Source organism: Streptomyces asiaticus (assembly GCF_018138715.1).
GTDB classification, from domain to species: Bacteria; Actinomycetota; Actinomycetes; order Streptomycetales; family Streptomycetaceae; genus Streptomyces; species Streptomyces asiaticus.
Window position 1 is genome coordinate 2,804,464 of record NZ_JAGSHX010000006.1, and the last position, 225,757, is coordinate 3,030,220.

Below are 225,757 nucleotides of genomic sequence, written 5' to 3' on the forward strand. Positions count from 1 at the left end.
CAGCTCGTAGACCGCCGGGTCCGGCTTGTAGGTCCGGGCGTCCTCGGCGGACAGGGCCTGGTGCCAGCGCAGTCCGGCATGGGCGTTGAGCTCCAGCAGCGCCGTCCGGCTCGCGTTGGAGAGACCGATCAGTGGGAAACGTTGGGCGAGCCGGGCCAGCCCCGCCACCGTGTCGGGCCACGGCGGGAGCCGACGGCCGGACAGGGCCAGCGCCGCCACGGCGGCCGGGTCCTCGACTCCGGCCGCGTCGGCGACGAGCCGGGCGGCTTCGTGGTCGAGGAGCTCGGTGGTGACGTAGGGCCGGGCGCCGTCGAGGACGCGGCGCTGCTCGCGGTCGATGTGCCGCTGCCACAGCGACAACAGCCGCTCGATCCCGGAATCGTCGAGCGCGGGGGCGAGTTGGCGGATACCGGCGCGGATGCCGGTGGGTTCGTCGACGAGCGTGCCGAGCACATCGAGGACGATGGCATCGATCTCCGGCTCTGACATGGGCGAGGTCTCCTGACGGAGCGGGGGCGAGGGCGGGCCGGCAGGTGGCGCGCCATGTAAGGGTTAAAATTGCGTTTAGCCGAACGTAGCGAGGAGCGCGTCAACGATGCAAGTGGCGTTGGACGATTACGTCTGGGCGGCGGGGATCGCGACCGAGCTGGTCAACACCACCGCCGAGGTCTGGCGCGGCGACGACCGCCTGCCCGACCTGGCCGCCCTCGTCGCGTTCACCGAACTGCACGGCGACCGGCCCGGGAGCGACGACGGCACTCGGGGCGCACTGGCCGAACTCGCCCGCCGTGGACGTCCGGCCGACCTTCACGCGGTGCACGCACTGCGGACCACCGTGCGGGGCCTGATCGATCACCCCGACCGCGACCGCCTCGTCGCCGGTGCGACCAGGCTCACCCCGGCCGCCCGGGGCGCCACCCTGATACCGGATCCCGCACACGAGGGCCGCGTACGGTGGGCCGTCCCGCTCCGGGACGGGGCGACCATCGCCGACGCGCTCTCACTGATCTGCGGCATGGGCATCCTCGGGGTCGTCCACACCCTCGGCGAGCGGCGGTTCCGCCCGTGCGCCGCGCCCACCTGCCGGGGAGCGTTCATCGACACCACCCGGCCCGGCAGCCGCCGCTACTGCATGCCCGGACTGTGCGGCAACCGCGTCAACGTCGCCAACCACCGCGCCCGCCAAGGAACTGGGCGGCCGTCGGCAATTCGGCCGCCCTATTAGAAGGTGACGAAAACCGGCCACATGCTCATCATGCGGCACCTCGATCCCCTGGCGGGGTCAGAGGTTCCGCTATCAGAACGCGCTGATAGATCGGGTCCGGAGCCGAGGTTTTTCATTCTTCTGAACGGTCAGAACAGTGTTGCGAATAACACATATTCACCCCTTGTAGTGCATCCGAACCCCACAGAAAAACACTATCCTCGGTCCAGTCGTTGACTGGGCGGAGGCCGGAACAGCGACGCTGCCCGCACATCCGTAGGGTCAACGACGAAGTAAGCGGGCGTGGTTCTCCACGTCTGGTGAGGGCCGCCGCCCCTGCTCCAACTGCCAGGAAGGGAGGGGCGGCGGTTTCCGGCCAACACCGTCATTGCTCGTCGCTCGCGCGCATCACCTACAGGTGATTTGCATTCGCGATCATCTCGTTGCATCCGCTATGGATAGATCGCCCGGGCAATCACTTAGCCGGACAGCAGGCAGCCGCCAATTCGAGTGGCAATTAGCCGACGCCGGAGAGCCAAAAACTCCTGCTGAGCGTCGCCGCATCCCATGCCGGACATGATGCTTTGACGAAGACACGCCCAATATGCGAACCAAGCGGCCCTTGAGGTGTTTCGTATGTGGCGTTGGCCATACCGAACGAGGGGCCAACTGGCGCGTTAAGTGCATTTACATGCGCTCCCGATCGCAAAGTTGCGGAATACCCGTCGGTAAGTATGGTCGCTATGGCGCGCGATGAGAGCTATACGGGCCAATGTCCCTGAAGCGGAGGGGAATTGTAGTGACACCCTCCGACAGCTGACGGCTGACGCTTTGTCAGTGGTTAGTGCGGGTTTAGTTGCGTCGAGCGACGTGGCTGCGTTAACTACACGACACCTGTCCGCGGGCAGGCGTACGTTCCGACGTGGTGTTCCCCCTTCCTGGCAGTTGGAGCCGAACACCCCGTCAGCCCCTCACCAGACGGACCCCGGCACATGACCGAGGGCCACGAGATCCAAGGAGAACCTGTATGGCCGAACGCAAGCGCCGGCGACACCTCGAGGTCAACCTCGACGAGCACGTGACCTTCTCCGTCCGCATCTCCCCCAAAGCGCTGCGGTGGGCCTGGGCCGTGTGCATCACGGTGGGCAGCACCGCTTGGTACACGCTGACGCACTAGGCCCTCCACGGGGCCCGCAGCGCGCCGGCGAGGCCGAGAAGCCGCCGCCCCCGGGGTCCGGGGACGGCGGCTCATCCATTCGCCCACGGCCTGAGCGGCGTCCCCGCCGTGAGAGGCCCCCGCCGCGAGAGGCCCCCGCCGTGAGAGGCCCCCGCCGTGAGAGACGCAGGTCACATTCGGGCCTGTCACATCTCTCCGAGCCGTTCCGTCAGGGAGGTGTCACCACGGCAACCACATAGGAGAGCCCATCATGGACGCTCGCTTGAACCTCTTCGGCAACCCGCTCCTCGGCACGTTCCTCAAGCACCTCAACTCCGCGGGCAAGGTGATCGGCGACTCGGCGCTGCCCGCCGCGACGCAGGAGCTGGTGAAGATCCGCGCCAGCCAGATCAACGGCTGCGGCTTCTGCACCGACATGCACACCAAGGACGCCGCGAAGGCCGGGGAGACCTCGACGCGCCTGAACCTGGTCGCGGTCTGGCGGGAGGCCACGGTGTTCACCGACGCCGAGCGCGCCGCCCTGGAGCTGGCCGAGCAGGGCACCCGCATCGCCGACGCGGCCGGTGGTGTCACGGACGAGGCGTGGGCGAAGGCCGCCGAGCACTACGACGAGGAGCAGCTCGCCGCTCTGGTGTCGATCATCGCCATCATCAACACCTACAACCGGCTGAACGTCATCGTCCAGCAGCCCGCCGGCGACTACCAGCCCGGCCAGTTCGGCTGAGGCCCGGCGCCCAGCGGCCGTCACGCGCCGCGCTGAGCGGCGCGTGACGGCCGCTCGGATCAATCGATGTGCGGGGTGATCCGGCCCCGAGTTGCGGGCCCCCACGCGGGGGGTGACGGTGGGCATAAGGGGGACGTGGGGGCTCGGGGGCTGTGGGGGGCTCGGGGGCTGTGGGGCGGGTGAAACATCCCGGGGAGCGCACTGACATCCCAGGGAGCACACTGACCGCGCACAGGAGCGGAGAAAGGCAATGACGAACGGACCTGGGCCCGTGGGGCCCATGGGTAAGGGGCCGAACGGGGAGCGGCCGCAGCAGCGGGCCGGAATGCCGCTGGGGGCACAGCAGACCGAGTACACCGGGCGGTATGTGGTCCTGCTCGATCAGCAGGAGCCCGACCGCGGTATGGAGGCGCTGCGCTCGTCCGTGGGGATCTCGTCCGTGGAGCGCGTCCGCGGGGCCGAGCCCGGGGCGGCGGAGCTGCTGGGGCGCGCCGATGTGTCGGTGGTCTTCGACGAACTCGGCGTCGCCGTCGTCGATGTGCAGCCGGACCAGCGCCATGCGCTGGTCACCACGGCGGAGGCGGAGCCGACGATCGTCGCGACGGAGCCGGAGCGCGTGGTGTACGCGTCGGTGATCACGGAGCCGCAGCGCACGCTGACCGGCTTCTTCCCGACGTACCGCAGCGACGACGACGAGGTGTCCCGGCACACCCGGGCCGAGCTCGCCACCTCGCTGGGACCGGCGTGGGACGAGCAGAACACCACCTGGGGTATCCAGGGGATCCGCGCCAACTGGTCGCATCTGACGGGCAGCGGGGTGAAAATCGCCGTGCTGGACACCGGGGTGGACACCGACCACCCGGATCTGACCGGATGCGTCGAGGCGACCGCCTCCTTCGTGTCCGGGGCGAGCGTCGAGGACGGCCATGGCCACGGCACCCACTGCGTCGGCACCGTGGCCGGTCCGGCCAAACCCGGGCACGCGCCGCGGTACGGCGTGGCCGGTGAGGCCCGGGTGCTGGTCGGCAAGGTGCTCAGCGACCAGGGCGTGGGCTCCGACGGCGAGATCCTGGCGGGGATGGCCTGGGCGGTCGCCCAGGGCGCCCGGGTGGTCTCCATGTCGCTCGGGGCTCCGGTGGAGCCGGGCGAGCTGTTCCCGCAGACGTACGAGAACGTGGCGCGGCGCGCGCTGCGGCGCGGCACCGTGATCGTGGCCGCGGCGGGCAACGAGAGCCGGCGGCCCGGCTTCGTGGCGCCGGTGGGGCGGCCCGCCAACTGCCCGTCCATCCTGGCGGTGGCGGCGCTCGGCAAAGACCTGGGGACCGCGTTCTTCTCCTGCGGCGCCATCAACGGCGCGGGCGGGGAGGTCAATATCGCGGCGCCCGGGGTCGACATCTTCTCGGCCGCGCCCGACGGGACGTACCAGACGATGAGCGGCACCAGCATGGCGACACCGCATGCCGCCGGTGTGGCGACGCTGCTGGCGCAGGCGCATCCGGACGCCTCGGCGGCCGACCTGAGCACCCGTCTGCTGTCCGGCGCCCATCCGCTGGCGCAACCGGGCGCGGACATCGGCGCCGGTCTGCTCCAGGCCCCGTGAGCGGCGGCGCCATGGGGCGGACGGCACGGTCCGGGCCGGTCGGGGTCATCCTCTCGGTCGACCCGGACCGGTTCGCGCAGGTGGTGGAGGCCGCGCGCCGGGTAGGGCTGACGGTCACCGGTGAGCAGCCGATCCTGGGCTCGCTGTCCGGGACGATCGCGGAGGACCGGATCCCGGTGCTGGAGGCGGTGGACGGGGTGGAGTCGGTGGACCGGGAGCAGATCGTCCGGCTGCCGCCGCCCGACGCGCCGCTTCAGTGAGCCCCGGCGGACCGACTCGCCGCGTCAGACGTGGTCGAACGGCTCGGCGTACTTGAAGGGGCCCTTGACGGTCGGCTGGTAGGCGGTCAGGGTCCGGACCTGGAAGTACTCGCCCCAGGCCGGATCCGGGGCCGTGATGCCGTACTCGGTCGCCGGGCGGAAGCCGAACCGGCCGTAGTAGGCGGGGCTGCCCAGCAGGGCGACCAGCGATTCGCCGAACGCGTCCGCGGCGCCGAGCACCGCGTGGACGAGCGCGAGGCCCACACCGCGGCCCTGATGGGCGGGGTGCACGCTGAGCGGGCCGAGGCCGAGGGCGAGGGCCAGATCGGAGCCGACATGGCCGCGGGTGCACACGACATGTCCGATCACCTCACCGCGGTCGCCGGTGGCGACGAACGACAGCGCGGGCAACCAGCCGTCGCTGATCCGGAGCTCGTCCAGCAGCGTGGCCTCGATCGGCGGTGGCGGGGCTGGGCTGTTCACGGTGTCCGAGGTATCCGACTTGGCGAACGCGGCCGAGGTGACGGTCCGTACGGCGTCGATGTCGGAGCGGGTCTCTCGTCGGATCAGCATCGGGTCAGGATGCGTCCGGATGGCGCACTACGGCAAACGGATTGTGCGCCCGCGCGGGGGGCGGGCGGCGCGGGCGGCGCGGGCGGCCGTAATTGGTTCGACTCGGCGGCCGCGGCTCCGGCAGCCTCCCGTCATGGACCCCCGTTACTGGCCCCTGTACGGGCTTCGCCTGCGTACGCCACGCCTGGAGCTGCGGCTTCCCGACGTCCCCCTGCTCGACGAGCTCGCCGCGGTCGCGGCGGGCGGGGTGCACGATCCGGACGAGATGCCCTTCGGCGTCCCGTGGACCGACGCGCCCCCTGAGGAGCGCGGACGCGGCACCTTCCAGCATGTGCTGCGCACGATCGCCGAATGGCGGCCGGAACAGTGGACGCTGAGCCTCGCGGTGCTGCACGAGGGGGCGGTGATCGGGCGGCAGGACCTGTTCGCAACCGAGTTCGCCGTCACGCGGGAGGCCGAGACCGGCTCCTGGCTGGGCACCGCCCACCAGGGCAAGGGTCTGGGCACGGAGATGCGGGCGGCGGTGGCGCACCTGGCGTTCGAGGGGCTGGGCGCGCTGTCGCTGGTCTCGGGCGCGATGGTGGAGAACGGCCGCTCGCTGGGGGTGTCCCGGCGGATCGGCTACCGCCCCGACGGGCTGTCCGTGCTCGCCGTACGGGGCGAGGCCCGCACCCTTCAGCGGCTGCGGCTGGACCGCGCGGCCTGGGAGGAGCACCGCGCCACGCCGGTCGAGATCGCCGGACTGGAGCCGTGCCGCGCGCTGTTCGGCGCTTCCTGACGCCCTTTGGCCGTGACGTCCTCGGACTGCGGGAGTGCGAGCCCGCATTGCCCGCTCTACGGTGGTTTGAGGGGGCCCGAGACGGCTACAAGGTGTCCGGCGGACCACGCGGCGGCGCCGCATCTCGGTGCTTTCCCCTCCCCGCCCCTTCCCGAAGCCTCGATATGCGGCTCCGCCGCGTGGCAGGGGCTCCGCCCCTGGACCCCGGGGTCTGGGGCGAAGCCCCACCTTCCAGCCCCGTCGGGGAGCACCTCCCAGCGGTAGCCATCCAGCCCCTCCGGCGCTTGAGGAGCGGGGTCTGGGGCAAAGCCCCGCCATCCGGCCTCTCCAGGGGGCGCCTCCCAGCGGTAGCTGGGGGAGCTTGAGGAGCGGGCTCTGGGGCGGAGCCCCACCATCCAGCCCCTCCGGCGCCTGAGGAACGGGATCCGGGGCCAAGCCCCACCATCCAGCCCCTCCGGCGCCTGAGGAACGGGATCCGGGGCGGAGCCCCAGTTGTGGGAAGGGGCGGGGAGGGGAGCAGCCCGCCGCAGGCGGCAAGAGACCCGCCGGCGCCCCGACGGCCGAGATCAAGGAGATTCCGACCGACAAGTCGGAGTGACCAGGCCGGACTCATAGGCCGCGATGACGAGTTGGGCGCGGTCGCGGGCGCCCAACTTGCCCATGATGCGGCTGACATGGGTCTTGGCGGTGAGCGGTGAGAGGCCGAGGGTCTGCGCGGCCTCGGCGTTGTTGAGGCCCCGGGCCACGAGGGCGAGCACCTGCCGTTCGCGCTCGGAGAGCGCGGCCAGCGCGGCGGGCGCGGGACCGCCGGGCGGCGGGGCCTCCGGCAGGCGCAGGACACGCGCGATGAGCCGGGCGGTGGGGCCGGGCGAGAGCAGGGACTCCCCCGCCGCCACGGTCCGTATGGCGTCGAGGAGTTCGGCGGGCCTGGTGTCCTTCACCAGGAAGCCGGACGCGCCCGCGCGCAGCGCCTCGACGATGTGCTCATCGGTGTCGTACGTCGTCAGCACGAGCACCTTGACCCCGGCGAGGTCCTCGTCGGCGGCGATGCGGCGGGTGGCCTCGATGCCGTCGAGATCGGGCATCCGGATGTCCATGACCACGAGGTCGGCGCGGGCGGTGCGGGCCAGTTCGACGGCCTCGCGGCCGGTGCCCGCCTGCCCGACGACGTCCATGTCGCAGGCCGAGGACACCAGCATGGCGAAGGCGGAACGGACCAGCGTCTGGTCGTCCGCGAGCAGCACCCTGATCGGCGCGGCGGCCCCGGGCGCGGGGGCCGGTGCGGTGGCCCCTGAGGGCGGGCCGGCGGGGCTGGTCCCCGGCCCGGGGCCCACTGGGCCGGTCCCGGGCGCCGGGTCCGGTGGCGTGGTCATGCGGTGGCCTCCCTGGGCGGCACGGCGGTCTGTCCGGTACCGGTGGCGGTGCCAGCTGCGGTGGCAGGGCCCGTACCGGTGCCAGCGCCCGTACCGGTGCCAGCGGCCGTACGGCCGCCAGGCGGGCCGCCCCTCCCCCACGGCAGCGCGGCCCCGATCGCGAAGCCGGGCCCGTCCTCGCGCGGTCCTGCGGACAGGGTGCCCGCGACGCTGCGGGCCCGCTCGCGCATGCCCACGATGCCGTAGCCCGTTTCGGCGGGCGCGGTAAGGGGCGCGTCCTCGCCCCTCGGCCCGTCGTCCACAGCGGCGACGCTCAGCTTTCCCTCGTCCCGTACGAGCGTGATCCGCACCCTCGTACCGGGCGCGTGGCGGACCGCGTTGGTCAGGGCCTCCTGCACGATCCGGTACGCGGCGGCGCCCACGGCGGGCGACAGTTCGGACGCCTCCACGTCGACCGTAAGGTCCACACGGACGCCCGCCGCCTCCGCCGCCGCTGCCAGGTCGGCGAGTCCGGCGAGCCCCGGCAGCGGCCCGGTGTCCTCCTCGTCCGCATGCTCGGCGTCGCCGCCCGCGCCGCCGCGGAGCACCTGGAGGGTGGCCCGGAGCTCGGCGCGGGCGTCCCGGCAGGTGTCGGCGATCGAGTCGAGCGACTTGGCCATCGCCTGGCGGTCCAGCCGCTCGGGGTCGGCGATCAGGACATGCGCCGCGACGGAGGTCTGGACGCCGATGAGGGTGATGCTGTGCGCGAGCAGATCGTGCAGATCGCGGGCGATGCGCAGCCGTTCCTCGGCGACCCGCCGGGCCGCCTCGTCCTCGCGGGTCCGCTCGGCGCGTTCGGCCCGTTCCAGGATCGCGGCGATGTACTTGCGGTGGATGCGGACCGCCTCGCCGATCACCACGACCGACAGCACCCAGCCGGAGGTGCGCAGCATGTCGAGACTGGCGTGCGGCTTCCCGCTCAGGGCCATCACCGACACCATGATCGAGATCACGGCGGTGACGGTGAGGAAGGACCGCAGCGGCGGGCCCATGACGGCGAGCGTGTAGACGGCGAGAAGCCCGGCCGGGACGACCGCGAGATGGACGTTGCCCATGGCGTGGTACGGCCCGACCATGAACACCACCAGCACGGTGACCACCATCGGGCTGTGCCGCCGCCCGATGAGCACCGTGGCGCTGGCGGCGAGCAGCGCCCAGCCGAAGGCGTCCGGGCGATGGCCGTTCCGGTCGGGGTTGAGCAGCACCAGGACCACCTGGAGGACCAGCACCGCACCGGCGATCCGGGCGTCCACCCGCCGCCGCCTGCGGGCCTCCTCCGGGGCCTCCGCGGGGCGGGGGCCGTTGTGCAGGGCACGCGACGCGGAGGCGATCGCGCGGTGGAGGGCGGCGCGCGCGGCAGGGTGCCGGGCGTCGGCGGCACGCTCGGGCAGGGTGGTCGCCGAGTGGGTCGTAGGAGGTACGGGCACGGGCTCCATCCTCGGGGATCCGCCTCGGGCCGATCCATAGGGCTGTATGCGTTCCATAGGGCGGGTACGGATCCCATGGGGCGGTACGACCCCGGAGAGCGGCCAGGGAGCGGACTAGCGGACTAAGGGCGGCCAGGGGCGGTACGAAGGGGTGGCCCGGACCGGCCGTCCCCTGTGCGGCCGGTCCGGGCCGAGGAAGGGCGTCAGCCGCCGCGTACGGCGGGTTCGGGACGGGACCCGGCGGGGGAGCCGGCGGGGGACCCGGAGGCCGGCCCGTCCTGAGCGGGCGGGGCCGCCGAGGCGGGCGTACGGCGGAAGAGGGCGCCCGGCCACCACACCCACCGCTTCAGCAGCAGGCTCGCCGACGTCACCAGGTACGTCCGCACGAGGAAGGTGTCGAGCAGCACGCCGACCGCCACCACGAACCCCATCTCGGCCAGCATCACCATCGGCAGCGTGGCCAGCACCGCGAAGGTCGCCGCCAGCACCAGACCGGCCGAGGCGATCACCCCGCCCGTCGTGCGCAGGGCGGTCACCGCCGCGTCCGGGACGTCCGCCCCGCGCAGCGACTCCTCCCGCATCCGGTGCATCAGGAAGATGCCGTAGTCCACGCCGAGGGCGACCAGGAAGACGAAGGACAGCAGTGGCAGCCCGGGGTCGACCCCGGCGAAGCCGAAGACGGGGTCGAAGAAGAGCCCGCCGAGCCCCATCGCGGCGCCCCACACCGCGACCACGGCGACCACGAGGACCAGCGGCGCGACGAGGCTGCGCAGCAGGGCGGCGAGGATCAGCAGTACGGCGATCAGCACCAGCGGGATGACCAGCATCCGGTCACGGGCGTTGGTGTCCTTCAGATCGAGCTGCTGGGCGCTGGGTCCGCCGACCAGCGCGTCGGCGCCCTCGACCCGCACCAGACCCGAGCGCAGGGCGTGCAGCGCGGCCGTCTCCTCCGCCGACTGCGGGGCGCCCCGCGGGAAGACGTCGATCTCCGTCCAGCCGCCGCCGCTGCGCCCGGTGTCCGCCCGCGCGACCCCCTCCGTGTCGCGCGCCCGCCGCAGCACCTCGTCCGCCCCCGCGGTGCGCGCCATCACGCTGATGGGCTGGCTGCTGCTGTCCGGATAGGCATCGGCGAGGGTCTGGGTGGCGGCCACCGACTCGGGCTTGTCGGTGAAGGTGTCCTCCTGCTTGAGATTGCCCGGCAGATTGAGCACCCCGAGGGCGAGGACGCCCAGCAGCGCGGCACCGCCGAGGAGTACGGCATCGGGGCGGCGGCGGGCCGAACTGCCCATCGCCTCGAAGAACCCGCGCCGGGTGGCCCGCGGTTCACTGCCGTGGACGGGGATCAGTGGCCAGAACACCCGCCGCCCCAGCAGCACCAGCACCGCGGGCAGCAGCGTCATCATCGCGGCCAGCGCGCAGATGACCCCGACCGCGCCGACCGGGCCCAGTCCGCTGCTGCTGTTGAGGTCGGCGGCGAGCAGACACAGCAGCCCGGCGGCCACGGTGCCGCTGGAGGCGAGCACGGCCGGACCGCAGCCGCGCAGGGCCTCGCGCATGGCGTCGTACGGGGCGCGGTGGCGGCGCAGCTCCTCGCGGTAGCGGGACACGATCAGCAGGGCGTAGTCGGTGCCCGCGCCGAAGACCAGCACCGTCATGATCGAGGAGCTCATGCTGGTGACGATGAGGTCGAAGCCCTGGACGAGGCCGTAGACGATCGCCATCGCGGCCATGGCGGCGACGCCGACCACCCCGAGCGGCACCAGCCACAGCAGCGGACTGCGATAGGTGATGATCAACAGCAGGGCGACCACCCCGGCGGTGGCGAACATCAGCGTGCCGTCGGTGGAGGCGAAGACCTCCTGCGAGTCGGCGCTGAGCGCCCCGGGACCGCCGACCTGGACGGTCAGGCCCTCGGGGTGGGAGGCGAGTTCGGCGCGGACGTCCTTGACGGCGTCGGCCCGCTCCTTCTCGTCCGTCAGGCCGGTGAGCGCCATGGCGTACATCACGGTCGTGCCGTCCTTGGACGGGACGGCGCGCGGGGCCGTGCCACCGACGAGGTCATGGCGCCCCGCCACCTCGGCGACCCGCCCGCCGGCCGCCTTACGGTCGGCGTCGGTGAGCCCGCCGTCGCGGTGGAAGACGAGGACGAGGTCGATGGTGTCGCCACCGGGCAGCCGCTCCTGGAGCCGGGCCACCTGGGTGGAGTCGGCGCCCGCCGGGAGGTAGTCGACGGCGGTGTCGCGTTTGGCGCCCTCGAGCTTGCCCGCGAAGGGGACGGCGACGAGGAGCAGCAGCACCCAGCCCGCGATGACCGCCCAGGGCAGCGAGCGCCGCCGCTTGCCGCCGGCCGCGGCGGGCGGTGGCGCGTCCGGTTGTTGGTGATCTCCAGCGATCCCTGACGATGTCGTCTGCATGCCCCCAGGCTTCCGACGCCCGGGCGCCGATACCTCGCGCCGACGACGGAAATGGCGACTACTACGCCGGGGGCGGGACGGGGGTGATTACTCCCTGGGGAGTACGGAGAGCGGACCGAACCCTCCGCTCAGAACGCCGCCCTTGTGGCGGCGAGCAGGCGGGCCGTGTCGTCGGGACAGATCATCAGGGCCCGGCCGACCGTCTCCAGGACCGCGCGCTCGGCCGGGCGGTACGGGCCGTCGGCCACGGCGATCCGGGCGCCCTGGAGGAGGATGGCCTCCCGGCCGGTGGGGGCCAGATGCGGGGCCAGCGGCTCCAGGGCCTCGTGCAGCTCGATGGCCAGCGCCGTGCCGCACGGGTCCAGGCCGTCGCGCTCACCGCACGCGCCCGGCAGCCGCCCGGTGTCGGCGGCGAGGGCCTCGATGAGCGCGAGCAGCTGCTCCTCGCTACAGTCGGCGAACCCGGCGGCGCGCACCGCGCCGACCGCGACCTGCCGGACCGCCGTCGCCTCGGTGCCGCCCGCGGCGAGGACCGCGAGGGCCACGGTGTGCACCGCGTCGCGGAGCATCGCGGAGAAGCGGGTCGTGGTGGGGTGGTCGAGCACCTCCGTGCCGTAGCGGCTGCCGCAGGCCGCGCATTCCACGATGGGTGCGACCGGTCCGCGCGGCAGCACCGGCAGGCCGAGCACCACGATGCGGCGACGGCCGGTACGGCGGCGGTAGTTGCGGTCACCTCCGCATTCGGGGCAGAAGAACTCACCATCGCCGACGGTCCGCCACAGAGTGCGTACGCCTACCACACACAGGTCCCGGTCACGGCGGGCTCGCCGGTGCACCACGTCACACCTCCATAACGCTTCGGCCACGTTGCCGCGTTGACGTGATGCTAGCCACATCCATGATGTGACGTCAGTACCCCGAACGGAGACAACAGGCCAAACCCGAGGCCCCGCCCACCTCGCGGGGTGAACGGGGCCCATGTGGGTGACCAGGTCAACGGGGTGATGAAGTCATCCGATCAGACCGGTGAAAGATCACCTACGCATCTGAAAGGAATCCGAAGGATTCCGAAAGGATCACCGGCGCGCCCGGTTCACCGCGGAGACGACGGCCTTCAGGGAGGCGCGCACGATGTTGGCGTCGATGCCGACACCCCACAGCACCTGCCCGCCGATCGCGCACTCGATGTACGCGGCGGCCTGGGACGCGGCGCCCTCGCTCAGGGTGTGCTCGGAGTAGTCCAGCAGCCGTACGTCCACGTCGATCGCGCCCAGGGCGTCGAAGAAGGCCGCCAGCGGGCCGTTGCCGGTGCCGGTCAGCACCGTCTCGGCGCCGTCCACGACCGCCTCGACGGTGAGCGCGTCGGTCCCCTCGGTGGTGGTCGAGGTCTGCGCGCTGCGCAGCGAGATCCGGCCCCACTGGTTGTCGTCGGTCGGCAGGTACTCGTCCTGGAAGGTCGCCCAGATCTGGCCCGGGGTGACCTCGCCGCCCTCGGCGTCGGTCTTGGCCTGAATCGTCCTGGAGAACTCGATCTGCATCCTGCGCGGCAGGTCCAGGTTGTGGTCGTTCTTCAGGACATAGGCGATGCCGCCCTTGCCGGACTGCGAGTTGACGCGGATGACCGCCTCGTAGGAGCGGCCGACGTCCTTGGGGTCGATGGGCAGGTACGGGACGGCCCACTCGATCTCGTCCACCGTCTTGCCCTGCTCGGCCGCGCTCGCCTCCAGCGCCTCGAACCCCTTCTTGATGGCGTCCTGGTGGGAGCCGGAGAAGGCGGTGTAGACCAGATCGCCCGCGTAGGGGTGGCGCGGGTGGATCTCCATCTGGTTGCAGTACTCGGCGGTGCGGCGGATCTCGTCGATCTGCGAGAAGTCGATCTGCGGGTCGACGCCCTGGGAGAACAGGTTCATGCCCAGCGTCACCAGGTCCACATTGCCGGTGCGCTCGCCCTGGCCGAACAGGCAGCCCTCGATGCGGTCCGCCCCGGCCATGATCGCCAGCTCGGCGGCGGCGACGGCGGTGCCGCGGTCGTTGTGCGGATGCACCGACAGGCAGATGTGCTCGCGCCGGGACAGATGGCGTGACATCCACTCGAAGCGGTCCGCGTGGGTGGACGGGGTCGAGCGCTCGACGGTGGCCGGCAGATTCAGGATGATCTCGCGGCCCTCCTCGGGCTGCCAGACGTCCATGACGCCCTCGCAGACCTCCAGCGCGAAGTCCAGCTCGGTGTCGGTGAAGATCTCCGGGCTGTACTGGTAGCCGAAGACCGTGTCATCGCCGAGGATCTTGTCGGCGTACTCCACCACCAGCCGGGTGCCGTCCACCGCGATCTGCTTGACCTGCTCCCGGGTGCCGCGGAAGACGACGCGGCGGAAGGTGGGGGCGGTGGCGTTGTACAGGTGCAGGGTGGCCTTGTGCGCCCCGCGCAGCGACTCGACGGTGCGCTCGATCAGCTCCTCGCGCGCCTGGGTGAGGACGGAGATCGTCACGTCCTCCGGGATCGCGCCCTCCTCGATGATCGACCGTACGAAGTCGAAGTCGGTCTGGCCGGAGGAGGGGAAGCCGACCTCGATCTCCTTGTAGCCCATGCGCACCAGCAGGTCGAACATCTCGCGCTTGCGGGCCGGGGACATCGGGTCGATCAGCGCCTGGTTGCCGTCCCGCAGATCGGTGGACAGCCAGCGCGGGGCGACGGTGATGCGGTTGTCCGGCCAGGTGCGGTCCGGGATGTCGACGGCCTCGTACGGGCCGTACTTGTGGATCGGCATCCCCGAGGGGCGCTGGGTGACGGTCGCGGCGGTGATGGGGGTGGGACGGCCGACGGCGTCACCGGAGATCGCAGAGGTCTCGGAGGTCTCGGAGGTCTCGGAATGGCCAGGCGTGTCGGAGTGAGTCATGGTGCGCGGGGCTCCTTGGATAGTCCGCTGTCCGCTGGACGAATCCGCTGTGGCGGAAGTCCTGGGGCGACCGACGGGGCGTGATCAGAGCAACGCCGAACTCCGCGGGGAGGGGGTCGGCCGTTCGACTACAGGCCCTCGCCGCGGCAGCTAAGAAGAAGCAGCCCGAAACGCATGATGGAGAGCAGCTTAACCGAGACGCGCGGGCGGAGCGGACCCGTATCACTATGCGGACCGAAGCATGTGCTTCGGAGGAATACACATCTTCCACTCGATTTCAGCAATCATGACCGCAAGGCGTGACACGGGCACCACGCGATGCGACATTGCCAGCCATGGACGCCAATGCCAATCCCCGCCGGACCCGCCCTGCCCGCGGTCACCGCCACACCGCCTTCTGCACGATCGTGCCGCCGCACGTCCTGGACAAGCTGTCCCGTGCCGAGGACGCGTCGCTGGCCGAACCCGCCCGCCGCACGCTCGAGCACGACGCCCTCCAGCGCACCCGCCGCCGGATCACCACCGTGCGCGGCGTCCCCGCCGCGCGGGCCGCCGTGCCCTCCGACAAGCCCCGGCGCACCATCTACGACGCCCAGCACAGGACCTCACTGCCGGGCAGGAAGGTGCGCGGCGAGGGCGACCAGGCGGGCGGGGACGACTCGGTGAACCGCGCGTACGACGGGCTGGGCGCGACCTTCGAGCTCTTCTTCAAGGCGTACGGCCGGCGCTCGATCGACGACTCCGGGCTGCCGCTGAACGCGAGCGTCCACTACAGCGAGGGCTACAACAACGCCTTCTGGGACGGCGAGCAGATGGTCTTCGGCGACGGGGACGGGGAGGTCTTCCTGGACTTCACCATCCCGGTCGACGTGATGGCCCATGAGCTCACCCACGGCGTCACGCAGTACACCGCCAACCTCGAGTACTTCGGCCAGTCCGGGGCGCTCAACGAGTCGATGTCCGACGTCTTCGGCTCCCTGGTCAAGCAGCATGTGCTCGGCCACAGCGCCGAGGAGGCCGACTGGCTGATCGGCGCGGGGCTGCTGACGGACCGGGTCACCGGGGTGGCCCTGCGCTCGATGAAGGCCCCGGGCACGGCGTACGACGACGATGTGCTGGGCAAGGACCCGCAGCCGGGCACGATGGACGACTACGTCCACACCGCACGTGACAACGGCGGCGTCCACATCAACTCCGGCATCCCCAACCACGCCTTCTACCTGGCCGCCACCGCCCTGGGCGGCAACGCCTGGGAGCGCGCCGGGCAGATCTGGTACGACGTGCTGACCGGCGGCGATCTGGCCTCCGACGCGGAGTTCGCCGACTTCGCCCAGCTCACGGTGGCCGCGGCGCACGCCCGGTACGGCGAGGGCGAGGAGCAGGCGGCGGTGCGGGAGGCATGGGCCGGGGTGGGCATCACCGATCTGCGGGCCCACGTGGGCGCGCGCTAGGGCGCGCCATCGGGTAGTGATGGAGCCATGCGCATCTCCGTCACCCGCACCGGCGGATTCGCCGGAATCGAGCGCCGGGCCGAGCTGGACACCACCGGCCGGCCCGACGCCACCCATCTGGACGCCCTGGCGCACCAGGCCGTCGAGACCGGCCACACCACGGCGCCCCGCGGCGTCCCGGACGGCTTCCAGTACGAGATCACCATCGACGGCCGCACCGTCCACGCCGCGGATCCCCAGCTGAGCGACGCCCAGCGGGAACTGATCCGCGCGGTGCTGAAGGAGGGCGCGTAAGGCCCCACGCGGGTAGGGCCTACGGGGGGCGGGGGCCTACGCGGGCAGGGTCCTACGCCGGCAGGGCCTACGCGGGCAGGGTCCTACGGCCCGGGCTCAGAACCCCAGCTTCCGCAACTGCTTCGGATCACGCTGCCAATCCTTGGCAACCTTCACATGCAGGTCCAGGAAGACCGGCGTCCCCAGCAGCGCCTCGATGTGCTTACGGGACTTGGTGCCCACGTCCTTCAGGCGGCGGCCCTTGGGGCCGATGATGATGCCCTTCTGGCTGGGCCGCTCGATGTAGAGGTTGGCGTGGATGTCCAGGAGCGGCCGGTCCGCGGGGCGGCCCTCGCGGGGCAGCATCTCCTCGACCACCACCGCGATGGAGTGCGGCAGTTCGTCCCGTACGCCCTCCAGCGCGGCCTCCCGGATCAGCTCGGCCACCATGACCTGCTCGGGCTCATCCGTGAGGTCGCCCTCGGCGTAGAGCGTCGGGCCCTCGGGCAGCAGCGGGACCAGCAGATCCGCCAGCAGATCCACCTGCTGGTCACCCACCGCCGACACCGGGACGATCTCGGCCCACTCGATGCCCAGCTCCTTGCCGAGCCGGTCGATGGCGATCAATTGCTGGGCCAGCTGCTGGGGCTCGACCAGGTCGGTCTTGGTGACGATCGCGACCTTGGGGGTCTTCTTGATCCCCGCGAGCTCGGTGGCGATGTAGCGGTCGCCGGGGCCCAGCTTCTGGTCGGCGGGCAGGCAGAACCCGATGACGTCGACCTCGGCCCAGGTGGTGCGCACCACATCGTTGAGCCGCTCGCCGAGCAGGGTGCGCGGCTTGTGCAGACCGGGGGTGTCCACGAGCACCAGCTGGGCGTCGGGGCGGTGCACGATGCCGCGGACGGTGTGACGGGTGGTCTGCGGGCGGTTCGAGGTGATCGCGACCTTCGTCCCCACCAGCGCGTTGGTCAGGGTCGACTTGCCCGCGTTGGGGCGGCCGACGAAGCAGGCGAAGCCCGAGCGGTGCGGGGTCTCCCGCTGCTCGGTCGGGGACGGGGAGGTACCGGCAGTCATGGCCCCCATTCTCCCCGATGCCCCGGCCCGCTCGGACCAGCCTTCCCGGCCTCGTACGGCCGCCGGGGCGGGTGGGCCGGGTCAGGCGTCCAGCGTGGCCCGCAGGGCGCCGTCGGGGCCCGCCAGCAGCACCGGGGTCCCGGCTCCGCCGAGGTCCCGGACGGCCGCGCGGTCCTCCTCCGAGGCGCTCTCCGCGTCGGTCACCACGGCCGCGGCCTCCAGGGACGTGGCACCGCTCGCCACGGCCATGGCGACGGCGGTCTGGAGGGCGCTCAGCTTCAGCGAGTCGAGGGCCACGGTCCCGGCCACATACGTACGCCCCGTCTCGTCACGGACGGCGGCGCCCTCCGGCACGGAGTTGCGGGCCCGCACGGAGCGGGCCAGCGTGATGATCTTGCGGTCTTCGGGGTCCAACTGCGCTGCTTCGCTCATGCGGATGAGCATATGCGGGGCGTTGACCGGCGGTGACGCCGGTGGGCACACGGCGGCCCGCGCCGGGCCGCGGTGCGGCGGCCCGGCGCGGGTGAAGCTCCTTACGGAGGGTTCGGCTCCTTACGGGAGGATCGGCGACGGCTGGAAGGTCAGCGAGGCCGAACCCGACGACGGGCTCAGGCCCGGAGCCCCCGCGAAGGAGGCGGTGTACGTCGAGGCGGTGATCACGGTCGGCGGAACGGTGACATTGCTGAGCGTCGCCGTACCGCTCGCGTTGGTGACCGCACTGCCCAGCGCGATCGGGCCCAGTACGGAGTTGGCGACGAAGGTGAGGCTCTGGCCGGGGATCGGGTTGTTCGACGCGTCCCTCAGCGTCGCGCTCAACGTCGGGATGACGAGTGTTCCGTTGATCCGCAGCCGGATGGTGGCCGGAGTGGCGGTCACGGTGGTCCCGGTCGGCGCCGCGACCACGTTCTGGGTGATGGTCGGCGAGGTGGAAGCGGCGAAGCAGGTGTCGCCGCCGTAGGTGGCGGTGACCGTGTGCGCGCCGGTGGTGAGGGTGTTGGTGCTGACGGTGGCCTGTCCCGCGCCGTTGAGCGTGCCGATGAGGGTGGGCCCGCCACTGATCACGAAGGTGACGTTCCCGGTCGGGATGCCCGTCGCCGGCGGCACCGCGGTCACGGTGGCGGTGAAGGTCACGTTCTGGCCGGGGGTGGACGGGTTCGGCGAGGACGTGAGCGTGGTCGTGGTGCTCGCCTGGCCGACGGTGACGGAGCCGGACGCCGAGGAGCCCGCCACGCCCGTGTTGCCCCCGTACGTGGCCGTCACCGCGTGGGTGCCCACCGGAATGGCGCTGGTCGTCACGCAAGCCTGACCACTGCCGTTCAGCGTCCCGGTCAAGGTCGGGCCGCCCGCGATCGTGAATGTCACCGTCCCGGTCGGGGCGCAGGTGCCGGGTGATGTCGTGGTCACCTGCGCGCACAAGGTCACCGACTGGCCACACACCGGGGAGGCGGGCGTGATGGTCAGCGCGGTCGTGGACGCGGCCTGGCCGACGGTGACGGAGCCGGACGCCGAGGAGCCCGCCACGCCCGTGTTGCCCGCGTACGTGGCCGTCACCGCGTGGGTGCCCACCGGAATGGCGGTGGTCGTCACACACGCCTGACCGGTCGCGTCGAGCGTCCCGGTCAGGGTCGGACCGCCCGCGATCGTGAAGGTGACCGTTCCGGTCGGGGTACAGGTGCTGGGCGCCGCGACCGTCACCTGGGCGCACAGGGTCACCGGCTGGCCGCACACCGGAGAGGCGGGCAGGAAGCTCAGGGTCGTGGTGGAGACGCCCTGGTTGACCGTGACGGACCCGGTGCCGGTCGAGCCGGCGACGCCGGTGCTGCCCCCGTAGGTGGCCGTCACCGCGTGGGTGCCGACCGGAATGGCGCTGGTCGTCACACACGCCTGACCACTGGCGTTCAGCGTCCCGGTCAGGGTCGGACCACCCGCGATCGTGAACGTCACCGTCCCGGTCGGGGCGCACGTGCCGGGCGGTGTCGTGGTCACCTGCGCGCACAAGGTCACCGACTGGCCGCACGACGCCGTGCTGGGCGTGATGGTCAGGGCGGTCGTCGAGGCGGCCTGGTTCACCGTCAGGGGGAGGGTCGTCGTCGAGCCCAGGACGTCCCCGTCGCCCGGGTAGGTGATGGTCACGCTGTGGGTGCCGACCGGAATGGCACTGGTCGTCACGCACGCCTGACCGGTCGCGTCCAGCGTGCCCGTCAGGGTCGGACCACCGGAGACGGCGAACGTCACGTTCCCGGTGGGGATACATGTGCTGGGCGGCGCGACGCTCACGTCCGCGCAGATGGTCACCGGCTCACCGCAGACGGACGGGCTGGGCGAGATGCTCGCCGAGATACCCGAGACGCCCTGGCCCACGGTGATCGACGCGGTGCCGGTGGAGCTCGCGATGTTCGTGCTGCCACCGTACGTGGCGGTCACGGTGTGCGAACCCGCGGTCAGCGCGCTGGTGGTCACGCACGCCTGGCCGCTCGCGTTCAGCGTGCCCGTCAGGGTCGGACCACCGCTGATCACGAAGGTCACCGTGCCCGTGGGCGTACAGGTGCTCGGGGGCGACACCGTCACCTGGGCGCAGATGGTGATCGACTCACCGCAGACCGGCGCGGCCGGGGACACCGTGACCGATGTGGTCGACGCTCCCTGACCGACCGTGACCGAATCGGTGTCGCTCGAGCCCGCGACGTTCCCGTTGCCGTTGTAGGTGGCCGTCACGGTGTGTGTTCCCACCGGGATGGCACTGGTGGTCACACACGCCTGGCCGCTCGCGTTCAGCGTCCCCGTCAGGGTCGGTCCGCCGGCGACCGTGAACGTCACCGTGCCCGTCGGGGTGCAGGTGCCGGGCGCGACGACCGCCACCTGCGCGCACAGGGTCACCGTCTCACCGCAGACCGGCGAGGCGGGAGAGATGGTGAGGGTCGTGGTGGAGGACGCCGGGTTGATGGTGAGCGGCGTCAAGGGCGAGTTGGACGGGGCGAAGTTGGTGTCGCCGTTGTAGAACGCGGCGACCTGGTGCGTGCCCACGCTCAGGGCGGGAACGGTGACGGAGGCGTTCCCGGACCCGTCGAGGGTCCCGGTCACCGTGGGCCCGTCCGCGCTGATGATGAAGGTGACCGTGCCGGTGGGGGTGCCGCTGCCCGGGGGCGCCGCCGCCACATGGGCGGTCAGGGTCACGGTCTCGCCGCAGACGGGCGCGGGCGGGACGAAGGTGACGGTGGTGGTGGTCGCGGCCTGGTTGACCTGCTGGATGGTCGTGCCGGACGAATTGTCCAGAGGATCACTGGAGTTGACGAAGTTCGCCGTGACCAGATGGGAGCCGACGGAGAGCGTGGAGTCGGTCACGCTGGCCGTGCCGGAGTCGACCCCGGTCTGGGTGAGCGTCACGGGGCCGATGGTCGGACCACCGGCGATGACGAAGGTCACATCGCCCCATGGAGGGGCCCCGGCGGTGATGCCGGTGACGGTGGCGGTGTAGGTGACGGATTGACCGAAGACGGAGGGGTTCGGCGTGGAGGTCACCGTGGTGGTGGACATGGAGGGGCCGCCCTTTCCTGAGCTCAGGGGGATGAGCCGCCCGGCTCCGCGCGGCGCGTGCCGCGCGGAGCCTTGGCCTCCGTGCGGGGGTGCCCATACGGCCGACCTGTCTACGTCAAAGCAGACAGGCCGGCTGTCCCCCGACAGAGGTATGGGCGACCCACCAGTCGGTATCTGCAAGTAAGCGGGCGCCTACGCCAGATGGGCCAGGGAGCGGACGGCTATTCCACCCGGATGGCGCAGCGCGGACCGCGCGTTACCGATGCGCTGGCGCGACGGCCCGCTGTCGTACGGGTGGGTGCCGCGCCCCGGCGCGTGCGGCGGGAGCGCAGCAGGCGGGAGCGCGCGGCAGGCGGGCCGGGCCGGAGCACAATGCGGCCCCGCCCACGGGGTGTGGACGGGGCCGCGTCATGGCGTGCGCGGGGGTTACCCCGGCCCGGCCGCGACGGTTTCGCGAATCGGCTCGACCAGCACCGTGACGATGCGGTTGCGGCGGCCCGCCGGGGACTCGGCGGTCAGCCGCAGCGCCTTGAGCGCGGGGTCCACCCCGCCCTCGGGGACGTCGACCTCGGCCTTGGCGCCCGCGATCGGCACCCGGCCCAGCGCCTTGGCGAGCAGCCCGCCCACCGTCTCGACGTCCTCGTCCTCCAGATCCGTGCCGTACAGCTCCCCCAGGTCGCCCAGGGCGAGCCGGGCGGTCACCCGGTGGGTGCCGTCGCCGAGGTCCTCGACGGGCGGCAGCTCGCGGTCGTACTCGTCGGTGATCTCTCCGACGATCTCCTCCAGGATGTCCTCGATGGTGACGATCCCGGCCGTGCCGCCGTACTCGTCGATCACCACGGCCACGTGGTTGCGCTCCTGCTGCATCTCGCGCAGCAGATCGCCCGCGTTCTTGGTGTCCGGGACGAAGGCGGCGGGCCGCATCGCGGTGGAGACCAGCTCGGCCTCGGCCTCGCGGTTGATATGCGTCTTGCGGACCAGGTCCTTGAGGTAGACGATCCCGACGATGTCGTCCTCGTTCTCCCCGGTGACCGGGATCCGGGAGAAGCCGGAGCGCAGCGCGAGGGTGAGGGCCTGCCGGATGGTCTTGAAGCGCTCGATGACCACGAGGTCGGTGCGCGGCACCATCACCTCGCGCACCAGGGTGTCGCCGAGCTCGAAGACGGAGTGGACCATGCGCCGCTCCTCGTCCTCGATCAGCGACTCCTGCTCGGCGAGGTCCACCAGGGCGCGCAGCTCGGCCTCGGAGGCGAACGGGCCCTTTCGGAAGCCCTTGCCGGGCGTCAGCGCGTTACCGAGGAGGATCAGCAGCGGCGGGATGGGGCCCATGACCCGGGCCAGCGGGATCAGCACATAGGCGGCGACGGTCGCGGTGTTGAGCGGATGCTGGGCGCCGATGGTGCGCGGCGAGACGCCGACGGCCACATACGACACCAGGACCATCACGCCGATCGCGACGGTCAGTGCCTTCCAGGTCTCGGGGAACTCGCGCAGGCTCGCGTAGGTGACGACCGCGCCCGCCGCGACCTCGCAGGCGACCCGGACCAGCAGGGCCACGTTGAGATAGCGGGTGGGGTCCTCGGCGACGAGCATCAGCTTGGCGCTGCCCCGGCGCCCGGAGCGCACGGCCTCCGCGGCGCGGAACCGGGTGGTGCGGGCGAGACCGGCCTCCGCGCAGGCCGCCAGCCAGGCCACCACGACCAGCAGGACGGCCGCGGTGACGAGCTGCGCGCTCATCGGACGGTGGGGGCCGGGGAGGGGCCGGTGACGCCCTGCTCCGCGCGCCAGCCGTCGACGATGGCGGCCTGGAGGCCGAACATCTCGGCGCGCTCGTCCGCCTCCTCGTGGTCATAGCCGAGGAGGTGGAGGACGCCGTGGACGGTGAGCAGCTGGAGCTCCTCGTCCATGGAGTGCCCGGTCGGCGCCTCCTCCCCCTGCTTCTTGGCCACTTCGGGGCAGAGCACGATGTCCCCGAGGAGGCCCTGCGGGGGCTCCTCGTCGTCCTTGGCCGGCGGGCGCAGCTCGTCCATCGGGAAGGACATGACATCGGTCGGACCCGGCAGATCCATCCACTGGATGTGCAACTGCTCCATGGCGTCGGCGTCGACGACGATCACCGAGAGCTCGGAGAGCGGGTGGATACGCATCCGGGCGAGCGCGTAGCGGGCGATGTCCAGCACCGCCCGCTCGTCGATATCGGTACCGGATTCGTTGTTGACGTCGATCGCCATGGGGGTTCGCGGTTACTTTCCGTTGCGGCTGTCGTACTGGTCGTATGCGTCGACGATCCGGCCGACCAGCTTGTGACGGACCACGTCGGTGCTGGTGAGCATGGAGAAGTGAACATCATCGACGCCGTCCAGGATCTCCCGCACCTGGCGCAGACCGCTCTTGGTCCCGCCGGGGAGGTCGATCTGGGTGATGTCGCCCGTGATCACTATCTTGGAGTCGAAGCCGAGCCGGGTGAGGAACATCTTCATCTGCTCGGGGTTCGTGTTCTGTGCCTCGTCGAGGATGATGAACGCGTCATTGAGCGTACGGCCACGCATGTACGCCAGCGGCGCGACCTCGATCGTGCCCGCGGCCATCAGGCGCGGGATGGAGTCGGGGTCGAGCATGTCGTGCAGCGCGTCGTAGAGCGGCCGCAGATACGGGTCGATCTTCTCGTAGAGGGTGCCGGGCAGGAAGCCGAGCCGCTCCCCCGCCTCGACCGCGGGCCGGGTGAGGATGATCCGGTTGACCTGCTTGGATTGCAGCGCCTGGACCGCCTTGGCCATGGCGAGATAGGTCTTGCCGGTGCCCGCGGGGCCGATGCCGAAGACGACCGTGTGCTTGTCGATGGCGTCGACATAGCGCTTCTGGTTGAGCGTCTTGGGGCGGATGGTGCGGCCGCGGTTGGAGAGGATGTTCTGGGTGAGCACCTCGGCGGGCGTCTCCTGCACCTCGCTTCCGCCGTTCTCAGCCGCGCGCAGCATGGAGATCGAGCGCTCCACCGCATCCTCCGTCATCGGTTGACCGGTGCGGAGCACCAGCATCATCTCATCGAACAGACGCTGGACCAGGGCTACTTCCTTCGGATCCCCGGTGGCGCTGACTTCGTTGCCCCGTACATGAATATCAGTCGCCGGGAACGCGTTCTCGATCACACGGAGCAGCGCGTCACCGGATCCCAGAACCATGACCATGGGGTGCTTGCTCGGGACCGTGAACTGCGCACGCGCCTGCGGTGCTGTGGTTGGTTGCGTCATGGGCCGGCTCTCTGGCCTGCTTCTACCTCCCGATACAGGGTTCTCGCCGCTCGACAACCTTGGGTTCCAGGGTACGACGGAGCACCGACAACACCCGAGCCCTTTTACTCCTATCCGCTCATCGGCCCGCTCACCTGGGGCCCGCCACGCCCGGCACGCGGCCCGCGCTACGCCTTGCGGAAACCGATCGTCGGCACGGCCCGGCGCAGCGGCCAGGGGCGGGCGGCGGCCGGGAGCAGCCGGTCGAGGAAGGCGTAGCGGCGCAGGGCGCGGGCGGGCTGGTCGTCGTAGGCGCGGGCGTGCTGCCACCAGGCGGCGATCTCGACCCAGCCGGGCGCCGACAGCGAGCCGCCGAACTCCTGCACCGACAGCGCGGCGGTCAGCCCGGCGAAGGCCAGCCGGTCGGCGAGCGGCCACCCGGCGAGCGTGCCGGTGACGAAACCTGCGACGAACACATCCCCGGCCCCGGTCGGGTCCAGGGCCTCCACGGAGATCGCGGGCACCTCGGCGGTCTCGCCGGTGCGGCTGTCGACCGCGTACGCCCCCTCGGAGCCGAGCGTGACGACGGCCAGCGGCACCAGGTCGGACAGGGCACGGGCGGCGGCGCGCGGGCAGTCGGTGCGGGTGTAGCGCATCGCCTCCTCGGCGTTGGGCAGGAACGCCTCGCAGTGCTCCAGCTCGGCGAGGTCGGCCGGGTCCCAGCGGCCGGTGTCGTCCCAGCCGACGTCCGCGAAGATCCTGCTGCCGCGGCGGGCGGCCTCGGCGACCCACTCCTGGCCGCCGCCGGGCACCAGGGAGGCCACGGCGGCGCGGGCCGGGGGCGGGCAGCTGGGCGCGGGCGCCTCGGGCGGCGGGGCCTCATGGCCGTGGGAGACCATGGTCCGCTCGCCCTCGTAGGCCATGGAGACGGTCACCGGGGAGTGCCAGCCGGGGATCGTGCGGGAGAGCGACAGATCGATGCCCTCGCCGTGGTCCAGGGCGTCCCGGCAGTAGTCCCCGTAGTGGTCGTCGCCGAAGGCGGCGGCGAGCGAGGTGCGCAGGCCGAGCCGGGCCAGGGCGGTGGCCATATTGGCGACGCCGCCGGGGCTCGACCCCATGCCGCGGGCCCAGGACTCGGTGCCGCGGACGGGGGCGCTGTCCAGACCGGTGAAGATGATGTCCAGGAAGACCGTGCCGGTGAGATAGACGTCGCAGTCCGCGTCGCCGGGGCGGCGCACATCCGCGAGCGGGTCGAGCAGGTGGTAGCCCGCCGTGAGCTTGTCGCCCTCGTGTGTCGTCACCGCGCTCTCCCAGGTCTTGCCGGTCCGCCCGCCGCCGTCTGATGCGGGTGCGGCCAGTGTGCACGATGGCACCGACAACGGGCCGGGATCCGGCCCACCGTCACCCTCGGCGGTCCCCGGCCCCGGGCGCCCTCGCCGGGGCGCGGCGGTCCGTCGGCCCCCACGCCCCCGCCCGGGCGCCCTCAGCGCCGTTTGGGCAGCGCCACCGTCATCAGGTCCTGGGCGACCGTGAGCTCCCCTTCGAACCCCGCGTCCCGCGCCTGGCGCTCGAACTCGGAGGGGTCGCCGTAGCGCTGCGAGAAGTGCGTCAGCACCAGATGCCGCACCCCCGCCCCGGCGGCGAGCCGGGCGGCCTGCCCGGCGGTCAGATGCCCGTACTCGACGGCCAGGGCCTCGTCCTCGTCCAGGAAGGTCGACTCGATGACCAGCAGATCGCACCCCTGCGCCAGCGCGTCGGCGCCGTCGCACAGCCGGGTGTCCATGATGAACGCGAAGCGCTGCCCCCGGCGCACCTCGCTGACCTCCTCGATCGCCACCGTGCGCCCCTCGGTCTCCAGCACCCGATCCCGCTGGAGCCGGCCGATGTCCGGGCCGCGGACGCCCAGCGCGGCGAGCCGCTCGGGCAGCATCCTGCGGCCGTCGGGTTCGATCAGGCGATAGCCGTAGGACTCGACGGGGTGCGAGAGCCGGACGGCCTCCAGCGTGTACGCGGGGGTGCGGGCCAGCAGCGCGCCGTCACCGGCGACCGGCTCCTCGGTCAGCGCGACCGTCTCGCGGTAGGCGGTCGCGTAGCGCAGCCGCTCGAAGAACCGCTGTCCGCTCGCCGGGTAGTGGGCGGTCACCCGGTGCGGCACCCGGTCCAGGTTGATCCGCTGGATCACCCCGGCCAGGCCCAGGGAGTGGTCCCCGTGGAAGTGGGTGACACAGATCCGGTCGATGTCATGGGCGGCGACCCCGGCCCTCAGCATCTGGCGCTGGGTGCCCTCGCCGGGGTCGAACAGCAGGCCCTCGCCGTCCCAGCGCAGCAGATAGCCGTTGTGGTTGCGGTGCCGGGTCGGCACCTGGCTGGCGGTGCCGAGGACGATCAGTTCCCGCGCGGACAAGGGTTATCCGGGGGGCCAGTTGAGCCCGCGGCCGCCCAGGACGTGGGCGTGCGCGTGGAAGACGGTCTGACCGGCGCCGGAGCCGGTGTTGAACACCACGCGGTAGCCCGTCTCGACGAGCTTCTCATCCGCGGCGACCGCACCCGCCTCACGCAGCACATCCGCGGTGACCTGCGGTTCGGCCGCCGCGAGTGCGGCCGCGTCCGGGTGGTGCACCTTGGGGATCACCAGGATGTGCGTGGGCGCCTGGGGGTTTATGTCGCGGAATGCGACGGTGGTGTCCGTCTCGCGGACGACGGTGGCCGGCACCTCCCCCGACACAATCTTGCAGAACAGGCAGTCGGCCTGCGGTTCTCCCGCCACCGGTGGCTCCTCAAGGATCGTCGGCACGTACGGTCCGGATGGTACCGGGAGGGCCTGCCGACGGAAGCGATCGCGGGTTATTCGCTCCGGCCGCCGCCTCCGGTGCCGCCCTTACCGTCCTCACCGGCGCTGTCGGCGGCACCGACCTGGCCGGTGCCGCCCTCGGTGGTCGGATGCTCCCAGGGGTGGCTGCGGGTCGGCTCGGGGGCCTCCGTGGTCCGGTGCTCCCAAGGGTGGCTACGGGTCGGCTCCGGGGCCTCGGTCGTCCGGTGCTCCCAAGGGTGGCTACGGGTCGGCTCGGGGGCCTCCGTGGTCCGGTGCTCCCAGGGGCGACTCCGGGTCGGCCGGGGGCTCTCGGTGTCCGAACCGCCGCCCTGGCACTCCCCGATCACATTCGCCTCGAAGACCTTCCGGCCGTCCACCTGGCCGGTCAAGTCGCCCCGGACGCAGTGGTCCTCCCGGACGTAGGTGACCCGGCCCCTGATCCTGACGTCCTTGTCGTTGTCGGTCCTGCCGTGGCAGTCCACCCGTGCGTCGGTCTCCCCGGCCCGCTCGCTCTGCGAGGGCGAAGCGGCACCCGCCGTACGGCCGTGCCGGAACTCGGCGTTGCAGCTCATCCAGCGGACGCCGACACCGCCCCGCTCCAGCGCCTCGGTGGCGACCTGGTCCGTGGTGATCGCGATCGTCACGGAGCTGATGCCGCCGCCCGTGGGCTCACATGCCGTCACCGCGACCACCGCCGCGCCGACCGCCGCGACGGCGAAGAGCGTCCGTCCCCCTCGTGCCCGCCGTGCCCACCGTGCCCGTCGTGCCTGCCTTGCCTGGCTCAATACCCCCATAGGGGATAGGTTCCCATCGGCCGACGCGAACCGGAAGGCCGTCCTCGGCCAGGTGCGGACGTACCCGGGGAGGGGCCCCGGGGGGCTCTCACCCCGCTCCGGAGGGGCCCTCAGCCCCAGCGGCCGGTGCGGCCGAGCAGCAGCGCGGCGGCCGCCGTTCCGGCCGTGGAGGTGCGCAGCACGCTCGGGCCCAGCCGGTACGGCAGCGCGCCCGCCTCGGCGAAGGCCGCCAACTCCTCCGGGGACACGCCTCCTTCGGGCCCGACGACCAGTACGATCTCGCCACTCGTGGGCAGTTGGGCCGTCGCGAGCGGCTCGCCGCCCTCCTCGTGGAGCACGGCGGCGAATCGGGCCTCGGCGAGCAGCCGGGTTACCTGCCGGGTCGTCATCGCGTCCGTGACCTCGGGGAAGGTCAGCCGACGGGACTGCTTGCCCGCCTCGCGCGCGGTCGACCGCCACTTGCCGAGCGCCTTGAGGCCGCGCTCGCCCTTCCACTGGGTGATACAGCGGGCGGCCGACCACGGCACGACGGCGTCCACGCCGGTCTCCGTCATGGTCTCCACCGCCAGTTCGCCCCGGTCGCCCTTGGGCAGCGCCTGGACGACGGTGATCCTCGGGTCCGGGGCCGCCTCCCGGCGCACCTCGTCCACCGCGACCTCCAGCCGGTCCTTGCCCTCCACGGCCGCCACGGTGCCCTGGACGCCCGTACCGTGGCCGTCCGTCAGCACGACCGGCTCACCGACGCGCAGCCGCCTTACGGACACCGCGTGGCGTCCCTCCGGACCCTCCAGCCGGACCCGGGCCCCCGCGGCCGCGCCCGCCAGGGAGTCGGCCACGAACACCGGGGCGGTCACGACACCGCACCCCACTGGGGCTGAAGGCCCAACGCGGCCCGAGCCGCGTCGAGTTCCACCGCGAGCGTCTCCACCAGCCGCGCGGCGGGCAGATCACGCGCCAGCCGGTGGCCCTGCCCGGCCCACAGCGCCATCCCCTGGGGGTCACCCGCCTTGGCGGCCGCCTTACGGAGGCCGGAGGTCATGTGGTGCAGCTGGGGGTAGGCGGCGGGCGCGTACGGGGCGTGCTCGCGCATGAAGCGGTTGACCAGGCCCCGGGCCGGGCGCCCGGAGAAGGCGCGGGTCAGCTCGGTGCGGCCGAACAGCGGATCCGTCATCGCCTGCTTGTGCAGGGCGTTCGCCCCGGACTCGGGGCACACCAGGAACGCGGTCCCCAGCTGGGCCGCGACCGCGCCCGCGGACAGCGCGGCGGCGATCTGCGAACCGCGCATGATCCCGCCCGCCGCGATGATCGGGATCTGGACGTACTCACGGACCAGCGTGATCAGCGACAGCAGCCCGAGCCCGACACCCATCCCGTCCGCGGCCGGGTCATTGCTGTACGTGCCCTGGTGACCGCCGGCCTCCACACCCTGCACACAGACGGCGTCGGCGCCCGCCCACTGGGCGGTCTGCGCCTCGACGGGCGAGGTCACGGTGACGACCGTACGGGTGCCGACCTTGGCGAGGGCGTCGAGGACGGCGCGGGTCGGGCAGCCGAAGGTGAACGAGACGACCGGAACGGGGTTGTCGAGAAGCACGGCGAGCTTGGCGTCGTACGCGTCGTCCGAGCCCGACTCCGGGTCGCCCAGCGGGGTCTCGTACCAGGCCGCCTCACCCGCGAGCCGCTCGCCGTAGGCCGCGACGGCGGCCGGGTCGGGGTTGGGCGGCTGCGGCATGAACAGATTCATGCCGAAGGGCCGGCCGGTCAGCCCCCGCAGCTGTTTGATCTCCTCATACATCGCCTCCGGCGTCTTGTAGCCGGCGGCGAGGAAACCGAGGCCACCGGCCTCGGAGACAGTGGCGGCGAGCTGCGGGCAGGAGGCTCCACCCGCCATCGGCGCCTGCACGATCGGGTACCGGTAAAGATCGGTCAGCGCGGAGGACATGGCCACATCGTGTCATGCCCTCCGCACCAGCTCACCACCGGATCAAGGGCGTCGCGAGCCGATTCCCGGCCGGAACGCCTACCGTCCGTTGAACGCGTCCTTCAGCCGCGAGAACAGCCCCTGCTGCCCCGGCTTGCCGCACTCCCCCGGGGGCCAACCCCCGTACCCCCGGCCGAAGCGCCTACCGTCCGTTGAACGCGTCCTTCAGCCGCGAGAACAGCCCCTGCTGCCCCGGCTTGAACTCGCCGGTCGGGCGCTCCTCGCCGCGCAGCTTGGACAGCCGCCGCAGCAGCTCCTCCTGCTCCGGGTCGAGCTTGGTCGGGGTGGTCACCTCGACGTGCACGATCAGGTCGCCCCGGCCGCCGCCGCGCAGATGGGTGACGCCGCGCTGGTGCAGCGGGACCGACTGGCCGGACTGGGTGCCGGGTCGGATGTCGATCTCCTCCAGGCCGTCCAGCGTCTCCAGCGGCACCTTGGTGCCGAGGGCCGCCGCGGTCATCGGGATCGTCACCGTGCAGTGCATGTCGTCGCCGCGCCGCTGGAAGACGGGGTGCGGCACCTCGTGGATCTCCACGTACAGGTCGCCCGCCGGGCCGCCGCCCGGTCCGACCTCGCCCTCACCGGCCAGCTGGATCCTGGTGCCGTTGTCCACACCGGCGGGGATCTTCACCGTAAGGGTGCGCCGCGAGCGGATCCGGCCGTCGCCCGCGCACTCCGGGCACGGGGTCGGCACCACGGTGCCGAAGCCCTGGCACTGCGGGCACGGCCGCGAGGTCATGACCTGGCCCAGGAAGGACCGCGTCACCTGGGAGACCTCACCGCGGCCACGGCACATGTCACAGGTCTGCGCCGAGGTGCCCGGCGCCGCGCCCTCGCCGCTGCACGTCGTGCAGACGACCGCGGTGTCGACCTGGATGTCCTTGGTGGTCCCGAACGCGGCCTCGCTGAGCTCCACGTCCAGCCGGATCATCGCGTCCTGACCGCGCCGGGTCCTGGAACGCGGACCGCGCTGCGAGGCGGTGCCGAAGAACGCGTCCATGATGTCGGAGAAGTTGCCGAAACCCGCGCCGAAGCCGCCGGCGCCACCGCCGCCCGGCCCGGCGTTCGGGTCCCCACCCAGGTCGTAGACCTGCTTCTTCTGCGGGTCCGACAAGACCTCATAAGCGGCGTTGATCTCCTTGAACCGCTCCTGGGTCTTCGGATCCGGGTTCACGTCCGGATGCAGCTCTCGGGCGAGCCGCCGGAATGCCTTCTTGATCTGGTCCTGCGAGGCATCACGAGGCACGCCCAGGACTGCGTAGTAGTCCGTCGCCACTTACGACTCCGCCAGGATCTGTCCGACGTAACGTGCCACTGCGCGTACCGCTCCCATCGTTCCGGGGTAGTCCATGCGGGTCGGTCCGACCACGCCGAGTTTGGCGACCGCCTCGTCGCCGGAACCGTAGCCGACCGCGACGACCGAGGTGGCAGTCAGCCCCTCGTGAGCATTCTCATGCCCGATCCGCACGGTCATACCCGAGTCCTTGGCCTCGCCCAGCAGCTTGAGGAGGACGACCTGCTCCTCGAGTGCCTCCAGAACGGGCCGGATCGTCAGGGGGAAATCATGCACGAAACGCGTGAGGTTCGCGGTGCCGCCGATCATCAGCCGCTCCTCGGTCTCCTCCACGAGCGTCTCGAGCAAGGTCGACAGCACGATCGAGACGGTCCCCCGGTCCTCCTGTTCGAAGGACTCCGGAAGATCCTGCACCAACTGCGGCACATCCGCGAAACGCCGCCCCACGACCCGGCTGTTGAGCCGGGCGCGCAGATCGGCGAGCGAATCCTCGGTGACCGGGGTGGGGCAGTCGACCATGCGCTGCTCCACCCGCCCGGTGTCGGTGATCAGCACCAGCATCACCCGGGCCGGGGCCAGCGGGAGCAGCTCCACATGGCGCACCGTCGAACGGGTCAGCGACGGATACTGCACCACCGCCACCTGCCGGGTCAGCTGCGCCAGCAGCCGGACCGTGCGCCCCACCACGTCGTCGAGGTCGACCGCACCGTCCAGGAAGTTCTGAATGGCCCGCCGCTCCGGGCTGGACAGCGGCTTGACTCCGGCCAGCTTGTCCACGAAGAGGCGATAGCCCTTGTCCGTGGGGATCCGCCCGGCGCTCGTATGCGGCTGGGCGATGAACCCCTCGTCCTCCAGAGCGGCCATGTCGTTACGCACCGTGGCCGGGGAGACCCCCAGCCGGTGCCGCTCGGTGAGCGCCTTGGAGCCGACCGGCTCCTCCGTCCCCACATAGTCCTGGACAATGGCACGCAGCACCTCGAGTCTGCGTTCGCTGAGCACCCCGCGCACCTCCAGTCCAGCGGTCTCATCAGGTCGTCCGTCTGGCACTCACCGGGCACGAGTGCCAGAGCCCCTCCGCCAGTGTACGGCGGGGTGCGGTGGCATGGGCAAGAGCCGCCGTCGGCAGCAACTCTCCCCCATCCCCATTGAGCTAGCGTCGCGGTATGGAGACGTGTTGGGAAGAGGCGGGCTGGGAGCGGCTCGCGCCCGGTGTGGCCCGCCGTCGGATGCCGGAGTGGGACGAGACGGTCGGCGTGGTCGTCGGACGGACCGACATCCTCGTCGTGGACACCGGCGCGACCCTGCGCGCCGGGGCCGAACTGCGCTCCGGGATCACCCGGCTGACCGGCCGCCGCCCCACCCGGATCGCGCTCACCCATCCGCACTTCGACCATGTCCTGGGCTCGGCCGCCTTCGCGGGCTGCGAGGTCTACGGAGCCACGGGCCTGGACGAGCTGCTGCGCCGTGAGCGGGAGACGCTGCGCGAGGACGCGATCCGCCACGGGGTGGACCGGGACGCCGCCACCGAGGCAGTGGACCATCTGGCCTCCCCGCACCACCTGGTCTGCGGGGAGCTCAGCCTCGACCTCGGCGGCCGTACGGCGCTGCTGGCCAATGTGGGGCCGGGCCACACCGCCCATGACCTGGCCGTCCTGGTGCCCGGCCGGCCCGAGGTGGTCTTCTGCGGCGATCTGGTGGAGGAGTCCGGGACGCCCCAGGCCGGGCCCGACGCGATCCCCGGCCACTGGCCCGCCGCCCTCGACCGGCTGCTCGCCCTCGGCGGCGCGGACGCGCGGTACGTCCCGGGGCACGGCTCCGTGGTGGACGCCGCGTTCGTACGGGCCCAACGCGACGAACTGGCCGCCCGCTTCGGCGTGTCCGGCTAGCCGTCGCTCTAGGCGTTCGCCTAGTCGTTCGCCCGGTTGCGCGTCTGCGGGAGCGGGTGGCCGTCGCGCGCTATCGTCATCCGGATGCGACAGTACGACCCGGACCTGACCCCGCCCTGGAAGCGGCAGCGGCCCGCTCCCGAGGTCCCCGCCGAACCGGACCTCGTCGTAGAGGAGGTCACCACCGGATTCTGTGGTGCCGTGATCCGCTGTGAGAAGACCGCCCAGGGTCCGACGGTCACTCTGGAGGACCGCTTCGGCAAACATCGCGTCTTCCCCATGGAGCCGCGCGGTTTTCTGCTCGAGGGGCGTGTCGTCACGCTCGTCCGCCCGCGTGCGGCGGCCCCCAGCGCGCCGCGGCGCACGGCCTCGGGGTCGATCGCCGTGCCGGGAGCCCGTGCGAGGGTCGCCCGCGCGGGGCGCATCTATGTCGAGGGGCGCCATGACGCGGAGCTGGTCGAGCGGGTCTGGGGCGACGATCTGCGCATCGAGGGTGTCGTCGTGGAGTACCTGGAGGGCGTCGACGACCTGCCCGCCATCGTCGACGACTTCGCCCCCGGCCCGGACGCCCGGCTCGGCGTCCTCGTCGACCATCTGGTGACGGGCTCCAAGGAGTCCCGTATCGCCGCGCAGGTCACCGGCGAGCATGTGCTGGTCCTCGGCCACCCCTACATCGACATCTGGGAGGCCGTGAAGCCGTCCTCCCTCTCCATCCCGGCCTGGCCGACGGTGCCGCACGGCCAGGACTGGAAGAAGGGTGTCTGCCGCGCCCTGGGCTGGCCGGAGAACACCGGGGCCGCCTGGCAGCGGATCCTGTCCTCGGTCCACTCCTACAAGGACCTCCAGCCGGAGCTCCTGGGGCGGGTGGAGGAGCTGATCGACTTCGTGACGGCCCCACGGGGCTGACGGCCTCCGTGAGGGGCTGACGGTCTCCGTACGGGCTGACGGTCTCCGTACGGGCTGACGGTCTCCGTACAGGGCTTGACGGCCTCCGTACGGCCCTATGGCTCCCGTACGGGCTAATGGCCTCCGTACGGGCCAAGTGGCCGTCGTACGGGCTGACGGCCGCCGTAAGGGCTCCCGTACGGGCTGACGGCCCCGCCCCGCCTCAGTCCACCAGGTCCCGCACCACCGCGTCCGCCAGCAGCCGCCCCCGGAGCGTGAGCACGGCCTGCCCGCGCCCGTACGGCTCCGGCTCCAGCAGGCCGTCCTCCAGGGCCCGTGCCGCGGCCGCCGCCCCGGCCGGGCGCAGCAGCTCCAGCGGGCAGCCCTCGGCCAGCCGCAGCTCCAGCAGGATCCGCTCCACCCGGCGCTCCTCGGCGGACAGCAGCTCCCGGCCCGCGCCGGGCGACCGGCCCTCGCCCAGGGCCTGTGCGTACGCCCCGGGGTGCTTCACGTTCCACCACCGCACGCCGCCCACATGGCTGTGCGCGCCGGGGCCCGCGCCCCACCAGTCGGCGCCGCGCCAGTACAGCTCGTTGTGGCGGCAGCGCCCGGCGGGCGAGGTGGCCCAGTTGGAGACCTCGTACCAGGCGAACCCGGCGGCCGACAGGGTCTCTTCGGCGATCAGATAGCGGTCCGCGTGCACATCGTCGTCGGTCATCGGCACCTCGCCGCGCCGGATCCGCCGCGCCAGCTGGGTGCCCTCCTCCACGATCAGCGCATACGCCGACACATGGTCCGGGCCCGCCCCGAGGGCCGCCTCGAGTGAGGCGCGCCAGTCCGCGTCGCTCTCCCCCGGCGTCCCGTAGATCAGGTCCAGGTTCACATGGCCGAATCCGGCCGCCCGCGCCTCGGCCACACACGCCTCGGGCCGCCCCGGGGTGTGCGTACGGTCCAGCACCTTCAGGACGTGCTGCCGGGCGCTCTGCATGCCGAAGGAGATCCGGTTGAAGCCCGCATCCCGCAGCTCCGCCAGATACCGCGGATCGACCGACTCCGGATTGGCCTCGGTCGTGACCTCGGCCCCCTCGGCCAGCCCGAACTCATCCCGGATCGCCCCCAGCATCCGCCCGAGGTCCGCCGCCGCGAGCAGGGTCGGGGTTCCGCCGCCGACGAACACGGTCTCCACGGCCCGCGGGTCGTCCCCCAGCACCTTCCGCGCCAGCCGCACCTCCTCGACGACCTGCTCGGCGTAGTTGTCCCGCGAGGCGAGCACACCGCCGGAGCCGCGCAGCTCACTGGCGGTGTAGGTGTTGAAGTCGCAGTAGCCGCAGCGGGTGGCGCAGTACGGCACATGCAGATAGAACCCCAGCGGCCGCCGCTCCGCCCCCGCCAAAGCGGTCGCGGGCAGTGCGCCGTCCTCGGGCATGGGCTCACCATCAGGCAGTACGGAAGGCATGCCCCCATTGTCCGGCACGCCCGCCGCCACTCGGGACCGCGAGACGGCGCCCGGACGCCGGGGGCCGTGGCGTCCGGGCCCACGGGGCGTCCGGCGAACCACGCGGGGCTCCGCGTAGCGGTGCTTTCCCCTCCCCGCCCCTTCCCGATACCAGGGGCTCCGCCCCTGGACCCCGGCGCCCGGGGGCGGAACCCCACCACGCGGCGGAGCCGCACATCGATGCCGCGGGAAGGGGCGGAGCCCCGGGCCCGAGGTCTGGGGGCGGAGCCCCGGGTCTGGGGTCTGGGCCCGGAGCCCCCGGTCCGGGGCCTGAGCGCAGAGCCCCCGGTCCGAGGTCTGGGCGCGGAGCCCCGGGGCCCGGGATCTGGACGCGGAGCCCCGGGTCTGGGGCCTGGGCCCGGAGCCCCCGGTCCGAGGCCTGAGCGCAGAGCACCCGATCCGGGACCTGAGCGCAGAGCACCCGGCCCGGGACCTGAGCGCGAAGCCCCGGGGTCCGGGACCTGAGCGCGAAGCCCCCGGTCCGGGGCCTGAGCGCAGAGCACCCGATCCGGGACCTGAGCGCAGAGCACCCGGCCCGGGACCTGAGCGCGAAGCCCCGGGGTCCGGGACCTGGACACGGAGCCCCGGGTCTGGGGTCTGGGCGCGGAGCCCCCGGCCCAGGACCTGGACACGGAGCCCCCGGCCCAGAATCTGGGCGCGGAGCCCCCGGACCGGGTCTGGGGGCGGAGCCCGCGGACCAGGATCTGAGGCGGAACCCCCGGACCGGGGTCCAGGGGCGGAGCCCCGGTTGTGGGAAGGGGCGGGGAGGGGAACAGCCCGCCGCAGGCGTCACCACCCGCCGGACGCCCCTAGAGCACCGGACGCGCCCTAGAGCACCTTCAGGACCAGCATCGCCAAATCGTCGTCCGGCGGATCCGCCGCGAACTCGTCCACCGCCCGGCGCACCCGCTCCGCGACCTGCCGCGCGCTGAGCCCCGCGCACAGCGCGAACGTCGCCGCCAGGCCGTCCTCGTCGTCGAACTGCCGGTCGCCCGATCGGTGCTCCGTCACCCCGTCCGTCACACAGAGCAGCGTTTCCCCGGGCGCCAGATCGAACGATTCACTCTCGTACGACACATCGTCCACAACGCCCAGCAATATCTGCGGCGCCGCCACCGTCTGCACCTCGCCGTCCGGCCGCAGCACGAGCGGCAGCGGATGCCCCGCGCTGGCCAGCGTGCAGCGCGCCCCCAGGCCGTCGCCCAGCGGCTCCAGCTCCCCGTACAGCAGCGACAGGAACCGCGCGACCCCGCCGCCCGCCGACAGCCCCGCGCCGCCGACCAGGCCGCCGTCCACCAGCTCCACGACCCCGGCGGGGCCTCTCACGGCCTCCACACCGGCCACCACGGCCTCCGCGGCGCCCTCGACGGCCTGCTCCACCGCCTCCTCGCCCAGCAGCTGGTTGAGCCGGTCCAGGACCTCTCCCACGCCGTACCCCTCGCGGGCGAGCAGCCGCAGCCAGGGCCGGACGAGGCCGGTCACCACGGCCGCCTCCGGGCCGTTTCCGCAGACGTCGCCCAGGACGAAGCACCAGCGGCCGTCACCGGCCGGGAAGACGTCGTAGAAGTCGCCCCCGGCCGAGATCTCGCCGGTCGGCTCGTACACCACCGCGGACTCGACCCCGGGGATCCGCGGGATCACAGACGGCAGCAGCCCGCGCTGGAGCACCCGGCTGATGGTCGCCTGGCGGGTGTAGCGGCGGGCGGAGGCGAGCGCCAGGGCGACGCGGCGGGCGAAGTCCTCGATCAGGCCGACCACTTCGGCCGGCATCCGCACCAGCCCGGCCCGCCCCAGCAGCAGCGTGCCGAGCGCGCGGCCGCCCGCCACCAGCCGGCACGCGAGGGCCGCGCCACCGGGCCCGTACGCGGCGGGGTCGGCCGGCCAGGGCCACTCCACGGCGCCGCCGCGGACGGCGGTGGGCACATGGGGCGGCTCCTTCTCCAGCACCTGCCGCAGGCCCTCGATGCGCCCCTCGCTGGCGTGCCAGACCCGGGCAAGACGCGGCGGACCGCTGGTGGAGTCGAGCCAGATCGCGCACCAGTCGGCGAGCCGGGGCACCAGCAGCTGTCCGGCGAGCGAGGTGACCATGTCCTCGTCGAACTGCCCGGCCAGCAGATCGGACGCCTCGGCGAGGAAGGAGAGCGCGCCGCGCTGGATCCACTCGGGGTCGCGGCGGACCGGGACGAGGCCCTGCCAGGGCGCGACGATCTCGACGGCCTCGACGGCCTCCTTACGGTCGTCACCGACGGGCCCCAGACCCTCAGGGACGACCCCCGGCCCGAAGCCGCCGTCCGGCCCGGCCACGGTCGCGTTCGCCGCGTCCACGGCATCCATGGTGTCCACGGCGGCCGCGGCGTCCATGAAGGCCGAGCCCATGCCGCCCGCGGCGGCCGGGCCCGTGGGCGCCACCGCCATCTGGAACCACACCGACTTGGTCGCCCGCCGATAGGTCGTCCCCCAGGACTCGGCGACCTCGGCCACCAGCCGGAGCCCATGGCCCCCGGCGTACTCCGGCGGCTCGTCCGCACCCGGCGGATCGCCGCGCACCACCCGGGTGGGATGGTGATCGGTCACCTCCACCACCAGGGACGGCGGCTCGCCCTCGCGGTCCGACACATCCAGCGCACAGCTCACCTCGACGGCGGTGCCGGCGTGCACCACCGCGTTGGTGACCAGCTCGCTCACCAGCAGTACGGCCTCGTCCGCCACCTGGTCGGTGACCCGGTCGGCGGCCGGGACCTCGAGCGCGGCCCAGTCGGCGAGGGCGGCGCGGACGAACCGGCGCGCGGCCGAGGCCGCGAGCGGACTACAGGGCAGGCTGACGCGTGCCGATGCGCTGGTACGGACGGGGCCGACCCCACCCCCGACCGGTAGAACCACCCCACCGCCCTCAACCGACCCACCAGAAGTGGCAGAAGATGACGTCCCCACTGTGCGGCTCCTGAAGAAGCTCCGTCATAACGCCGTATCCGTAACCGTATCCGGCACGGACAGAGTGACAGACGGACCGCCCTCATATGCACCGGGTTACGCAAGTGAACCGCGATAAGGGGAAAATTCATGTGTCCGGCGGGCCGGTCAACCCGAAATCCGGTGGGGGGTCGTATCCTTGCCCGTTAAACCTCTCGCGCGCCCGCGTACATGTCCTCGATCAGGTCCTTGTACTCACGCTCGACGACCGGGCGCTTGAGCTTCAGGCTGGGCGTCAACTCCCCGTGCTCCACGTCCAGATCGCGGGGCAGCAGCCGGAACTTCTTGATCGTCTGCCAGCGCTGCAACCCGTCGTTGAGCCGCTGCACATGGCCGCCGATCAGCTCCCGCACCTCATCGGTGTCCACGACCTCCGCGTAGGTCTTGCCGCCGAGGCCGTGGTCGCCCGCCCACTTCATGATCGTGGGCTCGTCGAGAGCGATCAGCGCGGTGCAGTAATTGCGGTCGGCGCCGTGCACCAGGATGTTGGAGACGAACGGGCACACCGCCTTGAACTGGCCCTCGATCTCCGCCGGGGCCACATACTTGCCGCCCGAGGTCTTGATCAGGTCCTTCTTGCGGTCGGTGATCCGCAGATAGCCGTCGGGGGACAGCTCGCCGATGTCCCCGGTGTGGAACCAGCCGTCGGATTCCAGCACCTGCGCGGTCAGGTCCGGCAGCCCGTGGTAGCCCTGCATGATGCCGGGGCCGCGCAGCAGCACCTCGCCGTCATCGGCGAACCGCACCTCCAGGCCGGGGAACGCCTTGCCGACCGTGCCGGTGCGGTAGTCCGCCGGGTTGAGGAAGCTGGCGGCGCTGGACTCGGTCAGACCGTAGCCCTCCAGGATGTTGATTCCGGCGCCCGCGAAGAAGTAGCCGATGTCGGGCGCGAGCGCGGCGGAGCCGGACACCGCGGCCCGCAGCCGGCCGCCGAACGCCTCGCGCAGCTTGCCGTAGACCAGCTTGTCGGCCACCGCGTGCTGGGCCCGGAGGCCGAAGGGCACGGAGGCGGTGCCGGTGCGGCGGAAGTTGTCCTGAGAGACCCTGGCGTAGTCCCGGGCGACCTCGGCCGCCCACTGGAAGACCTTGTACTGGGCCGACCCGCCCTCGCGCGCCCGCTGGGCCACCCCGTTGTAGACCTTCTCGAAGATCCGCGGCACGGCACACATATAGGTCGGCCGGACCACCGGCAGATTGTCGATGATCTTGTCGACCCGGCCGTCCACCGCCGTGGTGTGGCCGACGTAGATCTGCCCCGCCGTCAGCACCTTGCCGAAGACATGCGCGAGCGGCAGCCACAGGTACTGCACATCGTCGGGGAAGAGCAGTCCGTCCTGATTGCCGATCACAATGGCCATGTAAGACCAGGAGTCATGCGCCAGGCGTACGCCCTTGGGGCGCCCGGTGGTACCGGAGGTGTAGATGAGCGTCGCCAGCTGATCGCTGCGCAGGGCGTCCATCCGCTCCCGTACGGCGTCCGGCTGCCCTTCCAGCAGGGCCGCGCCCCGCTTCTCCAGCTCGGTGAGCGAGAGCACCCAGCCCTCGGGGTCGTCCGCGGCGGGGACCGCGTCGTCGGCCTGGATCACCACCACATGGGCCAGCTCGGGGAGTTCCTCGCGCTGCGCCCGCACCTTGGCGAGCTGCGCCGCGTCCTCGGCGATCAGCACCCGGCTGCCGGAGTCGGAGAGGATGAAGGAGGTCTCGTCGGCGTTGGTGGTCGGGTAGACCGTGGTGGTGGCCGCGCCCGCACACAGCACGCCGAGGTCGGCCAGGATCCACTCCACCCGGGTCGAGGAGGCCAGCGCCACCCGCTCCTCGGGGCGGATGCCCAGATCGATCAGCCCGGCGGCGATGGCGAAGACCCGATCCGCGCTTTCCCGCCAGGTCAGCGGCCGCCACTCATCGGGGCCCGTGCCCGAGGCAGGAGGCACCGGATAGCGGTAGGCCTCCTTGTCCGGTGTCGCCTCGACTCGCTGGAGGAAGTGCGTCGCCAGGGACGGCGGCCGGTTCTCGAGCAAGTTCTGTGTGTCGGTCACGGCATCCTCCGGGGCCCGCATCATTGCTTGGTGACTCGCGAGTAACCTTCGAGTAGGTGATCAGGGTAGGGGCCGAATCCGTACGGCGTAAGGGGGCCGGGTCACGTTGTTCTCACGAGATGCCCAAGAGAAGCCCCGGAAGGCGGCGGGCCCGGCGCATCCATCACGCCAGGCCCGCTGACCACGCTGTCCCCGGCGGGCGGTTCCTCCCGTCCCGGTGGGCGATATCCGCTTCTTCGCCTTGATCTACTTCTTGGCCTTGGAGTCCTTACCGCCGTCGGAGTCGGAGGACAGCACCGCGATGAAGGCATCCTGGGGCACCTCCACGCTGCCGACCATCTTCATCCGCTTCTTGCCTTCCTTCTGCTTCTCCAGCAGCTTCCGCTTACGGGAGATGTCACCGCCGTAGCACTTGGCGAGGACGTCCTTACGGATGGCACGGACCGTCTCACGGGCGATCACCCGGGAGCCGATGGCCGCCTGGATGGGCACCTCGAAGTTCTGCCGCGGGATGAGCTCGCGCAGCTTGGCGACCAGCCGGACACCGTACGCGTACGCCTTGTCCTTGTGGGTGATCGCCGAGAACGCGTCCACCTTGTCGCCGTGCAGCAGGATGTCGACCTTGACCAGCTCGGAGGTCTGCTCACCGGTGGGCTCGTAGTCGAGCGAGGCATAACCGCGGGTCTTGGACTTCAGCTGGTCGAAGAAGTCGAAGACGACCTCGGCGAGCGGCAGGGTGTAGCGGATCTCGACCCGGTCCTCGGAGAGGTAGTCCATGCCGAGCAGCACCCCGCGGCGGTTCTGGCACAGCTCCATGATCGCGCCGATGAACTCGCTCGGGGCGAGGATGGTGCCCCGTACGACCGGCTCGTGCACCGTGTCGATCTTGCCCACCGGGAACTCGCTGGGGTTGGTCACCGTGTGCTCGGTGCCGTCCTCCATCTCCACCCGATAGACCACATTCGGTGCGGTGGCGATCAGGTCGAGATTGAATTCGCGCTCCAGGCGCTCACGGATGACCTCCAGGTGCAGCAGCCCGAGGAAGCCGACGCGGAAGCCGAAGCCGAGCGCGGCCGAGGTCTCCGGCTCATAGACCAGCGCGGCATCGTTGAGCTGGAGCTTGTCCAGGGCCTCGCGCAGCTCGGGGTAGTCCGAGCCGTCCAGCGGATACAGCCCCGAGAACACCATCGGCTTGGGGTCCTTGTAGCCGCCCAGCGGCTCCTGGGCACCGCCGCTGACCTGGGTGATCGTGTCACCGACCTTGGACTGGCGGACATCCTTCACACCGGTGATCAGATAGCCCACCTCGCCCACGGACAGTCCGTCGGCGGGGGTCATCTCCGGCGAGTTGGTGCCGATCTCCAGCAGCTCATGGGCGGCGCCGGTGGACATCATCCTGATCCGCTCGCGCTTGCTGAGCGTGCCGTCGACGACCTTCACATAGGTCACGACGCCCCGGTAGGCGTCATAGACGGAGTCGAAGATCATCGCGCGGGCGGGGGCGTCGTGGACGCCCACCGGGGCGGGCACCAGCTGGACGACCCGGTCCAGCAGCTCGGCCACGCCCTCACCGGTCTTGGCGGAGACCTTCAGCACGTCGGCGGGGTCGCAGCCGATGAGATGGGCCAGCTCGGCGGCGTACTTCTCGGGCTGCGCGGCGGGCAGGTCGATCTTGTTGAGGACCGGGATGATCGTGAGCTCGTGCTCCATCGCCAGATAGAGGTTGGCGAGGGTCTGAGCCTCGATGCCCTGGGCCGCGTCCACCAGCAGGATGCACCCCTCGCACGCGGCGAGGGAGCGCGAGACCTCATAGGTGAAGTCCACATGGCCGGGGGTGTCGATCATGTTGAGGATGTGGGTGGCGGGCTCGCCGCCCTCGTCCTTCGTCGGCGCCCAGGGCAGCCGGACCGCCTGGGACTTGATCGTGATGCCGCGCTCGCGCTCGATGTCCATGCGGTCGAGGTACTGCGCGCGCATCTGCCGTTGCTCGACCACACCGGTCAGCTGGAGCATGCGGTCGGCGAGCGTCGACTTGCCGTGGTCGATGTGCGCGATGATGCAGAAGTTACGGATCAGAGCCGGGTCGGTACGGCTCGGCTCCGGCACATTGGTAGGGGTCGCGGGCACGCAGGGTCCTGTGTCTAGGCGGGACTCGGTGTTATCGGTATGGGTCAGTCCCGTCCATGGTCCCATGAATGGCGACCTCTTCCGGGTTTGGGACGCCATGGACCCTGCTGGTAACCTGGCCGACTGTGTCTCGTGCCCCCTCTTTCACGGAGATCTCCAAGGACATCTCCACGGGGGACGCCATGGATGTCTTCACGGACGCCTCTGACGCCCCTATGGGCACGGACGCACCACGAAGCAAGTGAAACCCAACGAACCTGCGAAGGCTTTTACGTGGCGAACATCAAGTCCCAGATCAAGCGGAACAAGACGAACGAGAAGGCGCGCCTGCGCAACAAGGCGGTCAAGTCCGAGCTGAAGACCGCCATCCGCCGTACCCGCGAGGCCGTGGCCGCCGGTGACGCCGAGAAGGCCACCGAAGCCATCCGCATCGCCGCGCGCAAGCTCGACAAGGCCGTCAGCAAGGGCGTTCTGCACAAGAACAACGCCGCCAACAAGAAGTCGGCGCTCGCCCAGCAGGTCTCCAGCCTCCAGGGCTGACGCCTTCCGGGGCTGACCTCGAAGGCTGACGCCTTCCGGGGATGGTCTCCAGCCGGTTTGGGCACAGCGGTCCCTCTCACCCGCTCCAACCGGCAGTCGAGAGCCTCTCCAGCCCCTTCAGCGGCACCGCGCCGCACGCGGCCTGCGTTCGCCATCTGGGCCAACGTGCTACGCATAGTCGGCGCGGACCGTAGCCACATCGCGCACTGTTCGCCACACTGCGTGAGCGCCCCTGGTTCGCCGGGGGCGCTTTGCTGTGTCCGGGTGGCTACAGCCAGGCACGAAGAAGCCCCGCCCGGCGCCACGGGGGTGAGCGCACGAACGGGGCCGTTGTTGGGTTGTTGAGCTACTTCCTGTCGTCCGCCGTCCGGCTGGTGCCAGGCTTGGGGACGACGAACCCCCGGATGGGTCGCCCGGTGCATTCCCGGAGCGCGCGAAGCGTGGTCACGAGGGTGAGGTACCGCGGGTCAGTCCAGGTACGGGGCATGTCGAACCTCCTGGGGCGAGAGTACGGCCATCAGCGGGGCTCGATTGCCGTTCCGGGGAGCGTTCATCACTCCGTGGGGCCGGGGTCCGGAGGCATCGGCATGATCGCGCACTCCTCCGTGTGCTGGCACTTGGCCGCCACGACGACCGGATCCGAACCGGGAGGGCCCCACAGCTCGGCGTCGACGTCGAATCCCAGTTCCGCGATCCGCGTCTTCGTGCGCTCCAGAATCGACGCGTCGTAGTTCCTCGGGTTGTACCCGGGCGAGTGGTGGACGTAGCCGCCCCGCCGCTCACACAGACGGTGGTACAGGTGGGTGTGCAGGATCAGGGCGTGCCAGCCCTCGTCCACGACGCGCGACGGAGTCAGATTGAGCCCCGTCGAGCACGAGGCCGCGACCACGAACTTCGTCGCCTCGTCAACGATCCGCCCCGCCATGTCCTCCGCCATGTCCGGGTTGCTGTCCATGACGGTTTTGACCACGCCGGCCCGCTCGTCGTTGACGAGCAGAGCTGTACCGTTGCTCATACGCGTGCCTCTTCTCTGTGAGTGGTGCGCTGCCCTCGCCCCGGCCACTGGCCTCCAACCATCCGGCCGGGGTGAGGCTGTGTGCGGCCCCCGCCCCTCGTCTCGTCGCACGTCACCGGGACTCGAAGCGGGGACCACGGCCAGGGAGGAGCCGACCAAAGCACTCCCGGACCGCTTCCTGCCTGCCTGACTTTCCAGCGCCCGACAGGCAGGGGTCATCAGGCGGGATGGCTCACGGCCTCCTGAAGCTGCGCCAAGCGTCGCTGCCGGTCCTCTGCGACCATGATCACGTCGGAGAGTGCGAGCTGGAGCAGCTTGATTGCCGCTCGCGCGTCTTCGAGCGACGTCGACGGGTCAGCCAGGTACCGCGACGATGCCCTGATGGCTGCGCGCCCCCGGTCCTCGAAGGTCAGGGCAGCCTTCTCGTGGGGCGTCAAGGTCGCAGCACTCGTGATCGACTCTCGCCGTGACAAGTGGTCGTCATCCCTGCTGGGGTACCACGTCACGACGTCGCCCCATCATGGCGAATCAGCGTCGTCCCGGGTCCGATCTGCGTCCCGCTCGCCCGGATGTGGCGCAACGTCGCGCCTTGGGAGCTGTTCGCGGCGCGCTCGTCGCTAACGGCAACACACGCCCCGCCGACATGGCTAACCGTCTGCCGCAACGTATTGCGAGCCGCCTCGTCGAACGCGATCCGGTCCCAGTTGGCGACGAGACAGACGAACCGCCGCCCCTGTCCCTCGTGCTCCATCGCGGCGACCATACCTGTCCAGAACGTACGCCGAAGGTCAACAGCGTTGGACCCGCGGTCCACCCACTGCCCCGCGACTGTCCACCCCCGTTCGCGGGCGAACTGACGACAGGCGAGGATTCGATCATCCGCCGAATCCTTCTCGGTGACCTCACGGTCGTAGATGAATACGAGGGTCGGCTTCGTTGCGTCGCTGTCCATGCACGTACTGTCGCCCTCTTGACAGGACGTTTGAACCTCTTAGGACGGGACAGCTAGGACATCTTCGCGCTATGGTCCTAAGTGTCCTAAACGTCCGGGGGAGGAATCTTGAACGAAGCGCTCAGAGATGCTATGGCCGAGGCGGACGTATCGCCCGGCCGCCTCGCTCGTATGGTGGGAGTGTCCACCAAGACCGCAGAGCGATGGCTGAAGGATCCTAGTCGAGCTCCACACCCCGACACGCGGACCGCCGTCGCTAAGGCGTTAGGAGTAGATGACGGCATGTTGTGGCCGAGGGCAGCCAGATCGGTTGTCAAGACGGGGGCTAGCCGCGAGATCATCCAAGCCTATCCATACCGAAACGCCTGCCCTACATCCGTATGGGGGCAATTGATTGACGCTGCGGCGCACAGCATCACGTTTGCTGGTTACACCAACTACTTCGTGTGGCAGGAACAACCCCGCCTCGTCGACCGGTTGGCCGCTAAGGCGGCATCCGGGTGCTCTGTGCGGTTCCTCGTGGGAGATCCCGACTCGGAGGTGACGCGACGTCGGGAGGAGATCGAAGGGGTACCGCTCACCGTCGGTACGCGGATCCGGATCACGCTCGACGCGCTGTCGAAGCTGAAGCACATTGACGGCGTCGACGCTCGGTTCAGCGACGAGCACATCGCCTTGTCGGTGTTCAGCTTCGATTCCGAAATGCTGGTGACTCCGCACCTGTCGAGTCTGCTCGGTCATGAGTCACCGATGTTCCACCTGCATCGGATGGGCGATGACGGACTGTACGACCGGTTCGCCGGCCACGTGTCTGCGCTCTGGGAAGGTGGACGGCGCGTCTGGGAGTGACCCCGGAAACGCAAAAAGCCCCCGCCGGATGATCCCGACGGGGGCTGCTGTGTCTGTTCATTTCGTCTGGCGGTCGCCAACGGGCCGGTGCTGGCACGTGCACCCGTCACCGACACACCGGGCGTGGTCGTCGGGGCGTCGCTCGTCGGCCGCTCGGGCGCAGGGAGGGCAGATCATGCGCCCCTCCCCCACTCCGCCATGCGACGGGTGGCCGCGCGGCGCGCCTCGGGGGTGACGGCTTCCGCCTGACGCTCCGCATTGTCCTCTGCCCGTCGACGCTGCTCGCGACGCTCAACCTCGGTACGGCACCGCCAGTGGTCCACATTGCGCGTGATCGGGTTTTCGCACACGGTGCACCACTCCCCCGGGTGCAGCGCCCGGTAGTCCTCGTCGTGCTCCAGGCGCCACGCGTGGTGCCATGTTTCGAGCTCCGTGATGTCCTTCTCCAGCTTGGCCGCGCGCTCCTCGGGGGTGGGCGACGCGCCGTTCAGTTTCCGGACTGCCTTCTCCGCGGCCTCCAGGGTCCTGAAGTAGTGGGACCTCTTCCCCATGCCGTCCCCGAGATCCACGTCAGCGGGGAAGAACCCGCCACGACGGTGAATGGCGTATCGGGAGAGCGGCATGTCGACGGGCTTTACGACGTACTTGCGCAACATCACCGGTTCCTCCCGTGCTGGACGTCCTTCGACTCCAGCCCGCTCCGCGCGATGCGGACGGCCTGCGTGCGATTGAGGCTCATGCCCAGGTTGGTGCCGTCCATCTGCTCCAGGTCCCGGGCCACCTCGTCGCAGACACGAGCAGCCACGGCGTCGCGGTAGGCATCGAGCGCATCCGACGAGAGGACGAGACCGCCTCCGTCACCGTCGACGATGTATCCACCCGGGAGAGCGCGCTCCAGGGTGCCGCGGGCCTCGTCCTCGTCGTACTTCAGGGGGTAGAAGATCATCATCTCTCCTCACGCGCCGACGAGTCGACGGCTCTGGTAAGTCTTGCACTCGGCCAGGTCCACGCGGACCGTGTTCGACGTCGGCCCGGGGTGGCGCCGGACGTGGCCGTTGAACGCCCATCCCCGGACCGTTCCCTCCGCCACGCCCAGCGCGTCCGCGGCGTCCGCGTAGGACACGAGGACGGCCTTCTGGGGCTCCTTCACGGGCTCCTTGACCTCTTCCTCCGCAGGGCGTGCGGGAGGCTCTGAGACGGCCCCCTGTGGGCTCTGCGTGTGTGCTTCGCGCGGCTCCTCCTCCGTCGACTTCGACCCGTGGACGAGGAGCGTCCCACCGAGGAACGCAACCGCCGGCCAGCCCGCGACGGTGAGGCGCAGCCACACGGGCGGGGACGTCAAGTTCATCACGCCCGACGTCGCGACGTTGGCGCCCAAGGATGCGGCCATGGCGACGAGGAACCAGAACCACCCGGCGCCGTCTCGCCTCGCCCGCAGTCGCTTCCACGCGACGACGAGGAGGAGATCCACGCTGATCGGGTACGCCCATGCCTTCCATCCGGTCTGGCCCGCAGCTTCGGCGATGTCGTGGATGTGGGAGAAGGAGAGCGCGGCAGCGATGACGGCCTGAATCAGGATGGGGTCGAGTCTCTTAAGCGCCCTCATGGCTCCTCAGTTCGTGTGCGTTGGTGTGCATAGGTGGTGAGTGGGAGCCCCTGCGACCTCACTTCGCAGGGGCTCCGGGTTGAGCTAGAGACCGATCCGCTCGTTCAGCCTGCCCGGCGACAGCTTGCGGCCGTAGCCACGGACGCGGCACGTCCCGTAGGCGTAGAACACGCTGTAGGGCACGTTGTCCAGGACGAAGGAACGGGCTCGGTCGAGGTTGTTCAGCGCATCGTCCTGCGTCGCGTAGGGCCCCAGGAGGAGCCCCGCACGGTCTCCGTCCCGCACGGTCACGTAATAGCCGTCGCCTTCCTGGTCCGGACCCTCCGGCGTCAGGATCTCGATTTCCGACGCAGCGTCCTCGACGACAGGCGCCGACTCCTCACCCTTGTTGTCCGCTACGGCCTCCATGTTCGCGATGCACTCCTCGGTCCCGATCTCGCGAATGATGTCCATCACCAGCGCGTTCATTACACTCCCTCCGTAAGTCCCTCGCGTGGCTCCACTGTCGCACAGTCGTGTCGCGCGACACAAGTCCTTCACGTGAATTCCGTGCGCAAAACGTTTTGCGCTTGGCTGACCTGCGACTTCATTCCGCCCGACACCTGCTGACGGGCCGACGGACGGTCACCTGACGGTCGGCCACCATCCATACCGTGCCCGTGGAGGTGATGATCTCGGCGCACTGGTACCAGCCACGGACGGTGCGGATGGCTGTCCACTCGCGGCCGTGGTGGGTGAACTGATCTCCGCCCCGGACGCTGATGGCGTCGACGGTCGTCGTCTCGTACTGCATTGCCGCATCCCCTTAGCAAGTGCCTAGCGTGATCAGATCCGGCGGAGGAGAGAGAACCCCGTCCCGCTCCCCTCGCAGCTCTGGAGCACCAAGGCGGCCCCACCGAACGACGGGATGGCGCCACCCTGACGGGTTAGCCTCATGTGCCCGTAGACCCGGTACGTTCCCGCGAGAGGACCGGAGATGACGCGCACGGTGCGGCCGACGGGGACGCGGGAGAGCCACTGATAGCCCATGTAGTTGTGGCCGGCCAGGATGTTGCCCGCGTACATCGTCAGCGTCCCCGCGTCGATGCACTTCTGCGCGTAGCCGGTGCAGTCCTTGTAGAAGCTGATCCGGATGTCCGCGGGCGGGGTGGGTATCGGGCGCTTCCTCGCCGGACGCTTCGAGGGCTCGACGACGGTGGGCGTGGGGGTCGGCTTTAGCGTCGGCCGCTTCCCGCTCCGGTCGGTGTGCGTCGTCGACGGACGAGGGGCGGGAGTGGGCTTGTAGGGCTTCCATGGGCCGACGGACGAGACGTACGGGGCCGGCGTGAGGTGAGGCGTCGGGCCTCCCCCGCCACCGTGGTTGTTCACGGCGTAGACGAAGGCCGCGAGTGTCATTGCCGTGGCGGTGGCGGCTGCTATGTAGTCGTTGCGCTTCATGAGTGCGTCACGCCCTCTCGATCGCGAGGCGGTACTGACCCTCCGTGGCGCCGGACAGTTCCGGGATCACGCGGTAATGCTGGCCGGTGTTGGCGTCCCAGATGAGGAGCGGCTCCAGCTCCACCGCCATGGGGGCGCTCTCCAGAAGGATGATGAAGTCGTGCAAGTCCATGACTCTCCCCTTGTCGATGGTTCTTCGAGTGCCCCGGGCGGGAGTCGACCTCGCGTCCTCGTCGGCCGGGTTGCCGGGGCGGGTGGTACTACTCACTCTCGGGCAACCCGAGTTCCTCGCGAAGCTCGGTAAGAGCCTCCAAAACCGCCTCCCAACCGTCATCGTCGGAGAGCCGTCCAGAGATAACGGCCGCCCAGATGCCGTTGATAGTCAGTCGGAAATTGTCGTGTGCGATGGCGCGCGACTCACTCATGGTTATTCCCTTCCTAGGTCTTCCGAGTGCCACCCGGTGCGCTACGACGCGCGTACGGCAGGTTCCCGTCCGGGGGCTGGTGGTTCCTAGACGGGCGAGGTGCTAGCAGTCGGCGCCGCACACACCGCACGGACCGCCCCAACGCGGGGACCACTCGCGTCGCTCCCCGTCTTCGAGCGGAAGCGGGAACCCATCGGGCGTGAACTTCGAGTGTGCATCACACCGGGGCTCGGCGGGCTTGCTTATATCCTTGACGTTGGTAGCCATCTCTCCTCCTACGGCCTGCCTCATCAGGGGCGTTTCGGCCTACTCGACTTCCTTCCGCCAACGCCGCTCCTCGCGACGCTTCGCGATGCGCTTGACGATGCGACGAGCGCGAGCACGACGCCGAGGACTGCGGTCGCTCTGTGTGTCGAACGAGCAGCAGATGCAATAGCCCCAGCTGAGTTCCTTGCTGCGCCTGATCATTTCGACTCACTTTCTCGCTTCATCCCCAGCGGATTTCTTCAACGGGGAGGTTGGGGCTATCCCCCTCGTAGCGAACGGTGGCGCTCCAGCAGCGGACACAGAGTGCGGTTCCCGTTTTCACCGGCTCACCAGAGCGGTTCACGATGCGATGGGTGGTGGAGTCGGCCAGGAACAGGGCGCCAACGAGGTGTTGACACTTCCGGCACTCCCACGCGTTCGCCTCTGCCGAAAAGATCGTCGTTCCTGAAACGGTGAGCGCGGGCTGACGGGCCATCTCGCTGTCCGGCGCATCGCGTCTCGCTCGCGCCACGCGGCGGTTGTGCTCGCACAGCGCGCGGTCTCGGGCTCGACTGTCCTTGTACGGACGGGTGGCGACGAATTCCGCCGTGTGGTCGCTACGCATGGTGTCCCCCTATCCCCTGCCGCTCACTCCGGCGTGAGTCCCTGGCGTGGCTCCACTATGACAGACTTGTGTCGCGCAACACAAGTCCCTTAGGCGAGGAAACTTCTCCGGCAACGCCAAGAGGCCCGGAGCGCGTCGCCCCGGGCCTCTGTGGGTTACTCGCCGGCCAGGAAGCGGGCGACGTTCAGGAGCTGGCCGATGTCGTGAGATCCGACGAGCCGTCGGGCCTCCTCCAGCAGCGCCACGCGGTCGGGGGCGACGGAGGGAGCGGGGGCTTCGTTGGGATCCTCTGCGCGCTCGCGCTTGCGCTGGACCTCGTGAACCCAGACTGTCCGGCGGTCGGCGGAGTCAAGCTCCACTAGCCACGGGAAGTTGTCGTCATCCGGATCGAACTGCACCAACGTGCCCATCTTGCCATCGTCTCGTCCGGTGCCGGTCGACCACTCGCGCACGATCGCCACTCGGTCCCCCACCGCGACGTCCTGCGCCGCGCGGTCCTCTCCCCCGTCGATCTCGTCGGCCAGGGCGAGGATGCCGCGGGCGAAGGCGCGAGCGTCGTCGACGAGAAGTGCCACGTTGGACACTACGTCGTTGTTTTCGTAGCCGTAGATGTGGACGCTGTCCCCGACGCCACGCGCCTTCACGCAGTCGGTACTGACCCAACGGCACTGGTACTCAGTCACGTTCTCTCCCATTCTCGTGAGTGGTTTGCGTTACTGGCGATGGGTTACTCGCCGGCCAGTTCCGTGACGCGGATGTCGAACCCGTAGCCGTAGTAGAAGGGGTTCCCGCAGCTCCACCCCACGGACAGTTCCAGCACGTCGCCCATGTCCGCGTAGATGTGCCAGGTGGTGAATCCGTCGGTGGTGCCGACACCGGTAATCACGTGGTCAACCTTGTCCGGGTGGAGAAGGAAGCTCTCCATTTCCGTGTACGCGCAGCAGTCGTCGGAGTTCTCAAGTTCGACTCGCTTGCCGTTGTCCAGCGTGATCACGGTCCGGTCCCCGCCCCATCTCTCGGCGGGCCCGGCAGTCTCCACGCTGACGATCCGGTGACCTACAACGGCCTCTCTCAGCGTGTCGACGTTTTCCGGCATCGTGCCGTCGTCGTCATAGTCGCCCAACACCTCGTCCGCGTACTGCATGTTCTCTCCTCGTGTCGTCGTTGGCGTTCCTGCCGCCTCACTCGCCAGGAACGGGGGTCGGTCAGATCAGGGCGTCGAGGTCCAGCGCAGCCAGTTCGGCCGCCTCCAGCTCCTCCAGAGCTGCCAGAACCTCCTCGCCGAAGGCGGCTGCCTCGTCGGAACGGACGCCTTGGACGTCGTAGGCATCGAGATTGGGGAGTCGCATTGTTGGTTCCTCTCGGGCGTGTTCGTGCAGTTCAGGCGTGCGCAAAACGTTTTGCGCACGGATTGAGCGAGTGCTTCACGCGGCCAATCCGTGTGCGGTGGCCAACCTCCTGGCGGACTTCTTACCCACGTCCCGGAGCTGCGGGATGGCGCGGCGGGTGGTCTGGAGGTGGGCGGCCACCTCGTCGTCGGTGGCGCGCTCCATGCGGATGCCGTAAAAGGCCCGCAGCGCGTATGACTGACGTGAGGCGATCTGGTCCAGCAGCCAGTGCGCCAGCTCGCGACGCTCCGTGGGGTCGGTGAAGTCGCTCGCCGGGTCGGGGATGGTCTCGGCGCGGGTCACGCCCTCTTCACCGCTCATCCCGGGCACCGGAGCGTCCAGGGACTCCATACCCTGAATCGCCTCCAGCACCGCGAAGAACCGCTCACGGCTGATGTCGTAGCGCGCGTGCGCCAGGAGGGCGGCAGCCTCTGCGTTGCCCGCGTGCTCTCCGAGGCAACGCTTCACGCGGAGTACGGTCGTGGCGTCGACGCTGAGGCCCGAACGCATCCGGATCCACTCCTCCTCCACCGCGCGGCGCATGGCCCGGTAGGCGTACGTCGAGAGCGCCGTGTCGGCCGACGTGTCGTAGCTCCGGATGTGCTGGACGAGCGACGCTCGCGCCTCCTGCGTCAGGTCGGCCACGTCGTCGCGGCTGGCGTCCCGGGCCACGGAGCGGATGATGCCCGCGATCACTGCGTCATGCGCGCTGACGATCTGCCACATGGCATCCGAGTCGCCATCCTGGGCAGCGGCGATCATGTCAACGGTGACGTTGGCCGTGAGGTTCATGTGTGCTCCTCGTGTCGTGTACCGGGGTTATGGGGCGGAGGGCGGTGGATATCTGGGTCTATTTCTGTGGCCTGGATCACACTATGAGCGAGTGTTTCGCGTGACTGGAGACGACGAAGCCCCCGTCCCTCGTCCGGAACGGGGGCCGCCACGCAGGTCCGCCACGCGCAAAACGTTTTGCGCACGGATCCGTCAGCCGGGGATGTCCTTGATCGGTATGCAGAGTGCTTCGGCAACGCTCACGTCAGCCACGGCAGCCGGGCACGCTTCCCAACCGTCGAGCCGGTACAGCTCGGTGACGTCGGCCCAGACGATGCCGGCTGCCGTGGTGGGGGCCCATCCCATGAGGCCCGCCAGTTCAGCCAGGTCGCCTCTCTCGCTCGGCGTCCTCTGCGGCCCAGTCAGGATGATCAATGTCTCCCCCGTAGGAATTCGTCAGCGGGGCCTGGCCTTCCCATCGGGAGAGTGCGCGATCCAGAGCCGCCGTCACGCCCATCACGTAGGCGAGTGCGTGTGTGATGTAGGTGGTGCCTATGTCGTGCTCGCGGTGCATTCGAAGACGGGCACCGTCTAGCGCGGTGTCCTCAGTGGGGCGGGATGGCTCCCTCGTGGCCTGACGGCCTGTCCCGTCAGGGTCGGCATGGGGCCGACGCGATGGCAGATAGAGCGTGTCGCCGCAAGCGATGACCATCTGTTCCAGCTCGTCGACCGCATCCTTAAGACGCGTTACCAGATGAGACAGTTGGTGTCCGTCTGTGGCGTGATTTGGACTGTAGGTCACTGCACCTCCACGGGCAACGGCCGTGTGGCCTATAGGGTGTCTTGGTTACCGGTAGTAAGTACCGTTATGCCGGAATCTGCGTGACGGTGCGTTAATACAGCCGTCGGAGTCCGTGGCGCCCCACCTGCGGTTATGTCGCGCGACACAAATGAATCTTCAATCTTTTTCGTTACGTAGTCGTGACACAATTTCACAGGTTCTCCGCACTTGGCGCACCGTCGAAGCACCGCTGAGTAGGCGAGCGGTAGCGATCAGTCACCGCTTCGACTGGCTAGGGAGGTTAGCCAAACCTCCGCTGGTTGGGCCGACTTCCCCTGGTTACAGGGCCGACAAGCGGGGGCGAGGTTCCACAACTCGTGGACCCCGCCCGCCGCAAGCGGAATCACGTGGTCGACCTCGCATACAACCTTCGGCCCCAGTGGTGCGTCGCAGTAGGTACAAGACCACCAGTCCAGTTCTTCCCACGCCCGCAGGATCTCCGCCTGTGACGGACCGTGAGGAGGATCCGGAGAGCGGAGGGGCGGATGCGGCTGAAGTCGACTTACAGTTCGCGCCGTGACGATGAAAGTTTCCGCCATAGCGCGAACAGGTTTAACGGGCCTGATCGGTGTTGGCGGCGCCGGTCGGACAACGGCCCTCATGCGCGCGCCAGCTCGGCGGCGCGGGCAGCCTCGGGGTGCGCCGCGTACCACTCGTCGTTCGCCATCATGGTCTCCGCGTCCTTCATGTAGCCGGACCCCCAGGAGTAGCCGCTGACGGCGTCCGTCAGGTCCGCGTCCAGCGGGACGCCGAAGAAATCCATGCTCATCGTCTTCGCGATCTCAGCCGCCACGTCCTCCGCCACGTCCTCCGGAGCGGAGGCCAAGACCTCGTCATGAATCGGGAGAAGCAGGTACTCCGTCAACCCCTTGTCGTCCATGTCCAGCAGTGCCTGACAGAGGACGTCGCGCGCCGTCGACTGGACCATGTAATTGGTAGCCGCGTACACCCGATCCCGATCCAGAGGCAGGCGCCGGCCGACGGGCGTGCGGACGACGAAACCACGCGCCCGTGCCTCGCGCTGGAGGTGGTTGGAGTACCGCTTGATGCCCCGGTACGTGCGGTCGTACGCCGCGATGGCTTTCTTGACGTCGGGGAGCGGAGCGCCAGTCTGCCGCGACAGAGTCAGCGCTCCTCCCCCGTAGACCTTGCCGAACCCAACGCCCTTGCACAGCTTTCGGTGAAAGCTCGTGTAGTCCGGTCCGTAGATCAGTTCCGCCGTGAAACCGTGGAGGTCACGGCCGTCCGCGATGGCCTGTTTCATGACGGGCTCATCCGCCAGCGCCGCGAGAACGCGCATTTCAACCGCGGAGTAGTCCACGGAGATGACGCGGTGTCCCTCGTCGGCCAGCAGCGCGCGGCGGATCGTCCAGTCCCCCGACGGAAGCTGCTGGAGCGGCGGCCCGGATATGGACATGCGCGCCGTTCGAGCCTGGAGGCTGTTCACGTTGCAGTGGATCCGCCCGTCGGCGTCCAGGCCGTCGCGCATAGCCACGCCGTACGACGTCCGCCACTTCCCCGCACGCTTGGCGTGGAGAACGGCGTCCGCGAGCGGATTGGGTGTGCGGGTCCCGCGCGGCTGCCACTTGGTGTCGAGGTCGGCCAGGTCCAACAAGATGGCCTTGTCGACCTTCAGCGCACCGGACGGCGTCTTCTCCGTCAGCGTCTCGCCCATGCCGACGAGTGCCGCGGAAACCTGCGCCGTGGCATTGACCGACGTCACGCCGTACTGAGCGGCCTTAGCGGTGTGCCGCTCCGCCTCCTCCTCCAGCCGGCCGACGAGGGCACGCACGTAGTCCTGGTCCACCCGCATCCCGCGGCGCATCATCTTGCAGCAGATCGTCATCACGCGGTGCTCGAAGTTAACGAGCTGCTGAGAGACGCCCACCTTGCGGAGCTGCTGCTCCAGGACGGGCAGGAGACGGGAGGCGAGAATGACATCAAGCCCCGCGTACTGGAGGTACGTCGGGTGGTTGATGTCGATCGCTCGCCACCCCGTCGCCTTGGTCTCGCCGATGCTGCGGAAGACGGCCGTCAGGTCCGCCTGCGTGTCCGGCGCTGCCGGGTCCACATGCAGCGCGGACAGTTCCTTCAACCCCAGCCCGGTGCCGCCTTCCTGCTTCAGTCGGGGATCGAAGAGGTGGGCGAGGATTTTGGAGTCGGTGACGCGTGGAGCCAGCTCCTCCAGCGGCATGGAGAGGTGGCGATCCAGAACGAGCAGATCGAATGCAGCGTTGTGTACGACGAGCTTCGGGAGCCGCGTGAGTGCCCAGCGTGCCGCCTCCGCCATCTCCGGACGGCCTTCGACCTGGAGGACGTAGGCGTCAATGGCGTTGCCGAGCTGGACGGTCCGGAGGCCGTACGTCGGGCTGTAGATGTCCAGTCCCGTGGTCTCCGTGTCCAGCGCCGCCATCAGGCCGTTGCGCGCCTGGTGCTCCACGAACGCCCGGAACTCGCGCAGGTCCGCGGAGGTCTCCGGGACGTAGGTCATCGTCTCGTCGCCGTCGATGGTGTACGGGAAGTGCTTCACGTGACGTGCCTCCAGTTCTTCCCGCTCTTGATGTGCGCCACCGTTCCGGTGTTGACGCCGTACTTCGCCGCAAGCGCGGACAATGACGCGCCGTTCGCGAGCGCTGCCTTGATCTGCCGAACTTTGTCCGCCGTCAGACGTACTCGGCCGTTCCGCTCCCCTCTGATTTCGGTACCGTGCGCTGCCCGGTGCGACAGGTTCTCTGACTGACTAACCCACTTGAGATTGCGAAGCCTGTTGTCCCGCGGATTTCCGTTCAAGTGAGCGCCGTACGGAGCGTCGTCAGGGGCTTGCCCTACGAAGGCCCGGAGTACAAGCCGGTGTACGGATTGCGCGACCCGCTTGCGATCTCGCATGAGAATCACGCGGCTATACCCCCGCGAGCAGACACCGGGACGCAGAACCTTTCCGCGCTTGCCGAAGACTCTCCCGGCGTCGCTCACGAAGTACCCTGGGAACCCCTCCACCTCCCGCCACTGTTCGTTCATCACGCCCCCCGTTGCTGACCAAAGATGTCTGAATTACCGTCGGTGAGCGGCCCGTCGTCCTGTCGCTGCTCTGCTGCTTTCTCCGCGTCGGTCTTCAGCCGGATTCCTTGGAACCCCCACCGACCGCCGACCTTCTTCTTCGGGAATCCGCGGGCTTCAACCTCTACGCCGAGACTCCAGCCTGAAAGCTGTTCCTTGCGTGACATCCCCGCGTCTTCACACCACTCCGCGTACGCGCGACGGAGTTGCATCGGAGCAATCCGCGCGCCCGGTTCCTGGACTAGACACGCCTCTAGCCATTCCTGAAGCCGATCCTCAGACTCCCGGTAATCGGCGGTGTCCTGCTGAACCGCTGACGGCTCCTGAAGCCCGCTCGCGTACCACTCCACGGCGCCGCGAACTGCCCACGCCAACACGCCTTCGGCCTCCGCCTTCAGCTTCGCGGGAAGCTCGGGGTCGGCGTTCTTACCGCGGAACGTTGCTTCCCACGACACAAGCTTCACGCGACGCCAGGTGCCGAAGTCGGCGCTCATGATTGCCGGTCGGTAGTTCCCCGCGATCTGGAGAAGGAACGTCGGAGTGAACGTGAAGGGGTTCGAGTGCAGTCGCCGCGCGGTGACCGGGTCCCCTCCCGTAATTTGCTTGATCAACGCGTCGGCGAGACGGCTGTACCGCTCCGTCTCGGAGCAGAACACCAAGCGCGCACCATAGAGGTCCGCCAATTCCGGGTTTGCTTGCCCAACCGCCGTTCGCTGCTCGAAGACGGACACCTGAGCTGACTTCGTAACACCGCGGAAGACGTGGGTCAGGACGTCCAGGAATACTGATTTCCCGTTAGCTCCGGCCCCGTGATGAAACACAAACATCTGCTCGGCGGTGCTACCTGTTATGCCGTACCCGACGATGCGCCGGATGTAATCCACCATCTCCGGGTGGTTCGGGAACACCTCCACAAGGAATCGATCCCAGCGCGGGGAGAGGGCACCGGGTCTGTAATCCGGCTCCACCATCCTGGTAATTAGGTCAGCCGGGTCGTGGGGCTTCAGTTCGCCCGTCCGCAAGTTGACCGTTCCGTTCCCAACAGACAGCAGTTCCGGAGAGCGGTCGAAATCGTTAGCCGTCGCCGGGACGCCGGGCACACTCGGAAGCTCCTTCAGAATGCCTTCGATGTGGCGGTTGGTCAGCGCTTTAAGAGCTAGGCGACGCTCGTAATCATCGCCCCCTGCGATCATCTCCGCGCCCATCCGGTGCAGCGCCTCACGAACCGTCGCGTCTCCAGAAACCCAGATCTTCCCGTTCCAGACGAGGAAGCCAAGCCCCTTGGCGTACCTCACTCCCCCGCCCTGCCGTCGCATGTAGTCACGGAGGCGGACAGCCAATCCCACGTCGGTGGAGTCGAACATCTCGCGCGCGCTCTGGCTCATGGACTGGAGCGCGGCATCCGTGGCGGGGATGTCCGGTTCCGTCGACGGCTCAGGGGCGGGCTTGGGCGTCTCCAGCTCGACCACGACGGCTGCACGCACGGCTGCGTGGAGCTGGCCCGGGAACGCCTCCGGATCCCGCTCCCTCCAGTCCGTGAGGTCGTCACCCTCGTGCGGGATCTCCAGGCGCCGCACCATGACGCCCGCCTTGACGAGCGCGACGGCCAATGAGTCCGTGAACCCCGCGCCGGCCCGGTCCCTGTCGCCGCACAGGACGACGTCCATGTCTCGAAGCCCGTCGGCCAATTCGGCAACAAGAGCCGCGTTACGAGAAAGACCGGCCCCGCGGACCGCGATCGCGGTGTACCCCGCTCCTACGGCCGTCAGTGCATCCGACGGACCTTCGCACACCAACGCCGTATCGAATCCGGATCCCGGCTGCATTACCGAGTACTTCGCCCACGCCTTCCCAGGAACGTTGGTCAGCGACATCCACCGAGCGGGGCACTTACCCCCCAGATCCCTTCCTTGCAGTCCCCTCACCACACCGTCGAAGCCTGAAAACGGCACAGTCAGACGAGGGTGCCGGGTGAACCCTCTCGACAACCACGGCTGAGCCCGGTCACCTGGCGGGGCGTACCCGATCTCTAGATCCTGGGCTTGCTCCAGCGTCAGGCCGAAACGTCGCTCCAGATACCCTATGGCCTTCGGGGACGTCGCGAGGGCGCCAGCAGTCTCGTCGACGAACACGCGAAGCCCCGCCACCTCTGCGGGTCCCACCGTCTCCGGCGCCGCAGATCTGACCATGCGTGCACCGGCTCCATCGACGTCGAACAGATCGGCCGCTGTCACGCCTAGACGCCCCAGCCCCTCCATAACCCTCGATTGCGGGCACCCTGCGCGACACACAACGAGTGCCTGTCCGTTGTCCTTGAGGGTGATCTTCATCGACGGGTTGGAATCGCGGTGCGCGGGGCACGGCACGACCACGCCGTCCGCCTCGTCCACGCGAGCGGAGAACCTGGACACCAGCTCGTCGAACCTCACAGGGACTCCCTTCGCCCCTTGCCCGTGACCAGAAGGCTCACGAGGCTTTGGCTGACGTCGTACTCCGCAGCTAGATCGCGCTGGAAGATTCCTCCGGCCGCGTACCTATCCCGGATCTCTCGCACCTGATCGTCAGAGAGCTTCGACGCGTAATGCGACTCTCCGGACGGCACTGTCCCGTGTCGTATGGCGTCGGCCATGTTCTCCTTCTGCGTTCCTGCCGCCAGGTTCGACAGCCGGTTATTGAGCGAGTCACCGTCGATATGGCGGATCAACGCGCCTGCGGGGATGGACCCGTAGAAGGCGGAGTACACCGCGCGGTGCCACGCAATACGCCAACTGGAGTGGTCATCACGGTGCAGCATCAGGACTTGGTACTGCATCCCTCGGTTCGTGGTGTGAACTGTGGGCTTCCGCGGCCCCTTCGGGCTGAAGATGCTCCCCTCGCTGTTCGCGATGTACTTGCCTCCGGTCCCTGGTACCGGCGCAAAGCTGATCCCGCCCATGTCTCCCCTCTCAGTGCATGCCGAAGGGGCGCCTCTGGAGAGACGCCCCTTGCGGTTCGGTGTTCGGTTGTTGGCTATTCGTCGTCGCCGACCTCTTCGACGCTGACGATCTCGCCCAGCCAGGACGAGTGTCGGTCCGCGTGCTTGTCCCCGTACGTCAGCGCGCCTTCCACCCAGTCCTCAGGGTCATCCGGCGTGCCGTACACGTCGACGTATCCGACGAACTTGATCCGGGTCTTCACTGGCGTCCACCTCCGTGCTTCTCGTAGTGCGCCTTCCACACCTCAGCCGGCGCGTACGTCTCGGCCAGTGCCTCTGCGTCGCGCAAGCGGTTGACGAGGCGAACGTCAGTGGCGGCGTCGCGCACGTGGTAAGCGGCCGACACGTTGGCCCGGACCCGCTTCACCACCGCCACGCCGAACGGCTGGCCAGCGTTGACGGCCTCCCGGTTCGCCTGCGCGATGTACTCGGGGAGTCGGATGGTCTTCTCCGCCTTCAGCTCCGCGGCGTGAAGGTAGAAGCCGTCCACGTCGCCGATGTCCTTCGCGCCCATCTGCACGTTGCGGTGTGCGCGGGGGTTGTGGTGTTCGCGGAGGAAGGCTGTCCAGGTGGATTCCCATGCGGTGCCGCGTGCCTTACTCGGGTTGGCCATCGCCACCGCCCCGAACCACGTGGACGATGTCGCTCAAGAAGTCACCGATCCCGGGCCAATCCCTCGCAGCCTTGGCCTGTAGGTCGGCGATCACCTGCTTCCGAACCTCCCATTCGATCGCCTCCACGACCCACGCATCCCGGTACGCCTTGTCGCGCCACCGGTCGAAGACCTTCCAGGCTTCCGGCGAGATTTCGTAGTCCTCACCATCGATTTCCATCGTCATCCTCCTTCCACCTCCCTCATCAACTCCTCCGTCAGCCACGGCCACGAGGCATATACACAGCGTGGCTTGTCGAACTCCACGGGCTCCGCGTCGGGGAGCGCGCGGACGACGCGATAGCTGCGCTCCCACGTCGGGCGGTTGGTGAGGGGGCGCGGAGTCGACGACAGAATGCGGGTCATCGCGTCAGCCATGGCCCGCCCTCTCCACTCGGACCCGCCTGCCGTCTTTCACCAGCGTGTCGCCGATACGCGCCACGATGAGGACACCGTCTGGGCCGCGGAACTGGAGGGTGAGCGGCGGTGTGATCCAACTGTCCAGCTCGTAGCCAGTGGGCTTCAGCCACTCCCACGTCTCGCCGGGGCTGCCCGCCATGCGCAACGTGTGCCGCGACGGGTCGTCGGCGTGGGTCTGCGTGGCGAACACGGGTGACGGTCGCGTGGGTGGCTTGCGTCGGCGTCGGAAAAACTTCATGCGACGTCCGACCATGTGGTGTACGCCTTCTGGATCCGGCAGGAAACAACGCCCTGTTTCATTACACGGACGCTCTCCTTCGCCTCGTCGTCCCAGTAGTCGACGTAACCCAGCGACGTGCGCTGTCCGCGAGCAGCACCGATGGTGTTATACGGGCCGTAGTGCTCGGTCTCGGTACCGCCGGTCTCAACCCATCGGCCCTCGTCCCAGTCCCACTTCCCCGCCTTGCTGACGAGGACGACGCGGAACACGTCCTGGTCGTCGCCGACCATGCGGCGCGCCATCAGCTACCACTCCCCGCTGGCCGCCACACCGTGAGGGTCACCTCATGCGGCTCCACCTCGGTGGCCTTGATGGTCGCGCCCTCGTACTCCCACGGATCGGTGTCTTCCTGGTTCTCCGTGAGGCCCTGCGCGTACACGACGGAGTACGCCTTGCCGTCGTCAGGGGCGCGGAAGACGATCTCATGGAGCGACACCCAGCGGCGTTCGTCGATCTGCTCTTCGTGCAGTTGCTCCGCGGCTTTGCCGGGTTCGGCGTCCCACTCGTACGGGATGCCGATGGTTTCCAGCTCTTCGCGGGTGAACTTGCGGGTGGTCACCATCAGAACCGCACCTGCCTGACGTCGAAGTGTGTGCCTTCGCGGAGGAGTTCCGCGATCAGCGCCATGGCGTCCAGCTCCTCGCCGTCGGTGAACGAGTGCTGCACGTCCACGTTGCCCACGCTCTCCGGGTCGTCCTGGACGAACTCCTCCGGGTCACCGTCGTACTCAGTCAGGAAGATGTAGCTCATTTCTCTCCTCTCGGTTCATCACGTGCACGAACGCGCCGCGGACCTTCGCCACGCCGATCGCCTCCCAGTACTTCGAGAAGTCCCGCCGCTCCACGGCCGTCGGCATGACGTAGATCAGGTCGTCCGGGCCGGCGGCGCGGATGTCGCCAAGGGAAGGGGCGTTGGCGTTGTCGATGGTGTGGAAGGCGCCGCTCATGCGGGCTCGTAGGTAGCTTCGAAGATGTCCGGCTTGCACGGGTAGTGCTCGCCCTGGACGCCGCGAATGATCCAGTCGCCCTCGTCGGCACGCATACGGCCCTCAAGAGTCTTGATCGTCATGAAGATGCCTCGCTCATCCTCGCCCGCGTCGCCGAACTGATCGATCGGGACGAAGCGGATGGCCTCCCGAAAGGTGTCCGCGGTGAACTGAACAGCCTCGATCTCGACAGGCTTCTTACGGAAACGCATCGTCATCTCCTCAATACGGCATCGGCTTGCCCGACGGCGTCCGCGTGTCCTGCGGCGGACGTGGCCGGGGCGTGGCGGGCTTGGGTTTCTGGATCTGGCGGGGGCTCACGACGACTACGCCGTTCGCAAAGCGTCGGCCCACGTGGCGCCGAGATCCTGCTTCTCTTGCACACGATTGGCGAAGGCCACGGCGGGGTCTCGATCGCTGAGCGTGGTGGTCTCAGGGACCACGTAGTCGGCCGTCGAACCCTCCAGACCCGCGAGTCGACTCAGCGGGACACCGAGCCGACAAAGCGCCTGCCCGACGACGCACCCCGCCTGTGTGTTGTTGCCGTCCTCGTCGGTGTGGACGTAGTAACAGGAATAGCCGTCTCGCATGTGCTGCGGTGCCTCGTACACGCGGTCCGGATTCTCCGCCACCACCTCACGGATGGCGGCCGTCAACTGCTCTCCGGTGATCTCGACCTTCATTGCCTCTCCCCTTCCGAACGGTGCTCCTACGCACTCAGCCCCCGGACCACGTGGGCGCCGGGGGCGAGGGGTGTGCGGTTAGATGCGGGTGAGGGGGCCGTACGCCTCGATGGCGTGCGCCAACGTGCGACTGTCCTCATCGGGAAACTCGGTCTCGTCGATGTTCATCGTCGCGCGGACCACACCGCTCACCCGACGGAGGCGCCACACGTCGCCGTCTTGGTCCTTGTACTTCGCACCCAAGTCGTACGTCACACCGTCGATGACCTCGACGTCGGCGTCCGTCACGCGCTCCACGCTGTGTGACATGCAGTCGCCGTAGCCGGACACGTTCACGGTGTAGGGGTAGTCGTGGTCGCCCGGGTAGACCGCCACGAGCGGGCCGATCCGACCGGTGCGCGCCCCCGGGCTCTCGTACTCGGGGTCGTTCTCCCGCGTGATCCGGACCATGTCACCGACGACCAGGGGGCGGGGCTCTTCCGCCGGGGCCTCCATGGCGTCCAGCGCGGCGAGGATGGCATCAGCGTCCCCTCGGAAGACAGACAGTCGGTGCTCCTGGTCCCCGTCGGTGCGCAGCGGGTACCGGTGATCGTAGATCGCTCGCGCCACCACATCGCGGCGGGGGTCGGTGGGAACGAGGGTCAGCCGGTCCGCTCCGACCGGGTACTCCTTGCCGTCCGCGTCCTCAACGACGTACCACTTTGAGTAGCCCATATGCGGACCACCCGCGACGGTGGCCGTCTTGTCGTCGTGCTGGACCTTGTCCCCGACCTTGAACGTGTCCGTCATGCTCTCCTCCGTGAATGCCAAGCGAAAGCCCCCGCGTCGTCGTTGCGCGGGGGCTGGTGTGGGGGTGGCCGTTACTCGGTCGGTGCGTCGCCGATGACGACGACGTGTTCGGCACCGATGGTCTGCGGCGAGAGGGTCTTGCGCCCGGAGACGCCCGACTCACGACCCGTCGGCCGAACCTTCAGCTTCGGCACCACTCGGCCGCTGCTCTTGTCGCTCATCGTCTCCAGGACGATGGCCTCTGTGTTCCGTACGCGGTTCCCACGGCGCGTCGGGAATGCGATCAGCCGGCCGGGACGGATCTCCGCTCCGGTGAAGTCGGTCAAAGGCGTCTTGCTCATGTGCTCTCCTCTGTTGCGTCCGTGAGTGCTTTGCGTAGCTCGGCTCTGAGAAAGCCGAACGCGTGGTGTGCTTGCTGTGGGCAGACGCCATTGCCGATACGGGCGATCTGCTCTTCGCGCGTGAGGTCCGGGACGTCGGTCACCCAGCCGTCGGGGAGGCCCATCATCCATTCGCAGAACTTCGGGGCGAGCTTCAATCCACCCCGAGGACCGCGCATCAGCGGGACTGGCGCCTGACGGCCCATGAAGACTTCCCACCGGTACACACAGGCTGCGAACGGCCCCCACCACTCGGCCGGGGTGTGCGGTCCGTCGTCCGCCACGTCGTCCGGGTCGACGTTGAGGAGGAAGACGACCTCGTCTTCCAGCGTCGGCCCGTGGCCACCAGCCTTGCGCTTGTCGGGGTGCTGTGCGCTGCCGTTCGATGCCAGATTCGCCGTCGGGGTCTTGAACAGCTTCTCCGCCTTCTCCCGCGGGAAGAGACGGGCGATGGCCGTCACCAGATCGTCCCCGCCGGATCCCTCTCGGCTCCGCTTGGCGAAGTCAGGCCCGCGGGTTGCGTCACTGACCGTCGGGCTCGGAAGGTGTGGCGTAGCAGAACCACCGGTCGCGATGGTGCGGAGCCCCGATGTCGGAAGCTCGTAGAGACATCCACGCAGCGCTGTACCCGATCTCGTGAAGCGATCGGAGCACCGCGCTTTGTCCCCGATTTCGGAGTGCTCCCACGTTCTCCAGGTAGACGTGTCGGGGTCGTAGAACCCGTATGCCGTCGGCGATGTCGAACCAGATGCCGCTTCGCTCACCCTTGATTCCCTCTCGCTTTCCGGCGTTGCTGATGTCCTGGCAAGGGAAGCCAGCCGTGATGGTGTCGATGCCCTCGCCCAGCAGCGCGCCCCAGTTCTGGTAGCGGACGTCGCCGATGTTGGGGGCGTCCGGGAATCGGTGCGCCATGACCTTGCACGCTGCCCCGTGGACTTCCGCCACGACGGTGACTTTGTCGCCCGTCAGGGCTTCGACCGCGATACCCAGTCCGCCATATCCGGCGCAGAGTTCGAGAATCGGCATGGCGTCACCCGGCGTTGAAGGAGGCGAGGATGAGACCCGCGGGTCCGCGAGACTCCAGCCGCTCGACCATCAGGTTCGAGCCGTCGCGCTTGAAGCCTTCGAAGTCCGGGTCCCAGCGTTTCGAACCGTCGCCACGGCAGAACTCGGTCCCGCTCGTCGCGATCTTCAGCGCTGTCGATTCGTCGCCCGCGCGAACCACGATCGCGTCGTACTCGTCGTAGTCGTGGCGGTCCGTGCGGGACACCAGGTAAAGCGCCATGTTCTCTCCTCCGTGTGCGTAGACTCGTGAGTGCGCCCCGGGCCCCTCCGCCCTCACTGCGGAAGGAACCGGGGCGTTTCTGCGGGGTGGATCAGGCGGCGTCGGCCAGCGTCTTAGTGGCCTCGTAGGCTCCGAGAACCTTCACGACGGGGCGATTGAACGACACGTCGCGGCCCGCCTTGGTGGTGTAGCTGACGTTCTCGATGCTCAGCGTCGCCCGCACCGGGCTGCCCTGGACGCTCACCTTGTCGTCGGCGTCGTACTCACGGCCGGATGCCTTGTCCACGTCCTCCAGGACGGTGTGAAGGGTCTTGACCAGCTCCCAACTTCCCGAGTTGAAGCGGAAGAGGCCCAGGTGCGGAGCGTCGGCGAGCTTGAACTGAATGTCGATGCTGGGCTTCGGCCCGCGACCGCTCTTAGCCTTGTCCTTGCGGTCCTGAAGCAGGGGCGGGCAGCCGCACTTCTGGCCCTTGTCCTCCTCCGGGCTCAGGTACTCCACGCCGTCGCAGTGGTGGACGAGGCCCGTCATGCCGAAGAGCTTCATCGAGGCGTCGATCTTGTCGGAGGACTCGATGACGATCTCAACCGACGACGCGTCGGTCAGCACCTCGATGTTGTCCTCCTTGTCGGTGTCCCACTCGGCCGCCTCGCCACCCATCAGGCGCGAGATCTCGTCGGCCACTACCGGGTCACCGGTGGTGACGCGCCACTCGGACAGCGCTTCCGGCTGCTTCCCGACGAGCCGGCCGGACCGGAAGCGGCCCACGAAGTCGTCGGAGAAGGTGCGCTCCTTGGGCTTGCTGTCGGGGTCGGTCTCCCAGATCTTCCGGATGTTGTTCGCCATATGCGTGAATGCCTCTCGTAGGTGGCGTGTGCTTGAGCGCAGCAAGAGAGGGCAGGTGCCTCGCGTGAGTGACGCGGGGTCCTGCCCTCTTCCTCTGCCTTAGTTATGGGGCGCGGAGGCCCGGAAATCTTGGCCTCGGTCGAAGATCTTTAGTCGGTGCGCAAAACGTTTTGCGCACGCTCCAGCTCGGCGCGGAGCTGCTGAAGCTTCCGCTCATAGTGCTCCACGGCGTCGGCCCCGAAGGCGGCTTCCTCCGCCGCGCGACGTCGGGCGGAGAGCCAGGCGAGACGGTAGCGGTCTGCCATGTCTGCCTCGCGGTCGTACAGGCTCCGGAACATCTCGTAGAGGTCACCCGCATGCTCTCGAAGACGATCGCTCTCCGCCAAGCTCGCCTTCAGCCGCGCGATCTCCGCGTTTCGCGCCTCTACCATCGCGGCCCAGTCAGCCACGGCGCCTCCCGTCATGGTCCCCGACGAACACGGACAGCGACCGCCACTTCTCGCGCATCTCCGCCTGCGTGGCCGCAGACCGGTGCGCACGGCGGCAGGCGTCGACTACGGCGTCTGCCATGTCGTCGAAGCCGTGCTCAAGCACGTACTTCTCCGCCACCTGGCGGGACGCGAATCGAGTCCGCTCGCGGATCTCCACCTTGAAGCCGACGCCGTACACTTCGCGCACCCGGTAGAACCATCCGCCAGGCAGCTCCGGGGCGCCGGCCAGGACGAGCTGTTCCATGGTCATGCGCCACCACCCCGCGCCACACCGAGCATGGCCATCAGCCACGACTGCGCGATCTGCTCGGCGGCCGTCGGCGACCAGCCGCGCCTTTCCAAATCCATCCGCATGCCGTCGGCCGCATCGAAAAATGCGGTCATGACCTCGGCAGCCTGCATGACGTCGAGGCTCAGTTGCCGCGGATCGAACGGATTCTGTGTCATCAGCCCCACTCCTCTTCCGAGTAGTCACGCGCCATCTCTTCGCGGTGCCACTCGCGGACCGCCTCCAGGGCCTCCGCCGTCGTGTCGAACTGGTGCATCCGGTGCGGGCCGAGGACGTAGCTGTAGACCTCCACGGAATTGATGCCGAACGGCTCGCCGTCGCGACGGTCGAAGTAGTTCGTGAAGTGCAGCCCGATGTAGCCCTCGCTGCTCTTACAGTGGCCCACGTCGTCGTTGTCGAAGTAGTGCGTGTACGCCTCATCGAGAAGGCGCTGAAGCTCCTCCAGCTCAGTCGCCTCACGGACGCTGATCATCAGACCCCCTCCAGATACTCAGCCACTCGCGTGACGTCGGCCACCGACGGTGGCTCGGCCCAGTCGGTCTCGCCCAGCAGTTGCACGGCCAGGCGGAAGAGGTCGATGCGGTCGGCGATGCCTTCGGCCTTGGTGGGCTCGCCGATGTCGATCTGTGTCATGAGGTCACCTCCGAGTCGATGAAGTCTGCGGCGTACCACAGGCCAACCGCTTCGTCTTCGGACAGCCCTGACTCAGGACCGATGTTGCGGATCTCCTCCGCCAGCGCATGCGCGTGCTCGTTCAGCAGGTTGGTGACGATCCGCGTCGCCACTGCGGGGCTGTATCCGTAGTCCTTCAGCACGTGTTCCACGACATGCCGCGTGCTCACTCGTCCACCTTCGTCCGGTTCGGGTTGGCCACGGTGGTGGGGGCGTTGAGTGCGTCGTGGAGTAGATCAGCCGCCCACCCATACTCGACGCCGCTCAGGACTTCCTGTGCAGCCTCGGACCACGCATCTGCCCGGCTGTTGAGTTCGGTCAGCACCGCACGAACGCGCTCGATGGTGGCGCTAGTCCGCACAACCTCCGCCCAGTTGTCCTCTCGCTTCAACTGGGCGTAATACAGCTCAGCGCGGAGACGGGCGTTATCGGCACCGAGAGCTTCGGCGGCTACCCGGTATCCACCCATGTCGATGACCTTCTGTTCCGCGTCGGCTGCGCGACCCTGCCAACGCTTGGCCTCGCACTCCCAATATGACTGGACCGATGCTGCCCGTGCGCTGACCTCTTCGTCCGCCACGGACATAGCGGCGTCAGCTTCGGGGTACCACTCGTATGCCCACTCAGGTCCCGCGTCGTAGGCAGCCGCCATCGCAGCCGCGTAACGCTCGCGTCGCTCGTCGCTCACGCCCCTGCCTCCCGTGCGATGTCGTCGATGGACCGGATGAGCGCCGACGTCGACGCCCCGCCGTTTCGGATGTTGGAGCGGATTCGACCGAGGGCATCGCGGAGACGGGCGTTCTCGCCTTGCAGGTCGAATATCCACTGTCCCCGCTGCTGGTGCTTGTCCCAGATGGCACGGTGAGCGGCCTTGGTGGAGTCCAGCTCAGCGCGGAGACGGGCGTTCTCCTCCGTCAGCCGGGCCACCTCTTCGCCTGCCTGTATGCAGTGTTCGTCATGCGCGGTGCGCGCCTCTTCGTCCGCCACGGCCATGACTGCCGTGGTCAGATCGTCCAGGACGTCGGGGTCGAGCTGCCAGTTCGCGCGCAGCGCTGCCGCGTAGCGTTCACGCCGGTCGTCAGGCCCGCATTCACCCACACCGCCCGGGGCGTTACAGCCGGGGCAGTTGTCGGGGCACTCGCGCCGGTCATCGGCGGGGACCACACACCGAGGCGTGCAACCGTCGCCCGCAGGGTGGTTGTGGTACTCCTCGGGTCGTTCGCTCATCCCTCCACCTTCCACAGCGGGCCGAAGGTGTCCACGTACCGCCCGAACGAGTAGCCGCTCGCCACCCCGTTAACTGCGTAGGTCAACACGCCACTTTCGCGCGCGTTGATGGGCATTCTCGTCAGGGTCACGCGGTCCCCCTCCCGATCCACGTACGTCGCGCCCACCTCGTAGGCGGTTCCGTCGTACTCGAACGTCTCGACCGCCGGAGCGGGAGGCTGGTAGTTGGTGAGGTAGCGCTGCTTCCCGACGTACTGGGAACCAGTGTCGTCCTGGACCACCCACCATGCGCCCGCCCCGTCGTTAAACGGACCAGCCAGCAGGGTGACGAACTCGCCGTCGACCGTGACCGTACCGCCCACCTCGAACTCGGGGGCGGGACGCTTCATCGTGCTGCCCAGGGCGGTGCGGTGCTCCGTTCCTCCCTCACGGCGCAGCACGTAGAACGGCTGGTAGGCGCCGTTGAACGGCCCCGCCACGACCACGTACCGCGTGGGGTCGTCGCCTGCCAATACGACGTCATCGGCCTTGAAGATCTCGCTCATGCCGCCACCTCCGGGTCAATCTCGTCCGCTGCTGCGTTGCAGTCGCTCATGTGGTCGTCGGTGTAGTCGCGGAGCCGCTCAGAGTTGCGGATGCGCTCCGCGTTCAGGTGCGACACAGCCCGGTGGTGTGCGTCGATGGCGTCGAGAAGAGCCAGGGAGTGAAAGCCCTCCGGCTCCTCGCACGCAGCGTCGATGATGGCCTGCCGCGCACCCAGTACCTCGGCCAGCGCCACCACCACGTCCCGGCCCATCTCCGGGCAGTCCTCCGCGGCATGGCCGGTGCGCATGGTCTTGCACGACGTGGGCGGGTGCTGGTCGCATGCGTCGCTCACGTCGTCCGTATCGACGAGGCCACACGGTGCGAGCGGACAAGGGCAGGTGGCCTCGATGTGGCCGGGGCCGTCGAAGGATCGTCCAACGTGCATTACGCGGTCACCTCGTCCATCTCCGCCATCAGCGCGCGGACGTCGTCGCGGTCCATGACCACGGTGGCGATCGTCTCGCCCTTCGCGTTGCGGGTCTCCAGGTCGTACCCGTGCGCTCCGCGGGGGCGGATGGTGACCGACGAGCCGTCGGCGGTGTGGATTGTGGTCGAGTGCTTCACGCTTCTGCCCCCTTGGTCTCCGCCACAAGGCGGGTTGTCTCCTCGATGAACTCGATTGCCTTCGCTGCGGTGACCTTCGTGTCCCGGGCGCCGGCCCATGGCGCACCCGTCGACGTCCAGTAGTGCGCGGGGCGGCCCTTCACGGCGCTGACCGACAAGACCCTGTAGTCCGTGTACGTGGGCAGTCCCCACCACGCGTCGGGAATGTGGTCCGGTGTCGTCAGGACGAGTGGTTCGTTCGGCGCGAACACTCCTCGTCCTGTCTGCCGCCACCCGTGTTCTTTCAGCGCCGCCACAACGTCGGCCAGTGTTACGCGTTTCGCCACGTCGGCTCTCCTCTCGTGTGCTCCTACGCCGAAAGCCCCCGGGCCTCAGAGGCTCCGGGGGCTGGCGGTCAGTGGTTGCTCTTCGGCAGGTGGTGCGCCGCAACGCGGCCGTCTGCGTAGTGCACGAACACGTCCGGGTTGTCGCCCATCCACTTGATGAGGGCCGTGGCCGTCTCCACAGGCTCGTCGTAGATGCTCGGGACCTCGCGGCCCCGGTCGTTGCTCCACTGGGCGTACCAGCGGTCCCCGCAGCACGGGCAGTCGCCGTCGCCGTCGAAGTACAGGCCAATGCTCTCGGCCCGCTCGTTGGCCTCGTCCGCGGTGTCCGCTTCCACGATCACGTACTCGGTGATGCCGCGCGCCTCGTCGAAGTCGAAACCGCCACCGGAGTTGTTCTGGTTGAAGGTGAAGAACACGGTGGTCCCCCTCGTCGTTATCGGTGCTCCTACGCCGAAAGCCCCCGGCGCCGAAGCAGACCGGGGGCTGGGGTGTTGCGTGTGTGGTTAGCGCTAGTCGGCGATCTCCTCCGCCATCACCGTCACTCGGAACTGCCGTGCGTCTCCCGGGAACGGGTCGCACTCCTCCACGGTGAACACCGCGGAGTCAGTGCCGACGTCGGCAGGGCGGATGCGGAGCTGCGGACGCTCGCCGTCGGCGTAGTAGCCGTCCATCCACTCCACGAGGGTGTCAAGGGCGATGCCCTGGATCTGCTCAGCGGACATCAGCGACCGTCACACGTCGGGTCCTGCGGGACAACGGCCACGGCCGCGTACTTCTCGTCACCGTGGTACGCCACGTAGACACGGTTGCCGTGGTCGCACTTCGTGCCCAGGTTGCTGAAGCCGTCGGAGCCGTTGACGACGTCCATGGGACCGTTGTTGTTCTGGTGGCTCCGCGGCGCGTCGTGGAAGGGCTCGCTGTACTTGCTGTCGCAGGCCGTTGCGCCACCGACGAGGGCAACTGCCAACGCCGCGGAGGCTACGATCTTCTTCCCGTTCTTCATCTGCTCTCCTCCGTGCATACGTCGAAGCGGGGCGCCACGTCGGACGCCCCGCTGGTGTGAGTGCTTCGCGTTACCGCCGGAACCGCTTGACGACGCTCACCAGGAGATTGACCCCCAGCATGAGCAGGAGCGACGTCCAGTAGCCAGCCGCGACGACCGGAGCCGCCACGGTGTGGACTGCCGCCAGAGCGGCCATGAGGACCAGTGCTTCCAGCGGAAGCATGACCACGCGGACCATGAGCAGTCGAACGGAGGTGTCGAACGCCTCCTTCTCTGCTCGCCGACGGCGCTCCTCCGGAGTCTCGATACGGAACGTCACTCGCTCTCCCCCAACAGGAACCGCGCAACCCGCTCGATGGCGTCGATCTTGTGCGCCAACGTCACGCCGTCCTGATAGCCGCGGGAGTTGGTGGCGAGGGCGTTGACGTGCTCGGTTGCCTTCGCCCACGCCGCTTCGCGCGCGGTAGGCCCTTCGACGGGGAACACCTTGAGTGGATCGATCTCGAACCTGTCGCTCATACGGCTTCCTCTTGCCTGGCCAGGCTCACGGCCTGCACGATGATGGCGGCGCGCAACTCGGCACGCTCCGCCCGAAGGTCGTCGATGGTTGCCCTCAGATCCGCCACTTCCGCGGCGTGCTCCTCGCGCTCTTCCTCCAGCTCTCGATGGAACTCGTGGAGGTCATGACGAGCGGTCAGCAGATCCGCTTTGTAGCGGACGGCGTCGGCCGCGTGACGGTTGCGCTCCTTCTCGGCAGCCGCCTTGTTGTCCAGGTGGTCCGCTGTCTGCTGGCAGTAGGACGCAGCAGCCCGACGCCAGCCGTCGCGCTGCTGCTCGGCGACTTCGGCGCGGGCCCGCTCCTTGGAGAAGGCGTCTTCGAGCTGCTGAAGCTCCTCATCGGCGATGGCCATAGTGGTTGTCGTGATGGCCTGTACTTCAGCCTCGTAGAGCCCGTTGTGGTGTTCTCGAAGCGCCGCCGCGTAACGCTCGCGTCGCTCGTCGCTCACGCCGCCCTCCTCTGCGTCCCCGTCTGCTGCTCGCCACCGGAAGCGATGGGCTTGCCGACGACCGCCTTCTTACCATCGCGCTCCCAGTCGAAGACCTGACGGAGCGCCTTGAACGCATCGAAGACTTTCGGGCCGCACTCGACAGGAACGAAGGACCATCCTTCGGGCCTCACGTGGAGAACGGCGCCGCCGGCCAGCTCGGGGACGTCGACCGATTCCCCATCCTCCGCCCGGATGATCCGGTCCGCGTAGCGGTAGGCGCTGAGCTGGAGCGCCACGGAGTCATAGACGGCTTTCGAAGTTTTCCAGTCCAGTACTACGGTCTCCCCGTCGATCCTGGCGATGGCGTCGAAGCTGCCCGCGTACTGGTAGGTGTCGCTCCAGACCGTCTCTTCGAGGTGGATGAACTCGGGCTGCACCTCGTCCAGGAACTCCCGGAACCAGTGCAGATGCGGCTTGACATCGGCGTGGACATACCGCGGGTTGACGCTCTCCCCGCGGGCCAGGCGCTCAAACAGGTCGTGCGCCGCTGACCCCAAGTCGCTCGCGGCCTTCGTCTGCCGTCGGTGGGTGTTTTTCAGATAGTCGATTGCGCCCGCAGGGTCCCGCTGGATCAGCTGGCTGACGATGTCCCAGTTGTCGACGGCCGCCTCCGCCGACACCTTCGCCGCCCAGAAGGTCAGGAAGTCCTTCGGGAGCATGCCAACGATTGACGTCACGCCCGGGACCTTGATCCGAGCGTCGTCCGGGTTGATGTAGAAGCGGCTCCCGCCGCGCTTGAGCGTCTTCACTCCGGCCATCCGGCCTCCCTCGTCGTTGCCTACGAGAGAGTTATGGGGCGGAGCGGGCCGGAAATCTGTGTCCCGTCGAAGATCTTTTCGTCTTCGTCCCGACAGCCGTAGGCAGTGTCAGGCCAGGGTCAAAAATGCAAACTAGACCCCTTTTTCCAAAGGTCCTTAACGCGTGTAGAAGGTTTAGATTTAGGGTCGTAATTTGACCCTTCTGACACGCCGAAGCCCCCGCCAAGACGAGGACGAGGGCCGACGTGGAGGGCGATCAGGCGTCTGACCTGCGAGGTTTCGTGTGTCGACGGAGTACGCGGATGGCGTCCTGGAGGGCGCCTAGCTCCTCGTGCAGTTTGGCCCTCTGCCCGTCGGTCATGGCGTCGTCGATGACGTCTGGTGAGAGCTGGCTCACAATGCTCTTCGCAGCGTTGACGAGGCGGAGGTGATCTGCCGTTGCTTTCACGGGGATTTCGGGGGCCGGCGCGGGCTCGTCGTCCGTTCGCTTCGTCTTCCTCGACTTAGCTGAAGGAACTTTCACAGCCTGCGACGAGACGCGTTCCGCGGTAGCCAGGGCCGACGTCACGGCACGAGCGCCGCGAGCGCGCTCCAAGGGTGACGATGTGTGGAGGTCGAGATCCCGCAGCTCCTCCGGGGACAGCTCGTCTCGCAAGATATTGCCCACGTGGTAGCGGACCGCCTGTTGCATCCTGTCAACAACGTTGGGTCCGATACCCGCAGCCCGGTAGATCTGAGCCACATCCTCACGATATGCCCGCGTCCTGCCCCTCATGTCGTCGTGTTGACGTCGAAGAGCGACGTTGACCACGGCAATGTTGCGCACCAGCATTTCGGGCTTGTGCTCAATCTGCGCGTACTCAGATGCGTATGCCGCTCCACGCGCGATGAGCGCCGCTGTCCCCTCATGTCGAATGTCGTCGACGGTAAGAGTGGGAAGCGGCGCTTCGCCTGTAGTCGGCACTGGCGGTTTGCTCGTCCGACGTCGCTGCACTTCGGCAGGCATGGGGGCGCTCCTGACTGTGGGGCTGTCAGGAGGACCGTACCGCGAGTGTTACGCGGACGCCAGCCAAACTTACGTAAACGGCTTGTTACACACGCCGCACATGATCGGCCCCAGTCCTGCGACGGTACGGCTCACCTGGATCTTTCTCGGCTGAGGTTTGCAGCTACATTCCATGATCAGCCTGTTGTGGCGGCTGGACCTCGTCGGCTCCGGCGCTGCCAGGTACGGGAGCGTCTGTTCGATAGCGGCGGCTAGCGGCTTCAGATGATTCACATAGCGATCCAACGTCGTCGACGGCAGCTCAGCAGCCGCGTATCCCGCAGTCGCGTGTCGGGGTGCGCCGTCGGGCCACGTCAGCCCTACTTCCTTCGCCGCATCGAGGTATTTCTTCGTGTGGTACCCGCCACCGCTCGACGTGTCGTTAACGCCTCGGACCAGATTAAGCAAATGTGCAGCCTCGTGGAGAATGCATGTCACCGTCGACTCGGGACCTCTCCGCAGAATCTCCGCCGGCACAAGCAGGAGGTACATCCCCTCGTCGTCCATCGTCCATCTCTCTTGCCCGTGGGCGAGGACGATGGGTGTGTCGGCGACGCCGATGCGCGCCCGCGGGGCGTCGGGGTGGTGCGTGCGTACGGCCTCCCAGACGGCTGCCAGGGCATCCGTGAGGGGTCCGGGTGTGGTCGGCATCTCCGGACACTACAAGTCCTTGCCTCGCAGGTACAACGCCGGTTATCAGCCCGTGCGCAAAATGTTTTGCGCACGTGTGGCCTGCATCTAAACGCAAAAAGGCCCCTGACCTCCTCACAACTGAGGAAACCAGGGGCCAAAGGTTGAACTGTGAACTACATCACTTACTGTCGGTAGGCGTCACCTTGGAGCGCGCCGACTCGCCAGCGACAACCGTCAGGGCCGTCACGAGGACGCCGGCAATGGCCTCGTCCGTCCGGTGATCGGCGAACGCAGGCACGACAACGCTACACGCGAGAAGCGCGGACACCAGCCACGCGCGCACGCGGACCGGCTCAGTGGTCACCTGGACCACCGCCCACACGTAGAGGCGGGCGCACAGGACGTCGAAGGCGGTCTTGAGTCTCTTCATGCAGTTCCTTTCAGAACGTCGATCGGTTGATCTCGCGGCGGGTTTCGGCGTGGTTGATGCGCTCCCACATCCACTCAACGCCTTCGTGGAAGTAGGCGAGGTTGCCGGTGTTTCGGATCACGTAGTCCGCGTCGTCCTCCGTCAGCCGCTCCGACGGGTGGTCGAGCTGGGGCACACCAGGGCGATCGATGTAGACGAGGTGCCATCCGCGAGCCTTCAGCGCTGCCACCTCGTTGGGGTACCTAACGTCGGTGATCACACACGGCAGCCCGGTCCGCTCGCTGGCCTCGTCCGCGGTCTTCAGCGCCTGGCGGAGCCAGAAGTCCGGGTCAAGCTCGCGGATGGCAGAGCCAAGATTCTGAAGGATGCGGCGGACTTCGGGGTACTCGTCCTTAGCGCGGTCCCAACTGTTCGGACCGGCTACTTTGTCGGAGAGCCGCCGCGCAAACGTCGGCCAGTCGTTCAACGTGATGTACGGATCGATCTTCCACGCTGCTTCACGGAGCGGGTCCGCGAACGCCACCCGGTTGTACCCGCGGTTCTCCACGAGCCACCGGCCGGCAGTGTCCTTGCCCGATCGCGCACGGCCCAGGATCCCGATGTTCGGCATACCCTCTCCCCTCGTCGGCGTCTACGAGGGGGTTATGGGGCAGGGAAGGCCAGACATCTTGGGTCAGTCTTCAGAATGTGGCTGATCGCGCAACAGCACGTGTTCCGCGGTGTGCGACGTCTGCCAGTCGCGCAGCTCGTGCACGTCGGCGCGAAGGTCGTCGATGCGGGCATGCACGCCGCTGGCAAACGCGTCCATGGCATCCCGCGTGGCAGCCCCCTCCGCCTCCACAGCGCCACGTGTGCGCCGTAGAAGAGAGGGAACGAGCGCAGTAATCAGCGTCGCCACGATCAGTGCGACGGCGCCGACGATGGCGGCAGCAACTTCAGGGCTCACGGCGTCACGCCTTCACCTTGAAGCCGTGCTTGGCACCCAGCTTCTCCAGAGAGGACTTCCCGGGGATGCCGTCGGCCGCCGAGCCGGTGTACCCACACTTGCGCTGCCACTTCGCGTACGCCGTGACGGTCAAGCTGCCGAACGAGCCGTCGGCCGCGTAGGTGGCCGAGAGCAGTCCTTCAGCCTTCAGCGCCGCTTCCACGATCTTCACGTCAGCGGCGTGCGTGGTCTTGCCCTGAGCGGCCTTGGGGTCGCGCTTCGCAGCGTCGATGACGTTGGAAAGGTCCACGGTCTTCGTCGAGGGAGCCGGCGAAGGCTTCGATGGGGGCGGAGTGCTGCCGCCCTTCGGGGCCGCCTTGAAGAGCGCAGCCGGCGAGATGGCGCCGGGGTCTCCGTGGTCGTTGCCGGGAACGTTCGCGTGGCAGTAGTGGCCGCCCTTCGTGGCCCAGGTGTGGCGGTCCCGCCGCGAGCTGCCTGGGTACTTGGGAGGGTTGCCCATCGGGAACACGTCGGGGACGCCCCACGAGCGGATGGCGGCCATCAGCGCCTTGAAGTTCTTCCCAGGCTTCCAGGTGTCCGTGAACGGGTGCGCGGCTCGGCCCAGAACCTCGATCTGAATGCACACGCGACCAGTGCGGTTCGTCCGCGTCACGCCGTCGTTCTTCAGCGCCCGCGCGCTCTGGCTGAGCGGCCCGAACTGGCCGATGCGATCCGTCCGCGGGTCGTAGATGATGTGCGGCTCGGCGCCGATCTGACGCAGGTAGCGCTCGACAGCGTTGAACGCAGCGTCCCCGTCCCCGCTCTCCGTGGTGTGCCAGACGACGCGCGGCGGGTTGCTCGGACTGTCCATAGCGCCGCCGATAGAGCCGTCTCCCAGCCGCTCAGCGCCCGAAATCCAGTCGGTCCCCATATTCCCTCCAAGGCATAGAAAAAGGCCCGCAGAGGGGCCGTGGTGAGTTCGTGCGCGAGTCTTAGACGAGGCTGTAACGCCAGGCGATGCTGATCCAGTGGAGACCGCCGGTCGTCCCGTCCGCCTCCGGTGGAATGCGCGCGATGAGGCTGCCGTCGGAGCGGAGTTCCAGGCGGCAGTAATAGGTACCCGCGCCGATCTCGACGGCCTGTGTCCAGTACTCCGTGGATGACGGGCGGACGGCCGTCGGGAGTGTGGCAAGGAGCCAGTCAGCGGCGTTGGAGTACGTGAACCGCCCGCCGTTCGTGCGGTTCACTCGGCCGCGAAGCTGGACGTCACCATTGACGCTGCGATAGCCGGGGCTTCCTCCGTCGGCTCCGATACCGGAAGCGAAGGGAAGTACCTGCCAGGGTCCGGGCGTCAACGTCTGCCAAGTGTTGTTCGCCATGCGTACGTCGTAGCGGTCTTCGGCGAGGAGATAGGTAATCATCCCGGGCACGGGGGCGGACGACCCCGTTAGCGCAGCAGCTCTCGCGTTGGCGTTGGCGAAACGCATCACGGTGCGCCCAACAATGCCGTTGACTATGCCGCCAAGAGCCGTTTCGATGTCGGGGACATCAGAGAGAGCCGGGTATTGAACTCCTTGGCCCCACAAATCGTTTTTAGGCATGCGTCCTCCACCCCGCAACGGTCCCGTTGGGGGGTTGTTGTCAGGCTGGAAGGTTTAGCGAGAACGGCCCATGACGCCGTCGAGTTGAACCCACGTGGACGCCGTGTGCGTCGTGGTCGGGTAGATATTCACCACGCCCGCAGGGCTGATTCCGACTCCAGCGTGGTTCGCGACGATCGACGTCATGGCAACGCCGCGGATCCAGAGGGTTGTAGAAACTCCAGCGGGAAGCGTGGCTATCTGCGTTGTGGCGCCGGAAGTAGCAGCGCCTTTGATGATTCCGGATAGCTGCAAAAGGCCGTCGTCCGTCAGTCGGCACTGCGGGAATGGATCCGTTGGGCCGCCGTTCCAACTAAATCCGGAAGCCATGGTGAGCGGCTGCCAACTGGGATCGCCGGCGGCCAGTGAGCCCACGACGATCCAGTTACCTGCGGCGTTCCTCGCGACCTTGACCACGTCGCCTACCTGCGGCTGACGGTAGGCGCGGAGGCGTCGGACGCCCTGGACGGGGCCCGTGGCAGTGGTGATGTCCACGGTCCCATCCGTGCCCACGGCCGTCACCGTAGCGAGCAGCCACGCGGCCGATTGCTGCTTTACGGCCGTCGCCGCTTTGCGCTCCACAGCGTCAGCAAGGCGCTTCGTCATGCCGGGTCCTCCTTGCTCGCCCGGAGCGTCAAGGGAAAGTCGCCCTCTGGCGTCAGGGGGACGGTGAAAGACTGCACGATGGACAGTTCCTTTCGCCCGGCCGCCGAGATGCGAATGCAGTCCCCAGCTTCAAGAGCGGGATTCGGAAGGGACGACGCCGAGGTCTGGATATTAGGTGCGATCAGATCGGCCAGTTTGTAGTTCGCGATCGACTGGCAGCCCGCTTGAGTTGTTGCCAGTGCCGTTGTGATCGCCAGTGGCTTTCGTCCGAAGGGGCCGCCCCAACGCGTCGGGCTGTTGGGGTCGTTGTCCGTCGCAACGGCGCTCACGGGAGTCGTGTTGGACGCTGTGTTTTCGGCGGAGACCACAACGGCGTTGTAAACGTTGTTCCGGGACATCGTCCGCGCGGCTGACACCAGCGTTCCGCCTTCGCCGTCAGCCACATCCCAGACAACGGGAGCCGTCAACGGGTTCGGAACGTCGACAATGACGAATCGGTCGATGGCGTCGACGTAGATTTCTGCCTGCATGGCGGTGGCGATCTGGACGACAGCGTCCCATCGGTCTGCGCCGGCATCCCAAACGGCTACCGGGCATGTGGGATTCCGGGCACCGGCCGTCAGGTTGATAACGGCGGCGCTCGGAAGCGTCTGCCGAATCAGATAGGTGATCGCGTCCACGCAAGTGCTGTATCCGCGCGTGGTCGCTGGAGCCATGAACGCGTCCTCTTGGATGATGGCCTCTGAGGACGTACCAGTCAGAGTTATCGGTCCGGTGTGGACGTCGGCGGACGGCTCGTTAATGCGGAAAGTCCCTAGCGGAACCATCTCCGCGCCGTCAGCGAACTGAATCCCGCGGGACACAACTAGCTGTTGGCCGTAGACCGCCAGCGGGTCCGTCGCGTCCCACGGGATAAGGCTCAGGTCGGCGATCGTCAGAGAGAGGTTCCGGCGGACCTTGCTGCCCCTGTCGACGGTGACGGAGCCGTCTGTGAACGGGATATTCGATCGGGTCAGCGCCCCGTTGTAGTAGGCGTCGACCCGCGTCACCATTCGGTGCGAAGTGGCGAGGGTCTGGAGGAACCGAGAGCTGACGTTGTACATCAGGACCCCACCACGCCCGTGAAGACGTCCAGCCACGTCGTGGCGCCACCGACGGCAGTCGACCAGTCCGGACCCGCGTCCTTCACCGTCTGCCACGTGCGGTCAGGAGAGCCGATGATGCCGCCGATGGGGCGATCCACCTCTGTGAGTGCGAGCGTCCATGTCCGGTCGCTGTGCTCCGCGTTGGCAGTAATGTGCGCTTCGGTGACGTCGGCTACTTGGACGTACATGTCCGGCTCGGTGAAGTTCACCGGCCATTTGATCAGTAGCGTGTTACCCGTTTCCAGGACCCACCAGAGTGCATCGCGCTCTTCCTCCGTCTCCGTAACCAACGAGAGGGTTCCAGTACGTGAAGACCTCACGTCACTTATCACGACGGGACGAGGGCGGCCCTTGACGCTGTATGCGCCCTGACGTGCGGAGCGCTGCCAGTCGGGCAAGGGGACGCCAACCGTGGCGGCCACAGAACGAGCGGGGAGCTGCACGTCCGTCAACCATGCGTCGGTGACTTCGCCAGTCAACGTCAGAGGATCGGTGGTGTAGCTGATGCTTGCGGAACCCGCGGGATCGTGCGACCGGACACGCCACGCCACAGGTATCCCTAGTGGCGCTTCGTAGTCGGTAACGACGGCGACGTCTCCTGTGGTGGCCTGCTCGACCAGATCAGCCGTCCAACCTCGCACCGGAGTAGCTGATCCGTCGGCGCCCAGCCGCGACAGTGTCCACTTCCATGAAGGGCCTCCCGTTGTCAGTCCGCGCACTGTCAGCGACACGCCTCCTCCGCCTGCGGGAACAGCGAGGACCGTTAGTCCGCCTAGTCCGGCGTACACGTTGTCCATGTACCAGGTATCGCCGGCGGATAGGGATTCGAAGACGACTGCTACACGCATGGTGGCCGCGTTGGAAGGAGCCAGGTCCCCCATTGGTCCGTACAGCCAGAAACCTGTTGACCCGCCCCAGTCCTGGGACCGAGTCCGGACGACAGTGCCTGACGCGTCCAGCCAATCAATGCGCGTGGTGTAGTTCGCGGCCCCGGCGGGGCGTATGAGCCCCGGTGTGAACCGGTACCCCATCTTTGGTGTCACAGGAACGGGCACTGTGAGCGACACTTCCATGTCGCCTGTTCCGTCAGCGACCATCTTCAACGCGTAGGCGCCGTTATAAACTACAGCGGTGCTCTGGGATCCAACCCCGCCTGTCACGGTCCACCCAGAGGCGTCCTGCTCGATGTCTGCCGCGTTGTACCCCAGGATGTTTCCCGCCTGGCCAAGCGCGCTTGTCGGGGCGAGGACCATCTTGTCGTACGCCCATTGCTGTGAGGCGGCTGTCGCCGTAGGACGCAGCACAAGGCGTGCGGATGCAGCTCCCGCGGGAGCTGTGGCGATGACGGCACAGCGTGTCCAAGCTCCGGTTGCAGGTATCCACGTCGCAGAGGACTCGGAGAGCTTCGTCCCGCCCGAGTCGTACCACCACAGCTCGACCTTCTGTGTCAGCCCCGAAGTGCTGGGCTGCACCATGGCGTATCCGATGTACTCGGTGCCTGCCGCCACAGCCGGTCTGTTGGCGTTATAAACCTGAACGTCGCCGGCTGCTACCGACGTCGCGCGAAGCGCCTGGAACCACTCCACTCCATTCAGCATCAGGCTCATCGATGCGTTGACGGGAGCTGTCCACGCCGATCCGTCGACCTCTACGCTCTGCGTCAGAAAGTCGAAGAGGTTGCCGGTCGCTGGGCTCGGCATCAGGCCGAGGAAGACCCGGTCAGCGAACCACGTCTGTGCAGCAGCCGTCGCCGTCGCCCGGAGAACTACCAGAGCCGTGGCGGCCGTCGCGGGTGCCACGCCAGATGCGGCATTCTGCGCCCATTGAGGGGTTGCCACGGTGACCAGGGGCCCTTGAACCGTACTTAGGAGCGTCCCACCGGAGTTGTACCAGCGGATTTCCAGCCGGGACTGAGCTCCGTTTACTGGTCCCCAGATCGACGCGAAGGACAGATACGTCGACCCTGGAGTGACGGCCACACGCGTTACCAGACCAACCTGGCAATCGCCTGCGGCCGTCGCCTTCCAGAGAAGATTGGCAGAGCCGTCCGTCCCTCCAGTCCCCTTGGCGAGATTCCCCGCGTTGACGAGCGCAGTCCACCCCGACACGTCGGTTTCCATACTGCTGACGTTGTCGGACAGCAGATTCCCAGCGATAGACATGCGTCGTCCTCCAGCGGGTCGTTAAGGAGTGGGCTCAGAGGGGGTTGGGCCGCCCGGGGTGTCGAATATGGAGCCGCCACCCGGCGGAGAAGGGGGCGTCTCCACCACGTCGCGAGGGGGGCCGCCCGGCGGCGCCAGTTCCGGCTCCATCACGACGATCGGCTCCACCACCTCCGGAGGCGGAGGGGTGTCCGTCGTCGGCTCGTCGATGGGCTGCTCGTCAGCCATTTACCATCTCCCTGTGTTGATAGCGCCGGCCGTGGCCGCCTCTTGGGCCGCCACTTCCACGCGCACAATGTCCGTGATCTCACGGTCGCCGACGTAGACGTGCACGTCGGCGTGGATTTCAGGGCTCCCGCCCCGTCCGGAGTTAGCCCGGAGCGTGTCCCATTGGCCGGAGGTGAACACCGGCTCTGGCTTCCCCGTGCCGTTCGCGACGAGGCTCAGGCCCGGAGGCAGATAACCTCCGTCGTCGTACCAGTGGGGATGACGCGAATTCCACTTGGACCACGCAGCGTTCGGCGACCCGTAGCGGTCCTTGATGTAGCCGAGCCCCCACTTGATCTGCGTCGTGGGGTTCGTCTGCCAATCGCGACCAGCCGATGCCATCTTCCGCCCCGGGAGCGCCTGTGGGATTCCGTAAGCCCCGCTGATGGGGTTCATCGCGTTCCAGCGCCACGCGGATTCCTTGTCCCAGAGCTTCCGCAGGGCGGGCCACTGAGACTGACCGAATCCGAATTCGCCCAGCATCTGCTTCGCCGTCGCCTGCGCGGCTCCCTGCGTCGCCATCCCGCCCAACGGGGCGATGGAGGGTTTGAAGCCGTAGACGCTGTCGAAGAAGGACGACCGAGCACCGCGAGCACGCTTACCAACGACCACGCCGTCCCCGCCACGAGATTCGACGTTGACACCCGCGAGCGTTCCGGCCGTGTGGCCCTTTCCACGGTTCGTGATACCGATCATGAACGGTGCCGAGAGATCCTTGACCCACCCCTTAGGGGCGGTCTTCCCGTGGAAGCTGAACGTCGACCACAGACGGCCCTTCGGGTTCTTACCCTCGATCACCTTTTGGATACCGCTCATGAATCCGGAGCAGTCCCACGACGGGTTACCGGCGCCACCCCACTGATAGGGCTTCCCTGCCTGCGTCTTGGCCCACGCGAGTGCGTTCTTCACTCGTCCGTCGGCGTCGCCGTTGGCGGAAAACCACGACATGACCTTGTCTTTGAGCTTGGTCAGCAGGGAGATCGGGATCTTGGCAATAGACGTCGCCCACTTGCTATCAGTGAGCCCCTTCATCTTGCTCAGCGCCCAGTCCTTAGCGGCGTTGAAAATCTTCCCTGGGTTAGTGACGGCGTCCCAACCGGACTTAAAGAAATCGCCGACGCCCTTAACCTTGTCCTTGATCCAACCGACGATGCCGCCGTCAGCGAAGGCTGGCATGCCAGCGCCGATGAACTGCTGAACTCCGCCTACGCCGCCCTGTCGAGCTGCGGCGTTAGCTGCGTGGATGTAGTCGGCGCCAACGGCTCGCGTCCACTCCGGACGCATGATCGCCTCACCACCGCCAACGGCAATGACGCGATCGTCCCTGCCGGGCGAGTAGCCCGACATGATGCCGCCTGTGTGGAATCCCTTGACGGGGTCCAGCTTCTTCGCTCCGACGATGCCTGCCACGGCATTCCAGACGGGCAAAATTCCGTGGTTGTATACGATGTCCACGATCAGCTTGACGGGCTTTTTGACGATGCCCCAAACCTTGTCCCACGCCGTCTTGATGTCGTCCTTCGCCTTTTCGAAGGCGTCGGCAACCTTACCCACGGCTTTCTTGATCAGGTCAAAGGGAGGCTTGACCCCCTTGTCGTACAGCCACTTCGCCTTGTCGGCGATCCAGTTGCACGCAGGGCGTATCGCCTTGTCCCACAACCACTTCGCTTTATCGCCCATGTCGCCCAGGACGGCAATCGATGCCCGGAAGGCAGGTCGGATGGCCTTGTCGTACAGCCACTTTGCCTTGTCGCCGATCCATCCGAAGATGGGCTTGATCGCCTTCTCCCAGAGGAACTTAGCGCCGACCTCGATGCCGTGGAACGCGGGCTTGAAGTAGTCCGTCCAGAGGTACCACGCCACAAGACCGAGAGCCTTGATGGCGAGGTAGATCGGCGTGATGACGATCGTCAGGAGGAGCGTCAGGAGGAACTTAGCCGCCTCCCCGATCCAGTGGAACGCAGGCTGGAAGGCGTTCTTCCAAAGCCATATCGCCTTGTCGCCGATCCACTTCAGCCCGGTACCTATTCCGTCGAAGATCGGCTTCAGGACGTTGTTCCAGGCGAACGAGGCGGCTATCTTGATGCCGTCCCACGCGCCCCTAACGGCGTCGCGGAACCAGCCCCAGTGTTTCCACGCCAGGATTACAGCGAGGACGAGAAGGCCGATGATCAGCATGATGCCGCGGATGATCGGGACGATGCCCGTCGCGTTGACAGCGGCTCCCCATCCGACAGTGGCTAGGGTCATGATGGCCATCGCCGACTCGTAGACGGCCGCCGCTCCGGAAATCAGGAAGAGCCCGATGGATATCGCCTTCGTCGCGAAGTACATCCCCCAGAGGAGTTGAATCACCTCAGGGGCGTTCTGTGCGAGCCACGAGATTCCATCAAGGAGCGGTGTGAAGACGTCGAACATGATGCTCGACAGCGGAGATGCCGCCTGCGCAACGTCGATCATGGCCCCGAAGAGATCCCCAAGGAACTCGCCAAGACCCGGAGCCGTTCGCTTCACGTAGTCAAGGAACTTCTCGAAGTCAGGGCTACCCTTCAGGCTCTTCCCCCACTTCGCGAACTTCCCCGTCACCTTGTCGGATTCGTCGGCGATACCGCCCATGTGTGGTAGGAAGGCGTCGATGATTCCAGCGATGCCGGTGATCACATTGCCGAAGGCGACACCGAAACCGACGACGGCCGGCTTGACGTTCTTCTGTAGGTCGTCCTTGAAGCCCTTCCAGAAGGGCGTTTTAAGGTTCTTGCTCGCCTTGTCCATCAGTTCGCCGATGGCCTTCGCGACGTCGCGAACGATCGGCGTGAAGAATGGGAGCGACTTCTTCAGCCCGTCGACGCCTCGCTTCAGGATGGGGAGGACGTCGGGCTGGAGCGACTTAGACCACTCGGTGAACGCCTTCTTCAGCCCGCGCGGCCCGGCTATGGACTCGTATAGATCGCGCTGAGGCTTGCTCAGCTCGGCGAGCTTCTTCCTGTATTCGTCCTGCTTACTCACAGCTTTCGACGTCGTGTCGATGCCCGACAGCCGCGCCGACTCGACGCCTCGTTCCGCCGATTCGATGGACTCCGCGGCCCGCACCTGAGCGTCGGCAGCGTTTGCGGTGGCGTCTGCGACACCCCGCTGAGCGTCGACGACCGCCTGAGCGGCGTCTTTCTGAGCACGAGCGGCCTCTAGCTGAGCGTCCTTGACCGCCTGGATCTGGTCCCGGACGTTGCGCTGAGCGTCGGCTACGGCCTGCGTCTGGTCCTTGACGTCTCGCTGCGCATCGTGGAGCCGGTCCGTGGCGTTCTTGACAGCGTCGCTGCCTTCGACCCCAGCCTTCTTCTGCTTCGCCGCTTCCTTCTGGAGGTCCTCGTAATCTTGCTTCTGCTCTTTGGCCGCCTGGCGCGCCTGATCCAGGGCAAGCTGTGCGCGCTGCTGTTGGAGGTCAGTTGCCCGCGGGTCGGCCATGACCGCCTGAAGCTCTTGCTGCGCTTCCTGGACGCGCAGTGTGGCCTCTCGCTGGGAGAGCTGCCCGTCGGCCAAGCGGTCGTCAAGGTCGCGCAGAGCCTTCGCAGCATCGACGCGAGCCTGAGTCAGGTCTTGCTGCGCGCGCTTGGCGTTGATCTGCGCGTCAGCTAGCGACTGCTCGGCGCGCTGGACGCCACGCTTAGCGTCAGCGAGGGAGCGTTCCGCCTGCTCCACTGCCTGTGCGCTTTGACGTCGTTGGTCGGCCGCACGCTGGGACGCCTGCGCGACGGCCCGTTCAGCCGCCTCCACCTGCGCGTTGGCCTGCGCGATGGATCGGGCAGCGTTGCGATGCGCTGCCGTGAGTGCTTGCTGTGCGGAAGCCATCTGGATAGCGCGCTGCTGCGACTGGACAGCTTTCCGTGCGCTGTCGTCGGTCGCACGGTTGGCTTCCTGCTGCGCTTGCTTCTGGAGGCCCAAGACCTCCGTCACGCCCTTTACGGCGGGGATGGCAGCAGCAGCGAAGGCACCGACACCGACCGATGCGGCCGTCAGCATGGACACGAACCCACCCAGCCCCGCAGCGAGAACAGGGCCGAGAGGGATGGCCGTGAGCACCGCCATTTGGATACCGAGGTTCATCAACGCGCCGGACGCCGCGCCAGTGTTGATGTCGGCGTCCAGGCGGATGTGCTTGTCGAGCGCGTTGACCTCAGCCTGAAGGGCCGCTAGGTGCGCGGCAGCAGCGTTGACGTCGGCCCGCACGTCGATGTCGACGCGACGGGAATCAAGCGCGTCCAGCCGCGCCTGAATCTCCTGCGTTTTCGCCAGCACTTCGGAGGCGGGCATGTCGATGCCGACCCGGACGTCCTTCAGTGTTTCGAGCTGCGCACGGAGCGCTTGAACCTCAGCGCGGGCTGGGTCAGTGTCTGCGGTGATGTTGATTTCGGGAAGGGCCGCCTGGGCCTGCGCAACGGCTTCGCGGACCTTTCGTCCGAGCGCACCGTCCACCTCCAGGTGCACCGTTCCGGGGCGCGCGGTAGCCACCGCGATTTCCTCGCGGAACTCTCGCAGTGCTGCGCGAGCGGCAGCGGTGTCGACGCGGATCCGCACGTTGGGGTGGCTGGCACCCAACCGTCGAAGCTGTTCCTCCAGGCGCTCCGCCTCCGCGGCAGCCTCTTCCGCGCCGACGTCGATTCCGACGCGTTTGTCTTTGAGCTGTTCCAGCTTCGCCCGGATCCGGGACAGCTCGGCGTCTACGCCCGTGTCGCTGAGCTTGACGTCCAGCTTCGGCATGGCCTTGAACGCCGCTTCAAGCTTTGTGCGCAGCGAGCGGGCGAAGGCCCCGCCCGTGTCGGACCCCTGCCGGGTGGCTGCAACTCGCGCAGCCTTACCGCCCTGGTTAATGGCCGACGGGATGGCGATCACGATGTTATTCGAGATCGCCTCTCCCATTCGCCGTCCCGCCTCTGCGCCGACCTTGTCAGCGATAGGCAGAACGAGCGCCTTCAGCTTCGTGTGGAAATTGGGAATGATCGGGACGACGTCGACTGCTGCGCCACCGACAATGTCAAGATCCGGCATCTACGCCTCCTGCGGCTGGTCTCTCAGCCGCGGATCCAGTGCGCGGCGTTGCTCGTCGGACAGGCGCTTACGGCCAGACGACTTCGGGGGAATTCCGGGGCGCGGAGTGGGCTCGAATTCCGGAGGCTTGGCACCCGCGGCTGCCATCGTGGCTGCTGTATTCTGACGGACGGCGTCCAGGAGAGAAGCAAGGAGCATTTCCACGCCGCTCCACTGGCCCTGATCCGGGCGGCTGTCAGCGCTCGCACGCTTCAAGTCGTCGGGGTCCGTGGCATTCCGTAGGGCCGTCTTCGTCGCGCTCTCTGGCGGCAGGTGCTCAATCAGAATGCGCAGTCGGCGCATGGAAAGGCGTCCGCGGTAGACGTCAAGGAGGTCAACACCGCGGAACGCCAGATCCGCCTCTAGCGCTTCCGCGTGGTCCTCGAGCGTGGCGAGCGTCCACCAGACTTTCCCGGGGTCTCTCCAGCGGTGCCCATGGCTGCGCTGGTGAACTCGGCGATCTCGTCGAAGGTGGCGTCCAGCTCGACGAACTTCGCGGCGTCCTCGGTGCTCATCACGCCGACGGCCCACGTGTCGTAGTCGCCCTCACGGAGCGAGCGGAGGTAGCTCGGCCGCCACTGGCCGGCGGGCTTGACGTGCAGCGTCACGCCGCACAGCTCGGCCGCCACGTAGCCGTCGGTGGCCTCGATCTCCTGAGCCTCAGCGGGAGTCAGTTCGGTCATGGGCGCGGGTCTCCTAAGTCAGAGTTGAATTGCTGGCGCGGGTCGAAAAAATGAAGCGGGGCCCGGACCCGCGCAGATACAGGCCCCGCTGGCTCGTTACGGGCCGACCGGGAAGAACCGGGTGACGTCCACGCCGCCGTACTTGATGGAGCGGGTAACGGCCGCAGCGTTCGACGCGCCCTTGTAGAAGCGGAACGTCATCTGCACCGACATCGCGTCGTCGGTCTGCCCCTGCTCGTCGCCCCGTTCGACCACCTTGCCGTTCGGCATGTAGAAGCGAAGTCGCTTACTGCCGTCCATGGAGTCGAAGACGAACGCGTAGCGAAGATCGTTGGGCTTGTCGGGAAGCGCGTACGTAACGGTGTCCGTGGTGGGCTCCAGGGAAGCCACGGGGACGTTGTCGTACAGGCTCCGAACGATGGGGTTCAGGGCCTCCAGGAAAGTGACCTGAACGGACTTGGTGTTCTTGGTCATCAGAGTCCGGATCGGCTCCTGCGAACCGGCCGCCTCGATGTCCTTGCTTTCCTCGTCCATCTTGAACAGCCCGCCCTCGGTGGTAACCCACCCCGCGTTAACCCACGCAGTGGTGGGGTCCGCGAAATCGGTCGGGGCGACAGTGTTCAGAGGCGCGACATAGACGAGATAGTCTGTGGCGCCATAAGTCAGATCTGCATCGCGAGTGTCCGCCATGCGTTGCCTCCAGGCATACGAAAGCCCCCGATTCCCGAAGGAATTCGAGGGCTGATGGATTCAGGGAATTACGCGGCCCGGAGGCTCACGGTGTAGGTGGCGCCACGTCGATGGATGGTCTCGTTGGCCCATGGCCGTGACGACGGCCCGGAGTCACAGCGCACACTTCGGATCACAGCGCCGTTCACGGGGCCGCGGAGGAAAATAAGCGCGTCCCGGATGGTGTTCGACAGGGCCCGAGCCTCGTCGGCCGTCGCGGCAAACACATCGACGTCGACGCGGGGATGGTCTGTGAACCGCTCGCCTAGCCCGCCAACGCGTTGCACACGAACAACAGGGAGGCGCTCGACGAGATCGCCAGGTGTCTCGGCACAGCCGAACACGTCGAAGGTGGCTTCCGCCCACGGCGCCAACACGGCCTCGATGTCAGGAGACACGGTTCGCCGCCTTGACGTCGTCGATGGCCGTCCGGAACACCGCAAACCGAGGCGTCTTGCTGTTGCCGTACTCCACGATCCGCGCGTGCGGCGCGGTGTTCATGACGCGAGCACCGGAGCGATTGCGAGGCTTCCCGCGGAACGGCACGTTCTTGAAGATCGGGACCACGTCGAATGACGCCCGGTACAAGCCAGGGTGCCGGTCATCAGGCGGGGTGCCTGTCGGCGAGTTTGCCTGCGCGGCTGCCATTATCTTGACGGCTGCTTCCTTGCACGGACGGTGCAGCCATGGGCGGGAGAGCATCCGGCCCATCCCGCCGTATCGACCGGTGTACTTCGATCGGTATGCCATCAGCCGGTCACCTCCTTCAGCGTGGCTTCGACTCGCGCGAGCGACGTCAGCGGGAAGATCAGCGGACGGCCCACGACTTCCCACTTCTCCGTTCCGTCTTCATTGACGATGCGGTCCGCGGGACGGACGTCAGTGCCGAGCGGGGCCGCGAAGACGCGCCTCGTCGTCACGGTGTTCGACGCGTCGTGCGTCTCTGAGGAGCTGCCCACCGTCACGCCGTAGGGGCTCATGACTGCGCAGTGGTCTACTCGGATGCGCACCGGGGGGCCGGGGGTGAGAGATCCAGTGGAATCCCGCACCATCTCCCCGGCCCGCTCGACGTACCACGTCTCCGACATCACTGCGCCGATAAGGCTCACCAGACCGTGCGCAAAACAGTTTGCGCACACGCGTCGTTGGGGCTGATGTCGAGCATCCCGGCGCCGGACGCCAGGCCAACCGCGCGGCGGAGCCGTCGGCGTTCGTCGTCGCTGAGGACTACTCCTGTCTGCGCGTCGGCGTAGCTGATGAGCATGCCGCCCGCTTGCTCCGACCGAACACCGCCAGGGTTGGTGAGCACACGAGCGGCCACCGCCAACGCCACGGAAGACACCCCGGGCTGTGGCGGATCCGTCAGTCGGTCCCCCACCTCCCCGCGGATGGCGTCCTCCGTCAGCGTGGCGGCCAACGCGCACTGTGCGTCGGTCAAGGCGCGTCCTGTCAGCGTGCGGAGGTCATCCGCTGGTACCAGTGCCACCGTTCGCCGCCTTCCGTCGCGCGGGAGCGCGCTTGGCGGGAGCCTTCTTCGCCGGGGCCGGCGCAGAGTCCGGGGCCTCGTCGATGACAGGCGGCTCCGCCCACGCCTTCGGGTTGGTGATGAGGGCCTGCGCCCACGTCGGGACCTCGTCCGCGGGGCCGAACACGTGGGTCACGCCCTTCGCGTCCGTCACGTGGACGTTGCTGTTAAGCGTTGCCATGCGTGAATGCCTCGCGTTTCAGGTCAGAGGACGTCGGCCTGGAAGGTCAGGTCAGGGGCAGCCACAACGGGGAGGACGATCGCGGTGGCACGAGTCCACACGGTCTGCGGGTCCTCCGACTTGTACGCGCCGACGGCGATACCAGCCTCGCTACCGCCCAGCCCATACCGCGGGTCGTCGGCCTCGACGGGGACGCCCCACAGGGTGCGCCCGGCGCTGGGACCCTGCTCCGGCAGGAAACAGATCTTGTCCTGCGGAGTGATGCGGGTGGCAGAGCCGCCCACGGACACCTTCGCGTCGTAGATGACGATCTCGGGCACGTCGTAGTCGCTGAGCAGCGTCTCCAGCCCCGACTTCGTCAGGACACCGGGAGCAGTCGCACCCGTGGTGCTCAACTTGGTGAGCTGCGCGGACCGGCGCAGAAGGTTGTAGATCTGCCGCGACATCATGACGTACCGCGGGAGAGTGCCGTTCGTGTCGTTGTAGACGTCCATCCACGCCTGGAGGTCGTCCAGCGGCTTGGAGTTCGTCAGGTCCGACCACAGAGTGGCAGCCGTGACGCTGTGGGCCGGGTTGCGGCCGAAGTCCACGCCACCCTGAACGTTGTTCTCGTTCAGGTTGACGGCTGCGCCGAAGAGAGCCGCCCCGCGGGCAAGCTCGACACGGGCCCGGAGCTGGTCTACCAGCTTCTCGGAGTCGGACATCATCGCGTTCCGGATCTCCTCGCGCTGCGAGTCGACGTTCCGGCGCTTGATCCGCTCGTACTCGCCAACCGGGAGCTTTCGGCTCATGGGTGGCAGCTCGCCCGACACCCGAGCCCCGCCTTCGCGGGTCGCGATGTCCGACTCAGCGTCGTACGCCCGGTAGGTGGCCGCCTCAGTGAGGCCGCCACCGCCACGCGTGAACCTGTAGCTGAGGTCGTTCACGGTGTCGTTCGGGAGCCAGCGCTCCAGACCGAACTGGTTCTCTTCGCGATCCCGCAGAGCCTCACGAGCGTAGCCGGTCAGCTCCGCAGGGGTCGCATACTCAGTGATGAGCTGCATCTAGGGCAACCTCTCTCAGACGAAGATGACGCGGCCGGCGAGATCCGCCTTGCCGTTGGCGTCGATGGACACAGGAAGCTTGGATTCCTTGATGAAGCAGTGGACGAGCATCGAGCCGACCACCGACGCAGACACGACGCCACGCGGCGACACGACATCCTGAGCGGTGAAGAGGAAGCCGACGCAGGTCTGACGTCCGTCGGTCTTCGTGTCGTCGTAGGGGCCGTACTTCCCGGACGCGGTGATCTTCCCCAGCGGGATCCCGCTCTTGATGTAGCCGTCCGGGTAGTGGGTAGCCTGAGTGAAGGTGCTGACGTCGAGCGTCGCGCTCACAGGTGCGTCGGTGCCGTGGGCGGACCCCAGCCAATCCCGACGGTCCTGGGTGAACGACTCAGTCTTGAGGCTGAGGTCCATTCGGATTCCTCCGTATTAGATGGTCAGTTCTTGCCGTGGCGCTGGCGGTACAGCTCTGCGCCCGTGGCGGTAGTGGTCTTGGTGTCGCCGACGTCGGAGCCACGCGGGCCACCCGCACGCGCACCAGAGCCACCGCCGTTGTTGCTCCCGCCCTGGCCGGTGCCGCCGAAGTCGGCAAGCAGCTTGTCCGCGCTGGCCTCCAGCTCCTCCTTCGTGGAGCCCTGGAGCCACGCAGCCTGAGCGGGGGTGAGGCTCTTCGCGGAGGCCACCTGCACGCGAAGAAGCTCCGCGGTGGCGGTGGCAGCAGCAGCCTTCGCGGCGTCGGCCTCAGCACGTGCGGCGTCCGCCTCTGCCTTCAGCCGGTCGGCGTCGGACATGTCCGCGGTCTCGCGCTGCTTCAGCAGCTCGTCACGTTCGCGGAGCCGCTTCAGCTCGTCGGCGTCGGGGGCAGCATTCGCGCGGGCCTCATGCTTGCGAGCGTGGTGCTTCCAGTACGCCGCCTGATGGGTTGGCTCCATCTCCGCCACGGGGGTGTTGTCCGGGAAACCGTGCTCGTTGACGGTCGGAGTGTTGCCGCCTCCACCGCCTCCGCCACCCGCAGTCGGGTCGTCGTCGAAGAGCGTCCACGGCTGGGCAGAGAAGGTGAGCAGCGCGGAACGCGCTCGGGTACGTCGAGACATGCTGATGGCTCCCCTGTCGGGATGTCGTCGGCCCATGGCGGGCGTCAGGTCGGAAGATTGATGTCGTCGGGGCCGGTGAACCGCTGCCCCTTGAAGCCCAGAACGGGCCCGATCTCACCGTGGTCGTTGGCCACGATGATCTTTCGGTAGTCGATTGCCCGGCCGCCCCGGTCGTAGTCGCCGAGCGCCTCCGCCACAGCGTCATGGATGGCTTCAAGCTTGGCTTCGTCGATGACCTGGCCGGGGTCGTAGTCGCTCTTGACCGTCTTGACCAGGCAATCGCACCCGGGATGGATCGGCGCAAGATCACGCTTGTGGTATCGCTGCGTCGACGCCACGATGCAGAGCGCGCAGTCGTACTCGCCCTGAAGTTCTCGAACGGTGTACTCCACGGCGGGCTGCTCGTCGGCAACCTCGCGCACCGTGTGAGTGCGAGCTAGCTGAAGATCCGTCTTGATGATGATCTCCAGCCGATTGGCCCCGCGCTCCGTTGCCACGTCTAGCGGCTCGCCGTTACTCAGGGCCGTCCACACGTCCTTGAAGGGGCGTGTATACACCTCTTCTGGATCCACACCACGGAGCGCCTTGCCCGTCACAGTGTTCAGGTCCAAGGACACGCGCCGCGACTCGTCGGCGATGTCTTTGTAAAGCTGCTCCAGGTACGTGGCCGTCAGGCTCGCCACCTGGCGCTGTCCGGCAAGGATGATAGGCAGCGTGGTCCGCTGGAAGCGGCGTACATCGGCATCACGCCACGATCCGAGCCCTGTCCACGCTCGTGAAGTGCGTCCCAGCACGCTCGCCCAAACGCTCTGAACCTGCGCGCCGTATCGACGGTCAAGCCGCGTTAGGGACATTCTCAGCGGCCTTCCGTCCGATCACCGGTCGCGCGTCGAACGGCGACTTCCCGTTGTCCGCCTGGCCCTGGAGGTGCGCCGGCTGTGGGTCTGACGTCGGGGTGGCGTTGAGCGCGTCCGCAGCTCGGTCGATTTCCATGCGGTCGATCTGCTGTGGCGTGTACTGCATGTCCTCCATGCGCTGACGCCACGGGACACCCGCACTGGCCTTCTTCACAGCGGCATCCGCCAGTTCGCTGACCGTCCGCGATTCCGCGTCCTGCCATAGCGTTTCAGCGCTCCATGCCGTGGCGCGGGTATCGTCGCCGAGCACACGGAAGGCAAGGCGCATGACCTGTTCCCAGGATTCGCCGAACGCTCTCTGCCGGTCCTTGACCTTGCTCACAAGGCCCGTTTCCGCAGCCGTCAGCGCCTGGCCGCTCACGTTGACGACCTGGCCCAAGAGGTAGTGCGGGGGCGTGCGCGAGATGGCCGCGAGATCCTGAACAGCGGATTCGACGGCTGCGACGTACGGGCGCAAGTCGGTTGCCTGGAACTCGCCGAACTTCGTTTCGTGGTCGTCGGTCGTCCAGAGCTTCCGGATGTCAAGCTGGAACGGCTGGATCTTCTGCCCTGTGATGGGGTCCTCGTCAACCACCAGGCCCGCGGCCCAACGCTGCCTGAACGCGCCGTACTTCATGGCGGCGATGAGGTTGATCAGCGAGAGGTTGATTCGGTTCTGAATGCTCAGAACGTCCTCATGCTCCGCGAACCCTTCCGGCCGACGGTTGCGCCGGTTGATGAAGGGGACGAGCGGGACCATGCCCAGCTCGTTGCGCTCGGTGCCGTCCTCAGCGTTCGGAAGTGCCATCGCATCCCACTGCTGGAGCGTGGCGGAGCGGCCACTGAACGTCGGCGTCTGGCTCTTCGTGGTGAAGTGGCGGATTTCGTCGGGGGTCCATAGCGTGGCCACGGTGCGGCCCGTCCAGTCGTCGCGCCACAGCTTCAGCCCCGCAGCAAGCTTCCGACGGTTGCCCTGCGCGTGCTCCACGGCCACCTGTCGCGGTGTCTCGTGAGAGAGCAGCGGTCGGCCATCGTCACCCTTCTCGACCAACACGAACGCTCGTCGCTGCGACAGCGCCCCGTAGTGGACCAGGTCGGCATCCGCGTCCATCGCGTTTTCCTGCCAGATGCGGTTAGCGTCCTCGTCCGCGGACTTCGCGCTCTCGTCGTCGTCGCCGCCGAAGCGGAAACCGTCGACGTGCATGCGCTCAGTCGGCGAGTCGATGACGAGTGACGTCCAGTTGGTACGCGCGTCCCGCATCCACTCACGCGCTTCGCGTGGGTCGACACCCGGCACGTGCGGAAGCGGCGGCCGACCTTCGGCGTACGCCCGCAGGGTGTCGAGCCCCGGTGTTATTTCCCCGTCGGCGTCGCGGTCGTCCGCGCGCTCGTCGAGCATCCGCTTCCCGAGCCGCTGAAGCCACCATCCGGGGGACTCTGGCGTACTGGCGTCAATGGCCATGCATGGCCCCCTTTCAGAAGGCTACGAGCTTGGACGAGCGCTTCTTGCGCTTCGTGATTCCGGCGGCCACTGCGTCAGCGCGGCATTCGTAGGCGAGGACAGCGGACATGGCGGCATCGATCTTTTTCGGGCTCTTGGCGTGTTCCTTGCCGATGCCCATGTGGTTACGGCCCATCGGCCGACGACGCGCGTTCTTCACGTGACGGGAGAGCGTGGCTCCGCGGCGCAGGGCCCCCGACGGGTCGTCGGGGTCGAGCGTTTCCGCGTGGCTCAAGCCCTTGTCCTCCACCGCCTCCATAAAGCGGTCGAGCGCGCTTTCCATCGCCGTCGGGCGGTTGGTCCACCATTCCAGGGGGCGGGCCTGCGTGGCACGAACCTGGAGGTCGGCTCCGAAGTCGGCCGTCCAGCGGTCTACGTAGTCCTGCCAGTGCGGCGGGTCGGCGTAGAAGCCGCAAACCTCGTAACGGTCGAAGGCGCGAGCAACGGCGTTGTCCACAGATTCGCGGTCAACTTGCCAGCCCTCGCCTTCGGGGCCTTCTGGTTTCTCCCAGCAACCGAGGAGCATGAGGTGACCGTCGGATACGCGGCAGGCTGTCAGCGCTGTGGCGTCGTCACGGATGGAACCGTCAAAGCCGAGTGTCACCAGCTCGCCGGCGGCTATCTCCTCCGCACGTCGACACAGGGCCCACGCTGCGGGGTCCATCCACGCGTCAGAGGATGGCGTCATGTCGTTCAGGAAGTACCGTCGGCCGTCGGCGGAGTCGTTCCGGAGGTCGTAGAAGTCGTCTATCAGCGACTCAAGATCCATCCACTCCATCGCGTCGCCGTAGGCGTCTACGAGGGCGGCCCGAAGCTCGGCCTCGTTCTTCAGGTTCTTGCACTCGCCCCAGCGGTGGTCGTACATAAGACGCGACCGACCGCGCTTCTTACGGCCGTCGCGGATTGCCTCGGCTTCCTCGTAGGTGCGCTCAGCAACGGAGTCTTGGCCCGGGGCAAACATCGTCGTGGTTTCCAGGTACCACGTCTGTGCGCCCTTTTTACGCTTGCGTAGGTTACGCGTAACCGTTGCGTACATCCTGCGCAATTCCGGTGTGTTGTAGAGGTGGGTCTCATCGAAACATACCCACGTCTCTTTACCGCCGTCCTTCGACGAGGACGAAGCGGTAGACGGCATGATCTCTCCGCCGTCAGGAAGGTTGATTCTGGTAATCCCGACGTCGACGCCGGGTATCTGACTCAGCGGCGACGCCTCGTCGGTCAGGTTGAAATAGATGGAGTCGAAGACGTTCCCGGTCTGGCCCTCTTCCGTCGCCATGATGCGCAGGTACGGGACCTTGACCGGCTGCCCCATAGGCTCGCCGGACTCGTAGACGTACTCAAAGCCAAGTCCCCACGGATCGCGGTAGACCTCTCCGCCGTCAGCCCAGCCAGCGAAACGGGCAGGGCCGAACGCCTCGAATAGGCCGATGCGGGCTCCAAGTCCGCTCTTATCGCAGCCCTTCGGGCGCGAAAAGAACGCGGAGTCGTAGAGAAGTCGGCCGTCGTCCTCGTCAACCGCGTAGCAGTCCACGACGAATCCGGTGTATTCATCTCCGTGCCTCACTGGCTCGCCCTGGACGTCACCAGGACCGTGAACGACGAAGTACTCCATCCATGCAACCGCGAGCCACCCCAAGGAGCGGTTACGGTCGTGACCGGGGGCGCGCACGACAGCGCGCGGCATCCGGTTTCCTAACCAGTCAGGCGGGCTCGCCGCGAGGTGATGTCAGTGACTCCCGCGGGGGCCTGTGCGGGCCTCTGAGGGCCGTTTGTGGGGTCGTCGACCTTCAGCTTCAACCTCGCTCTGTCCTCCGGCGTGGCGCCGAATTTGGCGGCCCTGAGGCGCACCTCAGAAGCGAACTCCCATCGGCCCTTCGCCCACATGGTGTGGTGCATCAGCGCCGTGTCGATGAGGAAGAGCCAGTCCGTCTCCATGAACGTCTGCGCCAGTGGCGACGTGCGCCAGGAGTCCCACCACAGTTGTGTCATGGGGTGCCACTCGACGGGGACACCGTCCTCTTCACCGAGAACGCCCGCGGGCAGCTCGGGGCCGCGGAGTTCATCGTCAGGGGTGATGACGGTCTGTGGCTCGGTGGCGTTGCGCCGACGGCGCTTCGATGGATCCTTGGGGGCAGGTCCGCGGCCGGCCATCAGTCACCGTCCACGGTCGTCGTAGACAGCCACTGACCGGAGGCGCGAAGTCGAGCTTCGGCATCGCGTGAGGCATCCAGTAGACGCTGAAGATCCTCGTCGGTGAACTCGCGAAACTCGCCGTCTTCCATGATGAAATGCGGCATCGAAGCCATCGGGGTACCTCCCGGGTCAGGAACGGCAGCGCCGTCCCATGTCGGGGGCTACGCCGTCAGCTTGGAAACCACCGCGGAGAGGTCCGCGAGGATCGACGGGCAGTGGCCATGTCGGCGTCCCGTCATTGCGATGTACCGGCCAGTGCCGTAAACCTCCACGGCCGTACCGTCGGGGCGTCGGATACGGCGTCCCTGTCGGACGTCGGCCTTCCCGAAGATGTGCAAGCCGTCGCCGGACGGGGAGACCTCTACGTAGGTGGTCCCCGCGTCGCGGAGGATGGCTGCGGCCCACGGCGCCAGTCGGCCCGTGAGCGTGTTGATGCAGTGATCCAGGTCCAGACAGACGATGTCGTCGACGTCGCTCAGGACGAAGCCCAGACCGACGCCAGCCGCCGAAGCGGTGGCGTCCTTGTACTTGCTCCACGTCCGCGGGTTGGTGCTGCTCGCTGCCCTGCCGGCAATCGTGAGCGGCGTCTTGTCCGCGGCGCGTCGGACCCACCTGTCGCGGGTCGTCAGCTCGTGGGGAATCGCGTTCGCCTTCCGCGCACGGTGCGCAGCAACGCGACAACGCGTAGAGCAGAAGCGCGCACGGTGCGAGTGGCGCGCGCCGAGGTGGGCGGTGCACTGCTCGCAAGTCCGTGTGTTCATGGCTCCATCCTACACGGCGTGTAACGGTAATACAAGGCTTGACCTGCGCGTTTGTGTAGCGACTCCATGTCGGATCGCTGTACGTCCGCCTCCCGAATCGGGGGTCAGATCAGTCCAGCAAGGCCACGTTCGGCCGCCCAGCGGGCGCCTGTGGACGCCTCAGCCACATCCTCCAGACCCGTACAGACCGCGATGCCCAGCACCTGTACGGTCTACTGATCTTGGGGACCAAGATCACCCCCTGGGGTGATCATGGTCGGGCGATCATGGACCGGCCGCGAAGCCGATCGTGACGCCGTCAGGACGATCATCGTCGTCCCCTCGAACGTCCACGCGTGACGGTACGAGCACGAGCGTGATCGTCGCTTGCCGATCTCTTCCGTTGCCAAGATCAATCTTCGGTGCTTCAGCGAGTCGACCAACGTCAACGCCATTGACCCTGACGGACATGGCGAGCACGCCTGTGCCAGGCTCGTGGTCGGGCTCCACCACCTCCACGTGGGCACCCATGCCGCTACCCATGGGCACGCCTCCCACTGGCCGCCCACACCAGGGCCGCCATGCGCGGGCTCAGTGTGGGTGCGTCGTAGCACCGACACCGTGGCAGTGCGCCGCCCTTAGCCCAGCCCTGTGTGCGTGCACGTGGACACGTGGCCATCAGTCGTCCTCCAACGCAGGGTGTGTAGTCAATGGGCGCTGTGTGCGCACACGCTTTAGCCCCGCTGCTGTGCCACCTTCACGGGCGCTCTTACGGTCGTGGCACCAACGGCATAGCAACGTCAGGTTGCTGTCATCGTCAGACCCACCGAGCGAGGCAGGGACCACGTGGTCCACGTCAGTGCCTGGCTGCGTGCAACGACCGGTCGTCTCGAACACGGTGGTACAGCGATAGCCATCACGCCGCTTGATCCTGCGCACGGTGGCCGGCCAGTTCTTCGGGAGGCTGGCACGTCGGTTGCTGTTGGACCACGCCATCACGCCTCCCCGGAAATGGAACAGCCCCGCAGCGCGGGAGTCGTCCTCCGCGGCGGGGCTGGCTGGTATGTTCGCTGTGCTGGGCCGCCCTGGTTCATTCGGGACGGTCCAGGCTTAGGCCCTGTCGATTCGTTGGCAGGGCCTTTTCTGTGGTCGGGATGGCGTGGTTCGAACACGCGACCTTCCGGTCCCAAACCGGACGCGCTACCTACTGCGCCACATCCCGTGATTTCAGTGCATACTTAGCCCTCTCGGGCGGCTTGGGGAGCCGTTCACGTGATCCTTGGGGGGATTCCATGCACAAGTCCCGGTACGCCGTCAGAGCGGCGTCTGTGGCCCTTCTCGGGGCCGTTCTGGTGGGCTGCTCGTCAGAGAAAAGCGACGGCCCGGACGTCGCCCAACAAGCCCCGTCAAAACCGGCACAGAAAGCGGCCGACGAGTCGCCGTCTCCGTCAGCCTCGAAGTCCGCGGCCCCGGTGATCGCCGTTGGTCAGACGGGCACGTTCAACGTCGGCGAGACAGACGACTACGGCGAGAACTACAAGGTGACGACCAAGATGCAAGTCACTGCCGTCAGCGCGAAGTATGTGACGCCGGCCGAGGTGGACACGACGAACGAGCCGGAACAAGGCCAGTACGTGAAGCTGACGCTCACGCTGAAGAACGTCGGCACGGCTCCAGCCGAGATCATGACCTACGGCATGATGAAGTGGGAAGACGACAAGACGGCCGCACAGGACGCCAGCACGCTCGAAGGCGTCGGCGATGGGCCGGATCTCGATACGACGTATAAGCCAGGCCAGGCCGTCACGGGCTCGCTCGTCCTCGACGTCGCCCGTCGGGGCGGGAGGGTGAGTTACGTCGGGGGTGACGATCCGGGCGAGGGTCCGACGTTCGTCGTGAAGCTGCCCAAGTAGGGGTTCAGCTAGGCAGGGCGGCCGTCACAGCCATGTGTAGGGCGTCGAAGCGCTCTGGTCTTTGCCCTGCCTAGGGTGTTGGGCGTCGCGCCCGTCAGCTCCCGGTCTGCCCCAGGTCACTGACTCAGGCCACGCCCTCTGTGCGCTCCGGGACTCTCACCCGGTGTCCCCGTACGGGGCGTGTCAAGCACTCAGCGCACAGCAGCTTTAGGGGGCACTCGCGCGGACGATCGCGTGTAATCGCCAACCAGGTCCCGTCTGCGCTCCTGCGGTTGCACAGCGAGCAGACCCTCGCATCCTAGGAAGCGGGCCCGCAGTGGGTAGGAGCGGAGTCGAACCGCTCTGCGCGGGTCATCAGGGCAGCGCCCCTCGCCTATTCGCCACCATGGTCAAGAGGAATCGAACCTCACACCCTCGCCAGAGGGACGCCCGGAATCGAACCGGGCTACGCTCGCCTATCTACCCTTGGTGCTGCCCGGGTCCCGCCGTCGGACAGCGTTGCGGCCTACCGGCGGTGTCCGCGCGATAGGACGCTACTCAGTGCGCGCGCTTCGAAGTCACGCACGGGACGCACCTCTGTGATCTCGACGGGATTCGAACCCGCGGTCCCACCCTTCGCCCACTTGCCGGACGGGTAAGGATCTTGGCAGTGTCACCCTCTAGGCCAGCCTCGGGGCACGCGACCACTTCCCCGTCGCACGTCCCCTGGACGCACACGGGAAACCTATCGAGCATCCGGCGCCGCTCGACCGCGCTTCAACCCGGAGGAGAGGACGGGGAGCGCAGGAGCGGCACCGGACGAGGGCGGGCAGGAGAGGACCGCCCGCCACTCGCGACGGTCGCCGTTCTCCTGCCCTACTACTGTTATGGGGCACAGATCTTGGTTTGGCGCCGACTGACCGTCGAACAGGCCGCCTCGTCCTCCACCTGCGGAAATGCAAACTGGGGTCAGAAGGGTCAAATTAGACCCCTATTTTCAACTCCTTCTAACGCGTGTAGAGAGAGTTAGAAATAGGGGTCTAGTTTGACACTCTGACCCTCAAAATGACCTACACAACCACGGTAAGTAACGGCAACCTTAGAATCAATCACTTGCGGTAGTTATCCACACCCTCCTGTGGATGAGCGCTACCTTCCGCTTCCGCCGACGTTCCAGTCAGCGAGGACGCGAGGACGACGACAGCGCGCCGAGGATGAGCCCCGACGCGCCGTCATTCGTTATCTACTCGTTACCTCAGAGCATCGCCTGATGCAGCGCCTCCGCCTCAGCGTCTTCCACGGGGTCAATGTGCTCGCCGACGAGGAACGTCAGCCGCTCCCCGACGGGACGTCGCCATCCGGTCGCGCGGCCCACACGGATCTTGACGCCGGCCGACACCAGCATCTGACGTCGCTCCGGCCACTCAGCGGCCGTCCAGTCGTCGCCCCATGTCCGGTCGAGCTGCACGATCCGCTCCTCCGGGGCTCGATACGGAACCTTCTCCAGCTCCGCCAGGGTGTCGCTCATGCCATTCAACTGATCCGCTGCTGCGTCCTGCGCTGCGCCGCGGAGCTTCAGCATCTGCTTCGTCAGAGCCTCGATGTCGGCTCGGAGTTCCTGGATCGCCGGGCGGTTGTCGACGCCGCCTGTCTTGACGATCTCCGTCCGCCGGAAGCGTCCCAGTCGGCGCATGAACTCCTTGTCCACCCATTCAAGCGTCGGCTCTACGGGGATGTTCGGCGCGGGAACGCCCTTCTCGTGGTCGTCACCCTTACACCGGAAGAGGTGACGACGCCCCTTGTTTTCGGTTACCGACAGCGCTGGAGGATTCGGCACCGGCGTTCCGTCCTGCGTGATCGTCTTCCGACGGGTGCGACGCTCCCGTACCCACCCTGCGTACATGTTGTGGTCGCACTCATCGCACTCGATGATCCCCAGCAGCGGATGAGCGTCCTTCCGCTTCGACACTCCGGCATTCGGTGACGAGCGCTCTTTCAGGGCCGCTTGGAGTCTGAACCACGTCTCGTCGTCGATCAGCGGCTCACCTTGCATCACAGGGCCCCCCTTGCTGTCCCGTACGACCGTCCCGTCTTCGCGGACGAGGTACCCGCGCAGGGCTGGGGAGAGCAGGATGTCCCGCACTGTCGTGTCGCGCCAGCGGCTTTCGGGGTCGTGCTTCCGAGGAGGCTTGGCCAGGCGAGCACGGTGGTTCTTCGGAGTGATCACCTTGTGTGCGTCCAGGTGCTCCTGAATCGCGGTGTACGCCTCCCCCGCGATCCCCAGGCCAACCATTTCTACGATGTGGTTCCACGTCAGGTCGACGTCCCGCGCCAGCCACCACCCTTCGTTCCCGTCGGGGAAGGTTTTGCGGACAGGGATGGTGCCGTACGGGATGATTCCGCCGGCCCACCTCCCGAGCGACTGAAGATGCGCTGCCGCCCCCTTGTTCCGCTCCATGATCGTCTGGCCTTCGAGCTGAGCGGCGAACGCGAGGATGAGCATGATCAGCTCGGACATGGGAGAGCTGAAGTCCAGTTCCAGGCGCCCGCCTCCGGGACCCGACGCGAAGATGAGCCGCTTTCCGTGCTGCTTAGCGAACCGGCCAAGATCCGCCATGTCCGCCATGGAGCGAACCGCCCGGTCCATCCGTTGCCACGTCAGGACGTCCCACAAGTCAGGGTTGTTGAGCCAGTGGGATAGTTGCTCCCGTTCCCACGGCGTAGTCTTGAGAGCCGAGATGTCAACGTCGTTGGCCCACCCGACGAGGTCCCCGCCTATGGCGTTGGCGGTCTCCGTGATGAGTTCTGTCTGAACTTCTGGCGACGTCGACGCGTCGGTGTACTTGCTCAGCCGCACAGCCCCAACGACGCGAAGTCGTCCGAACCCTGGCTCATCCACGATGCGCTGCCCCGTGTGCAGCGGAAACGGATTCATGATGGGATGATACTCGGCACAGTTCGCGTTCGCCACGCGGGTGCGGCGCACTTGATCGATACGAAGGCCCCGCGCCTGTCCTTTTCCCCAGGACAGCGCGGGGCTTTCGCGGTTAATTCGGGTATGTTCACGTCATGTCGACACCGGGGGAAACACCCAATCCGTACGGGCCGCCACAGCCGCCCCAACCGCCTCAGCCGCCTCAGCAGAGCCCGGCGCAGAGCGCGCCGCAGGGGCCGGGGCAAAGCCCGCCGCAGAGCACGCCACCCGGCCCGTACGGGCAGGTGCCGCCCCAGAGCCAGTCGCCCCAGCACAATCCGTACGCCCAGCCGACGATGCCGTCCGTCCCTCTGGGCGGCGGCTACGGCCCGATGGGCGCGCCGGGCATACCTCCCGGCGCGCCGCCCATGGGCCCCGGGGGCGGCGGCAAGGGCTGGCTGTGGGGTCTTGGCGGGGCCGTCGTCGCCTCGGCGGTCTGGGCCGGGGTGCTGTTCGCCACGGGAGGTTTCGACGGGAACGGGGCAGAGGCCGATCTCGCGGGCTACCGCTATATGACCAACCTGTGCGGCTCGACGGACCCCCAGGCCATCGAGGACTCCGGGTACAAGCAGAAGGACGAGAGCGGCTCGTCGTCGAATCCCCAGCACAGCAGTTCCGAGAACCCCGCGCTGGACTCGATGACCTGCAACATCGACTTCGAGCCGAGCGGCGCGAGCACCAGCGACTACTCCTCGGTGTGGCTCTACACAACGGCGTCGCTGCACAAGAAGACCGACCCCGGCCCCGAGTTCGAGGCCCAGTACCGGTCGTACGAGGACCAGAAGACGTCCACCTACAGCTATGAGGTGAGCCCGGTCAGGGGGCTGGGCGAAGAGGCGTATGTGGTGCGGCAGGAGAGCAAGAGCAGCACCTCCAACACCGGCGCCTATGTGATCCTCGCCGTGCGGGACGGCTGGATGACCTATCAGTCGACCTGGTCGGAGTACGTGTCGACCTCCTCCAGCGCCTCGGCCAAGACGCCGGAAGAGGCCACCGAGATGCTCAGGAAGAGCGCGAAGGCGACGCTCGAGAAGATGAAGGAGTAAGCCGGGGCCGGGGCGCAGACCCGGCAGAGGCCCGGGCGCAGAGCCAAGCCGGGGCCGGGGCGGAGTCCCGGTTCGGGAAGGGGCGGGGGTGGGGAAACGAAACGTGCCCCCCACCCCGGGGCCCGGTTGGCGGCTAGCGGCGGCCTGCCCGGGCGGCGCGGGCGATCGTGACGACGGCCTTCTCCAGGGCGTACTCCGGATCGTCTCCGCCGCCCTTGACCCCCGCGTCGGCCTCGGCGACAGCGCGCAGCGCGATCGCCACGCCATCCGCCGACCAGCCCCGCATCTGCTGCCGCACCCGGTCGATCTTCCACGGCGGCATGCCCAGCTCACGGGCGAGATCGCCGGGCCGGGCGCCGCGCGGCGCGGAGGCCAGCTTGCCGATGGAGCGGACGCCCTGGGCCAGGGCGCTGGTGATCAGCACCGGCGGCACCCCGGTGGAGACGGCCCAGCGCAGGGCCTCCAGCGCCTCGGCCGCGCGGCCCTCGACGGCGCGGTCGGCGACGGTGAAGCTGGACGCCTCGGCACGGCCGGTGTAGTAGCGGGCGACGACGGCCTCGTCGATCGTGCCCTCGACATCGGCCACGAGCTGGGAGACCGCGCTGGCCAGCTCGCGCAGATCGCTCCCGATCGCGTCGACCAGGGCCTGGCACGCCTCGGGCGTGGCGGACCGGCCGGTGGCGCGGAACTCCGACCGTACGAACGCCAGCCGGTCGGCGGGCTTGGTCATCTTCGGGCAGGCGACCTCGCGCGCCCCGGCCTTACGGGCGGCGTCGAGCAGCCCCTTGCCCTTGGCGCCGCCCGCGTGCAGCAGCACCAGGGTGATCTCCTCGGCGGGGGTGCCGAGGTAGCCCTTCACGTCCTTGATCGTGTCGGCCGACAGATCCTGTGCGTTGCGCACCACCACGACCTTGCGCTCGGCGAAGAGCGAGGGGCTGGTCAGCTCGGCGAGGGTGCCGGGCTGGAGCGCGTCGGGCATGAGGTCGCGCACATCGGTGTCGGGGTCGGCCGCGCGCGCGGCCGCCACCACCTGCTGCACGGCGCGGTCGAGCAGCAGCTCCTCCTGGCCCACGGCGAGGGTCACCGGGGCGAGTGGATCGTCGGTCGTCGTCTTCCTGGCCATCGCGGTCCAGCATCCCACGGACCACCGACAGCCCCGCCGTCCTGGTGCCCGCCCTCCTGATGCCCGCCGTCCGGATGTCCGACAATGTTCCGGTGATCGATGAAGGACTGACCGGCGCCCGGCACGCCCGGCACATCCTGGTGCTCCCCGACCGCGACGCGGCGGAGGAGGTGGCCGAGGCCCTCCCCGAGCGCTTCGGCATCACCCAGGAGCCCCAACTGGTGCGGGACGCCCTGGCGGGTGAGGACGACGCCGAGGACGCCCAGTGGCTGGTGGTGATCGAGGACCCGGCCGGCGGGCTGGACCCGACGGCGCTGGACGCGCTCGCGGACGAGTACGACGGTTGGCTGGAGGCCGAATAGCGTCCGAGACTAGGCTCCTGACCAACCGTGGTCGCGGAAGAGGGGGACTCCGAGGATGAGCGGAACTGTGACGGCAGTCAGCAGCAACGGCGAGTACTCGTTCACCAAGCCGAACCGGGACAGCATCACCCTGCTCACCGGCCTCGGCGTCGAGGGCGACGTCCACGCCGGCGTAACCGTCAAACACCGCTCCCGCGTCGCCCAGGACCCCACCCAGCCGAACCTGCGCCAGGTCCACCTCATCCACGAAGAGCTCTTCGCGGAGGTCGGTGCGGAGGGCTTCAAGGTGCTGCCCGGTGACCTGGGCGAGAACATCACCACCCGCGGCATCGACCTGCTCGCCCTCCCCGTCGGCACCCTGCTGCGCATCGGCGACGAGGCAGTGCTGGAGGTCACCGGCCTCCGCAATCCCTGTCTCCAGATCGACCACTTCCAGAACGGCCTCCTGAAGCAGGTCGTCGGCCGCGACGAGGCCGGGAACATCATCCGCAAGGCCGGAGTCATGAGCGTCGTGCGGGAGGGCGGCACCGTCCGCCCGGGCGACCTGATCCAAGCCGAACTCCCCGCCGAACCCCACCGGCCCCTGGACCGGGTCTGAGAGCGGGCGCTCCCTGCCGCGATGAGTTCCGGCCGGGCCGGGAGTCTCTTCTGGTGACCGTCGTAGAACGCCGTACGACGCCACCCGGTACAAGACACCACGGAGGACACCATGACGGCCACCCCGGACGACCCGACCACCACGCTGCCCGGCCGCCCGCCCGTGGTCGACCTGGCCACCTGGCAGGCCGCCCGTGACGAGTTGCTGGTCCGCGAGAAGGCCCACACCCGCGAGGGCGACGCCATCGCCGCGGCCCGCCGCCGGCTGCCGATGGTGGAGTTCGACGGGACGGTCGAGGTCGTCGGCCCCGACGGCCCGGTCCCGTTCCTGGACCTGTTCCAGGGCCGCGACGAGCTCGTGGTCTACAAGCACATGTGGTACGACGGCGCACCGCACCAGGGGCAGTGCGAGGGCTGCACCACCACGGCCTGGCATCTGAAGGAAGCGGACTACCTCAACGCGCGCGGCGTCTCGTTCGCCGTCCTGACCACGGGCCGTTGGGACGAAGTGGCCTCCTACGTCGAGTTCATGGGCTACACCCAGCCCTGGTACTCGGTGCGCGACGTGGACGGGCCGGCCGGCGGCAGCATGGGTTATCTCACCTGCTACCTGCGCGACGGCGACCGCGTCTTCCTCACCTACTCCACGACGGGCCGTGGCAACGAGCGGGTCAACGGGTCCCTCGGCCTGCTCGACATGACGCCCTACGGCCGCGGCGAGGCGTGGGAGGACAATCCCGAGGGCCGCCCAGAGGGGCGCGACGCGTGCTGGTCCTGGCGCTCGGACGCGGACGGGAACGCCACCTGGGGCCCGACCAGTCGCCCCGTACCGCAGTGGACCCGCCCCGGCGCGACACCCGTGGAGACCCTCGGCCGCCACGGCCACTGCCACTGACGCGTGCTCCGGTGGCGCCCTGCTCGCGCCGAAACCGCTTTGGGTGTTCCAGGCGGACCATCGCGCATGGCCACCGCGGCCGCCGAGGACCGCGCGCAGGCCCCGGTCATGCGTGACCGCGATGGGGCCGTCGGTATCGGTCCGCAGTACGGCGGCGCCCTGGGCGCGCAGGGCGGCGACGGTGCGGGGCGATGGGTGGCCATAAGGGTTGTCGGCGCCGCAGGAGATCAGGGCCAGGCGGGGGCTGAGGTGTCGGAGCAGTTGTGGATCTTGGTAGGCCGAGCCATGGTGGGCGACCTTGAGGACGTCGATCTCGGGGAGGGCCGGGTGTGTCGTCAGCAGGGCCTGCTGGGCGGGGGGTTCGAGGTCGCCCAGGAGGAGCAGGGTCAGGCCCGCCGTGCGGACGAGGAGGGTGACGCTTGCGTCGTTCGGGCCCTCGGTCGCGGTCGGGGCGGGTGACCGGGCGGGCCAGAGGACCTGCCAGGCCAGCGGGCCGAAGCGTCGTCGCTCCCCTGGCTGCGCCGGGATGACCGGGATATGCGCCGACCGGGCGGTGCGGCGTACGGACTTAGCCTGGCCTGGTGGTTCTTCCAGGGCGGTCGTCTCGATCGCGCCGACCGCGCGGCCGCGTACCGCACCGGTCAGCCCGGCCACATGGTCGGCGTGGAAGTGGGTCAGGATCAGGAGCGGGATCCGGACGATGCCCAGGGAGCGCAGGCAGCGGTCGACGGCTCGTGGCTCGGGGCCGGTGTCCACGACGACGGCCGTGCCGGGGCCCGCGGCCAGGACCAGGGCGTCGCCCTGGCCCACATCACACGCCACCATCCGCCAACCGGGCGGTGGCCAGCCGGTGATGACCCGGGCCAGGGGTGCCGGGCGTACGACGGCCAGCAGCACCAGCAGCGCGCACACGGCACACAGCAGGCGGTGGCGCAGCAGTCGGCGGCCCGCGAGGACCACGGCCAGGGTGACGGCGGCCAGCAGGAGCGCGCCGGTCCAGCCGTCCGGCCAGTCCGCCTCGGCCCCGGGCAGTGCCGCGCCGGTGCGGGCCACCTGGGCGATCCACTCGGCGGGCCAGCCCGCCGACCAGGCGATCCACTGGGCGAGCGGCGGTGCGACGGCGGCTGCGGCGAGCGCGGCGAAGCCGAGGGTGGTGGCGGGGGCCACCACCACCTCGGCGATGAGGTTGCAGGGGATCGCCACCAGGCTCACTCGTGCCGCCATCACCACGACGACCGGTGCGCAGACCGCCTGGGCCGCGGCGGCCGCCGCCAGCGCCTCGGCCACCCGGGGCGGTACGCCGCGGCGCTGGAGGGCCGCGCTCCATCCCGGCGCGATGGTGAGCAGGGCACCGGTGGCCAGCACGGAGAGCAGGAAGCCGTAGCTCCGGGCCAGCCAGGGGTCGTAGAGCACCAGCGCCAGGACGGCGGCGGCCAGGGCCGGGAGCAGGGAGCGGCGGCGGCCGGTGCCGAGGGCGAGCAGGGTGATCAGCCCGCAGGCGGCGGCGCGCAGCACACTGGGCTCGGGTCTGCACACGATGACGAAGGCGAGCGTGAGTCCGCCGCCGAGGAGAGCGGTGGTGCGCAGCCGGATGCCGAGCGCGCCCGCGAGACCGCGCCGCTCGGCGCGCCCGGCCAGCTGGGGCGGGCCCGTGAGCAGTGCGAGCACCACGGTCAGATTGCTGCCGGAGACGGCCATGAGGTGCAGCATGTCCGTGGCCCGGAACGCCTCGTCCAGCTCGGGCGGCACCCGTGAGGTGTCCCCCACGACCAGCGCCGGGAGCAGCGCCCGCGCGTCCGGGGAGAGCCCGTCGGTCGCGGTGCGCAACCCTGCGCGCAGTCGCCCGGCCAGCCGCTGGACCGCGCTCGGCGGGCCCGTGACCTTCGGGGGCCCGCCGCTTACGCGCACTACGGCCGCGATGCGGTCCCCGTCGCGCAGCGGTGGCGCCAAGCGGCCGTGGACGCGCAGACGTGTGGACGGCAGCAGCCCGAGCCAGGCCGTCCGCTCCTTGCCGGACCTGGGGTGGACCGTGACCAGGACGGGCGTGCGGTTGGTGGTCGTGGTGCGGTCGGGGCCGGTGGCCCGATCGGCCTCCGCCTCCAGGACCACGGACGCGGGCGCGAGCGCCGCGCCCCGCACCCGTGGCCGCGTGAGCCGTGGGTCCCCCGTGACCGTCACCTCGGCGGTGGCCTCGGCGTACTCCCGGGCGAGTGCGGGGATGGGGCCACGGCGCACGTCCGCCCCGTGCAGCCCGGCAACCGCCCCCGCAACGGCCCCGCACAACAGCGACGCGGCGATCGCTCCTGCCATACGGCGCCCACGCCAGGCGACAGCGCGTGGGCCGTCCGGCGTCGGGGCTCGTCGGCGGCTCCGGAGGAGCAGGGCCACCGCTACGAGGGTGGCCGCTGTGCAGGCGAGGGCCACCGTTAGGGGTGATGCGTCCAGGGCCAGTGCTGCGGCTGCCCAGGTGGCCAGGGCCGGGGGTACCAGGCGGAGGTCGGGTGGGCCCTCCTGGCGTGGGTGTGACGCACCGCGCGGGGACGCGGCCGCGGCATGGACCGGGGTGCGGGTGCGCGGGGGCCGCTCGGACGTCATGGCTGGACCAGCGGGCGCAGGTCGGCGAACCGGCGCTCGCCGATGCCGTTCACCTCGCGGAGTTCATCGATGGAGCGGAAACCTCCGTGCTGGGTGCGGTAGTCGATGATGTGCCGGGCCAGGACGGGGCCGACTCCCGGGAGGGTGTCGAGCTGTTCGGCGGTCGCGGAGTTGAGGCTGACCGAGCCACCGGGTGCCCCCGGTCCGGCCGGTGCGGTGGGTGCGGTTGGGCCGTTGGGCGCGTTGGGCGCGTTCGAACCGCCGACCGCCGCGCCCGGCGCCGGTGGTCCTGCCGCGGGGGCGCCGACCACGAGCTGTTCCCCGTCCACCAGCGGGCGGGCGCGGTTCAGCCCGCTCAGGTCGGCGCCCGGCCGTACCCCGCCCGCCGCTTCCAGCGCGTCGGCGACCCTCGACCCGGGCGGCAGCTTGCGCAGGCCGGGGCGGCGGACCTTGCCCGTCACATCCACCACGACCTTCCGGCCGCCGCCGGACGAGGTGAGCTGTCCGCCCGGCGTGGGGCCGGGTTCGGAGGGCGCGGCGCGCGGGGGCTCGGGGTCCGGGGCGCGCACGGTCTGGGGGCGACCGGTCCAGAAGTGGTAGGCCGCGAAGGCCACCGCGGTGAGCAGGGCGACCGCCAGGGCGGCGACCGTCTTCAGCTCCATGCCGCAGCGCAGCTGAAGCCACAACGGCAGCCGCTCGCGCAGGGCCAGCCCTGCCCGGTCACGTCTGCGCAGCGGAGCCATTTCGGAGGCGTTTCCGGACGCGTTCTCAGGCCCCTCCCCGTGCCCGTCCTCGCGCCCCGCCCCGGGCCCCTCCTCGGGCCCGCCCTCGGGCGGCTCCCCGTGCCCGTCCTCGGGCGGCTCCTCGTTCCGTACCTCCTCCCGTACCTCCTCCGCCGCCACAGCCGACCCCCCAATGCCCTTCGGTCCGTCCCTGCTGCCCAGAGCGACGGACCCGACCCCCAACGGGGACTCCCGAGGCGCCGGTGACGTGGCGAAGAGCGCCGCCGCGCGGCTCGCGCGTGAAGATGCGGCGGGGTGCGTCTGACGGCGGGTGCCGCGGTGGCGGCTTCCGGCACTGACCGGACCCGCCCCCGACGGCGAGCGTGGACGGCAGCCCGCCCCGCCGTCGCGATGGCGGCCCCGCCCCGGGCCCGTGGTTACTGTGCGTGATCGTGACCTCATGCCACCTGACGGTAGACACACGCGGCCGATCGCACCGATCCGCGTCAATTACCGGGGATAACCCCCGCGTTGTGGACAACTCCGTCACCCCGCCGAGTGAAGAGCCTCCCCCACCCTCCGCTACCGCGGAGAGACCACCGCCCCCAGCAGCCCCGGCCCGGTGTGCGCCCCGATCACCGCGCCCACCTCGCTCACATACAGCTCCGCCAGCCCCGGCACCCGCTCCCGCAGCCGTTCCGCGAGCGCCGCGGCCCGTTCGCCCGCCGCCAGGTGCTGCACCGCGATGTCCACCGGGCTCCGGCCGGCCCGCTCCACCACGATCTCCTCGAGCCGGGCGATGGCCTTCGAGGCGGTGCGGACCTTCTCCCGCAGCTCGATCCGGCCCTCGTCGAGCTGGAGCAGCGGTTTGACCGCGAGCGCCGAGCCGAGGAGGGCCTGGGCCGCGCCGATGCGGCCGCCGCGCCGGAGATAGTCGAGGGTGTCGACGTAGAAGTACGCCGCCGTGCTGTCGGCCCGTTTCTCCGCCGCCGCCACGGCCTCGTCCAGCGTGCCGCCGCCCTCCGCCGTCTCGGCCGCCGCCAGCGCGCAGAAGCCGAGCGCCATCGCGACCATTCCGCTGTCCACCACCCGCACCGGAACGGGCGCGTCCTGTGCCGCGAGCACCGCCGCGTCGTAGGTGCCGGAGAACTCGGCCGACAGATGCAGGGAGACGATGCCCGTCGCACCCTCCTCGGCGGCGGCCCGGTAGGCGGCCGCGAACATCTCCGGGCTGGGCCGGGACGTCGTCACCGGCTTCCGCTTCTGCAATGCCTGCGCGAGGGACCGGGCCGAGATCTCGGTGCCCTCCTCCAGGGCCCGGTCTCCGAGCACCACCGTCAGCGGCACGGCGGTGATGCGGTGCCGCTCCATCGCATCCTGCGGCAAGTACGCCGTGGAATCGGTCACGATCGCGACATGGCGGGACATGACTGGGAGGTTATCGGGGGATGGCGCCTGCCGACAGCGCGACCCCGCCGGATGATCAATTGCCTTGCCGATCATGCCCTGTTCAGACGTGACTCAGATCCTGTTCTCAGACCGGGTTCGTTCGGGGGTTCACGGGTTCCGGTTCCGGGGTTACGGAGGTCCGGGGTTTCGGAGGTCCGGGGTCTCAGGCCGTGTTCTCGGGGCGGGGGGACTGCTGCCAGGGCTTCTGCCACGCCTGGGGCTCCGTATTCGGCCTCGACCCGAGCGACGGCCGGGGCGGCTCCGGCTCCTGCCCCGCCCCGGGCCCAGGGCGCGCCCCCGCCTCGGGCCCAGGTCGCGCCCCCACGCCGGGTCCAGGTCGTGCACCCGCCTCGGGCGCCGCCAGCGGCTCGTCGGGCTCCACCGCCGTCCAGTGCCGCAGCGCCCCCGCCTCCATCTCGATCTCGCGGCCCAGCGAGTCCAGATCGTCGTGCGCCATCCGATGCGTACGCTCCTGCACCGCCCAGCGCAGCGAGTCGGCCGAGTGGGTGATCCGCTGCGTGCGCTCCCGCATCTCGGGCAGCAGGGCTGCGAGCCGGGATCTGTCGGGTTCCTGCTCCAGCCGCTTCAGATCCGCTTCCAGGTCCAGCGCATGGCTGCTCAGCCGCTGGAACAGGCCCAACGACTCCGACAGGGACCGGTCTTGCGGGGCGGCCGCCTGCAACGCCTGCCCGGTGGCGCGCATCGAGCCGCGCAGGGAGAGCCGCAGCTGGGCCAGCTCACCGGCCGCGCCCGGCTGGGCGAGCTGCCGGGCCCGGAGTCTGGTCTCCTCCACCGTGACGCGGGCCTGGTGCACCGTACGGTCGATACCGCGCTTGGCCGCCCTGACCGCGCGAACGGCCCCATAGACCCCCGCCAGCATGATCAGGACGAAAAGCGTCAACAGGATCCAGATGGCTTCCATGTGCGCTCCTTGGGGCGGCGGTCACGGCACGGTGGCGGTCGTCCTCTCAGCGTAAACGCGCCGGGCGGATCAGAGGTTCCTGACGAACCCCCAACCCGCCCGCACGTGAAAAGCCGATCAGGCCGGAACGATGTTCACCAGCTTCGGCGCCCGCACGATGACCTTACGGATACCGGCGCCGTTCAGCGCCGCCACGACCGCCGGGTCGCCCACCGCCAGCGCCTCCAGCTCCTCGTCGGAGACCGAGGGCGCGACCTCCAGCCGGGCCTTGACCTTGCCCTTGACCTGCACCACACAGGTGACGGTCTCGTCCACGACGTACTCCGGATCGGCGACCGGGAAGGACTCGTGGACGACCGACCCGGAGTGGCCCAGCTTGCGCCACAGCTCCTCCGCGACATGCGGGGCCAGCGGCGAGATCAGCAGCACCAGGCCCTCGGCCACCGAGCGGGGCACCTCGCGCACCTTGGTGACGTGGTTGTTCAGCTCGGTGATCTTGGCGATGGCGGTGTTGAAGCGCAGGCCCTCCATGTCCTGCCGGACGCCGTCGATCGCCTTGTGCAGGGCGCGCAGCGTCGCCTCGTCGGGCTCGGTGTCGACGACGGTGACCTCTCCGGTGCCCTCGTCGACGACATTGCGCCACAGCCGCTGCAACAGCCGGTACTGACCGACGACCGCACGGGTGTCCCAGGGCCGCGAGACGTCCAGCGGACCCATGGCCATCTCGTACAGCCGCAGCGTGTCGGCCCCGTACTCGGCGCAGATCTCGTCCGGCGTGACGGCGTTCTTCAGGGACTTGCCCATCTTGCCCAGCAGCCGGGAGACCTTCTCGCCGTGGTACCAGTAGGCGCCGTCCCGCTCCTCGACCTCGGCGGCCGGGACGGCGATACCGCGGCTGTCCCGGTAGACATACGCCTGGATCATGCCCTGGTTGTACAGCTTGTGGAACGGCTCGACCGAGGAGACATGCCCCAGGTCGAACAGCACCTTGGACCAGAACCGGGCGTACAGCAGATGCAGCACCGCGTGCTCGGCGCCGCCCACGTACAGGTCGACACCGCCGTGCGGCTGCCCCTCGCGCGGCCCCATCCAGTAGCGCTCGGCCTCGGGGTCGACCAGCCGCTCGCTGTTGTGCGGGTCCAGGTAGCGCAGCTCGTACCAGCAGGAGCCGGCCCAGTTGGGCATGGTGTTGGTCTCGCGGCGGAACGGCCGCGGCCCACGGCCGTCGCCCAGGTCCAGCACCACGTTGACCCACTCCTCGTTCCGGGACAGCGGGGTCTCCGGGGAGGTGTCGGAGTCGTCCGGGTCGAAGGTGCGCGGCGAGTAGTCCTCGACCTCGGGCAGTTCCAGGGGCAGCATCGACTCGGGCAGGGGGTGGGCCACGCCCTCCTCGTCGTAGACGATCGGGAAGGGCTCGCCCCAGTAGCGCTGGCGGCTGAACAGCCAGTCGCGCAGCCGGTAGTTGACGGTGCCCTCGCCGATGGAGCGGGACTCCAGCCACTCGGTGATGCGCGCCTTGGCCTCGACGACGCCCAGCCCGTCCAGCGATACGGACTCCCCCGTCGAGTTGACGATCTTGGCGTCGTACGAGCTGAAGGCGTCGTCCCAGGTCGACGGGTCGGTGCCGCGATCGTCGGACGGCTCGACGACGCAGCGCATGGGCAGCTCGAAGGCACGGGCAAAGGCGAAGTCACGGCTGTCGTGCGCCGGGACGGCCATGATCGCGCCGGTGCCGTAGCCCATCAGGACGTAGTCGGCGATGAAGACCGGCACCCGGTCGCCGCTGACCGGGTTGACGGCGTAGGCGCCGGTGAAGACGCCGGTCTTGTCCTTGGCCTCGGCCTGCCGCTCGACGTCCGACTTGGCCGCGGCCTGCTTGCGGTAGGCGTCGACGGCCTGGGCCGGGGTGGCGTGGCCGCCGGTCCAGACGTCGTGGGTGCCCTCGGGCCAGGCGGCCGGAACGATCTCGTCCACCAGGCCGTGCTCGGGCGCCAGGACCATGTAGGTGGCGCCGAACAGGGTGTCCTGGCGAGTGGTGAAGATCGTGATCTTGGCGTCGGGGTGCTCGGCCACCGGGAAGTCGACCCGGGCGCCCTCGCTGCGGCCGATCCAGTTGCGCTGTTGCAGCTTGATGGCCTCGGGCCAGTCCAGCTCGTCCAGGTCGTCCAGCAGCCGGTCGGCGTAGGCGGTGATGCGCATGTTCCACTGGCGCAGCTTGGCCTTGAAGACCGGGAAGTTGCCGCGCTCGGAGCGGCCGTCCGCGGTGACCTCCTCGTTGGCCAGCACGGTGCCCAGGCCGGGACACCAGTTGACGGGCGCGTCCGAGGCGTAGGCCAGGCGGTAGTCGCCCAGGATGTCGGCGCGCTCGGACTCGGTCAGCTCGGCCCAGGGGCGGCCGTCGGGGGTCGGGCGCTCACCGGAGGCGAACCGCTGGACCAGGGTGTCGATGGGGCGCGCCGTCTTCGCCTCCGGGTCGTACCAGGAGTTGAAGATCTGCAAGAAGATCCACTGGGTCCACTTGTAGTAGTCCGGGTCGATCGTCGCGAACGAGCGGCGCTTGTCGTGGCCCAGGCCCAGCCGGCGCAGCTGCCGCCGCATGTTCTCGATGTTGGCCTCGGTGCTGACCCGCGGGTGGGTGCCGGTCTGCACCGCGTACTGCTCGGCGGGCAGGCCGAAGGCGTCGAAGCCCAGGGTGTGCAGGACGTTGTGGCCCGTCATGCGGTGGTAGCGGGCGAACACATCGGTGGCGATGTAGCCCAGCGGATGGCCCACGTGCAGTCCCGCGCCCGAGGGGTACGGGAACATGTCCATGACGAACTTCTTGGGCCGGGCGACGGCCTCGGCGTCGCCGGCCAGGTCGCCGCCGGGGTTGGACGCCTCATACGTGCCGTGCGCGTCCCAGAAGTCCTGCCAGCGGGCTTCGATGTCGGCGGCCAGGGCGGCCGTGTAGCGGTGCGGCGCGGCCACCTCGGCCGCGGCGTTGGTCTCGCTCATGGTCCTCAAAGCTCCATCGGTCGTCTCTGCCTGCGGCAACGCAGCGGATCCCTGCTTCCGAAACAAAAAGACCCCTCGCACAGGAGGGGACGCCGCGCTGATGCCGACCGGAGCTGTACTCGGCCGGTAGTGATCAGCGCGGCCCGCTAAGCAGAAGGCGTACGGCACGCATGGAGCCAGGTTACCGCAGGGCGCGGACGGGCCGCACGGAGGTGGTGACCCTCGTCACGCGACGCGAAAGGCGAGCCGCCCTTACGGACGACTCGCCTCCTCAATGTGGAGCTAAGGAGAATTGAACTCCTGACCTCCTGCATGCCATGCAGGCGCTCTACCAACTGAGCTATAGCCCCAGGTCCTGCCCCGCCCGGTTTCCCCGGCGGCGACGCCTACATTACACGGATGCCCCGGCCTTCCGCCAAATCGATTGGCCGGAGACCGGAGCAGCTCCCCGTTACGCCGTCGCGAACGAATAGAAACGCTTCAGCGTGCAGTGCTCGTCGAGGAGCCGACCGTAGATCGGCTCCCCTTCGAGCTCACGGTAGGTCTCGATGGGGTCGCCCCTGATGATCAGCGCCCGCGCGCATTCCGCACACCAGTACTGGTAGTCGGGGTTGAGCGGCTCCATGTCGCGGACGATCGGTGTACCGGTGCCGCACCAGTCGCACTTCCGGCTGTGAGCTCCCATCTCACTCAGCTCCAGCTATGGCCGCAGGCCGTACACACGTAGGAAACACCGCCGTTGTCACCGAGGACCTGTGCCACATGTCCGGAGCCGCAGGACGGGCACACGATGCCCGCTCGTGCCCTGCGGGACGGGTCCTCGATCGCATCGAGGATGCTGGTCCGCATCCCACCTGCCCTCCCCATCGGACGTGTCGGCCCCATCCCCCTCCGGCCGTCCGATTCTGCCACGGGACGACGCGCAGGTCAGCGGAGATGCCCCACTCGTCTCACCAGACTCATCAGCGCTCCGCACAGCGCGGCCCCGGCCAAGGCGACGCAGGTCACCCACAGGGCGTCCGCGGAGGCACCCGCACTGGGCACCGTATCGTCCGCAGCGCCCAGGAACACCGCCCCGAAGACCGCGACGCCGGTGAGCAGGCCGAGTTGAGCCGCCGTCACCAGTACCCCGCTGGCGTCCGCGGCGTCCTGCCGCCTTACGGTCGCCAACGTCCGCGTGAGCAGGGGACTGTAGGCGAACGAGAGCCCCGCGCCGGAGGCCGTAAGGGCGACGAGGAGCCATGGGCCGCCGTCCGTGCCGTCGCGCAGGGCCAGGCCCGCCCCGGCGAACGAGGCGGCCGCCAGCAGGAATCCGCCCGGGACGGTGGCGGCGTGCCAGCGGGCGGGCAGCCGCTGCCAGTTGAGGCCCACGACGCCGAACGCGACCGCCGTGGGGACGAATGTCAGCCCCGTCCGCAGCGGGCTGTGGCCGAGCCCGCCCTGCACATGCAGGGTCATGGCGAACAGGAACCCCGCGTTGGCCGCCATCGCCAGTGCGATACGGATCACCGCACGCGGTATCCCCGGCGCCCGCGCCACCCTGGGGGAGATCAGCGGCGCACCGCCGCGCCGGGCCAGCCGGGTCTCGTACGCGGCGAAGAGCGCCACCAGGGCCGCGCTCAGCCCCAGCGTGACCCAGCACCAGAGCGGCCAGCCACGCTCCTGCCCGAGCACCAGAGGCACCGTGAACAGCAGCACGGCGGCCGCGAGCAGCACCAGGCCGGGCAGGTCCAGGCCGCTCCGGCGGACGGCCGCGCCCTCCCCGCGAGGGCGCGGCGCGTCGGCCGGGTCGTGCAGCAGCCGCGGGCCGAGGGCCAGCAGCGCGAGCCCGATCGGCACGTTCACCAGGAAGACCGGGCGCCAGCCGGAGCCGAACAGATCGGCCTCGACCAGCAGCCCGCCCAGGATCTGCCCGCCGGCGGCACCGGAGGCCAGCACCGCGGAGTACGCGCCCAGCGCCCGTGCCCGCGAACCGCCCGTGAACGTCCGCTGGATCAGGCTCAGCACCTGGGGCAGCATCAGCGCGGCACCCGCGCCCTGGACGAACCGGAAGGCGATCAGCTGTCCGGTGGTGGCGGCCAGCCCGCAGGCCAGCGAGGCGCCGGTGAAGACCGCGAGCCCGGTCAGGAACATCCGCCGGTGGCCGATCAGGGCGCCCAGCCGCGCGCCGGTGATCAGCAGCACCGCGTAGGAGATGGTGTAGCCCGCGATGACGAGTTGCAGCCCGGCACCGGAGGCGTGCAGATCGGCGCGGACGGTCGGGGCGGCGATGTTGACGATGAAGACGTCGAGCACGGCCATGAGCTGGCCGGTGAGGACGATCGCGAGCAGCCAGCCGGGGCGCGGAGTGCGCCGGGACGCGGGGTGCCGCGCGACCCGGCGGTCGGCGGCCGGGCCGTCACTGGCCCGGTTGTCAGTGGGCTCGCCTTTACTGGATCCACCGAGGTCTCCCGTCGGAGGAAGGGTGGTCGGGGTGGTGTGTTTCATGGGTCGAGCCTGTGGCCGGGCGGATACCGGTAACGAGAGCCCGCCGATGCTGGTAGTGCCAGCACCTGGCAGCCGCCCGCCGCCCCCGGGAGCATGGGACCGTACGGCTCGACGGGACCGTACGGCTCGACGGGGGAACCGTACGGCTCGACGGGGGACCGGCCGTGCGGCCCGACGGCACGGGGGATGGGGAGAGCGACGATGACCGCGAACACTCGGCGCAGAAGGCCCGAGCTGGCCGCCTTCCTGCGCAGCCGCCGCGCCCGGGTGACCCCCGCCGACGTGGGCATGGCGCCCGGTCTGCGGCGGCGCACCCCGGGGCTGCGCCGCGAGGAGGTCGCCCAGCTCTCCGGCGTCGGCGTGACCTGGTACACCTGGCTGGAGCAGGGCCGCCCGATCAACGCCAGCGTGCAGGTGCTGGACGCGGTCGCGCGCACTCTGCGGCTGGACCAGACCGAGCGCGAGCACCTCTATCACCTGGCCGGGGTGCCGTATGTGCCCGGCCGGGAGCGCGATCCACGCAGCGTGAGCCCGGAGGTGCAGGGCATCATCGACGCGCTCGACCCGCTCCCCGCGGTGGTCTACAACGCCCGCTACGACGTCCTGGCCGCCAATGCCGCGTACGGCGGCCTGTTCCCGCAGATGCTGCTCTCGGCCGCCGCCGAGCGGAACGCCCTGTGGCAGCTGTTCGTGGCCCGTCGCTGCTGTGCTCCGTATGTGAATCTCGAGGAGGAGCTGCCGCTCCTGGTGGCCACGCTGCGCGGCGGGTACGGACGCCATGTGGGCGAGCCCGCCTGGGAGGACTTCATCGCCCGGCTGCTGGAGGCCAGCGACGACTTCGCCCGGCTGTGGCAGAGCGGGGACGTGGCCCCGCCGGGTTCCCGGATCAAGGTGGTGCGGCACGCCTCGGTCGGCGAGATCCGGCTGACCTCGACCTCGATGCGGGTCAGCGGGGTGCCGGAGACCCGGATCGTGGTCTACACGCCCTGCGACGAGGAGAGCCGCGACCATGTGCGGCGGGTGCGCCTCCTCCACGACCCGATGATCGGCTGCACGATGCACGCCAAGCCGCTCTCCGTGCTGCGGGAGGAGAGGGCCGCGGCGGAGACCCGGGCCGGAAGCGGTGTGGAAAGCAGCGATCCCGCCTCCCTGTGAGGGAGACGGGATCCTGGTGCTGTGGAGCTAAGGAGAATTGAACTCCTGACCTCCTGCATGCCATGCAGGCGCTCTACCAACTGAGCTATAGCCCCGCTCTTCTCGGCGCCGAAGCGCTTCGAACGAGAAGGAGCATAGCCGGTGACCTGCCGGAAAAGGAAATCCGCTCAGTCGTCGTCGCCGAGCACCGGCTCGGGCAGCGATCCGGCGTTGTGCTCCAGGAGCCGCCAGCCCCGCGCGCCCTCGCCCAGAACGGACCAGCAGCAGTTGGACAGGCCGCCCAGCGCCTCCCAGGTGCGGGGCTCCAGGCCGAGCAGCCGGCCGATGGTGGTGCGGATCGTGCCGCCGTGGCTCACCACCACGAGCGTGCCGTCATCCGGCAGCTTGTCGGCGCTCTCCAGCACCACCGGCGCCGCCCGGTCGGCGACCTCGGTCTCCAGCTCACCGCCGCCGCGCCGGATCGGCTCCCCGCGCTTCCACGCCGCGTACTCCTCGCCGAAGCGCTCGATGATCTCCTCGTGGGTGAGCCCCTGCCACTTGCCCGCGTAGGTCTCCCGCAGGCCCGCGTCATGCGCGACCGACAGCCCCGTGACGGCGGACAGCTCGGCGGCCGTGGCCGCCGCCCGCTTCAGATCGGAGGCGATGATCGCGTCCGGCTTCAGCGCGGCCAGCAGCCGGGCCGCGCGGTGCGCCTGCGCGACACCGGTGTCGGTGAGCTCGATGTCCAGGGAGCCCTGGAAGCGGCGTTCTATGTTCCAGGCCGTCTGGCCGTGGCGCCACAGGACGATGCGGCGGCCACGGGCGCCTTGGGTGCCGTTCAGCTCAGGTCACCGCCCGCGCCGCCGTCCGGGCCTTGCGCCTGCGCGTACTCCTGCGCCTTGCCGCGGGTGGCCTCGGCGTCGGCCGGGAGCTCCAGCTGCGGGCAGTCCTTCCAGAGCCGCTCCAGGGCGTAGAACACCCGCTCCTCGCTGTGCTGGACGTGCACCACGATGTCCACGTAGTCCAGCAGCACCCAGCGGGCCTCGCGGTCGCCCTCGCGACGCACCGGCTTGGCGCCCAGGTCCTTGTTGAGCCGCTCCTCGATCTCGTCGACGATCGACTTGACCTGGCGGTCGTTGGGCGCCGAGGCCAGCAGGAAGGCGTCGGTGATGGAGAGCACATCGCTGACGTCGTACGCGATGATGTCGTGCGCGAGCTTGTCGGCGGCCGCCTGGGCGGCGGCGTTGATGAGCTCGAGGGAGCGGTCCGTGGCGGTCACAGGCAAGGCTTTCGGTCGGTGGTACCTCGAAGGTCTGGTTCCCCCCAGGGTCTCACGCCCCACTGTCACGCCGGGCGGCCGTGGTCCGGGCCGGCTCGGTCCGGACCACGGCCGGGGCCGGCTCAGCCCGTGGCGTCGTAGTCCGGGCCGAGGAGGACCGTGATGTCCGCGTTGGCCGCGCCCTTGCCCTTCCGCACCGCCGTCTCCGGCAGCCCCAGCGTCTTGGCGACCTCCTTGGCCTGGCCCGCCTGGGCGGCATCCGCGTAGGTCACCCGCGAGGCCGACTGCGTATCGCCGCCCTCGGAGGCCGTGACGACCGTGAAGCCGCCGTTGACCAGCGCCACCCGCGCGGCGCTCGACGCGTCCTTGGGGCCTCCGGCGTTGGTCACGCTGACCCGGGGCGCGGTGCTCTTGTCGGAGTTCTTGACCGTGCCGCCCAGGATGTCCTTGACCACATGGTCGGTCGCCTGGCTGCTGAGCGTCCCGTCCGGCTGGACCGGCAGCATCGCGGTGTCGTACGCACCGCTCTTGGCCTGCCCGGCCAGCTTCGCCAGCGACGCGCCCAGCTGCTGCTCGGACAGCGACGGGTCGGGGATCTGGGCCAGCGACTCCACGGTGCTGGTGGCGCCCTTCTCGTCGCTGGAGAGCTTCTTCAGCGCCGCGTGCATGACCTGCCCGAACCGCGCGAGCTGCTTGGTCTGTGCCTCGCCGGGCGCGCGGTAGGTGGCGTACGCCACGGCCGCCTGGCCGCTCACGATCTGGCCCTTGCCCCGCTTCACCAGGGGGTCCTCGCCCTTCTTGGGGCTGGGGACGGTCGCGTCGGTGTCGAGGCTGATCCCGCCGACCAGCTCGACGAGGTTCTCCAGATACGGCGTGTCCAGCCGCCAGGTGCCCTGGATCCTCGACCCCAGCAGGGTGCTCAGGGAGTCCCGGGTGGAGTCGGAGCCCTCGTCGGTCACGGACTTGCCGAGCGTGGTGGAGGCGCCGTCCTCGGTGGAGACGGCCAGCGAGTTCGGCAGCAGGACGGTGGTGCCCTTCTTGGTGGTCTCGTTGTCCACCAGCAGGGCCGTGGAGGTGCGGCCGCCCTTGGTCTCGCGCAGATGGACGACGATCACATCGCGCTTCTGCGGGCCGCCCGCGGCCGCCTGGTCCTGGGCGTCGTCGGACAGCCCCGGGAGCTTGCCCGCGTACCAGAGGTAACCGACCCCGCCCGCCGCGGCGAGAACCAGGACCACGACGAGCGCTATGAGGCGGTTGCGGCCCTTACGGCGGCGTTCGTCACGGCGTTCGGAGCGGGTCTCGGCGAACTTCAGCCAGTCGATGACGTCGTCGGATTCCTCGTCCTGCTCCTCGACGAACGAGAACTGCTCGGTGTGGTACTCCTCCTGGTCGGCACCCCCGGGGCGGTTCCGCTCCGGGGACCGGGGCCCGGCGGAACGCGGCTCCTCGGCCGGAGGCGCCTCGGACCCGGGGCGCAGCTGCTCCGGGCTCAGCTCCTCGTAGGGGTTGTTGGGCTCGGGGCCGGGCTCCTCGCGCTGCGCGGGGACGGTCGGGGCGGCGGCCGCCTGCTGGTAGCCGTAGCCGTAACCCTGCGGTGGCTGTTGCTGGTACTGCTGCTGTTGCTGCTGGTACTGCTGCTGTTGCTGTTGCTGTTGCTGTTGCTGTTGCTGTTGCTGCTGAACGTACGGGTCGTAGTTCTGCGTCTGGGTGTGCTGCTGGGGCTGCTGGTGCTGGTGATGCTGTGGCCGGCCGTAAGGGTCGTATCCGTACCCGTCGTGTTGTTGCTGCTGCTGTTGCTCCCCGTACTGCGCCTGCTGCTGCGCGTACGGGTCGTAACTCTGCTGCTGTTCCGCCTGCGGCTGGTAAACCGGACGCCCATAGGCGTCATAGCCGTAGATCTGCGGCTCCTGGCCATACGGGTCCTGTGCGTACGGGTCGTACGGATCCTGCCGGTCGTTCACCGGTACCCCTTCAGCAGTCGTGCCGGTACAGCTCGCGCTTGTCGATGTAGCGCACCACGCCGTCCGGCACCAGGTACCAGACGGGGTCGCCATGAGCGACCCGCGCCCGGCAGTCCGATGACGAGATCGCCAGCGCCGGGACCTCCACCAGCGACACCCCGCCCTCCGGCAGCCCCGGGTCGGCCAGTATGTGCCCGGGTCTGGTCACCCCGATGAAGTGGGCCAGCGAGAAGAGCTCTTCGGCGTCGCGCCAGGTGAGGATCTGGTTGAGTGCGTCGGCCCCGGTGATGAAGAACAGATCGGCGTCACCGTTGAGCGCGCGCAGTTCCCGGAGCGTGTCGGTGGTGTAGGTGGGCCCGCCGCGGTCGATGTCGATACGGCTGACCGAGAACTGCGGGTTCGAGGCGGTCGCGATGACCGTCATCAGGTAGCGGTCCTCGGCCGGGGAGACCTTCTTGTGACTCTTCTGCCAGGGCTGCCCGGTGGGCACGAACACCACCTCGTCGAGGTGGAACTGCGAGGCCACCTCGCTCGCCGCGACCAGGTGGCCGTGGTGGATCGGGTCGAACGTCCCGCCCATCACACCCAGTCGCCGCTTGCCGGACCCTTTCTGCTCTTCCATGCGTGCAGACCCTACTGGGCCCGGCCCGGAGCCGGGGCCCATAGGGGCAATCGCCCAGGTCAGCGGTCCCGGTTGAAGCGCGTGGTGATCCACAGCAGCAGGAAGAGGATCACCAGGGCCGCACCGCCGGTCATGAAGGGGCTGATGCTCGGGTGGGTGTCGGTGTGCTCACCGCCCTCGGACGCGAGCGTGGTCAGGGCGGCATGTGCGGTGCTGAAAGCGGTCATCGCGGCAGTACCTATCCGGGTCTAGGCGTCACAACACGTCGGCCACATCGTATGCGAGGCGGTTTTCGGTCCCGATGTCCGTCCTGCCGGTGGCAGCCCCGCTCGTATCAGTCCTGGTCGAATCCGCTCGGTCCCGCTCGTCACCACTCAGTCCTGCTTGTAACCGCGCAGCAGGAACCAGGCGAGCAGGGCGGCGCCCACCACGCCGACCACGATGACGATGCGCAGCAGCGCTCCCGGGCCGTCGTTGTTGTGGGAGGTGGCGGCGAGGGCTTCGGTGAGGCCAGTCATTTCGGGCATGTCTCCACGCTAACCCCCGGACGCTCAGGGCCTAGGCTGGGGGCCGCCGGACGAGGGCCCGGGCCGGGCGCCTCGTCGAGCGGGCCATCAACGAGGGGGCGACATGAGCGACAGCCACGAGACCGGTGGTGGAAACGGGACGGGAGACGCCCGGGAGCATGTGCCCAGCCGAGAGCGGCGGCGGTTCCCCGGGATCTCCTCACGGGCGTACGAACATCCGGCGGACCGCTCCGCGCTGGTCGCGCTGCGCAAGCTGACCGGTTTCGACACCGTCTTCAAGGCGATGAGCGGTCTGCTGCCCGAGCGGAGTCTGCGGCTGCTCTACCTCTCCGACTCGGTGCGGGTCAGCGAGCGGCAGTTCGCCCATCTCCACGACATGCTGCGGGACGCCTGCTACATCCTGGACCTGGAGCGGGTCCCGGCCATGTACGTCACCCAGAACCCGCAGCCGACCGCGATGTGCATCGGCATGGACGCGCCGATCATCGTGATCTCCACGGGTCTGGTCGAGCTGCTCGACGAGGAGGAGATGCGGGCGGTCATCGGCCATGAGGTCGGCCATGCGCTGTCGGGGCACTCGGTCTACCGGACGATACTGCTCTTCCTCACCAGCCTCGCCATGAAGGTGGCCTGGATCCCGCTCGGCAATGTGGCGGTGCTGGCGCTGGTCACGGCGCTGCGGGAGTGGTTCCGCAAGTCGGAGCTGTCGGCGGACCGGGCGGGGCTGCTGGTCGGGCAGGATCTGCGGGCCTCGATGCGCGGGCTGATGAAGCTCGCGGGCGGCCATCACCTGCATGAGATGAACGTGGACGCCTTCCTGGAGCAGGCGGAGGAGTACGAGTCGAGCGGCGATCTGCGGGACTCCGTCCTGAAGATCATGAACATGCTGCCGCGCAGCCATCCGTTCACCACCGTGCGCGCCGCCGAGCTCAAGAAGTGGGCCGCGACCCGCGACTACCAGCGGCTCATGGACGGCCACTACCCGCGCCGCGACGAGGACAGGGACACCTCGGTCAGCGACTCGTTCCGGGAGTCCGCGAGCCACTACGCGGAGTCGGTCCGCAACAGCAAGGACCCGCTGTTCGCCTTCGTCAGGGACGTGGCGGGCGGCGCCGGGGATCTGGGCAGCAAGCTGCGCGACCGGTTCACCGGTGGCGCGGGCAAGCACGGTGAGACCGCCGAGGAGGGCACGCCGCCCCGGGCCGAGCCCCAAGAAGAGCGCCAGGACGACGCTCAGGACACGGCCGAGGGCCTCCGGCCCGGAGACGGGCCGGAGGAGCGACCGGGGAACGACGAACCCGGAGGCCCCGGGGACACCCCGCCGCGCCGCTGAGACGGCCTCTGACGGCCCTCAGGACCGCCCGTCGACGGCGGGCTGGGTCCCGGGGGCCAGGACGCCGCACAGCGAGACCGTGGTCCGGCCCGTGGTGTACGGGTCGGTGCCCGTCGGGGCGTCGCCCTTGGCGCTCTGACCGGCGAGCATCGGGCGCAGATAGCCGGAGGCGTTCGCGGCGCATGCCTGCGGGCCCGCCAGCACGGTGCTCTGCACCAGCTCCAGGTGGTGGTCGCGCAGATCGTCCCGGTCGAAGCGGAACCGCGTCTCACGGCGCACGGTGAACAGCGAGGCGTGGTCCGGTCCGCGCTCATGGGCCGGCTGGAGCGCGTAGACGAAGACGTGGTCGGCGGCGACCTCCAGGGTCGCGGCGCTGCGCTCGATGACCGAAAGGGTGCCGCGGACCCGCACCGGGGTGTCGGCCAGGGTCACCTCGGCCGGGTTGAAGCGGTTCAGCCAGCCGGTGGCCGCATGCCGTCCGTCGTCGACCGGGTGCTGGAAGCTCTGGTCGAACTGGGTCTGCTGGGCCGGGTCCAGCAGCAGCCTTACGGCCTGCACCGGGCCGCCGGTGAGCACACCCGGGTCGATGGCGGACTTGACCAGGTAGTCCTTGGCGGTGGTGAGCGCCGTCATCACCTGGCTCTCGGAGAAGCTCTGGGTGCGGCGGGCGGCGGGCACGGTGACCCCTTCGGCGCCGATGCGGAACTCGGCGGCCGGGCTGCTGCGGAACAGCCGGTCCGGCGGCCCTCCGGGCACCTCACCGCGCGGCGCGAGCGGCACCACGCTGCTGTGCAGCGGCTCCACGGTCTGCGGCTGCGGCGTCTGGTACGGGTGGCGCACCCCCATGTAGACGGCCGCGGCGAAGGCGATGGCGATCAGCAGGACGAGCGCGACGGCCTGGCGTGACGCCCCGGCCCTGGCCCAGGCGTGCCGGCTGCGCACCGCCCGTGCGTGCTCGCCCATGCGCTCGTCGGCGGAGAACTCCTGAAGCCGGGCAGCACGGACGAACGACTCGTCGAACACGACGGAGCGGTACTCGTCCTCACCACCTCCCGGGACGCCTTCGGGTGTCCCCTCGGGAGGGTCTCCACGCCCGGTCATACCTCAAGAGTAGGTCGCCAGGGGCGACGGTAAACGCGGTGGTACTCCACAACTTGGGAGGCGAGTGCGGAGGAAACGCCCCATAGGCCGCGCCGTGCTAGCGGGGTGCGAGGACGTCATTGCGACGGCGGTACGGCGGAGGCGGGAGAGCCCTTGGCCCCGGTCGGCTCCGGGGCCGACTCCGACCCCGAGGGCTCCAGGCGCGGCTGCCCCGAGGGCGAACCGTCGACACCGCTGGTGGCGGGCGGCGGGGCGGGGTCCTGGCGGTTGCCAGAGGCGCCCCGGTAGACGGCCGTGAAGGCCAGGGCGACCACGCCGATGCCCATCAGGACGGCCAGCAGCCAGGCCACCGGGCGGTGCCAGCGGGCATGGCCACGGTAAGGGCGCCCCGCGCTGCCGTAACGCCCATAAGGGCCGTAGGCGTCGTCCCCGCCCCGCCCGGGGCCGAAGCGCTCGTCGGGGTCGTCCGCGCCGTAGAAGTCGGCCTCCGCGCCGAACCCGTCCTCGAAGAGCTCGTCCTCGGGCGGGCCCCCGGCCCTGCCGCGCCGGGACGCCTCGGCCTCGGCACGGGCCTCGGCTGCGGCCAGCATCCGCTCGATGGCGGTGGGCTCATGGATCGGGGCCGACCGTACGAAGTCCTCGTCGAAGACCACGGCGGCGAACTCGTCGTTCGTCTCGCCGTGGCTGCGGTCGTCGGGCTCGTCGCCGTCCGGGAACGGCTTGCCCCCCACGTCGTCCGGCACCCATTCAGAGTAGACCGGACGGGTCAATTTGGGCAGGGTGAAATGGTATTCGGGGGAAGATCCACCCCAGCGGCGCCGGAAATCGACCATCCCCCGAACGGGTGAGTCAGCGGGTGTGGCCGTCGCCGGTGACGATGTACTTCGTCGAGGTCAGCTCGGGCAGCGCCATGGGCCCCCGGGCGTGCAACTTCTGGGTGGAGATGCCGATCTCGGCGCCGAAGCCGAACTGCCCGCCGTCGGTGAACCGCGTGGAGGCGTTCACGGCGACCGTGGTGGAGTCCACGAGCTGGGTGAAGCGGCGGGCGGCCTGCTGGGACGAGGTGACGATGGCCTCGGTGTGCCCGGAGGACCACAGGCGGATATGGCTCACCGCGGCCTCCAGGGAGTCCACGACGCCCGCCGCGATGTCGTACGAGAGGTACTCGGTCTCCCAGTCGTCGACCACCGCCGGGACCACCGTGGCCTTGGAGCCCTCCGCGAGCGCCATGACCCGCTCGTCGGCGTGGACCGTGACCCCCGCCTCGGCCAGCGCGTCCAGGGCGCGGGGCAGGAACCGGTCGGCGATGTCCTGGTGCACCAGCAGCGTCTCCGCCGCGTTGCACACGCTCGGCCGCTGGGCCTTGGAGTTCACCAGGATGTCGACCGCCATGTCGAGGTCGGCCGCGGCGTCCACGTACACATGGCAGTTGCCGGTGCCGGTCTCGATGACCGGGACCGTGGACTCCTCGACGACCGTACGGATGAGGGACGCGCCACCGCGCGGGATCAGCACGTCCACCAGGCCGCGGGCGCGCATCAGCTCGCGCACCGACTCCCGGCTCTCGCCCGGCACCAGCTGCACCGCGTCCGCGGGCAGCCCCGCCCCGCCGACGGCGTCCCGCAGGACCTTCACCAGCGCCGCGTTGGAGTGGGACGCCGACGAGGAGCCACGCAGCAGCACCGCGTTGCCCGACTTCAGGCAGAGCGCCGCGGCGTCCACCGTCACATTCGGCCGGGCCTCGTAGATGATCCCGACGACGCCGAGCGGAACGCGCACCTGGCGCAGGTCGATGCCGTTGGGCAGGGTGGAGCCGCGCACCACCTCGCCGACCGGGTCGGGCAGCGCGATCACGTCGCGGACGTCGGAGGCGATGGCCCGCACCCGCTCGGGGGTGAGCGTCAGCCGGTCCACGATGGCGTCGCTGGTGCCGGCCTCGCGGGCCCGCTCCACATCGACCGCGTTGGCCTCCACGATCTCCTTGGTACGCACCTCCAGGGCGTCGGCCATCGCGAGCAGCGCGTCGTCCTTGACGGCACGCGGCAGTGGCGCGAGATCGGCGGCCGCGACCTGGGCCCGGTAGGCGGCCTGGAGGACCGGAGACTTCGGCCAGGGGTCGGTGAGCGGCGACGTGGGTGCGCTGGTCATGCCCGAAGCGTACTGAGCCGGGAGCGGAGATCCACGCACTATTCCGCACTTCGAGATGGCGTTCTCACATCTCGGCGCCGCACATCCGTCCTCAGAACGGGTGCACACCCACCGGAGAGGCCGGTGGCGGCCCGTATCCCTCCGCGACCCGCTGGTGATACGTATCACGGTCGATGACCTCGAGCCCCACGATCTCCCAGGGCGGCAGCTTGGCCGAGGCCCGGTGCTCACCCCACAGCCGCAGCGCGACCGCCGCGGCGTCGTGCAGATCACGGGCCTCTTCCCAGTAGCGGATCTCGGCGTGATCGGTGGCATAGCGGCTGGTCAGCAGGAACGGATGGTCATGGGCCAGCTGCTCGAGCGCCCTGCGGACCTCCGGCAGCGGCGCCTCGCTCCCCGAGACGCTGAGGGTGATGTGCCACAGCCGGGACGCCTCGCCACGCCCGGAATCGTGCGCCACGGCGTCGTGCGTCACGGCGTCGCCGGACCCGGCGTCGCCCGCTCCGACACTGGTCAGGGTGCGCTCCGCCGCCCCTCTGGGCGACGCCCCCGGGCGCCCTCGTCTCACCGGCGGCCTCCTGTAACTCGCTGCTCCGCTCACGCGCGGGCGGAGCATCTCGTGACGGTGCCATGGCCGCGGCCTTCCGCTCGGACTCCGCCGCGTCTCCCACAGCCGGCGCGCTGCCCCGCGCGACCCCGTTGAACAAAGTTGACCAGCCCACGCCCGCCCGCGTGGCGCTTTTGAGGTTTTTCGGAGGGGGGTTATTTTTCCGGCGGCCCGGTTCGCCTCGAGTCGTCTCGAGGGTGCCCGTGCCGCCGGAGCGGCTCAGTCCAGGACGACGAGGTCGTCGCGGTGGACCACCTCGCGTTCATAGGCCGGGCCGAGCTCGCGGGCCAGGTCCCTGGTCGAGCGGCCGATCAGCTGCGGGATCTCCTTGGCGTCGAAGTTGACCAGGCCACGGGCCACGGGGCGGCCCTCGGTGTCCCTCAGCTCGACCGGGTCACCGGCGGTGAATTCGCCCTCCACGGCCGCGATCCCGGCCGGCAGCAGCGAGGTGCGGCGCTCCACGACGGCCCGTACCGCGCCGTCGTCCAGGGTGAGGGCGCCGCGTGGCGCGGAGGCGTGGGCGAGCCAGAGCAGCCGGTTCGCCGAGCGGCGGCCGGTGCGGTGGAAGAACGTGCCCGTATGGCGGCCGAGCAAGGCGTCCCCGGCCCGGCTGGCGGAGGTGAGCACCACCGGGACCCCGGCCGCGGTGGCGATCCGGGCCGCCTCGACCTTGGTGACCATGCCACCGGTGCCCACCCCGGAGCGGCCCGCGCTGCCGATGGAGACGCCGTCCAGGTCCCGCGGGCCCCGGACCTCGTCGATCCGGGAGGTGCCGGGGGTCCTGGGGTCCCCGTCGTACAGGCCGTCCACATCGGAGAGCAGCACCAGCAGATCCGCCCGGACGAGATGGGCGACCAGGGCCGCGAGCCGGTCGTTGTCGCCGAACCGGATCTCGTCCGTGGCCACCGTGTCGTTCTCGTTGACGATCGGCAGCGCGCCCATGGCCAGCAGCTGGTCCAGGGTGCGGGTGGCGTTGCGGTAGTGGCCGCGGCGGCTGGTGTCGTCCGTGGTGAGCAGCACCTGGCCGACCCGGCGCCCGTAGCGCGCGAAGGAGGCCGTGTAGCGGGCCACCAGGAGCCCCTGCCCGACGCTCGCGGCCGCCTGCTGGCGGGCGAGGTCGCGGGGGCGCCGGTCCAGGCCCAGCGGCGCCAGCCCGGCGGCGATGGCACCGGAGGAGACCAGGACTATCTCCTTGCCGTTCGCGCCGCCCTTACCGTCACCACCTTTACCGTCGCCGCCCTTACGGTCGCCGTCCCTGCCGCCGTCGCCCTTACCGTCGCCGTCGAGCACCTTGGCGAGCACGTCGACCAGCGCGTCCACGCGGTCCGCGTCCAGGCCCCCCGCCGCGGTGGTGAGGGAGGACGAGCCGACCTTGACCACGATCCTGCGGGCGGCGGCCACCTCGTCCCGTACCGCCGACCCGTCCTGCTCCGCCACGCCGCTCCTCGTTCGTCCCCGGCCCATCACACGCCCCGAAGAAACGCATGCCTTACACACTCATCATGACAAGGGGGCAATCTACGACAGTCGGTCCTCGCCCGCCTCGGCATTTCAGCCCCCGGACACCGCCCGCGCACATCACCTCACGCACCGCCATAAGCGCCCCGCGGACACCACTCGGGGGACCTTTGACACCGATTGCGACCGGTTGGCACCGGCGCGGATTGTCACCGGGCGGGGCGTCGGCATACGGTCAGGGGTCCCCCCAGTCCGTTGCCCTCCTGCCAGGAGCCCACCCCGTGCCCTCTGCCGGAATCGCCCCACGCCGGGCCGTACAGCTGGCGGCGCTGCTCGCGATGCTCGTGTTCTTCGCCACACAGCTCGTCGGCGCCGTGCTTCCGAACGTACCGCTTTTCATCGCCGCCTCGGCGTGCGGACTCGCGCTCGATCTCTTCTTGCAGCACAAGCAGCCCGGTCTGCTGTCGCTGCTGGGGAAGATCCGCCTCGACGTCACGGTGCGCCAGCTGTTCCGCGACATGCTCATCATGGTCGGGCTGCTGCGCATCGAGGGCATCAATCCCCTGCACGAGCAGGCGCCCCTGACCGTGGGGCTGCTGCTCTTCTACCTGGTGCACTTCGCCTGCCAGGCGGCGGCCGTCCTGGTCCGCCGGACCCGCCAGCTGCCGTTCGTCACGCGCAACATCGACGCGTCCGCGCTGCGCCTGAGCGAGGCCCCGCCGCGGCTGTTCGCCCGTCAGCACGGGCGCCGTCTGCTGCGGCTGGCCGCGCCGGTCACCGCCGGTCTGCTGGTCACCGCCGCCACCAAGAACGCCGTCTGGGGCGGCGTCGGCCTGACGATCGCGCTGCTGATCGGCATCGGTGGCACGGCCCACCTCGCCAGCTGGCTGCTGCCGCGCAAGCGCGTGGCGAACGAGGCCACGGCCCTGCGCTGGCTGGACCAGTGGCTGGCCGACTACCAGCCGACCGTGGGCATGTACTTCTCCGGCGGCAACTCCTCCGCGTACCAGGCGAACATGTGGCTCTCCACGCTGGCCGCGCTCGACGCCAAGCCGATCATCGTGCTCCGTGAGCGGTTCATGGTGCAGAAGGTGGACGCGACGGACGTGCCGATCGTCTGCCTCCCCAAGGTCGCGCATCTGATGCGGCTGGAGCACTCGACGCTCAAGGTGCTGCTGCACCCGGCGAACTCCGGCAAGACCTCACAGGTGCTGCGCATCCCCTCGATCAAGCACGCGTTCATCAACCACGGCGAGAGCGACAAGCTCTCCAGCTGCAACCCGTACGCCAAGGCGTACGACGAGGTGTGGGTCGCGGGCCCGGCGGCGCGCGAGCGCTACCAGCTCGCCGACATCGGCGTCGAAGACAAGGACGTCGTGGAGGTCGGCCGGCCGCAGCTGGCCCCCATCCGCCCCTACGCGGGCGTGCCCACCGGCGAGTTGACGACGGTGCTGTACGCGCCGACCTGGGAGGGCTGGGACGGGAACCCCGGCAACACCTCGGTGATCCTGGCCGGTGAGAACATCGTCCGCGAGCTGCTCGCCGATCCCAAGGTGCGCCTGCTGTACAAGCCGCATCCGATGACCGGCTCCGTGGACCCGCGCGCGGGCCGTGCCGACGACCGCATCAAGGCGATGATCGCCGAGGCGAACACCAAGCGCGGCGGCGACCGCCCCGGCGCGGAGGCGGCCGCCGAGCTGGCCCGGTGCGCCGATGAGCTCAACCGGCTCACCAGCGCCTCCTTCCGCCCCAGCGCGGACGAGACCGAGCGCATGATGCTCCAGGGGGCCCCGGACGGCGACCGCGCGGCGGCCGTCGCCGCGGCCACCGCCGCCTGGGAGAGCGCCTACTGGGCCTCGCTGCCGGTCTGGGAGCACCAGATCATCACCGGTCCGCGTCCGGCGATCTTCACCTGCTTCAACCAGGCCGACGTGCTGATCAGCGATGTCTCCAGCGTGGTCTCGGACTACCTGACGAGCGAGAAGCCGTACGCGGTGGCGAACACCAGCGGGATGACGGAGGAGGAGTTCCGGGCGGCCTTCCCGACCGTGCGCGCCGCCACGATCCTCACGCCGGAAGCCGCGGGCGTCACCGGACTGCTGGAAGCGGTCCGCGACCCGGAGAAGGACACCCTCGCGGGCGCCCGCGCCGAGCTGAAGGTGCATCTGCTCGGCCCGTCCGACCCGCCGTCGCTGGTGCGCTTCGACCAGGCCACGCAGGACCTGTGCCGCAAGGCCGACGAGCGCCGGGCCCGGATGGCCACCCGGCTCACCGACGAGATCCCCTCGCAGCGCGAGGCCCGGGACGCGGCGGAGGAGATGGAGCTGGAGTCCGGCTCGCCGGAGCCGGAGGAGACCGCGACGGTCTGACGTCCGACGGTCCGAGCCGACGGCAGGCACCAGAGCATGACGAAGGGCCCGGGAGAGATCTCCCGGGCCCTTCGTCATGCCGTCTCTGCCGGGCGGTGCCAGGCAGCCCGCTCAGAGCCCGCGCGGGGCCCCCGGAGCCCGTCCGGACTCCAGGCGCGCCCGCTATGGCCGTACGGCCCTCAGAACGGTTTGAACGTGTCGAACTCCTCGTCCGCCTCGTCCCGCTCGGCATCCCGGTCCCGCCGCCGCTGCGCGGCCGGGCGCGGGGTGTCGAAGCGGTGGTCCTCGCCACGGCGGCCCAGCATCTCCGCGCCGGTCGCGAGGGTCGGCTCCCAGTCGAAGACGACCGCGTCGTCCTCGGGGCCGATGACGACCTCGTCGCCCGAGTGGGCGCCCGCCTTCATCAGCTCCTCCTCGACGCCGAGACGGGCCAGGCGGTCGGCGAGATAGCCCACGGCCTCGTCGTTGGCGAAGTCGGTCTGGCGGACCCAGCGTTCGGGCTTCTCGCCCAGCACGCGGTAGAAGCCCTCCTCGGCGACGACCCTGAAGCCCGCGTCGTCCACGGCCTTCGGCCGGATGACGATCCGGGTCGCCTCCTCCTTCGGCTGCGCCTCGCGGGCCTCCGCGACGATCTTCGCCAGGGCGAAGGACAGCTCCTTGAGGCCGAGATGGGCGACCGCCGAGGCCTCGAGGACCTGGTAGCCGCGGGCCTCCAGATCGGGCCGGATGATGTCGGCGAGGTCCTTGCCGTCGGGGATGTCGACCTTGTTGAGCACGACGACCCGCGGCCGGTCGTCCAGACCGCCGTACTGGGCCAGCTCCGCCTCGATGACGTCGAGGTCGGTCAGCGGATCGCGCTCGGACTCCAGCGCCGCGGTGTCCAGCACATGCACCAGCACCGAGCAGCGCTCGACATGGCGCAGGAACTCCAGGCCGAGGCCCTTGCCCTGGCTGGCGCCGGGGATCAGGCCGGGGACGTCGGCGATGGTGTAGACGGTCGAACCGGCCGTGACCACACCGAGGTTGGGCACCAGCGTGGTGAACGGATAGTCGGCGATCTTCGGCTTGGCCGCCGAAAGCACCGAGATCAGTGAGGACTTGCCGGCGCTCGGGTAGCCGACGAGGGCCACGTCCGCGACGGTCTTCAGCTCCAGGATGACGTCCCCGGAGTGGCCCGGCTCGCCCAGCAGCGCGAAGCCGGGCGCCTTGCGGCGGGCCGAGGCGAGCGCGGCGTTGCCGAGGCCGCCGCGGCCGCCCTGGGCGGCGATGTAGGTGGTGCCCTCCCCGATCAGATCGGCCAGGACGTTGCCCCGCTTGTCGAGGACGACGGTGCCGTCCGGGACCGGCAGGACCAGGTCGGTGCCGTCCTTGCCGGAGCGGTTGCCGCCCTCGCCCGGCTTGCCGTTGGTGGCCTTGCGGTGGGGGCTGTGGTGGTAGTCGAGCAGGGTGGTGACGGACTGGTCCACGACCAGGATCACATCGCCGCCCCGGCCGCCGTTGCCGCCGTCCGGTCCCCCGAGCGGCTTGAACTTCTCGCGGTGCACGGAGGCGCAGCCGTGGCCTCCGTTACCCGCGGCGACATGCAGTTCGACGCGGTCCACGAAGGTGGTCATGACGGGTGCCTCCAGTTACATACGGGTTCGGGGTTGTTCTGATGTGCCTCACGCTCGTAACGCGCCGAGGGCGGACCCGCTTCCCGTCACGGGAAGAGCGGTCCGCCCTCGGAAAAGGCTGTGCGATATCGCCCGGGCTGATTACTCAGCGACCGGAACGATGTTCACGACCTTGCGGCCACGGCTGGTGCCGAACTGCACCGCACCGGCGGCCAGCGCGAACAGCGTGTCATCGCCGCCGCGGCCGACACCCGTGCCCGGGTGGAAGTGCGTGCCGCGCTGACGGACCAGGATCTCACCCGCGTTGACGACCTGGCCGCCGAAGCGCTTGACGCCGAGCCGCTGGGCGTTGGAGTCGCGACCGTTCCGAGTGGACGATGCGCCCTTCTTGTGTGCCATCTCTCCTCAGTCCCTTACTTCGCAGCCGAGTCGATGCCGGTGATCTTCAGCGCGGTGTGCAGCTGGCGGTGGCCGATCCGCTTCCGGTAACCGGTCTTGTTCTTGTACTTCAGAATGTCGATCTTGCCACCCTTGTGGTGGTCGACGACCTCGGCGTGAACCTTCACACCGGCCAGGACCCACGGGTCGCTGGTGACGGCATCGCCGTCGACAACGAGCAGAGTGGAAAGCTCGACGGTGTCGCCGACCTTGTTGCTGGCCAGACGGTCGACCTCGATGACATCGCCCACGGCCACCTTCTGCTGGCGGCCGCCGGTGCGCACGATTGCGTACACGCGGTTCTCACTCTCTCGCTAGAAAACGGGACCTCTGATGCCAGCCGCCCAACACGACCCACGGGGGTCGTGACAACCGAGTGATCATGCGATTCACCATCGGCCGAACGGCCTCTTCCGGCGAAGCGGAAGGGATGTGCTCAGGGGTTTGGCGTACAGACGCCAAGGGTTAAGGCTACCAGAGCCCGGAGGGCGCACTGTCACGTGACAGTGCGCCCTCCGGTCGGCCGGGTCAGTCGTCGGCGGCGGCCGAGACCGACTGCGGAGTCTGCTGCTCCGCCGCCGCGGTCTTCTTCGTCGCCGACTTCTTGGCGGTCGTCTTCTTGGCCGTGGTCTTCTTGGCGGCCGTCTTCTTCGCCGCCGTCTTCTTCTCGGCGGTCTTCTTGGCCGCCGTCTTCTTGGCGGGAGCCTTCTTGGCCGCCTTACGGGCGGTCTTCTTCGCCGGTGCCTCGGCCTCGGCCTCGACGGACGCGCTCTCGGGCGCCTCCGGCTCGGGCCTCGCCCCGGACTCCGGCTCCGACTCCGCGGAAGACCCGCTCACGACCACCACGGCCGCCTCCTCGGAGCCCGTCGGCGAGCCCGCGGGGGCGCTCACCTTACGGGTCACACGGCGGCGCGTACGCGGCGCGGGAACGCCCTCGAGCGGGGCCTGCTCCTCGGCGGGAGCGGCGGCGGGGGCCTCTGCTGCCGCCTCCGGCTCCGTCCGGGCCGCCTCCCGACGCTCGTCGGCCACCACGACCACCACGCCCTCCGGCTCCTTGGCGGCCTTCGGGGCGCCCGCCGGGGCGGACACCTTACGGGTGGCACGGCGGCGCGTACGCCCACGGCTCGCGGCGGCCTCGGCCTCCGCGGCGCTGCTGTACAGCTCCTCGTCGGCCGCGAAGACCGGCTCGGGCAGCGGCTTGGGCTGGGTGGCCTCCGCCGCGATCTCGGCAGCCGCCTCGGTGACGTCCTCGGACTCCGCCTCGGCTTCGGCCTCCGCCTCGGCCGCGGCCGCCGCGGCCCGCTCCTGCTGCTGAGCGCCACCGGCAGCGGACTTCTTCTTCTTGCGCTTCCCACCGCCGCCGGCGGAGGACGCCTGGTCCATGTGGACGATCACGCCGCGGCCGTTGCAGTGCACACAGGACTCGGAGAAGGACTCCAGCAGCCCCTGGCCGACCCGCTTACGGGTCATCTGGACCAGGCCGAGCGAGGTGACCTCGGCCACCTGGTGCTTCGTACGGTCCCGGCCCAGGCACTCCAGCAGCCGCCGCAGCACCAGGTCCCGGTTGGACTCCAGCACCATGTCGATGAAGTCGATCACGATGATGCCGCCGAGGTCGCGCAGCCGCAGCTGGCGCACGATCTCCTCGGCCGCCTCCAGGTTGTTCCTGGTGACCGTCTCCTCGAGGTTGCCGCCCTGACCGGTGAACTTGCCGGTGTTGACGTCGATGACGACCATCGCCTCGGTCCGGTCGATCACCAGCGAGCCGCCGCTGGGCAGCCAGACCTTGCGGTCCAGCGCCTTCATCAGCTGCTCGTCGATCCGGTAGGTGGCGAAGACGTCGACGTCCGAGGTCCACTTCTGGAGCCGGTCCGCGAGGTCGGGCGCCACGTGCGAGACATAGCCGTGGATGGTCTCCCAGGCGTCGTCACCGCTGACGATGACCTTGGAGAAGTCCTCGTTGAAGATGTCGCGGACGACCCGGACGGTCATGTCGGGCTCGCCGTAGAGCAGCGACGGGGCGCTACCGCTCTTCGCCTTCTTCTTGATCTCCTCCCACTGCGCCTGAAGCCGGGCGACATCGCGGGACAGCTCGTCCTCGCTCGCGCCCTCGGCGGCGGTGCGGACGATCACACCCGCGTCCTCGGGAACGATCTTCTTGAGGATCTGCTTCAGCCGGGCCCGCTCGGTGTCGGGCAGCTTGCGGCTGATGCCGGTCATCGAGCCCTCGGGCACGTACACCAGATAGCGGCCGGGCAGGGAGACCTGGCTGGTCAGCCGGGCGCCCTTGTGGCCGATCGGGTCCTTGGTGACCTGCACCAGCACGGACTGGCCGGACTTCAGGGCGGCCTCGATGCGGCGCGGCCCGCCGGAGAGCCCCAGCGCCTCGAAGTTCACCTCGCCCGCGTACAGCACGGCGTTGCGGCCCTTGCCGATGTCGACGAAGGCGGCCTCCATGGACGGCAGCACGTTCTGGACCTTGCCCAGGTAGACGTTGCCGACGTAGCTGGTGGCCTGCTCCTTGTTCACGAAGTGCTCGACGAGGACGTTGTCCTCCAGCACGCCGATCTGGGTGCGATCGCCGTTCTGCCGGACGACCATGACCCGCTCGACCGCCTCGCGGCGGGCCAGGAACTCGGCCTCGGTGATGATCGGCACACGGCGGCGGCCCTGCTCGCGGCCCTCGCGGCGGCGCTGCTTCTTGGCCTCCAGACGCGTCGACCCCTTGATCGACTGCACCTCGTCGGCACCGGACTCGGCTTCTTTGCCGCGCCGCTCGCGGGGCTCGCGGACCTTGACGACCGTACGCTCCGGGTCGTCACCGGTCGCCTCGGGCTCGGCGGCGTCGCCGCTGCGACGGCGCCGACGGCGGCGGCGACGGCTGCTGCTGGAACCGCCGGGCTCACCGGCCTCGGCACCCGACTCGTCCCGGCCCTCGCCCTGCTCCTCGGCGCCCTCGCCCTCGGCGGCCGACTCGTCCTCGTACCGCTCACCGGTCTCGGAACGCCCTTCGGCGCCCTCGCCCTCGGCGGTCTCGCCACGGCGGCGACGCCGGCCGCCACGGCGGCGGCGACGGGACGGACGGTCGCCCGACTCCTCCTCGCCGGACTCGCCCTCGGGCTGACCGGCCTCGGCCTCGGCCTCGGCCTCGCTCTCCTCGGCGGCCTCGGGCTCCTCGGCCTCCGGCTGCTCCTCGGCGGGCGCGGCGCCACGGCGGCGGCGCCGGCGGCGGCCGGCAGGCGCCTCGGGCTCGACGGCCTCGGCCGTCGGCTGCTCCTCGTCCTCCTCCTCGGGCTCCTCCAGTGCGGCGGCGGCCTCGGCGGCGGCGCTCTCCGGCGTCTGGAAGACCGGCTCGGTGAAGACCGGCGCCTGGAACACGGCCGTCGGCGGGCGGACCGCCCGGCGCCGCGAACGGGGCGCGGGCTCCGGCTCGGACGCGGCCTCGGCGGCCGGGGTCTCGCCCTCGGCGGCCCGCGGCTCCTGAGCGCCGCTCGGCTCCTCGGCGGCGCGGGCGGCGCGGCGGCGAGAACGGCCGCGCGGCGCCTCTTCCTCGGCCTGCGCGGCGGCGGGCTCCTCGGCGCTCTCGGTCCGCCGCTCGGCGGCGGGCTCCTCGGCGGCTTCCGCGGGCGCGCCCTCGGGGGCGGCGGCCTTACGGGTCGCACGACGACGCGTACGGGCGGGGGCCGGGGGCACGGTCTCGGCCTCAGCGGCCGCCGCGGACTCCTCCGGCTCCACCGGCTCCTTCGGCGCCACGACCTCCGCGGCCTCCGACTCCGCCGGGGCACCGGCCGGAGCGGTCACCTTACGGGCCGCACGACGGCGCGTACGGGCACGCGGGGCCTCGTCGGCCTCGGCCGGGGCATCGGCTGCGACTGCGGCTGGGGCCGTGGCCTCGTCACCACTGCCACCAGCGGCCGCCGCAGACGACGCGTCCGCGTCGGCGGCCTCCGCCTGCGGCGCGCCCTCGGGAGCGGCGGCCTTACGGGTCGCACGACGACGCGTACGGGCGGGGGCCGGGGGCACGGTCTCGGCCTCAGCGGCCGCCGCGGACTCCTCGGTCACCTCCGGCTCCACCGGCTCCTTCGGCGCCACGACCTCCGCGGCCTCCGACTCCGCCGGGGCACCGGCCGGAGCGGTCACCTTACGGGTGGCACGGCGCCGCGTACGGGCGGGCGGAGCGGCCTCGGCGGCGGCCTCCACCACGGGCTCCGCGACAGGCTCGGCGGCGGCCTCGGGCTCCTCACGCACGGCGTCGGCCGGGACCACGGTCTCCGCGGCCTCCGGCGAACCCGCCGGAGCGGTCGCCTTGCGGGCGACCCGGCGCCGCGTACGGGCGGGCGGAGCGGCGGATTCGGTGTCGGATCCGGATACGGATCCACTGGTGGCGGCCATGGCGGCACCGGCGGCGACGGGCTCGGAGGCCGCCTCGGCGGCGACGACGGCGCCGGTCTGCTCTGCGGCTATGGCCGGTACCGAGGGCGTGGTGACCTCGGCCTCGCTCACCGCGCCGGGCGGCGGACCGGCCGGGCGGGAGGCCGCGCGGCGGCGGCGCGGCGGCAGCGTGTCGCTGGGGGTGTTCTCGATGGATTCCCCGGGCACCGCGGCACTCGGCGCGGAGGACCCCAGGGGCTGGACAGGTTGGGTCGGCTCAATAGGTTCGAGCATGCGGGCGTTTCTCCCGTCACGCTCCCGGGCGCCGCGCCTGCTTCCGGCCGGTCACCCGCGCACTGTGCGCGAGTGCCGCCGTCCGGGGCGCGGGCGCCGCACGGGAGCTGTCGTCTCGCTCGCCGGGACCGGATCTGTCGGGACCGGCGAAAGTCTTCTGGTCAGTGCGCCGGCCGGACCCGGGTGGCTCCCAAGTGCATCGGCGGCGCATCGACGACGGCCCTACGCGGGACCTTCCGGCGCCATCGCGGCGGTCAGCTCGGCGGCCGTGGATGGAGCGGCCTGAGCTGCCTCGCGATCGGGCGCGAGCGGGTCGGTCACCGTGCCGGACTCCTCATCGAGCAGCCCCTGCGCCAGCCTGGTCACCGCTGCGGGGACCGGCGGCGCCAGGTCGGCCGTAGCGCGGAGACCGGACAGGACGTCGTCGGGTCGTACGGCAGGTGTCAGATGCCGTACCACCAGCCGCAGTATCGCACAGCCACCGTCGCCGGGCCTATCGGCCCGAGCCGGAAGCGTCTCCAGCCGGGCCACCGCGGCACGGGCGTCGAAGGTTCGCAACCCGTTTTTCGTCCGGCGTTCCACCTCGACCGTGTCGGCCTCCAGGAAGGCCGCGACGGCACGCTCGGCGTCCGCCGGGGCGACCTGGTCGAGCCGGATCTCCCATACGGATGCCTGTAGCCGGTCGGCGAGCCCCGAGGTACGGGCCTCCACGGACTCGATCACATCGAGGCCCTCGGGCAGCGACTCGTTGAGGACCGCACGCAGCTTCTCGGGGTCGCGCGCCTCGGTCAGCTGGATCTCCAGGTACTCCGCCTCGCTGCCGGTGCCGGTGGGTGCGGCATTGGCGTAGGACACCTTCGGATGCGGGGTGAACCCCGCCGAGTACGCCATCGGCACCTCGGCGCGGCGCAGCGCCCGCTCGAAGGCGCGCTGGAAGTCGCGGTGGCTGGTGAACCGGAGGCGGCCGCGCTTGGTGTAACGCAAACGGATGCGCTGCACCGCGGGTGCGGGCGGCGGGCCTTCGGGCTGTCGCTTGCCCAGGGGACTGTCTCCTTGTACTTCCTTGCCGTCGAATCACCAGGGCCACGGGGCCCTGATGTCTTCCAGCCTACTTTGTGGGCGCCGCGGGCGGCCCGGTGACGGAGGGCCGCCGGACGGCTACGTCACCGCCCGACCGGCTACGTCACCGCCGGACGGCCATGTCACCGCCCGACCACCCTGTCACCGGCGTACGGCTACTCGGCTACTCGGCTACTCGGCTACTTCACCGACAGCGGCAGCAGCTTCCGCCCGGTGGGGCCGATCTGGATCTCGGTCTGCATCTGCGGGCAGACGCCGCAGTCGAAGCAGGGGGTCCAGCGGCAGTCGTCCACCTCGGTCTCGTCGAGGGAGTCCTGCCAGTCCTCCCACAGCCAGTCCTTGTCGAGGCCCGAGTCGAGGTGGTCCCAGGGCAGGACCTCCTCGTAGGTGCGCTCGCGCGTGGTGTACCAGTCGACGTCGAGGCCGAAGTCGGGCAGGGTCCGCGCGGCGCACTCCATCCACCGGTCGTAGCTGAAGTGCTCGCGCCAGCCGTCGAAGCGGCCGCCGTCCTCGTAGACGGCGCGGATGACCGCGCCGACCCGGCGGTCGCCGCGCGAGAGCAGGCCCTCGACGATGCCGGGCTTGCCGTCGTGGTAGCGGAATCCGATCGAGCGGCCGTACTTCTTGTCGCCGCGGATCTTCTCGCGCAGCTTCTCCAGCCGGGCGTCGGTCTCCTCGGCGCTCAGCTGCGGGGCCCACTGGAAGGGGGTGTGCGGCTTGGGGACGAAGCCACCGATGGAGACCGTGCAGCGGATGTCGTTCTTGCCGGACACCTCACGGCCCTTGGCGATGACCTTGGTCGCCATGTCGGCGATCTGGAGCACGTCGTCGTCGGTCTCGGTGGGCAGACCGCACATGAAGTAGAGCTTCACCTGCCGCCAGCCGTTGCCGTACGCGGTGGCCACCGTACGGATGAGGTCCTCTTCCGAGACCATCTTATTGATGACCTTACGGATGCGCTCACTGCCGCCCTCGGGGGCGAAGGTGAGGCCCGAGCGGCGCCCGTTGCGGGTCAGCTCGTTGGCGAGGTCGATGTTGAAGGCGTCCACCCGGGTCGACGGGAGGGACAGGCCGATCTTGTCCTCCTCGTACCGGTCGGCGAGGCCCTTGGCGATGTCGCCGATCTCGGTGTGGTCGGCGGAGGACAGCGACAGCAGGCCGACCTCCTCGAAGCCGGTGGCCTTCAGCCCCTTGTCGACCATCTCGCCGATCCCGGTGATCGACCGCTCGCGCACCGGGCGGGTGATCATGCCCGCCTGGCAGAACCGGCAGCCCCGGGTGCAGCCGCGGAAGATCTCCACCGACATCCGCTCATGGACGGTCTCGGCCAGCGGCACCAGCGGCTGCTTGGGGTAGGGCCACTCGTCGAGGTCCATGACGGTGTGCTTGGACACCCGCCACGGCACTCCCGAGCGGTTCGGCACCACGCGCGAGATCCGCCCGTCGGGCAGGTACTCCACGTCGTAGAACTTCGGGACGTAGACGCTGCCGGTGCGGGCGAGGCGGAAGAGCAGCTCATCGCGGCCGCCCGGGCGGCCCTCGGCCTTCCAGTCCCGCATGATCCCGGTCATGTCGAGCACGGCCTGCTCACCGTCGCCGATCACCGCGCAGTCGATGAAGTCGGCGATCGGCTCGGGGTTGAACGCGGCGTGGCCGCCCGCGACCACCACGGGGTGGTCCTCGGTGCGGTCCACGGCGTCCAGGGGGATGCCGGCGAGGTCCAGCGTGGTGAGCAGGTTGGTGTACCCCAGCTCGGTGGAGAAGGAGACGCCGAGGAAGTCGAACGCGGAGACCGGGCGGTGCGAATCCACGGTGAACTGCGGCACCTTGTGCTCGCGCATCAGCTCCTCGAGGTCCGGCCACACGCTGTAGGTGCGCTCGGCGAGCACGCCCTCGCGCTCGTTGAGGACCTCGTAGAGGATCATGACGCCCTGGTTGGGAAGCCCGACCTCGTAGGCGTCCGGGTACATGAGCGACCAGCGGACGTCGCACGCCTCCCACGCCTTGACGGTGGAGTTCAGCTCACCGCCGACGTACTGGATCGGCTTCTGCACATGGGGGAGCAGGGCCTCGAGCTGTGGGAAGACCGACTCGACAGACATCAGTAACCTTCGTGCGCCGACAGGGGTGACCCTCAAGCCTAACGCGACCGGGGCCACCCCTCGCACGACCATAGGATCACCCCGCAGATCGCGGGGCCGACGGAGCCCAACGGACATCGCACGAGCCTCAGTCAGGACCACCCCCGCGTGAGCGGGGAAAACCGTGCACCCGTACCAACGATCGACTGCCCGTTCGGTCACACCTCCAGGTCAGCCCGGTGCTTCTTGCGCGAGGTCTCGGCCCACAGCTCCGGTAGCTCACGCTCGCGGGCGGCCGCCCGCTCCTCCTCCCTGCCGTACAGCAGCCCGAAGGTGAAGTCGCTCTCTCCCGCCACATGGGCCTGGGTGGCCAGCTGTCGCAGCGCCTCGCGGGCCACGACGCTGTCCTGGTGGTCGCCGAGCACGTCCTGCACGGCCTGCATACGGCGGGCGAACCGCTTGGCGGACTTGCCGAGCGCGGGCCGTGCCGTCTCGGCGGCGTAGCGCACGCGCTTGGCGGCCTTACGGGCCTGGTGGATGGCGATGTCGCGGTCCGGCCCCGGGGGCGTCTCCAACGCGGTGGCCATACGGCCCGCCAGGCGCTCGTAGTCGCGCAGCACGGCCTTGGCGACCACCGGCGCGGCCGGCTTCGCGGCGTCGCGGCGCAGCGGCGGATCGGCCACCAGGGCGTCGAGGGTGTCCAGGAGCGTCAGGTAGCGCTCGCTGTCCAGCGCGCCCAGGACGGTGGCGCGGGCGCCGTCGCGCCGCCCGTGCGACCAGTGGTGCAGCCGTTCGCGCACCGGGCCGCGCCGGAGCTCCTCCGGCAGCTCCGCGAGACGGCCTTGGAGCCGCTCGGTGAGCACCTCGCGGTCGCGTTCCACGCCGAGCTCACCGGCCAGCCACTTCAGCTCGTCGCCGATCGGATCGGTCACCGAACGGTCCAGGACCTTGCGGTAGGAGCGGAACGCGCTGCGCAGCCGGCGGGTGGCGACCCGCATCCGGTGCACCGCGTCCGGCACATCCCCGCGCACGGCCGGGTCGAGCCGCACCAGGGCGTCGATCTGACGGCGTATGTAGTCCAGGACGACATCGTCGGCGCCGAGCGGCCGCCGGGGCTCCGACGCGGCCTGGGCGACCTGACGGGCGGTCTTCGCGGGCTTGCCGGGCTTGGTGGGCCTGCCGGGCCCGTCTCCGCCGCTCTCGACCGCGCCCGCGGCCTTCTCCGTCTCGGCGAGGGCCTTGGCGAGCTTGGAGGGGGTGTCGGCGCGGTGCAGACCGCCGTCGCGCAGCCGCACCTCGACCGCGTCGAGCAGCCGCTGATCGTGGCCACGGCCCTCGGCGAGCTCGACCTCGACCTCGGTCCACCGGGCCGGCTCGCTCTCCCCGGGCGCCAGGCGCCGGGCCGTCACGCGGTCGACGGACACTTCGGCGAGCACGGTGCCGTCGGCGTCCACCAGATCCTTGCGGTCCCGCTCGGTGTGCAGATGGGCGAGCGGGCGCAGCGGATCGTGGCGGACCCGCGAGCGCAGCAGTGTGGCCATCTCGGCGGGCACCTCGTCGCCGAGCGGCGCCCGCAGCTCCTCCCGGGTGTCCGGGCCGACGGGCAGCTTCAGATGCCAGCCCTCGTCGTCGCCGCCGGTGCGGTGGCGCAAGGTGATGCCGTCGGCCAGCAGCCGCCGCCCGGGGGTGTCGTAGTAGGTGGCGTCCAGGGTGGCGACTCCCCGGCTCACCACGGTCGCGACCGGCCCCGCTCCGGTCAGTTCGGGCAGGCCCGGCAGGTCGGGCCGCCCGGACGGACCGGCTTCCTCGGCGGTGGCCTCGTACTTCCGTTCTATCTCCTGCTTCGTGTCCACCATGTGAGTCACGTACCCAAACTCGGGCTTATCAGCCCCAAGCGGAGACGTGATACCCAGCGGACCCTATGCGGACCCCTATGCCGACCCCTATACGGGCCCTATGCGGGCCCTATGCGGAGACGGGCCTCTGCACCCGGATGGACTGGAGCAGTCCGATCGCGATCCATACGGCGAACATCGAGGATCCGCCGTAGGAGACGAACGGCAGCGGCAGACCGGCCACCGGCATGATGCCCAGCGTCATCCCGATGTTCTCGAACGCCTGGAAGGCGAACCAGGCGATGATCCCGGCCGCGACGACGGTCCCGTACAGCTCCGTGGTGTCGCGCGCGATCCGGCAGGCGCGCCACAGCACGACCCCCAGCAGCAGGATGATCAGGCCCGCGCCGAGGAAGCCGAGCTCCTCCCCCGCGACCGTGAAGACGAAGTCGGTCTGCTGCTCGGGGACGAACTGACCGGTGGTCTGGGTGCCGTGGAAGAGCCCCTTACCGGTGAGCCCGCCCGAGCCGATCGCGATGCGCGCCTGGTTGGTGTTGTAGCCGACCCCGGCCGGGTCGAGCGCGGGGTTGGCGAAGGCGGCGAAGCGGTCGATCTGGTACTGGTCGAGGACGTGCAGCTGCCAGACGAGCAGCGCGCCCACCACGGCCGTGAGGATGAGCCCCGCGATCCAGCGGTTGGACGCGCCGGAGGAGAGCAGCACGGCGAGCACGATCATCGCCATGACCATCACCGAGCCGAGGTCCGGCATCAGCAGCACGATCGCGATGGGCAGCGCGGCCAGGCCGAGCGCCTGGACGACGGTGCGGTGGTCGGGGTTGAGCCGGTCGCCCGCGTCCACGCGCGCGGCCAGCAGCATCGCCATCCCCAGGATGATCGTGATCTTGGCGAACTCACCCGGCTGAAGGGAGAATCCGCCGCCGATCACGATCCACGCGTGGGCGCCGTTGATCGTCGAGCCCAGCGGGGTGAGCACGGCGAGGACGAGGATCACGGACAGCCCGTAGAGGACCGGGACCGCGCCGCGCAGGGTGCGATGGCCCAGCCAGACGGTGCCGATGGCGAGGAGCAACCCGATGCCGGTGTTGAGGGCGTGCCGGACCAGGAAGTAGTACGGGTCGCCCTGGTTCAGCTCGGTGCGGTTGCGGGTGGCGGAGTAGACGAGCGCCCCGCCGATCGCGGACAGGGCCAGCGCGGTGAGCAGCAGCACCCAGTCGAGGCGGCGGACGATCGAGTCGCGCGCCATGAGCTTGCTCCAGGCGCCGCGCTCCGGGGTGAAGCGGCGGACGGAGTACCCGTGCGTGGACGCGCTCATGAATCAGCTCCCCGCCGCCGCTCCCGCGACGCCGCCTCGAACTGCTTGCCCAGGGGCTGGGACTCGATGGAGCCGTCCGACGAGATCTTCGGCAGCTTGGCCTGCGGCTGGGGCAACAGCGCCTTCTTCTTGTCGATGCCGCCCTTGGCGTCCACCCCGTACAGCGCGTTGTAGATCTTGCGCACGGCGGGGCCGGAGGCGCCGGAACCGGTACCACCCTGGGAGATCGTCATGACGACCGTGTAGTCCTTGGTGTACGTGGCGAACCACGAGGTGGTCTGCTTGCCGTAGACCTCCGCGGTACCGGTCTTGGCGTGCATCGGGATCTTGCTCTGCGGCCAGCCCTGGAACCGCCAGGCGGCGGTGCCCCGGGTGGCCACGCCCGCGAGCGCGCTGTCGATCCTCTTGTGCAGACTGGCGCTCATCGGCAGCTTGCCGTGCGCCTTCGGCTTGATCTCCTGGATGTCCTTGCCGTCGGGGCTGACGATCGCCTTGCCGACGGTCGGGTCGTGGAGCGTGCCGCCGTTGCTGATGGCCGCGTAGATGGTGGCCATCTGGATCGGGGTGACGAGGGTGTCGCCCTGGCCGATGGAGTAGTTCACGGAGTCACCGGCGCGCATCTTCATGCCCTCGAGACAGTTCTCGTAGGCGATCCGCTGGCCGTAGGACCCGTCCTTCTTGCCGGTCTTGCACCAGGCGTCCTTGTTGGCCTTCCAGTAGTCCTTCTTCCACTGGCGGTCCGGGACCCGGCCGGTGACCTCGTTGGGCAGGTCGACCCCGGTCTCCTTACCGAGACCGAACTGGTGGGCGGTCCGGTAGAACCAGTCCCCCGGCTTCTTCTTGGGCTTGTTGCCGCCGTCCTTCTTCCACTCGTCGTAGGCGATCCGGTAGAAGACGGTGTCGCAGGAGACCTCCAGCGCGCGGCCGAGGCTGATCCCGCCGTAGTTCTCGGACTCGAAGTTCTTGAAGACCTGGCTGCCGATGTTGAACGAGCTGGTGCAGGCGTAGGGGCCGTTGAAGTCGTAGCCGGCGTTGACCGCGGCGGTCGTCGGGACGACCTTGAAGATCGAGCCGGGGGCCGCCTGGCCCTGGATCGCCCGGTTGAGCAGCGGGTAGTTGGACTTCTTGCCGGTGAGCTGCTTGTAGTCCTTGCCGGAGATGCCGCCGACCCAGGCGTTGGGGTCGTACGTCGGATTGGACGCCATGGCCACCACCCGGCCGGTCTTGGCCTCCATGACCACGACCGCGCCGGAGTCCGCCTTGTAGTTGGTGCCGGTGTTCCGGTCGTGCTGCTTGCGGGCGTCCCGCATCGCCTGGTCCAGCTCCTTCTCCGCGACGGCCTGGACCCGGGAGTCGATGCTGGTGACGACGTTGGCGCCGGGGCGGGCCTGCTGGCTCTCCCGCTGGCCGATGACCCGGCCGAGGTTGTCGACCTCGTAGCGGGTCACCCCCGCCTTGCCGCGCAGCTCGCTGTCGTACTGGCGCTCGAGGCCGTTGCTGCCGACCTGGTCGGAGCGGAGCAGGGGCGACTTGGTGTGCTCGGCCGCCTTCACCTGCTCATCGGTGACCGGCGAGAGATAGCCGAGCACCTGGGCGGCGTTGGAGCCGGCGGGCGCGGCGTAGCGGCGCACGGCGGTGGGCTCGGCGCTGATGCCGGGGAAGTCCTCTTCGCGCTCGCGGATCTGGAGCGCCTGCTTGGCGCTGGCCTCGTCGGTGATCGGGATGGGCTGGTACGGGGAGCCGTTCCAGCAGGGCTGCGGGGTCTTGGCGTCGCACAGCCGGACCTTGTCCATGACGTCCTTGGGCTTCATGCCCAGGACGTCGGCGAGGCGGGTGAGGACGGCCTTGCCGTCGTCCGGCATCTTCATCAGCTCGGTGCGGCTGGCGGAGACCACCAGACGGGTCTCGTTGTCGGCCAGCGGCACCCCGCGGGCGTCCAGTATGGAGCCGCGCACGGCGGGGTGGACGACCTGCTGGACGTGGTTGTTGGCGGCTTCGGCGGTGTACTCGTCACCGTTGCGGATCTGGAGGTACCACAGGCGTCCGCCGAGGGTCAGCAGCAACGAGAAGACCAGGATCTGGAGGCCGACGAGCCGGATGGTGACCCGGGAGGTCCGTCCGGTCTCAGGAATATTACTCATGGCGTCCCCTGAGGGCGGCGGCGGGAGACGGGCGGGCGGCGGGAGACGGGCGGGCGGCGGGAGACGGGCGGGCATTACTCACAGGCGCTTGACCCCCTTGATGCGTGCCGTCCTGTTCTTTCCCGCGCGGGCCAGCAGCCCGCCGCGCTGGCTGCCGATCCGGGGCGCCCGGCCCGGGCGCCTGAGCCGGCTCATCCGGCCGGTCCGGCCGGTGCTGACGCCGCCCGCCGTGCTGATCCAGCGGGACGGGCTCTCGCCGCCGCCCGCGCTGTCGGCCATCGGATCGTTCTCACTCCGTCTGGCGAGCCCCATGATCAGCGGCACCGTGAAGGGTGCCAGCAGCAGGTCGTAGAGGGCCGCGGTGAACAGCAGCTTGCCCAGGCCCACCTGACGGGCCGCGTCGTCGCCGACGAGGATGCCGACCCCGGCGTACAGCAGCGTGGCGCCGATGGCCGCCGCCACGACCACCAGCATCGGCCCGGTGGCCGACCTGAGCTGGCCGCTCTCCGGCTTGGCGAGCCCGGCCAGATAGCCGATGACACACAGCACCAGGGCATAGCGGCCCGCGGCGTGGTCGGCGGGCGGGGCGAAGTCGGCGAGCAGCCCCGCGCCGAAGCCGATGAGCGCGCCACCGGTGTGGCCGTAGACGAGCGCGAGACCGAGCACGACGAGCAGCAGCAGGTCCGGCACGGCGCCGGGCAGTTGGAGGCGGGCCAGTACGCAGATCTGGACGACGAGGGCGAAGACCACCAGGCAGGTCGACAGGACGATCCGGTTGAGGTGCAGCATCGGTCAGCTCCTGTTGGCGGCCGGGCTGGTGGCGGAGGCGGAGGGGTTGGCCGTGACGGTGACCGTGGGCGTCGGCTTGGGCTTCGCGGGCTTGGGCGGGAGTACGCTGTCCCGCGGATTGGCGCGCGGCGGCTGGACGACGATCCCGACGATGTCCAGCTTGCTGAACCGGACGTACGGGCGCACCCGGAGCGTGCGGGTCAGATCGCCCCCGGTGGGATCGACGCCGACGACCTTGCCGACCGGGACCCCGGGGACGAACGGCTTGTCCGCCTGGGAGCCGAAGGTGACCATCCGGTCGCCCTTCTTGATCCGGGCCTTGCCGTTGAGGAGCTGCACATGGAGCGAGCGGTCGCCGCGCCCGGTGGCGAAACCGAGCTCGCCCGATCCCTCCATACGGGTGCCGACGGTGAAGTCCGGGTCGATGGCGAGCAGCACGGTGGCCGTCGAGGAGCCGACGGTGGTGACCCGGCCGACCAGCCCGTCCCCGTTGATGACGGTCATGTCGCGGCGGATGCCGTCGCCGCTGCCCATGTCGATGGTGACGGTCCAGGAGAAGCCCTGGGCGGCGCCGATGCCGATGACCTGGGCGCCCTTGATGCCGTACTGACCGGCGCCGGCGGTCTTGAGCAGCTTGTCGAGTTCGGCGGAGCGGGCGCGGTCGCGGGCGTTGTTGCCGAGCCGCTGCTTGAGCTTGGTGTTCTCCTCCTCCAGGCGGCGGACCCGGTCGTGCCGGTCACCGGATTCCCGTACGGCGGCGACCGCGTTGCCGACCGGGTCCACGGCGGAGGCGACGCCGTCCTCCACTGGCCCGAAGACGGAAGCGGCGGCCTGCCGGGCGCCGTCGAGGGGTGAGTCCTCGCCGCCGCGGATATCCACCGTGATCAGCGCGAACGCGATGGCGACCAGCAGCACCAGGAGCAGCCGGCTCTCTCGTGTGTCCCTCACGTGCGGCGACGTGCCTTCCTCGTCGAAGTCGGACCGGTGCCGGGGTGAAAGTGACCCGGTCGGTCCTGGGGAGCCTTATGCCTGTATATCAGCGTTCCGCCGCACGGGCAGCCAACCACCCGCACGGCCGGTCCGCCGGGTTGTCATCTGCGGGGCTGGGCGTCCAGCACCTGCTGGAGCGCCTCGAACTCCTCCACGCACTTGCCGGACCCGAGTGCGACGGAGTCCAGCGGGTCCTCGGCGATGTGGATCGGCATCCCGGTCTCGCGGCGCAGCCGCTCGTCCAGGCCGCGCAGCAGCGCACCGCCGCCGGTGAGCACGATGCCGCGGTCCATGACGTCGCCGGAGAGCTCCGGGGGGCACTTGTCGAGGGTGGTCTTGACCGCGTCGACGATCGAGTTGACCGGCTCCTCCATGGCCTTGCGGACCTCGGCGGCGGAGATCACCACGGTCTTGGGGAGGCCGCTGACGAGGTCGCGGCCGCGGATCTCGGTGTGCTCCTCCTCGTCGCCCTCGTACGCCGAGCCGATGGTGATCTTGATGTTCTCGGCGGTGCGCTCGCCGAGCAGCAGGCTGTACTCCTTCTTGATGTGCTGGATGATCGCGTTGTCCAGCTCATCGCCCGCCACCCGGATGGACTGCGCGGTGACGATGCCGCCCAGCGAGATGACGGCGACCTCGGTGGTGCCGCCGCCGATGTCCACGACCATGTTGCCGGTGGCCTCGTGGACCGGAAGGCCGGATCCGATGGCCGCCGCCATGGGTTCCTCGATGATGTGCACCTGACGGGCGCCCGCCTGGGTGGACGCCTCGATGACGGCACGGCGCTCGACCCCGGTGATACCGGACGGCACACAGACGACCACTCGGGGCCGGGCGAGATACCGTCGCTTATGGATCTTGAGGATGAAGTACCGCAACATCCGCTCGGTGATCTCGAAGTCGGCGATAACGCCGTCCTTGAGCGGACGCACAGCGACGATGTTGCCAGGGGTGCGGCCGATCATCTTCTTCGCCTCGGCGCCCACGGCGAGAATTCCGCCGGTGTTGGTGTTGATGGCGACGACGGATGGCTCGTTGAGGACGATCCCGCGGCCCCTGACGTACACCAGCGTGTTGGCGGTCCCGAGGTCGACAGCCATGTCACGGCCGATGAACGACATGTTGTTCCCCATGAGGATACGTCAGGCCTTCCCTGCTGGAGCGATTGCTTGCTTGAGGTCGGCAGGATGGGTGTGCGCTGCGAGGCGCGGAAGCTTCATCGTAGTCACGCCCGCTCGAACACGCTGCGGGGGTCCTCCGCCATTGTCAGCAGAACACGACCCCGCCTCCTCTAATGGTGACGTCGTGTCGCGGAGATGCGTTCCCTCGATTGGCTCGCATATGCCGAAGGGCGGCCGGGTAATTCGGCCGCCCCCAGGTCAGCAGGGGTGTGGCAAGCAGATGATCAAACTGATGGCCGATCAGTAACGCTCGGTCGGGATCAGGCGAGCCCAGGAAAGAAAATCTTGATTTCCCGTTCGGCGGACTCCGCCGAGTCGGAGGCATGGATCAGATTTTCCCGAACGATGGTGCCGAAATCGCCACGGATGGAGCCGGGCGCCGCGGCGATCGGGTCGGTCGGCCCGGCCAGCGCCCGGATGCCCTCGATCACCCGCTCGCCCTCGACCACCAGCGCCACGGCCGGGCCGGAGGCCATGAACTCCACCAGCGGCTCGTAGAACGGCTTGCCGACATGCTCGGCGTAGTGCTGCTCCAGGACCTCACGGTCCAGCTGACGCAGCTCGAGGGCGCTGATCGTCCAGCCCGCCTTCTTCTCGATCCGCCCCAGAATCTCGCCCACCAGTCCGCGTCGGACGGCGTCGGGCTTGAGCAGGACGAGCGTGCGCTGGCTCACGGTGCGGGCTCCTTCGGGAAAAGACATGCGGGGGCTGTGAGGCAGAGGCTACATGGGGGAACGAGGGCCACGTCACGCAGTGTCAGGCGAGACCGCCGAGGACGCCGCGAACCGCGCCTTGGCCTCGTCGACCTTGCGGCCGAAATGGACCGAGGCCCACCACAGCGCGGCGAAGACCGCCCCGAGGAAGAACATGGTGGGCACCACGAAACCGCTCAGCACCAGGCCGATCTGCAAGGCCCAGCCGATCTGCACCGCACCCGGACGGCTCAGCAGCCCGCACAGCAGCACACACAGCCCCATGGCGATTCCGCTGACCGTCCAGACGGTGCCCGTGGACAGCCCGGACGTCTTCATCGCGACCAGCCCGGCGAAGCCGATCACGAAGAACTCGCCGATGAGGGTGGAAGCGCACAGCGTTCGCATATCAGCCCTTTCCCAGGAGGAGCCGGGCCTCGCCGACCGTGATCACCGACCCGGTCACCAGAACGCCCGCCCCGGCGTATTCGCCCTCTTCCTCCGCCAGGGTGATGGCGGCCTCCAGAGCGTCGTCCAGCCGCGGCTCGACCTGGACCCGGTCGGAACCGAAGACCTCGACGGCGATCGCGGCCAGCTCGTCCGGGTCCATGGCGCGGTGGCTGGAATTGCCGGTCACCACGACCTCGGCGAAGATCGGCTCGAAGGCTTCCAGCAGACCGCGGACGTCCTTGCCGTCACTCGCCCCGACCACCCCGATCAGCCGGCTGAAGTCGAAGGACTCGGTGACCGCCGCGGCGGCGGCACGGGCACCCGCGGGGTTGTGCGCGGCGTCCAGCACCACGGTGGGGCTGCGGCGCACGACCTCCATCCGGCCGGGCGAGGTCACGGAGGCGAAGGCGGAGCGGATGGTGTCGATGTCGAGCGGACGGGCGTGCTGGGAGCCGACGCCGAAGAACGCCTCCACGGCCGCCAGCGCCATCGCCGCGTTGTGCGCCTGGTGGGCGCCGTGCAGCGGGAGGAAGACATCGGTGTACTCCCCGCCGAGGCCGCGCAGGGTCAGCAGCTGACCGCCGACCGCCACCTCCCGGGACAGCACACCGAACTCCATGCCCTCACGGGCGACCGTGGCGTCCACCTCGACCGCGCGCTTGAGCACCACCGAGGCGGCCTCCACCGGCTGCTGCGCGAGCACCACGGTGGCGTCCTGCTTCACTATGCCAGCCTTCTCGACGGCGATCTGCTCCGGAGTGGTGCCGAGCCGGTCGGTGTGGTCCAGCGAGATCGGCATGATCACCGCGACGCCCGCGTCGATCACATTGGTGGCATCCCACGAGCCGCCCATGCCGACCTCGACCACCGCGATGTCCACCGGCGCGTCCGCGAAGGCCGCGTACGCCATTCCGGTGAGCACCTCGAAGAAGGACAGCCGGTGCTCCTGCTGGGCGTCGACCATCTCGATGTACGGCCGGATGTCCTGGTACGTCTCGATGAACCGCTCGGCGGAGATCGGGGCCCCGTCCAGGCTGATCCGCTCGGTGATCGACTGGACATGGGGGCTGGTGTAGCGGCCGGTGCGCAGCTCGAAGGCGCCCAGCAGCGACTCGATCATGCGGGCGGTGCTGGTCTTGCCGTTCGTACCGGTGATGTGGATCGACGGATAGGCCCGCTGCGGCGAGCCCAGGATGTCCATCAGCGACTCGATCCGCACCAGCGACGGGTCCAGCTTGGTCTCCGGCCAGCGCCGGGCCAGCTCGCCCTCCACCTCCCGCAGGGCGCGGTCCACCTCGGGGTCGGCCGGGCGGGCCGGGATGCCGTCCCCCTGCGGCGGGCCGGACTGCGCACGCAGCGTCCGGCTGCCGGCCTCGATCACCGCCAGATCGGGGTCGCGGTCGGTCTCGGCTCCGACGATCTCTTCGAACTCATCGGACTCGTTCTGGGGGCGCTCCTCGCTCACGCCGACCAGTCTACGAGGGAGGGGTGACAACCCGGACCAGCGCCATCCCCACCCAGGTCACGAGCCGGTATCTGTGACAAGGCGGCTCGCCTCCGGGGCGCCTCAGTCTCCCCCAGCTACCGCTGGGAGGTGCCCCCTGTCGACGGTCGACCGTGCTCGGTCGCCCACGCGGCGGAGCCGCACACCGATCGCAGCCCTCGCTCCCTGCGCGCGCTCTCCCTTTCGACAGCGACGCGCCCCTTCGGCTCACTCGCCGGCCAGTGCCGCCTTCATCATCGACTTGGCGATCGGCCCCGCCAGACCGCCGCCGGAGATGTCGGCGCGGGCCGCGTCGCTGTCCTCGACCGCCACCGCGACCGCGACCTTGTGGCCGCCTCCGGCGTCCGCGTAACTGATGAACCACGCGTACGGATTGGCGCTGTTGTTCTCACCGTGCTGGGCGGTGCCGGTCTTGCCGCCCACCGTCACCCCGGGGATCTTCGCGTTGGTCCCGGTGCCCTGGTCCACGACCGTCCGCATCGCGGACTGGAGCTCGGACGCGGTGTGCTTGGACATCGCCTGGCTGTAGGTCTTGGCCGAGGTCCGGTCCAGGGCGGACGCGCTGCCGTCCGTGGTGCGGTCGATCTCGTGCGGGGTCATCAGCTTGCCGTCGTTCGCGATGGCCGAGGAGACCATCGCCATCTGGAGCGGAGTGGTCGTCACATCGAACTGCCCCATACCGGTCAGGGCCGTCTGCGAGTCGTTCATGCCGCTCGGGTAGGTGCTCTTCGCGGCGCGCACCGGGATGTCCAGCTTGGCATCGTCGAAGCCCAGCTTCTTGGCCTCGGCCGCCACCTTGGACTGGCCGAGGTCCACGGCCATCTTCGCGAAGACGGTGTTGCACGAGTACTGCAAGGCGGTGCGTATGTTCGCGTTCTTGCAGGGCGCCGACCTGTTCTCGTTGTGCATATCGGTGACCGTGCCCGGCAGCCGGTACGGATCCGGGCTCTTCGTCGGCTCGTCCACCGACGAGTACAGCCCGTTCTCCAGCGCCGCGGCGGCGACCAGGACCTTGAAGGTCGAGCCCGGCGGGTAGGTCTGGCGCAGCGCGCGGTTCAGCATCGGCTGCTTGTCGTCCTTCTGGAGCGCGGTCCACGCCTTCTGGTCCGCCGTGGAGGAGCCCGCGAAGGTGCCGGGGTCGTACGAGGGGGTGCTGGCCATGCCCAGGACGGCGCCGCTGGTGGGGTCGATCGCCACGGCCGCGCCGGTCTTGTTCCCCAGCCCCTCGTAGGCGGCCTTCTGCACGGCCGGGGTGACCGTGGTGAGCACGTCGCCGGGCTTGGACCGCTCCCGCGTCACCGCCTCGAGCGGGTTCTTCAGCCGGCTGTCGGAGCCGTCGAGCACCTGCCGCTCCAGGGCCTCCACCTGAGTGCTGCCGTAGGACTGGGAGGCGTAGCCGGTGATCGGCGCCCAGAGCTTCCCGTCCGTGTAGGTGCGCTTGTACTTCAGGTCGCCCGTGGTGGCGGCCGAGCCGGTGACCGGCTTGCCGCCGGCGATGATGTCGCCCAGCGGCCCGGCGTACTCGGAGATGGCCACCCGGGCGTTGCGCGGGTCTTCCCGGAGACTCTCGCCTCTCGCCAACTGCACATAGGTGGTCCAGGCGAGCAGGGCCAGGACGAGCAGCAGCGAGAACACCGATGCCCTTCTCAGCGGCTTGTTCATGGAGGGGGAGCTCCTTCCGGGACGTACGGCCGGATAACTCCCTGAAGGCAGTGTTTGGTTCCCGGTGGGGCCTTGCTGTGTGGTGCCTGTGAGCCGTCTGTGGGGCCTTCTCCGGGGCGCCCGAGGGGCTTGCCCGGGGGCCTGTGGGGCTTATCCGGGGGGCCTGTGAGGCTTCCCTCCGGGACGTCTGTGGCACATCGCACACACCGCACGCACAAGCGCCCCCACCGGATTCCGGCGGGGGCGCTGTGGTGCGATCGGTGCTCCTCGGTGGTCAGCCCTTGGGGAGGGCCGCCAACTGGGCGGTGATCCGGGCGATGTCGGCATCGGCGGTCGCCTGCCGGGTGCGGATCTTCTCCACGACGTGGTCGGGGGCCTTGGCCAGGAAGCCCTCGTTGGACAGCTTCGCGGTCGTCTGCGCCTTGTCCTTCTCGGCCGCGGCGAGGTCCTTGGCCAGCCGCTTGCGCTCGGCCTCGACGTCGATCGCGCCGGACAGGTCCAGCGCCACGGTCGCGCCCGCGACCGGCAGCGACGCGGTGGCCGTGAAGTCCTCACCGGCCGGCTGGAGGCGCAGCAGGGACCGCATCGCGTCCTCATGGGCGGCCAGCGAGGTGCCCGAGAGCTCCAGCCGGGCCGGGACCCGCTGACCGGGCTGGAGGCCCTGGTCGGCGCGGAACCGGCGGACCTCGGTGACCACCTGCTGGAGGTTCTCGATCTCCCGCTCGGCCGCCTCGTCCCGGAAGCCGCTGTCGCCCGGCCAGTCCGCGATGACGACGGACTCCTGGCCGGTCAGCGAGGTCCACAGCTTCTCGGTGACGAACGGGACCACCGGGTGCAGCAGCCGCAGCGTGACGTCCAGGACCTCGCCGAGGACGCGCCGCGCGGCGTCGGCCTCCGCGCCGCCCTTGGCGAAGGTGGTCTTGGACAGCTCGACGTACCAGTCGAAGACCTCGTCCCAGGCGAAGTGGTAGAGGACGTCGGAGAGCTTGGCGAACTGGTAGTCCTCGTAGTACGCGTCGACCTCGGCGACCACCGCGTTCAGCCGGGACAGGATCCAGCGGTCGGTGGCCGACAGCCGCTCGGGGGCGGGCAGTTCACCCTCGACCGTGGCGCCGTTCATCAGCGCGAAGCGGGTCGCGTTCCAGATCTTGTTGGCGAAGTTGCGGGACGCCTGGACCCAGTCCTCGCCGATCGGGACGTCCACCCCGGGGTTGGCACCCCGGGCCAGGGTGAAACGGACCGCGTCCGATCCATAGGTGTCCATCCAGTCCAGCGGATTGACGGCGTTCCCAAAGGACTTGGACATCTTCTTGCCGAACTGGTCACGGACCATGCCGTGCAGCGCGATGGTGTGGAACGGCGGGGTGCCGTCCATCGCGTACAGGCCGAACATCATCATCCGGGCGACCCAGAAGAAGAGGATGTCGTAGCCGGTGACCAGGACCGAGTTCGGATAGAACTTCTCCATGCTCTCGGTCCGCTCGGGCCAGCCGAGCGTGGAGAACGGCCACAGGCCGGAGGAGAACCAGGTGTCCAGGACGTCGCTGTCCTGGTGCCAGCCCTCGCCGCTCGGCGGCTGCTCGTCCGGTCCGACACAGACGACCTCGCCGTTCGGCCCGTACCAGACCGGGATCCGGTGGCCCCACCACAGCTGGCGCGAGATGCACCAGTCGTGGAGGTTGTCGACCCAGTCGAAGTAGCGCTTCGACATGTCCTCCGGGTGGATCTTCACCCGGCCGTCGCGGACCGCGTCGCCCGCGGCCTTGGCCAGCGGGCCGACCTTGACCCACCACTGCATGGACAGCCGCGGCTCGATCGTGGTCTTGCAGCGCGAGCAGTGGCCCACGGAGTGGGTGTACGGGCGCTTCTCGGCCACGATCCGGCCCTCGGCGCGCAGGGCGCCGACGACGGCGCTGCGCGCCTCCAGCCGGTCCAGGCCCTGGAAGGGGCCGTGGGCGGTGATCACCGCGTGCTCGTCCATGACGGTCAGGTTCGGCAGGCCGTGCCGCTGCCCGATCTCGAAGTCGTTCGGGTCGTGGGCCGGGGTGACCTTGACCGCGCCGGTGCCGAACTCGGGGTCGACGTGCTCGTCGGCCACGACCGGGATCCGGCGGCCGGTGAGCGGCAGCTCGATCTCGGTGCCGACCAGGTGGCGGTAGCGCTCGTCGTCGGGGTGGACGGCGACCGCGGTGTCGCCCAGCATCGTCTCGGCACGGGTCGTCGCGACGACGATCGAAGCGCCCGCCCGTCGCCCGCCACCACCCTCAACCGAGGCGCTGCGCGCCGCCCCTTCTTCCAGGTCGCCGTAGCGGATCGAGACGAGCTCGCCGTCATCGTCGTCGTACTCCACCTCGATGTCCGAGATGGCCGTGAGACAGCGCGGGCACCAGTTGATGATGCGCTCGGCGCGGTAGATCAGCTCGTCCTCGTAGAGCCGCTTGAAGATCGTCTGGACGGCCTTGGAGAGCCCCTCGTCCATGGTGAAGCGCTCGCGGTTCCAGGCCACGCCGTCGCCCAGGCGCCGCATCTGGCCGGAGATCTGCCCGCCGGACTCGCTCTTCCACTGCCAGACGCGCTCGACGAACGCCTCGCGGCCCAGGTCGTGGCGGGAGACGCCCTCCTTGGCCAGCTCGCGCTCGACCACGTTCTGCGTGGCGATACCGGCGTGGTCCATCCCCGGCTGCCAGAGCGTCTCAAAGCCCTGCATTCGCTTGCGCCGGGTGAGCGCATCGATGATCGTGTGCTCGAAGGCATGGCCGAGGTGGAGCGAGCCGGTCACATTGGGGGGCGGGATGACGATGGTGTAGGGCTCTTTGTCGCTCTTCGCGTCCGCCTCGAAGTAACCGCGCTCTACCCAGCGCTCGTACAGCGGCCCCTCTACATCGGCCGGCGCGTACTGGGTCGGCAGTTCGGGGTGGCTGTTCGGCCCGCTCGTGGGGCGCTGCGAAGAGTTCTCGGTCACTCCCGCAGTCTAAAGGGCCGCGGCCTTCCGTTACGAACCCGTTGTGGCCCCGGCGCCGAGGCGCCCGAGGGCGTCGGGAAGGATGTTTGGTACCTGTCATGCGCATAAGGAGAGGCACATGAGCCATCAGCAGCCGCCGCCGCAGCCCGGCCCCTATGGGGGCCAGCCGGGGCCGTACGGCGCCGGCCAGCCTCCCGTGCCCAATCCGTACGCGCAGACGCCGGGCTACGGACAGCCGCAGCAGGGTGGCTACGGCCAGCCGGGCCCGTACGGCGGGTCCGGCGGCGGCTATGGCCATCCTCAGCCCGCGAACCCCTACGGCCAGCCGCCGCAGCCTCCGCAGCCGGGCCCCGTGCCCCAGCAGGGCCCGGGCCACTACGGCGGGCCCCAGACGCCGCCGCCCCCGGGGCCGGCGGCCGGTGGCAACAGTAAGGGCAGGAAGGTGGGTCTCGCGGTCGGCGCGGTGGTGGTCGTGGCGGCGCTGGGGGCGGGGGCGTTCGCGGTGTTCGGCGGCGGCAGCGGCGGCCCGTACAAGCTGACCACGCCCGAGACCGTGGCCTCGGACTACGAGCGCCAGGGCTCGGGCACGGACGACAGCGATCTGTCCGCGGCGGGCCGGAAGGACCTCCAGCAGGTGCCGGTCGTCAAGGACCCGCACCTGGTGGCGGCCGACTACCAGACCTCCGGTAAGGAGATGCTGAAGTTCACCGGCGTCTGGGGCGAGGTGACCGACCCGGAGCGGGGCGCGGACCTCGCGCTGGCGGTCATCGTCAAGACGCTCCAGGACAACGGCACCGCGCAGGCCAAGGGCAGCCCCCAGACGTTCTCCCCGGACGGTTTCGACGGGGACGTCCTGAAGTGCCAGTCCATGAAGTTCACCTCGGATCAGGGATCCATGGAGGCCCCCGCGTGCGTCTGGGGCGACAAGGACACCCTGGGCGTCACGGTCATGGCGGATCCGGCGGCCGCGGTGCTCGGTGGGGGCATGTCCCTTGAGGACGCCGCCGGCATCACGGCCAAGGTGCGCAAGGACGCGCGCGTCGAGGTCGAGGGCTAACCCGCGGCCGGCGCGGGGCAACACAACAGCACGATTTCTAACGAGGGATACAGATGAGCTACAACCAGCCGGGCCCCTACGGCCAGCAGCCCCAACAGCCGGGTCCCTACGGACAGGGTGGAGCGGCCGGCCAGCCCGGCTACGGTTACCCGCAGCAGCCGGGTCAGCCGGGTCCCTACGGACAGCCGCAGCAGCCGCCCCAGCCCGGCTACGGCTATCCCGGGCAGCCGCAGGGCCAGCCGGGCCCCTACGGCCAGCAGCCGAACCCGTACGCCCAGCAGCAGCCGTACGGCCAGCCGGGCATGCCGGGGCCGTACCAGCCGGGCCCGGGTCAGGGCGGCGGCAACAAGAAGGGCCTGGCGATCGCGATCGGCGCGGTGGTCGTGGTGGCCGCGGTCGTCGGCGGTGTCCTGATGTTCAAGGGCGGGGACGACAGCGGTGGCGGCGGCGGTAAGGTCGCCGACGACGGCAAGCGGTACAAGCTCACCACCCCCGCGACGGTGGCCGGCGACTACACCAAGAGCTCCTCCGGCGGCGGCGGGCTCACCTCCTCGGACGCGGACGACTTCGAGAAGTTCGGCGTCACCAACCCCAAGACCGAGAGCGCGGAGTACAAGTCCGGCGAGGGCATGAGCGCCAAGCAGCTCCAGCTCAACGGCGTCTGGGGCGAGGTGAAGGACCCCGAGGCGGTCGTCGACGGCGCCTTCTCGAAGATCGCGCAAGAGGCCGAGAAGGACCCCTCCACCAGCAATGGGATGAAGGCCGAGCTCGTGGGCAGCCCGGAGACGGTGACGCCCAGCGGCTTCGAGAACGCCGTGATGAAGTGCCAGAACACCAAGTTCACCCCGACCGGGGACTCCGGCTCCAGCGGCATACCCACCAAGGGCTTCTCGATCCCGATCTGCATGTGGGGTGACAACAGCACGGTGGCCTATGTGGTCGTCTCCGACGCGGCCGCGGCGCTGTCCGGCAAGAGCATGTCGCTCGACGAGGCCGGTGAGATCACCGCGAAGGTCCGCAACGACGCGCGCGTGGAGATCAAGTAGCCGAGCGGGCCGCGCAGTTCACAGGCCACAGCCGATCCGGAGGGGGACCCCCACAGCCATGAGCCACAACCAGCCACCGCCGCCGGGGCCCTACGGCGGCGGACCCGGCCCGTACGGGGGCGCGCAGCCCCCTCCGTACGGCGGGGGGCAGCAGCGGCCCGCGGAGCCCAACCCGTACGCGCAGCCGCAGGGGTACGGCTATCCGCAGGCGCAGCCCCCGCAGGGCTACGGCTACCCGCAGCAGGCGGGTCCCTACGGCCAGCCGCCCTACCCCGCGCCGCCCGCGGCCGGCGGGGGCGGCAACCGCACCAAGATCATCGCGGTGACGGTGGCCGGGCTCGTGGTGGTGGGCGCGATCGTCACCGGCGCCGTGGTGCTGACCGGCGGCGACGACCCGAAGGCGATGAAGCTGGTCACCCCCAAGACGCTCGCCGACGGCAGCTACACGCTGGACAAGGGCACGGACGACCTCGACAACGAGGGCACCAGCGTGCAGGGCAGCATGCCCGAGGGCGCGACCTCGGTCCTGGCCCAGTACAAGCGGTCGGACGACGACAATTCGGGGCTGGCCTTCTCCGGTATGTACGGCGACATCAGCGACCCGGACACGGTCCGCGACGAGATGTTCAAGGGCTTCGCGGGCGGCGACGGCTCCCCCACGGTGGAACGGAAGCGCAAGCGGTTCCAGCCGAAGGGCGCTGACGGCCCGTCGGTGGAGTGCGAGGTGGTCAAGCTCTACGACCGGATCTACGCCCCGGCCTGCGTCTGGGCGGAGGAGACGGACGCGGCGATGGTGCTCGACGTCAACGCGGAGAACACCGCGGCGTCCGACGCCGACATGGAGTCCTTCGCCAAGGTGACCGCGGGCATCTACCAGGACACCCGCAAGCCCGCCTGAACCGCCCGTAAAGCGGCCACAGGGCGCGTACCACACGAAGAGGGCCCCGGGAGACCGGGGCCCTCTTCGTACGCCCTCAGCGGGGCGGCTGCGCGTGCGGGCGCGGCTACGCGCTCTTCTCGTGCCGCTCGCCCGGCTCGGTGCCGCGGGTGCGGGGCACCAGCGTGGGGTTCACATTGGAGTGCACGACGTCCTCGGTGATGACGACGCGGGCCACATCCTTGCGGGAGGGCACCTCGTACATCGCCGACATCAGCACCTCCTCGATGATCGCGCGCAGGCCCCGGGCCCCGGTGCCGCGCAGGATCGCCTGGTCGGCGATGGCCTCCAGGGCCGGGCGGTCGAAGTCCAGCTCCACCCCGTCGAGTTCGAACAGCCGCTGGTACTGCTTCACCAGGGCGTTCCGCGGCTCGACGAGGATTTGCAGCAGCGCCTCGCGGTCGAGGTTGTGGACGGAGGTGATGACCGGGAGACGGCCGATGAATTCCGGGATCATTCCGAACTTCACCAGGTCCTCGGGCATGACCTCCTGGAACTGGTCGCTCGCCTCGATCTCGCGCTTGGAGCGGATCGTGGCGCCGAACCCGATGCCCTTGGCGCCCGCCCGCGCCTCGATGATCTTCTCCAGACCGGCGAAGGCACCGCCCACGATGAACAGCACATTCGTGGTGTCGATCTGGATGAACTCCTGGTGCGGGTGTTTCCGGCCGCCCTGCGGCGGCACCGACGCCGTGGTCCCTTCCAGGATCTTCAGCAGCGCCTGCTGAACGCCCTCGCCGGACACATCGCGGGTGATCGAGGGGTTCTCGCTCTTGCGGGCCACCTTGTCGATCTCGTCGATGTAGATGATGCCCGTCTCGGCCTTCTTGACGTCGTAGTCGGCGGCCTGGATCAGCTTGAGGAGGATGTTCTCCACGTCCTCGCCGACATAGCCCGCCTCGGTGAGCGCGGTGGCGTCGGCGATGGCGAAGGGCACGTTGAGCATCCGGGCGAGGGTCTGCGCGAGCAGCGTCTTGCCGGAGCCGGTGGGGCCGAGCAGCAGGATGTTGGACTTGGCCAACTCGATGCCGTCGTCGCGGTTGTGGCCGCCGTTCTCGCCCGCCTGGACCCGCTTGTAGTGGTTGTAGACGGCGACCGAGAGGGCCTTCTTGGCGGCCTCCTGGCCGACCACATAGCCCTCGAGGAATTCATAGATCTCGCGCGGCTTGGGGAGTTCCTCCCAGCGCACTTCGGAGGTCTCGGCGAGCTCCTCCTCGATGATCTCGTTGCAGAGATCGATGCATTCATCGCAGATGTACACACCCGGGCCCGCGATGAGCTTCTTCACCTGCTTCTGGCTCTTCCCGCAGAACGAGCACTTGAGCAGGTCGCCGCCGTCACCGATGCGTGCCACGAGGTGCTTCCCCTTCGCCTTGGATCCGCTTTGCTGCGCGGAACCGGGTGCTTGCGCTGCGCTTTCTGCTTCTTTTCCCGTGGGCCGGGGCCCTCAGCCCTCTATGACGGTACCTTGCCGGGCCCCCGGTTCGGGCCCCCCTTGGACCTACTCGGTCCAAGGGGGGTGTTTCCACCGAAGATTCAGCCGAGACCGACCGAGGTCTTACGGGTGGAGACGATCTGGTCCACAAGACCGTACGCCAGGGACTCCTCGGCCGTGAGGATCTTGTCCCGCTCGATGTCGTCGCGGATCTTCTCGATGGGCGTCGTGGAGTGCTTGGCCAGCATCTCCTCGAGCTGCGAGCGCATCCGCAGGATCTCGTTGGCCGCGATCTCCAGATCGGAGACCTGACCGCGTCCGGTCTCACTGTACGGCTGGTGGATCAGGATCCGGGCATTGGGCAGGGCCATCCGCTTGCCCGGCGTACCGGCGGCGAGCAGCACGGCCGCGGCGGACGCCGCCTGGCCCATGCACACCGTCTGGATGTCGGGCTTGACGAACTGCATCGTGTCGTAGATGGCGGTCAGCGCGGTGAACGAGCCGCCGGGAGAGTTGATGTAGACCGAAATGTCGCGGTCCGGGTCCATCGACTCCAGGCACAGCAGCTGCGCCATGACGTCGTTGGCCGAGGCGTCGTCGATCTGGACGCCCAGGAAGATCACGCGCTCTTCGAAGAGCTTGGCGTACGGGTCGTACTCGCGGATGCCCTGAGAGGTGCGCTCGACGAAGCGCGGAACGACATAGCGGGATTCGGCCATCGGGCCGGTGTACAGGCCGCTGCCGGGGAAGTTGCTCATCTGGGTCTTCACCATCCTGTGGCGATCTGAGGGCTGGAGGTCGGCTACGGGACGGCGGGCCTCAGGCCCCGGTGCCGCCCCCGCCCGGAACGCTGGAGGCGGACGTCATGACGTCGTCGACCAAGCCGTACGCCTTGGCCTCGTCGGCGGAGAACCAGCGGTCGCGGTCGGAGTCACGGACGATCTGCTCAACGGTCTGGCCGGTGTGGAAGGCGGTCAGCTCGGCCATGCGCTTCTTGGTGTGCAGCAGCCGCTCGGCATGGATCTTGATGTCCGAGGCGGAACCCGCCAGACCCGCGGAGGGCTGGTGGATCAGGATCTCGGCGTTGGGGAGCGCGAAACGCTTGCCCGGGGTCCCCGCGCTCAGCAGGAACTGACCCATGGAGGCGGCGAGGCCCATCGCGATGGTGACCACGTCGTTCTGGATGTACTGCATGGTGTCGTAGATCGCCATGCCCGCCGAGATCGAGCCGCCCGGGGAGTTGATGTAGAGGTAAATGTCCTTTTCCGGATCGGCGGCGAGCAGGAGCAGCTGAGCCGTGATCTTGTTGGCGATGTCGTCGTCGACCGGCTGGCCGAGGAAGATGATCCGCTCGCCGAGCAGCCGGTTGTAGACCTGGTCGCCGAGGCCACCGACGGTCGGCTCGCCGGCGGCGGAAGGCATCGTATTCGTCACGTATCCACCTGCTCGTCTCTGACGGCTGACTGGCCGTCTCAGCGTCTTCTTCTGGGGTGTGGGGACCTGGCCGCCGATGTGGCCGGCGGGCTCGCGAGACTCCCCTGCCCTCGTATCTACGGACCCTAACGCGCTGGTCGGCGGGCGCCATCCCGCATCAGGAACTGTTCGCTCTGAGCGCATGTCCCGGCGCCGGACCGGCGTCGCGGAACACGAACGGGCCCGGACGCGCGCAGACGTTCGGGCCCGTTCGTACGGGCTGTGGAGCGGACCGGGATCAGCTCTCGGCCTTGTCCTGCTTCTCCTCGGACTCCGCGGGCGCCTCGGCGGCCTCCGCCTCGGCCGCGGCGGGCTCCTCGGCGGTCTCGGAGGTGGCCTCGACCGTCTCGCCGGTCTCGTCCTCCTCGTCGTCCAGGTCGACGGTCTCGCCCTTGTCGTCGACGACCTTGGCGGCCTCGACCACCACGGCCAGCGCCTTGCCGCGGGCGACCTCGCCGACGAGCATCGGCACCTGGCCGCCCTCGACGACGGCCTGGGCGAACTGGTCCGGGCTCATGCCGGAGGACTGCGCACGGCGCATGAGGTGCTCGGTGAGCTCCTCCTGGCCGACGGACAGCTGCTCCTTGTTGACCAGCTCGTCGAGGACGAACTGGGTCCGGATGCCCTTCTCGGCCTGCTCCTTGAGCTCGGCGTCGAACTCCTCGGCGGTCTTGTCCTGCATCTGGAGGTACGACTCCAGGTTGAGGCCCATCTGGCCGAGCTGGTGGTGCTCGAGGTTGTGCTTACGAGTGTTGATCTCGTCCTGGAGGAGCTTCTCCGGGATCGGCACCTCGACCAGCTCCAGCAGGGCGTCCAGCACCTTCTCCTGGGCCTGGGTGGCCTGCTCGAACTTCTTCGACCGCTCCAGGCGCTTACGGCTGTCGGCGCGCAGCTCCTCGAGGGTGTCGAACTCGCTGGCCAGCTGGGCGAAGTCGTCGTCGAGCTCGGGCAGCTCACGGGCCTTGACCTCGGAGACCTTGACCGAGACCTCGGCCTCCTTGCCCTGGGCGGAGCCGCCCTTGAGCTCGGAGGTGAAGGTGGCCTCGCCACCCGCCTCCAGGCCGGTCACGGCCTCGTCGATGCCGTCCAGCAGCTCGCCCGAGCCGATGGTGTAGGTGACGCCGGTGGCGACACCGTCCTCCAGGACCTCGCCGTCGACCTTGGCCTCGAGGTCGATCACGACGATGTCGCCCTCGGCGGCGGCGCGCTCCACCGGGCTGGTGGTGGCGAAGCGCTCCCGCAGCTGCTCGACGGACTTGTCGATGTCCTCGTCCGAGACCTCGACGGCGTCGACGGTGACCTCGATGCCGGAGTAGTCCGGGATCTCGATCGCCGGGCGGATGTCCACCTCGGCGGTGAAGGTCAGCAGCTCGTTGTCCTTGAGCTCGGTGATGTCGACCTCGGGCTGGCCGAGCGGGTTCAGCTCACCCTCGTTGACCGCGTCGGTGTAGAACTTCGGGAGCGCCTCGTTGACGGCCTCTTCCAGCACGGCGCCACGACCGAACCGCTGGTCGATGATGCGGGCCGGGATCTTGCCCTTGCGGAACCCAGGCACCGTGACCTGCTGGTTGATCTTCTTGTACGCCGCGTCGAGGCTGGGCTTGAGCTCCTCGAAGGGCACCTCGACAGTGAGCCGAACCCGGGTCGGGTTCAGGTTCTCCACGGCGCTCTTCACGGTTCGGTCTCCTTGGGGGCTGACGTGTGGTGTTCAGCTGCGGTGCGCTGTCGCGTCGCAGCGGATTCGCGTCCGGTGAAAAAGACACAGACACGCAGCTTGCATAGTAACCGCAAGCATGACGGGCCCCACAACGCGATCTTGACGCCTGTGGATGGTCGGGGTGGCCGGATTCGAACCGACGACCTTCCGCTCCCAAAGCGGACGCGCTACCAAGCTGCGCCACACCCCGTCGGTGCGACACGTAGGGTACATGCCCGCGGACGCCCCGGCTGCCGGTTATTCGACTGGTGGGCAAGGGTGTGCGGGGAACGGTCGGGAACCGCTACGATGCATGCCGTGCCGCGAACCAGGTGATCATGCCTGGGCGGAGGTGTCCGGGAGACCGGTGCATCCGTGCACGCGGCGTGTGCGGGCGTAGCTCAATGGTAGAGCCCCAGTCTTCCAAACTGGCTACGCGGGTTCGATTCCCGTCGCCCGCTCCACGGCTTTCGGCCCGGCCCGGGGAGTTCCCCGGAGCCGGGCCGTTCGCGTTTGCGCACACTCGCACGCGTTCGGGCACCCGCTCCCCGGGACGCGGGGGCGGATGCCTTGGGAGTCGATGCCAGGGGTCGGCGATCAGGGGTTGATGTCGGCGATGGCCTGGGCGGCCGAGTCGAGGAACTTCTGGATGTCCGGCGCGACATTGGACGAGGCGAGCAGGAACCCGAAGAGGATCGCGACCAGGGCCGGCCCCCACTTGACCCGGCCATTGCGGATCATGAACACCAGGATGATGCCCACCAGCAGTACCAATGACAGGGAAATGGCCACAACATCCCACCCTCGGTCGCACACGTCTCACAGGCCCCGGAAGCACGCGACCCCGCACACCCCCGCAGCCACCATCGTGCCATCAACTCCCGCCGCTCAGCAGTGGGGTGGAGCGATAAACGGTCACATGTGCACATGGCACCCACCCCTCCGGTACCCGTCCGGTAAGCGTTCATTCAAAGGGTTATGGGTGACACTCCCCACAACTCGGCGAACCGCCCGAGCGGTGAATTCCGATCACCCCGGAGGATCTCGGGCAGGAATTCGGAATTCACTCGGCGGTCACTCGACAGGGTGACAAAACATCAATGAATCAGACATTCCGCCAGAGCCTCCTGCGGGGCATATGCCCCAATTAAGCGGGATGAAAGCCGCCAGAACGGACAGTCTGCGCCCGGATATCGAATGATCGCATCGCTTTGTCGACTCCTCGGTCGACTTACCGGGAGCGACTATCGGCCGCGCCGCGAAGACTATGAACGGAAAGCAAACTGAACGAGGTTTTACGCAATACAGGTTTCAGCGCTATCGTGCCTCAGATGTTTCACGCTGCCATGACTCCCCCACGCGCAGTGAGGTCCCGGGTGGTCTCCCCCAGTTCCTGGTGGGAGGGCCTGTGACCAACTCCCTGCGCCCGCACGGTTATCAGCGGACCCCGCTCCCCCAGGAGGCGGCGCCCACTCCCCCCTCGCCGCGGGCCGACGAACCAGGGCAGCAGGCGACCACCCCGCCGGCCGCCTCCCCCGCCGGGCAGAAGCCCAAACAGCGGGACGCGTTCTTCGACAACGCGAAGTACCTCGCGATCGTGCTGGTCGCGATGGCCCACTCCTGGGAGCCGCTCACCGACACCAGCCGCACCGCGGAAGCGCTGTACATGGTCGTGTACACCTTCCACATGCCGGCGTTCATCGTGATCTCCGGCTACTTCTCGCGCAGCTTCGACATGCGGCCGGACCGGCTCAAGCGCCTGATCACCGGCATCGCGGTGCCTTATGTGATCTTCGAGGTCGCGTACACGCTGTTCAAGCGCTGGGCGGACGACGATCCGACGTACGACTTCAGCCTGCTGGACCCCTGGTACCTCACCTGGTTCCTGGTCTCGCTGTTCGTATGGCGGCTGACCACTCCGATCTGGAAGCTGGTGCGCTGGCCGCTCCCGCTCGCGCTCGCCGTCGCCACGCTCGCCGCGGTCTCGCCCGACATCGGCGACGACCTGGACATGCAGCGGCTGCTCCAGTTCCTGCCGTTCTTCATCCTCGGCCTGTGCATGAAGCCCGAGCACTTCCAGATGATCCGCCGCCGCTCGGTGCGGATCGCGTCGGTGCCGATCTTCGCGTGTGCCTTCGTGTTCGCCTACTGGGCGGCACCGCGGATGAGCTCGGCGTGGTTCTACCACCGCGACAGCGTCCAGGAGCTGGGTGCGCCGCCGTGGACCGGCCCGGTGATGACGCTCGCCCTCTTCGGCTGCTCGGTCGTGCTCGTCAGCTGCTTCTTCGCCTGGGTGCCGCGGCGCCACATGTGGTTCACGGTGCTGGGCGCCGGGACGCTGTACGGCTATCTGCTGCACGGCTTCCTGGCCAAGGGTTCCCGGTTCTGGGGCTGGTTCGACGAGTACGAGTGGCTGCACAAGCCGCTGGGTGAGATCGCGGTCACGATCATCGCCGCCGGCGTGGTCACCGTGCTGTGCACGCCTCCCGTGCAGCGGGCCTTCCGCTTCGCCATGGAGCCGAAGATGGCCTGGGCCTTCCGTAAGGACCCCGCCGAACAGGCCCGCAGCCGTACGACGACGGCTGCCTAGCGCGCCAAACGGCCACGACACGAAGGGCTGGACCGCGGATTCCCACGGGCCAGCCCTTTCTCGGCTCAGCTACGGCCCAGCTATGGCTCAGCTACGGCTCTTCCACGGCTCAAGGCTCACGGCTTCTACGGCTCACGGCTTCGGCGTCGTGCGGCGCAGCGCCGCGCGGGCCGGGAGCGCCGTCGCCGCGAGGCCCAGCGCCACGGCGGTGCCCGCCCGCGTAGGTGAGCGGCGGGACGTACGGGTGCTCGCCGGTCAGGCCGCGCATCATCGGCACGAGCGTGGCCAGGACGATCGCCGTGCCCAGGCCGATACCCGACGTGGTGCTCGCGGCGGCGGTCCAGCACGGTCATCACCAGGGTGTTGACGGCGGCGACGGCCGCGAAGCCCCCGAGGACGCCCGCCATGACGGTGTTGGCCCAGGCGTTCAGCTTCCGCTCCTCGTCCTGGGCCGCCGCATAGCCGTCCCGGTCCGTGACGTCCTCGCCGAGCCGCCTGCCGAGCGCGGCGGCGACGGCCTTACGGTCGGCGCCTTCGGCGTCCCGCACCAGCACATCGCTGTCGTACGCCGACGTCACATGGCCGGACAGCGCCGTACGGGGCAGGGTGAGCTCGGCGATCCCCAGCCCGCGCCCGTAGATCGCGACCACGGTGGGCGAGATCGTCGTACCGTCCGGGAGGTGGAGGGCGAGGCGGTGGCCGACCCGGGCGTGCGCCGCCTTCGCCAGCAGCCCGTCCACGGCCAGCCGGTCGGGACCGGTGCCGGTGCGGGGGCGGACGAGGGCGGCGTCCACGGTGGCGGGGTGACCGCTCAGCGCACGGGCCCTGCGGTCGGTGAACCACGCCGTAAGGCCGTCACCGTCGGCGCCGCCCGCCTTACGGGTCACACCGGAGACCCGGAAGGTGTGGCGGCCGTCCGGCGCGGTCACCGTGATCCGGCCACCGACGCCGGTGCCCGCCGCACGGGCGGCCCCGGGGCTGAGCACGGCCTCGCCCTCACGGGGCGCCGAGCCCGAGGCGAGCGCCACCCCGGTGAAGGGCGCGACGCCCCAGCCGTGGCCGGTGAGCGCCCCGTGGGCGGTGCGCAGGAGGAAGGTCACGTCCGGTGCCGCGGCCGCGGCACCGGGGGTACGGGCCGCCGTGGCCACCAGGGAGGCGTCGAGCCGGGCCCGGTCGGGGACCTGCTCGGACTCCTCCGAGCGGCCGTCGCCGTGGCCGATGACGTAGTGCACCCGCTGGTCGGCGGCGATCACGACCGGGGCGCCCGCATAGCGCTGCGGCGGTACGGAGGCCCGCGGCCCGGTCTCCAGCAGGATGCCGCACGCGGACACGATCGCCGCGGCCATGGCCAGGGCGACGAAGGTGCCCGCGAAGGCGGACGGCTTGAGCGGACGGCTTGAAACGGACGGCGGCGCGGGCCAGTCCGTTGGTGAGCGGCCTCACGAGGGGGCCTGGTGAGCGGCCTCACCAGGCCCCCTCGACGGTCGAAGCGAGGGCCGGGGTGTGGGTAGTGAGGCGGCCCATCCGCTCGGCGATCTCGTGCGCCGGGGAGCGCAGGAGCCGGTCGGCGATCGCGCCGTCGGCGAGGAAGAGCACGCGGTCGGCGTAGCTCGCGGCGGCCGGAGGTGCCCCCTGCTGCTGCCCACCCGAGAGCTCACCGGGCCGCCGCCTGGTCTGGTCCCCCAGGCCGACCTGGGCGAGCACCTCATGGGCCCGGTGGCGGTCCGGGCGGGCGCCCGCGAGCCGCATCGGGAGCAGCACGTTCTGCTCGACGGTCAGGGAGGGGAGGAGGTTGAAGGACTGGAAGACGAACCCGAGGCGGGCGCGGCGCAACGCGGTGAGCGTGTTCTCACTCATTCCGGTGATGTCGGTGCCGCCGAGTTTGACGGTCCCGGCGGTCGGCCGGTCGAGCCCGGCCGCGCACTGGAGGAATGTCGATTTGCCGCAGCCGGAGGGGCCCATGACGGCGGCGAAGCTGCCGTGCCGAAGGGCCAGGTCGATGCCGCGCAGGGCGTGGACGGCGGTGCGGCCCCGGCCGTAGCGGCACTGGACGCCGTGGAGTTCGATGGCATGGGCGTGGTGCGGGGCCGGTGCCGCCACTATCTGTCGCCGCTTGCACAGCCCCATGGTGGTGACCCTTCCGAGGAGTTCGCCCGATTCCCCTCGAACGTACGGATCACGGCCCCTCGGCAGCCACGACGGCCACCGGCGTATCCGGGGTGGGGCTGACCCCCGCCGGGCGGGCCGATCGAGCCGTAAGCCGCCGAGTCGCCCTTACTGGCGGCAGATCAGCAGCAGCGCGCGGTCGTCGTTGACGTCCTTCGCGACCGTCTCGATCAGATGCCAGGCAGCGCCGTGGAAGCCGGAGCCGACATAGCGGTCCGCCTCGCCGGTGAGGCGGTCGATGCCCTCGCTGATGTCCCGGTCCGCGGTCTCCACGAGGCCGTCGGTGAAGAGCATCAGGACGTCGCCGGGCCGCAGCGTGCCCTTGGTGGGGTCGAATTGGGCGCCGTCGTAGACGCCCAGCAGCGGGCCGTCCGCGGACTTCTCCTCCCACTTGCCGGTGCCCGCGCTCAGCTGGAGCGCGGGCAGATGTCCGGCGGAGAAGAGCTCGAAGTCGCCGCTGTCGAGGTCGAGGACGAGATGAATGGAGGTCGCGAAGCCCTCGTCCCAGTCCTGGCGCAGGAGATAGCCGTTGGCGGCCGGGAGGAAGCCGTGCGGGGGCAGGGAGCCGAGGAGGCCGCCGAAGGCGCCGGAGAGCAGCAGGGCGCGCGAGGCGGCGTCCATGCCCTTGCCGGAGACGTCGGTGAGGACGACCTCGAGGGTGCGGCCGCCGCCGGTGCGGGCGGCCACGACGAAGTCACCGGAGAAGGACTGCCCACCGGCCGGGCGCAGCGCCATCTCGCGGTGCCAGCCGCGCGGCAGGTTGGGCAGCTTGCTCTGGACGCGGATGCGCTCGCGCAGGTCGAAGAGCATGGTGCCGCCGCGCCGCCAGGGCACCCCGACGCGGCTGCGGAACTGGGCGATCAGCAGGCCGAAGAAGCCGACGGCGGCGACGACCAGGATGGTGCCGGGGGTGACCCGGGAGGAGGCGTCCTCCTCGGTGTACGGGCCGAGCACGGCGGACTCCACGATCAGGGCCGTGGCGGCCGCCGCGTACAGGGCGAGCAGGCTGGCCGGGCGCAGCAGCAGCCCGCCCGCGACGATGGGCAGGACGAGGGCGGACGGGGAGCACCAGTCGGGCTGGGCGATGGTGCCTCCGGCGATGGCGGGGACGCCGAGGAGCAGCGCGGTCAGGGCAAGTCGGTCGGAGCCCTCACCCCGGAAATAGTCCACTCCGGCTTTGCGCACGCCTGTGCGAGCCCGGTGCAGAACTCTGCGCATCCGGGCCCACGGAGTGTCCACGCCGCCAGTCATTGCATCGGGACCCTACCCACCCGTTCGGACGCGCGTCGATTCGTGGCGCGTTGAACCACCCAGCCAGGGGGGCAATTGTAAGCGAAATTCGTTCGCGCGTACGGGAAACGGCTGCTAGGGATGGGAATATGAGGACTGAGCTGCGCGTGCTCGACCCATCGATTTGGGATGATTGGTACGGAAAACTGGTACTCGCGTTCGGCGGAGTTCCCGAAGCGCCGGAGGAATCCGCGCTCTGGCGGGAGTTGACCGAATGCGAGCGCTCGATCGGCGCCTGGGACGGCGCCGACATCGTGGGCACGGCGGGGCTGTTCAGCTTCCGGCTGTCGGTCCCGGGCGGCGGGATCGTCCCGGCGGCCGGGGTCACGATGGTGAGCGTGCAGGCCACGCACCGGCGGCGCGGGGTGCTCCGGGCCATGATGCGGCGGCAGTTGGACGACATCCGCGCGGCGGGAGATGAGCCGCTGGCCGTTCTGACCGCGTCGGAACCGGACATCTACGGACGGTTCGGCTACGGCGCGGCCACGCAGACCGCCTACGCCGAGATCGACACCACCCGGGTGCGGCTGACCGCCCCCGAAGGCGTAGACGACGTACGACTGCGTGCCGTGCCCCTGGAGTCCGCCGTCGAGGCGTGCGAGGCCGTCTACGCCCGGCGGGTGCGCACCCGGCCGGGGATGCTGGAGCGGATCCCCGGCTGGGAGCGGGTGCCGCTGCTCGACCCGCCGGGCGACCGCGAGGGGGCGTCCCCGCTGCGCTGTGTGCTGGCCGAGTCGGGCGGCGAGGTCAGCGGCTATGTGCGGTTCGCGGTGAAGCCCGACTGGGATCTGGCCGGGCCGAAGGGCACGGTCGTCCTGCGCGATCTGGAGGCCCTGGACCCGGCGTCCTACGCGGCCCTGTGGCGCTTCCTCTTCGACCTCGACCTGACCTCGGTGATCCGGACCGGCCCCCGCCCGGTCGACGATCCCTGGCAGTTCCTGGTCTCGGACATCCGGCGGTGCGCCGTGAGGCTGCGCGACTCGCTGTTCGTGCGCCTGGTGGACGTGGGGGCCGCGCTCGAGGCGCGGACGTACACCACGCCCGTGGAGACCGTCCTGGAGGTCACCGACCCCTTCTGCCCCTGGAACGAGGGCCGCTGGCGGCTGAACGGCGACGCCAAGGGCGCCTCCTGTGAGCGCACTAACGACGCTCCCGATCTCCGGCTGGGCGTGCGGGAGCTGGGAGCGGCGTATCTCGGTGGCATCTCGCTGACCGCGCTGGCGGGCGCGGGACGCGTCCAGGAGGCCCGTCAGGGCGCCCTTACGGAGGCCACGACCGCGTTCGCGACCCCGGTCGCCCCATGGCTGCCCCACGGCTTCTGAGGGCTCAGGCGCTCTGGCAGTCAGGGCACCAGAAGAGATTGCGGGCGGCGAGATCGGCGGTGCGGATCTCGCCACCACAGATGTGGCAGGGCTGTCCGGCGCGCCGGTAGACATAGACCTCGCCGCCGTGGTCGTCCACGCGCGGCGGGCGGCCCATCGCCTCGGGGGTGTGCTCGGGGCGGACCGTATCGATCCGGTTGTTCCGCACCCCCTCGCGCATCAGCGCCACCAGATCGGCCCATATCGCGTCCCATTCGGCGCGGGTCAGCGCACGGCCGGGCCGGTAGGGGTCGATCCCGTGCCGGAAGAGCACCTCGGCGCGGTAGACGTTCCCGACCCCGGAGATCACCTTCTGGTCCATGAGCAGCGCGGCCACGCTGACCCGGCTGCGGGAGATCCGGGCCCAGGCCCGCTCACCGTCGTCCGCCGGGCGCAGTGGATCGGGGCCCAGCCGGTCGTGGATCACCTGCTTCTCCCCGTCGGTGATCAGGGCGCAGGCGGCCGGGCCGCGCAGATCCGCGTACCCCTCGGGGTTCGCCAGCCGCAGCCGGACGGTGTCGGTGGGCGGCGGGGCGGGGGCCGGGCCGAAGGCGTACGTACCGAAGAGCCCCAGGTGGACATGGACCCAGCCGGTGGCAGCGAAGTCCAGGAAGAGGTGCTTGCCGTGCGCCTCGGCGTGGCGCAGCGACTGGCCGTCGATCAGCGCGGCGCCGTCGGCGAACTTCCCCTGTGGGCTGGTGGCCCGGACGGGCCGGTCGCCGAAGGTCTCGAGGTGATCGGCGGCCAGCCGGTGGATGGTGTGCCCTTCGGGCATCAGTCGCCTTGCGGATGGTGGGCCGGGATGGGCGGCAGCTCGCCGGTGGTCTCGTAACGCGTGAGCATCTCGATACGGCGGGTGTGCCGCTCCTCACCCGAGTACGGAGTGTTAAGGAAAATCTCGACAAACTTGGTGGCCTCGTCCCGGGAGTGCATCCGGGCGCCGACGCTGATGACATTGGCGTTGTTGTGCTCACGACCGAGGGCCGCGGTCTCCTCGCTCCAGGCCAGCGCCGCGCGCACCCCCTTGACCTTGTTCGCCGCGATCTGCTCACCATTGCCGGATCCGCCGATGACGATGCCGAGGCTCTGCGGGTCGGCGGCGGTCCGCTCCGCGGCGCGCAGGCAGAACGGCGGGTAGTCGTCCTGGGCGTCGTAGATGTGCGGGCCGCAGTCGACGGGCTCATGGCCGGCCGTCTTGAGCCACTCCACGAGGTGGTTCTTGAGTTCGAAACCGGCATGGTCGGAGCCGAGGTACACGCGCATGTACCGAGTGTGTCATGGCCGTGTGGGCCTCGCCGCCCAGGGTAGGCGTCGCATAAATCCCTGTAATCCCAAAGAACCTCATGAAAACCTCAAGTAACAATCTGGATTCAAAGGTTCAACTGGTCGACCTCCTGAGATTCACTGGCGTCGCTCGTAACGCGAGAGCAAAGGAATCGAGCACATGAGCGCACAACCTGCGACCACGCCGGAGCAGCAGCGGCCCCCCGGCGACCCGGGCTCGCCCGACGGCCTCAAGGCGGGACTCAAGAACCGCCATCTTTCGATGATCGCGATCGGCGGCGTGATCGGCGCCGGCCTCTTCGTCGGCTCCAGTGCGGGTATCGCCAAGGCCGGCCCCGGCATTCTGATCTCGTATGCGCTGGTCGGCCTCATGGTCGTCTTCGTCATGCGGATGCTCGGCGAGATGTCCGCCGCCAACCCCACCTCCGGCTCCTTCTCCGCCTACGCCGACCGGGCGCTCGGCCGCTGGGCCGGTTTCTCCATCGGCTGGCTGTACTGGTTCTTCTGGGTCGTGGTGCTGGCGGTCGAGGCCACCGCCGGCGCCAAGATCCTGGAGGGCTGGTGGCCGGCCGTCCCGCAGTGGGGCTGGGCGCTGATCGTGATGGTGGTGCTCACCGCGACCAACCTGGTCTCGGTCGGCTCCTACGGTGAGTTCGAGTTCTGGTTCGCCGGGATCAAGGTCGTGGCGATCGCCGCGTTCATCGTGGTCGGCGGGCTCGCGGTGTTCGGGCTGCTGCCGCATTCGGACAACGAGGGCGCGGGCCTGGCCCACCTCACCGACCACGGCGGCTTCCTGCCGAACGGGCCGGGCGCCATCCTCACCGGTGTGCTGCTGGTGGTCTTCTCCTTCATGGGCAGCGAGATCGTCACCCTCGCGGCCGGTGAGTCCGAGAACCCCCAGCGGGCGGTCACCAAGGCCACCAACAGCGTGATCTGGCGTATCGCGGTCTTCTACCTGGGCTCGATCTTCGTCGTGGTCACCCTGCTGCCCTGGGACTCCAAGGCGATCGCCGACAAGGGCAGCTATGTCGCGGCGCTCGACTCGGTCGGCATACCGCACGCCGGCGACATCATGAACGTGATCGTGCTGACCGCCGTGCTCTCGTGTCTGAACTCCGGCCTCTACACCGCCTCCCGCATGGCCTTCTCGCTCGGCCAGCGCGGCGACGCCCCGGCCGCCTTCGCCCGCACCAACTCCCGCGGCGTTCCGCAGGCCGCGATCCTCGGCTCGGTCGTCTTCGGCTTCGTCGCGGTGTGGTTCAACTACCAGTGGCCGGACACCGTCTTCACCTTCCTGCTCAACTCCTCGGGTGCGGTCGCGCTCTTCGTCTGGCTGGTGATCTGCTTCAGCCAGCTGCGGATGCGCGGGATGATCCTGCGCGAGAACCCCGAGAAGCTGATCGTCCGGATGTGGCTCTTCCCGTATCTGACGTGGGCGACGATCGCGATGATCTCGTTCGTCCTGGTCTACATGCTCACCGACAAGGACGGGCGCGAGCAGGTGATCCTCTCCGCGCTGGTGGCCGTGCTCGTGGTGGCCCTCGCCCTGGTCAAGGACCGCCTCACCGCGGGCCGCTCCACCGCCCCGGCGGCCTCCTCGGACCCCGCCCCGAAGGAGCGGGCGGCCCCGTAGGAACGCGCTCCGCTGATTCTGATTCGCCTGTGCCCCCGGGTGGCGGCCGATGTGTCGCCGCCCGGGGGCACAGCCGTGTCCGTGGGCGTATCGGGCACAGCCGTGTCCGTGGGCGTGGCACAGCCGTATCTGTGGGCGCATCGGGCCCACAGGGCTCAGACGACGCGCGGAAGGACCCGCTCCGCGAAGCGCCGGACCGCGTCCAGCACCCCCATCCCCCGGTGCCCGACGCCGGGCACGATGTCGAGGGTGACGTCGATGCCCAGCTCGGTGTAGTTGTCCCGCAGCGCGGTGATGCGCTCCACGCGGGTGCGCCCGACGGCGTCGGCGCCGTCCATCCAGTTGGAGTCACCCGGGTTGTTGATCTCCCAGGTCTCGGTGTCCTCCGCCCCGACCACCATGTGCACCGGCACCTTACTGATGTCCTCCAGCCGCAGCGGGGCCCCGAAGCGCTGCTCGAACCCCTTCGTACCCAGCCACCACTCGCGGTCCGGGTCGATCAGCGTGACCCGGCCGGGCGCCCCGATGGACACTCCGCACAGCCGGTCGGGGTGCAGATACAGGAAGCGGTGTGCGAACTGCCCGCCGCCCGAGAAGCCCTGGAGCAGAAAGCGCTCGGTGTCGATGTGGAACCGCTCGCCCGCCTCGGCCACGATCGCGAGCAGCTGCTCGTCGTAGCGGATGCCGCGGTACTCGATGAACTTGAAGTTGTGCAGGTCCTCCGGGTCGTCGATGCCCGCCGGGAACATGGGGGTGAGCACGACACAGCCGTGCCGCTCGGAGAACTCGGCCATCGCGTCCCGGTACTGGGACGCGGTGCGCCCGGTGCCGTGCTGGATCACCATGAGCGGCAGCGGGGTGTCGGTGGTCTCGTGGACGGACGGGATGTGCAGCCCGTACGAGAACCGCTGGTCGTGCCGGGAGGCGAACCAGGTGGTGGAGCCGGTGCGGTAGAACGCCTTGGTGGTCTTGACGCGGGGGGTGGTCACGTATCGCTTCCTTCTGCCGTCGCGGGTGCCGCCACGATCCGCAACGGTCGGCGCACGCTCAAGATGATTGCCGCCTGAGCGTCAATACCTCCGCCGGTACTTCCGTCGCCGTCTCCGCCGATATCGCTCAGCGGTGCAGCGCGGAGAGCAGGTCGACGCCGAGATTGCGCACCGCCGCCTCGTCCAGCTGGTAGTGCACCCGCGCCCCCTCCCGGTGGGTGTGCACCATTCCGGCCTCCCGCAGCTTGCGCAGATGCCGCGACATCTGCGGCGGCGTCATCTCGAACTGGGTGGCCAGCTCCGTCGTCGTCATCGACTGCCGCAGCAGCGCCCGGCACATCCGGATGCGCAGCGGCTCGTCCAGCGCCCGCAGCCCGCGCATCACCACGTCCAGGGCGGTCGGCTCCGCACCCGCCCCGTGGCGCACCGGGTACTGCACCACGACCGGGTAGCCGGGGTAGTGCTTGATCGCGAGATGCGGGTTGATGTGCAGCGACGGCACCAGCAGACAGGGGCTGTCGGCGAGGCTGGCCCGCGCGTTGTAGAGCTTGTCGAAGACCACCCGGGGCGGGTCCTGCTCCATGCGGGCGGTGGGGAATCCGGCCAGCACCGCCGCCCCGTAGCGGGAGTGTTCATGGGAGCGGACCCGGGCGTCGGCCTCCAGGGTGGGGCGCAGCCGCGTCCACTCCGCCTCGAAGACCTCCTCGGCCACGGCGGACAGGAAGGCGAGGAGGCTGTCGCGGAACCCGGAGGGGTCGGCCAGCAGCCGCAGTCCCAGGGCGAACCGTCGCTCGGAGAGCTGCCGCAGCCGGGCCAGGAAGCGCTCCGGCGCGCGGCCGCCGCGCCGGGACCCGGAACCCGGACCGTGGCCGGAGCCCAGGTCGTGACCGGAACCCGGACCGTGGCCGTTCTTGCCGACGAGCGCCTGCTCGGTCATGGTCGTGAACGTCTCCTCGTCCAGCCCGGCGACCGCCGCCAGCTCCTCCTCCAGCTCGCGCTCCGGGCCCGGGGTGAGGGGCAGCAGATAGCGGGCGCGGAAGGCACCCCACAGCGGCGCCCATCCGCCGGCCCGCTCCAGCAGCCGCTCGTCCGCGCCCTGGAGGACCGCGCCCACCCAGCGCCTGCTGGCCGGATGGTGGCGTGGCCCGTCCAGCGCGTGCAGACAGGCGCACAGTTCGGCGAGCGGGGACAGACGGGTGCTGATGCGGTGCTCCGGGGCGGACCCCAGCTCGATCACGACGGGCATCCGGGCAGCGTCGGCCATTGATGCCTTCGAGTCAATCGTCTTGTACGGGCCGCCGACGGAGGCGCAAGCTCCAGCCCACTTCGGCTTCCCCTCCCTCGCCTGGAGCGTCCCCCATGCCCCCTCTCCTCAGGAACGGCCCTCGTCTGGCAGTGGTGGTCGCCCTCGTGGCCACGGTGAGCAGTGCGTGCACCATCGGTTCGCTGGACGACTCGGGCGCCGTCGCCGACTATCCGTCCCGAGGTCTGTCGATCCTCGCTCCCGGGAGCGTCGGCGGCGGCTGGGACTCCCGGGCGCGCGGCATCGGTTCCGCGCTCACCAGCTGCAAGATCATCGACGAGGACGTCACGGTCACCAACGCCCCGGGCGCGGGCGGCACCATCGGGCTCGCCCGGATGGCGGGGCGCAAAGGCGATCCGTACCAGCTGATGACCATGGACACGGTGACCATGATCGGCGGCGCCATCCAGAACCACTCCCCCGTGAAGCTGTCCGAGCTCACCCCCGTGGCGGGGCTCACGGTGAGCACCTCCGCGATCGTGGTGCCCGCCCGCTCCCCCTTCCACGACCTGCGCTCGGTGCTGGCCGCCATGCGGAAGGACCCCAAGCGGACGTCCTGGGTGGGCGGTTCGCTGGGCGGCCCGGACCACATCACGGTGGCCGCCCTCGCCAAGGCCGAGGGCATCTCGGCACGCAAGATCACGTACGTGCCCACCGGTGGTGGCGGGGAGGTGCTCAACCTGCTGCTGAGCGGGGCCTCGAAGGTCGGCATCTCCACGCTGACGGAGGTCCGGCCGCAGATCGAGGCCGGGAAGCTGCGGGTCCTCGCGGTCAGCGGCGACAAGGCTCCCGAGGGCATCGACGCTCCCACCCTCGGCGCACTCGGCTACGGGGACGAGTCCGTGGTGAGCGTCGGCGGGGTCATGGCCCCGCCCGGGCTGAACGACGACGAACAGCGGGCGATCGTGAGGGTGGTGGACCGGATGCGCCGGACTTCGTGCTGGAAGCGGGCGTTGCGGCAGAACGACTGGAAGGACGTGTGGGTGCCGGGGAAGAAGTACGGCGCCCTGATCGACCAACAGCAGCGCCAGGTCGGCCAGGCGCTCACGTCCGTGGGGCTCGGGTCATGAGCGCGCGGGACGAAACGATGAGCCCGAGGGACGCCACGGCGAACCCGGCGAACGATGCCGCGGGCGCCGTCGCCCCGCCCGACGAGCGGCCCTGGAGCCCGCGGATAGCCGCGCTGCTCTTCCTCGCGGCGGGTGTGGCCGTGCTGGGCTGGGCCTTCGCCATCCCCGAGGGGGCCATCGACCAGGACGTGGGCCCCCGGGCGTTCCCACTGCTGGTCGGCGTGGGGCTGTGCGTGGCGGCTTCGGTCGCCGTCGTCCAGGCGTTCCGCGGCAGCGACCCGGCGCTGACCGAGCAGGCGCGTGAGGAGGCCCGGCTGACCGAGTGGCGTCCGGTGGCGGCCCTGCTGGCGTTGCTGGTCTGCTATCTGTTCGCGCTCGCCCCCTGCGGCTACTGGCAGTCGACCGCCGTGCTCTTCGCGCTGGTCGCGCGGGTGCTCGGCAGCCGGCGGATCCTGCGTGACGCACTGATCGGCCTGGTGCTCGCGCTGGCCGTGTACTTCCTCTTCGACCGTCTGCTGGGCATCCATCTGCCGCCCGGCATCGTCCGATTGGCGTTCTGACCATGGATGTCCTCAACGACCTCATGGGCGGTTTCGGCAGCGCGTTCAGCCCTCTGCACCTGCTGCTGGCGTTCGCGGGCTGCACGCTCGGCTCGCTGGTCGGCGTGCTGCCCGGCCTGGGCCCCGCCACCACGGTGGCGCTGCTGCTCCCGCTCACCTTCGTCTTCGACCCCACCGGCGCGCTGGTGCTCTTCGCGGGCATCTACTACGGCGGGATGTACGGCGGCTCCACCACGGCCATCCTGCTGAACGTGCCCGGGGAGACGGCGTCGGTCCCCACCACCCTGGAGGGCCATCCGATGGCCCGCTCCGGGCGCGCCGGGGCCGCGCTCGCCACGGCCGCCATCGGCTCGTTCGTGGCGGGCACGATCTCCACCGTCGGGATCACCTTCGCGGGCCCGGCCATGGCGCAGATCGCCGAGAAGATCCAGCCCGCGGAGTACTTCGCGGTGATGGTCCTCGCCTTCGCCACGGTCACCGCGGTCGTGGCCGACGCCCCCGCGCGCGGGCTGTGCAGCCTCTTCCTGGGCCTGGCCATCGGGCTCGTCGGCATCGACAGCCTGACCGGCCAGGCGCGCTACACCTTCGGGGTGCCGGAGCTGTACGACGGCGTCCAGATCGTGGCCGTCGCCGTCGGCCTCTTCGCGATCGGGGAGGCGCTCTACACCGCGGCCCGGATGCGACGGGCGCCCGAGGAGCAGATGCTCCCGGTGGGCGGCAGGATCGGGATGAGCCCGGAGGACTGGCGCCGGTCCTGGAAGCCGTGGCTGCGGGGTACGGCGATCGGGCTGCCGATCGGCGCCCTGCCCGCGGGCGGTGCGGAGATCCCCACGTTCCTCAGCTACAACGTGGAGAAGCGGCTGTCCCGGCACAAGAAGGAGTTCGGCAAGGGCGCCATCGAGGGCGTGGCCGGCCCCGAGGCCGCCAACAACGCCGCGTTCTCCGGAGTGCTGATGCCCCTGCTGACGCTGGGCATCCCCACCTCGGCGACGGCCGGTGTGCTGCTGATCGCGTTCCAGATGTACAACGTGCAGCCCGGCCCGCAGCTGTTCGAGACCCAGTCGGCGCTGGTCTGGACGCTGATCGCCAGCCTCTACATCGGCAATGTGATGCTGCTGGTGCTCAACCTGCCGCTGATCCCGCTGTGGGTGAAGCTCCTCCGGCTGCCCCGCCCGCTCCTCACCGCGGGCATCCTGGTCTTCGCCGCCCTGGGGGTGTACGCCCTCTCCCAGAACGCGGTCGACCTCGGCATCGCTGTGCTCTTCGGCCTCCTGGGCTTCGGCATGCGCCGCACCGGCTATCCCGTCGCCCCACTGATCCTGGGCGCCGTACTGGGCCCGATGGCGGAAACCCAGTTCCGCCGTGCGATGGCCTTCAGCGAGGGCGACTGGACGATCTTCTTCACCCGCCCGCTCTCCGCGGCGATCCTGTTCCTGTCCCTGATCGCCCTGGCCGGCCCGATGGCCGCCCGAGCGCTGCGCCGGAACCGGGAACGCGAGCCGGAACCGGTGGGCTGAACCCCGAAGCCGCCAGGTTGAACCCCGCGAGCTGATGCCGGGCCCCCGCGCGAGTCGACTGCGCGGGGGCCTTTTCTGACATGACTGCCTTCGGACTCAGCCGCGCGACCGCCGCCCGCCAAGCCAGCGGATGACCTGCCCCTCGTCCGGCGTCACGGTGATCTCGAAGCGGTCCAGCCCCGGTGCGCCGTCTGCGCACCAGCGCGCGACGTGGTCCTCCACCGCGTCCCATAGCCGGATGGGCCCACCCTGCCGGACCCTCCAGCCTCTGTCGGCCTCCGTCAGTACCGCCCAGGCTCCGGCCTGCACGTCGATGAGGATCTGGTGCGTCCGCCCCTCGCCGGACAGGGTGATGTGCTGGGCGCGGGGTGCCGCCAGCTGGGCGACGAACCGGGTCGTCCAGTCCGACGTCAGCAGGTCGGGGCCGAGCGCCGTCAATCGCTCCTCGCCACTGCCGATATCAGGGAGCAGACCAAGCGGCGGGGGCAGGTGCGGGCGAGCCAGCATGAAGGAGATCTGTCCGTCGAGGAAGCGGCCGGACGCCGTGCCATCGCCGTGAACGGTGAGCCGGGCCAGCTCGGAGGCGTACAGCCAGCCGCCCACCGTGGCGAGCACAATCCCGCCGGGCTTGGTCTGAGCGATCCAGCTCTCCGGCACGGTCAGAACCCCGCATGTGGCGATCACCCGGTCGTACGGAGCGGCATCCACGTGCCCGGCCAGTCCATCGCCGACCACAAGGTTCGGCCGGTAGCCGCAAGCGGACAAGGAAGTGGCAGCCCGCCCGGACACCTCACGGTCCACCTCGACCGAAACCACCGATCCGTCGCCAAGCCGATGGCACAGCAGGGCGGTTGAGTAGCCGGTGCCGGTGCCGATCTCCAGGACGCGGTGTCCGTCCTCGGCCTGTAGCTCTTCCAGCATCCTCACGACGAGGCTCGGCATGGTGCTGGACGAGGTGGGAGTCCGCATGATCTCTCCCCGCAGATCTCCGGGCACCACCGTGCCCGCGACCTGGGTGACCAAGGATTCATCGGCATAGCAGCGCTCAAGCCACCTGCCGTCCCCGTTCGGCAGGACGGGTCGCCAAGCGGTCGGCGAGGCCCCTTCCACCTGCTCGAAAAACCCTCCCCGCAGAAACTCGTGACGCGGGACGGCCTTCACCGCCGCCCGCCATGGGGCGGTGCGCAGACAGCCTGCCTCCGTAAGGCGGTCGCCGAGCCGTACCCGGAGCCGTTCGTCGTCCTCCCTCATCGCGGCTTCCTCTCCAACAGGTCGGCCATCGTCGCCACCATCGGCAGCCCCGTCTCCGGCTCCAGCCAGGCCCACTGGCCAGAGGGATTGCACTCCAGGAACCACCATCCCCCGTCCCGGTCCACCGCGAAGTCGAAAGCCCCGAAAACCAACCCGAAGTAGGCGAGGTAGGCGGACAGGCCCTCGGTGATCCCGTCCGGTGGCTGGACGACGTCGTACGTCAACCGGCTGTAGTCGGTGCGCCAGTCCAACAGGTCGGAGTTGATCCGGACGCAGAACACCCGCCTGCCGATCACCGTCACCCGGACGTCCGCCACCTTGTCTACGCGCCGCTGGAAGAGATGGGCGGTACCGGCCACATCCTGTTCGATCTCGTCAGCCGCGACCTCGGCCACCGTCACCGTGCATGACACACCCTCGACGCGGTAGAGCGGTGTGGACAGCGGTTTGTAGATCACCGAGCCGTGGCGTCTGATGAACGCCCTTGCGGCGTCCGGAGCGCTGGTGATCAGCGTAGGCGGGATACGGAAGCCCGCCTCGACAGCGGCAGCGAGCCCGGCTGGCTTGAACTCCGCGTCTCCGATGCGGTGCGGATGGTTGACGTAGAAGCAGCCGGGCAGGGCGGCCAGTACGCCGCCCAGTCCGTATCGGGCCTGAGTGACGGCGAAGCGGGCCGTCTGCTCGTCCAGATGCGGAAAGGTGACCCGGAGGGCCTCCGGTAGTACAACGACCGTACGCGGGTGAGATCGGCAGTCCTGGAAGGTGTGGTCAACGTTCCGGCGATTCCGGTCCGTGTGATGGTAGCCGCGACCGACAGCGTGGCGGGGAAATCCCCGGAGTCGAAGCGCACGACCGAGATGCCCCGGCCGTGCAACTCCTCGATCACCAGGTCGGTCGTGGGGTCGTCCAGATTGGTGACGACCATTACCGGGGCGTCGATCACTGGTCGCTGTCGTTCCCGGTGTCCTGGTCACCGCCGCCGGAACCACCCGGACCGGCGCCGTCCGACGGGTTGCCGGTGTTGGTGGCCGGGTTGGTGCCCGTGCTGGTCCCATGGCCCGGCATCTCCATCGCCTGACCGCAGGCGTTGAAATAGCGGGTCGTCTGGGTCACCGGATCCAGTTCCGCGCGGGCGTAGTCCGGGGCAAAGGCCGGATAGGGGGCCATGCGTCGTAAGCCCCAGGGGACGAGACTGATGGCTCCCGAGGGCAGGGGCGTTCCGGTGGGGAATCGGTCGGAGTGAGAGAACATGGCGTATGCCTCCTGGTGGTTGTGGATCACTTTGCTTCGCGGGGCGCGCGTAAATCGGCCCAGACGCGCTTCCCCCAGGGCAGCCGATCCGTGCCCCAACGGACACTGATGGCCTCGACGATCGCCAGACCCCGCCCGCTCTCATCGTCGGCGTTCGCCGTGCGCTGCGCCGGCTGGGCGCGGGACTTGTCGATGACGGCGACCCGCACCCAGCGCGCGTCCGGACGGGAGACGGTGACGCGAAGACAGCGGCTACCGCTGTGGGCGAGGGCGTTGGTGACCAGTTCGGAGACGATCAGCGCTCCCGCCTCGGCGAGATCGGCCAGCCCCCATGCGGTGCACGCGGCACGCACCAGGCGCCGGGCCCGTGTCGCCGACTCCGCCTCGCACGGCAGCGACTGACTGTAGGCAGGTCGGCCGGTCGCAGCGGGGCGCGTGTCATTCGAGGGCTGCACGGACATGGTCGGTCCTTCCTGGAGAGCGGAGCATTGAGCGAAGCGCGTCCGCGGACAACCAGGTAACCGACGGGAGCCAGGCCGTGTGCATGCCGTATACGTCGATGGCCCGCAGGCCCGGCCCTGTCGTTTTGACGCCTTCAGGATCCAAGCCGTGGCCCGGATCCTCTAACGTTCCGTTACGGCGCGAACACGCAACGAGGCGCTTGCCGCCTGGATGGCCGAGCACAAGGTCACCACCACCGAGCTTGTCGAGCGGCTGAATTCCGTCATCGCCGAATTCACGGGCTCGTACGGCACCTGCACCGAACGCGGCGTCTTCCGCTGGCTCTCGGGCGAGATCGCCTGGCCCCACGCGCGCCAGCGAGTCGCCCTGGAGAGGGTCACCGGCCGAACGCCCTTGCAGTTAGGGTTCCAACCGAGGGGCCGACCAACTGGCCCGATTCCTGCCTCTCCTGAGGAGGATCCCTTGTACCGACGTGCCTTCCTTACGGCTGCCACTGCCGCCGGTGCGTCTTTGGCCGCACCCAACGCCGCGTCTCCGCGTCGTTTGGGGTCTGCCGACGTAGACCGTCTGAACGGCAAGCTCGCCGCCTTGGTAGCCATGGATGACCGCTACGGCGGCACGCTGGACCTTGAGCGACACGCGGCCGCCCTCGCCCGGGAAACCCTGAGCCTTCAGCAGCGCGGTACCGCCTCAAGCCGCATCCGATCTGAGCTGTACGCTGTCGCCGCCGCGTTCGTGACCAGCGCCATGTGGGCCGCCATCGACGGCCGCCGCTTGGACGTCGCCCAGGACCATCTGAATCAGGCCGTGACATTGGCCGGGCTGGCAGGCGACCCAGCCGTGCAGTTCAGGGTTTGGGGTCATGCCAGCGCGTTGTACTACCAGCTTGGTCGTCACACCGACGCCATGGCCGCTTCCGAGGTCTCACGCGCCACGGCGATCACCCGTCGGGATCCCTTGTTCGCCTCGCTCGCGCTGGCGCGTCTCGCGGTTGACCATGCCGACTCCGGCGATGCGAAGGCTGCCTTACGCACCCTCGGCCACGCACAGGAAGCGTTCGACCGCGCCGATGAATCCCTCCAGCGGCCTGCGTGGATGCGCTTCTTCGATCAAGCCGAACTCGACAATCTGGCGACGTTCGCGTACCTCAGTCTCGGCCAGTGGCCGGAGGCGGAACAACGTGCTCACCAGTGTCTCACCGGGTTGCGGCCCGAGCTGGAGCGCAACCGTGCCCTGGCCCACGCCAATCTCGCCCTCGCGCAGCTTGGCCAGGGCGACATCGAACCGGCGGTGGCTACCGCCCAGGCGGTCCCTGCGGAAATGGCCCGGCAAGGACGCGTCCGCAAACTCCTGGGCGATTTCACATACCGGCTGAATGCCTTGGCATCAGACACCCGCGAAGCCCGCGCTTGGCTCGACCATAGGACGGCGATCGCATGACCGACACCAACTCCATCAGTTTCCGCCACGTAACCGACGTGGAGAAGGTGCGTCAGCTCCTGCTTGATATTCACGTCGAGGTACGGGGGGACTTCGGCATGTTGAATCGGCCCTTCTACGCCGTCGATCGCTTCGACGAACGCTTGAGCGCCTATGCCTCCCGTCCCGGCTGGGAAGTAATTGTCGCCAAGGAAGCAGGCGATCCGGTGGGCTATGTCTTCGCAACCCCACTCGGCCCCAACACCGCGTGGTGGGAGGACATGGAGCCGCCTCTGCCGGAGGACTACACCCAGGAGACGGGTGACCGGACTCTGGCCCTGAACGAAATCCTCGTCCGAGCCCCCTGGCGGGGAACCGGCGTTGCCCGTCGGCTCCATGAGGAACTCCTTGCCGGACGCGAAGAACAACGGGTCACGCTCCTGGTCAACCCGCAGACTGCGAACGGTCGCCTGAAAGCCGTCTACGAGTCCTGGGGATACCGCCAGATCGGGACGCAGCAACCGTTCCCCGACTCTCCGGTGTTCGCCGCCATGATGCGCGACCCGATCCGCCCCTGACCGCAGGTCCGCCCTCGACACTCCGGGCCCCATCAGTCCCGGTAGTCGGGCGCGACGCGCTCCGCCAGGCGGAGGAGAGCGGACCAGGCGAGGGTGTACGCCTGATCGTCGGCGAAGTCGGAGCCGTGGTCCTCGCCCGACAGCTGGCGGGCGGTGAGCTCGCAGATGTCCGGGTGGGGCGTGGTGAGCTTCGCGCCGCCCGCCATGGCCGTGGTCTGGATCTCGCACGCCTTGTCCAGGTAGTACATCCGCAGGAACGCCTCGCCCGGGGTCTCGCCGACGGTCAGCAGACCGTGGTTGCGCAGGATCAGCGCGGGGTGGCCGGCGAGGTCGGCGACGAGGCGGCGCTGTTCGGCGAGGTTGAGGGCGACGCCCTCGTAGTCGTGGTAGCCGACCCTGCCGTAGAACTCCATGGAGATCTGGTTGAGCGGGAGCAGGCCGTCCTCCTGCGCGGCGACGGCGCAGCCCGCCCTGGTGTGGGTGTGCAGAACGCAGTGGGCGTCGGGGCGGGCGGCGTGAATGGCGCTGTGGATGACGAATCCGGCGGGGTTGACGGGGTGCGGGGTGTCCTCGACGGGGCGGCCGGAGAGGTCGACCTTGACCAGGTTCGACGCGGTGATCTCCTCGAAGAGCAGGCCGTAGGGGTTGATCAGGAAGTGGTGCTCGGGCCCGGGGACGCGGGCGGAGATATGGGTGAAGATCAGGTCGGTCATCCGGAAGTGGGCCACCAGGCGGTAGACGGCGGCGAGCTCGCGGCGCAGCCGCCATTCCTCGTCGAGGGGCGCCTGGTCGGCGGGGCGGGGTGAAGCGGGCACGGTAAGGACTCCCTCGGGGCGGGGTGACGTCAGGGGACAGTTTCCCCGCGCACACCTCTTGTCACCGAACGACCGGGTCCACGGAGCAAGGGCGGGGCCCCCGCGCGAGTCGACCGCGCGGGGGCCCCTTTTCCGCCTGCCCGGTGCTCGGTGAGAAGACGATCACGCAAGCAGGGGGTCTGGTGGGCGCTCCGGGTTACGGGGCGAGCAGCAGGTTGTTGGCGCGCTCCTTGGCGGCCGTGTAACGGCGCGCCACATCCTGCCAGTTGACGACCTTCCACATCGCCTCGATGAAGTCCACCTTCTGGTTCTTGTACTGGAGGTAGAAGGCGTGCTCCCAGGCGTCGAAGACCAGGATCGGCACCGAGCCCTGCCCCACGTTCCCCTGGTGGTCGTAGACCTGCTCGACCACCAGCCGCCCGCTGACCGGCTCGTACGCCAGCACGCCCCAGCCCGAGCCCTGGGTGGTGGCGGCTGCCTTGGACAGCTGGGCCTTGAAGCCCGCGAAGGAGCCGAAGTGCTCGGCGATGGCGTCGGCCAGCTCGCCGACCCCGTCCTTCTCCAGCGGCTCGCCGCCGCCGTCACCGGTCATGTTGTGCCAGTAGATGCTGTGCAGGATGTGGCCGGACAGATGGAAGGCCAAGTTCTTCTCGAGCCCGTTGATCGAGCCCCACTGATCCTTGTCCCGCGCCTCCGCGAGCTGCTCCATCGTGTCGTTCGCGCCCTTGACGTACGCGGCGTGGTGCTTGTCGTGGTGCAACTCGATGATCTCGGGGCTGATGACCGGTGCCAGCTCCGAGTAGTCATACGGAAGTTCAGGAAGTGTGTAGATGGCCATGCGAAGCCCTTCGGACCGCTTATTGCAATTAACTTGCAAGTACACGCTATCAGCAAGAGCGTTTTCCGCCAGTCGGAACCGACCGTCTTTGGGCCCAAAGACGGAGGCGGGGCGGGTCCTCCGATCGAGGACCCGCCCCGCCTCCATGCGCGGGGTGATGTGGGCTCAGCTCCGCTCCGCCGCCACCCGCTGCCGCACAAAACCGATGATCGCGAGGGCGATCGCCATCACCGCCGTGGCGTACAGCTGGCTGCGGGTGTCGGCCTCGCGCAGCATCAGCAGCAGCACCCCGACCGTGGCGGCCAGTGCGACCCAGGTCAGATACGGGAAGAGCCACATCTTCACGACGAGCTTCTCCGGGGCCTCCCGCTGCAAGCGGCTCCGCATCCGCAGCTGGGCGGCGGCGATGAAGCCCCAGACCACGAGCACCGCGGCGCCGACCATGTTGAGCAGCCACTTGAAGATGGTGTCCGGCCACCAGTAGCTGAGCAGCACCGCGACGAAGCCGAAGAAGGAGGAGGCGAGCACGGTGAGGCGGGGCACGCCGCCGGTGACCCGGCCCAGGAAGGCGGGGCCCTCGCCGCGGGTGACCAGGGAGTAGGACATCCGGGAGGCGCCGTAGATGTTGGCGTTCATCGCGGAGAGCAGCGCGATCAGCACGATCACGTTCATGATGTCGCCGGCCGCGGGGATGTCGAGGTGGTTGAGCACGGCCACGTACGGGCCGTGCTCGACCACGGACTTGTCGTTCCACGGGATGAGCGTGACCACGACCAGCATCGAGCCGACGTAGAAGAGGGCGATGCGCCACATCGCGGTGCGCACCGCGCCCGCGACGCTCTTGACCGGGTTCTCGGACTCGGCCGCCGCGATCGTCACCGTCTCCAGGCCGCCGTACGCGAAGACGGAGGCCAGCAGGCCGACGACCAGGCCGTTCACCCCGTTGGGCAGGAAGCCGCCGTCACCGCTGAGATGGGCGCCGCCCGGGGCGTCGGTGCCCGGGAGGACGCCGAGGATCGCGAGCACGCCCAGGACGAGGAAGATCGTGATCGCGGCGATCTTCAGCGCGGCGAACCAGAACTCGAACTCGCCGAAATTGCTGACCGCCGCGAGGTTCGTGCCGCAGAACATCGCCATGAAGAGGGCGACCCACATCCAGGATTCGCTGCCCGGGAACCACTGGACCATGATCCCGGCCGCGCCGATCGCCTCCGCGGCGATGCCCACGCACAGCAGGATCCAGAACATCCAGCCCACCGTGAACCCCGCCCAGGGCCCGATCGCCCGCTCGGCGTGCACGGAGAACGAGCCGGAGGCCGGGTTGGCCGCCGACATCTCGCCGAGCATCCGCATCACGAGCATCACCAGCAGCCCGGACACCGCGTAGGCCACCACGATCGACGGACCGGCGGCGGCGATTCCGGCGCCTGAGCCGACGAACAGCCCCGCGCCGATCACGCCACCGAGGGCGATCATCGACAGATGGCGCTGTTTGAGGCCGTGGGAGAGCGGCGGCGTGGCGCCAGCGCCCGTGCCGGTCGCCTCGGCGGCGCCGGATGGCGTCGAGGACGCGGATGTCCGGTTCATTCTTCTTCTCTGTCCCTTACGAGCGCCGGTGACGGATGCAAAACGTCCCTAGTGTGAAGGGCGTGTCCTATGGGGACAACATCGCGGACAATCTTTTCTGGATATCGGACACTCGCGTCACGCTCCGTATCAGGGATCTCTGCCAGAAGCTGCCAAGCCGATGCGTCCGGCTTTGTGGCCATCCGACGGTGTCCGCGGCCCCCACGCTGGGTTAGCGTCGCGGTATCCACCCTCTGACCTGGGAGCATCGCTGATGAGCACGGTTTCTGCCGCCGCCACACCCGGTACGGTCCTCGCGGACGCGGTCTTTCCCGCCCGGCGCGTCCTGGCCCGCGACACCGCTCTGATCATCGGGGGCGCCGTGCTCACCGGCCTCGCGGCCCAGATCTCGGTGCCCGTCCCCGGCTCGCCGGTGCCGGTGACCGGCCAGACCTTCGCCGCCCTGCTGGTGGGCACCTCGCTGGGCGCCCGGCGCGGCTTCCTGTCGCTGGCGCTGTACACCCTGGTCGGCATGGCGGGCGTGCCGTGGTTCGCCGAGGGCAGCTCCGGTGCCGCCATGCCGTCGTTCGGCTATGTGCTCGGCATGCTGCTGGCGGCCACCGTGGTGGGCGCGCTCGCCCGGCGCGGCGGCGACCGCGGGGTGCTGCGCACCGCGGGCACCATGGCGGTCGGCTCGGCGGTCACCTACGCCGTGGGCGTCCCGTATCTGGCGCTGGCCACCCACATCTCCCTCAGCGAGGCGATCGCGGCCGGGCTCACCCCGTTCCTGATCGGTGACGCCCTGAAGGCCGCCCTGGCGATGGGCGCGCTGCCGGCCGCCTGGAAGCTGGTGGGCCGCCGCGGCTGACCCCACGGAAGCCGACAGAAAAAGGGCCCCCGCGCGGTCGACTCGCGCGGGGGCCCTGCCGTGGCGGCGGAGGAGGAAGGGTTCAGTCGAAGATCGGGCCGACCGTACGGGTCCGCTTGATCTCGTAGAAGCCGGGGGTCGAGGCGACCATCAGGGTGCCGTCCCAGAGCTTGGCGGCGGCCTCGCCCTTGGGGGCCGGGGTGACCACGGGGCCGAAGAAGGCGATCTGCTCCCCGTCCGCGCCCGGGACGGCGATCACGGGGGTGCCCACGTCCTGGCCGACCAGGTCGATGCCCTCCTTGTGGGAGGCGCGCAGCTCGGTGTCGTACGCGTCGGAGTCGGCGAAGTCGGCGAGCTCGGCGGGGAGACCGGCCTCCTCGAGGGCGGCCACGATCGTCTCGCGGTTCTTCTCCAGGCCCTGGTTGTGGAAGCGGGTGCCGAGGGCGGTGTAGAGGGCGCCGAGGACCTCGCTGCCGTGCTTCTGCTCGGCGGCGATGCACACCCGGACCGGGCCCCAGGCGGTCTTCAGCAGCTCGCGGTACTCCTCGGGCAGCTCATCGAGCTTGGGCTCGTTGAGCACGGCCAGGCTCATGACGTGCCAACGCACCTCGACCGGGCGCACCTTCTCCACCTCGAGCATCCAGCGCGAGGTCATCCAGGCCCAGGGACACAGCGGATCGAACCAGAAATCGGCGGGCGTCTTGGCAGTCTCGGTCACGGTTTCTCCTCAAGCGGGCGCGCTGGTATCGCAAACGAATAGAGAGCTGGCTGCTTCACCCAACGCGCACGGAAGGGGGCTCATTCCCCGATGCCGCGTGTCGGTGCCCCGTGACATGATTTCCGCTGTCCGATATCCGAGATGCGAGACATTGGCGAGGGAGCCGCGTCGTGCCCGGTGAGAACCTGACCCGTGACGAGGCCCGTGAGCGGGCGAAGCTGCTGTCCGTCGAGGGTTACGAGGTGGCGCTCGATCTGCGGTCCGCGGTGGGTGAGCACACCGGGTCCGGGCCGCGCACCTACCGCTCCACCACCACGATCCGCTTCCGCTGCGCCGAGCCGGGCGCGGCGACCTTCGCCGATCTGCTGGCGCCCTCGGTGACCTCGGTGCGGCTCAACGGGCGGGAGCTGGACCCGGCGGCGGTCTTCGACGGCTCCCGGATCGCGCTGGAGGGCCTCGCCGCGGAGAACGAGCTGGTGGTGGACGCGCAGTGCGCGTACAGCCGCACCGGCGAGGGGCTGCACCGCTTCGTGGACCCGGAGGACGGCGAGGTCTACCTCTACACCCAGTACGAGCCGGCCGACGCCCGCCGGGTCTTCGCCAACTTCGAACAGCCGGACCTCAAGGCCCCGTTCACCTTCTCGGTGACCGCCCCGGAGGGCTGGACGGTGCTGAGCAACGGGGCGGTGGACCGGGTGGAGCCGTCCGGCGCCGACGATGCCGCCACGACCAGCCACTTCGTGACGACCCAGCCCATCTCGACGTACATCACGGCCGTGGTCGCCGGTCCGTACCACTACGAGAGCGACCTCTACCGCCGCACACTGCCGGACGGCTCGGCGCTGGAGATCCCGCTGGGCGCGCTGTGCCGCAAGGGGCTGGCCAAGCACTTCGACGCGGATGACATCTTCACCGTCACCAAGCAGGGCCTGGACTTCTTCCACGACCACTTCGACTATCCGTACCCGTTCGGCAAGTACGACCAGGCGTTCGTGCCGGAGTACAACCTCGGCGCGATGGAGAACCCGGGCTGTGTGACCTTCCGGGAGGAGTTCATCTTCCGCGGCAAGGTCACCCAGGCGTCGTACGAGGGCCGGGCGAACGTCATCCTGCACGAGATGGCGCACATGTGGTTCGGCGACCTGGTGACCATGGAGTGGTGGGACGACCTGTGGCTCAAGGAGTCCTTCGCCGACTTCATGGGGGCCTTCTCGCTGGTCGGGGCGACCCGCTTCACCGACGGCTGGATCACCTTCGCCAACCGCCGCAAGGCATGGGCGTACCGCGCCGACCAGCTGCCGTCCACCCATCCGATCACGGCCGACATCCGTGACCTGGAGGACGCCAAGCTCAACTTCGACGGGATCACCTACGCCAAGGGCGCGTCCGTGCTCAAGCAGCTGGTGGCCTATGTCGGGCAGGACGCCTTCCTGGAGGGCGCGCGGCGCTACTTCAAGCGGCACGCGTACGGCAACACCCGGCTGTCGGACCTGCTGTCGGTGCTCGGCGAGACCTCGGGGCGGGACATGGCCACGTGGTCGCGCGCCTGGCTGGAGACCGCGGGGGTCAACACGCTGACCCCGCAGGCCACCTATGACGCCGAGGGGCACATCACCGAGCTGGCGGTGGTCCAGGAGGCCGCCGAGACCCACCCCACTCTGCGGCCGCACCGGGTGGCCGTCGGGCTGTACCGCAAGGAGGCCCCGGCCGGGGAGCGCCCCGGGGCGCTGGTGCGCTACGCCCGCGCCGAGGTGGACGTCGATGGTCCCCGTACGGTGATCCCCGAGCTGACCGGCGCCTCCCGGCCCGATCTGATCCTGGTCAACGACGACGACCTCACCTACTGCAAGATCCGCTTCGACGAGGGCTCGCTGGACACCCTGCGGGAGCACCTCGGCGAGCTGACCGACCCCCTCGCCCGCGCCCTGAGCTGGTCCGCGCTGTGGAACCTCACCCGCGACGCGCTGCTGCCCGCCCGCGACTACCTGGAGCTGGTGCGGCGGTTCGCCGGGGCCGAGAGCGACATCGGGGTGCTCCAGATGGTCCAGGCGTGGGCGCTGTCCGCCCTGCACCACTACTCGGCGCCGGAGGCACGCGAGGAGGCCGCCGCCCGGCTGGCCGAGGGCGCGCTGAGCGAGCTGCGGCTGGCCGAGCCGGGCAGCGGCCACCAGCTGGCCTGGGCGCGGTTCTTCGCACAGGTGGCCGTCGCCGACGCCGAGCTGCGGCTGCTGCGCGGGCTGCTGGACGGCACGGCCCGGATCGACGGGCTGGATGTGGACCAGGAGCTGCGCTGGACGTTCCTGGCCGCGCTGGCCTCGAGCGGTCAGGCCGACGAGGCGCTGATCGGCGCCGAGCTGGCCCGCGACGACACCGCCTCCGGCAAGCGCCACCAGGTGCGGTGTCTGGCCGCCCGGCCCTCCGCCGCGGTCAAGGCCGAGGCGTGGGACGCGGTGGTGGAGTCCGACCGGCTCTCCAACGCCCTGGTGGAGGCCACCATCTCCGGTTTCGACCAGCCGGGGCAGCGGGATCTGCTGGCACCGTACGCACCGCGCTACTTCGAGGTGATCGAGCGCGTCTGGCAGGAGCGGTCGATCGAGATCGGGATGGCGATCGTGCGCGGCCTGTTCCCGGCCGCCCAGGGCGACACCCCCACCCTGGAGGCGGCCGACGCCTGGCTGGACGGCCACCCGGACGCGGCTCCCGCGCTGCGCCGGCTGGTCCTGGAGGCCCGCGACGACCTGGCCCGCGCCCTGCGCGGCCAGGAGTGCGACGCGCGGGCGGCCGGCTGACGCACACGTTCGACCGAAGCGGGAGCTCCTTCGGGAGAAGCGGGGGAGCTCCTTTCGGCATTCGAACTGCCGTACTTTAGTACGGTGTTGTCCGCTTTTGTCGACGACTGTGTAACAGTGGTTAGCGGGTGGAGCGGGCGCGGGAATGGCGGTGGCATGAGCCACAACACGCCGCTGTCCCCCCGCCCCCTCCACCACCTCTCGGACGTCCAGCGCCGGGTCCTGACGACACGTCAGCTGCGCGAGCACGGTGTGACCGCGTCCGTCGCCGCCGAGCGCTGCCGGGTCGGCGGGCCCTGGCAGCAGATCCTGCCGGGCGTCCATCTGCTCCACCCGGGCCCGGCGACCAGCGAGGAGCGGCTGCTGGCCGCGCTGCTGTACACCGCGAGCCGTGGCCAGGGGGCCGACGGGTCGGCGCCGGGCGGCGGCGAGCCGGGCGGCGAGGCGATGATCACCGGGTTGGCGGCGCTCGCCCTGCGCCACTTCTCCTCCGCTCCCCCGCTGGCCTCCCTCGACCACATCGACGTCCTGGTGCCGCGCACCCGGCGGCTGCGCGCCACCGGCTTCGTCCGCTTCGTCCGGGCCGGCACCCTGCCCGCCCCCCAGTACCTCGCGGGGGTGCCCACCGCCCCGGTGGCCCGCGCCCTCGCCGACGCCGTCGCCCGGCTCACCGACGCCGTACTGGTCCGCAGGCTGCTCACCGAGTCCGTGCGCCACGGCCACTGCGAGGCCGCGGCGGTGGTCGCGGAGCTGAACTCGGCCCGGATGCTGTCCCGGCCGCATGTCGTGGACGCCGTGGACGCGCTGCTCGCCGAGGGCCGGGCGATCGCCGAGGGACGGCTGTACGACATGGTGCGCGGCCACCATCTGCCCGAGCCGCTGTGGAACGTGGAGCTGCGGCTCCCCGGCGGGCCCGCCCTCGGCGGGGTGGACGCCTACTGGCGTGAGCAGGCGGTGGCGGTGGAGATCGACGCCCGGGCGCCGCGCCAGGACGAGGAGCTCTGGCGCGGCGGTTTCGGCCGCAAGCGCGAGCACCTGGAGCGGCTCGGGATCACGGTCGTGCGCATGACCCCGAAGAAGCTGCGGGAGTCACCGGAGGAGCAGGCCGCGGTGGTCCGTACCGCCCTGATCGCGGCGGCCGACCGCGAACCGGCCCCCTATGTGGTGGTCCTGCCGCGCTGAGGCGCCCGCCGGGCGGCTCAGGGCTTGCGCAGCAGCAGCTCGGTGTTGCGGTCCGTCGAGTCGCCGGCCAGCTTCTGGCTGGCGCCGGGCGCGTTGAAGGACAGCTCGCGGTAGAGGGCCGCGAGACCGGTCTGGGACAGGTCCGAGAAGTCCGTACGGTGCGGCGCCGCCGACTCGATGAGCGTGGTGAACAGGGAGATCGTGCCGTCGTGGTTGTCCACGACCTCGAACACCCGGGCCAGCTGGGGGAAGTCCACATGCGAGGCGGTGGTGATCTCCCAGAAGGTGCCGCGCGGGGTGATCTCGTTCTTGTGGCTGTGGCCGTTGATCCAGGCCAGCACCTTGGGGTGGCGCTGGAAGAGGGCGACGATCTCGTCCCCGCCGTGCCGGGCCTCGCCCGGGCGGCCCGGGTCGTGGTTCATGTTGTCCAGGCTGCGGCTGTAGTGGTGGCTGAAGACGATCACGTAGTCGTCCTTGTGGGCCTTCAGCGTCCGTTCCAGCCAGCGCAGTTGGGCGGTGCCGAGCGAACCGGTGTAGTGACCGCCCGGGTCGGTGGTGTCCAGGCTGATGCCGATCATGTTCTCGGAGATCCGGAACGAGTAGTAGAGCGTGCCCTGCTCGAGGTTGGCCTTGGTGTAGCCGTGGCCGACCGGACCGGAGCCGGTGGCGGCCGGGTCGAGGTGCGCGGCCAGGTACTCCGTCTGGGTGAAGGGCGCGCGGCGCTCATCGGGGGTGACCGTGCGCATGTCCTTGGCGTGCGCGTCCAGCAGCGCCTTCATCTGGACGCCCTTGGGGTCGCCCCCGACGCGCGTGCCCTTGAAGAGCCGCTCGGCGTCATCGGCCGGGATGATCTCCAGCTTGCGCTTCCCGGTGGCGAAGTCCGCGTAGTAGTCGTGGCCGAGCGAGTAGACACCGCCCGCCAGATCGTCGTGGTTGCCGATGGTGGAGTACCACGGCAGCCGCAGCCCCGGGCTGTTGACAGTGCGCAGCGCGGCCTCGAGGAAGCCGTCGATGCGCGGGAAGCCGACCTTCTTGTCGGCGTCGCGCAGCGCCTCCTCCGGGTGCCAGAACTCCTTGAGCCCGCTGTTCTGGACGCCCTCGTAGCGGCGCGGATCGCCGGTGTTGGGGGTGATCCGGCCGCCGTTCATGGCGGTCAGGAACCAGTCCAGCTCGATCTTGGCGTTGTTGTCGGTGTTGTCGCCGGTGGTCATGACGAACGACAGCGGCGCCCCGGTGGCCGGTCCGCCGCGCAGTCCGTTGATCCGCTCGATGAGCGAGGCGACCCCGGCGATGGTCAGCGCCTCGTGCGGCCGCCATGCCCCGGCGCGCCCCGAGCGGAGGAACTCGTAGCGCATCGGGTGCTGGACGTCGGTCAGATGCAGATCCGTGAGCTGGACGAACGAGGCGAGCGCGGTGCGCCGGTCCTCGCGGCCGCCCTTGGCGCCGGTGATCTCGGTGCGGACCTCGCGGGCCCAGGCGGGGCCGTCGGCGAGTCGCCGGTAGCCGGTGGCGCCGTGTGCGGCCGAGAACGTCTCCAGCGTCGTACCGGCCGTCGAGGGCGCCGCCGGGGCCTGCACCACCCGGCGGCCCGCGGCGTGTGCGGTGGCGGGCTGCGAGGCACCGGCCGAGCCGCTGCCGGGACCGAAGGCGATTCCCAGGCCGGCCGTGGCACCGGTGGCGGTGGCGGCGGCGAGGAAGGTGCGCCGGTCGAGGGTGGCGACGGCAGCTGCGGCGGACCGTACGGACCGTATGCGGGACATGCGCGATCTCCCCGAGTGGACACGCGGTGACGGGCGGGCAGCGACGCTGCCCTCACCTCGGATCGTTGGCATCGGGGATGGCTTGGGAGTGAACGAGACGGCAACGCGGGTCGCCGATCTCCACACGTGGATCTTGGCGGCAGCAAACGGTCATCGCGCCCTTGTGAACAGGAATTCTTCCGCTCACTCGGCGTTCATCAGATCTGGGAACCGCCCCCGCCATATCCGGGAACCGCCCTCGCCGTGGGATGAATCACGGGACGGTAACGGACCCGCCTGAGACACTTGGCAGGAGGGTAGGCGCCTCGAACAGGCACAACCAAGGAAAAGGGCTGATATGAGGATCGGAATCGTCGGAGCGACCGGCCAGGTCGGCGGAGTGATGCGCAGGGTGCTCGCCGAGCGTGATTTCCCGGCCGAGCAGCTGCGGCTGTTCGCCTCCGCCCGCTCGGCCGGCCGGACGCTCCCGTGGCGCGGCACCGAGATCACCGTCGAGGACGCCGCCACGGCCGACTACTCCGGTCTGGACATCGTCCTGTTCTCCGCGGGCGGCGCCACCTCCAAGGCGCTGGCCGAGAAGGTCGCCGCCCAGGGCCCGGTCGTGATCGACAACTCCTCGGCCTGGCGGATGGACCCCGAGGTGCCGCTGGTCGTGGCCGAGGTCAACCCGCACGCCGCGGTGGACCGCCCCAAGGGGATCATCGCCAACCCGAACTGCACCACGATGGCCGCCATGCCGGTGCTGCGCCCGCTGCACGCCGAGGCCGGGCTCACCGCCCTGGTGGCCACCACCTACCAGGCCGTCTCCGGCTCCGGTCTTTCCGGCGTGGCCGAGCTCGACGGCCAGATCCGCAAGACCGCCGACCGCGCGGCCGAGCTGACCCACGACGGCGCGGCGGTGGACTTCCCCGAGCCCGGGGTCTACGCCCGCCCGATCGCGTTCAATGTGCTCCCGATGGCCGGGAAGATCGTCGACGACGGCCGGTTCGAGACCGACGAGGAGCAGAAGCTCCGCAATGAGAGCCGCAAGATCCTGGAGATCCCGGAGCTGAAGGTGTCCGGCACCTGTGTCCGGGTCCCCGTCTTCACCGGCCACTCGCTCCAGGTGAACCTCCGCTTCGAGCGTCCGATCAGCGTGGAGCGCGCCTATGAGCTGCTGGCCGCGGCCCCGGGCGTGGCGCTCTCGGAGATCCCGACCCCCCTCCAGGCGGCGGGCCAGGACCCCAGCTATGTGGGCCGGATCCGGGTGGACGAGACGGTCGAGCACGGTCTCGCGCTGTTCCTCTCCAACGACAACCTGCGCAAGGGCGCGGCGCTGAACGCGGTGCAGATCGCCGAGCTGGTGGCGGCCGACCTGGCCTGACGCCCGCGTCCCGGCCCGGCGGGGAGCGGTCCGGCGGCCGCTCCCCCGGGGGGACGAAATGTCTACCGGCACTGACCGTCCGACGTGCGAGGATGGCCATCCGCCTGACGCATGGCGTACCGCACATGACGAACGGGAGTTAGCCGACGTGCCTGGCACCAACCTCACAAGGGAGGAAGCGCAGCAGCGGGCGCGCCTCCTCACGGTGGACGCGTACGAGATCGAACTGGACCTGAGCGGCGCCCAGGAGGGCGGCACCTACCGCTCCGTGACCACGGTGCGCTTCGACGCCGCCGAGTCGGGCGCGGAGTCGTTCATCGACCTGGTGGCGCCCACGGTGCACGAGGTGGTGCTGAACGGCGAGGCGCTCGACCCGAACGAGGTCTTCAAGGACTCGCGGATCGCCCTGCCGGGGCTGCTGGCCGGGCGCAACGAGCTGCGGGTGGTCGCGGACTGCGCGTACACCAACACCGGTGAGGGGCTGCATCGCTTTGTCGACCCGGTCGACCAGCAGGCGTACCTCTACACCCAGTTCGAGGTGCCCGACGCCCGCCGGGTGTTCGCCAGCTTCGAGCAGCCCGACCTGAAGGGCACGTTCCAGTTCACCGTGACGGCGCCCGAGGGCTGGACGGTGATCTCCAACTCGCCGACGCCGGAGCCGAAGGACAACGTCTGGCGGTTCGAGCCGACCCCGCGCATCTCCACGTACATCACCGCGCTGATCGTCGGCCCGTACCACAGCGTGCACAGCTCCTACGAGAAGGACGGCCGCTCGGTGCCGCTGGGCATCTACTGCCGTCCCTCGCTCGCGGAGTACCTCGACTCGGACGCGATCTTCGCGGTGACGCGGCAGGGCTTCGCGTGGTTCGAGGAGAAGTTCGACTACGCGTACCCGTTCGCCAAGTACGACCAGCTGTTCGTGCCGGAGTTCAACGCGGGCGCGATGGAGAACGCGGGCGCGGTGACCATCCGCGACCAGTACGTCTTCCGCTCCAAGGTGACGGACGCGGCGTACGAGACGCGCGCCGAGACCATCCTCCACGAGCTGGCCCATATGTGGTTCGGCGACCTGGTCACCATGGAGTGGTGGAACGACCTGTGGCTGAACGAGTCGTTCGCCACCTACACCTCGATCGCCTGCCAGGCCCATGCGCCGGGCAGCAGGTGGCCGCACTCGTGGACCACCTTCGCCAACTCCATGAAGACCTGGGCCTACCGGCAGGACCAGCTGCCGTCCACCCACCCGATCATGGCCGAGATCAACGACCTGGACGACGTCCTGGTCAACTTCGACGGGATCACGTACGCCAAGGGCGCCTCGGTGCTCAAGCAGCTGGTCGCGTACGTCGGGATGGACGAGTTCTTCCGTGGCGTCCAGGCGTACTTCAAGCGCCACGCCTACCAGAACACCCGGCTGTCGGACCTGCTCGGCGCGCTGGAGGAGACCAGCGGGCGCGATCTGAAGACCTGGTCCAAGCAGTGGCTGGAGACGGCGGGCATCAATGTGCTGCGGCCGGAGATCGAGACGGACGCGAGCGGCACGGTGACCTCCTTCGCGGTGCGGCAGGAGGCCCCGGCGCTCCCGCCGGGCGCCAAGGGCGAGCCGACGCTGCGGCCGCACCGCATCGCCATCGGGCTCTACGACCTGAACCCGACCGGCAAGCTGATCCGCTCCGAGCGCATCGAGCTGGACGTGGACGGCGAGCTGACCGAGGTACCGCAGCTGATCGGCACGAAGCGCTCCGCGGTGATCCTGCTCAACGACGACGACCTCACCTACGCGAAGGTCCGGCTGGACCCGGACTCGCTGGCCGTGGTCACCGAGCACCTGGGCGACTTCGAGGAGTCGCTGCCGCGCGCGCTCTCCTGGGCCTCGGCCTGGGACATGGTCCGCGACGGCGAGCTGGCCACCCGCGACTACCTCGCGCTGGTGCTCTCGGGCATCGCCAAGGAGTCGGACATCGGCGTCGTCCAGTCGCTGCACCGCCAGGTGAAGCTGGCCCTGGACCTGTACGCGGCGCCGGACTGGCGTGAGACGGGCCTGGCCCAGTGGACCGAGGCCACGCTGGACCACCTGCGGGCGGCGGCGCCGGGCAGCGACCACCAGCTGGCCTGGGCGCGTGCCTTCACCGCGACCGCCCGCACCGACGCCCAGCTGGACCTGGTCTCCGGGCTGCTCGAGGGCACCGAGACGATCGAGGGCCTGACCATCGACACCGAGCTGCGCTGGGCGCTGCTGGAGCGGCTCGCCGCCACGGGGCGGGCGGACGAGGCCGCCATCGCGGCGGAGCTGGAGCGCGACAAGACCTCCGCGGGCGAGCGGCACGCCGCGACGGCGCGGGCCGCGCGGCCGACGCCGCAGGCCAAGGCGGAGGCGTGGGCGTCGGTCGTGGAGAGCGACAAGCTGCCGAACGCGGTGCAGGAAGCCGTGATCGGCGGCTTCATCCAGACCGATCAGCGGGAGCTGCTGGCGCCGTACGCGGAGAAGTACTTCGCGGTGGCGAAGGACGTCTGGAACAGCCGCAGCCATGAGATGGCGCAGCAGATCGTGGTGGGCCTGTACCCGGCGCTCCAGGTCTCGCCGGAGACCCTGGACGCCACGGACGCGTGGCTCGCGTCCGCCGAGCCGACGGCGGCGCTGAGGCGTCTGGTGACGGAGTCGCGGGCAGGCATCGACCGCGCACTCCGCGCGCAAGCCGCGGACGCGGCGGCGGGCTGACCGGGTGCGGCGCCGTGCGAGGCCATGCGCCCCGCACGGCGCCGCGAAACCTTGTTGTGGGCAACGCGTTCCTGGTTGTGGGCAACGCGTTCCGCTGGGGCGGGACGGGTGGGCACAACCCGCCCACCGGGCGGCACCCGGGAGCGATGGCTCAGGTCGCACCGGTCTGACTTGGTCAACGTTTCGTTGCCGGGTACCGGCCGGTGGCCGGTTTGTGCCCACCCGTTCCTCCCCCAGCTACCGCTGGGAGGTGCCCCCTGGCGGAACGATTGCCCACAAACCGGTTCACCCAGGGTCTCGTAATGCTAGGCGGGCCATTTCGCCGTATTGGTGGAGGAGGTCCGGGTACGCCGACGCGGCAACCCGGAGCCAACGTTCCGCCTCCTCCGCACGCCCCAGCCCCCGCAACGCTTCCGCCAGCCAGTACGGCGCCTCCGCATGCTCCCCCTCACACGCCATCCTCAACAGCGGCTCCGCCTCCGCACACGCCCCCCGCCGCACCATGCTCCGCCCCGCGAGAAACGCGGGCGGAACGAGACCTCTGCGCGCGGCGCGGACATACCAGCGCTCGGCGTGCTGCGGATCCCCGCCGCGCTCCTCCGACGTCCAGCCCAGCCACCACGCGGCGCGCCCATGCCCCAGGTCGGCCGCCCGGCGGAACCAGATCTGGGCGGTGCGCCGGTCCCGGGCCTCGTCATAGATCCGGCCGATGTCATACGCCGCACCGGCGTCGCCCTCCGCCGCCGCGGGCTCGTAGTACGGCACCATCCGCAGCCCCTTGGCGCCGCCCCCTTCGTACAGCATCCGCCCGAGGGCGAGCAGGGCGCGCGGGGTGCCCGCCTTGCGGTACCACTCGGCGGCCTCCGGGAGCCGGTACAGCCGGTCCAGCGCGTCGGCGTACGCGAACCAGGCGTCCGGGCCGCCCTCCTCGGCGCGACCCCGCAGCCCGGGCAGCCGCTCCTCCCACTCGGCGGGCGGCATCCGCTCGGGGTCGGCCCGGATCGCGACGATGTCGCGAAGCGCCGCGGCGATCCGCTCCTCACTCGCGTCGAAGCCCTCGTCGAAGCCCTCGTCGAAGCTGTCCTCGACCCCGTCGACCCCCGCCGCCCGCAGCCACCGCTCCGCCTCCGCCAGCCGCCGCTGCCGCACACACAGCACCCCGAGGTTGAAGCAGGCCCACATATGGCCGCCGTCCGCCTCGTCGGCCGTGCGGTACCACTCCTCGGCGGTGCGCAGCTCGCCGTTCTCCTCCGCCCAGACGCCGAGGACGTACGCCGCGCCGTCGTAGCCCCGCTCATGGGCGCGTTCGACGAGGGCGCGGGCCTCGGTCCAGCGGCTGTCGTCGCGGGCGATGAAGAGGGCCTGGTCCACCAGCGCCTTGGCGCCGCCGACCGCGGCCGCACGGGCGTACAGCGCCTCGGCCTCCGCGACCATCCGGGGGTAGCGCTCGAACATCGCCCTGCGCTCCGGGTCGAGCAGTTCGCGCAGCGCCTCGTACGCCTCCTCGGGGTCGCCCTCGGCCTCCGCGAGGGCGAGGGCCGCGCGCCAGCCGTCCAGGTCCCTGAGCATGCTCTGGATGGCCCGGCGGCTGTGGGAGGCGACGTCGTCACCCTCGGCGGACGCCTCGGCCAGCCGCGCGAGCGCCGTGTCCCATTCGCCACGCGCGGCCAGCAGCACGGCGCCGTTGGTCTTGCACTCGACGCTGCCGAGCGCGGCCCCGTGCTCGTACCACCGCTCGGCGCCGGCCGTGTCACCGGCCTCCTGGAGCAGCCGGGCCAGACCGAACGCACAGCCGCCGTCGCGATCGGCGGCCGTGCGGTACCACCGCTCGGCCTCGGCGAACTCGCCGCGGTCCTTATGGCAGATCGCGAGCGTGCGCGAGGCTTCCGCGTCCCCGGCGTCGGCAGCCCTGGCCCACCAGGGCAGGGCCTCGTCCAAACGGCCCCGGCCGGTGAGGAGTTCGGCGTAGGCCCGGTACGCGCCCGGCTTACCGGCCGCCGCCGCGGCCCTCAGCCGGGCCGCGTCGGCTTCCGGATCCACCGCCGCATCTTGCGATGAATGTTCGACCATCACCCGATGGTGCCAGAGTGATCACGCCCGTTCGGCACGGGCCCTGCGACGGGCCAGCAGCGCCTCGCGCCGCTCGTCGAACTTGGTGGCCTGGTCGTCCAGTCCGCCCATGTAGAGCCCCAGTTCCTCCTGCGCCTTGAGCCCCTCAGGGCCCAGCCCGCCGATCTCCAGGACCTTCAGGAAGCGCAGCACCGGCTGGAGGACGTCGTCGTGGTGGATGCGCAGGTTGTAGATGCCGCCGATGGCGATCTGGGCGGCGGCGCGCTCGAAGCCGGGCATGCCGTGACCCGGCATCCGGAAGTTGACCACCACATCGCGGACGGCGCCCATGGTCTGGTCGGGGGCCAGCTCGAACGCCTTCCCGAGCAGGTTCCGGTAGAAGATCATGTGCAGGTTCTCATCGGTGGCGATGCGCGCCAGCATCCGGTCGCAGACCGGGTCGCCGGAGTGATGGCCGGTGTTGCGGTGCGAGATGCGGGTGGCCAGCTCCTGGAAGGCGACGTACGCCACGGTGTGCAGCATGCTGTGCTGGTTGTCCGATTCGAAGCCCTCGCACATGTGCTCCATGCGGAACCGCTCCAGCTGCACCGGGTCGACGGCGCGGCTGGTCAGCAGGTAGTCGCGCATCACGATGCCGTGGCGCCCCTCCTCCGCCGTCCAGCGGTGCACCCAGGTGCCCCAGGCGCCGTCCCGGCCGAAGAGGGTCGCGATCTCGTGGTGGTAGCTGGGGAGGTTGTCCTCGGTGAGGAGGTTGACCACGAGCGCTATCCGGCCGACCTGGCTGACCTTGGACTGGTCGGGCGCCCATGCCTCACCGTCCATGATCCCGTCGAAGTTCCGGCCGTCGCTCCACGGGACGTACTCGTGCGGCATCCACTCCTTGGCGACCTTCAGATGCCGGTTGAGCTCGGTCTCGACGACCTCTTCGAGTGCGTACAGGAGCTGGGTATCGCTCCAGACGGCCTGACCGTGGCGGTGGGTAGGGGCGAGTGTCACGGTGGGGGCTCCAGGGGACGGGGGCGACGGGCTATACCTACGGCCCCGTAGGTTACGCCACCGTAGGTTAAAGCGAAAATAAACAGGCCAGGGCGGGTGGATGGCACGCGGTGAACTCGGCGTGACACGCCCCCACTTGGCGATCCGGGCCGACGGGACGGGGCGCGGCGGGGCGCGGCGGGGACGAGGCGCGGCGGGGACGGGGCGCGGCGGGGACGGGGCCGGAAAGCGATTCGCCCCGCACACACAAAAGCGCCCCGGCCGGATGGCCGGGGCGCTCCGCAGCGGCGTGCGCGCTTCGTCGATGGATCGCGTCAGTCGGTCTGCTTACGGGACTTCCTGTCTCCCGCCATCACCAGACCCGCGATCACCAGGAACAGGATGATCGGAGCAGCGACATAGAGGCCCAGTGTCTCGGCGACACTCAGGCCCGGACCCGGGTCGTCACCGTCGTCGCGGGTGAGCGCGAACGCGGGGGACGACATCAGCAGCATCGCCGTCGTCGCGGCGATGACTGCACCGGCGCGCACGGCGTTCTTTTTGACCTTGTTGCTCACGGACTCAAGTTATCCGACGCCCCCCGGCGCCGCGTGCCCGGGGTGGCCTTAACACGGTGCTGTGATGACCATGACACAGCCCCCGGGATCGCCGGCTCAGCGGCGGCCCGCCTCGCTGAGGTGGACCGTGGGCGGCAGCAGCCGTGGCGCGGCGCGGGAGGCGAGGACGCGTATCCGCAGCCCGTCCGCGGTGACGGGCGCGGCAAGCGGAAGGATCCGCCGGGCCCCGATGGTCGTCCCGGACGCGATGTCCCGCCAGGTTCCCGCCACCCGGGCCTGCACGGTGAACTCCTCCACCCGCTGCCCCTGGCGGATGTCCTCGCCGAGCCGCACCCGGTCGAAGGTCACCGGATGGCCGGTCGTCGGCCGGGAGCCGGTGCCGTATGTCGTCCTTACGGCCTTGCCGAAGGCCGTAAGGGAGGCCATGTCGGCGTCGTCGATCCGGCCGTTCTTGGCGGGCCCCGCGTTGAGCAGCAGCGAGGCGTTGCGGCCCACGCTGCGCTCGTACAGCGACATCAGCTGGTCCGGGGTCTTGGGCCGCTCCGCGGGGTCATGGAACCAGCCGGGGCGGATCGAGACATCGGCCTCGGCCGGGTACCACTGGAGATAGCGCACGCCCGGCGCGGTCAGCTTCGCGCGCGAGCCGATGTCGGCGTCGGTGGAGTCATTGGGCAGCCCGCCGCCGATGACGGTCCACGGGTCGACCGCGGACGGGGTCACCGACCACTCGGTCTCCCGGGCGACGCCGTCCTCGTTGCCCACCCAGCGCACGCCCTGGGCGCCCTGGAAGATCACCGAATTCGGGGAGAGCGCGTGGATCAGCTCGAACCAGTTCCTGACGTTGTAGTGCTGGGTCACGCCCGCACCGCCCCAGGGGTTGGCGCCGTCCAGCCAGAACTCGTCGACGGGGCCGTACTGCGTCAGGATCTCGTAGATCTGGTTGAGGTAGTACGCGTCGTAGTCGTCGGCGGCGAAGCGGAAGCTGGGCAGCGCGCCGGAGGCGACCTTGTCCGCCCGGTCGTCACCGGGGACGAGGGTGGGGATGGTGCGCTCGGTGGGCTTGCTGCCGTTGCCGTAGCGGCCCTGACCGGCGGGCGCGCGGTCGCCGTCCTCCAGGGCCATCCGCTCGGGCAGTGACAGCTCCTCGCCGTTCTGCTGCTTCTCGCGGATCTTCTCGACCCACTGGGCGTGCCAGGCGTGCGGCAGCTCGGCGCCGTCCGCGGGCGAGAGATAGACGCCGACCTTGAGTCCCGCCTTACGGGCGGCCTTGACGTACGCGCCCAGGACATCGCCGTCGGGGTTCCGGCCGCCGGGGCCCTTCGTCCACCAGGGGCTGGCCTCGACATCGTGGTCGGTGTAGCGGCTCGGGTAGAGCACGAAGCCGTCGTGGTGCTTGGCGGTGAGCATGACCTGCTTGGCACCGGCGGCCTTGTACGCCCGCATCCACTGGTCCATGGCGAGCTCAGGCGGGTCGAAGAGCTTCTCGTCCTCGGCTCCGGAGCCCCACTGGCGGCCGGTCATGGTGTTCATGCCGAAGTGGGTGAAGGCGGTGATCTCGCGCTGCTGCCAGGCCCGTTGCCCGGGGGTGGGGACGGTGTGGGCGGCCTTGTCGACGATGCGGGCGGGGGTGTCGCAGTCCTCGACGATCTGCTGCGGGGCGGGGGTGATGGGCCCCTCGCATCCGGCCCGCGCGGCGGCCCGCCCGGGGGCCTGCGCGGCGGCCTCCGCGGGGGCGGGAGGGACGGCGGCGGCCGCGAGGGCGGCCAGGGCGAGGGCGCGGAGCGCGAGCAGCGCACGCCGCCGTCCACGGGTTCCGCGGGTGCCGCGGGTGCCGGGCGTTCCGTCCAGAGGTCGGGCCATGGTCCCCTCCAGGTCTCCGATCGGCATTGATCGGATCTCTATGGCGGTGTCCATGACAGCCTGCCAGAAGAGAGGCGTCCTGGGGAGACTGCGCACGGCAGAGGTCCCACCTATGGGGTGGGGCAGACACTACGAAACGTCCACGGCGCGGCAGGGGCTCCGCCCCCGCACCCCGGGGGTCTGGGGCGGAGCCCCGGTCCGGGGGCTGGGGCGGCAGAGCCCACTCCGGGGCCCGGGGCAAAGCGCCGCTCCGGGGCCCGGGGCGGAGCCCCTCTCCGAGATCTGGGCCAGAGCCCCGCTCCGGGATCTGGAGCGGCAGAGCCCTGCTCCGAGCCAGGGGGGCGGAGCCCCATTCCGGGGGCTGGGGCAAAGCCCCACTCCGGAGCCCGGGCCAGAGCCCCACTCCGGGGGCTGGGGCGGAGCCCCGTCCGGAGCCCGGGCCAGAGCCCCACTCCGGGGGCTGGGGGCGGAGCCCCGTCCGGGGCCCGGGGCAGAGCCCCGGTCCGGGGGCTGGGGCGGAGCCCCAGTTGTGGGAAGGGGCGGGGAGGGGGGAAGCATCGACATGCGGCTCCGCCGCGTGGTCCGCCGCAGGCGTCACGAACCGCCCGACACCCCGGAGCGGCTAGGAAGCGGGGGCACCGGAGGGACGAGGCGCCAGCAGGGCCACCTCGTCCATCAGCGCCCGCAGCCGCGGCGAGGCGACCAGCTCCTCCAGGGACATCGGGCGCCCCTCGGCATCGGCGATCGGCAGCCGCCAGTTGGGGTACTGATCCCAGGTGCCCGGCAGATTCTGCGGTCTGCGGTCCCCCACCGCGTCCGGCAGCCAGACGCCCACCATCTTCGCCGGGGTGCGCAGCAGAAAGCGGTGGACGGCCTTGACCGCCGCCTCCTCGTCGCCCGGCCCCTCCGGCAGCAGCCCGAGCCGCCCCAGCAGCCCCAGCCACTCGGCGACCTCGACCGCGTCCGCCGCCCGCTCCTCGGCGAGGGGGCGGCTCAGCAGGCCCAGCCGGTGGCGGAGCTCGACATGGTCGCCGGTGAGCCGGGCGGCCGTGCTCGGCAGATCGTGGGTCGTCACGGTGGCCAGGCAGTCCGCCCGCCACTCCTCCGGCGCCAGCGGCCGCGCGGCGCCCGCCCCGTCGTAGTTCCGCTCGAACCACATCACCGAGGTGCCCAGCACCCCACGCCGCTCCAGCTCCTCCCGCACACCGGGCTCGACCGTCCCCAGGTCCTCCCCTATGACGACCGCCCCGGCCCGGTGCGCCTCCAGGGCGAGCGCGCCGAGCATCGCCTCCGCGTCGTAGCGGACGTAACAGCCCTCGGTCGGCTCCCGCCCCTCCGGCACCCACCACAGCCGGAAGAGGCCCATCACATGGTCGATACGGAGCGCGCCCGCGTGCCGTAAGAGGCCCCTCAGCAGATCGCGGTAGGGGGCGTAGCCGGTGGCCGCGAGGGCGTCCGGGCGCCACGGCGGCAGGCCCCAGTCCTGGCCCCGGGAGTTGAAGGCGTCCGGGGGCGCCCCGATCGACATGCCGGAGGCGAAGACGTCCTGGAGCGCCCAGGCGTCGGCGCCCGAGGGATGGACCCCGACCGCCAGATCGTGGACGAGGCCGATGCCCATGCCCGCCTCGCGCGCGGCGCGCTGGGCGGCGGCCAGCTGGGTGTCGGTGAGCCAGGCCAGCCAGCAGTGGAAGTCGGTGCGGTCCAGGTGCTCGGCCCGCGCCCGGGCGGTGCCCGCCGAGCGCGGATCGGCCAGGCCGTCGGGCCAGGCGCGCCATTCGGGGCCGTGGGTCTCGGCGAGCGCGCACCACAGGGCGTGGTCCTCCAGGGCCTGGCCGCGCTCGGCGAGGAAGTCGCAGTAGGCGGCGCGGCGGCCGGGGCTGAGCGGAACCGTCCGCACCAGCTCCAGCGCCTCGCGCTTGAGGCCCCAGACGGCGTCCCGGTCGATGAGGGCGCCCTCGCGCAGGACGGCGGTACGGAGGGCGGCGGCGGCCTCCAGCAGCTGATCGGCCCGCTCACGGGCGCGGCCGCGCAGATGGGCGTATTCGGGCACGTCCTCGATCCGCAGATGGACCGGGTCGGGGAAGCGCCGCGAGGAGGGGCGGTACGGCGAGGGGTCGGTGGGCGCGGCCGGGGTGCCGGGCACGGCGGCGTGCAGCGGGTTGATCTGGACGAAGCCGGCGCCGAGCGCCCGCCCCGACCAGGCGGCCAGATCGGCCAGGTCACCGAGGTCGCCCATGCCCCAGGAGCGTGCGGAGAGCAGCGAGTAGAGCTGCACCAGGAAGCCGTGGCTGCGGACCGGGGACAGCGGCATCCGGTCGGGGGCCACGATGAGGGGGGCGGTGGCGCGGCGGCCGTCGGGGGCCTCGGCGAGCAGGGTGTGGGCGCCGGGCGGCAGCGCGGCGAGCGCGGTAAGGGGGCCATCGGCCGGTAAGGACCCGTCGGCCGCCCGCCCCCACGGGTGCGGTGCGTCGTCCTCGGGGCGCACCCGCAGCGCCGTGCCCTCGGGCAGGCTCAGCCGGGGCGCCTTGCCGGGGCGCAGCACCACACAGGGGGGCAGCAGCCGGTCGCGCCGCCGGGCGTCATGCCGGTCCAACGCTTCGCGTACGGATCGGGGGGTCGAGGCGTCCACGCCGAGCGCGGCGAGCACGGCGACCACGGTGTCCTCGGGCACCTGGACGGTGCGGCCCGGGGCGGGGTCGTAGGAGGTGGCGACACCGTGCAGCTCGGCGAGCCGCGCTCTGCCCATCAGTACTCCATCGGCTCGCAGCCCGCGCCCGCGCCGGAGAGGACGGCGGTCGGCTCACTCGTCAGGGGAAGTTCGGCGGCGAGCGGAGGCTCGCTGGTCAGGGGGATGTTGTCGGCGAGCGGAGGCTCACTGGTGAGGGGCGCCTCGGTGGCGCTTCCGGACCCGAAGCCGTCCAGGCCGCACAGTCCGCAGTCGGGGTCGGAGACCCCGTCGAAGGGATCCGGTTCGCTGGACGCCTCGGGGCCGGGTTTGGACAGGGCGGAAAGCAGGAGTTGAGCTGACGCGGCCACACGGACCTCCGTGGGGTTGTCGGCAGTGGGTCATCCCGAGCTCTACCCACTCCGAACGGGCGCAGACGTAAACGCCCCCCGGACGTGCTGTAGGTCACATCCCTTCTGGGCGGCGATTTCACTGCGTGAAGGGGTCGGGGGCACAGAGTTTACGAACAGGACCGCCCTTCATCCGTCAGACTTGCGCCGGGCGTGCCGCGCCCGGCGCGGGCCGCCCGTGGCCCGGCGCCAGGCGCCCGAGGCGCGGCGCACGCGGCAATGCCGACACTTCGGACGTTCGCGTTGACACCCTCACCGGCCTGGTGGTGGGCTCACGCCTATCGGCGCCATATTCACCGGGACCGGCTATCTGGATCGAGGAGAGGCCCGTGCAGTTCGGGGGGAAGAGGCCCAGGGCAGCGGGCGCGACGGCCATGGCCGCCGCGGTCATCGGGGGGCTGCTCGGCGGTGCCCCGGCGGCCACCGCGGCACCGGTGGACCACGGCGCCCCGGGCGCCACCACACCGCAGCGCGACAGCAGCGAGGGCATACCGCCCGTATGGCCGCGCCCCCAGTCGCTGCGGGCGCAGGGGCCGGAGGTGGCCCTGGGGGACGAGGCCACGCTCATAGCCGACGGCGACGCCGATCCGTACGCCCTGGACGCGCTGCGCGGCCTGCTGCACGACGCCGGGGTGCGCACCGTCAACGAGGCCACGCCCGGTGGCAAGGCCCCGGCGCGCGGGCTGGTGGTGCATGTCGGCGGTAAGGGCGCCACGAACGCGCTGCGCGCCCTGCGCGCGCCCGAGCGCGGCGACCTCCCCTCCGGCGGCTATCTCCTGGCCACGGGTCCGGTGGACGGGCACCCCACGGTCGCGCTGTCCGGCGTCGGTCCGGACGGGCTCTTCCACGCCGTCCAGACCCTGCGCCAGCTGCTGGTGAAGCGGGAGGGCCGGGGCTCGGCCTTCGCCGGGGTGACCATCCGCGACTGGCCCGCGACAGCCGTAAGGGGGACGACGGAGGGGTTCTACGGCTCCCCGTGGTCGCACCGCGACCGGCTGGCCCAGCTCGACTTCATGGGCCGCACCAAGCAGAACCGCTATCTCTACGCGCCCGGCGACGACGCCTACCGGCAGGCCCGCTGGCGCGACCCCTACCCCGCCGAGCGGCGCGAGGAGTTCCGCGAGCTGGCCGCCCGCGCCCGGGCCAACCATGTGACCCTCGGCTGGGCGGTCTCCCCCGGCCAGGAGATGTGCTTCTCCTCCTCGAAGGACCTCAAGGCGCTGCTGCGCAAGGTCGACGCCATGTGGGCGCTCGGGGTGCGCTCCTTCCAGCTCCAGTTCCAGGACGTCAGCTACAGCGAGTGGCACTGCGGCGCCGACGCCGATGAATTCGGCTCCGGCCCGGAGGCCGCCGCCACCGCGCAGGCCAAGGTGGCCGACGCCCTCGCCCGCCACCTGGCCGAGCGCTACCCCGGCTCGGCTCCGCTGTCCCTGATGCCGACCGAGTACTACCAGGACGGCGACACCGAGTTCCGGCGCGCGCTGTCCGGGGCGCTCGACCAGCGCGTGGAGGTCGCCTGGACCGGGGTCGGGGTGGTGCCCAGGACCATCACCGGCGGTGAGCTGGCCGGTGCCCGGTCGGCGTTCGGCCACCGCCTGGTGACCATGGACAACTACCCGGTCAACGACTGGGCGCAGGACCGGATCTTCCTCGGCCCGTACACCGGCCGCGACCCGGCGGTGGCCACCCAGTCCGCGGCGCTGCTGGCCAACGCCATGGAGCAGCCGACCGCCTCCCGGATCCCGCTGTTCACCGCCGCCGACTTCGCCTGGAACCCGCGCGGTTACCGCCCCCAGGAGTCCTGGCAGGCGGCCATCGACGACCTCGCCGGGCCCGACGCCAAGACCCGCGCCGCCCTGCGCGCCCTCGCCGGGAACGACGCCTCCTCGGTGCTCGGCGGCGACGAGTCCGCGTATCTGCGCCCGCTCATCGACGCGTTCTGGACGGCCCTGGGCGGCACGGACGTGGAGCGGCTGGAGCGCGCGGCCGACCGGCTGCGCGCGGCCTTCACGACGATGCGTGACGCCCCCGAGCGGCTCGCCCGCACGCTGGGCGACGATGTTCGGCCCTGGCTCGACCAGCTGAGCCGGTACGGCGACGCGGGGGTGCGGGCCGTGGACATGCTCACCGCCCAGGCGCGCGGCGACGGGGCGGCCGCCTGGAAGGCCCAGCTCGCGGTGGAGGCGCTGCGCGAGCGGATCGGGGACAGCCGGGTCACGGTCGGCAAGGGCGTCCTCGACCCCTTCCTCGCCAAGGCCCTGGTCCGGGCGGACGCCTGGTCGGGCGTGGACCGGACCCCGAAGCTGGGGCTGCGGACCGGCGAGGAGGACCGCGCGGCTGCCGACGGTAAGGCGGCCACCGAGGTGTCCTCGCCCGGCCGCCCGGTCACCGTGCGCTTCGGCCGCAGCCGTCCGCTCGCCTCCGTCTCCGCGCTCACCGCACGGGTCCAGGACGCCGCGCCGGGCACCGTCGAGGCGCATGTCCCCGGTGCGGGCTGGCGCCGCATCGGCGCCCTCTCCGGCAGCGGGTTCACCCAGGTCAGGGCGGCGGACGGGGACAAGAACCTGTCGGCGGACGCGATCCGGCTCAGCTGGCCGGAGGGCACCACCCCGCCGGCCGTGCACGAGATCACGCCCTGGTTCGGCGACACCCCGGACGCCGGGCTCACGCTGTCCCACGAGACGGCGGACGCGCAGATAGGCGGCGACGCGGCCGTGGTCGAGGCCCAGCTGGTCTCCCACCGCCCCGGCGATGTGAACGGCGACCTCACGGTGAAGGCGCCGCGCGGCATCACCGTCCGCGCCCCCGACGGGGTGACGGCCCCGCGCGGCGGTACGGCGACCGCCCGGCTGGAGATATCCGTGGCCAAGGGCACCAAGCCGGGCAGCTACTCCCTCCCGGTCCGCTTCGGGTCCGAGGAGCGCATGCTGACGTTGAGGGCGCATCCGCACACCGGCGGCCCGGACCTGGCCCGCGCGGAGGGCACGAAGGCGACCTCGTCCGGCGATGAGACCGCCGATTTCCCGGCGTCCGCCGCGATCGACGGCAAGGCGGACACCCGCTGGTCCTCCCCGGCCGAGGACGGCGCCTGGCTCCAGCTGGAGCTGGCCCACCCGGCCCGGATCGGCCGTCTGGAGCTGACCTGGCAGGACGCGTACGCCGCCCGCTACCGCGTCCAGGTCTCCAAGGACGGCCGCACCTGGCGCGACGCGGCGACGGTGACCCACGGGAAGGGCGGCCTGGAGTCGATCGGCATGGACGCCCCGGACACCCGGTTCATCCGCGTCCAGGGCGTCGAGCGCGCCACCCGCTTCGGCTACTCCCTCTGGTCGGTCGCCGCCTACGCGGTGCGGAAGGACTAGGCGCTCCGCTGGAAGTGCCCTGACCTGCCGTCGATCGTCCGCGGCGCCGTCGTAGCTGGTCGCGCCCACGCGGCGGAGCCGCATGTCGACACGGCCCCGCGCCCCTGCGGGGCGCCACCGAACCGCGGCCGCATTCCGCCGATCTGCTGAGGCGGCGCAGAAGGATTGGGTCCTGTCCGGCGGATCTTCACGGGTCCGTGAAGATCCGCCGGACAGGACCCAGGGGGCTCCCGCGAGCAGACACAGTAATGGCCCGGTCTCTCAGGCAGATTTGCCGTCGATCCGGGCCATGGCGTCTTCCGCGCCGAAGGCTTGCAGGTATGGCAGCCAGCGCGGGTCCCTATGGCCCGTGCCGATGATCCGCCACGCGAGCCCCGACGGCGGCGCGGGTTGATGGCGCAGCCGCCAGCCGATCTCGGCGACATGGCGGTCTGCCTTGACGTGATTGCAGCGACGGCACGCGGCGACCACGTTCTCCCAGGTGTGCTGCCCGCCACGGCTGCGCGGGATGACGTGATCGACGCTGGTTGCGACGCCACCGCAGTAGGCGCATCTGCCGCCGTCACGGGCGAACAGGGCGCGGCGGGTGAGCGGAACGGGGCCGCGAAAGGGCACCCGCACAAAGCGCTTCAGCCGGACGACGCTGGGTGCGGGGATCACACGGGTCGCGCTGTGCATCAGGGCGCCTGAGTCCTCGAGGCTGACGGCTTTGTCATTGAGGACGAGTATGAGCGCGCGGCGGAGCGGTACGACGCCGAGGGGCTCGTACGACGCGTTGAGGACCAGGACATGCGGCACGGGGGCCTCCTTGTACGCCGGCGGCGCGTGGCTCGCGCCGGGACGATCTCCCCCAGTTTCCCCTGAACCCTGGCCGGAACGCCACTATCACCGGGTTAACGGTTGAGAGGCATTTCCGCGTACCGCACGTATACCCTCCGTACGCGGTGGCGACACCGACCGCTTGACCACTGCCCTGTCGGCGTTCCGGCGACCTTGCGCACGAGGTGCGCGGGGAGCGGGATACCACCGCGAAGTGGCAAGAATCACGGCCCGCTCCGGCCGGTGCCGCCGCACGGTCCCCGGCCGGGGCAGAAGATGGAATTGCCGCCTCCGGAGCCGCTCACATGCGCCCCCTGGCCGCGCTCGCGCGCTCTCGAACACAGGAACGGCGCATCTCGCGCCCGGCTACTGTGTGAGAGGTTGCGCGCTCGGGCGATCCGTGCGGGCATGTCGCATACGAAGGGTTTCTGCTGTGTTCTGGTCCGCTGCTCAGGCCGCTGACTCGACGCCTCGTCCCACGACTCTCGACGATGCGCAGAAGAGCGCCACGAACGCCGCGGGTTGGGTGGAGGAGAACTGGTCCACCTGGCTCGGCATCGGGCTGCGCATAGCCCTGATCCTGATCATCGCCTTCGTGCTCCGCTCCGTCGTCCGGCGGGCGATCACCAAGCTGATAGAGCGCATGAACCGCACGGCCCAGGCCGTCGACGGCACCGCGCTCGGCGGGCTGCTGGTCAATGTGGAGCGACGGCGCCAGCGGTCCGCGGCGATCGGCTCGGTGCTGCGCTCCGTGGCCTCGTTCCTGATCATGGGCACCGCGGGGCTGATGATCCTCTCCGCGCTGGAGATCAATCTGGCGCCGCTGCTCGCCAGCGCCGGGGTCGCGGGTGTGGCGATCGGTTTCGGCGCCCGCAATCTGGTCACCGACTTCCTCTCCGGTGTCTTCATGATCCTCGAGGACCAGTACGGGGTCGGCGACACGGTCGACGCCGGGGTGGCCTCGGGCGAGGTGATCGAGGTCGGTCTGCGCGTCACCAAGCTGCGCGGGGACAACGGCGAGATCTGGTACGTGCGCAACGGCGAGGTCAAGCGGATCGGCAACCTCAGCCAGGGCTGGGCGACGGCCGCGCTCGATGTCCAGGTCCGGGCCGAGGAGGATCTGGAGCAGGTCCGGGCCGTGATCTCGCAGGTCGGTGTGGACATGGCCAAGGAGGAGCCGTGGAACGAGCGGCTCTGGGAGCCGATCGAGGTCCTGGGGCTCGACGCGGTCTATCTCGACTCGATGATCGTCCGGGTGTCGGCACGGACCATGCCCGGCAAGGCGCTCGGCGTCGAGCGGGAACTGCGCTGGCGGATCAAGAAGGCGCTGAACGAGGCGGGCATCCAGCTCGTGGGCCGGCCCCTGGATCCGGAGCTCCAGACCGACGCCATCGATCCGGGCGCCGGTGTGGCGGCGCCGTCGGCGCTGGCCAACCCGGACTCGCCGCAGTCGGCGGCGGCCAGCCCGCTCGCTCCCGGCGCCGGTCCGGCCGCCACCCCCTCCGCGACGGTGCCGCCGCCCACGCCGAAGTGAGTGCGGCGGACATGACGGGGCTCCCGCCCCGGAACGGAACGGGAGCCTCGTGCGAACCGTAAGGAGCTCGGCCCCGGGCGCTCAGCGGCGGTGGTGTCCGCCGAACGAGGTGAGGTAGCCGGCCGCGGGCGTGCCCACACCGGTCACGTCGTCATAGCCCACGACCGCGTGGAGCGAGCTGTCCCGGCCGAGGCTGCGCAGCGAGGTCACCAGCCCGTCGGTGTCGTCGTGGCTGTTGACGTAGTCGACCCGGACCACGCCCAGCGAGACACCGGCGCCCAGCGGGTGGTCGGTCACATCGTGGTACGAGGCGGTGCCGTACCGGTCGTACAGCGAGGGGTTGGCGAAGCCGATCGGCTGGCCGCCGCGCGCCTGCTGGGCGAGCGCCTGCACACCGGCGATCACGGGCGCGGCCAGCGAGGTGCCGCCGATGCGGTACTCGCCGTACTGGAGCGACCCGTCCGGGAAGGTCTGCGTCTGGCCCACCAGGAAGCCGGTGTTGGGGTCGGCCACGGCCGCGATGTCCGGGGTCACCCGCTGCTTGGCCGTGCCGCCGTTTGCCAGGGCGAGCGCGTCCGGCACCACACCGCGCTGGTAGAAGGGCTGGGCGACGGTCTTGCTGGTGCCGCCTCCGGCGCCGGAGGTGTACGCGCCGGGCAGCGCGCCCCAGTCGGTGCCGTCGGCCGAGAGGGTGGCCTTGGTGGTGCCCCAGCCGGTCTCCCACTGGTACTTCTCGCCCTTGCCGACGGCCAGGGAGGTGCCGCCGACCGCCGTCACCCACGCCGAGTTGGCCGGGGTGTCGACCTGCTTGGTGCCGGTGGACGCCACGTTGTCGCCGTTGTCACCGGAGGAGAAGTAGAAGCCGATGCCCTCGACCGCGCCCTGCTGGAAGATCTGGTCGTAGGCGGCGGCCACGTCCGGCGTCTCGTTGGCCTCCACATCGCCCCAGGAGTTGGAGACGATGTCGGCCAGCCGGTTGTCGACGACCTTGGCGAGCGAGTCGAGCAGATCGTCGTCGGTGCAGGAGGCTCCGCCCACGTAGACGATGTCGGCCGCGGGCGCCACCGCGTGCACCGCCTCGACGTCGAGGGTCTCCTCGCCGTACCAGCCGCCGGCGTCGCACTCCTCGGTGTACCGGTAGTCGGCCGGCAGCACCTGCGTCAACTGGCCCTTGCGGTAGCCCGGGTCGCCGTTGCGCTTGGCGTACTGGGCGGCGTCCGCGGCGATGGTGGGCGAGGCGAAGGCGTCGGTGATGGCCACGGTGACGCCCTTACCGGTGTTGCGGCTCTTGGCGCCGTAGGCGGCGCGCAGCTGCTTGCCGGTGTACCCCTTGATCGCGTACGGCTGCTTGGCGCCGTAGGCCGAGGGCAGGCTCCGGTCGGTCCGGGAACCGTAGGAGGAGGAGAACGGACCGGCGTTCTTGAAGACCGGTCCGGGGGGCGGGAGGGCCTCGTCGTGCTTGGCCCGCTTGGGGGCGTTGTCCAGGCCGACGACGGTCAGCACGGCGCCGTGGAGCGAGGCGGGCACGGTGGCCGCGTTCGACGGCGCCCGGTAGACCTTGCCGTCCTTGGTGTAGTTGTGCAACTGGGTGCCGAACGCCCGCTCGGCGGCGGAGACTTCGCCGGTTACCGACAGATAGTGCTGGTTGCCTCCGGTGACCTCGAGCCCGGCGTCCTTCAACCAGGCGGTCACGGTGTCCTTCTGCTGCCGTGTCGGTCCGAAACGTGCCTGGGTCTGCCGGGCCGACAGATGCTTGCCGTAGTCCGGCGAGGAGGGGTCCGACACCGCCTTGGCGTAGTCGGCCAGCCCCTTGGCGTCCCGGCCGGCCAGATAGACGCGCGCGCTGACCTTATTGCCGTCATCGGTCGCGCCGCGGTCCGAACGGGCCGTCGCCCAGGCGGGCTTGGTGCCGTTCAGGGTGTCACGGCCGTGCGGTGCGGAGTCGGCCTGGGCCGTGGGTATGCCGAGCGCCAGCGCACCGGCCACCAACGGCAGCGCCGCCGCCAGCCCCAGGGCCGTGCGTTTTCCGGAACGGGCCGTGCTCTGTCTGGAACGGGCCGTGCGCTCCCGGGAAGAAATAGATCTCACCTAGCCCCCTTGCGATTCGAGTCGTCGCATGACGGTGGGGGCTGACGATCACAGGCGCCCCACCGGAGGCCACTCTTATGGTGTCTTGTCCATGCCAGGTACATGGATGATCCATCTCTTCGCCAAGAACCCGCCAAGGAAAGCCCGCCTTTGACCCATTGACGCCGCCCCGGTCCGCCCCCTAGCTTGCTATTCATCAATAGGAAACTTTCTTAACAGAGTGAGACGGGGGCACCACCATGGCCGCATCACCCGGCAGCAATACCCAGGGCGGCACACCCGGGACCCCCCGCGTCCTCCGCGCCATGAACGACCGCGCCGCGCTGGAGCTGCTGTCCGCCCACGGACCGCTCACCCGGACCCGGCTCGGGGAGCTGACCGGTCTTTCCAAGCCCACCGCCTCCCAGCTGCTGACCCGCCTGGAGTCGGTCGGCCTGGTCCGCACCACCGGGAACGTCACCGGACGGCCGGGGCCCAACGCGCAGCTGTACGAGATCGATCCGGCCGCCGCCCATGTGGCCGCGCTCGCCGTGGACCAGGAGGGCATCACCGCCGCCGTCGCCGACATCACCGGCCAGGTCGTCGGTGAACACCGGGTGACGGCCCCGGCGACCGACGCGAGCGTGACCAACCGGACCGGGGAGCTGGTCGCCGAGGCGGTGGACGGGGCGCTGGCCGCCGCCGGGCTCGGCCGGGACGATCTGCATTCCACCGTGATCGGCACCCCCGGCGCGCTCGACCCGCGCACCGGGACGCTGCGCTACGCCCCGCACCTGCCCGGCTGGCAGTCCCGCACCCTGCGGGACGACCTGGCCGAGGTGCTGCACACACCGATCGTCATCGAGAACGACGTCAACCTCGCCGCCATCGCCGAACAGCACGACGGCACCGCCCAGGACTTCGACGACTTCGCGCTGGTCTGGGCCGACGAGGGGGTCGGCGCGGCCATCGTGCTCCACGGCACCCTGCTGCGGGGTGCCACCGGCGGGGCCGGGGAGATCGGCTACATGCCGCTGCCGGGCGCGCCGCTGGCCCGGGGCGGACCGGACGCCGCCGCCCGGCCGGACGGGGGCGGGGGGTTCCAGAAGCTGGTCGGCTCGCCCGCCGTCGTGGAGCTGGCCCGCGACCACGGGATCGACGCGCCCACGGCCACCAAGGCGCTCGCCGCCGCACTGCGCACCCCCGGCCCGGGTGACGAGGTGCTGACCGAGCTGGCCCGCCGGCTGGCCACCGGGCTGGCCTCCGTCGTCGCCGTGGTCGACCCGGAGCTGGTCGTCCTTTCGGGTGAGGTCGCGCAGGCCGGCGGGGACCGGCTGCGGCAGCTGGTCGAGGACGAGATGACCGGTCTCGCGCTGCCCCGGCCGCAGCTGCGGATCAGTGAGATCGAGGGGGATCCGATTCTCATCGGCGCGCTGCGGACGGCGGTCGCCGATGCCCGTCAGACCGTTTTCGACACCGCCCGGTTCGACGCCTGAGTCACCGGGCGCCGCTTCACCACCCCGTACGTCCCCTCTTCTCCTCTTCCTCTCTGTCCCCTCTTCCCCGCTGTCCGTTCTCCCTCCTGCCTGTTCTCCCCTCCGTCCGTTCTCCCCTCTGTCCGTTGTCCGGCGCCCCGCACCGCCGCTTCCCCTGCCGTCCCCCTGTACCGCAGTAAAGGAAGTCTCCCCATGGCACGAAAACTGGCCGCTCTCGCCGCAGCACTGAGCGCCGGCACCCTGCTCCTCACGGGCTGCGCCAATCCCAGTACCGGCAGCGCCAAAGACGATCCGACCAAACCCGTCACGCTGAAGTTCTGGCACGGCTGGTCGGAGGACAGCGAGGTCAAGGCGATCGACGCCAGCATCGCCCGGTTCGAGAAGCTCCACCCCAATATCAAGGTGAAGGCCACCGGGAATGTCACCGACGCCACCGTGAACCAGGCGCTGCGGGCGGGTGGCGGCGACGCCCCCGATGTCGTCTCCTCCTTCACCACCAACAATGTGGGGCAGTACTGCTCCTCCGGTATGTGGGTGGACCTCGATCCATTCATGAAGAAGACCGGTCTCGACAAGGCCAAGGTCTTTCCGAAAACGCTGCTGGACTACACGAGCTACCAGGGCGCCCAGTGCGCCCTCCCGCTGCTCGCCGACGCGTACGGCATGTACTACAACAAGGACGCCTTCGCCCAGGCGGGCATCAAGCGGCCGCCCCGCACCATGTCGGAGCTGCGGCGCGACGCCGTCAAGCTGACCAAGCGCACCAAGAGCGGCGGCTATGAGCGGGTGGGCTTCATGCCCAATTTCCGGCTCTACCAGAACAGCCCGGACCGGTTCCTCGCCCAGTGGGGCCCCTCGTACTTCGACAAGGACGGCAAGGCGCGGCTGGCGAAGGGCAAGGCGGCCAAGGAGTTCTACGCCACCACCGGGGAGCTGGTCCGGAGCCAGGGCGGCTATGGCCCGCTGGAGACGTTCCGTACCTCCTTCGGCGATGAGATGTCGTCGCAGAACGCCTTTCTCACCGGAAAGCTCGCGATGCACATGGACGGCGAATGGCGCGGGCTCTTCATGAAGGGCGCGAAGTTCAACTGGGGCACCGCCCCGCTGCCGGTGCCCGACGACCGGCCCGAGACCTATGGCCGGGGCTATCTCACCGGAACCGTGGTCGGCATCGCGCACAGCAGCACCCATCAGAACGCCGCGTGGGAGCTGGTGAAGTTCCTGACCGCCAACACCGATCAGGTGGTCGCCTTCGCCAACGCCATTCACAATGTGCCGTCCACCAAGGCGGCGCTCACCTCCCCGAAGCTGGACTCGGATCCCACCTTCCGGGCCTTCCTCGATATCGCACAGAACCGCTACAGCACCGCCCTGCCGCCCTCGATCAACGGCGGTCAGTACGTCGTTTCGCTACAGGACTTCTCCTACGGCGTCGAGGCGGGCAAGGTGCACGATCTGGACGCGGGGCTACGAAAACTCGATGACGAGATAGATGCCGACAATCTCCAGGCACAGAACTGACGGAGTGCGACATGGCCACCTTGACGAACGCCCCCGCCCTGCGCCGTAAGGCCCGGCGCGAGCGGCTGCGCACCCTCGGTTTTCTCTCCCCCTGGCTGGTCGGCTTCACCGTCTTCTTCGGCTATCCGCTCATCGCCACCGTCTACTTCTCCTTCATGCACTACAACCAGATCAAGGCGCCGACCTTCGTGGGGCTGCGCAACTGGCGTTATGTGCTGGAGCAGATGCCGCTGTTCGGTCCGGCGATGTGGAACACGCTGTGGCTGGTCGTGGTCATGGTGGCGCTGCGGGTCGTCTTCGGCCTGGGCATCGGACTTCTGGCCACCAAGGTGAAGTCCGGGGTGGGATTCTTCCGCACCGCCTTCTATCTGCCGTATCTCGCCCCTCCGGTGGCGGCCACCGTCGCCTTCGTCTTCCTTCTCAATCCCGGTACCGGCCCGGTGAACGACATTCTCGGGAGCATCGGGATCCACGCCCCGAACTGGTTCAACGACCCGGCCTGGGCCAAGCCGTCCCTCGTACTGCTCTCCCTGTGGGGCATCGGGGATCTCATGGTCATCTTCATGGCGGCCCTGCTGGACGTCCCCAAGGAGCAGTACGAGGCGGCCGACCTGGACGGCGCCGGGGCGTTCCACAAGTTCCGCTATGTGACCTGGCCGTCGATTACCCCGATCGTGATGTTCGCGGTCGTGACGGGCGTCGTCCAGACCATGCAGTACTACACCCAGGCGCTGGTCGCCGGAAAGCTCGCCTCCGGGGTCAGCATCGGGCCCGGCTCGGTCATCCAGCCCGGCTACCCCGACCACTCCACGCTCACCGTGCCGCAGCTCGTCTACTCGCTCGGCTTCCAGAACTTCAACACCGGAGCCGCCTGCGTGCTCTCGCTCGTGCTGTTCGCGATCGCGATGGCCGTGACAACGCTACTGATGCGCAAGCGTGCCGGACTGCTGTCGGCCGATGACTGAGCCGAGGACTGAAGAGGACCGATTCACCATGACCGCCACCACCGCCCTCTCGGCGCCGCCCGCGCCCGCGCGCCCCGCCGCCGGACGCTCCCCCGCCCCCGCCGCCCGCCGCCGCGCCGCGCTGCACTGGATCGCCGTGCACGCGGTCGCCATCGCCGCCGCGCTCTTCTTCATCCTGCCCTTCGTCTTCGTCTTCCTGACCTCGGTGATGAGCGACGACCAGGCGCTGAGCGGCGATCTGTGGCCCACCGAATGGAACTGGTCGAATTACGTCGAAGTCTTCAACACCCCGGGCTTCCTGGACTGGTGGCGCAATTCGCTGATGTACGCCGGGCTCGGCACCCTCTTCACCGTCTGTTCCTCCATTCCGGTGGCCTACGCCCTGGCCAAATTCCGCTTCCGCGGCCGCCGCACCGCCATGATCCTGGTCATCTCCACGATGATGCTGCCGCCGCAGGTGATCGTGATACCGATGTATCTGGTCTGGGCGCAGCAGCTCCATCTGTCGGGTTCGCTGTGGCCACTGATCATCCCGATGGCGTTCGGCGACGCGTACTCCATCTTCCTGCTGCGCCAGTTCCTGCTGACGATTCCCCGGGAGTACCTGGAGTCGGCGAAGGTGGACGGCAGCGGGGAATTCGGCACGCTGCTGCGCATCGTGATCCCGATGGCCAAGCCGGGGATCGCGGCCGTCGCGCTGTTCCAGTTCTTCTACTGCTGGAACGACTACTTCGGCCCGCAGATCTACGCCTCGCAGAATCCGGGTGCCTGGACGCTCAGTTACGGCCTGGAGAGCTTCAAGAGCGCGCACAGCGTCAACTGGAATCTGACGATGGCCGCGACCCTGCTCGTCATGGCCCCCGTCATCATCGTCTTCTTCTTCGCTCAGAAAGCCTTCGTCGAAGGCGTCACACTGACAGGAGTCAAGGGTTGAAGCTCGCAGTCGTGGGGGGTGGGTCCACCTACACCCCCGAACTCATCGACGGATTCGCCCGGTTGCGGGACGTGCTCCCGCTGGAGGAGCTCGTCCTGGTCGACCCGGCCGCCGACCGGCTGGAGCTGGTCGGCGGGCTGGCGCGCCGGATCTTCGCCAAGCAGGGCCACCCGGGCACCATCTCCTGGACCGACGACCTGGACGCGGGCGTGGACGGCGCGGACGCGGTCCTGCTCCAGCTGCGCGTCGGCGGCCAGGCCGCGCGGAACCAGGACGAGACCTGGCCGCTGGAGTGCGGCTGTGTCGGCCAGGAGACCACCGGCGCGGGCGGGCTGGCCAAGGCGCTGCGCACCGTCCCGGTGGTGCTGGACATCGCCGAGCGGGTGCGCCGCCGCAACCCCGACGCCTGGATCGTGGACTTCACCAACCCGGTCGGGATCGTGACCCGGGCGCTGCTCACGGCCGGGCACCGGGCGGTCGGCCTGTGCAATGTGGCCATCGGCTTCCAGCGGAAGTTCGCCAAGCTGCTGGGCGTGGACCCCGGCGAGGTGACGCTGGAGCACGTCGGCCTCAACCACCTCACCTGGGAGCGCGCGGTGCGCGTCGGCGGCACCGACGGCGAGGACGTCCTGCCCAAGCTGCTCGCGGAGCACGGCGAGGCGATCGCCGAGGACCTGCGGATGCCGCGCACGCTGGTGGGCCGGCTCGGCGTCGTCCCCTCCTACTATCTGCGCTACTACTACCAGCATGACGCGGTGGTACGGGAGCTGCGCAGCAAGCCGTCCCGGGCGGCGGAGGTCGCGGCGATCGAGCGGGAACTGCTGGAGATGTACGGCGATCCGGCGCTGGACGAGAAGCCCGAGCTGCTCGGCAAGCGCGGCGGGGCGTTCTACTCGGAGGCGGCGGTCGATCTGACCTCGTCCCTGCTGGGCGACACCGGCGAGGTGCGGATCGTCAATACGTTCAACGCGGGCACCCTGCCCTTCCTGCCGGACGACGCGGTGATCGAGGTCCCGGCGGCCGTCAATGCGCAGGGCGCGAAGCCACTGCCCGTGCGCCCCCTCGAGCCCCTGTTCGCCGGTCTGGTCGCGAATGTCACCGCGTACGAACACCTGGCGCTGGAGGCGGCGTTGAAGGGCGGCCGGGAGCGGGTCTTCCAGGCGCTGCTGTCCCACCCCCTCATCGGCCAGATCGAATACGCCGAGAAGCTGACCGACGACCTCATCGCGCACAACCGGGAGCATCTGGCGTGGGCCTGACCCAGTCCGTACCGACCCCCTCTCCTTCCCCTTCGTCCTCCTCCCCCTCGTCCGCCTCCCCGCCGGACGGGTCGGTCCTGGCGATCGACGCGGGCAACAGCAAGACGGATGTGGCACTCATCGGCCCGGACGGCTCCGTGCTCGGCGCGGCCCGCGGCGGCGGCTTCCGGCCGCCCGTCGTGGGCGCCGAGCAGGCCGTCGGCTCGCTCGCGCCCCTGGTGGAGGAGGCGGCGCGGCAGGCGGGCCGGGCCGGTCCGGCGGGCGCGGGGCATGTCTCGGCCTGTCTGGCCAACGTCGATCTGCCCAGCGAGGAGGAGGAGTTGACGGGCGTCCTGGCCGAGCGCGGCTGGGGCGCCACCGTCACGGTCGCCAATGACACCTTCGCCCTGCTGCGGGCCGGGGTCGGGGACGACGGCGAGCCGACCGGCGTCTCCGTGGTCTGCGGCGCGGGCATCAACTGCGCCGGGATCGGTCACGGCGGCCGGGTGGCCCGCTTCCCCGCCATCGGCCGGATCTCCGGCGACTGGGGCGGCGGGGGCTATCTCTCGGAGGAGGCGCTGTGGTGGGCGGCGCGCGCGGAGGACGGCCGCGGCGAGCCGACCGAGCTGGCCCGCGCCCTGCCCGCGCACTTCGGCCTCACCACCATGTACGAGCTGATCGAGGCGCTGCATCTGGGCCGTCTGGAGCCGGGGCGGCGGCATGAGCTGACGCCGGTGCTGTTCGCGGTGGCCGGGGCCGGCGACGAGATCGCGCGGGCGGTCGTCGAACGCCAGGCGGAGGAAGTGGTGACCATGGCCGTGGTCGCCCTCGGCCGGCTCGATCTGCTGGGCGAGGAGACCCCTGTGGTGCTGGGCGGCGGGGTGCTCGCGGCCCGCCATCCGCTGCTGGACGACCGGATCCGCGAACTGCTCGCGGAGCGCGCCCCGAAGGCCGAGCCGCGGGTGGTCACCGCACCGCCGGTGCTCGGCGCCGCGCTGCTGGGCCTGGACCGCACCGGCGCGCCGGAATCGGCGTACGCCCGGCTGCGCGCGCACTACGCCCCGGCCGGTGACACCGCCCCGGCCGACGACGCCGCCGCAGCTGACGACACGGAAAGTGGAACCGAAAGTCCTTCCGAAGCGTAATGAAAAGGGGAGGGAAGATCGCGATCCGAACAAGATCCAGGCTCGACCGGTGACCTCTCCTGGCGCCGCGGTCCATACTGCTGCGACACCGACCGCGACACCATCCAGGAATCGGGCCAAGGGGGAGGTCTTGTGTCATACCCGCCGACCACCGGCAGAGCCGCACCGCCGCCCGCGCCCGCGGCCCCGCCGCGGACCGCGTGGGCCGAGGGGCTCGACCGGGCGCGGGCGGCGGCGACGACCGAGCCCGGCCGGCTGCGCGTCATCGGGGCGGTGCTGGCCGCGCTGGTGATCGCGTTCGGCGCGGTCACGGCCTGGCAGGTCTCCGACCGGCAGACCGCGGCGGACGCCGTGGCCGAGCGCAGCCAGCCGCTGAGCGCCGACGCGGCGCAGATCTACCGCTCCCTTGCCGACGCGGACACCACCGCCACCGGAGGCTTCCTGGCGGGCGGCCAGGAGCCTCCCCAGGTCCGGCAGCGGTTCGTGCGGGACATCGACACCGCGTCCAAGCTGCTGGTGCGGGCCGCGGCCAATACGGAGGGCTCGTCCTCCGCCCGCGACGAGATACAGAAGATCAATCAGATGCTGCCGGTCTACACCGGTCTGGTCGACTCCGCGCGCGCCAACAACCGCCAGGGGCTGCCGCTGGGCGGCGCGTATCTGCGCTATGCCAACGACACCATGCGCGACAAGCTGCTGCCCGCCGCGGGCAGGCTCTACCAGGCGGAGACCGCCCGCCTCGGGGAGGACTACGAGGACGCCGAGGCATGGCCGTGGGTGGCGATCGCCACCGGTCTGGTCGCCCTGGGCGCGCTGGGCTGGGCCCAGCGCCGCGAGTTCCTGCGGACCAACCGGGTGCTCAGCCGCGGTCTGCTCACCGCCACGGCCGCCTCCACGGTGGTGATGCTGTGGCTGGTGGTCGGCCACGCGGTCGCCAGCACCCAGCTCAGCGACTCCAACGACCACGGGGCGAAGTCCCTCCAGGTGCTCAACGAGGCGCGGATCGACTCCCTGCGGGCCCGCGCCGACGAGAACCTGACCCTCGTGGCGCGCGGCGCGGTCGTCGTGGACGAGGACGGTGCCAACAAGGGCAAGGACGCCTACGAGGTCAGCTATGGGGCGCGGATGTCCGCGCTCGTGGGCAAGGCGTCCGGCGACCGCCCCTCGGACGGAAGCCTGCTGGACAAGGCGCGCGCCCTCGCCAACGACGACGAGGGCCGCGAACCGGTGGAGAAGGCCGGCGGCCGGATCCACGAGTGGCAGGTGCGGCACAAGGCCGCCCGCGCCGCCGACGACGGGGGCGACTACAAGACGGCGCTGACGAAGGTCATAGGCGCCGACGACAGCACCGGCGAGTCCTTCGACGCGGTGGACAGCCAGCTGGCCAAGGCCCTCGACCATGAGCAGCGGGAGTTCCAGCAGGCCGCCGACGACGGACGCGGCGCGTTCACCGCCATGGCGCTGGGCGCCGGGGTGCTGGCCGTGCTGGGAGCCGCGGGAGCGGTGCTGGGCATAGGCCGCAGACTGTCGGAGTACCGATGAGGACGATGGGGGGCGGAAGCATGCGATCGCTGCGATCGGCCGCCGCGGTGACGGTATGCGCCCTGGGCGTGGCCACGGCCATCGCGGTCCCGGCGATGATGGACGACGGCGGGGACGGCGGCGGCAAGGGCGGTGCGCGGCAGCCGCATACGGTGCGGACCGGCGCCGAGGCCGCGTCGGCGGACAGCTGCCGCGATCCCGAGGCGAGCCTGCGCCCGTCCAGTGCGAGCGGTCCGGCCATCAAGCGGATCAAGAACCGTGAGGTCAACGGGCACAAGCTCAACAAGCTGATCGCGGGCGTCGACCAGAACAGCTACCGCTGGGGATACCGCGATCCGGCCACCGGCGACCTCACCGGCTTCGACATCGACCTGGTGCGCGCCATCGCCGACGACATCTTCGGCGATCCGGACGCGGTCATCTTCCGCACCATACCCACCAGTCAGCGCATCAAGGCCCTCCAGCAGGGCAAGGTCGACGTGGTGGTGCGCACCATGACCATCAACTGCGACCGGATCAAGGACGTGGCGTTCTCCACCGCGTACTTCCAGGCCGGGCAGCAGGTGCTGGTCCCCGACGACTCGTCCATCACCGGCTACAACAAGACCCTGCGCGGCAAGAAGGTCTGCACCGCGCAGGGTTCCACCGCCGAGGCCGAGCTGGACAAGCCGGACACCGGGGCCGAGCATCTGGGCGCGATCAAGGTGAAGCCCGTCCCCAACCAGCTGGACTGCCTGGTCAGAC

General features: G+C 69.7%; 223 protein-coding genes, 5 tRNA genes and 3 pseudogenes (2 of these 231 running past the window's edge). 47 read left to right on the forward strand and 184 right to left on the reverse strand.

Features of this window, described 5'->3' with window-relative positions:
• Positions 1-489 carry the 5' portion of a haloacid dehalogenase type II gene (locus KHP12_RS19500; protein ID WP_211833220.1) on the reverse strand. 213 nt of this gene lie to the left of the window's left edge, so 489 of the gene's 702 nt are visible here — the first part of the coding sequence; the start codon lies at positions 487-489; its stop codon lies off the left edge, out of view.
• Positions 490-595: 106 nt separating this feature from the next.
• Between KHP12_RS19500 and KHP12_RS19505 the strand changes: the two genes are divergently transcribed.
• The 5 genes from KHP12_RS19505 to KHP12_RS19525 all read left to right on the forward strand — a co-directional run bounded on the left by KHP12_RS19505 (position 596) and on the right by KHP12_RS19525 (position 4,965).
• Positions 596-1,225: a CGNR zinc finger domain-containing protein gene (locus KHP12_RS19505; RefSeq protein ID WP_208652944.1), complete on the forward strand. Its 630-nt coding sequence runs from the start codon at positions 596-598 to the stop codon at positions 1,223-1,225.
• A 1,006-nt stretch (positions 1,226-2,231) separates the two neighbouring features.
• Positions 2,232-2,381, forward strand: coding sequence for a hypothetical protein (locus tag KHP12_RS19510; RefSeq protein WP_020871413.1), 150 nt, complete (start codon positions 2,232-2,234; stop codon positions 2,379-2,381).
• Positions 2,382-2,631: 250 nt separating this feature from the next.
• Positions 2,632-3,105 (forward strand): carboxymuconolactone decarboxylase family protein, encoded by a 474-nt coding sequence (locus KHP12_RS19515; RefSeq protein WP_037946047.1) that lies wholly within the window; start codon positions 2,632-2,634, stop codon positions 3,103-3,105.
• Between the two features lie 250 nt (positions 3,106-3,355).
• Positions 3,356-4,705 (forward strand): S8 family peptidase, encoded by a 1,350-nt coding sequence (locus KHP12_RS19520; RefSeq protein WP_210609269.1) that lies wholly within the window; start codon positions 3,356-3,358, stop codon positions 4,703-4,705.
• The gene (locus KHP12_RS19525; RefSeq protein WP_244203310.1) at positions 4,702-4,965 is read left to right on the forward strand and encodes a hypothetical protein; all 264 of its coding nucleotides are present in this window, start codon (positions 4,702-4,704) and stop codon (positions 4,963-4,965) included. The genes KHP12_RS19520 and KHP12_RS19525 overlap by 4 nt, the downstream gene beginning before the upstream one ends.
• A gap of 24 nt (positions 4,966-4,989) precedes the next feature.
• Here KHP12_RS19525 and KHP12_RS19530 read toward each other — a convergent pair whose 3' ends face one another.
• Positions 4,990-5,538 carry a GNAT family N-acetyltransferase gene (locus KHP12_RS19530; RefSeq protein ID WP_210609270.1) on the reverse strand — a complete coding sequence of 183 codons (549 nt, stop codon included), beginning with the start codon at positions 5,536-5,538 and terminating at the stop codon, positions 4,990-4,992.
• A 133-nt stretch (positions 5,539-5,671) separates the two neighbouring features.
• Here KHP12_RS19530 and KHP12_RS19535 point away from each other — a divergent pair, with 133 nt between their 5' ends.
• A complete protein-coding gene (locus KHP12_RS19535) occupies positions 5,672-6,316 on the forward strand; it encodes a GNAT family N-acetyltransferase (protein WP_211833221.1) in 645 nt (214 codons plus the stop codon).
• A 566-nt stretch (positions 6,317-6,882) separates the two neighbouring features.
• Here KHP12_RS19535 and KHP12_RS19540 read toward each other — a convergent pair.
• From KHP12_RS19540 to leuA, 5 genes are all read right to left on the reverse strand, one after another.
• Entirely contained in the window at positions 6,883-7,689 is an 807-nt protein-coding gene (locus KHP12_RS19540; protein WP_086882333.1) for a response regulator transcription factor, read from the reverse strand.
• Positions 7,686-9,164: a sensor histidine kinase gene (locus KHP12_RS19545; RefSeq protein ID WP_086882332.1), complete on the reverse strand. Its 1,479-nt coding sequence runs from the start codon at positions 9,162-9,164 to the stop codon at positions 7,686-7,688. The genes KHP12_RS19540 and KHP12_RS19545 overlap by 4 nt, the downstream gene beginning before the upstream one ends.
• Before the next feature lie 194 nt (positions 9,165-9,358).
• Positions 9,359-11,569, reverse strand: coding sequence for an MMPL family transporter (locus KHP12_RS19550; RefSeq protein WP_246643202.1), 2,211 nt, complete (start codon positions 11,567-11,569; stop codon positions 9,359-9,361).
• 128 nt (positions 11,570-11,697) lie between these two features.
• Complete coding sequence (locus KHP12_RS19555) at positions 11,698-12,408, reverse strand: TerB family tellurite resistance protein (RefSeq protein WP_044575485.1); 711 nt, start codon at positions 12,406-12,408, stop codon at positions 11,698-11,700.
• A gap of 237 nt (positions 12,409-12,645) precedes the next feature.
• Positions 12,646-14,466: a 2-isopropylmalate synthase gene (leuA, locus tag KHP12_RS19560; protein ID WP_246648629.1), complete on the reverse strand. Its 1,821-nt coding sequence runs from the start codon at positions 14,464-14,466 to the stop codon at positions 12,646-12,648.
• 335 nt (positions 14,467-14,801) lie between these two features.
• Between leuA and KHP12_RS19565 the strand changes: the two genes are divergently transcribed.
• Both KHP12_RS19565 and KHP12_RS19570 read left to right on the forward strand, forming a co-directional pair.
• Positions 14,802-15,917: a M4 family metallopeptidase gene (locus KHP12_RS19565; protein WP_211833222.1), complete on the forward strand. Its 1,116-nt coding sequence runs from the start codon at positions 14,802-14,804 to the stop codon at positions 15,915-15,917.
• A gap of 27 nt (positions 15,918-15,944) precedes the next feature.
• Positions 15,945-16,211: a protealysin inhibitor emfourin gene (locus tag KHP12_RS19570; RefSeq protein ID WP_037946034.1), complete on the forward strand. Its 267-nt coding sequence runs from the start codon at positions 15,945-15,947 to the stop codon at positions 16,209-16,211.
• Positions 16,212-16,307: 96 nt separating this feature from the next.
• On the opposite strand, the gene era is transcribed toward KHP12_RS19570, so the two are convergent.
• From era to hrcA, 14 genes are all read right to left on the reverse strand, one after another.
• Entirely contained in the window at positions 16,308-17,264 is a 957-nt protein-coding gene (gene era / locus KHP12_RS19575) for a GTPase Era (RefSeq protein WP_106968960.1), read from the reverse strand.
• Between the two features lie 81 nt (positions 17,265-17,345).
• A complete protein-coding gene (locus KHP12_RS19580) occupies positions 17,346-17,696 on the reverse strand; it encodes a cytidine deaminase-like protein (RefSeq protein WP_037946269.1) in 351 nt (116 codons plus the stop codon).
• 120 nt (positions 17,697-17,816) lie between these two features.
• Positions 17,817-20,798 (reverse strand): beta strand repeat-containing protein, encoded by a 2,982-nt coding sequence (locus KHP12_RS19585; protein ID WP_211833223.1) that lies wholly within the window; start codon positions 20,796-20,798, stop codon positions 17,817-17,819.
• Positions 20,799-21,224: 426 nt separating this feature from the next.
• Complete coding sequence (locus KHP12_RS19590; RefSeq protein WP_086879622.1) at positions 21,225-22,535, reverse strand: hemolysin family protein; 1,311 nt, start codon at positions 22,533-22,535, stop codon at positions 21,225-21,227.
• Positions 22,532-23,029, reverse strand: a complete 498-nt coding sequence (ybeY, locus tag KHP12_RS19595; RefSeq protein ID WP_020871394.1) for an rRNA maturation RNase YbeY — start codon at positions 23,027-23,029, stop codon at positions 22,532-22,534. The genes KHP12_RS19590 and ybeY overlap by 4 nt, the downstream gene beginning before the upstream one ends.
• A 12-nt stretch (positions 23,030-23,041) precedes the next feature.
• Positions 23,042-24,046, reverse strand: coding sequence for a PhoH family protein (locus KHP12_RS19600; RefSeq protein ID WP_211833224.1), 1,005 nt, complete (start codon positions 24,044-24,046; stop codon positions 23,042-23,044).
• Between the two features lie 167 nt (positions 24,047-24,213).
• The gene (locus KHP12_RS19605) at positions 24,214-25,326 is read right to left on the reverse strand and encodes a carbohydrate kinase family protein (RefSeq protein ID WP_210609271.1); all 1,113 of its coding nucleotides are present in this window, start codon (positions 25,324-25,326) and stop codon (positions 24,214-24,216) included.
• A gap of 182 nt (positions 25,327-25,508) precedes the next feature.
• Positions 25,509-26,429, reverse strand: coding sequence for a ribonuclease Z (locus KHP12_RS19610; RefSeq protein ID WP_086885871.1), 921 nt, complete (start codon positions 26,427-26,429; stop codon positions 25,509-25,511).
• A gap of 3 nt (positions 26,430-26,432) precedes the next feature.
• Complete coding sequence (locus KHP12_RS19615; RefSeq protein ID WP_086885872.1) at positions 26,433-26,792, reverse strand: histidine triad nucleotide-binding protein; 360 nt, start codon at positions 26,790-26,792, stop codon at positions 26,433-26,435.
• A 77-nt stretch (positions 26,793-26,869) separates the two neighbouring features.
• Complete coding sequence (locus KHP12_RS19620; RefSeq protein WP_211833225.1) at positions 26,870-27,631, reverse strand: hypothetical protein; 762 nt, start codon at positions 27,629-27,631, stop codon at positions 26,870-26,872.
• Between the two features lie 110 nt (positions 27,632-27,741).
• Positions 27,742-28,485, reverse strand: coding sequence for a 16S rRNA (uracil(1498)-N(3))-methyltransferase (locus tag KHP12_RS19625; protein ID WP_086885873.1), 744 nt, complete (start codon positions 28,483-28,485; stop codon positions 27,742-27,744).
• A complete protein-coding gene (locus KHP12_RS19630; RefSeq protein WP_086885874.1) occupies positions 28,482-29,573 on the reverse strand; it encodes a nitronate monooxygenase in 1,092 nt (363 codons plus the stop codon). Before KHP12_RS19630 ends, KHP12_RS19625 begins: the two co-directional genes overlap by 4 nt.
• Positions 29,574-29,754: 181 nt before the next feature.
• On the reverse strand, positions 29,755-30,888 hold the full coding sequence (gene dnaJ, locus KHP12_RS19635; RefSeq protein ID WP_037946013.1) for a molecular chaperone DnaJ: 1,134 nt from the start codon (positions 30,886-30,888) through the stop codon (positions 29,755-29,757).
• On the reverse strand, positions 30,889-31,905 hold the full coding sequence (gene hrcA, locus KHP12_RS19640) for a heat-inducible transcriptional repressor HrcA (RefSeq protein WP_086884076.1): 1,017 nt from the start codon (positions 31,903-31,905) through the stop codon (positions 30,889-30,891).
• Positions 31,906-32,069: 164 nt separating this feature from the next.
• Here hrcA and KHP12_RS19645 point away from each other — a divergent pair, with 164 nt between their 5' ends.
• Both KHP12_RS19645 and KHP12_RS19650 read left to right on the forward strand, forming a co-directional pair.
• Positions 32,070-32,792, forward strand: a complete 723-nt coding sequence (locus KHP12_RS19645; RefSeq protein WP_086884074.1) for an MBL fold metallo-hydrolase — start codon at positions 32,070-32,072, stop codon at positions 32,790-32,792.
• Between the two features lie 84 nt (positions 32,793-32,876).
• The gene (locus KHP12_RS19650) at positions 32,877-33,698 is read left to right on the forward strand and encodes a DUF3097 domain-containing protein (protein ID WP_037946008.1); all 822 of its coding nucleotides are present in this window, start codon (positions 32,877-32,879) and stop codon (positions 33,696-33,698) included.
• A gap of 202 nt (positions 33,699-33,900) precedes the next feature.
• Here the strand turns inward: KHP12_RS19650 and hemW are convergent, their stop codons facing one another.
• The 4 genes from hemW to lepA form a co-directional block, all read right to left on the reverse strand.
• On the reverse strand, positions 33,901-35,133 hold the full coding sequence (gene hemW / locus KHP12_RS19655) for a radical SAM family heme chaperone HemW (protein ID WP_211833226.1): 1,233 nt from the start codon (positions 35,131-35,133) through the stop codon (positions 33,901-33,903).
• 867 nt (positions 35,134-36,000) lie between these two features.
• Entirely contained in the window at positions 36,001-38,052 is a 2,052-nt protein-coding gene (locus tag KHP12_RS19660; RefSeq protein WP_308289461.1) for a SpoIIE family protein phosphatase, read from the reverse strand.
• 236 nt (positions 38,053-38,288) lie between these two features.
• Entirely contained in the window at positions 38,289-40,178 is a 1,890-nt protein-coding gene (locus KHP12_RS19665; protein ID WP_211833228.1) for an AMP-dependent synthetase/ligase, read from the reverse strand.
• A 246-nt stretch (positions 40,179-40,424) separates the two neighbouring features.
• Positions 40,425-42,305, reverse strand: a complete 1,881-nt coding sequence (lepA, locus tag KHP12_RS19670) for a translation elongation factor 4 (protein ID WP_086886259.1) — start codon at positions 42,303-42,305, stop codon at positions 40,425-40,427.
• Positions 42,306-42,578: 273 nt separating this feature from the next.
• Between lepA and rpsT the strand changes: the two genes are divergently transcribed.
• Complete coding sequence (rpsT, locus tag KHP12_RS19675) at positions 42,579-42,845, forward strand: 30S ribosomal protein S20 (RefSeq protein ID WP_037946000.1); 267 nt, start codon at positions 42,579-42,581, stop codon at positions 42,843-42,845.
• Positions 42,846-43,398: 553 nt separating this feature from the next.
• Here rpsT and KHP12_RS19680 read toward each other — a convergent pair.
• From KHP12_RS19680 to KHP12_RS19690, 3 genes are all read right to left on the reverse strand, one after another.
• On the reverse strand, positions 43,399-43,860 hold the full coding sequence (locus KHP12_RS19680) for a glycine-rich domain-containing protein (RefSeq protein WP_211833229.1): 462 nt from the start codon (positions 43,858-43,860) through the stop codon (positions 43,399-43,401).
• A gap of 218 nt (positions 43,861-44,078) precedes the next feature.
• Positions 44,079-44,297: a hypothetical protein gene (locus tag KHP12_RS19685; RefSeq protein WP_211833230.1), complete on the reverse strand. Its 219-nt coding sequence runs from the start codon at positions 44,295-44,297 to the stop codon at positions 44,079-44,081.
• Between the two features lie 65 nt (positions 44,298-44,362).
• Positions 44,363-44,812 carry a recombinase family protein gene (locus KHP12_RS19690; RefSeq protein WP_211833231.1) on the reverse strand — a complete coding sequence of 150 codons (450 nt, stop codon included), beginning with the start codon at positions 44,810-44,812 and terminating at the stop codon, positions 44,363-44,365.
• A 390-nt stretch (positions 44,813-45,202) separates the two neighbouring features.
• On the opposite strand from KHP12_RS19690, the gene KHP12_RS52910 reads away from it, so the two are divergent.
• Complete coding sequence (locus KHP12_RS52910; protein WP_308289462.1) at positions 45,203-45,661, forward strand: hypothetical protein; 459 nt, start codon at positions 45,203-45,205, stop codon at positions 45,659-45,661.
• Positions 45,662-45,834: 173 nt separating this feature from the next.
• Here the strand turns inward: KHP12_RS52910 and KHP12_RS19700 are convergent, their stop codons facing one another.
• The 87 genes from KHP12_RS19700 to KHP12_RS20125 all read right to left on the reverse strand — a co-directional run bounded on the left by KHP12_RS19700 (position 45,835) and on the right by KHP12_RS20125 (position 98,055).
• Positions 45,835-46,317, reverse strand: a complete 483-nt coding sequence (locus KHP12_RS19700; RefSeq protein ID WP_211833233.1) for a hypothetical protein — start codon at positions 46,315-46,317, stop codon at positions 45,835-45,837.
• Positions 46,317-46,610, reverse strand: a complete 294-nt coding sequence (locus tag KHP12_RS19705) for a hypothetical protein (protein ID WP_211833234.1) — start codon at positions 46,608-46,610, stop codon at positions 46,317-46,319. The genes KHP12_RS19700 and KHP12_RS19705 overlap by 1 nt, the downstream gene beginning before the upstream one ends.
• A 6-nt stretch (positions 46,611-46,616) precedes the next feature.
• Positions 46,617-47,267 (reverse strand): DUF2637 domain-containing protein, encoded by a 651-nt coding sequence (locus tag KHP12_RS19710; protein WP_211833235.1) that lies wholly within the window; start codon positions 47,265-47,267, stop codon positions 46,617-46,619.
• Positions 47,268-47,351: 84 nt separating this feature from the next.
• Positions 47,352-47,735, reverse strand: a complete 384-nt coding sequence (locus KHP12_RS19715) for a hypothetical protein (RefSeq protein WP_211833236.1) — start codon at positions 47,733-47,735, stop codon at positions 47,352-47,354.
• 118 nt (positions 47,736-47,853) lie between these two features.
• On the reverse strand, positions 47,854-48,060 hold the full coding sequence (locus tag KHP12_RS19720) for a hypothetical protein (RefSeq protein WP_211833237.1): 207 nt from the start codon (positions 48,058-48,060) through the stop codon (positions 47,854-47,856).
• Between the two features lie 32 nt (positions 48,061-48,092).
• On the reverse strand, positions 48,093-48,704 hold the full coding sequence (locus KHP12_RS19725; protein ID WP_211833238.1) for a hypothetical protein: 612 nt from the start codon (positions 48,702-48,704) through the stop codon (positions 48,093-48,095).
• 7 nt (positions 48,705-48,711) lie between these two features.
• Positions 48,712-48,876 carry a hypothetical protein gene (locus KHP12_RS19730; RefSeq protein ID WP_211833239.1) on the reverse strand — a complete coding sequence of 55 codons (165 nt, stop codon included), beginning with the start codon at positions 48,874-48,876 and terminating at the stop codon, positions 48,712-48,714.
• An 88-nt stretch (positions 48,877-48,964) separates the two neighbouring features.
• Entirely contained in the window at positions 48,965-49,129 is a 165-nt protein-coding gene (locus tag KHP12_RS19735; protein ID WP_211833240.1) for a hypothetical protein, read from the reverse strand.
• Between the two features lie 487 nt (positions 49,130-49,616).
• On the reverse strand, positions 49,617-50,000 hold the full coding sequence (locus KHP12_RS19740) for a hypothetical protein (protein ID WP_211833241.1): 384 nt from the start codon (positions 49,998-50,000) through the stop codon (positions 49,617-49,619).
• Between the two features lie 155 nt (positions 50,001-50,155).
• Positions 50,156-50,683: a hypothetical protein gene (locus tag KHP12_RS19745; RefSeq protein ID WP_211833242.1), complete on the reverse strand. Its 528-nt coding sequence runs from the start codon at positions 50,681-50,683 to the stop codon at positions 50,156-50,158.
• Positions 50,684-50,727: 44 nt separating this feature from the next.
• Positions 50,728-51,144 carry a DUF7448 domain-containing protein gene (locus KHP12_RS19750; RefSeq protein ID WP_211833243.1) on the reverse strand — a complete coding sequence of 139 codons (417 nt, stop codon included), beginning with the start codon at positions 51,142-51,144 and terminating at the stop codon, positions 50,728-50,730.
• A gap of 61 nt (positions 51,145-51,205) precedes the next feature.
• On the reverse strand, positions 51,206-51,349 hold the full coding sequence (locus KHP12_RS19755) for a hypothetical protein (protein ID WP_211833244.1): 144 nt from the start codon (positions 51,347-51,349) through the stop codon (positions 51,206-51,208).
• A 75-nt stretch (positions 51,350-51,424) separates the two neighbouring features.
• Positions 51,425-52,180, reverse strand: coding sequence for a sigma factor (locus KHP12_RS19760; protein ID WP_211833245.1), 756 nt, complete (start codon positions 52,178-52,180; stop codon positions 51,425-51,427).
• A 192-nt stretch (positions 52,181-52,372) separates the two neighbouring features.
• On the reverse strand, positions 52,373-52,594 hold the full coding sequence (locus KHP12_RS19765; protein ID WP_211833246.1) for a hypothetical protein: 222 nt from the start codon (positions 52,592-52,594) through the stop codon (positions 52,373-52,375).
• Positions 52,539-52,961 carry a DUF7169 domain-containing protein gene (locus KHP12_RS53815; protein WP_425574703.1) on the reverse strand — a complete coding sequence of 141 codons (423 nt, stop codon included), beginning with the start codon at positions 52,959-52,961 and terminating at the stop codon, positions 52,539-52,541. The genes KHP12_RS19765 and KHP12_RS53815 overlap by 56 nt, the downstream gene beginning before the upstream one ends.
• 251 nt (positions 52,962-53,212) lie before the next feature.
• Positions 53,213-53,602, reverse strand: coding sequence for an HNH endonuclease (locus tag KHP12_RS53425; RefSeq protein ID WP_372455208.1), 390 nt, complete (start codon positions 53,600-53,602; stop codon positions 53,213-53,215).
• On the reverse strand, positions 53,599-55,530 hold the full coding sequence (locus KHP12_RS19775) for a DNA polymerase (RefSeq protein WP_308289464.1): 1,932 nt from the start codon (positions 55,528-55,530) through the stop codon (positions 53,599-53,601). The genes KHP12_RS53425 and KHP12_RS19775 overlap by 4 nt, the downstream gene beginning before the upstream one ends.
• Complete coding sequence (locus KHP12_RS19780) at positions 55,527-56,018, reverse strand: HNH endonuclease (RefSeq protein WP_211833248.1); 492 nt, start codon at positions 56,016-56,018, stop codon at positions 55,527-55,529. Before KHP12_RS19780 ends, KHP12_RS19775 begins: the two co-directional genes overlap by 4 nt.
• Complete coding sequence (locus KHP12_RS19785) at positions 56,018-58,486, reverse strand: phage/plasmid primase, P4 family (protein WP_211833249.1); 2,469 nt, start codon at positions 58,484-58,486, stop codon at positions 56,018-56,020. Before KHP12_RS19785 ends, KHP12_RS19780 begins: the two co-directional genes overlap by 1 nt.
• Positions 58,483-58,851, reverse strand: coding sequence for an HNH endonuclease signature motif containing protein (locus tag KHP12_RS19790; protein ID WP_211833250.1), 369 nt, complete (start codon positions 58,849-58,851; stop codon positions 58,483-58,485). The genes KHP12_RS19785 and KHP12_RS19790 overlap by 4 nt, the downstream gene beginning before the upstream one ends.
• A gap of 215 nt (positions 58,852-59,066) precedes the next feature.
• Positions 59,067-59,234, reverse strand: a complete 168-nt coding sequence (locus KHP12_RS19795; RefSeq protein WP_211833251.1) for a hypothetical protein — start codon at positions 59,232-59,234, stop codon at positions 59,067-59,069.
• Positions 59,231-59,644 carry a hypothetical protein gene (locus KHP12_RS19800; RefSeq protein ID WP_246649115.1) on the reverse strand — a complete coding sequence of 138 codons (414 nt, stop codon included), beginning with the start codon at positions 59,642-59,644 and terminating at the stop codon, positions 59,231-59,233. Before KHP12_RS19800 ends, KHP12_RS19795 begins: the two co-directional genes overlap by 4 nt.
• Positions 59,628-59,870 (reverse strand): hypothetical protein, encoded by a 243-nt coding sequence (locus tag KHP12_RS19805; protein WP_211833252.1) that lies wholly within the window; start codon positions 59,868-59,870, stop codon positions 59,628-59,630. Before KHP12_RS19805 ends, KHP12_RS19800 begins: the two co-directional genes overlap by 17 nt.
• Positions 59,867-60,061 carry a hypothetical protein gene (locus KHP12_RS19810; RefSeq protein ID WP_211835027.1) on the reverse strand — a complete coding sequence of 65 codons (195 nt, stop codon included), beginning with the start codon at positions 60,059-60,061 and terminating at the stop codon, positions 59,867-59,869. Before KHP12_RS19810 ends, KHP12_RS19805 begins: the two co-directional genes overlap by 4 nt.
• Complete coding sequence (locus KHP12_RS19815) at positions 60,054-60,293, reverse strand: hypothetical protein (RefSeq protein WP_211833253.1); 240 nt, start codon at positions 60,291-60,293, stop codon at positions 60,054-60,056. The genes KHP12_RS19810 and KHP12_RS19815 overlap by 8 nt, the downstream gene beginning before the upstream one ends.
• A gap of 44 nt (positions 60,294-60,337) precedes the next feature.
• A complete protein-coding gene (locus tag KHP12_RS19820; RefSeq protein WP_211833254.1) occupies positions 60,338-60,625 on the reverse strand; it encodes a hypothetical protein in 288 nt (95 codons plus the stop codon).
• Positions 60,625-60,945 (reverse strand): hypothetical protein, encoded by a 321-nt coding sequence (locus KHP12_RS19825; protein ID WP_211833255.1) that lies wholly within the window; start codon positions 60,943-60,945, stop codon positions 60,625-60,627. Before KHP12_RS19825 ends, KHP12_RS19820 begins: the two co-directional genes overlap by 1 nt.
• Positions 60,945-61,133 (reverse strand): hypothetical protein, encoded by a 189-nt coding sequence (locus KHP12_RS19830; RefSeq protein WP_211833256.1) that lies wholly within the window; start codon positions 61,131-61,133, stop codon positions 60,945-60,947. Before KHP12_RS19830 ends, KHP12_RS19825 begins: the two co-directional genes overlap by 1 nt.
• Positions 61,111-61,329 carry a hypothetical protein gene (locus tag KHP12_RS19835; RefSeq protein WP_211833257.1) on the reverse strand — a complete coding sequence of 73 codons (219 nt, stop codon included), beginning with the start codon at positions 61,327-61,329 and terminating at the stop codon, positions 61,111-61,113. Before KHP12_RS19835 ends, KHP12_RS19830 begins: the two co-directional genes overlap by 23 nt.
• Positions 61,326-61,586, reverse strand: a complete 261-nt coding sequence (locus tag KHP12_RS19840) for a hypothetical protein (protein WP_246648634.1) — start codon at positions 61,584-61,586, stop codon at positions 61,326-61,328. The genes KHP12_RS19835 and KHP12_RS19840 overlap by 4 nt, the downstream gene beginning before the upstream one ends.
• Before the next feature lie 108 nt (positions 61,587-61,694).
• A complete protein-coding gene (locus KHP12_RS19845; protein ID WP_211833258.1) occupies positions 61,695-62,051 on the reverse strand; it encodes a hypothetical protein in 357 nt (118 codons plus the stop codon).
• 78 nt (positions 62,052-62,129) lie between these two features.
• The gene (locus tag KHP12_RS19850; protein ID WP_211833259.1) at positions 62,130-62,840 is read right to left on the reverse strand and encodes a phiSA1p31-related protein; all 711 of its coding nucleotides are present in this window, start codon (positions 62,838-62,840) and stop codon (positions 62,130-62,132) included.
• Positions 62,841-62,911: 71 nt separating this feature from the next.
• Positions 62,912-63,181 carry a hypothetical protein gene (locus tag KHP12_RS19855; protein WP_211833260.1) on the reverse strand — a complete coding sequence of 90 codons (270 nt, stop codon included), beginning with the start codon at positions 63,179-63,181 and terminating at the stop codon, positions 62,912-62,914.
• Positions 63,178-63,681, reverse strand: coding sequence for a DNA (cytosine-5-)-methyltransferase (locus tag KHP12_RS19860; RefSeq protein ID WP_211833261.1), 504 nt, complete (start codon positions 63,679-63,681; stop codon positions 63,178-63,180). The genes KHP12_RS19855 and KHP12_RS19860 overlap by 4 nt, the downstream gene beginning before the upstream one ends.
• A gap of 61 nt (positions 63,682-63,742) precedes the next feature.
• Positions 63,743-64,246, reverse strand: coding sequence for a DNA cytosine methyltransferase (locus tag KHP12_RS19865; protein ID WP_211833262.1), 504 nt, complete (start codon positions 64,244-64,246; stop codon positions 63,743-63,745).
• Between the two features lie 4 nt (positions 64,247-64,250).
• Positions 64,251-64,505, reverse strand: coding sequence for a hypothetical protein (locus tag KHP12_RS19870; protein WP_211833263.1), 255 nt, complete (start codon positions 64,503-64,505; stop codon positions 64,251-64,253).
• Positions 64,506-64,596: 91 nt separating this feature from the next.
• Complete coding sequence (locus KHP12_RS19875) at positions 64,597-65,349, reverse strand: recombination directionality factor (RefSeq protein ID WP_211833264.1); 753 nt, start codon at positions 65,347-65,349, stop codon at positions 64,597-64,599.
• 149 nt (positions 65,350-65,498) lie between these two features.
• The gene (locus KHP12_RS19880) at positions 65,499-65,798 is read right to left on the reverse strand and encodes a hypothetical protein (RefSeq protein WP_211833265.1); all 300 of its coding nucleotides are present in this window, start codon (positions 65,796-65,798) and stop codon (positions 65,499-65,501) included.
• Positions 65,791-66,090 (reverse strand): hypothetical protein, encoded by a 300-nt coding sequence (locus KHP12_RS19885; RefSeq protein WP_211833266.1) that lies wholly within the window; start codon positions 66,088-66,090, stop codon positions 65,791-65,793. Before KHP12_RS19885 ends, KHP12_RS19880 begins: the two co-directional genes overlap by 8 nt.
• Complete coding sequence (locus KHP12_RS19890; RefSeq protein ID WP_211833267.1) at positions 66,087-66,287, reverse strand: hypothetical protein; 201 nt, start codon at positions 66,285-66,287, stop codon at positions 66,087-66,089. The genes KHP12_RS19885 and KHP12_RS19890 overlap by 4 nt, the downstream gene beginning before the upstream one ends.
• Positions 66,287-66,601 (reverse strand): hypothetical protein, encoded by a 315-nt coding sequence (locus KHP12_RS19895; protein WP_211833268.1) that lies wholly within the window; start codon positions 66,599-66,601, stop codon positions 66,287-66,289. The genes KHP12_RS19890 and KHP12_RS19895 overlap by 1 nt, the downstream gene beginning before the upstream one ends.
• A complete protein-coding gene (locus tag KHP12_RS19900) occupies positions 66,601-66,762 on the reverse strand; it encodes a hypothetical protein (protein WP_211833269.1) in 162 nt (53 codons plus the stop codon). Before KHP12_RS19900 ends, KHP12_RS19895 begins: the two co-directional genes overlap by 1 nt.
• Positions 66,759-66,971 carry a hypothetical protein gene (locus KHP12_RS19905; RefSeq protein ID WP_211833270.1) on the reverse strand — a complete coding sequence of 71 codons (213 nt, stop codon included), beginning with the start codon at positions 66,969-66,971 and terminating at the stop codon, positions 66,759-66,761. The genes KHP12_RS19900 and KHP12_RS19905 overlap by 4 nt, the downstream gene beginning before the upstream one ends.
• Entirely contained in the window at positions 66,968-67,489 is a 522-nt protein-coding gene (locus tag KHP12_RS19910; RefSeq protein WP_211833271.1) for a hypothetical protein, read from the reverse strand. Before KHP12_RS19910 ends, KHP12_RS19905 begins: the two co-directional genes overlap by 4 nt.
• The gene (locus tag KHP12_RS19915; protein ID WP_211833272.1) at positions 67,486-68,028 is read right to left on the reverse strand and encodes a hypothetical protein; all 543 of its coding nucleotides are present in this window, start codon (positions 68,026-68,028) and stop codon (positions 67,486-67,488) included. The genes KHP12_RS19910 and KHP12_RS19915 overlap by 4 nt, the downstream gene beginning before the upstream one ends.
• Positions 68,025-68,573, reverse strand: a complete 549-nt coding sequence (locus KHP12_RS19920; protein ID WP_211833274.1) for a hypothetical protein — start codon at positions 68,571-68,573, stop codon at positions 68,025-68,027. Before KHP12_RS19920 ends, KHP12_RS19915 begins: the two co-directional genes overlap by 4 nt.
• The gene (locus KHP12_RS19925; protein ID WP_211833276.1) at positions 68,570-68,905 is read right to left on the reverse strand and encodes a hypothetical protein; all 336 of its coding nucleotides are present in this window, start codon (positions 68,903-68,905) and stop codon (positions 68,570-68,572) included. Before KHP12_RS19925 ends, KHP12_RS19920 begins: the two co-directional genes overlap by 4 nt.
• Before the next feature lie 92 nt (positions 68,906-68,997).
• Positions 68,998-69,177 carry a hypothetical protein gene (locus KHP12_RS19930; RefSeq protein WP_211833278.1) on the reverse strand — a complete coding sequence of 60 codons (180 nt, stop codon included), beginning with the start codon at positions 69,175-69,177 and terminating at the stop codon, positions 68,998-69,000.
• On the reverse strand, positions 69,174-69,503 hold the full coding sequence (locus KHP12_RS19935) for a hypothetical protein (RefSeq protein WP_211833280.1): 330 nt from the start codon (positions 69,501-69,503) through the stop codon (positions 69,174-69,176). Before KHP12_RS19935 ends, KHP12_RS19930 begins: the two co-directional genes overlap by 4 nt.
• Positions 69,504-69,571: 68 nt before the next feature.
• Positions 69,572-69,919: a DUF7296 family protein gene (locus tag KHP12_RS19940; RefSeq protein ID WP_211833282.1), complete on the reverse strand. Its 348-nt coding sequence runs from the start codon at positions 69,917-69,919 to the stop codon at positions 69,572-69,574.
• Positions 69,920-70,012: 93 nt separating this feature from the next.
• On the reverse strand, positions 70,013-70,225 hold the full coding sequence (locus tag KHP12_RS19945) for a hypothetical protein (protein ID WP_211833284.1): 213 nt from the start codon (positions 70,223-70,225) through the stop codon (positions 70,013-70,015).
• Positions 70,225-70,506 (reverse strand): hypothetical protein, encoded by a 282-nt coding sequence (locus tag KHP12_RS19950; protein WP_246648638.1) that lies wholly within the window; start codon positions 70,504-70,506, stop codon positions 70,225-70,227. The genes KHP12_RS19945 and KHP12_RS19950 overlap by 1 nt, the downstream gene beginning before the upstream one ends.
• Before the next feature lie 70 nt (positions 70,507-70,576).
• On the reverse strand, positions 70,577-70,825 hold the full coding sequence (locus KHP12_RS19955) for a hypothetical protein (protein WP_211835028.1): 249 nt from the start codon (positions 70,823-70,825) through the stop codon (positions 70,577-70,579).
• On the reverse strand, positions 70,822-71,025 hold the full coding sequence (locus KHP12_RS19960; RefSeq protein WP_211833286.1) for a hypothetical protein: 204 nt from the start codon (positions 71,023-71,025) through the stop codon (positions 70,822-70,824). The genes KHP12_RS19955 and KHP12_RS19960 overlap by 4 nt, the downstream gene beginning before the upstream one ends.
• Positions 71,022-71,513 carry a hypothetical protein gene (locus KHP12_RS19965; RefSeq protein WP_211833288.1) on the reverse strand — a complete coding sequence of 164 codons (492 nt, stop codon included), beginning with the start codon at positions 71,511-71,513 and terminating at the stop codon, positions 71,022-71,024. The genes KHP12_RS19960 and KHP12_RS19965 overlap by 4 nt, the downstream gene beginning before the upstream one ends.
• On the reverse strand, positions 71,510-72,313 hold the full coding sequence (locus KHP12_RS19970) for a PD-(D/E)XK nuclease family protein (RefSeq protein WP_211833290.1): 804 nt from the start codon (positions 72,311-72,313) through the stop codon (positions 71,510-71,512). Before KHP12_RS19970 ends, KHP12_RS19965 begins: the two co-directional genes overlap by 4 nt.
• Before the next feature lie 256 nt (positions 72,314-72,569).
• Positions 72,570-73,319: a hypothetical protein gene (locus KHP12_RS19975; protein WP_211833297.1), complete on the reverse strand. Its 750-nt coding sequence runs from the start codon at positions 73,317-73,319 to the stop codon at positions 72,570-72,572.
• Positions 73,320-73,388: 69 nt separating this feature from the next.
• Entirely contained in the window at positions 73,389-74,009 is a 621-nt protein-coding gene (locus tag KHP12_RS19980) for a hypothetical protein (RefSeq protein WP_211833299.1), read from the reverse strand.
• Positions 74,010-74,169: 160 nt separating this feature from the next.
• Positions 74,170-74,421 (reverse strand): hypothetical protein, encoded by a 252-nt coding sequence (locus KHP12_RS19985; RefSeq protein ID WP_211833301.1) that lies wholly within the window; start codon positions 74,419-74,421, stop codon positions 74,170-74,172.
• 10 nt (positions 74,422-74,431) lie between these two features.
• Positions 74,432-75,031: a deoxynucleotide monophosphate kinase family protein gene (locus KHP12_RS19990; RefSeq protein WP_211833303.1), complete on the reverse strand. Its 600-nt coding sequence runs from the start codon at positions 75,029-75,031 to the stop codon at positions 74,432-74,434.
• 63 nt (positions 75,032-75,094) lie between these two features.
• A complete protein-coding gene (locus KHP12_RS19995; protein ID WP_211833305.1) occupies positions 75,095-75,367 on the reverse strand; it encodes a hypothetical protein in 273 nt (90 codons plus the stop codon).
• A 4-nt stretch (positions 75,368-75,371) separates the two neighbouring features.
• A complete protein-coding gene (locus KHP12_RS20000) occupies positions 75,372-76,277 on the reverse strand; it encodes a peptidoglycan-binding protein (protein WP_211833307.1) in 906 nt (301 codons plus the stop codon).
• A gap of 61 nt (positions 76,278-76,338) precedes the next feature.
• On the reverse strand, positions 76,339-76,947 hold the full coding sequence (locus tag KHP12_RS20005) for a hypothetical protein (protein ID WP_211833309.1): 609 nt from the start codon (positions 76,945-76,947) through the stop codon (positions 76,339-76,341).
• A 54-nt stretch (positions 76,948-77,001) separates the two neighbouring features.
• Complete coding sequence (locus tag KHP12_RS20010) at positions 77,002-77,592, reverse strand: hypothetical protein (RefSeq protein ID WP_211833311.1); 591 nt, start codon at positions 77,590-77,592, stop codon at positions 77,002-77,004.
• Complete coding sequence (locus tag KHP12_RS20015) at positions 77,589-78,695, reverse strand: DUF5047 domain-containing protein (protein ID WP_211833313.1); 1,107 nt, start codon at positions 78,693-78,695, stop codon at positions 77,589-77,591. The genes KHP12_RS20010 and KHP12_RS20015 overlap by 4 nt, the downstream gene beginning before the upstream one ends.
• Positions 78,695-80,857: a hypothetical protein gene (locus KHP12_RS20020; RefSeq protein ID WP_211833315.1), complete on the reverse strand. Its 2,163-nt coding sequence runs from the start codon at positions 80,855-80,857 to the stop codon at positions 78,695-78,697. Before KHP12_RS20020 ends, KHP12_RS20015 begins: the two co-directional genes overlap by 1 nt.
• Positions 80,858-80,920: 63 nt before the next feature.
• Entirely contained in the window at positions 80,921-81,127 is a 207-nt protein-coding gene (locus tag KHP12_RS20025; protein ID WP_211833317.1) for a hypothetical protein, read from the reverse strand.
• Positions 81,128-86,209, reverse strand: a complete 5,082-nt coding sequence (locus tag KHP12_RS20030; RefSeq protein WP_211833319.1) for an aggregation-promoting factor C-terminal-like domain-containing protein — start codon at positions 86,207-86,209, stop codon at positions 81,128-81,130.
• 401 nt (positions 86,210-86,610) lie between these two features.
• Positions 86,611-86,931 (reverse strand): hypothetical protein, encoded by a 321-nt coding sequence (locus tag KHP12_RS20035; RefSeq protein ID WP_211833321.1) that lies wholly within the window; start codon positions 86,929-86,931, stop codon positions 86,611-86,613.
• Between the two features lie 96 nt (positions 86,932-87,027).
• Positions 87,028-87,621, reverse strand: coding sequence for a phage tail tube protein (locus KHP12_RS20040; RefSeq protein ID WP_211833322.1), 594 nt, complete (start codon positions 87,619-87,621; stop codon positions 87,028-87,030).
• Between the two features lie 68 nt (positions 87,622-87,689).
• Positions 87,690-88,058 carry a hypothetical protein gene (locus tag KHP12_RS20045; protein ID WP_211833324.1) on the reverse strand — a complete coding sequence of 123 codons (369 nt, stop codon included), beginning with the start codon at positions 88,056-88,058 and terminating at the stop codon, positions 87,690-87,692.
• Positions 88,048-88,410, reverse strand: a complete 363-nt coding sequence (locus KHP12_RS20050) for an HK97 gp10 family phage protein (RefSeq protein ID WP_211833326.1) — start codon at positions 88,408-88,410, stop codon at positions 88,048-88,050. The genes KHP12_RS20045 and KHP12_RS20050 overlap by 11 nt, the downstream gene beginning before the upstream one ends.
• Positions 88,410-88,640, reverse strand: a complete 231-nt coding sequence (locus tag KHP12_RS51140) for a hypothetical protein (RefSeq protein ID WP_246648642.1) — start codon at positions 88,638-88,640, stop codon at positions 88,410-88,412. The genes KHP12_RS20050 and KHP12_RS51140 overlap by 1 nt, the downstream gene beginning before the upstream one ends.
• Positions 88,641-88,765: 125 nt before the next feature.
• A complete protein-coding gene (locus KHP12_RS20060) occupies positions 88,766-89,098 on the reverse strand; it encodes a hypothetical protein (protein ID WP_246648644.1) in 333 nt (110 codons plus the stop codon).
• A gap of 25 nt (positions 89,099-89,123) precedes the next feature.
• Positions 89,124-89,366, reverse strand: coding sequence for a hypothetical protein (locus KHP12_RS20065; protein ID WP_211835029.1), 243 nt, complete (start codon positions 89,364-89,366; stop codon positions 89,124-89,126).
• 23 nt (positions 89,367-89,389) lie between these two features.
• Positions 89,390-90,409, reverse strand: a complete 1,020-nt coding sequence (locus KHP12_RS20070) for a major capsid protein (RefSeq protein WP_211833330.1) — start codon at positions 90,407-90,409, stop codon at positions 89,390-89,392.
• Positions 90,410-90,424: 15 nt separating this feature from the next.
• Positions 90,425-90,823 carry a head decoration protein gene (locus tag KHP12_RS20075; protein WP_211833332.1) on the reverse strand — a complete coding sequence of 133 codons (399 nt, stop codon included), beginning with the start codon at positions 90,821-90,823 and terminating at the stop codon, positions 90,425-90,427.
• Positions 90,824-90,846: 23 nt separating this feature from the next.
• Positions 90,847-91,503: a hypothetical protein gene (locus KHP12_RS20080; RefSeq protein ID WP_246648650.1), complete on the reverse strand. Its 657-nt coding sequence runs from the start codon at positions 91,501-91,503 to the stop codon at positions 90,847-90,849.
• Positions 91,504-91,547: 44 nt separating this feature from the next.
• Entirely contained in the window at positions 91,548-92,297 is a 750-nt protein-coding gene (locus KHP12_RS20085) for a hypothetical protein (RefSeq protein WP_308289466.1), read from the reverse strand.
• Between the two features lie 40 nt (positions 92,298-92,337).
• Positions 92,338-93,861 (reverse strand): phage portal protein, encoded by a 1,524-nt coding sequence (locus KHP12_RS20090; protein ID WP_211833336.1) that lies wholly within the window; start codon positions 93,859-93,861, stop codon positions 92,338-92,340.
• A 13-nt stretch (positions 93,862-93,874) separates the two neighbouring features.
• Entirely contained in the window at positions 93,875-95,512 is a 1,638-nt protein-coding gene (locus KHP12_RS20095; RefSeq protein ID WP_246648657.1) for a terminase large subunit domain-containing protein, read from the reverse strand.
• 80 nt (positions 95,513-95,592) lie between these two features.
• The gene (locus tag KHP12_RS20100; protein WP_246648660.1) at positions 95,593-96,051 is read right to left on the reverse strand and encodes a phage terminase small subunit; all 459 of its coding nucleotides are present in this window, start codon (positions 96,049-96,051) and stop codon (positions 95,593-95,595) included.
• Positions 96,051-96,206 carry a hypothetical protein gene (locus tag KHP12_RS20105; protein ID WP_211833339.1) on the reverse strand — a complete coding sequence of 52 codons (156 nt, stop codon included), beginning with the start codon at positions 96,204-96,206 and terminating at the stop codon, positions 96,051-96,053. Before KHP12_RS20105 ends, KHP12_RS20100 begins: the two co-directional genes overlap by 1 nt.
• A 48-nt stretch (positions 96,207-96,254) precedes the next feature.
• On the reverse strand, positions 96,255-96,854 hold the full coding sequence (locus KHP12_RS20110) for a DNA primase (RefSeq protein ID WP_211833341.1): 600 nt from the start codon (positions 96,852-96,854) through the stop codon (positions 96,255-96,257).
• A gap of 264 nt (positions 96,855-97,118) precedes the next feature.
• Positions 97,119-97,376, reverse strand: coding sequence for a hypothetical protein (locus KHP12_RS20115; RefSeq protein ID WP_246648665.1), 258 nt, complete (start codon positions 97,374-97,376; stop codon positions 97,119-97,121).
• A 135-nt stretch (positions 97,377-97,511) separates the two neighbouring features.
• On the reverse strand, positions 97,512-97,829 hold the full coding sequence (locus KHP12_RS20120) for an HNH endonuclease (RefSeq protein ID WP_211833343.1): 318 nt from the start codon (positions 97,827-97,829) through the stop codon (positions 97,512-97,514).
• A 150-nt stretch (positions 97,830-97,979) separates the two neighbouring features.
• Positions 97,980-98,055 (reverse strand) — tRNA-Pro (locus KHP12_RS20125).
• A gap of 70 nt (positions 98,056-98,125) precedes the next feature.
• Between KHP12_RS20125 and KHP12_RS20130 the strand changes: the two genes are divergently transcribed.
• Positions 98,126-98,746: a DUF4352 domain-containing protein gene (locus KHP12_RS20130; RefSeq protein WP_211833345.1), complete on the forward strand. Its 621-nt coding sequence runs from the start codon at positions 98,126-98,128 to the stop codon at positions 98,744-98,746.
• Between the two features lie 1,234 nt (positions 98,747-99,980).
• Here the strand turns inward: KHP12_RS20130 and KHP12_RS20135 are convergent.
• Positions 99,981-101,660, reverse strand: coding sequence for a recombinase family protein (locus KHP12_RS20135; RefSeq protein WP_211833346.1), 1,680 nt, complete (start codon positions 101,658-101,660; stop codon positions 99,981-99,983).
• Positions 101,661-101,995: 335 nt separating this feature from the next.
• Between KHP12_RS20135 and KHP12_RS20140 the strand changes: the two genes are divergently transcribed.
• Entirely contained in the window at positions 101,996-102,745 is a 750-nt protein-coding gene (locus KHP12_RS20140; RefSeq protein WP_211833348.1) for a hypothetical protein, read from the forward strand.
• Between the two features lie 133 nt (positions 102,746-102,878).
• Here KHP12_RS20140 and holA read toward each other — a convergent pair whose 3' ends face one another.
• Positions 102,879-103,868: a DNA polymerase III subunit delta gene (holA, locus tag KHP12_RS20145; RefSeq protein ID WP_020871375.1), complete on the reverse strand. Its 990-nt coding sequence runs from the start codon at positions 103,866-103,868 to the stop codon at positions 102,879-102,881.
• A gap of 74 nt (positions 103,869-103,942) precedes the next feature.
• On the opposite strand from holA, the gene KHP12_RS20150 reads away from it, so the two are divergent.
• The 3 genes from KHP12_RS20150 (at position 103,943) to KHP12_RS20160 (ending at position 105,722) form a co-directional block, all read left to right on the forward strand.
• Positions 103,943-104,230 carry a hypothetical protein gene (locus KHP12_RS20150; protein ID WP_164429525.1) on the forward strand — a complete coding sequence of 96 codons (288 nt, stop codon included), beginning with the start codon at positions 103,943-103,945 and terminating at the stop codon, positions 104,228-104,230.
• Between the two features lie 55 nt (positions 104,231-104,285).
• Positions 104,286-104,828: an MOSC domain-containing protein gene (locus KHP12_RS20155; protein ID WP_086886446.1), complete on the forward strand. Its 543-nt coding sequence runs from the start codon at positions 104,286-104,288 to the stop codon at positions 104,826-104,828.
• Positions 104,829-104,939: 111 nt separating this feature from the next.
• Positions 104,940-105,722, forward strand: a complete 783-nt coding sequence (locus KHP12_RS20160) for a DUF899 domain-containing protein (RefSeq protein WP_210609275.1) — start codon at positions 104,940-104,942, stop codon at positions 105,720-105,722.
• An 84-nt stretch (positions 105,723-105,806) separates the two neighbouring features.
• Here KHP12_RS20160 and KHP12_RS20165 read toward each other — a convergent pair.
• The 8 genes and pseudogenes from KHP12_RS20165 to KHP12_RS20200 all read right to left on the reverse strand — a co-directional run.
• Positions 105,807-108,317, reverse strand: a pseudogene (locus tag KHP12_RS20165) (ComEC/Rec2 family competence protein); the annotation flags it as partial.
• Complete coding sequence (locus KHP12_RS20170) at positions 108,314-109,219, reverse strand: ComEA family DNA-binding protein (RefSeq protein WP_372455209.1); 906 nt, start codon at positions 109,217-109,219, stop codon at positions 108,314-108,316. The gene KHP12_RS20170 and the pseudogene KHP12_RS20165, both read right to left, overlap by 4 nt.
• A gap of 402 nt (positions 109,220-109,621) precedes the next feature.
• Positions 109,622-110,467, reverse strand: coding sequence for a DegV family protein (locus tag KHP12_RS20175; protein ID WP_037945993.1), 846 nt, complete (start codon positions 110,465-110,467; stop codon positions 109,622-109,624).
• Positions 110,468-110,651: 184 nt separating this feature from the next.
• Positions 110,652-111,410 carry a hypothetical protein gene (locus KHP12_RS20180; RefSeq protein ID WP_086879903.1) on the reverse strand — a complete coding sequence of 253 codons (759 nt, stop codon included), beginning with the start codon at positions 111,408-111,410 and terminating at the stop codon, positions 110,652-110,654.
• 117 nt (positions 111,411-111,527) lie between these two features.
• Entirely contained in the window at positions 111,528-114,404 is a 2,877-nt protein-coding gene (gene leuS, locus KHP12_RS20185) for a leucine--tRNA ligase (RefSeq protein WP_086879902.1), read from the reverse strand.
• Positions 114,405-114,681: 277 nt separating this feature from the next.
• Positions 114,682-114,754 (reverse strand) — tRNA-Ala (locus tag KHP12_RS20190).
• Between the two features lie 101 nt (positions 114,755-114,855).
• Positions 114,856-115,089 carry a hypothetical protein gene (locus tag KHP12_RS20195; RefSeq protein WP_037945988.1) on the reverse strand — a complete coding sequence of 78 codons (234 nt, stop codon included), beginning with the start codon at positions 115,087-115,089 and terminating at the stop codon, positions 114,856-114,858.
• Between the two features lie 242 nt (positions 115,090-115,331).
• Positions 115,332-116,891, reverse strand: coding sequence for an MFS transporter (locus KHP12_RS20200; protein ID WP_211833358.1), 1,560 nt, complete (start codon positions 116,889-116,891; stop codon positions 115,332-115,334).
• 201 nt (positions 116,892-117,092) lie between these two features.
• Here KHP12_RS20200 and KHP12_RS20205 point away from each other — a divergent pair, with 201 nt between their 5' ends.
• Positions 117,093-118,046 carry a helix-turn-helix transcriptional regulator gene (locus KHP12_RS20205; RefSeq protein ID WP_086879900.1) on the forward strand — a complete coding sequence of 318 codons (954 nt, stop codon included), beginning with the start codon at positions 117,093-117,095 and terminating at the stop codon, positions 118,044-118,046.
• Between the two features lie 22 nt (positions 118,047-118,068).
• Here KHP12_RS20205 and KHP12_RS20210 read toward each other — a convergent pair.
• The 7 genes from KHP12_RS20210 to KHP12_RS20240 all read right to left on the reverse strand — a co-directional run bounded on the left by KHP12_RS20210 (position 118,069) and on the right by KHP12_RS20240 (position 122,414).
• Positions 118,069-118,141 (reverse strand) — tRNA-Ala (locus tag KHP12_RS20210).
• A gap of 72 nt (positions 118,142-118,213) precedes the next feature.
• Positions 118,214-118,867 carry a histidine phosphatase family protein gene (locus KHP12_RS20215; protein ID WP_086879899.1) on the reverse strand — a complete coding sequence of 218 codons (654 nt, stop codon included), beginning with the start codon at positions 118,865-118,867 and terminating at the stop codon, positions 118,214-118,216.
• Positions 118,864-119,304: a ribosome silencing factor gene (gene rsfS / locus KHP12_RS20220; RefSeq protein ID WP_086879898.1), complete on the reverse strand. Its 441-nt coding sequence runs from the start codon at positions 119,302-119,304 to the stop codon at positions 118,864-118,866. Before rsfS ends, KHP12_RS20215 begins: the two co-directional genes overlap by 4 nt.
• Before the next feature lie 122 nt (positions 119,305-119,426).
• Positions 119,427-121,265, reverse strand: coding sequence for an LCP family protein (locus KHP12_RS20225; protein WP_211833360.1), 1,839 nt, complete (start codon positions 121,263-121,265; stop codon positions 119,427-119,429).
• Positions 121,266-121,275: 10 nt separating this feature from the next.
• Positions 121,276-121,887, reverse strand: a complete 612-nt coding sequence (gene nadD, locus KHP12_RS20230; RefSeq protein ID WP_037945980.1) for a nicotinate-nucleotide adenylyltransferase — start codon at positions 121,885-121,887, stop codon at positions 121,276-121,278.
• Positions 121,888-121,946: 59 nt separating this feature from the next.
• Positions 121,947-122,114, reverse strand: a complete 168-nt coding sequence (locus KHP12_RS20235; RefSeq protein ID WP_037945979.1) for a hypothetical protein — start codon at positions 122,112-122,114, stop codon at positions 121,947-121,949.
• Between the two features lie 147 nt (positions 122,115-122,261).
• The gene (locus tag KHP12_RS20240) at positions 122,262-122,414 is read right to left on the reverse strand and encodes a hypothetical protein (RefSeq protein ID WP_037945978.1); all 153 of its coding nucleotides are present in this window, start codon (positions 122,412-122,414) and stop codon (positions 122,262-122,264) included.
• A 103-nt stretch (positions 122,415-122,517) separates the two neighbouring features.
• On the opposite strand from KHP12_RS20240, the gene KHP12_RS20245 reads away from it, so the two are divergent.
• Positions 122,518-123,747 carry a M48 family metallopeptidase gene (locus KHP12_RS20245; RefSeq protein ID WP_086879896.1) on the forward strand — a complete coding sequence of 410 codons (1,230 nt, stop codon included), beginning with the start codon at positions 122,518-122,520 and terminating at the stop codon, positions 123,745-123,747.
• Positions 123,748-123,765: 18 nt separating this feature from the next.
• Here the strand turns inward: KHP12_RS20245 and KHP12_RS20250 are convergent, their stop codons facing one another.
• From KHP12_RS20250 to proB, 5 genes are all read right to left on the reverse strand, one after another.
• Positions 123,766-124,848, reverse strand: coding sequence for an SCO2583 family membrane protein (locus tag KHP12_RS20250; protein WP_086879895.1), 1,083 nt, complete (start codon positions 124,846-124,848; stop codon positions 123,766-123,768).
• A 116-nt stretch (positions 124,849-124,964) separates the two neighbouring features.
• A complete protein-coding gene (locus KHP12_RS20255) occupies positions 124,965-125,591 on the reverse strand; it encodes an SCO2584 family spore wall biosynthesis protein (protein WP_244202530.1) in 627 nt (208 codons plus the stop codon).
• Positions 125,592-125,697: 106 nt separating this feature from the next.
• Entirely contained in the window at positions 125,698-126,996 is a 1,299-nt protein-coding gene (locus KHP12_RS20260) for a glutamate-5-semialdehyde dehydrogenase (protein WP_086879893.1), read from the reverse strand.
• Between the two features lie 91 nt (positions 126,997-127,087).
• Positions 127,088-127,564, reverse strand: a complete 477-nt coding sequence (locus KHP12_RS20265) for a DUF8830 family protein (RefSeq protein WP_086879892.1) — start codon at positions 127,562-127,564, stop codon at positions 127,088-127,090.
• A 258-nt stretch (positions 127,565-127,822) separates the two neighbouring features.
• Positions 127,823-129,040, reverse strand: coding sequence for a glutamate 5-kinase (gene proB, locus KHP12_RS20270; RefSeq protein ID WP_372455210.1), 1,218 nt, complete (start codon positions 129,038-129,040; stop codon positions 127,823-127,825).
• Positions 129,041-129,342: 302 nt separating this feature from the next.
• On the opposite strand from proB, the gene KHP12_RS20275 reads away from it, so the two are divergent.
• Positions 129,343-131,430, forward strand: coding sequence for a CDP-glycerol glycerophosphotransferase family protein (locus tag KHP12_RS20275; RefSeq protein WP_086879891.1), 2,088 nt, complete (start codon positions 129,343-129,345; stop codon positions 131,428-131,430).
• Between the two features lie 179 nt (positions 131,431-131,609).
• Here the strand turns inward: KHP12_RS20275 and obgE are convergent, their stop codons facing one another.
• From obgE to KHP12_RS20360, 17 genes are all read right to left on the reverse strand, one after another.
• Entirely contained in the window at positions 131,610-133,043 is a 1,434-nt protein-coding gene (obgE, locus tag KHP12_RS20280) for a GTPase ObgE (RefSeq protein WP_086879890.1), read from the reverse strand.
• Positions 133,044-133,184: 141 nt separating this feature from the next.
• Positions 133,185-133,442, reverse strand: coding sequence for a 50S ribosomal protein L27 (rpmA, locus tag KHP12_RS20285; protein ID WP_020871349.1), 258 nt, complete (start codon positions 133,440-133,442; stop codon positions 133,185-133,187).
• Positions 133,443-133,456: 14 nt separating this feature from the next.
• A complete protein-coding gene (rplU, locus tag KHP12_RS20290) occupies positions 133,457-133,777 on the reverse strand; it encodes a 50S ribosomal protein L21 (RefSeq protein ID WP_037945965.1) in 321 nt (106 codons plus the stop codon).
• Positions 133,778-134,009: 232 nt separating this feature from the next.
• Positions 134,010-138,146, reverse strand: a complete 4,137-nt coding sequence (locus tag KHP12_RS20295) for an Rne/Rng family ribonuclease (protein WP_086879889.1) — start codon at positions 138,144-138,146, stop codon at positions 134,010-134,012.
• A 222-nt stretch (positions 138,147-138,368) separates the two neighbouring features.
• Entirely contained in the window at positions 138,369-139,145 is a 777-nt protein-coding gene (locus tag KHP12_RS20300; RefSeq protein ID WP_086879888.1) for a TIGR03936 family radical SAM-associated protein, read from the reverse strand.
• A 260-nt stretch (positions 139,146-139,405) separates the two neighbouring features.
• Entirely contained in the window at positions 139,406-141,328 is a 1,923-nt protein-coding gene (locus tag KHP12_RS20305) for a TIGR03960 family B12-binding radical SAM protein (protein ID WP_208652844.1), read from the reverse strand.
• 197 nt (positions 141,329-141,525) lie between these two features.
• Positions 141,526-143,163, reverse strand: a complete 1,638-nt coding sequence (locus KHP12_RS20310) for a CYTH and CHAD domain-containing protein (RefSeq protein ID WP_211833363.1) — start codon at positions 143,161-143,163, stop codon at positions 141,526-141,528.
• Between the two features lie 109 nt (positions 143,164-143,272).
• Positions 143,273-144,475 carry a rod shape-determining protein RodA gene (rodA, locus tag KHP12_RS20315; RefSeq protein WP_086879886.1) on the reverse strand — a complete coding sequence of 401 codons (1,203 nt, stop codon included), beginning with the start codon at positions 144,473-144,475 and terminating at the stop codon, positions 143,273-143,275.
• Complete coding sequence (mrdA, locus tag KHP12_RS20320; RefSeq protein WP_086879885.1) at positions 144,472-146,616, reverse strand: penicillin-binding protein 2; 2,145 nt, start codon at positions 146,614-146,616, stop codon at positions 144,472-144,474. Before mrdA ends, rodA begins: the two co-directional genes overlap by 4 nt.
• A gap of 78 nt (positions 146,617-146,694) precedes the next feature.
• Positions 146,695-147,402 carry a rod shape-determining protein MreD gene (gene mreD / locus KHP12_RS20325; RefSeq protein ID WP_086879907.1) on the reverse strand — a complete coding sequence of 236 codons (708 nt, stop codon included), beginning with the start codon at positions 147,400-147,402 and terminating at the stop codon, positions 146,695-146,697.
• A gap of 6 nt (positions 147,403-147,408) precedes the next feature.
• Complete coding sequence (gene mreC / locus KHP12_RS20330; protein WP_086879884.1) at positions 147,409-148,353, reverse strand: rod shape-determining protein MreC; 945 nt, start codon at positions 148,351-148,353, stop codon at positions 147,409-147,411.
• A 143-nt stretch (positions 148,354-148,496) separates the two neighbouring features.
• Positions 148,497-149,516, reverse strand: coding sequence for a rod shape-determining protein (locus KHP12_RS20335; RefSeq protein ID WP_037946248.1), 1,020 nt, complete (start codon positions 149,514-149,516; stop codon positions 148,497-148,499).
• Between the two features lie 320 nt (positions 149,517-149,836).
• A complete protein-coding gene (gene ndk / locus KHP12_RS20340) occupies positions 149,837-150,250 on the reverse strand; it encodes a nucleoside-diphosphate kinase (RefSeq protein ID WP_037945952.1) in 414 nt (137 codons plus the stop codon).
• A gap of 72 nt (positions 150,251-150,322) precedes the next feature.
• The gene (locus KHP12_RS20345; protein WP_086879883.1) at positions 150,323-150,676 is read right to left on the reverse strand and encodes a DUF4233 domain-containing protein; all 354 of its coding nucleotides are present in this window, start codon (positions 150,674-150,676) and stop codon (positions 150,323-150,325) included.
• Position 150,677: 1 nt separating this feature from the next.
• Positions 150,678-152,183, reverse strand: coding sequence for a bifunctional tetrahydrofolate synthase/dihydrofolate synthase (gene folC, locus KHP12_RS20350; protein ID WP_086879882.1), 1,506 nt, complete (start codon positions 152,181-152,183; stop codon positions 150,678-150,680).
• A 246-nt stretch (positions 152,184-152,429) separates the two neighbouring features.
• The gene (locus KHP12_RS20355) at positions 152,430-153,884 is read right to left on the reverse strand and encodes a peptidoglycan D,D-transpeptidase FtsI family protein (protein ID WP_086879881.1); all 1,455 of its coding nucleotides are present in this window, start codon (positions 153,882-153,884) and stop codon (positions 152,430-152,432) included.
• Between the two features lie 274 nt (positions 153,885-154,158).
• The gene (locus KHP12_RS20360; protein ID WP_086879880.1) at positions 154,159-156,846 is read right to left on the reverse strand and encodes a valine--tRNA ligase; all 2,688 of its coding nucleotides are present in this window, start codon (positions 156,844-156,846) and stop codon (positions 154,159-154,161) included.
• Positions 156,847-156,964: 118 nt separating this feature from the next.
• Between KHP12_RS20360 and KHP12_RS20365 the strand changes: the two genes are divergently transcribed.
• Genes KHP12_RS20365 through KHP12_RS20375 form a run of 3 tightly spaced genes read left to right on the forward strand, consistent with a single transcriptional unit; the run spans position 156,965 to position 159,847 of the window.
• Complete coding sequence (locus tag KHP12_RS20365; RefSeq protein ID WP_211833364.1) at positions 156,965-157,903, forward strand: hypothetical protein; 939 nt, start codon at positions 156,965-156,967, stop codon at positions 157,901-157,903.
• 53 nt (positions 157,904-157,956) lie between these two features.
• Positions 157,957-158,949 carry a hypothetical protein gene (locus KHP12_RS20370; protein ID WP_086879878.1) on the forward strand — a complete coding sequence of 331 codons (993 nt, stop codon included), beginning with the start codon at positions 157,957-157,959 and terminating at the stop codon, positions 158,947-158,949.
• 58 nt (positions 158,950-159,007) lie between these two features.
• A complete protein-coding gene (locus KHP12_RS20375; protein ID WP_211833366.1) occupies positions 159,008-159,847 on the forward strand; it encodes a hypothetical protein in 840 nt (279 codons plus the stop codon).
• Between the two features lie 106 nt (positions 159,848-159,953).
• Here the strand turns inward: KHP12_RS20375 and clpX are convergent, their stop codons facing one another.
• From clpX to KHP12_RS20400, 5 genes are all read right to left on the reverse strand, one after another.
• Positions 159,954-161,240: an ATP-dependent Clp protease ATP-binding subunit ClpX gene (gene clpX / locus KHP12_RS20380; protein ID WP_037945935.1), complete on the reverse strand. Its 1,287-nt coding sequence runs from the start codon at positions 161,238-161,240 to the stop codon at positions 159,954-159,956.
• 182 nt (positions 161,241-161,422) lie between these two features.
• The gene (locus KHP12_RS20385) at positions 161,423-162,079 is read right to left on the reverse strand and encodes an ATP-dependent Clp protease proteolytic subunit (protein ID WP_037945933.1); all 657 of its coding nucleotides are present in this window, start codon (positions 162,077-162,079) and stop codon (positions 161,423-161,425) included.
• 61 nt (positions 162,080-162,140) lie between these two features.
• On the reverse strand, positions 162,141-162,743 hold the full coding sequence (locus tag KHP12_RS20390; RefSeq protein ID WP_198548849.1) for an ATP-dependent Clp protease proteolytic subunit: 603 nt from the start codon (positions 162,741-162,743) through the stop codon (positions 162,141-162,143).
• A 289-nt stretch (positions 162,744-163,032) separates the two neighbouring features.
• The gene (tig, locus tag KHP12_RS20395; protein WP_086879876.1) at positions 163,033-164,469 is read right to left on the reverse strand and encodes a trigger factor; all 1,437 of its coding nucleotides are present in this window, start codon (positions 164,467-164,469) and stop codon (positions 163,033-163,035) included.
• 155 nt (positions 164,470-164,624) lie between these two features.
• A tRNA-Pro gene (locus tag KHP12_RS20400) sits at positions 164,625-164,701 on the reverse strand.
• Positions 164,702-164,880: 179 nt separating this feature from the next.
• On the opposite strand from KHP12_RS20400, the gene KHP12_RS20405 reads away from it, so the two are divergent.
• A tRNA-Gly gene (locus KHP12_RS20405) sits at positions 164,881-164,954 on the forward strand.
• Between the two features lie 133 nt (positions 164,955-165,087).
• Here the strand turns inward: KHP12_RS20405 and KHP12_RS20410 are convergent.
• Entirely contained in the window at positions 165,088-165,282 is a 195-nt protein-coding gene (locus KHP12_RS20410) for a hypothetical protein (protein WP_086879875.1), read from the reverse strand.
• 616 nt (positions 165,283-165,898) lie between these two features.
• Between KHP12_RS20410 and KHP12_RS20415 the strand changes: the two genes are divergently transcribed.
• Positions 165,899-167,080 carry an acyltransferase family protein gene (locus KHP12_RS20415; protein ID WP_086879874.1) on the forward strand — a complete coding sequence of 394 codons (1,182 nt, stop codon included), beginning with the start codon at positions 165,899-165,901 and terminating at the stop codon, positions 167,078-167,080.
• 125 nt (positions 167,081-167,205) lie between these two features.
• Here KHP12_RS20415 and KHP12_RS20420 read toward each other — a convergent pair whose 3' ends face one another.
• The 3 genes from KHP12_RS20420 to KHP12_RS20430 form a co-directional block, all read right to left on the reverse strand.
• Positions 167,206-168,426, reverse strand: a complete 1,221-nt coding sequence (locus KHP12_RS20420) for an ABC transporter permease family protein (protein WP_372455211.1) — start codon at positions 168,424-168,426, stop codon at positions 167,206-167,208.
• Between the two features lie 118 nt (positions 168,427-168,544).
• The gene (locus KHP12_RS20425) at positions 168,545-169,207 is read right to left on the reverse strand and encodes an ABC transporter ATP-binding protein (RefSeq protein ID WP_211833374.1); all 663 of its coding nucleotides are present in this window, start codon (positions 169,205-169,207) and stop codon (positions 168,545-168,547) included.
• Between the two features lie 147 nt (positions 169,208-169,354).
• Complete coding sequence (locus KHP12_RS20430; protein ID WP_044575252.1) at positions 169,355-170,497, reverse strand: PP2C family protein-serine/threonine phosphatase; 1,143 nt, start codon at positions 170,495-170,497, stop codon at positions 169,355-169,357.
• A 128-nt stretch (positions 170,498-170,625) separates the two neighbouring features.
• Here KHP12_RS20430 and KHP12_RS20435 point away from each other — a divergent pair, with 128 nt between their 5' ends.
• Complete coding sequence (locus tag KHP12_RS20435) at positions 170,626-171,858, forward strand: GNAT family N-acetyltransferase (RefSeq protein ID WP_086879872.1); 1,233 nt, start codon at positions 170,626-170,628, stop codon at positions 171,856-171,858.
• 4 nt (positions 171,859-171,862) lie between these two features.
• On the opposite strand, the gene KHP12_RS20440 is transcribed toward KHP12_RS20435, so the two are convergent.
• Together KHP12_RS20440 and KHP12_RS20445 are read right to left on the reverse strand one after the other, a co-directional pair.
• A complete protein-coding gene (locus tag KHP12_RS20440; protein ID WP_086879871.1) occupies positions 171,863-172,672 on the reverse strand; it encodes an Fpg/Nei family DNA glycosylase in 810 nt (269 codons plus the stop codon).
• On the reverse strand, positions 172,672-173,160 hold the full coding sequence (locus KHP12_RS20445) for a ribose-5-phosphate isomerase (protein WP_086879870.1): 489 nt from the start codon (positions 173,158-173,160) through the stop codon (positions 172,672-172,674). Before KHP12_RS20445 ends, KHP12_RS20440 begins: the two co-directional genes overlap by 1 nt.
• Before the next feature lie 181 nt (positions 173,161-173,341).
• Here KHP12_RS20445 and KHP12_RS20450 point away from each other — a divergent pair, with 181 nt between their 5' ends.
• Entirely contained in the window at positions 173,342-174,814 is a 1,473-nt protein-coding gene (locus KHP12_RS20450) for an amino acid permease (protein WP_086879869.1), read from the forward strand.
• 155 nt (positions 174,815-174,969) lie between these two features.
• Here KHP12_RS20450 and KHP12_RS20455 read toward each other — a convergent pair whose 3' ends face one another.
• Together KHP12_RS20455 and KHP12_RS20460 are read right to left on the reverse strand one after the other, a co-directional pair.
• On the reverse strand, positions 174,970-175,803 hold the full coding sequence (locus KHP12_RS20455) for an alpha/beta hydrolase (protein WP_211833376.1): 834 nt from the start codon (positions 175,801-175,803) through the stop codon (positions 174,970-174,972).
• 127 nt (positions 175,804-175,930) lie between these two features.
• Complete coding sequence (locus KHP12_RS20460) at positions 175,931-177,049, reverse strand: DUF5937 family protein (RefSeq protein ID WP_086879905.1); 1,119 nt, start codon at positions 177,047-177,049, stop codon at positions 175,931-175,933.
• A 113-nt stretch (positions 177,050-177,162) separates the two neighbouring features.
• On the opposite strand from KHP12_RS20460, the gene KHP12_RS51145 reads away from it, so the two are divergent.
• The 3 genes from KHP12_RS51145 to KHP12_RS20470 are packed head-to-tail and all read left to right on the forward strand — an operon-like array spanning position 177,163 to position 180,253.
• A complete protein-coding gene (locus KHP12_RS51145) occupies positions 177,163-178,176 on the forward strand; it encodes a Bug family tripartite tricarboxylate transporter substrate binding protein (RefSeq protein WP_244202529.1) in 1,014 nt (337 codons plus the stop codon).
• 17 nt (positions 178,177-178,193) lie between these two features.
• Positions 178,194-178,736: a tripartite tricarboxylate transporter TctB family protein gene (locus KHP12_RS20465; protein WP_246648673.1), complete on the forward strand. Its 543-nt coding sequence runs from the start codon at positions 178,194-178,196 to the stop codon at positions 178,734-178,736.
• Positions 178,737-178,738: 2 nt separating this feature from the next.
• The gene (locus KHP12_RS20470; protein ID WP_086879865.1) at positions 178,739-180,253 is read left to right on the forward strand and encodes a tripartite tricarboxylate transporter permease; all 1,515 of its coding nucleotides are present in this window, start codon (positions 178,739-178,741) and stop codon (positions 180,251-180,253) included.
• Between the two features lie 96 nt (positions 180,254-180,349).
• Here the strand turns inward: KHP12_RS20470 and tgmC are convergent, their stop codons facing one another.
• The 4 genes and pseudogenes from tgmC to KHP12_RS20490 form a co-directional block, all read right to left on the reverse strand.
• Positions 180,350-181,504 carry an ATP-grasp peptide maturase system methyltransferase gene (gene tgmC, locus KHP12_RS20475; RefSeq protein WP_086879864.1) on the reverse strand — a complete coding sequence of 385 codons (1,155 nt, stop codon included), beginning with the start codon at positions 181,502-181,504 and terminating at the stop codon, positions 180,350-180,352.
• Positions 181,501-182,429 (reverse strand): annotated as a pseudogene (gene tgmB / locus KHP12_RS20480) (ATP-grasp ribosomal peptide maturase). Before tgmB ends, tgmC begins: the two are co-directional and overlap by 4 nt.
• Positions 182,430-182,443: 14 nt before the next feature.
• On the reverse strand, positions 182,444-182,755 hold the full coding sequence (gene tgmA, locus KHP12_RS20485; protein ID WP_086879904.1) for a putative ATP-grasp-modified RiPP: 312 nt from the start codon (positions 182,753-182,755) through the stop codon (positions 182,444-182,446).
• A 26-nt stretch (positions 182,756-182,781) separates the two neighbouring features.
• Positions 182,782-183,216: an ATP-binding protein gene (locus KHP12_RS20490; RefSeq protein WP_086879863.1), complete on the reverse strand. Its 435-nt coding sequence runs from the start codon at positions 183,214-183,216 to the stop codon at positions 182,782-182,784.
• Positions 183,217-183,424: 208 nt separating this feature from the next.
• Here KHP12_RS20490 and KHP12_RS20495 point away from each other — a divergent pair.
• Together KHP12_RS20495 and KHP12_RS20500 are read left to right on the forward strand one after the other, a co-directional pair.
• Positions 183,425-184,657: pseudogene (locus KHP12_RS20495) on the forward strand (NsdA family TPR-like regulatory protein); the annotation flags it as partial.
• Positions 184,654-185,214 (forward strand): GNAT family N-acetyltransferase, encoded by a 561-nt coding sequence (locus tag KHP12_RS20500; RefSeq protein WP_086879861.1) that lies wholly within the window; start codon positions 184,654-184,656, stop codon positions 185,212-185,214. The pseudogene KHP12_RS20495 and the gene KHP12_RS20500, both read left to right, overlap by 4 nt.
• Before the next feature lie 32 nt (positions 185,215-185,246).
• Here the strand turns inward: KHP12_RS20500 and KHP12_RS20505 are convergent, their stop codons facing one another.
• The 3 genes from KHP12_RS20505 to KHP12_RS20515 all read right to left on the reverse strand — a co-directional run bounded on the left by KHP12_RS20505 (position 185,247) and on the right by KHP12_RS20515 (position 188,454).
• Positions 185,247-186,029, reverse strand: coding sequence for a class II aldolase/adducin family protein (locus KHP12_RS20505; protein WP_086879860.1), 783 nt, complete (start codon positions 186,027-186,029; stop codon positions 185,247-185,249).
• Between the two features lie 196 nt (positions 186,030-186,225).
• Positions 186,226-186,867 carry a superoxide dismutase gene (locus KHP12_RS20510; protein WP_086879859.1) on the reverse strand — a complete coding sequence of 214 codons (642 nt, stop codon included), beginning with the start codon at positions 186,865-186,867 and terminating at the stop codon, positions 186,226-186,228.
• Positions 186,868-187,032: 165 nt separating this feature from the next.
• Positions 187,033-188,454: an amino acid permease gene (locus tag KHP12_RS20515; RefSeq protein WP_086879858.1), complete on the reverse strand. Its 1,422-nt coding sequence runs from the start codon at positions 188,452-188,454 to the stop codon at positions 187,033-187,035.
• A 253-nt stretch (positions 188,455-188,707) separates the two neighbouring features.
• Here KHP12_RS20515 and KHP12_RS20520 point away from each other — a divergent pair, with 253 nt between their 5' ends.
• Positions 188,708-189,301 (forward strand): biotin transporter BioY, encoded by a 594-nt coding sequence (locus KHP12_RS20520; protein WP_086879857.1) that lies wholly within the window; start codon positions 188,708-188,710, stop codon positions 189,299-189,301.
• A gap of 82 nt (positions 189,302-189,383) precedes the next feature.
• Here KHP12_RS20520 and KHP12_RS20525 read toward each other — a convergent pair whose 3' ends face one another.
• Positions 189,384-190,019, reverse strand: a complete 636-nt coding sequence (locus tag KHP12_RS20525; protein ID WP_037945894.1) for a mycothiol-dependent nitroreductase Rv2466c family protein — start codon at positions 190,017-190,019, stop codon at positions 189,384-189,386.
• Between the two features lie 170 nt (positions 190,020-190,189).
• Between KHP12_RS20525 and pepN (KHP12_RS20530) the strand changes: the two genes are divergently transcribed.
• Both pepN (KHP12_RS20530) and KHP12_RS20535 read left to right on the forward strand, forming a co-directional pair.
• A complete protein-coding gene (gene pepN, locus KHP12_RS20530; protein WP_086879856.1) occupies positions 190,190-192,808 on the forward strand; it encodes an aminopeptidase N in 2,619 nt (872 codons plus the stop codon).
• Positions 192,809-192,964: 156 nt separating this feature from the next.
• Positions 192,965-193,990: a hypothetical protein gene (locus KHP12_RS20535; protein WP_086879855.1), complete on the forward strand. Its 1,026-nt coding sequence runs from the start codon at positions 192,965-192,967 to the stop codon at positions 193,988-193,990.
• 17 nt (positions 193,991-194,007) lie between these two features.
• Here KHP12_RS20535 and KHP12_RS20540 read toward each other — a convergent pair whose 3' ends face one another.
• Positions 194,008-195,750: a TIGR03767 family metallophosphoesterase gene (locus KHP12_RS20540; RefSeq protein WP_086879854.1), complete on the reverse strand. Its 1,743-nt coding sequence runs from the start codon at positions 195,748-195,750 to the stop codon at positions 194,008-194,010.
• 337 nt (positions 195,751-196,087) lie between these two features.
• On the opposite strand from KHP12_RS20540, the gene KHP12_RS20545 reads away from it, so the two are divergent.
• A complete protein-coding gene (locus tag KHP12_RS20545) occupies positions 196,088-197,113 on the forward strand; it encodes an aspartate-semialdehyde dehydrogenase (RefSeq protein WP_086879853.1) in 1,026 nt (341 codons plus the stop codon).
• A 148-nt stretch (positions 197,114-197,261) separates the two neighbouring features.
• Positions 197,262-199,832, forward strand: coding sequence for an aminopeptidase N (gene pepN / locus KHP12_RS20550; RefSeq protein WP_086879852.1), 2,571 nt, complete (start codon positions 197,262-197,264; stop codon positions 199,830-199,832).
• Between the two features lie 285 nt (positions 199,833-200,117).
• On the opposite strand, the gene KHP12_RS20555 is transcribed toward pepN (KHP12_RS20550), so the two are convergent.
• The 6 genes from KHP12_RS20555 to KHP12_RS20580 all read right to left on the reverse strand — a co-directional run bounded on the left by KHP12_RS20555 (position 200,118) and on the right by KHP12_RS20580 (position 208,351).
• Positions 200,118-201,872, reverse strand: coding sequence for an SEL1-like repeat protein (locus KHP12_RS20555; protein WP_244203452.1), 1,755 nt, complete (start codon positions 201,870-201,872; stop codon positions 200,118-200,120).
• A gap of 51 nt (positions 201,873-201,923) precedes the next feature.
• The gene (locus KHP12_RS20560) at positions 201,924-202,898 is read right to left on the reverse strand and encodes an acyl-ACP desaturase (RefSeq protein WP_210609277.1); all 975 of its coding nucleotides are present in this window, start codon (positions 202,896-202,898) and stop codon (positions 201,924-201,926) included.
• A gap of 314 nt (positions 202,899-203,212) precedes the next feature.
• Entirely contained in the window at positions 203,213-203,455 is a 243-nt protein-coding gene (locus KHP12_RS20565) for a hypothetical protein (RefSeq protein ID WP_014060726.1), read from the reverse strand.
• A 96-nt stretch (positions 203,456-203,551) separates the two neighbouring features.
• On the reverse strand, positions 203,552-205,315 hold the full coding sequence (locus KHP12_RS20570) for an alpha-L-fucosidase (RefSeq protein ID WP_210609278.1): 1,764 nt from the start codon (positions 205,313-205,315) through the stop codon (positions 203,552-203,554).
• A 622-nt stretch (positions 205,316-205,937) separates the two neighbouring features.
• Complete coding sequence (malQ, locus tag KHP12_RS20575; RefSeq protein WP_211833380.1) at positions 205,938-208,061, reverse strand: 4-alpha-glucanotransferase; 2,124 nt, start codon at positions 208,059-208,061, stop codon at positions 205,938-205,940.
• Entirely contained in the window at positions 208,061-208,351 is a 291-nt protein-coding gene (locus tag KHP12_RS20580; RefSeq protein WP_086885257.1) for a hypothetical protein, read from the reverse strand. The genes malQ and KHP12_RS20580 overlap by 1 nt, the downstream gene beginning before the upstream one ends.
• Positions 208,352-208,764: 413 nt before the next feature.
• Here KHP12_RS20580 and KHP12_RS20585 point away from each other — a divergent pair, with 413 nt between their 5' ends.
• On the forward strand, positions 208,765-211,752 hold the full coding sequence (locus tag KHP12_RS20585; RefSeq protein WP_211834885.1) for a glycoside hydrolase family 84 protein: 2,988 nt from the start codon (positions 208,765-208,767) through the stop codon (positions 211,750-211,752).
• A gap of 261 nt (positions 211,753-212,013) precedes the next feature.
• On the opposite strand, the gene KHP12_RS20590 is transcribed toward KHP12_RS20585, so the two are convergent.
• The gene (locus tag KHP12_RS20590) at positions 212,014-212,550 is read right to left on the reverse strand and encodes an HNH endonuclease (protein ID WP_037945869.1); all 537 of its coding nucleotides are present in this window, start codon (positions 212,548-212,550) and stop codon (positions 212,014-212,016) included.
• Positions 212,551-213,004: 454 nt separating this feature from the next.
• Between KHP12_RS20590 and KHP12_RS20595 the strand changes: the two genes are divergently transcribed.
• Positions 213,005-214,105, forward strand: coding sequence for a mechanosensitive ion channel family protein (locus KHP12_RS20595; RefSeq protein ID WP_086885255.1), 1,101 nt, complete (start codon positions 213,005-213,007; stop codon positions 214,103-214,105).
• 81 nt (positions 214,106-214,186) lie between these two features.
• On the opposite strand, the gene KHP12_RS20600 is transcribed toward KHP12_RS20595, so the two are convergent.
• Positions 214,187-216,112: a S53 family peptidase gene (locus tag KHP12_RS20600; protein WP_208653222.1), complete on the reverse strand. Its 1,926-nt coding sequence runs from the start codon at positions 216,110-216,112 to the stop codon at positions 214,187-214,189.
• Between the two features lie 320 nt (positions 216,113-216,432).
• Between KHP12_RS20600 and KHP12_RS20605 the strand changes: the two genes are divergently transcribed.
• The 8 genes from KHP12_RS20605 to KHP12_RS20640 form a co-directional block, all read left to right on the forward strand.
• Complete coding sequence (locus KHP12_RS20605; protein WP_086885253.1) at positions 216,433-217,668, forward strand: ROK family transcriptional regulator; 1,236 nt, start codon at positions 216,433-216,435, stop codon at positions 217,666-217,668.
• 192 nt (positions 217,669-217,860) lie between these two features.
• Positions 217,861-219,189 (forward strand): ABC transporter substrate-binding protein, encoded by a 1,329-nt coding sequence (locus KHP12_RS20610; RefSeq protein WP_086885252.1) that lies wholly within the window; start codon positions 217,861-217,863, stop codon positions 219,187-219,189.
• Between the two features lie 11 nt (positions 219,190-219,200).
• The gene (locus KHP12_RS20615) at positions 219,201-220,154 is read left to right on the forward strand and encodes a carbohydrate ABC transporter permease (protein ID WP_086885251.1); all 954 of its coding nucleotides are present in this window, start codon (positions 219,201-219,203) and stop codon (positions 220,152-220,154) included.
• A gap of 28 nt (positions 220,155-220,182) precedes the next feature.
• Positions 220,183-221,088 carry a carbohydrate ABC transporter permease gene (locus tag KHP12_RS20620; RefSeq protein ID WP_210609282.1) on the forward strand — a complete coding sequence of 302 codons (906 nt, stop codon included), beginning with the start codon at positions 220,183-220,185 and terminating at the stop codon, positions 221,086-221,088.
• On the forward strand, positions 221,085-222,347 hold the full coding sequence (locus tag KHP12_RS20625; RefSeq protein ID WP_246643196.1) for a 6-phospho-beta-glucosidase: 1,263 nt from the start codon (positions 221,085-221,087) through the stop codon (positions 222,345-222,347). The genes KHP12_RS20620 and KHP12_RS20625 overlap by 4 nt, the downstream gene beginning before the upstream one ends.
• A 77-nt stretch (positions 222,348-222,424) precedes the next feature.
• The gene (locus tag KHP12_RS20630; protein ID WP_246643859.1) at positions 222,425-223,471 is read left to right on the forward strand and encodes an N-acetylglucosamine kinase; all 1,047 of its coding nucleotides are present in this window, start codon (positions 222,425-222,427) and stop codon (positions 223,469-223,471) included.
• 132 nt (positions 223,472-223,603) lie between these two features.
• On the forward strand, positions 223,604-225,013 hold the full coding sequence (locus KHP12_RS20635; protein WP_211833384.1) for a GlnX family signal transduction membrane protein: 1,410 nt from the start codon (positions 223,604-223,606) through the stop codon (positions 225,011-225,013).
• Positions 225,010-225,757: the 5' portion of a glutamate ABC transporter substrate-binding protein gene (locus KHP12_RS20640; RefSeq protein ID WP_086882336.1), read on the forward strand. 293 nt of this gene lie beyond the right edge of the window; 748 of the gene's 1,041 nt are visible here — the first part of the coding sequence; its start codon is at positions 225,010-225,012; the stop codon falls past the right edge of the window. Before KHP12_RS20635 ends, KHP12_RS20640 begins: the two co-directional genes overlap by 4 nt.

What these genes read in the sequence shown, in the direction of transcription:
- KHP12_RS20430 (WP_044575252.1), bottom strand. Translation starts at nt 170,497, where the DNA reads ATGACTGGCGGCGTGGACACTCCGTGGGCCCGGATGCGCAGAGTTCTG.
- KHP12_RS19975 (WP_211833297.1), bottom strand. Translation starts at nt 73,319, where the DNA reads ATGCCTGCCGAAGTGCAGCGACGTCGGACGAGCAAACCGCCAGTGCCG.
- KHP12_RS19725 (WP_211833238.1), bottom strand. Translation starts at nt 48,704, where the DNA reads ATGAAGCGCAACGACTACATAGCAGCCGCCACCGCCACGGCAATGACA.
- KHP12_RS19970 (WP_211833290.1), bottom strand. Translation starts at nt 72,313, where the DNA reads ATGGCCGGAGTGAAGACGCTCAAGCGCGGCGGGAGCCGCTTCTACATC.
- KHP12_RS19840 (WP_246648634.1), bottom strand. Translation starts at nt 61,586, where the DNA reads ATGACGATGCGTTTCCGTAAGAAGCCTGTCGAGATCGAGGCTGTTCAG.
- KHP12_RS19585 (WP_211833223.1), bottom strand. Translation starts at nt 20,798, where the DNA reads ATGTCCACCACCACGGTGACCTCCACGCCGAACCCCTCCGTCTTCGGT.
- KHP12_RS20015 (WP_211833313.1), bottom strand. Translation starts at nt 78,695, where the DNA reads ATGTACAACGTCAGCTCTCGGTTCCTCCAGACCCTCGCCACTTCGCAC.
- KHP12_RS20065 (WP_211835029.1), bottom strand. Translation starts at nt 89,366, where the DNA reads ATGGCAACGCTTAACAGCAACGTCCACGTGACGGACGCGAAGGGCGTG.
- KHP12_RS20465 (WP_246648673.1), top strand. Translation starts at nt 178,194, where the DNA reads ATGAGCCCGAGGGACGCCACGGCGAACCCGGCGAACGATGCCGCGGGC.
- KHP12_RS20425 (WP_211833374.1), bottom strand. Translation starts at nt 169,207, where the DNA reads ATGGGGCTGTGCAAGCGGCGACAGATAGTGGCGGCACCGGCCCCGCAC.
- KHP12_RS19875 (WP_211833264.1), bottom strand. Translation starts at nt 65,349, where the DNA reads ATGGCGAACAACATCCGGAAGATCTGGGAGACCGACCCCGACAGCAAG.
- KHP12_RS20025 (WP_211833317.1), bottom strand. Translation starts at nt 81,127, where the DNA reads ATGGCTGACGAGCAGCCCATCGACGAGCCGACGACGGACACCCCTCCG.
- KHP12_RS20035 (WP_211833321.1), bottom strand. Translation starts at nt 86,931, where the DNA reads ATGACCGAACTGACTCCCGCTGAGGCTCAGGAGATCGAGGCCACCGAC.
- KHP12_RS19820 (WP_211833254.1), bottom strand. Translation starts at nt 60,625, where the DNA reads ATGGCGCGCCGCATGGTCGGCGACGACCAGGACGTGTTCCGCGTCGTC.
- KHP12_RS20440 (WP_086879871.1), bottom strand. Translation starts at nt 172,672, where the DNA reads ATGCCCGAAGGGCACACCATCCACCGGCTGGCCGCCGATCACCTCGAG.
- holA (WP_020871375.1), bottom strand. Translation starts at nt 103,868, where the DNA reads ATGGCCAGGAAGACGACGACCGACGATCCACTCGCCCCGGTGACCCTC.
- KHP12_RS20615 (WP_086885251.1), top strand. Translation starts at nt 219,201, where the DNA reads ATGGCCACCTTGACGAACGCCCCCGCCCTGCGCCGTAAGGCCCGGCGC.
- KHP12_RS19730 (WP_211833239.1), bottom strand. Translation starts at nt 48,876, where the DNA reads ATGGACTTGCACGACTTCATCATCCTTCTGGAGAGCGCCCCCATGGCG.
- KHP12_RS20040 (WP_211833322.1), bottom strand. Translation starts at nt 87,621, where the DNA reads ATGGCGGACACTCGCGATGCAGATCTGACTTATGGCGCCACAGACTAT.
- KHP12_RS20110 (WP_211833341.1), bottom strand. Translation starts at nt 96,854, where the DNA reads ATGAACACACGGACTTGCGAGCAGTGCACCGCCCACCTCGGCGCGCGC.
- KHP12_RS19710 (WP_211833235.1), bottom strand. Translation starts at nt 47,267, where the DNA reads ATGAGGGCGCTTAAGAGACTCGACCCCATCCTGATTCAGGCCGTCATC.
- KHP12_RS19760 (WP_211833245.1), bottom strand. Translation starts at nt 52,180, where the DNA reads ATGAACCTCACGGCCAACGTCACCGTTGACATGATCGCCGCTGCCCAG.
- KHP12_RS20245 (WP_086879896.1), top strand. Translation starts at nt 122,518, where the DNA reads ATGAGCGACAGCCACGAGACCGGTGGTGGAAACGGGACGGGAGACGCC.
- KHP12_RS20150 (WP_164429525.1), top strand. Translation starts at nt 103,943, where the DNA reads ATGTCCGACAATGTTCCGGTGATCGATGAAGGACTGACCGGCGCCCGG.
- KHP12_RS19520 (WP_210609269.1), top strand. Translation starts at nt 3,356, where the DNA reads ATGACGAACGGACCTGGGCCCGTGGGGCCCATGGGTAAGGGGCCGAAC.
- KHP12_RS20520 (WP_086879857.1), top strand. Translation starts at nt 188,708, where the DNA reads ATGAGCACGGTTTCTGCCGCCGCCACACCCGGTACGGTCCTCGCGGAC.
- KHP12_RS19505 (WP_208652944.1), top strand. Translation starts at nt 596, where the DNA reads ATGCAAGTGGCGTTGGACGATTACGTCTGGGCGGCGGGGATCGCGACC.
- KHP12_RS19855 (WP_211833260.1), bottom strand. Translation starts at nt 63,181, where the DNA reads ATGAGCAAGACGCCTTTGACCGACTTCACCGGAGCGGAGATCCGTCCC.
- KHP12_RS20295 (WP_086879889.1), bottom strand. Translation starts at nt 138,146, where the DNA reads ATGCTCGAACCTATTGAGCCGACCCAACCTGTCCAGCCCCTGGGGTCC.
- KHP12_RS19985 (WP_211833301.1), bottom strand. Translation starts at nt 74,421, where the DNA reads ATGAAGAGACTCAAGACCGCCTTCGACGTCCTGTGCGCCCGCCTCTAC.
- KHP12_RS20585 (WP_211834885.1), top strand. Translation starts at nt 208,765, where the DNA reads ATGGCCGCCGCGGTCATCGGGGGGCTGCTCGGCGGTGCCCCGGCGGCC.
- KHP12_RS51145 (WP_244202529.1), top strand. Translation starts at nt 177,163, where the DNA reads ATGCCCCCTCTCCTCAGGAACGGCCCTCGTCTGGCAGTGGTGGTCGCC.
- KHP12_RS20250 (WP_086879895.1), bottom strand. Translation starts at nt 124,848, where the DNA reads ATGACCGGGCGTGGAGACCCTCCCGAGGGGACACCCGAAGGCGTCCCG.
- leuA (WP_246648629.1), bottom strand. Translation starts at nt 14,466, where the DNA reads ATGACTCACTCCGACACGCCTGGCCATTCCGAGACCTCCGAGACCTCC.
- KHP12_RS19845 (WP_211833258.1), bottom strand. Translation starts at nt 62,051, where the DNA reads ATGAAGGTCGAGATCACCGGAGAGCAGTTGACGGCCGCCATCCGTGAG.
- KHP12_RS20620 (WP_210609282.1), top strand. Translation starts at nt 220,183, where the DNA reads ATGACCGCCACCACCGCCCTCTCGGCGCCGCCCGCGCCCGCGCGCCCC.
- KHP12_RS20075 (WP_211833332.1), bottom strand. Translation starts at nt 90,823, where the DNA reads ATGGACCTCAGCCTCAAGACTGAGTCGTTCACCCAGGACCGTCGGGAT.
- KHP12_RS19580 (WP_037946269.1), bottom strand. Translation starts at nt 17,696, where the DNA reads ATGAGCGAAGCAGCGCAGTTGGACCCCGAAGACCGCAAGATCATCACG.
- KHP12_RS20005 (WP_211833309.1), bottom strand. Translation starts at nt 76,947, where the DNA reads ATGCCTAAAAACGATTTGTGGGGCCAAGGAGTTCAATACCCGGCTCTC.
- KHP12_RS19900 (WP_211833269.1), bottom strand. Translation starts at nt 66,762, where the DNA reads ATGACACAGATCGACATCGGCGAGCCCACCAAGGCCGAAGGCATCGCC.
- KHP12_RS19550 (WP_246643202.1), bottom strand. Translation starts at nt 11,569, where the DNA reads ATGCAGACGACATCGTCAGGGATCGCTGGAGATCACCAACAACCGGAC.
- KHP12_RS20195 (WP_037945988.1), bottom strand. Translation starts at nt 115,089, where the DNA reads ATGGGAGCTCACAGCCGGAAGTGCGACTGGTGCGGCACCGGTACACCG.
- KHP12_RS19705 (WP_211833234.1), bottom strand. Translation starts at nt 46,610, where the DNA reads ATGATGATCTTCTACCCCCTGAAGTACGACGAGGACGAGGCCCGCGGC.
- KHP12_RS19510 (WP_020871413.1), top strand. Translation starts at nt 2,232, where the DNA reads ATGGCCGAACGCAAGCGCCGGCGACACCTCGAGGTCAACCTCGACGAG.
- KHP12_RS20240 (WP_037945978.1), bottom strand. Translation starts at nt 122,414, where the DNA reads ATGCCCGAAATGACTGGCCTCACCGAAGCCCTCGCCGCCACCTCCCAC.
- KHP12_RS19750 (WP_211833243.1), bottom strand. Translation starts at nt 51,144, where the DNA reads ATGCAGTACGCGGACGAGGTGTTGGGCGACTATGACGACGACGGCACG.
- KHP12_RS20030 (WP_211833319.1), bottom strand. Translation starts at nt 86,209, where the DNA reads ATGCCGGATCTTGACATTGTCGGTGGCGCAGCAGTCGACGTCGTCCCG.
- KHP12_RS20375 (WP_211833366.1), top strand. Translation starts at nt 159,008, where the DNA reads ATGAGCCACAACCAGCCACCGCCGCCGGGGCCCTACGGCGGCGGACCC.
- KHP12_RS19990 (WP_211833303.1), bottom strand. Translation starts at nt 75,031, where the DNA reads ATGCCGAACATCGGGATCCTGGGCCGTGCGCGATCGGGCAAGGACACT.
- KHP12_RS19950 (WP_246648638.1), bottom strand. Translation starts at nt 70,506, where the DNA reads ATGAAGAACGGGAAGAAGATCGTAGCCTCCGCGGCGTTGGCAGTTGCC.
- KHP12_RS19790 (WP_211833250.1), bottom strand. Translation starts at nt 58,851, where the DNA reads ATGCTGCACCGTGATGACCACTCCAGTTGGCGTATTGCGTGGCACCGC.
- KHP12_RS20500 (WP_086879861.1), top strand. Translation starts at nt 184,654, where the DNA reads ATGACCGACACCAACTCCATCAGTTTCCGCCACGTAACCGACGTGGAG.
- KHP12_RS19850 (WP_211833259.1), bottom strand. Translation starts at nt 62,840, where the DNA reads ATGACGGACACGTTCAAGGTCGGGGACAAGGTCCAGCACGACGACAAG.
- KHP12_RS19540 (WP_086882333.1), bottom strand. Translation starts at nt 7,689, where the DNA reads ATGACCACGCCACCGGACCCGGCGCCCGGGACCGGCCCAGTGGGCCCC.
- KHP12_RS19645 (WP_086884074.1), top strand. Translation starts at nt 32,070, where the DNA reads ATGGAGACGTGTTGGGAAGAGGCGGGCTGGGAGCGGCTCGCGCCCGGT.
- KHP12_RS20155 (WP_086886446.1), top strand. Translation starts at nt 104,286, where the DNA reads ATGAGCGGAACTGTGACGGCAGTCAGCAGCAACGGCGAGTACTCGTTC.
- KHP12_RS20115 (WP_246648665.1), bottom strand. Translation starts at nt 97,376, where the DNA reads ATGGGTAGCGGCATGGGTGCCCACGTGGAGGTGGTGGAGCCCGACCAC.
- KHP12_RS19620 (WP_211833225.1), bottom strand. Translation starts at nt 27,631, where the DNA reads ATGGGGGTATTGAGCCAGGCAAGGCAGGCACGACGGGCACGGTGGGCA.
- KHP12_RS20370 (WP_086879878.1), top strand. Translation starts at nt 157,957, where the DNA reads ATGAGCTACAACCAGCCGGGCCCCTACGGCCAGCAGCCCCAACAGCCG.
- KHP12_RS20105 (WP_211833339.1), bottom strand. Translation starts at nt 96,206, where the DNA reads ATGGCTTCGATGCCGCATTTCATCATGGAAGACGGCGAGTTTCGCGAG.
- KHP12_RS19915 (WP_211833272.1), bottom strand. Translation starts at nt 68,028, where the DNA reads ATGAGCGAACGACCCGAGGAGTACCACAACCACCCTGCGGGCGACGGT.
- era (WP_106968960.1), bottom strand. Translation starts at nt 17,264, where the DNA reads ATGACTGCCGGTACCTCCCCGTCCCCGACCGAGCAGCGGGAGACCCCG.
- KHP12_RS19755 (WP_211833244.1), bottom strand. Translation starts at nt 51,349, where the DNA reads ATGCGACTCCCCAATCTCGATGCCTACGACGTCCAAGGCGTCCGTTCC.
- KHP12_RS19700 (WP_211833233.1), bottom strand. Translation starts at nt 46,317, where the DNA reads ATGTTGCGCAAGTACGTCGTAAAGCCCGTCGACATGCCGCTCTCCCGA.
- KHP12_RS20540 (WP_086879854.1), bottom strand. Translation starts at nt 195,750, where the DNA reads ATGTCCCGCATACGGTCCGTACGGTCCGCCGCAGCTGCCGTCGCCACC.
- KHP12_RS20205 (WP_086879900.1), top strand. Translation starts at nt 117,093, where the DNA reads ATGACCGCGAACACTCGGCGCAGAAGGCCCGAGCTGGCCGCCTTCCTG.
- KHP12_RS20445 (WP_086879870.1), bottom strand. Translation starts at nt 173,160, where the DNA reads ATGCGCGTGTACCTCGGCTCCGACCATGCCGGTTTCGAACTCAAGAAC.
- KHP12_RS20050 (WP_211833326.1), bottom strand. Translation starts at nt 88,410, where the DNA reads ATGGCATACCGATCGAAGTACACCGGTCGATACGGCGGGATGGGCCGG.
- mrdA (WP_086879885.1), bottom strand. Translation starts at nt 146,616, where the DNA reads ATGAGTAATATTCCTGAGACCGGACGGACCTCCCGGGTCACCATCCGG.
- KHP12_RS20460 (WP_086879905.1), bottom strand. Translation starts at nt 177,049, where the DNA reads ATGCCCGTCGTGATCGAGCTGGGGTCCGCCCCGGAGCACCGCATCAGC.
- KHP12_RS20450 (WP_086879869.1), top strand. Translation starts at nt 173,342, where the DNA reads ATGAGCGCACAACCTGCGACCACGCCGGAGCAGCAGCGGCCCCCCGGC.
- KHP12_RS20535 (WP_086879855.1), top strand. Translation starts at nt 192,965, where the DNA reads ATGAGCCACAACACGCCGCTGTCCCCCCGCCCCCTCCACCACCTCTCG.
- KHP12_RS19715 (WP_211833236.1), bottom strand. Translation starts at nt 47,735, where the DNA reads ATGAACGCGCTGGTGATGGACATCATTCGCGAGATCGGGACCGAGGAG.
- KHP12_RS19780 (WP_211833248.1), bottom strand. Translation starts at nt 56,018, where the DNA reads ATGAACGAACAGTGGCGGGAGGTGGAGGGGTTCCCAGGGTACTTCGTG.
- obgE (WP_086879890.1), bottom strand. Translation starts at nt 133,043, where the DNA reads ATGACCACCTTCGTGGACCGCGTCGAACTGCATGTCGCCGCGGGTAAC.
- KHP12_RS20140 (WP_211833348.1), top strand. Translation starts at nt 101,996, where the DNA reads ATGCCGTCCGTCCCTCTGGGCGGCGGCTACGGCCCGATGGGCGCGCCG.
- KHP12_RS20090 (WP_211833336.1), bottom strand. Translation starts at nt 93,861, where the DNA reads ATGGCCATTGACGCCAGTACGCCAGAGTCCCCCGGATGGTGGCTTCAG.
- KHP12_RS20235 (WP_037945979.1), bottom strand. Translation starts at nt 122,114, where the DNA reads ATGACCGCTTTCAGCACCGCACATGCCGCCCTGACCACGCTCGCGTCC.
- KHP12_RS53425 (WP_372455208.1), bottom strand. Translation starts at nt 53,602, where the DNA reads ATGAGGGCCGTTGTCCGACCGGCGCCGCCAACACCGATCAGGCCCGTT.
- KHP12_RS20310 (WP_211833363.1), bottom strand. Translation starts at nt 143,163, where the DNA reads ATGGTGGACACGAAGCAGGAGATAGAACGGAAGTACGAGGCCACCGCC.
- KHP12_RS20365 (WP_211833364.1), top strand. Translation starts at nt 156,965, where the DNA reads ATGAGCCATCAGCAGCCGCCGCCGCAGCCCGGCCCCTATGGGGGCCAG.
- KHP12_RS19980 (WP_211833299.1), bottom strand. Translation starts at nt 74,009, where the DNA reads ATGCCGACCACACCCGGACCCCTCACGGATGCCCTGGCAGCCGTCTGG.
- KHP12_RS19720 (WP_211833237.1), bottom strand. Translation starts at nt 48,060, where the DNA reads ATGCAGTACGAGACGACGACCGTCGACGCCATCAGCGTCCGGGGCGGA.
- KHP12_RS20180 (WP_086879903.1), bottom strand. Translation starts at nt 111,410, where the DNA reads ATGGAAGCCATCTGGATCCTGTTGACGCTTTTCGTCCTGATCATGCTG.
- KHP12_RS20355 (WP_086879881.1), bottom strand. Translation starts at nt 153,884, where the DNA reads ATGAACAAGCCGCTGAGAAGGGCATCGGTGTTCTCGCTGCTGCTCGTC.
- KHP12_RS20510 (WP_086879859.1), bottom strand. Translation starts at nt 186,867, where the DNA reads ATGGCCATCTACACACTTCCTGAACTTCCGTATGACTACTCGGAGCTG.
- KHP12_RS20605 (WP_086885253.1), top strand. Translation starts at nt 216,433, where the DNA reads ATGGCCGCATCACCCGGCAGCAATACCCAGGGCGGCACACCCGGGACC.
- KHP12_RS19570 (WP_037946034.1), top strand. Translation starts at nt 15,945, where the DNA reads ATGCGCATCTCCGTCACCCGCACCGGCGGATTCGCCGGAATCGAGCGC.
- KHP12_RS19865 (WP_211833262.1), bottom strand. Translation starts at nt 64,246, where the DNA reads ATGCCGATTCTCGAACTCTGCGCCGGATATGGCGGACTGGGTATCGCG.
- KHP12_RS20070 (WP_211833330.1), bottom strand. Translation starts at nt 90,409, where the DNA reads ATGCAGCTCATCACTGAGTATGCGACCCCTGCGGAGCTGACCGGCTAC.
- KHP12_RS20305 (WP_208652844.1), bottom strand. Translation starts at nt 141,328, where the DNA reads ATGTCTGTCGAGTCGGTCTTCCCACAGCTCGAGGCCCTGCTCCCCCAT.
- ybeY (WP_020871394.1), bottom strand. Translation starts at nt 23,029, where the DNA reads ATGGCGATCGACGTCAACAACGAATCCGGTACCGATATCGACGAGCGG.
- KHP12_RS19830 (WP_211833256.1), bottom strand. Translation starts at nt 61,133, where the DNA reads ATGAGCTACATCTTCCTGACTGAGTACGACGGTGACCCGGAGGAGTTC.
- KHP12_RS20100 (WP_246648660.1), bottom strand. Translation starts at nt 96,051, where the DNA reads ATGGCCGGCCGCGGACCTGCCCCCAAGGATCCATCGAAGCGCCGTCGG.
- KHP12_RS20135 (WP_211833346.1), bottom strand. Translation starts at nt 101,660, where the DNA reads ATGAATCCGTTTCCGCTGCACACGGGGCAGCGCATCGTGGATGAGCCA.
- KHP12_RS20260 (WP_086879893.1), bottom strand. Translation starts at nt 126,996, where the DNA reads ATGACCAGCGCACCCACGTCGCCGCTCACCGACCCCTGGCCGAAGTCT.
- KHP12_RS19800 (WP_246649115.1), bottom strand. Translation starts at nt 59,644, where the DNA reads ATGGCCAACCCGAGTAAGGCACGCGGCACCGCATGGGAATCCACCTGG.
- KHP12_RS20545 (WP_086879853.1), top strand. Translation starts at nt 196,088, where the DNA reads ATGAGGATCGGAATCGTCGGAGCGACCGGCCAGGTCGGCGGAGTGATG.
- KHP12_RS20000 (WP_211833307.1), bottom strand. Translation starts at nt 76,277, where the DNA reads ATGGGGACCGACTGGATTTCGGGCGCTGAGCGGCTGGGAGACGGCTCT.
- KHP12_RS20200 (WP_211833358.1), bottom strand. Translation starts at nt 116,891, where the DNA reads ATGAAACACACCACCCCGACCACCCTTCCTCCGACGGGAGACCTCGGT.
- KHP12_RS20610 (WP_086885252.1), top strand. Translation starts at nt 217,861, where the DNA reads ATGGCACGAAAACTGGCCGCTCTCGCCGCAGCACTGAGCGCCGGCACC.
- KHP12_RS20095 (WP_246648657.1), bottom strand. Translation starts at nt 95,512, where the DNA reads ATGGAGTACTTCGTCGTTCACGGTCCTGGTGACGTCCAGGGCGAGCCA.
- KHP12_RS19735 (WP_211833240.1), bottom strand. Translation starts at nt 49,129, where the DNA reads ATGAGTGAGTCGCGCGCCATCGCACACGACAATTTCCGACTGACTATC.
- KHP12_RS19600 (WP_211833224.1), bottom strand. Translation starts at nt 24,046, where the DNA reads ATGACGCAACCAACCACAGCACCGCAGGCGCGTGCGCAGTTCACGGTC.
- KHP12_RS19650 (WP_037946008.1), top strand. Translation starts at nt 32,877, where the DNA reads ATGCGACAGTACGACCCGGACCTGACCCCGCCCTGGAAGCGGCAGCGG.
- KHP12_RS19885 (WP_211833266.1), bottom strand. Translation starts at nt 66,090, where the DNA reads ATGACCATGGAACAGCTCGTCCTGGCCGGCGCCCCGGAGCTGCCTGGC.
- KHP12_RS19690 (WP_211833231.1), bottom strand. Translation starts at nt 44,812, where the DNA reads ATGGACAGCGACGCAACGAAGCCGACCCTCGTATTCATCTACGACCGT.
- rpmA (WP_020871349.1), bottom strand. Translation starts at nt 133,442, where the DNA reads ATGGCACACAAGAAGGGCGCATCGTCCACTCGGAACGGTCGCGACTCC.
- KHP12_RS20160 (WP_210609275.1), top strand. Translation starts at nt 104,940, where the DNA reads ATGACGGCCACCCCGGACGACCCGACCACCACGCTGCCCGGCCGCCCG.
- KHP12_RS20345 (WP_086879883.1), bottom strand. Translation starts at nt 150,676, where the DNA reads ATGCGAACGCTGTGCGCTTCCACCCTCATCGGCGAGTTCTTCGTGATC.
- KHP12_RS19535 (WP_211833221.1), top strand. Translation starts at nt 5,672, where the DNA reads ATGGACCCCCGTTACTGGCCCCTGTACGGGCTTCGCCTGCGTACGCCA.
- KHP12_RS20570 (WP_210609278.1), bottom strand. Translation starts at nt 205,315, where the DNA reads ATGGCCCGACCTCTGGACGGAACGCCCGGCACCCGCGGCACCCGCGGA.
- hemW (WP_211833226.1), bottom strand. Translation starts at nt 35,133, where the DNA reads ATGCCTTCCGTACTGCCTGATGGTGAGCCCATGCCCGAGGACGGCGCA.
- KHP12_RS19945 (WP_211833284.1), bottom strand. Translation starts at nt 70,225, where the DNA reads ATGTCCGCTGAGCAGATCCAGGGCATCGCCCTTGACACCCTCGTGGAG.
- KHP12_RS20435 (WP_086879872.1), top strand. Translation starts at nt 170,626, where the DNA reads ATGAGGACTGAGCTGCGCGTGCTCGACCCATCGATTTGGGATGATTGG.
- KHP12_RS19545 (WP_086882332.1), bottom strand. Translation starts at nt 9,164, where the DNA reads ATGGAGCCCGTGCCCGTACCTCCTACGACCCACTCGGCGACCACCCTG.
- KHP12_RS19890 (WP_211833267.1), bottom strand. Translation starts at nt 66,287, where the DNA reads ATGACACAGAATCCGTTCGATCCGCGGCAACTGAGCCTCGACGTCATG.
- leuS (WP_086879902.1), bottom strand. Translation starts at nt 114,404, where the DNA reads ATGAGCGAGACCAACGCCGCGGCCGAGGTGGCCGCGCCGCACCGCTAC.
- KHP12_RS19810 (WP_211835027.1), bottom strand. Translation starts at nt 60,061, where the DNA reads ATGGCTGACGCGATGACCCGCATTCTGTCGTCGACTCCGCGCCCCCTC.
- rodA (WP_086879886.1), bottom strand. Translation starts at nt 144,475, where the DNA reads ATGAGCGCGTCCACGCACGGGTACTCCGTCCGCCGCTTCACCCCGGAG.
- KHP12_RS19515 (WP_037946047.1), top strand. Translation starts at nt 2,632, where the DNA reads ATGGACGCTCGCTTGAACCTCTTCGGCAACCCGCTCCTCGGCACGTTC.
- KHP12_RS20020 (WP_211833315.1), bottom strand. Translation starts at nt 80,857, where the DNA reads ATGGAAACCGACGTGTCGGGGTGGACTGCGCTCGTCAACGCGGGGAAT.
- KHP12_RS20390 (WP_198548849.1), bottom strand. Translation starts at nt 162,743, where the DNA reads ATGCCTTCCGCCGCCGGCGAGCCGACCGTCGGTGGCCTCGGCGACCAG.
- KHP12_RS20175 (WP_037945993.1), bottom strand. Translation starts at nt 110,467, where the DNA reads ATGTCCCGCCATGTCGCGATCGTGACCGATTCCACGGCGTACTTGCCG.
- KHP12_RS20385 (WP_037945933.1), bottom strand. Translation starts at nt 162,079, where the DNA reads ATGAGCAACTTCCCCGGCAGCGGCCTGTACACCGGCCCGATGGCCGAA.
- KHP12_RS20470 (WP_086879865.1), top strand. Translation starts at nt 178,739, where the DNA reads ATGGATGTCCTCAACGACCTCATGGGCGGTTTCGGCAGCGCGTTCAGC.
- KHP12_RS19740 (WP_211833241.1), bottom strand. Translation starts at nt 50,000, where the DNA reads ATGCGTAGCGACCACACGGCGGAATTCGTCGCCACCCGTCCGTACAAG.
- KHP12_RS19920 (WP_211833274.1), bottom strand. Translation starts at nt 68,573, where the DNA reads ATGAGCGAGATCTTCAAGGCCGATGACGTCGTATTGGCAGGCGACGAC.
- KHP12_RS20490 (WP_086879863.1), bottom strand. Translation starts at nt 183,216, where the DNA reads ATGTCCGTGCAGCCCTCGAATGACACGCGCCCCGCTGCGACCGGCCGA.
- KHP12_RS19590 (WP_086879622.1), bottom strand. Translation starts at nt 22,535, where the DNA reads ATGAGCGCGCAGCTCGTCACCGCGGCCGTCCTGCTGGTCGTGGTGGCC.
- KHP12_RS20080 (WP_246648650.1), bottom strand. Translation starts at nt 91,503, where the DNA reads ATGTCTCGACGTACCCGAGCGCGTTCCGCGCTGCTCACCTTCTCTGCC.
- KHP12_RS20120 (WP_211833343.1), bottom strand. Translation starts at nt 97,829, where the DNA reads ATGGCGTGGTCCAACAGCAACCGACGTGCCAGCCTCCCGAAGAACTGG.
- KHP12_RS20420 (WP_372455211.1), bottom strand. Translation starts at nt 168,426, where the DNA reads ATGGCCGCGGCGATCGTGTCCGCGTGCGGCATCCTGCTGGAGACCGGG.
- tgmC (WP_086879864.1), bottom strand. Translation starts at nt 181,504, where the DNA reads ATGAGGGAGGACGACGAACGGCTCCGGGTACGGCTCGGCGACCGCCTT.
- KHP12_RS19835 (WP_211833257.1), bottom strand. Translation starts at nt 61,329, where the DNA reads ATGAGCGGCGCCTTCCACACCATCGACAACGCCAACGCCCCTTCCCTT.
- KHP12_RS19870 (WP_211833263.1), bottom strand. Translation starts at nt 64,505, where the DNA reads ATGGCGCTTTACCTGGTGTCCCGCACGGACCGCCACGACTACGACGAG.
- KHP12_RS20335 (WP_037946248.1), bottom strand. Translation starts at nt 149,516, where the DNA reads ATGTCGTTCATCGGCCGTGACATGGCTGTCGACCTCGGGACCGCCAAC.
- KHP12_RS19825 (WP_211833255.1), bottom strand. Translation starts at nt 60,945, where the DNA reads ATGGTGACCACCCGCAAGTTCACCCGCGAAGAGCTGGAAACCATCGGC.
- KHP12_RS19630 (WP_086885874.1), bottom strand. Translation starts at nt 29,573, where the DNA reads ATGTCCTCCGCGCTGACCGATCTTTACCGGTACCCGATCGTGCAGGCG.
- nadD (WP_037945980.1), bottom strand. Translation starts at nt 121,887, where the DNA reads ATGGAAGAGCAGAAAGGGTCCGGCAAGCGGCGACTGGGTGTGATGGGC.
- KHP12_RS19680 (WP_211833229.1), bottom strand. Translation starts at nt 43,860, where the DNA reads ATGAGCAACGGTACAGCTCTGCTCGTCAACGACGAGCGGGCCGGCGTG.
- malQ (WP_211833380.1), bottom strand. Translation starts at nt 208,061, where the DNA reads ATGGGCAGAGCGCGGCTCGCCGAGCTGCACGGTGTCGCCACCTCCTAC.
- KHP12_RS20130 (WP_211833345.1), top strand. Translation starts at nt 98,126, where the DNA reads ATGCACAAGTCCCGGTACGCCGTCAGAGCGGCGTCTGTGGCCCTTCTC.
- KHP12_RS19530 (WP_210609270.1), bottom strand. Translation starts at nt 5,538, where the DNA reads ATGCTGATCCGACGAGAGACCCGCTCCGACATCGACGCCGTACGGACC.
- KHP12_RS19960 (WP_211833286.1), bottom strand. Translation starts at nt 71,025, where the DNA reads ATGAGCGACAGGTTCGAGATCGATCCACTCAAGGTGTTCCCCGTCGAA.
- KHP12_RS20010 (WP_211833311.1), bottom strand. Translation starts at nt 77,592, where the DNA reads ATGACGAAGCGCCTTGCTGACGCTGTGGAGCGCAAAGCGGCGACGGCC.
- KHP12_RS19565 (WP_211833222.1), top strand. Translation starts at nt 14,802, where the DNA reads ATGGACGCCAATGCCAATCCCCGCCGGACCCGCCCTGCCCGCGGTCAC.
- KHP12_RS19895 (WP_211833268.1), bottom strand. Translation starts at nt 66,601, where the DNA reads ATGATCAGCGTCCGTGAGGCGACTGAGCTGGAGGAGCTTCAGCGCCTT.
- KHP12_RS20515 (WP_086879858.1), bottom strand. Translation starts at nt 188,454, where the DNA reads ATGAACCGGACATCCGCGTCCTCGACGCCATCCGGCGCCGCCGAGGCG.
- KHP12_RS51140 (WP_246648642.1), bottom strand. Translation starts at nt 88,640, where the DNA reads ATGAGCCCCTACGGCGTGACGGTGGGCAGCTCCTCAGAGACGCACGAC.
- tgmA (WP_086879904.1), bottom strand. Translation starts at nt 182,755, where the DNA reads ATGTTCTCTCACTCCGACCGATTCCCCACCGGAACGCCCCTGCCCTCG.
- KHP12_RS19805 (WP_211833252.1), bottom strand. Translation starts at nt 59,870, where the DNA reads ATGACGATGGAAATCGATGGTGAGGACTACGAAATCTCGCCGGAAGCC.